Below are 226,210 nucleotides of genomic sequence, written 5' to 3'. Positions count from 1 at the left end.
TCTTCTTCGAAAAGAAGCATCATTAAACTACCAGAAATACAAACAAGGGCCATTAGTAGTAAAAATATGCTAATCACCAACACTCCAAATGGACGCATGAATTAGGTTGTCTTTAGGCTGATAAATATTTGCTCATGAGAATCCATTGGTTTGAGGAAAAATACTTCTCTGCTAACCTGTTCTCAAATAGTTGAATTATTTCAAAGCCAAATTTTTTAAAAAAGTATACAGAGTTGCTTTCTGCAGGAATAATGCATTTTAATAGCTTTACACCACTCTCTTTTGCCCTTTTTATGATCTCCAACATTAAAGCACTGCCCACACCGCTTTTCTGTCTCAATGGCGAAACACAAATAAATATCAAAAAAGCCTCACCTTTTTTTGGGGTTCTAACAAAAAATCTAAGTAGTAAATAGGCTCTCAATCCATCTAAAATACCAATTCGTTTTCTCAAAAACTTTAAGATCCTTTTCTTCTCGGTCAGAATCCATGCAAAGGCGATGACTCTTCTGTCTTCCACAACATAGCAGCCATTCTTGTTCTCCCTGAAAAAGTCTATGAGCAACTCTCTTGAGATATCTACATCCCTAAAGACCGCCGTCAATTCCTTTTCAAAGCACAGAGCAAGGATTCTTACAGCATCAACGAGATCATCATCTCTAAGTTCTCTGATCTTCATAGTATCTTTTAATTCTTTCCACAGCTTTTTTGAGGTTTTCCATCAAATTTGCGTAGCTTATTCGAACAAAGTTATCATTCCAGCTTCCAAAAGCCCTTCCAGGAGTTACTGCGACACCATAGTCGATAAGCTTTTCTGCAAATTTCGTGCAGTCTTCCTTGACATCAAGAAACATGTAAAACGCCCCTTCAGGCTTAACAGTCCAGTAAAGGTTGCTTAGTTCATTGTAAACAAAGTCTCTTCGTCTTCTGAATTCAGAAACCATTTCTGAAACCAGTTTCCTGAATTCTCCGCTCTGCATAACTTCAGCAACGGCTTTCTGGGCAAATGCCGGTGCGCAAACACCATTTACTTGATGAATCTTTAGCATAGAATTCAAAAGTTCTTCTCTTGCAATAACAAAACCTATCCGCCAGCCGGTCATTGCAAGTGATTTTGAAAAGCCGTTTACAACCACAACGTTTTCGAGATTTACAAGTGAGACTGGTTTTTTGTCGTAGTATATCTTATCGTAAATCTCGTCACTCACAACAATCGCACCATAATCGTCTGCAATTTTAACAATTTCTTCAGCAGACTTTTTATCGATCACAGCTCCGGTTGGGTTGTTTGGGTAGTTTAGAAAGACTACACTCACGTCTTTACTCATAATTTCAGCGAAGCTCTCCGGAGTGGGAACAAAATTGGTTTCATGTGTCTTAATTTCAATGATCTTTGCCTTGCACATCTTTGCATAGGTAAAATAGCTCAAAAAGGATGGGGAGGGAATTACGACTCTGCTACCTTCTTCTATAAACGCAAGACTTGCGTTTAGCAATGCTTCGCTACCACCTGCCGTAACCATTACTTCGTTCTTTGAAACGCCATATTCATCAGCAATAGCAATTCTCAGCTCTTCAATTCCAAAGTTTGAAGTGTAATGAGTAAAACCATTGTTCATTGCCTTGTAGGCTCTTTCTATAACCTCTTTTGGCGTTGGAAAGTCTGGCTCTCCAATTGTGAGGCTAACTATGTCTTTACCCTCTTTTTTGGCCTTTTCTACTATTTCAAACATTCTTCTGATCATCGATGTTGAAATATCTTTGAGTCTGCTTGCTTCCATGCAACGGGTTTGCGTTGAAGATTAAAGTCTTTCGAAGGAATTTGCAGAACCCCTTTAAGGCATTTTAAAGGCAAACACGATTAGAGTCAACATTCGTAATCCAGTTTCTCACCATGTCTATCTCTTCTTTCTTCTAAGAACTTTTTTGCCAGATGTATAAAAGGCACTATCTTTTATGTTTCAAGATCAAGCTTGGCTTCGATTTCCAAACTCTCTTTTAGGCTTTAGTCCCATTCCATAATAAACTGCCTTTTTATCATTCCCTATCGCCACCTGTGGATATGATGAAAGCATTTTCGCAATTTACAAAGCTCTCTTTAATGCAAAACCTTTTGAAACGATTTCATTCACTAGTCCAATTCCACAAGCTTCTTTTGCATTTATCAGCTTTCCGGTTAAAATCAACTCCAGGGAATTGCCTAAGCCGACAATTCTCGGTAATCTCTGAGTTCCGCCATCGATCAGCGGAACACCAAACATTCTATTTAGCACACCAAATTTGGCAGTTTCGTCTGCTATTCTGATATCTGCCCAAAGTGCTATCTCCAGGCCACTGCCACACAATAGCCAGATATTGCAGCAATTACGGGTTTAGATAAAATTATCCTTGTAAATCCAAGTGGACCATCTGGACTTTCTAATCTACCTGCGAGTCTATCAAGATCACCCAAATCTGTTCCAGAGCAGAATTTTCTCCTGTCCCGGTTATTATTCCTACGTGTATGTCATCATCTTTTTCGAAATCTCTCCAGTTCTTCAGCCATTTCTGTTCAACGTTATAACGAGTTGTATGGGCGACTTTTCAGTCAGAACAAAGTTCATAGACAACAATGTCTGTAGAGCTTAAAGTCTTGCATTTCTCTATAGATGAAAATACCGAAAAATTTATATACTAATTTTACTAACCATAAGTTAGTAACGGTGATGGAATGAACGTGCTCGACGCAATAGGAAACGAGAGCAGGAGAAAAATACTGGAACTACTTGCAAAGAAGCCTTGCTATGTCAGTGAGATCTCATACTATCTCGGTATGGCTCCGAAGGTTGTCATAGAGCACTTAGAGAAACTTGAGAATGCGGGGATAGTTAAGAGTGTCGAGGATGGAAAAAGAAGATACTACTACATTGCAACTAACATCCAAATAGAGGTTACGATCTCTCCCCACAAATTCGAAGTCAATTTACTGAACTGTGAGCAAAATCTGGATCCAGCGAGAATACTGAGAGAGATTGAAGAGAAGTTATGGTCTATAGGCTCAAACGTTGACTCTCTTGCAGAGATTTACAAAGCCATGAGAATGGCCGAAGAGATTCGAAAGAATTTCTCTGCAATACAGGGAGCAATCACATCGAAATTGAACGAGATGTTTGAAGAGATACTCGAAGAAGTCGAGAGAGTTACTAAAGATGACTTGGAGCGCTTGGTGTTGCTTGGATTGGTCAAGGGGCTAAGAAGGGCTACAGAGATAGCTGAGCGTTTCAGGATACCCTACAGAGACGTTGAGGAAACTCTCGAATCTTTGAGAAAAAGAGGAATTGTTAGAATTGAAAGACTTAATAATGGAGATAGTGTTTGGGTAATAGGGTGAGATTATGAAGGGGGAAAGGGAAATAATGTTAAGAGTGGCTGAAGCTTATTATAGGGATGTTGGAAGAGGAATTGCGAGAATCGATCCAGAAATCATGGAGAAGCTCGGAATTCAGAGTGGAGATATAATAGAGATCATCGGAAAGGAAAGTGTTCCAGCAATTGTCTGGCCAAGCTACCCCGAGGATAGGGGGAAGGGTATAATAAGGATCGATGGAAATCTTAGGAGCAACGCAGGGGTTGGCATTGATGACAAGGTTAAGATAAGAAAAGTGGATGCAAAGCCTGCAGAAAAGATAACCTTGGCACCAATGGAGGCAGTAAGAATTACCGGCGGAGAAAACTATCTTCTTAGACTTCTTGAGGGAAGACCGGTTGTTAGAGGGCAGAAAGTTAGGGTAGAAATCTTTGGATACACTCTAACATTCGTAATAACTGCTACAAAGCCCACTGGAGTTGTAGTAGTTAATAGAAGCACTGAAATCGAGTTAAAGGAGAAACCCGCAGAAGAAGTAAAGAGAGCAGTTCCAAATGTTACTTATGAGGACATTGGCGGACTAAAGAGAGAGCTTAGACTTGTTAGGGAAATGATAGAGCTTCCTTTAAAACATCCTGAGCTATTCCAGAGACTTGGGATTGAACCGCCAAAGGGGGTTCTGCTATACGGGCCTCCTGGCACTGGAAAAACGCTAATTGCCAAGGCAGTTGCAAATGAGGTTGATGCTCACTTCATAAGCATTAGTGGTCCAGAGATCATGAGCAAATTCTACGGAGAGTCGGAGCAGAGACTCAGAGAAATATTTGAGGAAGCAAAGCAGAACGCTCCAAGTATAATATTCATAGATGAAATAGATTCAATAGCCCCCAAGAGGGAAGAAGTTACCGGAGAGGTTGAAAGAAGGGTGGTAGCTCAGCTTCTGGCTTTGATGGACGGACTCGAATCCAGGGGGCAGGTTATTGTTATCGCTGCCACCAACCGTCCTGACGCTATAGATCCAGCCTTGCGTAGACCTGGGAGATTTGATAGAGAAATTGAAATAGGAGTTCCTGATAGAGACGGCAGAAAGGAGATTCTTGAGATTCACACAAGAAAAATGCCATTGGCGGAGGATGTAAACTTGGATGAGCTTGCAGACGCAACAAACGGCTTTGTTGGAGCAGATCTTGAAGCTTTGTGTAAAGAGGCAGCGATGCATGCACTTAGAAGAGTTCTGCCAGAAATAGACATAGAAAAAGAGATCCCATCCGAAGTGATCGAAAACCTAAAAGTCACGAGAGAGGACTTCATCGAAGCTTTAAAGAACATTGAGCCATCTGCAATGCGAGAAGTTCTTGTAGAGATTCCAAGAGTCAGATGGGAGGATATTGGAGGACTTGAAAATGCTAAACAAGAGTTAAGAGAAGCGGTAGAGTGGCCGTTGAAGTATCCTGAAGTGTTCAGAACTACAAACATCAAACCGCCAAAGGGAATTCTGCTTTACGGTCCTCCGGGCACAGGAAAGACTTTGCTTGCCAAAGCTGTTGCAAATGAGAGCAATGCAAACTTTATAAGCGTTAAAGGTCCAGAATTGCTTAGCAAGTGGGTTGGAGAAAGCGAGAAACACGTCAGGGACATGTTCAAGAAAGCTCGACAGGTTGCCCCAGCGATCATATTCTTTGACGAAATAGATAGCTTGGCTCCAAGAAGGGGCAGCATTGGAGATTCGCATGTCACTGAGAGAGTGGTAAGCCAACTGCTTACAGAACTCGATGGACTTGAAGAGCTTCGCGAAGTTGTAGTCATTGCTGCTACAAACCGCCCAGATCTGATAGATCCCGCTCTTCTGAGGCCTGGAAGAATTGAAAGACACGTATACATACCGCCTCCTGACAAAGAAGCAAGAAAAGAGATATTTAGAATCCATTTGAGGAACAAGCCACTGGCAGAGGATGTTAGTTTGGATGAACTTGCAGAAAAGACCGAAGGCTATAGTGGGGCTGACATCGAAGCGGTGTGCAGAGAGGCAGGAATGCTCGCAATAAGGGAGGCTTTAAAGCCGGGTGTTACCAGAGAGGAAGCAAAGGAAATTGCAAAGAAGCTAAAAATTACAAAGAGACACTTCGAAGAAGCACTTAGGAAGGTTAAACCAAGTTTGAGCAAGGAAGATTTGAAGAGGTATGAGATAGTATTAAAAGATTTCCAAAAGATGTATGCATGAGGTGGTGAATTATGGTTTGGAGGAGAAGGAGGAAGGATAGGGAAGAAGATGAGGAGGACTTTTGGGGTTGGGATCCGTTCAGAGAGTTTGATGAGATATTCAGAAGAATGATGAGAGATATAGAAAGTGCCTTCAGATTTGGTGAACTTGGAGAGACAAAGCCAATTGTCAGAGGCTTCTCAATCAGAATTGGCCCTGACGGTAGGCCAGAGATCAGAGAGTTTGGCACAAAACCTCTCATCAAGGAGACTGGCATCGAAGAGAGAAAGCCATTGGTTGATGTAATCGAGACGGATAACGAAGTCCAGGTGATTGCAGAGATGCCGGGTGTGAGAAAGGAAGACATCGAGCTAAAAGCAACCGAGAGAAGCCTTGAAATCAGAGCAGAAGGAGAGAACAGGAAGTATCATGAGACTGTAAGCCTCCCGGTCGAAGTGGATCCAGATTCAGCAAAGGCCAGATACAACAACGGAGTTCTTGAAGTCATTTTGACAAAGAAGGCCGGAGGAGGAAAGAAGATAAAGGTTGAATAATTTTTATAAATCTTTATTTTTTAGCTTTTATCAAGTTATTCACAGTTGAAGATTCTTTTGAAATTGAATTTAAATTAAAATATAATAAAAAGTTAGAAGATTAGCTCAGAATGCTATCGAAAATCTGCTCATCAACTTTGTGAATCATTGGAATTCCAGTCACTTCACTTGCCAACGGCGACAAAGCTGCGAGATCGTTTCGATTTGCAAGTTCAAGCTTGAATTTTCGCATTCCAGCGAGCAACTGCTTCATACCAACGCTCATTCTGTAGACATAGCTGTAAAGCCCAACTGCGCTCCATGGAATTGCGTTGCCAATCTTTTCACCAAACTTAGCCTTGAATTCATCTGCAAGGGCGAAGAACTTATCTGGCTTGTCGCCATAAACTTCGGTAAAGCTCTTCGGCAACTTGCCCTCTTTTGCAAGCTTTACGAAGTATTCAGACTTCATAACCGCAGTCAATGGTGCTCTTCCAGTTGTAACTGTCTTCACTATTGGCCCATCTCCGAAGTTGCTCATCGCTATGGCTTTAAGGATCTGGGTCTCGTTGATGAAGCCACCAGCTATGCTTATGTCGGGCACGTATCTGCCCTTTTCCTTCAGCTTTCTCGCAGCCTTGAGCACGAGAGCTTCGAGGTAAACCGTTGGAATTCCCATCTCATTCATCATTGGCACTGGGCTCATTCCAGTTCCGCCGCCCGCACCATCGAAGGTTACGTAATCCACTTCTGCCTCACTTGCAGCCTTCATCTGCCATGCAACGTCTTCTGGACGATAAGCACCCGTTTTTAGTGTAACACTCTTCGCCCCTAAGTCACGGATCTCTTCAACGAAATCTATGAGACCCTTCTCTGTGGGCATTCCAACTCTGCTGTGCCTCTCAAAGCCATCAATTACACCATCCTTGAAAGCCTGCTGAACCACTGGATCCTCGGGATCGGGCAGAACAACGTAGCCCCTCTTCTTTAGCTCAATCGCCCTTTGCAAATCTCTTACTCTAATCTCTCCGCCTATAGCCTTCGCTCCTTGCCCCCACTTGATCTCAACAGTATCAACTTCGAGCTTCGAAACAACGTATTCGTAAACACCAAAGCGGGTGTCCTCAACGTTTACCTGCACTACTATGTCCCCATACTTCCCATCCCAGAATTCCTTGAACTTCTTAACTCTTCTTTCCATCTCTGGCGATCTCACGACTTTTCCATCCTTGAATTCCGACTTTGGATCAACTCCGCAGACGTTCTCGCCGATTATGAGAATACAACCAGCCAAGGCAGCACCAACAGCAAGTCCGTCCCAATAACGACGGGCAACTTCAGTTGAACCAAATGCACCCATTGCAAGCGGGAATCTCACTTTAGTTTTTCCGATCTTTGACTCAACGCTCGCGTTGGGGAAAATCGCAAGGTCTGGATCCGGCTCAATGCCTTCCGCACCCCTAAGTCTTGCAAGTAAATTGAAGTGCGCCCAATCCAAGCCATAGTCTTTTAGCGAAGAAGCTGTGCTCTCGCCAAAATACTTTGGCTCTGGATACAAAGCTTCGTTTGCTCTGAAGGTCGAAAGAGCGATTTCGCAGATAAATGGGCAGTCGCTGACGCAAATTGGACACATTCCGCTTTGCGGATTCACGTCGCGAACTCTCGTCCTTGTGCCAGTCGTGGACATCGCATTCAGGTATGCCGAATTCATCTGTACTCTCTCCATTTTACCACCTCCGTCTTGCGATTTTGACAGTGGTAAGCATAAAAATTTTTTGGTTATATACGTTTCAAACTAATAGACTTTAACCAATACAGACAAACACATATAAAAAATTTTTAAGTTATAAGGCAATTTTCTGTATTTATGTAATAATAACCGCAAAAAATTGAAGAAATTTAAGATATACCCACCAAATATTGCGATTATTCAATTAGCTTTTAGGAGTTTAAGCTCTCCCGGAGCGATAATTTGTCAGGCTTGATGAATTTGCAAAATTGAAGGCCGAGGATTAAGCTGAGATAAGGTCGTGGAAGTCTAAAAATTGAGCAGTTTTGAGATTAAACTCTCCATCATTTCCGCATTGAACTTTTCATCCCTCTTCGAGTATTCAAGAATTTCTTCTTTGCTTAAGCCTTCATTGCTCAAATCATCGCTGTAAACTTCGGCCCACTGTTTAACCATCTCTCTCGTGACTTCAATGTGGAACTGTAAACCTACCGCTTTATCGAAACGAATGCTTGATTCGCGTATTTTTGAGAGGAATAAATTCTTAAAGCCCCCACTGGCAAATCAAATGTGTCCTGATGCCATTGCAAAACCCTAAGCTCATCTGGGAATTCAGAAAAAAGCTCGTGATTTGCCACTTTACGAACATTAATCCATCCAATTTCTTTTCCATTTTCGCCTCTGTAAACTTTAGCTCCAAGAGTTTTTGCAATCATCTGCGCTCCAAGGCATATTCCGAGCAAAGGAATTCTATTTTTTATCGCTTCTGCAATTATATGGAACTCCCGCTTTAGGAAGGAATAGAGTTCTTCTTCGTATGCGCCCATCGGTCCTCCAAGAACGACAACGAGCGAGTAATCTCGAATACTGCGGTTTAAGGATTGATTCTTGTAAGCGTCAAGGTATTCAAATTCGAAATTTAGAGCTTCAAGAACTCTTTCAAGTAATCCCAGATGCTCTATTTCAACATGTCTGATTGCGAGGGCTCTCATATTAGTAGACGTATACTTTTCCGTATGGTCTCTTTGACACAGGTAAAAGCTTTAAGAATTTATCTCCGAGGACCTCGTCTGCATCGAATCCAAACTCTTTACAGAAGTCTCCAACGTGCTTTTCAAGAAACCTGAAGTCCTCGCTACTTAGCTCTAAAATCCCAACCTCTCTTCCCACTTGCCAGGGCTCAAGTTTTCCACGAACGTAAATGATTCCGCCATGCATTCCAGTGCCTATGTATCTTCCCCTATGCTTTGCACTGTAAAGCCCTAAGAGAATAACTCTTCCGCCGGCCATGTATTCTCCCAAGAAGTCCTGACTCGTTCCACCCACGATAAGCACGGGCACCTTTTCCTTATATTCCTTCATGTGAATCGCTGTTCTATAGCCAACGTCGTCTCTGATCATAATTCTACCGCCACGCATCGACATCGCAACAACGTCTCCCGCTCTGCCATGGACTATTATCTCGCCATCGTCCATCGTATTGCCAACTCCATCCTGAGCGTTGCCGTGAACAACAATTTTATGACCCGCAAGAAAGGCTCCGAGATCATTGCCTGGGCATCCGAAGATCTCAACGCTTATCTTCCTTGGATTTCTTGAAAAGATCCTCGTTCCAATGTATCTCTGTCCCACGACATTCAAAAGCCTGATCTTGTTGCAGTTATGCTCAAAGACCGCATAACGAATCAGATCGTTGATCTCCTTGTGTGTTAAATCCTTTGCGTCGATCTCCGCAACGTCTCCTTGGACTCTAATTCTTGGGATTAACTCATCTAATTTTCTTGAAAAATCGAGGAAGAGGTCGTAAAACTTCATTCTCCCGCCCCCTTTATACCGAGAACTTCAAGCTCCCATTCCTGCAAACCAACACCGCGAAGCATCTCTCTGTTGCCTCGCAGACTTTCGATTGCATTTATTCCCATTGCTCCAAGCATCTCCTTTATTTCATTGCTCCAAGCCTTTAACAAGTTTACAAGTCTCTTTGAAGCTATTTCGGGATTCAGTCTCTTAGATAACTGCGGATCCTGTGTGCAAATTCCCCAGTTGCAAATTCCCGTATGGCACTTCTGGCATAGAGTGCAACCCATCGCAATTAATGCTGGAGTGCCAATGTAAACCGCATCCGCTCCCAATGCTATGGCTTTTACAATATCTGCGCTGTTTCTGAAGCCTCCCGCAGCGATCAATGAGACCTTGTTTCTTATCCCTTCCCTTCTCAACCTTTCATCTACCGAAGCAATCGCAAGCTCAATCGGAATTCCTACGTTGTCTCTTATAATCTTTGGCGCCGCTCCGGTGCCTCCTCGAATGCCATCGATTGCAATTATATCCGCTCCCGCCCTTGCAATACCACTTGCAATTGCTGCGACGTTGTGAACCGTTGCAATCTTAACGCTCACAGGCTTCTCGTAATTCGTCGCTTCTTTCAAAGCATATATGAGCGTGCTCAGATCTTCGATCGAATAGATGTCATGCTGTGGAGCAGGCGATAATGCATCGGTTCCTTCAGGGATCATCCTTGTCTCAGAGATCGGCTTAGTAACTTTTTCTCCTGGCAAATGGCCACCGATTCCGGGCTTTGCCCCTTGCCCTATTTTTATCTCCACAATTGCAGCGACGTTAAAGTATTCTGGATCAACACCAAATCTGCCACTTGCACACTGCACTACTGCGTTTTTACCAAACTTCCTTAGTTCTTTTGGCAATCCACCTTCGCCAGTGTTGAAAAGAGTCCCATACTCACTTGCAGCCATCGCAAGACTTTTGAAGGCGTTGTAGCTTATAGCTCCGTAGCTCATCGCTGAGAATAGGATCGGAGTCTCGATTTGCACGTTCGGATAGAGCTCTGTTACGAGCTCAACTTCTCCGCCATCAAAAGAGAACTCAAGCTTGTCATGCTTCCTTCCAAGGAAAGTTCGAAGCTCCATTGGTTCTCTTAGCGGGTCTATTGCCGGGTTCGTGACTTGAGCAGCGTTCAACACGATGTGATCCCAGTATATGCGATAGGGCTTGTCGCAACCGCTTCCCGTTAAAATAACTCCACCGCTTTCAGCTTGCTTCTTCAAGTCCTGTATTTTTTCTCTTGTCCAATTGGCGTTGGGGCGATAATCCGAGGGATGAGGGCGAATGATGAGCGCTTTTGTTGGGCACATCACCGCACAACGTTGGCAACCGACGCACTTCATCTCGTCAGCTCTCATCGTATTGCTCATCTCATCGTAGCTGTGAACGCCGAAACCGCACTGTCTCTCGCATACCCTGCACTTTATACACCGATCCCCTCTTCTCTCAACGAGAAATTCAGGGAGCATGAAGCTAAACATCTCTTCTTTTTTAAGCAAAAACTTCACCTCTCTGAGACCTTCTCTCCGCTTTTTCAAATTTGTAAAGTCTTCCAACTACTGGTTCCCCACCCATTGGTGTGTAAACTCTATCCAGTTCTCCACATACAGCCCTTATTGCTGCTTCTTCAGAAGAGACAAAGAATAGATCTCCCTTCTCTCCTGAGGTTATTGGTCTTAGCCTTATGCGATCTGTGATCCCAAACATCTCCCCATGCCTTGCTACAATGATCGTCCAAGGACCATTGATGAGCAGGGGAGCGTATGTGATCCTTAGAGCGGTGTAGATCTTCTTGCTTTTTTCATCCATTCTACCAATCTGGTCCCACATTGGCGGAGCCAAGATCTTTGCCACGATCTCAATCGGTAATCCCTGCTTTCTCATCAGCAAGTCTACCGCGTAAGCCATCACTTCCGTATCCGTGAGTAGGGTGCAGAAGTAGCCTCGCATTTCCAAATAGCGCTTGTTTGTTCCGTAGGATGAGATCTCACCATTGTGCACAACGCTCCAATCGAGGATGTTGAAGGGATGCGCTCCTCCCCACCAGCCAGGGGTGTTTGTTGGGAATCTTGAGTGTCCTATCCACATATAACCCCTGTATTCATGAAGTAGGAAAAACTCTGCAATATCCTCAGGGAATCCAACGCCCTTGAATACACCCATGTTCTTGCCTGAAGAGATAACATAAGCTCCGTCTATTTTTGTGTTTATCTCCATAACCTTCGAAACAACGTAGTCATCGCCCTCATCGTTTTTTGGCATTACAAAGTATCTCCAAAACACTGGTGGTCTGAAAACGTTTGCTTCCGAATTAGTGGGTATCTCTTCAGCATTTACAACATCGAAGTTCTTTTCCAAAAAGCTTTCAACATCTTTTCTCACTTCAGGAGTTTCGAGCATAACGTGGAGAGCATAGTAATCCTTAAAGTCAGGATAAATTCCATAGGCAGCAAAACCCCCTCCTAAGCCGTTGCCCCTTACTTTCATGTTCTTCATCGCAGTAACAACCATATCTGAATCAAATCTACTACCGCTTCTGTCTATAACTCCAAAGAGTCCACAGGCGTCGTGAACCTTTTCAAATCCACGCATCCCTTACCACCCCAAACTTTACCTTTTCCTTTAGCAAATTCCATCTAATTGCTTCAGGAATGTCAACATAGCCGAAGTTATCGTTAAGGAGCTTATCCTTAAATCCAGAAACGTCCAATTCTTCTTCCATCAATCTCGTGAATATACCTGCTCTTCCAACTTTTCCAGCGATTATGAAACCAACGATCTTTCCATCTCTTAGCACGAACCTTCTGTAGTTCTCACCTTCAAGTCTCGAAATCACTTCACCATCTTCTGAATTGCTCAGACCAGCGGTGATTATGTAGTAGTCGAAGAAGTGCATCGAGTTCATTGCGGTAACAAAGCTAAGATCTCTTGGGATTCCGCTCATGTTGAATCCTGCAATTCTTCCGCCCATGTAGGCTGTGATCCAGAGGGGTATTGGTCTACTCGTTTTGGCAATGCTGTCGAATATTTCAACGCAGTCTCCTGCAGCGTAAACGTCTTTTACAGAAGTTTCCATTCTCTTGTTCACAACTATTCCTCTGTTTACCTTTATTCCCGCATTCTTTGCCAATTCAGCGTTCGGAACAACACCCACAGCGATTGCGAGTAGATCCGTCTCTATTTCCCTTCCATCCTTTAGCCTTAGTATTTTCTTTTCGTTCCTTCGCACCTCTAAGATGGTGTTGTTCAGCAGAATTTCAACACCTTTTTCAGCGAATTTCCTTTGCACGATCTCAGAAGTCTTTTTATCAAGCACTGGAGCGAGAACTCTGTCCGCGAGTTCCACAACTTTAACTTCTAATCCCTTCTCAACAAGCGCTTCCGCAAGCATCAGCCCTATTATGCCAGCGCCAAGAATTACAGCACTCTCAGCCTTTTCAACCGCTTCCTTTATTCTTAGCACATCTTCGAGCGTCTGGAAAGTGAAGAAGTCTTGAGCATTCAACCCTTCAATTTTTGGAATGAACGGTTTTCCGCCAGTTGCGATCAGGAGCTTCTCGTATCCAACAATCTCGCCATTTTCGAGCGTTATTTCCTTCTTGTTGGTGTCTATTCTCTCAACTCTAATTCCAAACTTTGTTTCAACGTTTAGCCTCTCAAAGAACTCTTGCCTTCTGTAAAGCAAACCCTCTAATTCAATCTTACCTCTGAGGTAATAGGGGATTAGAGCTCTTGAATACGCCTGTCGATCAGCAGAAACCATAAGTATATCTGCATCGCTATCTATCTCTCTTATCGCCTCAACGCATCCAATCCCTGCGGAAGAATTACCGATGATCACGTTTTCGAACTTCATGAAACCACTTCCAATGCCTTATTTGGGCAGACTTTTACGCAGACAGGATCTAAGTTGCAGAGATCGCATCGAACGATTTTCCCATCTTCAAACTTCACAGCACCATAAGGACAAGCCATTACACAGCTCAAGCATGAAACACACTTCTCTTCATTGTATTTCAGGACTCCATTGTCCTTATAGATCGCCCCGCTGATGCATGCGAACATACACTTTGGTTCTTCGCAGTTTCTGCATTGCAAAATAAGGTATTCTGAGAGGTTTCTTTCAACCACAATTCTTGGCTTCGCTCTTGGCTTCTCCAGAAGGAAGGCATTTAAGATGTCTTTTGACATAGAATGCGCTACCAAGCACCAGATTTCGCAGATTTGGCATCCCATACAGACTTCTGGCTTAACGACGATTCTCATCCCTTGATGGCGAAAGGGAATGAATATAAATTTTACGATTGTAAACGTATGGCTTATAACCAAACGTATGGATTCGTATAAATATTAGGAGACTAAAAATATAAAAATAAAAAATTTAATTTATTTCTCCAGTCCTAATTCTGATCGCCTTCTCAACTGGAATAACGAAGATCTTTCCATCTCCGGGCTTTCCAGTTCTTGCACTCTCCTTTATGAGCTCTGTAGCTTTTTCAGCTATCTCATCATCAACGACCACCATAATTGCGAGCTTTTCGAGCATGTCTACTTGTATTTCTCTGCCTCGGAACTGGAGCTTTATTCCCCTCTGTTCTCCACGCCCTTTTACCTCAAATGTTGTTAAAGCGAAGATACCTTCTCTCTCCAGCGCGCTCTTTACCTCCTCGAACTTTTCCGGGCGTATTATTGCCAAGATCATCTTCATCTCCCTCACCTCGAATAAGCTATCTCACCATGTTGGGCAATGTTAAGACCAACGTATTCTTCAGTCTCTTCAACTCTTAGCCCTATTAGAGCGGAGATTAGCTTTGCAAGTATAAAGGTAACCACGAAAGCGTAGATAGCTCCTGAGAATGCTCCAATTATCTGAGCGTAGAGTTGGGAATAGTTTCCGAGTATCAGACCTTCCGAGTTGATCCTTGCAAATATTCCAGTAGCTATCGAGCCCCAGAGTCCGCCAATACCATGAATAGCCCATGCATCAAGGCTTTCATCAATTCCGAGCTTTGTTCTAAGCAACATGGCAAGGTAACAACCAATTCCAGCGATGCTACCTATTGCAATTGAAGACAGCACGTCTACATAGCCAGCAGCTGGAGTTATCGCAACAAGCCCCGCAATCGCTCCGCTGATCATTCCAAGGCTACCGGGTCTACCCTTTAGCCATGAGACAATCATCCAAGCCAATGCTCCTGAAGCTGCAGATGTATTTGTAACCAAGAATGCATTAAGGGCTATCTCATTTGCTTGCAGAGCACTTCCAGCGTTGAAGCCGAACCAGCCAAACCAGAGCAAAGCACCGCCGAGCAGAGTCATTGGAACATTGTGAGGTTCTGTAATTACTCCTTTTAAATTGCTTCTCCTTCCAATTACAAGTGCCAAGGCTAAAGCGGAGAATCCTGAGCTTATGTGCACAACTGTGCCACCTGCAAAATCAAGAGCCCCAAGCTTTGCAAGCCATCCCCCGCCCCAGACCCAGTGAGCAATTGGATCATAAACCAGCGTAGTCCAAAGTAGGGCAAAGATTAGAAAGGAGGACAGCTTAATTCTCTCGACCATTGCAGAGACTACTATCGCTATTGTGAGCCCAGCGAAAACCATTTGGAATGCCACAAAACCAAGATCTACTAAATTCAAACTCTGAAGCCCCAAATACTCAAATCCGCCGATCAAACCAGCTTGATCGCCTCCAAAAGCAAGAGTGTAGCCAATGATCACCCATTGGACACTGACGAGCGCATAGGCTAAGTAGCAAAGTGTGATCGTTGAGATCACGTTCTTGCTCCTAACCATTCCGCCGTAGAACAATCCGAGCGCTGGTGTCATCAACATAACCATCGCAGTTGCGGTTATAAGCCAAGCAATATCTCCCCCATCCATAAATCCTGAGCAAATGGTGGATTTAAAAATCTTTTTAATAAGTCTTCTTAATTTTTCATACCTTCAAGTTTTTTAAAAAAATTTGAGTATTTTTTAGGAAATTGCTCGCTTTACGAAAGATTTTTAAATCTGGACTCTTCTTAATTTTTGTGAAGAACCCAGTAAGATTAACGGTTGCATTGGATGAGAAGAGCCTAAAAATTATGAACGAGCTAAGAGGGGAATTTGAATCACAAAGCGAGCTAATAAGGGAAGTTCTGAAGTTTTACTACGAATTCAGAGAGCTCAAGAACGTCAGAAAGGAAATAATAATGAGATATGTTGAGATGTTAAGAAATGGAGAGCATGTTGTGCTCGATATAGATCACTTCATAGCATTAATGAAGTTTCTTAGTTCTCATCCTGAGAAAGAGCAATTCTGGGAGATTCACAGAGACATAGCAAGAGCTCATGCCGACGAATTTGCGGGAAAGGATCTTGAATACGTTCTTAGAAGGCTTGAAGCTTGCAATTTGTTCAGATTTACAGCAAAGGATGGAGAATATACGCTTGTGCTTAGCAGTGAATTCCTAAAGAATTTTGTAAAGAGCTTTTTAGAGATCGTCTTGCCATTTATAGGATACGATGTCGAGATTAAGGAAGAGTTCATGAAGCTGAGGATTAAGCCTTTTTCTGTCAGTGATTAAAGAAAGTTTGTTTATGATAGCCTTAGGAATTTTTTTAAAAATTTTTCAAAATTTTGACCATAAAATTGATTTTTTCTCAACTTTTAACCAGATTTACGAAAAAAATATATACTGAAGGTCTCAAAAACTGAAGGGTGATTAGATGGATTTAGTGGAGAATGCAAAAAATTTGCTCAAGGAAAATAGTGTAAAGCAAATTCTATGTGGATTTAGTGACGTTCGCGGCTATTTAATGACATTTTCAATTCCAGCAAGGGAATTCATAGAAGGGAGCGGTTTCGAAGGTATAGGCTTTGACGGCTCTTCCATTCGGGGATTCAAGAGCATTGAGCAGAGTGATATGATCTGGATGCCAGATCCGCAAACGCTAAGGATCATTCCTTGGCTCACGGATCCAGTTCAAAAGAGTGCGATCATGTTTGGTGATGTTTACGAAGCTTGGGCATCTAAAATTGCTGATTGCGATCCTCGAGGTTATGTTGCAAAGAGGATAGAAAAAGAACTTGAAAGCATGGGAATGACTGCTATATTTGGCCCAGAAATTGAGTTTTTTGTTTTTAAGAGTGTGGATTTTAGAAATCTGGTTTGGGACCTCTGGGCTTCTCCCAATGGCGGTGTGGGAGATAGCTGGGGAGCTCCAAGAATTTTGCCCTTAAGCGAGGAACTAAATGGGAGCTATGTTATTCGACCCAAAGAAGGCTATTTCAGAGCTCCACCAGAGGATACGACCGTCGAGTATAGAAACGAGCTTGTCTACAATCTGGAACAGCTTGGTGTGGCTGTTGAATACCACCATCATGAAGTAGCAACCCCTGGACAAGTGGAGCTCGATTTTAAGCCAAAGAAGCTCACAGAAGTTGGAGACGCCTTTTACTTATACAAGTTCGCTGCGAGGAATATTGCCAAAAAAAATGGTTTGGTAGCGACTTTCATGCCTAAGCCGATCTATCTGGACAATGCAAGTGGTATGCACACTCATCAAAGCCTTTGGAAGGGGGAACCATTCAAAGGTGAAGCTCTGTTTGCAGATCCTAACGACGAATTTATGCTGAGTCAGAAAGCTCGATACTACATTGGTGGATTGCTTGAGCATGCGAAAGCACTTACTGCGATTTGCTGTCCGACGGTGAACAGCTATAAACGCCTTGTTCCAGGATTTGAAGCACCGATAAACATCTGTTGGAGCCCGAGGAATCGTTCTGCTTTGGTAAGGGTGCCAATGTATCTGAAGAAGCCCTCAGCAATAAGAGTTGAGTATCGCGGAGCTGATCCAAGTTGCAATCCCTATTTGGCAATTTCTGCCCAGCTTGCAGCGGGCTTGGATGGTATAAAGAAGAAAATTGACCCCGGAGATCCAGTAATGGTTGATGTTTATGAGCTATCTGGTAAAGAGAAGAGAGAGATGGGTATTGGTGAGCTACCAACAACGCTAAGAGATGCACTCGATCATTTGGCAACAGACGAAGTTCTTCAGAGAGTTCTTGGCAGTCATATATATGATGCATTTATGGAACTGAAGATTGAGGAGTGGAACCAGTTCTGCCTATATATAACTCCATGGGAATACATGAAGTATTTTGATATTTGAAATATTATTTATATTTTAATTATTAACTCCTGATTATCCTCAGCCCGAGAGTGCTTAACCTTTTTGGTCTAATTGGATTTTAGAAGCTTATTGGGGGTTTAGTTTCTTTGTCTACAAAAACGAGCACGATCTTGACTTTCATACCAATTTTTTCTTCAATTTTTCTCATTAGCTCATCATCGCAAAAATCCCTGATTTCACGATCGAAGACGTTGATATGGGGCTTTAAATTCAGCTCTATTCTCGTTTCATCGCCAATTGCAAAGATCTCGAGTAATCCGAGAGCTTTAAGCATTAAGATGTTCGTGTAAAGTGTGGAAAAGCTTGTTGTGGGAAACTCCTCTCTGACCTTCTCAAGGATCTCCGCAAGCGTGGGGTGTCTGTTGCCGATCTCTGCAATTATCTCAATTAGCTTCAGCCTTTGAGGAGTCAATTTTAGGTTTGCAGACTTTAATGCTTCAATTGCTTTTTGCTTCCACACAAACTCACTTAGCTCAATTGTTTTTATAATTTTCTGATTAGAAATAATTTCTAAGTCAAAATATTTTTAAACAATAACAATTCATCATTTTAAAGGTGAAAGTATGGAAAAAAGAAAAAGATGGATCACTGACTGGTGGCCGGAAAGGCTTAACTTGAAAGTTTTAAGACAGAACTGTCCAAGAAGCAACCCTTACGGCGAAAACTTCGACTATGCAAGGGAATTCGAAAGTCTTGATCTTGAAGCTGTGAAGAAGGATCTAAGGGAGCTCATGACAAAATCGCAAGACTGGTGGCCTGCAGATTTTGGGAATTATGGGCCACTTTTCATTCGCTTAGCCTGGCACAGTGCGGGAAGCTATCGTATATTCGATGGCAGAGGGGGAGCAAGGACTGGAGAAATAAGATTCCCGCCAAGGATCAACTGGCCCGACAACATAAATCTCGACAAGGCAATCCGTTTGCTTTGGCCAATAAAGCAGAAGTATGGTAGAAAGCTTTCTTGGGCTGATTTAATTGTATTAGCTGGAAACGTTGCTCTGGAGTTGATGGGAGTTAAGACCATTGGCTTCGCTGGTGGTAGAGAAGATGCATGGGAGCCTGATGAAGGCACAGATTGGGGGCCAGAAATTGAAATGCTTTCTGGAAAGGAGCGTTTTAAGGAAGGGGAGCTCGAAAAGCCATTTGCAGCTACGGAAATGGGTTTGATCTACGTTAACCCCGAGGGTCCAGAGGGAAATCCTGATCCAGTAGAGTCTGCAAAGCAGATCAGAGTTGCATTTTCGAGAATGGGGATGAACGATGAAGAAACCGTAGCCTTGATCGCAGGTGGGCATGCATTTGGCAAATGCCATGGAGCCACTCCAAATACTTTTCTTGGTCCTGATCCAAGTTCTTCACCCATAGAACAGCAGGGCTTGGGATGGAAGTTCAACTACAAAACTGGAAAAGGTCCCGACACATTTACTTCAGGCTTTGAGCTCACATGGAGCCCTACGCCAACGAAATTCGGTATTCAGTATCTCCATCTATTGTTCAAGCACGAATGGGGGCTCACAAAGAGCCCGGCGGGAAAATATCAGTGGGTTGCGAAAAATGCGCCAGCAATAATTCCTGACGCTCATGATCCGAGCAAGAAGCACCCGCCAATGATGCTGACTTCTGATCTGGCTTTAAGATTCGATCCTGTGTATTCGAGAATTGCGAAGAGATTCCTTGAAAATCCTAAAGAATTCGAGGAAGCATTCGCAAAAGCCTGGTTTAAGCTGATCCATCGAGACATGGGGCCAAGAGATTGCTATCTCGGCAAAGATGTGCCGAAAGAAGTTTTTATCTGGCAGGATCCGTTGCCCGCAAGGGACTACGAGCTAATCAACAATAAAGACTTGGAAGAGCTAAAGAGCAGAATATTGAGCTTGGGATTTAGCGTTCAACAACTTATCTACGTCGCTTTGTCCTCAGCACTCACTTACAGAGACTCGGACAGAAAAGGCGGAACCAATGGGGCAAGAATAAGGCTTCTTCCGCAGAAGAACTGGGAAGTTAACAAACCAGAGGAGCTTGCAAAGATTATTGCAAAGCTTGAAAAGATCAAGGCTGAATTCGATGCTGAGCATGAAAGAGAGAACAAGAAAGTTTCTATAGCGGATTTGATAGTTATAGCTGGAAATACTGCGATTGAAGAAGCTGTAAAGAGAGCGGGATTAAAATTTAGAGTTCCATTTGCTCCGGGAAGAGTTGATGCTTTGCAAGAGCATGTCGACATTGAATTTTGGTCAGCGATTGAGCCGATTGCGTGTGGTTTCAGAAATTACGCCCGCGAAGCTTCGATAAACAAAATAAAAAGGGTTGAAGAAATGCTTGTCGATAAGGCACAGCTTCTAAGGCTCACAGTTCCAGAGCTTGTAGTTCTCTTCTGGGGTATAAGGGCACTTGGAGCGGTCTATACAGATGGTTTAGGAGTGCTTACAAAAAATCCCGGGGTTTTGAGCAACGAAGTCATTGCAAATTTGCTTGACATGGCTACAGAGTGGAAACCAGCAGACGAGTTCGGTTATCTCTACGAAGGCTATGACAGAAAAAGTGGAGAGCTGAAATGGAGAGCAACAAGGTTTGATCTAATCTTCGGACATCATGAAGAGCTTAGAGCTGTTTGCGAAGTCTATGCAGCGTTGGATGGAAAAGAAAAGTTTGTGAAAGACTTCATTGCAGTCTGGACAAAGCTAATGCACATAGACCGCTACGATCTGTGGAAAAACAACGGGGAGCTTTACAGGAAGCTAACTGCTGGGATTTTTTGAGACTGATAAAATTTTTAAATTTTTGATAGTGGACGTGTAATTCAGAATTCCAATTTATAGGAGAAAGTTTTTAAGTTGAGATTAGAGCAAATTTCATGGGCAAGACAGGAACGACTACTTGGGTCAAAATCAAGAAGAGAAACAGCAACGAGTATAGGCTTGTGCCTACGAAGTGGCAGAATTACAAGAAGCCGGGACCGAATCAGAAGTATACTTCTGATGGAAAGAAGAGAAGAAGGATAAAGAGGGCTCAGAAGTCTATTCTTGGAATTCGCAGTTAATATTAACTACTTTTTCTAATTTTAATTTAACTCATACACCCAATGGATAATTTTATACTCTCTTCTCGACTTTTTATGTGGAAAATGGCGAGCTTGTAGAACATGTAGCGGAGTTAAGGAAAAGACTTAAAAGGATAGTCTTAAGTCTTACCCTTGTTTTGCCATTAGCCCTCTATTTTTCTCCTACGCTAATCGAAAAGTTCTGGGGAGAGTTAGTAGGGGAGAAGATGTATGTTTATTCTCCCACTGAGTGGATCCTTCTGTGTCTTGTTCTATCCTTAGTAGTCGCAATGATAATAGTATACCCATATGCTATGCTTGAGCTATATCTCTTTGCAAAACCCGGACTTTATGACTCGGAAAGAAGATTTCTAAAGTTTGCAATTATTCCAAGCTATCTGGTTTTCCTTGCGGGTTCTTATGTTTCTTACAAATTTTTGGTCCCATATCTATACAGCTTTTCTTTTGGAGAGCATTTTTATTCTGTGGAAAAAACAACTATTAATGCCATAAAACTTTCATTTGCGTTTGGGATTCTTTTACAAATACCATTGGTAGTCATACTGCTCGACAGTTTTCGAATTGTGAGTTATCAGACGCTTAAAAATTTGAGATTGCCGATTTATCTTGTTCTTATAGCATTCCTTCTTAATTCCCCTACAGATATAGGAGGTCTGACACAACTTGCTATTATCTTATCATTTTTTATAATGTTTGAATTGAGTCTGCTCCTCCTCCGCTTCAGTAAAAGATAAATAAAGACGTTATGGTTTTAATAATATGCAAATAGTAATTGCAGGGGCAGGCTCAGTTGGATATGAGTTGGCCCGCTCACTTTCAGGTAAAAATGAAGTTTATGTAATCGAAAAGGATAAGGAAAAAATAGATAGATTAAGTGAGCTTGATGTTATTGCGATAAAAGGCAATGCTGCAAACTTAAATGTCTTAAAAGAGGCAAAAGCAGATAAGGCGGACATATTTTTGGCAGTTACAGGTAACGACGAGGTAAATATACTGGCTGCTTTGTCTGCTAAAAAAATGGGTGCTAAGAGAACTCTCGTTAGAGTTGAGAATTTAGAGTATACTGACAAACCTGTAACGAGATATCATCCACTCGGCTTTGATATTGTGGTCTGTCCGCCCCTCGTTCTGGCGCAAGAGATTGCTGAACTCGTAGGCATTCCATTTGCCGAGGAAGTCGTAACTTTGAGTGGTGGGGAGATGGATGTGATCGAATTTCAGATTTCTGACGGCTCTCCTGTAATTGGTAAAAATTCTGGAAATCTAAATTTACCATCGGATGTTGTGCTGGCTTCAATCCATAGGAATGGCGACGTCATTCTTCCTGGAGAGGATGATTTCAGAGTAGGAGACAGAGTTATAATTGTTGGAAAGAGAGAGGAATTTGAAAAGCTTGGAGAGATCTTTGGTCAGCAGGTAGTGAGGAGAGTAACGATTTTTGGAACGAGCGAGATAAGCTCATATCTTGCGGAGACTCTTTACAGAAGCAGGGTTAATGTAAAGGTTATAGGTGCGAGCAAGAAAGCCTGTGAAGAGCTCACTGAAAAGCTGAGGGGAATAAGGATAGTATGCGGGGATATCTTGGATCTTGAATTTTTGGACAGAGAGGAAGTAGGAAAATCCAATGCAGTGGTTGCACTTACCGATAGCGATGAGCGTAATTTGATGGTTTCCCTTCTTTCAAAAAGTCTTGGCGCAGAAAGGGCGATTGTTAAAGTTGAACATGAGGAGTATATAAAGATCTTTGAAAAAGTCGGTATTGAGCATGTTCTAAATCCAAAGAAGATGACGATAATGGAGGTTCAGAAATTGCTTCTTTTAGACAAAGTTGAAGTCAGAACCATAGCAGATATTTCCGGAGCAGTTGTGATGGAGATAGAAGTGAACAATCCGAAGCTTAAAGATAAGAGTATTGCGGAAGTGCAATTGCCAAAGAATACTGCAATCTGGGTTGTAATAAGAAACAACAAATGTTTAGCCCCACATCCAGACCTCCGATTGGAATTGGGAGATCGAGTTGTGCTCAGAACTACCTGGGATAAGGTTAAAAAGGTAGGAGAGATGTTTGGATGAATTATCGCTATGTGGAAAATATTGCTGGGCAGGTTTTAATCGTATATGCGATTATTTTTCTGTTTCCAACAATAGTTGCGCTTTTCTATAATGAGAGAGTGGAAATATTTTTAATTTCGCTCTCCATTTCTCTCTTTCTCGGAATGCTTTTTCTATTTGATTCAAAAAGGAATACAAAGACAAACATTGAGGATTCAGACGTATACGCTGCTGTTGCCTTTGTATGGCTTCTGATACCACTTATTGGTGCAATTCCATTTATGTTCTGTAACTTGAGTCCACTTGATGCAGTTTTCGAGGCAATGTCTGGTTTCACAACCACTGGAGCAACAGTGGTGGCACCAGAAGTTTTGCCTAACTCTGTCTTGTTCTGGAGAAGTCTGATGCAGTGGATAGGGGGTATAGGCATAGTGGTCGTATTCCTGATCTTTCTTCCACAAACGAGAAAAAGTTCCTCTCTCTTAGAAGCGGAATATCCTGTGGTAGTTCTACCAAAGATTCGACCAAGAGTCAGGGACATGGCCATTCTGATATTTAGACTCTATCTTCTTCTTACCATTGTAGAGATAGCAGTCCTTTATCTTCTTGGTCTCAGCCTTTTTGAGGCGGTTAACCACGCTTTTACCTCAATTTCGACTGCAGGTTTCTCTACACATTCACAGAGCATTGCATACTTCCAAGATGTTCGAGTTGAGTTAGTTCTGGCTTTCTTTTGCTTAATAGGAGGGACAAACTTTGCACTTCTATATGCATTGACTCAGCGTCAAGTAAGAGCAATAGCAGATTTAGAATTTAAAAACTATCTTATCCTTCTCTTTGGAGCCATTTTAATCCTAACATTTCTTAACGCTCAAAACCTTGGGATTTTCGATTCGCTACATTACTCTGCATTACAGACAATATTTATTGCTACTACCACAGGATACACAATTCTTGACTACGATAACTGGATTGATTCCGCAAAGGTCATCCTTCTGATACTTATGGTAATCGGTGGTTGTAGTGGTTCAACTTCTTCGGGACTTAAAGTGATCCGACTCGTGATTCTTCTAAAATACGCTTCTTACCAGATCATGAGAATAGTAGATCCGAGAAGCGTTAAAGTGATAAGGTACGGCGACACAATAATTACGGAAAAACAGGCAAACGAAATAGTTTCATTTTTTATGATCTATGTATTGGCATTTATCGTTTCTCTCGTGCTGATTTCAATAAGTGGATACGAGATGGAAACGTCCATTTCAGCCACTATTGCAACATTGAGCAATGTAGGCCCTGGAATGGGTCTGGCTGGAGCAAGCGAGACTTATGCGAATTTCAATCCATTTGCGAAGTTTATATTAATACTAAACATGTGGATCGGTCGTTTGGAAATTTTGCCTGTTCTTACACTCTTCTTCTCAGCACTTCGGAGAGAGATGTGGTGATCTCGGAATAGGGTATTCCGAATTGTTCTCCGGTTCTGAGATCTTTAATAGATACTTCTCCCTTTTTTAGCTCGTCCTCTCCTATTATGACTGCAAAGTCCGCGTTTATCTCGTTTGCATAGCTGAGCTGTTTTTTCAAACTTCTTTCCATCACATCCACGATGGTGATAAACCCCAGATTTCTTAACCTTTCAGCGATTTCAAAAGCATTTTTTTCAAAACCTTTGAAGTATGTAACCACTACGGTGACTTTTTTGTCTGTCTTACCTTCTATCAATTCACAAACTCTATCAAAGCCTATTGCAAAACCGGTTGCTGGAGTTCTAACACCTCCAAACAGCTGTGCCAGTTCGTAACTGCCCCCTCCACATATTTGTTTTTGGGCACCAAGTCCTTTCGCATAAAACTCAAAAACTATACCTGTGTAGTAATCCAAGCCCCTGGCAACACCCAAATTCAGGACATACTTTAATCCCAAGGAGTCAATTAAATCGAGCAATTTTTCAATGTAGCTAAAATCATAATCTATAATCTTTTTAGCATCCTCTAAGATGTCTCTCTTTCCCTGAAGGTTCATCAAAGACTTTATCCTCTCCCTTAATTTATCTTCCACGCCAATCTCTTTTAAGTAGTTTTCAAGCCCCTCTTCATCTCTTTTATCAATGAGTCTCATAATTTTTGATGCTCTCTCTCCCAAAAAGCTGAGAGCTGATCTCAAAATTCCTACATGGCCTATATGGAGCTCGTAGTCGATATTAAGGCTTTTTAACATTTTGTCAGCCAGCATTATAACTTCAGCATCTGCAAGATAGGATTCTGAACCAATTAATTCGACTCCAAACTGCCAGAACTCTCGATAGCGTCCCCTTTGTGGTCTTTCGTAACGAAAACAATTTCCAAAGTAGTAAAATCGAATTGGTCTTGGAAGAGAACTGCATTCGTTCACAAAAAACCTCATAATTGGAGCAGTGAGTTCTGGGCGAAGAGCCAGTTCTCTATCAGATTTATCTTTAAAAACGTACATTTCCTCAATAATTCCCTCGCCGGATTTCAGCTTGAAGAGTTCTGAATGCTCAAAGGTAGGGGTTGCAACTTCTCTGTATCCAAAAGATTCAGCAATCTCTCTGAGTTTTCTTTCAACTAGTCTCCTTTTCTCCATCTCTTCTGGTAAAAAATCTCTTGTGCCTCGAGGTCTTTCGATCTTCACAGCTAAAGTGTGGGTAGAAATAAAAAGCTTCTCGTAAAACTTAAATCTGTCAAGACCTATCAAATTTATGGAATTTCGAAAAGAATTTGAAAAATCAAAAATACAGATCGGCGACAAAGTAGAAGAAAGTGTTGTTGAGATCCGATACGATCCACTTACACTTCAAACAAGTAGGATTGTAAGAAAAAACATTCCTATACCTGCGATCGGAGATTTTGAAGACGAAATCGCTAATTCAAAAAATTGGTGTCCCTTCTGCAATGAAAGAGTCGAAGATATGGCTGCAAGAGATCCCGAGATAATGAAAGGGGCTATTTGGAAGCGTGGCGAATGCTTGGCATTTTCAAATATTATGCCTTATTCCAGGTATTCTCTGATTCTGCGTATTGCAGAAAGGCACTATCTGCCCCTTTCAGAGTTTAAAAACTCTCACTTCTTTGATGCGTTCAAGTTGATCCAAGAGTTTTTGAATAAACTTCCCAATCAAAAATTCTACGTTTCTATAGGTATGAACTATTTAAAATCTGCAGGAAGCAGTGTAATGCATCCACATATACAGCTCATTGTCTCTGAAACTTCTACAGACTTCTTTGCCCGACTTGAGTGGAGCGCCTATGAATTTATGGAGCTTCACGGAAAAGATTATTGGTCAGCACTTGTGGAAGAGGAAAAAGGTGGAGAAAGATATATTGGTAGAACAAAGAAAACAGACTGGCTTGCAGCATTTGCGCCAAAGGGATTTTTGCACTTTGTAGGTATTCCGGAGGAAACGGATTTTGCATTGATGAGCGAAGATCAGTTGTCCGGATTTTCAGAAGGGATTACCAAAATTCTGAAGTTTTATGAAAGCAGGGGATTTAATGCCTTTAATTTTACCTTCTTCTGTGGGGACAGAATTGGAAACCATTTCAGGACAAATTTTCATATTGTGGCGAGAACTCCCTTCTCCAGATACTACTGGAACGATGTGTTTTTCTCAAAGATGTTCCATGATGAGAGCATTACCTTCTTCTCTCCTGAGGACTATGCGAGTGAGTTGAGGACGGTATGGTGATCGAGTCATATCTTTATGAAAGGTCAAATGAATTTGTGATCTGTAAAACCTGCTGGCACAATTGTAAGCTTAAAGATCAGCAGTGGGGAATTTGTAAAGTTAGAAAGAATGAAAATGGGAAATTAATGGTCTACAACTATGGATTAGCATCTTCCATAGCGCTGGATCCGATAGAAAAAAAGCCCATGCACAATTATAAACCCGGTTCGAAGGTTTTGTCTTTTGGAACTGTGAGCTGTAATTTTAAATGTGATCATTGCCAAAACTTCGAAATATCGTTTGCAGATCTCACATACCCATATTTAAAAGAGCTCAAACCTGAAGACGTTTTGAGACTTTGTCAAGAAAGAGGGGCAGACGGATTAGCATGGACTTACAATGAGCCTGCTATCTGGCATGAATTTGCTCTTGATGCCTCAAGATTGGCTAAAGATCAGGGATATTTTATAGTCTACGTAACCAATGGATACATGACCCCCGAAGCAATAGAGCAATTTAAATGGCTGGATGCAGCCAATGTTGATGTTAAGGCATTTACTCAGCGTTTTTACAGTAAAATTTGCAAGGCAAAACTCGAAAATGTGCTAAGAACTGTGGAATACATGCACAAAAAGGGCATTTTTGTTGAGATTACCTATCTTGTTATCCCGGAAGAGAATGACAGCAAAGACGAGATAAAAGAATTTGCTGAATGGGTAGTTTCAGTGGACAAAAGGATTCCGGTTCATTTTTCGAGGTTTCATCCTGACTTCAAGATGATGGACAAAATTGCAACTCCAATCACAACCTTGGAGCGGGCAATCAAAATTGCAAAGGATGTAGGTGTTGAATACGTTTATATTGGCAACGTCTGGGGACACAGATTCGAGAATACTTTTTGCCCAAATTGTGGAGAGACTTTAATCGAAAGAAGGGGTTTCTATATTGGCAAGATAAATCTGGAAGATACAAAGTGTCCTACCTGTGGATATAAGCAGAACATTGTCTTGTGATGAGCTTCAAAAAAATCTTTAAGTCTACCAGAAAAACCTTTTTGTGGTTGGGAAAGTTTACATAGTTGGAGCCGGCCCAGGTGATCCCGAGCTAATGACACTTAAAGCTTATAAGCTACTCAAGGAAGCTGATGTAATACTTTACGACAGACTGGTAGGGGAAGAGATCACAAAATTGATTCATACTCTTGGTAAAACCGCCATTTACGTTGGAAAAGATGGAAAAGGCAAAGAAAGGCAAATTGAGATCAATAATTTGATGAAAAAGTTTGCTGAAGAAGGAAAGAAGGTTTTAAGATTAAAAGGCGGAGATCCAACTATTTTCGGTAGATTATGGGAAGAAATTGATTTTCTAAAAGCAAATAATATCCCCTTCGAGATAGTCCCGGGTGTGAGTTCTGTGAATGGGGTTCCTGCATGTGCAAGTATCCCGCTAACTCATCCGGATTTCGGTAAAGCTATCGTGGTTATAGGCGGTAGGGAGGTGGAAAACTATCACGATACTCTGAAAAATGCAACATTAGTTGTTCTTATGAGCGGAATTTCTGCGTCCGAGATTTCACGAAATCTAATTAGAATAGGTTTTAGTGAAAAAACAAAGGTGGCAGTAATCCAAAAAGGCTCATTAAAGGATCAAAAGGTTTCAGTCAGCACTTTGGGTCAGCTATCATCTGAGGAAAGATCTTTCGAGAGTCCCGCTTTAATGGTAGTTGGGGAAGTTGTGCGTTTCGTGGAAAAGTATAATTGTCCCGAGATTTAAAATAGTACAATGGTGAGAAGGGCGAAGCTTATCAACGACATAGTGGAACTGATACCAATATTCCAGCTACTGTCTTCAGAGTATCACAGGAAAGTATATTCTGCTTTGCTTGATAATTGGCTTACAATAGACGAACTCAGAAAAAACTTTGGAGATGGGTTTGAAGAAACTCTTCGAATTTTAAAGCATGCCGGGATGCTTGAAGTTAGATGGAGAATGCCCTCTGACCCGGCTGGAAAGCCAGAAAAAGAATATCATGTGAGCTATACTCACATATCTGCCAATTTTTACGTTTCATTAAAGGAATTCAATAAAATATTAGAAATTGTATTTATGCCTGAAGACGAGATGGAGGAGCATTTAGAGAAGATCAGAAAAGAGGTAGAATTGGGCAGAAATTCTGTCGGTCACATAATAAAAACTCTCAACTACGATCCTTTATTCGTCAGGGCAATCGTCAAAAAATCCCTCAAGTTCAATCTAAAAGGACAACTTATCGAATTTGCGAAAGATGAGGAGATATAGCATAAGGGAGATTCTAAACAGGCTGAGATGGCATCCCGAATACGATTTTTCTAAAGTTGTGGTGATATATTTGGATCGTTTTCAGGGTTTTCTAGAGTTTAAAGGCGATGAGGTTGGCGAAATTGGGCATAAATTTGTCTATCTGAAAAGTGGAACCGCAATCCCGCAGCACAGAATTGTTGAAATCCGCTATGGAGGCGAGATTGTATGGAAAAGACAGTGATCTGCGTAATCCATCTTAAACCACTTCCAGGAGCTCCATTGCATGAGAATTTTGACGATGTGCTCGAGAGCGCATTGAGAGATGCGAGGGCTATTGAGGAGGGAGGGGCGGATGCAGTTATAGTTGAGAACTATGGCGATAAGCCATTTCTCAAGTCTGTAGGCAAGGAAACAGTTGCATGCATGAGCGTGATAGCATGGGAAATTAAAAAGACAACTAATCTCGGCATAGGTATAAATGTGTTAAGAAATGATGCAGTCTCGGCGTTGGCAATTGCAAAAGCCGTTAAGGCTGATTTTGTAAGAGTGAACCAGCTAATCTTTCCATCAGTAGCACCTGAGGGGTTTCTACTTCCTGAAGTTGGCGAAGTAATGAGATATAAAAAATTGATCCAATGCAATGCGATGATATTCGCAGATATAAATGTAAAGCATGCGATTCACTTTGCAAGCCTAGAAGATTACTTCATAAATGCGGAAAGAAGTCTTGCTGACGCTTTTATAATAACGGGGAAAGCAACAGGAATGGAGCCCAATATTGAGGATTTAAAGCTTGCAAGAGAACATTTATTTGCTCCAATTCTTGTTGGCAGTGGATTAAATGAAAATAATGCCAGAAAACTGGCAGAACACTGCGACGGAGTTATAGTGGGGAGCTATATAAAAAAGCATGGAAAAGTTGATGCTGAAAAGGTTAGAAAAATAGTCAGAGCTGTGAAGTTTACCTGAAAAACGGTCTTCTCAACTTTACAGCTTCAATTATCGCTCTTTTTAGCTCATCTCCACACAAATTTGAGATATTTACCGTTTCATCACTCATAAGGCAGAGTTTTATCTTTCCGTCTGAGGTAACTCGGATGCGATTGCAGTGCATGCAAAAATCTGTGTTTTCGAGAGGTTTTACAATTTCCACAATGCCAAATGGGGTAAAAAACTGTTTTCTTTTGTGCATATCGCGGATCTTTATTGCTGTGGAAATTCTCGAGAATTCCTCCTCAAACTTTTCTGGGCTTAGATAGAAATCCTTTGTCTTTGAATTTGGAATTAGCTCGATTAGCTGAAGAATAACGTTAGTCTTCCCTTTATTGAATGAACTTGCAAATTCAAGCATCTTAAAGACTTCCATATCATTTAAATTTTTCATTAGAACCATATTGAGCTTTATTGGGGTCAAGTTTGCTTCTACTGCACTTCTTATTCCTTCTATGACGCGAGTTATGTCCCCTCCCGAAGTGATGAATCTGAATATCTCGGGATTGAGCGTATCGAGACTTATATTAACTCTATCAAGGCCGCTCTCCTTGAGATCGAATGCAACATCATCGAGAAACATACCGTTTGTTGTTAGCGAGATTTCTTCGAATTCCGGCATCAATGAAATTATTTCACATATGTCATCTCTTAGCAATGGTTCCCCTCCCGTGATCTTTAACTTTTTAACCCCCAATTCGTAAAAGGCCTCGGCTATTTCTGCTATTCTTTCTGCACTCATTTCCTTTCCCGGGTTATTTTCGCCTTCTCGATGACAGTAAATACAGTTCAGATTGCATCTGTTTGTAACAGCGATCCTTAAGTTTTTCACTGTCCTTCCAAAAGAGTCTGTGAGCATATTTCCTCAGCTCTCCTTATATCCTCCATAGTGTTTATATTGAAGAAGGAAATCAAAGAACTGTCAAACTTTCTAAGCTCTTCAGCGGGATAGAAAACAGTCTTGAGTCTGCTTAGGGGAGTCATTATGCTCTTTTCACCATTTTTTATCGATTTCTCTATTTCAGGAATTGCTCTTGTTGAGTAGTAACCGAGCAAAGGTTCTGGAAACTCATGTTTTGGTATCAGAGCATCGCAATCAATTTTCTTTCCCAATTCAAAAATAAACTCCAGAAGTCTCTTTTTTACGAATGGCATGTCAATTGCAACAACCACTGTATCTCCGGCATTTATCAAGGCAGAATGTATGCCGGAGAGAGCTCCGAAGTTACGATAGATATCACAAACACATTTGACTCCATATTCTTTTGAGTATTTTTCAGCCTGAATATCATCTCTACAGACAAAAATCGGTTTATATTCCTGATACTTATGTATGGCAATTTCAATTAACTTTTTGCCACAAATTTTTATTTCAGCTTTTTCCATTCCAACTCTTCTCCCCTTCCCACCCATTAGAACCGCAATTTTCACACTCGGTATCTTTTAGATACCTATTTATTACCTTTTTCCTAAACTATGAGCATGGATGTGCTTGAAGAGCTTAGAAGTTTCAGGGAGAAAGATATACCATATTCGAGAGTTCTAAGTTCAATGTGCACTGTTCCACATGAAATAGCTGTTAAAGCTCATCAGCTTTTCATAGGGACAAATCTTGGCGATCCCGGTATTTTTCCAGGAACTGTTGAACTTGAAAAGAAGCTAATATCGATGCTTGGAGAACTACTACATAATAAAAACTGTGCAGGATATATCTGTTCAGGAGGAACAGAAGCGAATATTCAGGGCATAAGAGCTGCAAGAAATGTAAAAAGAAAAAAAGATCCAAATATCGTAATACCGAAAACTGCCCATTTTTCATTTGAAAAAATTTGTGATATCCTTTGTGTTGAAATCAGGAGAGCAGGGGTGGATGAGGAGTATAGAGTGGATTTAGCGGAAGTAGAGAAGTTGGTAGATGACAAAACGGTTGCGGTTGTCGGTATTGCTGGCACAACAGAGCTTGGACAGATAGATCCAATAGTAGAGCTTTCGAAAATTGCAGAAGAGAGAGTAATACCGATGCATGTGGATGCTGCATTTGGCGGGCTTGTCATTCCATTTATGGAAAAACCATATCCATTTGATTTTCAAAACGAGGGAGTATCTTCGATTACAATTGATCCGCACAAAATGGGTATGGCGACGATTCCCGCTGGAGGGATACTTTTTAAGAATGACAGCTTTTTGAGGGCCTTGGAAGTTGAAACACCATATCTAACGTCTAAAATGCAGTTCACCCTAACGGGAACTCGTCCCGGCACAGGTGTGGCTTCGGCATATGCAGTTCTTAAATCTCTCGGATTTGAGGGAATGAGGGAGATCGTGAAAAGATGTTTGAAAAATACGAGAATTCTCGTAGAAGAAATGTCTTTGCTCGGATTTGAGCCTGTGATAGAGCCCGTGATGAACGTTGTGGCATTTAAAACTGAAAAAGCTGAGGAGATAAAGCAGGAGCTTTACAGAAGGAGGTGGGTTATATCAACGATAAGGGAGCCGAAAGCGATAAGATTTGTTTTAATGCCTCACGTGACGGAAGAGGTTATAAAGAACTTCATTAGCGAGTTCAGGAGGGTGATATAAGATGGAGGTCAGATTGGTTGTGGATGGTGAAGAAATCGACCTTAATCCATTCGTGATGAAGGTTATTGGTAGAGTTGTTGAAGCTCTTGTAACTTCGCTCAAAGGTGTTGATGAAAACTGGAGAAAAATAGAATTAGAAGTGGTTAAATGAGGAAGTGCATCGAGTTTGAAAATTACGTGCCCGGAAAAAGTATCGAAGAAGTCAAAGAGATTTATGGTCTCGAGAGAGTTGTAAAGCTCGCTTCGAACGAGAATCCCTATGGAGCAAGTCCAAAGGCAATCGAAGTGGTCAGGAATTTTACCGATCTGCACAGGTATCCCAACCCGGAGTATAAGGTGCTCAGAGAAAAGCTTGCAGAATATACGGGCTGGGATGCGAATAGAATAGTTATAGGTGCGGGAATAGATGGGATTCTCGAGACCTTATTCAAAATTTTAATCGATCAAGGTGATGAGGTAATAATTCCAGTGCCTACATTCCAGTATTACGGTATTTTAACCCGTTTACACTGTGCTCGGGAGATTAGAGTTCAAAGAGATGAGAACTTTCGAATTCCGTATAAAATCTTTGAGTATCTAAGTAATAAGACTAAGCTCATCATCCTACCATTTCCAAACAATCCTACAGGTAACACAGAGGACCTCAAGCTTGTTAAGGAGCTTGCAGAATCCACCAAGGCAATTGTGTTTGTAGATGAAGCTTACGTCGAATTCTCAGACTCGAAGGTGGATTTAGATTTCGAAAATATCGTGATTGCGAGAACTATGTCAAAGGCCTTTGGTCTTGCAAACCTCCGTGTGGGTTATGCAAGACTTCCTGAATGGCTTGTAAAATACTATCGATCTGCCTCAACTCCATTTCCAGTATCAACTCTTGCAGAAAGGGCTGCGATAGCTTCTCTCGAAGATTTAGAGTGGATGAAGTGGTGTGTGGAGAGAATTAAAACAGAGAGGGAGAGACTCTTTAAAGAGCTCCGTGGTGTCACTCAGGCTTATCCTTCTCAGGCCAACTTCATATTTTTCAGGTCTAAAGATTGGCTTGCAGAGGAGTTGCTGAAAAGAGGTGTTATAATCAGGGATTGTAAGAGTTTTGGAGTTTCTGGATACAGAGTTACAGTCGGAAAGCCGGATGAAAACGATTTCTTCCTCGAAAAACTAAAAGAGTTGATATGATTGCCCTTACAGGAACTCCGGGTTGTGGTAAGAGCAGTGTCGCACAAGAATTAAAGCGTCGGGGTTATAAAGTAATTTCTGTTAAGGAATTTGCTGAAATGCACAAATGCATCATATTGCAGGGAAAAGAAGTTATTATAGATGTTGAAAAGCTCTCTCAATTCAGATTTGACGGTATCGTAGAGGGGCATCTCTCCCATTTGTTAAGACCTGAAATTTCGATAGTTTTACGTTGCAATCCACTTTTGATTAAGAAAAGACTCATTGAGCGTGGATGGGATTACAATAAGGTTATGGAAAACGTTGAAGCAGAGCTAATTGATGTAATACTCGTAGAAGCTTTGGAGAACTGTGAGAAGGTTTATGAAGTTGACACGACTGGGCTTAGAATTGAAGAAGTTGCAGATGTTATTGAGAAGATCCTTTCAGGTGAAACTGAGGGTTTCGAGCCCGGGAAAATAGATTGGATTTCCCTTCTTGAAGACAGAATTGAGGAGGTTACGAGATATGGAGGGTTTTAACAAAATTGCATGGGCGGAAAAGCACATGAAAGTTCTTGAAAAAATTAGAGAGGAGCTAAAGAGGGACAAACCCTTGGAGGGTTTAAAAGTTGGGATGGCCTTGCATGTTGAAGCAAAAACTGCAGTGCTTGTGGAAACCTTAATTGACGGGGGTGCAGAAGTTGCGATTACAGGATGCAATCCGATGAGCACTCAGGATGACGTTGCAGAAGCTTTGCGTTCAATGGGGATAAGGTGTTATGCAAAACGTGGCATGAGCGTTGAAGAATACTACTCCGCAATTTCAAAGGTGGCGGACTTCAAGCCAGACATAGTGGTGGATGATGGTGCAGATCTGATTTTTGAGCTCCACAAACGGCAACAGAAAGTTATGGGGGCGAGTGAAGAAACAACAACTGGAGTTATAAGGCTTAAAGCCATGGAAAAAGAAGGAGCTTTGAAATTTCCGGTTATCGCTGTAAACGACGCTTTTACAAAATTCTTGTTCGATAACCGCTATGGAACTGGACAGTCAACAGTAGATGGAATAATGAGAGCCACGAACATGCTTCTTGCGGGAAAAAAAGTCGTAGTTGCTGGGTATGGTTGGTGTGGGCGGGGAATTGCGATGCGTTGCAGGGGAATGGGGGCCAATGTTATAGTTACAGAAGTTGACGAGGTCAGAGCATTGGAAGCTTTGATGGACGGCTTTACCGTTATGGACATGGACTCAGCAAGCGAAATCGGGGACGTTTTCATAACCGCTACGGGCAACAGAGACGTTGTAAGACTTGAGCATATTAGAAAGATGAAAGACGGGGCAATTCTGGCAAACGCTGGGCATTTCAATGTCGAAGTCGATGTAAACACTCTTGAAAAGGTTGCAAGGAATGTTCGAGAAGTCAGGAAGAATGTCAAAGAATACGACTTGGGTAATAAAAAAGTCTATTTGCTTGCAGAAGGCAGGCTTGTGAATCTTGTTGCTGGCGATGGTCATCCAATAGAAGTAATGGACATGAGCTTCTCAGATCAGGCTTTGGCAGTTAGATATATTGCGGAGAACTGGGAGAAGCTCGAGAACAGGGTTTACAGATTGCCAGAAGAGCTTGATAGAAAAGTTGCAAGGCTAAAGCTTGAAACAATGGGTGTTAAGATTGACAAGCTTACTGAGGAGCAAATAAAATACCTTAGTGATTGGAGGAGCGGGACATGATCTGGAGCTACAGAGCCATAAAGAATCCTTTGGCGAGAAGAAAATGGCTTTATTTTATCTCATCACTGGTCTTAGTGATATTTGGCTATGGTCTATACAGAATTATTACTGAAGGGAATGTCATTCGCATAGCTTTGCTCATGACACTCTTTTCTTTGTTCATATTCCTTTACGCAATAATAACTCTCGGCAAACCCCGATACTACCTTTTAGACGAGGACTTAATAATTTACAAACCATTCAAGACCAAAATAAGCGATGTTAGGGGATTCAAGGTTGATGAGGGCAATCTGGTCATAAAGCTGGATAAAAAAGGGATCCTTGGAGTCAAAACGCTCTACTTCGAGAGGATCGAGGACCTTAGAGAGGTTGAGAGGTGGCTTAAAAGAAAAATAGGATCAAAGTGAGTTCAAGCACTAATGCAGAATTTTAAATTTTAAAAATGTTATTTTTTACTTCTTTCGTTCTCTTTTCTTGACGAACTGAATGATCTCCACAAGGATTGAAACTGGTAAACTGAAGAAGAAAACAATACCAAACAAATAAACGAGTGCCCTTGAAACCCCACTACATTCTCCGGTAAGCCCCGCCTCGAGACCACAGATTACACTAAACATTACCCAACCTATCATGCCTATCACAAACCAAATAGTTCCCCACAGGAGAGGTCTCATAGAAATAAATATTAGATTGTAAATGTTGTTCTGAATTCTTCTACAACATTCAATCCAGAATCAGCGACCTTGATTATCATAGAATGTTCTCCCGGCTCTTTTACACTCACAAACACAAAGTTCGCAGTATATGTTTTTATCTCTCCGGGCATTATTGGAACATTGTATTCATTTAAAATTCCTGTGTGTGGGTCTCCATTATCGATTGATAGCTTTATCCAATATACGTAACCTGGGCAATCCCCAATGTTCTTTAATGTTAAGCTAACTTTTTTGAGACTGTAACCCACGAATTCAAGATACTCAACTTCAATTTTTTTATCTACAAGCTGGAATTTTGGTCCTTGGAGAGTTAACTCCGTTTCATCTAATGTATTAATTCCATACTTCAGCGACAAGTAATATGTCCCCTCCTTTACGTTTAAACCCGAGAGACCAAAATAGAGAATTGCTGGTAGGTCCTTTTGCGACTCTACAAAGTTCGTATCTATCGTTCTTCTATCTGGTCCGATTAATTCTATTGTCAATGGAAACTTGTTTGTCTCTACGCTTACCTTTATTGCAGGTCTACCGTTAAAATCAGTTATTTCATAACCTGAAATTTTCGCTTTAACACCTTCGCTTTGGCAACCTGCGAGAATTACTGCTAAAAACACTCCACACAACACAATTATGTATTTTCTCATACTTTTTATTACACGAGTAACTATATAAATTTTTCTTCGAGTTTATGGGTTATTTAGTCAATTCTCAGGTTTTTAAGATCGAAATCCATAGATCTTCATATAATCCCTTTATTTCCAACTTTCCTGATAGTTTCTCTCTGATTGGCTTCAGGTTTTCCCAATCTTCGACACTCAACGGGTTCTCGTCAACTCTCTTAACGATTTGTTTTACCAATTCTCTTATTTTTTCTCCTCCTTTCTCGCTTTTAGGCACAACAAGCCAAACGTCGTAGAATAGAGTCGTTCTAAAAGCCCTTGGGATCTCTGCGAGAAGCTCAACAAAAATAAAGTCTTCTGTTTCAAGTCCAGAACGATAGTGAACCTTCTTTAATGTTGCAAGAAAAACGCCTGTAGGCAGAAAGAAAGCCAAAGCCAAGCCTTTTATAAGCTGTGCAGTTGAAATGTTAATTCCCTTCGATTCTCCAACCCTCTCAACTGCATTTTTTGCCTGTTCTCTATCCAATTCAGTAAGAGAAACTCCAAGTTTTTTAAAAATGTCTAAAGCAGGCTTTCTTGCCAAGAAACCCAGTCCAAAAACTTTCGAAGCTTTATCCAAAAACCTCTTGCTCACGAAAAGAACAAATGGTTCTTCGTTCATGTTTTAAAATGTTACTTCAAATTTAAAAATTTTGTTTCACTTTGACATCGTAGAAGCATTTATATACTTTATATACCATCACATTTGGGGTTTATTATGGAATACAAAATAAAGATCGAGAATGTTGTTGCTTCGACGCAGATTGGGGAGAACATAGATCTTGCAAAGATTGCAAAAGAAATTAAAGACTCAGAGTATAAACCAAAGCAATTTCCGGGACTTGTTTTGAGGACTAATGAGCCTAAAGCTGCAGCTCTTGTTTTTAGGAGTGGCAAGATTGTTTGCACGGGCTCGAAATCAGTGGATGATGCGAGGAGAGCGGTTAAGCAAATCGTAAAAATGCTCAAGGAAATCGGAATTTCTGTAATCGATGAGCCTGACGTTAAAGTTCAGAACATAGTCGCTTCTGCAGATCTTGGTACAGACCTAAATTTGAATGCAATAGCAGTCGGTTTAGGGCTTGAGAATGTTGAATATGAACCTGAGCAGTTTCCAGGACTTGTTTATCGACTTACAGATCCGAGGGTAGTTGTGCTGATATTTGGTTCAGGTAAGATGGTTGTAACAGGCGGTAAGAGTCCTGAAGATGCCCAAAAAGCTGTTGAGAGGATCTCAAATGAGCTAAAGATGCTTGGATTGATGTGATGCATCCTCTCCTAAAAAAGAGGGGTTTTATAGTAGACATAGACGGAGTCGTCGGGAGAAGTGTTGAGCCGATTGAAGAAGGAGTTAGAGGTGTTTTAAAGCTCCTAAATGCGGGTAAAAGGGTTGTTTTTGTTTCGAATAATTCAACAAGAAGTAGAAGGATACTGCTTGAAAGACTCAAATCTTTTGGAATCCCTACCACGGAGATAGACGTGGTTTCCGCAACTCACGCGACGGCAAGCTTTATAGCAAAAGAAAAGCCTAAAGCAAAAATTTTTACAACCGGCGAAGCCGGTTTAAAGGAAGAACTTGTGAATTCAGGCCTTGAATTGGTTGATTACAGGGATGCAGAGTATCTCGTTGTTGGTTCTAACAGAAATCTGAACTACGATCTGATGACCAAAGCACTGCGGTGCTGCCTTCGTGGAGTAAGATATATAGCAACAAACCCTGATAAGATCTTCCCTTCTGAAGATGGTCCAACTCCTGGAACTGGGCTTATTATTGGAGCTCTTTACTGGATGACTGGTAGATTGCCGGATGTAGTGGTTGGAAAACCGTCGAAAGTCATAATGATTGAAGCCCTACAAAAGCTCAACCTTAAGCCCGAGGAAGTTGTGGTGGTAGGAGATCAGATTGAAGTTGACGTGGTTGCTGGAAAAAGAATAGGCGCAGAGACGCTTCTCGTGTTGACTGGAGTTACGAGGAGAGAGGATATAGAGAACTCAGAAACAAAACCAGACTATGTTTTAAATTCTCTGGAAGATTTATTTAACTAATTGAAGTCTCTACTCTCCAGAATCTTTTTCATCTGGTAGGTTGCAAGCTCTTTAAACCTTAGCTCGTCCAGTATTTTCTCTATCCTGTTTGCATGTTCCCATATGTTCTTTATAACTTCTTCTTCTGGAACTTCATCTCGAATCTCCAAATAGCCTTTAATAACTGCAAGCGGATTTCTCAGCTTATCTGCAAGTTCTTCAAATTGCTCTAAATTCTCCATAATCAATTTTAATGCTCTTTCCTGCTCTTTCTCGACTTTAAGAGCTTTTAATCGCATTGATACATCCTGTGCAATTGTAGAGATAACTCTTAGCTCGTCTTCCGTAAATCTATGGCTTCTTTTGAGGATCAAAACACTGTGTAGTCTGTTCTCGTAAATTGGTAGAAAAGTCAACCATTTTCCATCTACAAACTTTTGAATGACCTCACCAGCGTTTATTTTATCCCGAACGGAGTCCAACAAATTCCATAAAAGGTCTTTTTTCTGCGAATGAACCCCGTTTGAATAGTAAACCAAAACTTTTGCATCCAATTTCTCCAGGCAGGACTTTAGCTTCGAAAAGATATTTATTTCTGACTTTTCTTGGATCAGCATCCCTTTAATTTCTCCTGCAACCCTTAAAAGTGTATTCATTCTCTTCAACATCTCTTCGTTTTCTTTAATGCTGGTTATGTCCGCAATGTTCACCATCACAGCAGGCGAACCTTTGTATTTTATTCTCTTGGCAAGAACTTTTAGCCATTTCTCTTTACCATCCTTAGTTATAACTTTTAGTTCATAACTGTCTGGAACTTCCAGCCCCTTTTCTCGTGCTCTATATCTTTCCATGGCAATCTCTCTGAATTCGGGAGAAATTATGCTGTAAGGATGGGGGAGGCTGTTTATCTCATCGATAGTATACCCAAGCATGCGAGCAACAACTTCATTTGCGAAAACAATTTTATTATCTTGAATAATAAATATACCTGTATGAGAGCTCTCGACAAGAGTTCGATAAAGAATATTTCTTTCTTCCAGCTTTTTTTCTATCTCTCTTTTGTCTGTAATATCCTCAAAACTTGTCAAAATCAACTTTCTACCCTTGTATTCCATCAAGCTGGCCATTATTCTTACATAGCCCCTCTCACCATCTTTTCTGCGAAATCTCGATATAATATCGATTTTATTTCCCTCAAGAATATCTTTTACGGCTTTTTTGAAATTTTCAACATCTTCTGGTTCAAAGAATATGTCTGCAGACTTCCCTAAAAGCTCTTCTTCTGAGTATCCGGTAATTTTGGTTACTGCTTTATTCGCAAAAATTATTTTAAAGTTCTCTATCAACAGTAGCCCTGCAAGATTGCTATCGATGATATTTCTGTAAAGTTCTTCCCTTCTTTTTAGTTCTTCCTCAAGCCTTGCTTTGTCGATTATGTCCTTTCCGACAATGATTCCAAAGGTCTTTTTCCCGGATTTTATATATCTAATTGCAACGTCAACTATTAGTTCCTCACCTTTAACCAGTCCTTTTATCGTGCTTCTTATAATCCCTCTGCTTTCAGTGGCTTTTTTTAGCAGTTCAGCAGTTTTTTCAAGCTCTTCAGGATGAACAAATGATAATACCGAAGCACCGAGAACCCTATTTTCGTCGATTTTATATCTTTTCAGAAAATTCTGATTGATGTTGAGAATCTTACCATCAACATCTACAACTGCTATAAAATCAGGATACGCCTCAAAAATCGTTTTATATGTTTCTTTGCTCTCTTCCAATTCTTTTTGAACTCTTTTTAGCTCTGTGATGTCTCTTAGCTCCAACACTGCTCTATAGTTGTCTATTTTTGAAATCACTACATCGGTCCATCTAAGTTCCCCACTTTTCTTTGGAATTTCAATCTCGAGTCTATAGGATTCCGTTTCACCATCAATGAATCTTTTTATGATATCAAAAACGTTTTTTTGGTATTTTTCCGGAATGAAATCAAGTATTTTTTTACCAATCAGGTAAGATGGCTCATAACCATAAACCCGAACTGCCGGGTTTGCATAAATTATTCTCGTTTCTAAGTCAACCAGAAGAACGGCATCCAGCATTTTATCCAGAACTTGTTCGAACTTCAGGTCACTTTCCAATCCCTTTTCACCTGTCTTCTGGTTTTTATCTTTGACATACTCAGGATTTATAAAATTAATCTTGGATATAATTCATTTTAAAATAATTTTTCCAGCCGTTTTACGGCTTCTGCGATTAATTCTTTGCTTCTTGTTAGTGCAAATCTAACATAGCCCTCTCCGTGTTTTCCAAAACCGATGCCCGGGGTTGCAACAATACCCGCACCATCAAGGATTCTTTTTACAAATTCTATGCTACTTCCATTGACTTTGCACCATACGTAGAACGTTGCAAGGGGTTTCTGTACTTTAAATCCTAATTTCTTCAACCCTTCTACGAGAATATCTCTCCTCTCAGTATAGATTCTGCAGTTTTCTTCTATAATCTTATCATCCCCTCTTAACGCTGCTATCCCTGCTTCTTGCACGGCTTCAAAGACACCGCTATCTACATTTGTTTTGACCTTTAACAGCCCCTTTAAAATTTCCTCGTTACCACACGCAAATCCAATTCGCCATCCTGTCATGTTGTAGGTTTTTGAAAGAGAGTTGAACTCTATAGTCACCTCAAAGGCATCCTCAAATTCCAAGAAGCTTATGGGGCGATAGCTATCGAGCCCTATTTCACCGTAAGCATAGTCGTGAGCCAAGATGATCTTGTTATCAATGCAAAAGTCTATTGCAGTTTTTATGAATTCCTTGTCTGCTATTGCTGCTGTTGGGTTGTTTGGGTAGTTTAAGAACATAATTTTGGTTCTTTTTGTGACTTCGCTGGGTATTGAATCCAAATTCGGTAAAAATCTATTCTCCTCATGAAGAGGAATGAAGAAAGGTCTTCCTCCGGCCATGACAGTTGAGGCATAATACACTGGATACCCTGGATCCGGAACAAGAACGTATTCGTTTTCATTGACAAAGGCAAGTGGTAAGTGAGCAATTCCCTCTTTTGAGCCTATTAAAGCGATTATTTCCTTATTTGGATCTAAGTCAACTCCTTTCCTTCTTTTGTAGAACTCTGAAACGCTTTCACGAAACTCCAGCATACCTTCGTAGCTTGGATATTTCTGTCTCTCAACTCTTTCAACTGCTTTTTGCATCGCGGAAACCACATGTTTTGGAGTTGGTAGATCCGGATCCCCAACTCCTAAATCGATAACTTTAACCCCCTCAGCAATCTTTTTCCTTTTCATCGCGTCTATTTCTGCAAAAAGATACGGTGGGATCTTTTTCATTCTTTCCGAGATCTCAAACATAGAGTCCCTTAATGCTGGTCAGCTATATCATTTTTTCTTTGTAGAGCAAAAGATTTAAAATTAATTCATAAACTTCAGCAGTGTGGCTAAGATTGGCAACTTCAGAAAATAAAGAGGAATTGCTCAAAATAGCTTCTGAGCTGAGAAGTTTGGGAGCAAAGGTAGAAATTAGAGAGATCGTAGAACTTGAGGAGGAAGAGCAATTTATCCTACGGGGAAAACTGAGTGAGCTTAGAAAGAATCCTGCTGGGGAAAAATACGCCAAAGAACTGGAAAGATGGGAAAGATGGATTCAAATTCTAAGAGGGATTTTAAAGGATGAGAGGATCAGTTATAATGAATTTATGGATAAATTTTTAAGCAAAGAAGCACCTGAAAGCTACGAAACTGCAAAAAAGTTCATAGAAGGGGGTTTAAGTGCTGAAGAGCTTATTTCCTCAGCAGAGAATGCGATAAGGATAAGGGTTATTTTAGATGAATTAACTTTCTTTTTGCTTAGAAATGGAATTGAAATTGGGGAATTCATTCGAGGTAATCTTCCAGAAGATCCTGAAGTCATTATAACTGTTGATGAAGCGAGTGATGGAAGCAAAAAGCTAACGACGATTCACTTCTTCCCAGTTTGGGAGCTTTATGTTGACGTTATAAGTCTACTTGGAGAAGAGGTTGAAAACAAAGAGCTTGGAAGTCTTCTTGGCGTAATCTCGAACATAATATTAAATATCGAAAAGACAGAAGATCTCGAGAAATTAAGAGAACTTAGCAGTGGATTGATTGAGGAGGAGAATGAAGAAATATTAATAAATTGTGAAGAGATCTTTGACCTAATTGTGAGATCGCTTGAAAAAGCGGGGATAGTTCGGGTTTCGGGTAAGAAGATAAAAATGAGAAAGAGGCAGTGGTAAAAATGGAAGAGATAAGATTTTGCCCATCTCATGGGTTTTATCGGGGAGAAATTTGTTCGTGTGGTGCAAAAGGGGAACTTGTGCTTAGCAAAGAAAAAGTAGAGAAACTGGGAAAGTTTGTTTCAGGACTTTTAAGACACTTTCCTCAGAAATTTGATTTGAAAATCGATGAGAACGGTTGGGTAAGCTTTGAAGCTTTGGCAAGAGTTGTTAGCAGAAGATATCCTTGGGCAAACAAGTGGGTGCTAAAGGCTATGATTTACAGTGATGAAAAGAAGAGGTATGAACTTAAGGGAGATAAGATCAGGGCAAGATATGGACACAGCATCGAAGTTAAATTAAGCGATATGCCTGAAGCTGAGGAGGACACTCTCTACTATGGAACAAGCGAAGAAGAGGCAAGCAGGATGCTTGAAATCGGTATAAAGCCTGTAAATCAGACTTATGTTCACTTATCAACTACAATCGAAAAAAGTCTTGAGGTAGCAGGTTTGAGAACAAAGAAGCCAATAGTTTTCGAAATAGATGCAAAACAGGCAAAAATAGATGGAATAAGAATTTTAAAGGCAAACGATTTAATCGCTTTAGCGAAGGAAATTCCAGCCAAATACATTAAAAAAATACATCAGTATTCTTCATCGTAGTAGAATTCTTCCTCTTCTTCTTCCTCCTCTTCTATTTCTTCTTCTTCATAGCTTTCCAGATCTTCGAGATCGAATTCCTCATTTGTGTCCAAGAGCAGTAGTTTACCCTGCTGATAGATCATTAGACATCCGCAGGACTTGCAATTAATCTCTACACCCTCATATAGATCGGAGATCTCAACTTCCTCACCGCAAGATGGGCACATGATGATTTTCACCGCCATAGAATAAGCTTAGCCCCCAATACAAATTTAAATTTTGCGCTTCAATCTCTGGAAGGCGGTTTAGTTATCAGGTCTTCCTTGAATTCTGCACTGACAATTTTTGGAATTTCTCCAGCAAAAGCTAAAATTTCATCTATTACCACGATTGCACCCTTTATATACTCCCGGTTCTTGAAATAAAAGTCTGAAAGAATTTTCTTTATATCTTCTTTTTCCGAAGTTTTTACAGCATTGCCAAGTGCAGTGGCAAAGGCATCTGCTATGCAGGCATTTTCCGCTATGATCGTTGCACAATCTGCCCATCCAAAGCTTACAGAAGGCCCTATTTTTCCACTTGAAGTGCAAATGGCTATTTTCTCACTTGGAGGTATTAAGAGGGCGAACTTTGATGGATAGATTCCTACTTTTAGTTCTTCATCCGAATAAATTGCAATGTCACCACCATTATCGACTACTGCAACATTAGCACCCGCATCTATCATCTTATCCACTGCAAATTGCGCAATTGCTCCAGCAACAGATGCCATTGGGCCTACGTTTGCAAGTCTTGCAGAATAACACATATTTCGGATAATTTTTTTTCCAGTGCATTTGGGGCAATTTAAAGGTTCGTAGCTTATTAAAAAATCCGGGTTAAGTCTAATATACTCCTCGATTTCGCTTCTTGCTTCCAGAATTGCTTTTACAGCCACTTTGTAGAATTCCACGTCTTCGGTAAGAATTGTAGTGTTCGTTTCTTTATATGAGAACTTGAATCTTTTGAACTTTTTCATATAAATATTCGCAAAAAGTCAATTAGAGAGTGCTCCACAAGTCTTTTTCGCTCCAGAGCTATTATTTTGGGTAGCAAATGAAATGCTGGCAAACCTTTAATTGCACTGTCCACAAATTTTTGCTCCCTTTCTATCCAGCTAAATTCATCTAAAATTCTTTTCTCGTAATTTTCAAGGTTTTTTAGACATTCAGAGAGAATCAAAGCAGATTTTAGAGCAGGGACGTTCCCTTCTCCGGCACCACTAACACAGCCTATGGCTTCTCCAACTCCAACAACCTTTCCATAGACAAACGGTCTGCATCTTGATGGTGGTAGCATTCTCAGCTCCGCTTTACAACTGCACTTTGATCCCTTCTCTGCGAAATCGAAACGTTCACGGAGTTTTTGAATCAGATAAGGAACTTTTTCTGGATAAACACTTCCTGCACCGATATGCCAATCGTCGCCGAGAGGAAATGCCCAAGCATAACCATGTCTTTCGAAATTTATAAAAATATTTTCATCTTTTTCATGGTTTTCAATAAACTGAAGTGTGTAGACAAATCTGTCCTGCTGAATTTTTGGTAAAAATGCTCTTTTTGAGCCAGTAGCGTCGACAATCAACTCTGATTCCGATTCTCTGAACTCGACATCCTTCCAAAGATCTGAAAGCAGTGCAAGCTTATCTGCAGTAACAACGCCTCTATTTCTTAGCTCAAGTCCGTTGACGACTATTTTTTTGGGTCTAACAAGGACGTAGTTGTCGAAATTTATACCAATCTTTGAGTATAGTTCTTTTGCCTCAGTATAAGCAAAGGCCCAGGCACATCTACAGTCAGGAGTTTTTCTAACGTCAAATATATTTGCCTTGATCCCGTTATTTGTTAAAAGTTTGTAAAGATAAGTTCCGGCCATTCCGGCTCCATATATCTGGATCATAGTGTATGTAGGTTATTAATTACTGCTTCAGCAAACTCTCTCGTTCCAACCAGCTTTCCTCCGATTTGGCGGTGGAGATCGTATGTTACAATACCCTCTTCTATAGTCATGACCACGGCTCTTTTTATCATTTCACTTTCTTTTTTCCATCCAAGATATTCGAACATCAGGGCTCCGGAAAGTATTTGCGCAGTTGGATTAACTTTGTTCTGACCGGCATATTTTGGAGCAGAACCGTGAATTGGTTCGAAGACAGCTATTCCGTCTCCTATGTTGCTTCCGGGAGCGATTCCTACACCACCAACGAGTGCTGCTGCGGTCTCGCTCAAATAATCCCCATTTAAATTTGGGAGAGCTATAACGTCGTATTCCTCACTTCTCAGAAGTATTTGCTGGAACATGTTATCCGCAATTCTGTCTTTAACTACGATTTTTCCAGGAGGTTGTTTACCGTCGAATTTGCTGTTTAGATCATCTTCTGTTATGCAGTAGTCGGAGAACTCCTGGGTTGCAACTTCGTAGCCCCAATCTCTAAAGGAACCCTCTGTGTATTTCATTATATTTCCTTTATGCACGAGAGTGACACTTTTCCTGTTGTTTTCGATGGCGTATCGTATTGCCATCCTTACAAGTCTCTTGGTAGCGAATTCACTTATTGGCTTTATACCTATTCCAGAATCCTTTCTAATCTTGACTCCAAATTCCTTTTCAAGTAATTCTATCAGTCTTAAAGCTTCTTTACTACCTTTTTGCCACTCAATTCCTGCATAAACGTCTTCAGTTGCCTCTCTGAATATCACAAAGTTAATCTTCTCTGGATTTTTTATTGGGCTTGGAATGCCTTTTAGGTGATAAACTGGTCGAACGTTGGCATATAGGTCGAGAATCTGCCTTAGTGCGACGTTTAGACTTCTATATCCTCCTGCTACTGGTGTTGTGAGTGGACCTTTCAGAGCGACCCTGAACTCTCTTATCGCGTTGAGAGTGTCTTCGGGTAAGTAATTTCCGTAAAGTTTGAAAGCCTCTTCGCCAGCGTAAACTTCAAACCAACAAATGTTTTTTCCAGTTAGTTCTGTAGCCTCATCCAGAACCCTTATCGCCGCTGGAACTACATCGACTCCGATCCCATCTCCTTTAAAGAACGGTATTATCGGGTTATCAGGCACTATGAGCTTTCCGTTCTCGTATTTTATCTTTTCTCCATCCTCAGGTGGTTTGACCTTTTGATACATGGAAAGCGTTCGGATTTGTGAATAAAAGCTTTTCACAGCTTTTGTGCTGGGGAATTGGAATTTCTAAAATAATTAAAGCTTGTCGATAAAGACTATAACTGAATTCAAAGGCAAAATTACTTTTTACAAAACATTTAGTATCTTTATGGAACCCCTATACAGACAACTTGGCCTTTCAGCCAAACAGGCGGGAGAAATAATGGCAGCGGTGACTGAATTGCTCTCGAAAAAGCTTGATGACGGGAAAATAATTGAAGAGCTTTGCAAGATTTATAAAGAGAAAGAGTTGATCTTTGGTGTTTTAACGCTGGGAAGAATTCTTGGAATGGTAATGGCCTTGAATGAGCCTGAGAAGGCGAGAGCAATAATTAAAGACTTTTTTAGATTTATAAAAATTTTGAAAGAAGAGGGAAAGGAAAAGCTTGCTGTTTTAATAGAAAAAGAAATATTGGAGGAGGCTGTTCGAGAAGTGGATAGATTGAAAGACGTCATCTAAGTAAGGTTTTTTAATTCTTGCTATAGGTATTGGTATGCTTGAAGTGTTAAGATTAAATTCAGAATGGTTAAGAGATCTGCTTATGCTTGAAGACTTTAAGACCTTTGCTTTGATAGATAACTGCCTGCGAATGGGATTTTTTGATTTGCTCAAGAAGCCGAAAAGCGTTGAAGAGATTTCGAATGAGCTAAATCTGAACTTAAAAGTTGTTGAAGCTATTTGCGAGTTATTTAAGTTTAAAAATTTGCTTATAGAGGACAGCGGTAAGTTCAGCCTTTCAGAGCTATCCAAGAATTTTCTAACATCCGATTCATCTTACTCGATTATCCAGTTATTCGACGAGAAACGTGAAGAGATCTCAACTTGGCTAAATCTTGAAAAATTTTTAAGAGGAGAGAGCAAAAGAAAAGAAAACGAGTTCTTCAAGAAAAGAATCATTTATTTAGGCAGAATGTCCCTTCTGAAGGATTTGAAGATAGTCTTCAAGATTGCAGAATATAGAGAGTTTCGGAAAGCTAAGAGACTCCTTGATCTTGGCGGAGGGCATGGATTATATGCTTATGCTTTTACCTTGCTTAACGAAAAGCTTGAAGCAACAGTTTTTGACCTTCCAGAAGTTGTAAAATCTGCTAAAGAGTTTCTCAAGAATTTCGACGCTAAAAGGGTAAATTTTGCTGAAGGAGACTTTTTTAAAGACGATCTTGGCAATGGCTACGATGTGGTCTTTTCATCTTTTAATCCTGGAGGAAAGCGTGCTGAGTTAATTCCAAAAATTCATAAAGCGCTAAACTTGGGTGGAATCTACGTAAACAGACAGTTCTTCCCAAGAGAAGGCTTTACGATTGAGGATCTGGAATGGAATCTTTGGGGGTTTGAGAGTTTAAAAAAGGGTTTTAAGGCTTATACGTTTGAGGGCGACGTTGCGTTTGATGAGTATTTGTCAAAGCTAAAAGACGTTGGGTTTGAAATATTGGATGTATTTGGAGAGGATTATAGGGTTATTGTTGCAAAAAAAGTTGCATGATCTATCAATTTTTGTGAAGAAGCAGAGAAATCATAAATCCTTGAGCGAAACTATCGAGGGTCATTTCGATTGCATGTCCAAAACGCAGTTCCAAAGGCCAAGTTACTGCTACCATTAGTGGCACAATCGCACCGATTACAGCAAGCAGTAGGCTAAAGTAGAAGCCAAGCCTCAAAATCTGCATCTTTAACAAAGCCAGTAAAGGAATAAAAGTTAAGTTATAGATAAATCCACGTAAGATCTCAATGGGGATTATTACTCCAATTTCTGGAATTTTCAATCCAAGTGGGGAATTTATGTAATAGCTTGCGGTGATTGGGGTAAAAATGTATCCAAAAAAGAAGTAAATCGGTGGGAAAAGTAGGGATGTCAATGAGAACCTGAAAATCCAATCCTTTCGACCTCTTGACAAAAAGTATCGCTTTATTTCTACCGAAATTTTTGAATTGACTTCCTTGGGTTTGAAAAGGATCGTGATTAGGAATGCAATTGTAAAGCCAACAAAAAATTGCTCTAAGAGTAGAAAGAGCTGGTAATTAATCTCGTAATTTGTATATATCGCTATTTCTGGTGCGCCAATTAGATATGAGAGCATGTAAATCACGAGAAAGTTCACCAGAAATCTTTCTCTGCTTTTTACTGGAATTGATTGTATCGGGATCATCACTGAAGCGATAAGAGTTCCTCCAACGAACAAGAGAACTAAAATCTCCAGAAAATTGAATTCATTTACTGGAGGAACAGCTCCAAGGATTTTACCGAATATTGCAGTGGTAATCACTGTCAAAACGTAAGCAATACCAACTATTAGCGTTTTTAGCAATAAAGATATATTTTCCACCTTATTTTACTGTTTTTCGACTTTATAACTTTTTTGCCCATTTTCCAATTCTTGCAATCTTTTCAGCAAAATCTCCCTAATTGCAAGCAAATCTTCCCTGAGCATTTCAAGATCCCGAATTTTCTCTTCAATTTCTTTAAGCTTTCTCTCTCCATATTTTAGTGTTAGCTTTATCTGCTCAGTCTCTCCAGCAACATCATACATTTCTATCATTTCTTTTATTTCGTTGAGGCTGAATCCAAGCTTTTTTCCACGCAGAATCAGCTTAAGTCTTGCTCTGTCCTTTTTAGTAAAAATTCTCTGATTTCCCGATGTTCTTTGTGGCGAAAGAAGACCAAGTTCCTCGTAGTATCTTATTGTTCTTGTGCTAATCTCGAATTCTTTAGCAAGTTCGGAAATTGTGTAAGTTTCCTTCTCTTTTTGTCGAGTTTTTCTTGGCATTAAAGCTAAAAAGTCGGCAAAACATAAAAATATTTCCATCTTATAAATGACATTAACGTAAACGTAAAATTTAAGTAGAGTTATACAGAAGTTAAAGCGGTGAGTGTATGCTCGAAAATGATTTCTTGCTGAGTGAAGAAGAAGTGAAGCTTCGAGAGAAGGTAAAGGAGTTCGTAGCGACCATTGATCCAGAACTAATTCGTAAAATGGATAGAAATGAGGTTGATTATCCCTACGAGTTTATTAAAGCCTGTGCAGAAAAAGGACTTTTGGGTTTGAGATTCCCTGAGGAGTATGGAGGCAAGGGAATGACATGGACTGCTGAAAGCGTTGCCCTTGAAGAAATAGGAGTCCTCGGAATGGGCATAGGCTGTGCGTATTCGATGGTAAGCATTGTTGGGGAGGCACTTTATAGATTTGGCAATGAATGGCAGAAAGAAGAGTTTTTAAAACCGATAATAAGAGGTAAAAAGATCTCCGCTGAAGGTCTAACGGAACCAAGAGGCGGAAGCGACTTCTTTGGCACGACTACGAAGGCTGAAAAGAGGGGTAATGTGTGGGTTTTGAATGGTTCGAAGAGGTTCATAGCAGGTGGCAAAGTGGCGGACTTTTATTTGATCTACGCAAGAACTGATCCGAATGCACCAAGTCATAGGGCTTTAACCGCCTTTATTGTGGAAAGGGATCGAGGGGTTGAAATCGAGGAACTTTACAACCTGATGGGCTTTCGTGGTATGGGAACAGCAAGAATAGTTTTCAAAGACATTGAAATTCCAAAAGAATATGTCCTTGGTGAGGTTAACAACGCGAGGCAGATATTCAATAGAATGATGATTCCTGAAAGGCTCACTTCTGCTGCGGGATCGCTTGGAGTTAGAGCAGCCTTGGAAATTGCAATGAAATATTCGGAGAAGAGAAAGGCGTTTGGCAGAAAGATAAGGGAATTTCAGGGCGTAAACTTTATGGTTGCAGAAGCTTTAGCAAAACTGGATGCAGCAAGAGCGCTTGTTTACAACGCAGCAAGAGCTGTTGATGCGTTTGATGCGGGTAAATCGAAGCTTGATCCCCGCAGACTCGTAAGCGAGGCCAAGCTCTTCGCTACAGAGGTTGCGTGGGACGTCGTGAATAAAGCTATGCAGATTCTTGGTGGAATAGGTTATACGCAGGTTTATCCAATTGAAAGAATGCTCAGAGATCTTCGTTTGGGACTTATTTGGACTGGGAGCAACGAGATCATGAAAGTGCTGATTCAGCACGAAGCCTACGAACTTCTTGGGCTACCATCGAAGGATAGAGATTACGAAAAAGATGCGATGGACTGGTATAAAGAGTGGGAAAAGGTTTACGAGTGAATCTCGATTATTTCTCCATTTTCCACCGCATTTTTTTCTAGTTCTTCGAATTCCTCGAATTCTTCCACAATCTCCTTTTTTGCTCTTGTTTCAGGATGCTTCGCAACCATTAGCGAACAGCAATCCTCATAGGGCAGGATTGAGATCTCGTATGTTCCAATTCTCTTTGCGAGCGAAATTATCTCTTCCTTGTCGAAGCCCAAGAGTGGTGAAAGAACTGCAAGTCGTGATGCTGAGTAAATAACGTTCAGATTATCGAGTGTCTGGCTTGCTACTTGAGAAATGTTATCTCCCGTTACTATGGCCTTGGCTCTCTCTTTTTCAGCAATCATATTTGCCATCCTCATCATACTCCTTCTGTAAACCACCATTCGGAGCTTGGGAGGAACGATTCGGATTATCTCCATCTGAACGCCTTCAAATGGAATCATATAAAGTTTCAAATCACCTTGATACTCTGCAAGCTTTTTGGCCAGCATTAAAATCTTTTTTCTCACATCGGGGGAATGTATGGTTCTATTGAAAAAGTGGACAACAACAACTTCACAACCCCGTTTCATAGCAAGAAAGCTCGCTACAGGGCTATCAATTCCTCCGGAAACGAGAGAGACAACTTTTCCAGCACTCCCAACCGGAAGTCCCCCGATACCGTCATATCTTTTGGAGTATACAAGTGCATAATTTTCACAGATCTCAACCCATACCGTGACATCGGGTTTTTCAAGATCTACCTTTTTACCTGTTTTTTCAACCACTACTTTCCCAAGTTCCCTGTTTATTTCGACGGAAGTAAGTGGAAATTTTTTGTTTCTTCTCGAAGCCGAAATTTTAAAAGAATTGAAATTATCCGGAAGCGTTTTTAAAACAGCAGATTCGATTGCAGACATATCGAGCTCAGTTTTATAGCCTACACCAAAGTATCTTATCCCCGGAATTTTCTTCAACTTCTCCTCAATGCCACTGTAGTATTCAACCTCAATCCATCCAAATCTTCTCTTTGCTTTTGCAAATCTGCAGATATTTTGGACGAGTCTCTTCTCAAAAAATGCTCTATTGGAACCCTTAATCCCTATTTCTCCGTAATGAACGATACAGATTTCCACAGAGTAATTGAGACCAAAGATATTTAAAGAGTTTTACAGAGACCAAAACATGGATCCATGGATGGCAGCACAAAAAATAAAGTCCATGGAAGTTCGGGGCGCTTCAAGAATTGCCAAGTTCGCCGCAGAGATTATGAGAGACTACGCTCTGGGTGTTAAGGAGAACTTCGATGACGAAATGCTAAGAGCATCAAAAATACTTCTAAACACTCGACCAACTGCAATTAGCCTTTTCAATGCAATTAACTACATTATGCAATACAGCGGTGAAAGTATTGAAGAAAAAAGAGCGGATCTTGTCAGGAGAGCAGAAGAGTTCATCAGCTGGGTTGAAAATGCTCAAAAAAGAATTGCAGAAATCGGAGAAAAGAGAATTAAAGATAATTCCACGATTTTAACTCACTGCAACTCCTCCACGGCAGTTGCTGTGATAAAGAAAGCTCATGAGGTTGGGAAAAGAATAGAGGTCTTTGCAACTGAATCAAGGCCGCGATGGCAGGGGCATATAACCGCAAAACAACTAAGAGAAGCGGGAATAGATGTCACATTGATAGTTGACTCTGCGGTTAGATACTTTATAAATGAGGTGGATTGCGTAATAGTTGGGGCGGACACAATAACCGCAAATGGTGCCCTTGTAAATAAAATTGGAACTTCTCAGATTGCACTGTGCGCTAAAGAAGCGAGAGTGCCATTCATCGTCGCTGCAGAAACATACAAATTCAGTCCTAAAACTTTATTGGGGGATCTTGTTTTGATTGAGGAGAGACCTGCAGAAGAAGTCGCTCCGAAAGAACTACTCGATTTGGGAATTAAGGTAAGGAATCCTGCTTTCGACGTTACGCCGAGAGAGTTTATAGATGTCATAATAACAGAAGTTGGAGCAATTCCACCTGAAATGGCATATTTTATAATAAAGGATCGTCTTGGTTATACAAAAATAGATGTGAGTGATTTTAAGATCGATTTCGATCACTACGACTAACTCCGGCCCATCTCTAATCTCCTGAATAGCATAAGGCTTATATACCCAAAATGATGATCATAGTTATGGTGTTTAGCAAACTCATATCAGAGGCGGAGATAGTAGTTAGACATCTGGAAGTTTTAAAGGCAGTGATGGAAAAACAGCCAATAGGAATATTTAAGCTATCAGATCTGCTAAACATGCCAAAACATCGGGTTCGTTACTCTTTGAGAGTTCTGGAACAATCCGGAATAATAGTGCCTACGCAATATGGTGCAATGGTTAAAGACGAGGGATATGACAAGATTGAACAGCTCAAAACAGATATAGAAAAAATAAAAGGGCTTATAGCTCAAATTGAAGATTTAGTTAAAAAGCTTTAGTTACTCCACTATTTCTGCAAACCCATATTTTTTTAGAACCTTCGTAATTCTTATTTTTACGTTGTCGTTCATTTTAGCTCCGGGCACGAAAACTACGAAACCTTCTATCTTCGCTATTCCATCTCCTTCACTACCAACTGCCTCAATCTTAACTTCTCGAACATCTCCAACTTTTACTGGCGGTTTTCCAAATCCAAATTCCTTCAAATCTAACACCTCACTTTTAATTTTACCTACTCTTACACAGCAATATTTAAACTTTTCTACAAAATTAGATATCAAAGACACCTAATTTTAGGAGTTTTTTCGTCTCTTCTTCGAATTTTTTGAGCTCTTGTAGCCTGTAGTCCTCCTCAAGTGCCTTTTTAAGCGCTTCTATGTCCGATTCTATCTTTATCTCTCTTGTCCTTCCATATCTCCCCTTTGACACAACTATTGAGTTTATAATTCCGAGAGAATCAAGTTCTGCAAGCAGATCACTGACTCTGCGCTGAGTTAAAGCTTCGATACAGACTTTTCCACATAATTTTTTGTAAATGCAGTAAACTTCTCCCGTGGTGAATTTGTCAGAATTTTCGGCTAAAAGAGTCATGCTGTAAAGTAGTATCTTTGTGTGGAGCGGTAAGGTCCGGACAGTTTCGATCATGTAGTCTGTTTCAATCTTTTTGACTGCCTTTCTTACATGCTTTATTCTTACCTTATTGTCTTTTTCTCTTTCAGCTATTTCTGCACTCACTCTTAGAAGATCAAGCGCTTTTCTTGCATCTCCATGCTCCTGTGCTGCAATAGCGCTACACAGCTGAATCACTCCATCTTCGAGTGCACCTTCAACGAATGCAAGTTCAGCTCTCTGCTTCAGTATATCTTCAAGTTGTTCTGCATTGTAAGGCGGAAAAACGAGTTCTTCTTCGCTAAGTGAACTCAAAATTCTCGCATCTAAGAAGCTCTTAAACTTTAGATTATTCGAAATGCCAATTAATGAAACTCTTCCAGTGCTTAGGTCTGAATTTATTCTTGTAAGACTATACAAGGCTTCTTCAGCTCTTTTTACGAGTTTGTCAATCTCGTCGAGGACGATTACCATCCTTATGTCGTTGGATTCTATTGCATTCTTTACTTCTTCATACACCTGATCGGTTGGCCAACCCGTCATTGGCACATTTTTCCCAAGCCTTCTCGCGATTGTTGCGAGAACCCGATAGGCAGTATCGATTATCTCACAGTTCAGGTAAAAAACCACTATTTTTGCGTTAACCTTTTGACTGATCTCTTCAAGATTTTTTATTACAAATTTTACAGTCGCAGTTTTCCCCGTGCCAGTTTTGCCATAAATAAAGATGTTCGAGGGAATTCCTCCCTTTAAAAGAGGTGAAAGAAGCTCTACAAGCTGTTGTATCTGTTCTTCACGGTGTGGCAAGTTCTCCGGAGTGTAGCTATGCCTTAGAACATCTCTATTTTTAAATAAAGCTGTGCTGTTAAGAAGATTGTTAAATATATTCATTTGATCACCTTCTCTTTCATTGATCTCCCCGCTTATAGCTTTTTCGATTTACCATTTTTTTTATTTATGTTTTAATCATATCACTTCACAACTCTGCGATCTTGGTTTTATTATTCTACAACAAAAAACAATTTAGCTTCCTCAACTATTTTATCAATCTCTTCTAAATTTCTGAAAGGTCTTCTTTTCAAAATTTCCAAGTATTTTGCACCGATCAACGCTTTTAACTGATCTGGCCTGGCATTATTTACATTTAACGGACTCTCAACCGCTGTGACGCTTCTATAACCATAATCCACAACTCTTGCATCTAAAAAAGTTCCCTTTCTATACTCCCCAATTAGTCCTACAAGTATTGGATAAGTAGCTATTTGTCTTGCAAAGCTTATCTTTCCTTCGATTTCAACTTTAAGATCTGTAATCTTTCTGCCTTTTGGCAAAATCCTTCGGAGCATAAGGTTGTCAATCTCTTCACGAACCCTGTTTTTAAAAAAGTTAAAGTATTGCTTATGTTTAATCAGTTTTCCATATCCCTCTTTCTCCATTGGAGTCCCAGGAAAGATCTTTACCTGTCTTATGTTTATTCTTCTCAAAAGAAGCCCCTTTTTCAGAACTTCCTTTAGAAATTCAAAATTTGCTTCAAAAGTCTCTTTAGTTTCTCCTTTTAGACCTATAACAAAATTTAGGCCCGGTAACAGGAGAGGTAGTCCGTTATACCCAGGAGCTGCTCCAAATCTGTTCATGAGCTCTATTGCCTTCATAACCTCTTCAGGAGTTGCGCAGAGAGCATTCTTTTTAATGACCTTCTCATCTGCACTTTCTAAGCCAAAAGCAGCCACGTTTCCAGGGGTATGATAGGTAGCAATTGTTTTGATGATTTCTTTGGACTCTTCCGGGTATTCTGCAATCGTTTTTGGATTTACATTGTCCAAATGCAGAGTTTTTATTCTCGGACAGTTATTCCAGATAGCACTATGAAATTGCTTTAATGCATCGGGATTAGGCTTAGGAACGTCGTATTTGAAATCTGCTAAATAGGTAAAGAAATCGGTTTGCTTCCCTAAGCGGAAATATCGAACTCCGGCATCGTATAATGCTTTTATCTCCGAAACAACAGCTCTTGGATCTCTCATCCGGAACTTTTGAAATCTCTCTATGCAAAACGAACACTTAGCCCAATAACAACCTCTGTATGTCTCAATCTCACATATAATACTTGGAAATTCCGGATGCTGTCTCACAACATCTGCACCGGCTATTAAAAATTTATCGAACTCGGGTTTCAAACCAAAAAGTTCGCAAATTCGCTCTTCAAAGGGGAATTCAATGACTTCAATCGAAGCATCCTCAAGCTTTGTAATGTCCGGCCTTGATAATTCAAGGTAAATTGGTCCTAAAAGAATATTTCTTTTAGCCAAGTTCAGTGAAAAGATTTCATTTTTGCTTAGGGGCTTTCCGCCAAGATATTTTCCGGGCACAGCAATTCCTGCGATTATTAGCAGTAAATCGAAGTTTTTTATTTCATCTTTTAGTTTATAGTCCTCTCTGAAGCTGTCAATTGTCGTGTAAATTGCAGAAATTCCAGCGTGCTTTAGCAGACCGTATAAGAACCTTGGATATGGCGAAACGAAAGGTGGAACCCCCAAGCAAGAAGGTTCGTCAACGTAGCCATCCAGAATTAAGGCTTTCATCCTCCTTGGATCTTTGCATTACCGCCAATGATTGAGCCAACGAGCTGTATATTTCGAATTTCGCATTTATCATCCACAATGCTTCTCCAAAGTTTAACTCTCGAGAGAGTGGTGTTTTCAAACACTATGCTTTCGCTCACATCTGAAGACTCTATTCTGCAATTTTCCCCTATGAAAGTGTATGGGCCAATTATGCTCCTTCCTGTGATCTTAGCACCTTTCCCAATTACAACAGGCTCGATAACCTTTACGGATTTATCGATTTCCGCAGATCTGTCAACGTAGTGATCTGTATATGTTTTGAAAGCTTCGAGATACGAATCCGGATTGCCAACATCATACCAGCTTCCATTAAAAGAATAACCGTAAACGTTCTCTTTTGTGCATAAATAACTTATGAAATCTCCAAGATTGTCGCTTCTCTTGGTATTTCTAACGTATTCGAGTAGAATTTCAACACTGCTTCTTGGAAGTAGATACAGACCTATGCCGATAAGTGTTGAAGGTGGTTTTTCTGGTTTCTCGTAAAATTTTACAACTCTATCTCCTTCCATTTCTGCAACTCCATATCTTTTAGCAAGTTCAAAATCACCAACATCGTATAAGGCTATCATGGGCTTTCTTATAGATTCAAATTTTTTATAAAAATCTTTTATTGAAAATGTAAAAACATTATCACCAGCAACGACAAGCAGGTCTTCTTTTATCTCTTTCGCAATCTCAGCTAGTGCCCTAACAGCACCGAGCTTTTCTTCTTCATTTCTCGTATTTTCGGCAATGATTTCAACTTTTTTACCTTTACACCAACTTCTGAATTCTTCTTCAAATCTCTTGTTGGTTGAAAGAATGATCGGGATATCGAAATCGATTAGCTTCTCATATACAAAATCTATGATTTTTTTGCTTCCCAAAGGTAGCAGAGGCTTCGCTCTTGTTTTGGTGATTGGCCAGAGTCGTGTAGCATACCCACCAGCCATAATAACCGCTTTCATCACTAAAATTCACGAGTTAAAAAATAAAAATCTATCGGATTTTGACGTTTAGCTTATTGGATTTTACAAAAAAATTTTAGTGTCTTGGCTATGTGTAGCATAAAACTTAAATTCCCTTTTTTTTCAGTGAACACATGTTCGATGCGTGGACGTGTTTCCTATTGGTTGTCTTGTTAAGCATCGTAGTCACAGCACTAAGCTTGGCTTTGAGCAAGCCGGAGGGATAAAATGTTGCCTCAACCGAGTAGTATGGATTTTACCTCTTCTACAGTTTTTCTTGTGCTTTTGCTTGGTGTTAGCGTTGCAGTAGGTTTCATGTCTAAAAAGAAGAGCGAAACTTTCAATACATGGCTTGCGGGAAGCAGAAACTTCGGTCCAGTCGTTACTGGGCTTGCATTGACCGCAACATGGCTGAGTGGTTGGGCTTGCTTGGGACTTATGGGCATCGTTTACACTTTTGGATGGTCCGGAATGTGGTTGGCGGGTGTCTGGACTCTTGTTGGCATAATTCCTACTGTTGCAGTCTTCGGACCAAAGCTAAGAAACAGATTCGAACAGATGAAGGCAACAACAGTTCCACAGCTTGTTGGAGCAATTTACAATAGCAAAGGCGTTGCCGCTTTAGCGTGCGTAATCTACGTTGTTCTAATGGTCGTTTATTCTGTGGGGCAATACAAGGCAGCTGCAACCGCTTGGCACATTGTCACTGGCACGCCATGGGAGCTATCGATATTCGTTTCTGCAATTGTGATGGCAGTCTACATGGCTGTTGGCGGTTACACTGGAACTCAGTGGGCACTTGCAATTCAGGGGCTTTTTATAGCATTTGCTTGCACTCTACTCAGCTTATTGGCTCTTGCAACGCTTGGGGGTGTAGAAGGTTTGAACTTGGCTTTGGCTCAGCAAGATCCAAAGCTTGTAGAACCTTTAAGGGCAGATTTGAGTGCGAAACCGAATCTGCAATTTGCTGCGGATCTTATTGGGCTTACCGCAACTCTTGGGCTATTCGTTACAATGGCAGTTGGATTCCCGCATAACGTTGCACGCTTCATAGGATTAAGGAAGATCACAAAGAGAGATCTAACGATTATGACTCTTGTTGTGTTCATAACCGCTTCGACCCCATGGTTTAATCTGCTTACCGGTTTATCAGCGAGGGCAATGTTTGGGGCGGAGCTTTTCAACATCGCCGCTGCGAAGCAGGATGCTGCGGGACCAATGGTAGCATTGTCTCTTGGAGCCCCAATATCTGGATTCTACGTTGCAGCAGTATTTGCTGCAGCAATCTCAACGCTCGCAGGAATGGTTCTTGTAATGTCTGGTAGTCTTACAAGAGATCTAATTCAGCTTTTAAAACCAAATCTTAGCGATAAGGCTCTCTTAAACACTGCAAGAATTCTAACGATATTCTTCAGCTTAATTCCAATCACCTGGGTAATTCTACGCCCACCAGATCTTCTGGCTTATCTGATGGCTGGTGCTGCAGTCGGACTTGGCTGTATATTCTTCTACACTCTCGCTGTCTCGCTGTTCTGGAAAGGAGCTCATAAGCTTGGCGCAATAGCCTGCATGCTTTACGGATTTGCAATGACTGCTTTGGGAGGCTATTACGTTTACACAGTTGCTCAATGGGGCTGGGGTAACTGGTGGTGGGCAACTTTCGTAGGCTGTGGGCTTTGCTATTTTGTATTCAGCAAGATCGGCAGGCTTAGGAGCAAAGGGTAAAAATCATATTCAAAACCCATACTTTTTTTATGCCAAAAAGAGCAGTAGTAGATCGTAGAAAATGCGCTTATTGTGGAGCATGCGTTGCGGTATGCAATCTGAATGCGAATGAGCTTATTGAAACTTATCTCGAGATCAATGAAAACTGCAATGGCTGTGGAATCTGCGTTAAAACCTGTCCAATGGGTGCTTTAAGCTTAGCGGAGGTGTAGCATGTTCGACGTCGTAGTTGTTGGCGCAGGACCTGCGGGAAGCATGGCTGCAAAGACAGCAGCAGAGAAGGGGCTTAATGTGCTCCTGATTGAGAAAAGGCAGGAGATAGGCACTCCAGTGAGATGTGCAGAGGGAATAAGCAAAGAATCGCTGAAGCGTTTCGTTGAAATCGACAAGAAGTGGATTGCAGCTGAAGTAATTGGAGCGAAGATCTACACTCCTGACGGCACAGAAGTTGTAATGGCTGAAGAAATGGCGGGAAATGAAGTTGGTTTCGTTCTCGAGAGAAAGATCTTTGATAGGCATCTTGCAAGACTTGCTGCAAAGGCCGGGGCGGAAGTCGTTGTGAAGACAACTGCATTAGGATTTGAAAGAACACAGAATGGCTTAAGGGTGAAACTGCGAAGACTTGGAGAGGAGTGGGAAGTCGAGACGAAACTTCTCATAGGGGCGGATGGGGTTGAGAGCAAAATTGGTAGAATGGCGGGCATTATAAAAACGCTCAAGATTAGTGAAATCGAGAGCTGTGCTCAGTATTTGATGAGCGGGCTGGATATAGACGAGAACTATACTTACTTCTATCTTGGCAACGAATTGGCTCCCGGCGGTTACGCGTGGATTTTTCCAAAAGGTGATAGATCAGCGAACGTAGGAATTGGAGTTTTACCCTCACTTGCTAAAATGGCAGCAAAGCATTACCTTGACAGGTTCATCGAGAAGGCAGGAATAAAAGGTAAGATTGTTGAATTTGTCGCCGGAGCTGTGCCAGTGTATGGAGAAATCGACACTGCTGTTGCGGACAACATAATGCTCTGCGGTGATGCGGCTTATCACTCGGATCCAATTACAGGTGGAGGAATCGCAAACGCTTTGAGCGCTGGTTATCATGCTGGCTTGGTTGCTTCGGAAGCTGTTGCCAGAAAAGACTTTTCTGCAAGCTTTTTGAAACGCTATGATGAGCTATGGAAGGCTGACTTTGGCTGGAAGTTGAGAAGAAACAAAAAACTGCAGGAATTCTTCCTAAAACTCGATGATTCAACTTTGAACAGCTTGGCAAAAAGTATAGCTGGAAAGAATATCAAAGAGATGAGCGTTCAGGCCATAATCACCGAGCTTCTTAGAAATAACCCCTCTTTGCTTGGACTTTTTGGGGAGTTGTTTAGCTAAATTTTAATATTTTTTAAATTAGAAATGGAAAAATTTATTAGGCACTTTCAAATCAATATACTGATTTCGAATGAAAGTAAATTGGAAAGAGATATTGGATAAAACTCTCGCGGGAGTTTACATTTCGGACAGAGATGGTAGGATCATTTATGTGAACGATATAATAGAAAAAGCGACACTTTATTCAAAAGAAGAGCTTTATAAAATGACGATTTACCAATTGGCTTTTCCTGAAGACCGAAAAAAGGCAGAAGAATTCTCCGAAAAAGTTTTCAGTGGAGAAACGGTTTTTTACGAAATAAGATACGTTCGCAAAGATGGGGAGATTAGATGGATCTGGGGATTCGCTTATCCGATCGAGATAGATGGAAAAATTTTTGCTCTCGGAAATTGGATAGATATAACAAGGCTAAAGAAACTTGAAAATGAACTTAGAAATCGAGAAGAATTTTACAGAGTGCTTATAGAGGAAAGTCTGACTCCTGTTTATATAGTGCAAAACAGAAGGATCTTGTATGTAAATAAAGCCTTCGAGGAACTTACGGGCTATTCAAAAGAAGAACTTCTCGGAAAAGACTTTTTCATGCTACATCCTGAAGATCGTGAGTTTGTAATCCAGAGATACCTTGAAAGAGAACGTGGACTAAGAGATATCGAGACTTACAGCTTCAGAATCCTTAGCAAGGATGGCAGAGTCAAATGGGTTACAGTTAGACCTGCCAGAATAATCTACAACGGAGCTCCAGCAGTTGCTGCAACCGCTTTGGACACAACAGAAATTCACGAGCTCAATGAGGAACTTAAATTTAGAGCAGAATATCTTTCGATCTTGAACAGCATTTTAAGGCATGACATAGCGAACGCACTTACAACTATCGCGTTGGCATTTGAGATTGACGATCCCGGGCTTAAAAAGCGAGCACAGGAGAAGATCGAATATATAACAAAGCTTATAAGGGATGTTAGAAATTTGGAGTCTGCGACTGAGATTAAAAAACCGATCAACATTGCCGGAATTGTTAGAGAAATTGCAAAGTGTTATCCCATCGAAACTAAGCTCAAGGATGTTATGGTTTATGCGAATGAAGGTTTAAAGAGTGTTTTGGAGAACGTAATCAGCAATTCTTTCATCCATGGTGGAGAGAATGTAAAGGTAACAGTTGAGGTTTATAAAGACAGAGACTGGGCGGTTTGCAGAATTTCTGACGATGGTAAAGGTATTCCTGATGAGATAAAATCAAAAATATTTGAAAAAGGTTTTTCAACTGCAAACAGAACAGGAATGGGGCTTTTCATTGCAAAGTGGATTATAGAAACTTTTGGCGGTAGGATAGAAGTTAAGGACAATAAGCCTCGAGAAGCATTATTTGAGATATATCTTCGAACCTTAGCGGACTAAATTCAGGGCCTTTTCAATTTTTTCTTGCTCCATTTTCTCCAATGCTGTTATCGTGTCCTTTAGCCTTTTTTCCCAGGTTTCAAGAGATCTTATCATGATCTCCTTAAAATTCTGAAATGGCACTGGTTTGTAGAGGTATCTATATCCTCCACTTCTAAGAATTCGGTAATCTCTTTCTATTAATCCCTTTTCAAGCAATTTTTGAAGAGATTTGTAAACTGTGCTTTTATCTCTGTTTAAACTCTCAGATATCTCTTCGATTGTGGCTGGGTTTTTATTTAACAGTGTGATGTATACTTCAAAGTCGGAACAGCTTATATCAAGAGCGCATTTGAGCATACATCGAAGATGGTCCTCACATTTAAAGTCCATGTATAAACTTTCCCGAATATTTTTAAAACTTTTGCAAAAATCGAAACTTTGAAATTCTTTCAAGTTAAATGTGTTTATGCTTCCAGATATCCAGTTTTTAAAACCTCAATTTCCAATTGGGCTCAGCAGAGTCGGTGTTACAGGAATTAAAAAGCTCGTACAGATAGTTAGAAAGGAAAAAAGACCGATTATCCTCATTTCAACATTTGACGTTTTTGTAGATTTACCTTCTTATCTGAAGGGTGTGAGTTTAAGCAGGAACTTTGAAGTTGTGGATGAAGTGCTCGAGAATTTGACATCACAGCCAATTGGAAACATCGAAGAGCTTGTTATCAAAATAGGAGAGCAACTGCTTGAAAAACATGAATATGCCACAAAAGCAGAAGTTTCAATGACTTCAGAGTTAATTATGCGAAAAAATACCCCTGTTAGCAATCAAAGAACCCAAGAAATTGCAAAAATCTTTAGTGATGCCAGCATCTCCAGAAAGGGTGAAAAAGTAGTTTTTGTTGGTGCAGAAGTTACTGGAATAACTGCTTGCCCATGTGCTCAGGAACTCATAAAGGCAAAAGCTGTAGAAAGGTTATACAAACTCGGATTTGATTTAGGAAAAATAGAAGAGATATTGAGCGCAGTTCCTGTAGCTACTCACAATCAACGTGGAAGAGCAACGATAAAGGTTCAGGTAAAGGATGACTTTAGAGTTTCCATAACCAAGCTTATCGAAATTGCCAAATCTGGTATGAGTTATGAAACATTCGAAATTTTAAAGCGAGAGGATGAGCTTGATGTTGTGGAAAGAGCCCATAGAAATACGATGTTTGTAGAAGACAGTGTTCGTAAAATGGCTTTCGAACTTCTTAAAGCCTATCCAAACGCTCCGGCTGATGTGGTTGTATTTTTAAGGCAGGAAAACGAAGAAAGCATACATCAGCATAATGTCGTTGCTGAAAGGGTAGCTAAAATTGGAGAACTGAGAAATGAACTTCTTGGCAATTCTTAGCATTGCCTTACTTCTTGAGATCTGCCCGAATCCATACGGGAGTGACGGAGCAGAATATTTAAAGGTTTATTGCCCCGATGATTGTGTTTTAACCGATAATGAGACACAATTAAGTATTAAAAATGGGTTTTATACAATTACAAAGAACAAATCAGAATTTCTCAGTAGGTTTGAACCATTAGGAGAACTCATGGAATTTCCAAAAAATTTTGCACTGTCAAATGATGGTGAAAAGATCTGTATTGTTTCAAAAAACGAAAAAGACTGTTTTCACTATGGAAAAGACATCAAAATTCTCGATGAAGGTCTGATCTATTTTAGAAAAAGTGTGCTGTGGGATTTTAGATATGAAGACTGGAGCAATTTTAGCTGTCTGTCAGATCGGATTAGAGGAACGCTTATAATTACTCCCGCCGATTTTAAGGCTGAGGGTTTCAGAATTGCAAGCTACAACTTTTTCGCAAATTTTGAACCCAGAGAGCTCTTTGTGGATTCAAAAACGGGAGTCAGGTGTGGCCTTGAGGCAAAATATCTTTCTGGCCCTTATCGAAACTTTCATTACAAGTTTGGATTAAAAGATAATAGAGTTGTTATAACCACTGAAAACTGGGTTTTCTCTAAGAAAGGATACATAGTCGAGTTTAGTAGTGAATCATTTGCAAACGCTCTGAACAATTTGCTGGATTATGACAGCAGATTTTTAACCGCAAATAAAACCTGTTCAGGAAATGCAGTTAGTAAGAACTTTGGTGAGGGAAAGAAAATCGAATTTGAAGCCAATACGACTCTTTTAATTTTGCCAGACTGTAATCCCGTGTTTGACTTTGTTGAATCTTCTAAAAGGAGACTTTATATAATAGCTCCCTATATGAGTTTAGATTGGTTTAATGAGAACGGATTGCTTTCTGCAATACAAAAAGCCAAAGCTAATGGTGCCGAGGTGACAATAGTGCTCAGCGAAGAATATTCCGGTGATGAAACAAAAATTCTTCAAAGGGAGGGATTTGAAGTAAAGAAGATTCGAAATCTCCATGGTAAGGCTATAATTGCAGACGACAGAGTTTTGATAACGTCTGCGAATATGAACATGTTTGGTTTAAAGCTAAACAGAGAGATAGGGCTGATAATTGAAAGCAAAGATGTAGCAGATTTTATAATTTCTGATATAGAAAAAAGAGCGGACTTCGTCGGATCAGTAATTCCGGTGCTCATTTTCTTGCTTACAATAGTCCTGTTCTGGAAATACAGAAGTACGAGCTAAATTTTTTATACTTGTCTCAAAAACCATAAGATGGATAAAATTTAATAGCCTGAATTCACAAATAGCTTGAGGTGTGGGGATGGGTCTGCTCACAGGTTTGAGAAAAAGGTTAAGGTTTATCTACAAGCTTCTTCTCAGAAAAGATAAACTAAAGATCGGAATCTATGGCCCTCCAAATGCTGGAAAGACGACGCTTGCAAACAGAATTTTAAGAGACTGGGTTGGAGAAATTATGGGTTCTCCAAGCGAAATTCCCCATGAGACCAGGAGGGTAAAGCTTAGAGAAGGTGTAAAGATCGAAGTTGATGGTAAGAGTGTAACCATTGACGTGGTTGACACACCCGGGCTTGCAACAAAGATAGATTTTCACGATTTCCTGAAATACGGAATGAGTGAAGAGGAAGCAAAAAGAAGAGCAAAAGAAGCTACAGAAGGGGTTATTGAAGCAATAAAATGGCTTGATGATCTTGATGGTGTTTTGCTCGTTATGGATGCAACAGAAGATCCCTTTACTCAGGTAAATGTCACCATAGTGGGCAATATCGAGGCAAGAAAACTCCCATTAATAATAGTCGCAAACAAAATAGATTTGCCAAATGCCTCACCAGCAAGGATTAAGTCTGCCTTTCCTCAGCACCAGATTGTCCCGGTTTCCGCTTTAAAGGGTATAAACATCGATTCGCTATACAAGGCAATAGCTGAGAAATTCGGGTGATGGTATGGGTGTTCAGATGAATCTGATTTCCAAGGAAAGACTGAGCAAAATGGGCTCAATGGAAAAAATAAGGATGATACTTGATAACGTAAAGGAAGGAAGGATCGTAGTTCTTGAGACTGGGCTTACACCAGAAGAGGAGGCTAAGCTTATAGAGCTGACAATGTTAGAAATAGATCATGAAAATTTCGTGGGAATAGAGGTGGAAAGCTACCCCTACAGAGAAAAATCAATGTTCTCAAAAATATTCGGTAAAAAACAGGGAAGACTTACTATAATAGGTCCTGCAAACAGGCTGAAAACTTTAGAAAAGCAGGAAGATCTAATAAAGGCCCTTATAACGTGATATGCCCCACCGTTGCACCAAGTGCGGAAAACTATATGCAGACGGCAACATGCGTCTGTTAAATGGATGTGAGTGTGGAAACAACAAGTTTTTATACGTTCCAAAGGAGAAGGAAGTTGAAAAGGCTGAGGAGGTAGCTCAAGAACTTAAGAAAGAGTTTTTAAGGTTTGGAATTGAAAGCGTCAGAATAATCGCCCCCGGACAGTATGAAATAAATCTTGAAAAGCTACTGGAGAGAGAGGAGATAATAATAGCACTCGAAGAGGACGGAAGATACATAATTCACTTACCTTCGCTACTCAAAAAGAAGTCTAAGGAATGATTTCTGTCGTATTGAGGAATTTTGGATATCTTAATTCTTCTCTGAATTTTGTAAGCTCGCTTTTGAATGCAAAAATCGAATCTACAAGATTCTTTACGGTTGAACAGACTAATTTAAAGCCCTTTTCTCCCCAGAGTCTCTCTCTGTTGAAGAACAGACAACGACCACCACAGAATCGAAAGTAATTGCAATTCGGACATGGCTCAAGAATATCAAGCTTTTTCTTTAACCCGGTGTAAATGTCCCCCAGGCAGTTCCATTCCAAGTCAGGACAGATTGGACAGGCAAGAATTCTACCATCTGTCGAAATCGCAAAGGATTCAAAGCCAGAGGCGCATGGAGGGTAATTGCATCCATCAAAGATTGCAGTAGCAACGCCCATGAACGGAACTATTCTATGAAGTCTTCCAGCGAGCAATTCGCCAATCCAGAACTTTACAAGTCTTCTTACTCCTTTATTATATTTATCAACCCATTTTTCGAACTCTTTTAAAGTAAAATTACTCCAGATTGCGTCGATCTGCCAGTGAACGTGTGTGAATATATCCAGCGAGAGAACGTGCATAACATCTTCGTAGATATCAGTCTCAAGACTCGCGGTCATCCTTGCGATTAATTCTCCACCGTAATGCTTTACTTTTTCAGCATTTTCCAGAACTCTTTTGTAGCTACCCCTGTAATAGTTGTGAACGTGTTCCCTGCCATCAAAAGATACCAGGATTGTTGAAAATTTCTTTAAATATATCTCATCCAGTCTGTCAAGCAAGAGACCATTTGTTTGCAGAATGTATCTCTCTGCCGGAATCTTATCCATGATCTCTCTCATTTTCTCGAGTTCGAGCAAAGGTTCACCGCCGTAAAAGGCAATCGAAGATTTTCCAACGAATTTTTTCAGATCATCCAAGCTATACTGAATTTTTTCGGGCATCACTCCTTCTTCGAAGCCTCCACAGTATCTGCATTTTGAATTGCACTTCGGGGTTAGAATTACTATGTAAAGCATCCCGAAAGCCTAATATGTAGTGTTGCTTAAAAAACTTTGAGCGGGGGTTGCCGAGTGGTCAAAGGCGCTGGATTCAGGGTCCAGTTCCGTAGGGATTCGAGGGTTCGAATCCCTCCCCCCGCATGCGAAACAGGAACAAAAGCATACAGAGCTTGATTTTACAGCTTCTAACGATATTCTCAACAAAAATAGCTATTAGAAACGCTTTTCTTTAGTCAGTGTAAAGCTATCTATTTATGCACAAATGGAACTCAGGGTCTTAAGCTGTTAATATTCTTCTGATCTTTTCTTCTGCTCAGACAAAATGGAGTTTTTGCTCAGGGACTTTATCGATTATTTTTCAAAAGTGTCTACTCATATAGCTCAAAGAATTTTATGCTATAAATAATAGCCATTATTAGTGCCAAAATTGCAAAAATTGCTAAAAGAACTATAAAGCCCGCGGGAATCGCTCCAACAATATTGTTTGGTATAAAAATCATAAATATAATTCCTAATATAAAACCTATAAAAAACTTGCTGCGAGGACGGATACAAAAACTCTTATTTTCTTAAAGTTCATAAAAAATATTGATTGTTATGAAAGTTTGCCTTCAGCATATTTTTTCTCAAGAACTCTTTTAAGCCTTTCTAATGCTCTTTCAAGGCTCTCTTCTATCTCTTTTGACTTTATCCTGGTAGTAAGCCAACCTAAACCTGGAGGACCTAATTTAAAATTCAGGACAAAAATATACCTAAAACCATCCTGAGTAGGATTAAAAATTCCCTCGTGAACGTATTTTCTTATTAGGCTTGTATTGAATTTAGAAACGTCCACATACTTTTTGGGTGGATCCCAATGTGTAACCTTTGTTGTAAACTCATATCTCCTTTTTCCTACTTCTGCAACGTATTTCATCACGGAACTCGGTCCAAATTCACCCTCTATTCTTTTTGCCTCTCTTATATCGGGGTGCCATTCAACCGCATTCTCTCCATTTGCTATGTATCTGAACCCTAACTCTATCGGAACTTTTATCTCAACTGCTTTCGCAATTTTTTTCTCACCAAGTAATCTTCGAATCAATGGAACCTTTTCAAGTTCTTTTATATTCCATACTACGCTTGTTTTCAGTATCTCTCGTATCTTCTCTCTAATCAAATTGTCGGAGACCTTGAAAACTGCTGCTATGAACGCTGTGGCACATATAAGAAGACCTAAAAGACCTACAAGAATTGCCAGAAATCCCAGACCCGAGAAGAAGAAGAGAACCCCCGCAAGGACGAACAGCAGTCCTATAATAAGCCATATAAGCCCAAATATAAAAGTTTTTATGGCCAATCTGTATGCTCTTATCCAGTTCATAGTCTATCAGAATTTATTCATGTATTTATTCTTTGCGATTCACTAATACTATTGTAACTTTTTCAGCTCTTCTTCGAGTAATAATCTTTTAAGTATTTTCTGAACGTAGTTCGTTGGTAAATTTTCTCGAATTTCAATTTCTCTTGGAACCGCATACTTTGGAAGCTCTTTTGAACAAAAGTCTATAAGTTCTTCAGGATTTATTCTTGCTCCTTTTTTAAGCTTTACAAAGGCTTTTACAATTTCCGATCCATTTTTCTTTGGAACACCAATAACTGCGCACATTTCAACATCCGGATGTCTGAGCAACACCTCTTCAACAACTCTCGGATAAACTTTATAACCCGAAACATTTATCATTTCCTTTGCTCTGCCCACGATGTAAAAGAATCCGTCCCCATCCATGTATGCTAAATCTCCTGTAGGTAACCAGTCATCTTTTAGTGGACTTTCTGCCTCCCAATAGCCTTTCATAACCTGTGGACCACGGATATAAAGTTCCCCAATTTCTCCAATTTTCGCAGTGGTGCCATCGTCTTTCACTATCTTAGCTTCAGTGCCAACCACAGGAACACCTATCGAACCTATCTTTGGATCCACGTCTTTGCCAAGAAACTTGGCAATTGCGAAAATATTTACATGAGTCACGGGTGAAGTTTCTGTAAGCCCGTATCCCTCTATTATGGGAATTGGATTTTTAAGCATGTGTCTCTCAGCAACTGCTTTTGGCAATGGCGCCGAGCCTGAGATTGCCAATGTAAAATCAACTTCTTTGGATAAAAGTTTCATATATTGCTTTGGGACGCCCACGGTAATGAGTGGCTTGTATTTATTGATCTTTTCTGCTATTTCGTCGTAGTTTGATGGATCGGGTATCATTATGATATTCATAGCCCATAAAATACCGGAATGAAGTGCCCAGTGGCCATAAGAATGAGAAATGGGTAATGCTAACAGTATGGATGATCCTTTGAAAGCTTCTGCTGCTCCTCCAAGAATCCAAGGTAAAACCTGATAAACATTGGTTGTGATGTTGTAGTGAGTTAGCATTACAGCTTTAGGCACGCCAGTTACACCACCGGTGAACATTATAACGGCAATATCTTCTTTGGGGTTTATTTCAACTTTTGGAGCTTTTGGTTCATGATCTCTAATCGTGCCCCAGAATTCATCTCTTTTTTCATGTTCAACCAAAATATGTGGAACTTTTTCGTTTAAAATTTCAGTGGACACAACAATTTTTGGTTTCACCTTTTCGATGCATCTATTTATTTCTGCTTTTCCCTGAAGAGGATTTGTTATTGCGCAAACCCCTCCCGCTTTTAACACAGCCAGTTCTGAGATTAAGAACTCCGGGCAATTAGGAAGAGCAATGAGAATTCTATCTCCTTTTTTAATTATAGTTGAAAAATAATTGCTTAATTTATTCAAAAAATCAAGAATTTCGGAATAGGTATAGTTATCTTTTTGAAAAGAACAGGCAGTATTTTCTGGAAGCTCTTTTGCAGAATCCTCGAAAAACTTAAAAAGAGGAATTTCAGGGAAATCAAGGCTTTCTCTTAGACCCAGCACGCTGTAACTCTTTAACCATTCATACATAAGCAGAGAAACCCTTTCCCAGCAGTTCTCTTCCGACTATCAGCTTTTGCACTTCTGTAGTCCCGTCAGGTATAGTCATCATTCTCGCATCTCTGAAGTATCTCTCAACAGGGTATTCATCACTTAAGCCAAGGCCACCATGAATCTGAATTGCATTGTAAGCGACCTTAACTGAACCCTCACATGCATAGGCTTTTGCAAGCGATGACATCAATCTCGCCTGTGGGTCTCCCTTTGTAACCAAGTATAGCGCCTTATACGATAGAAGTCTTGAGGATTCAGTTATGGCACTCATCTTGAACAGCATATCCTGGATTAACTGAAATCTACCTATGGGTCTCCCAAATTGTTTTCTTTGTTTTGCATAGCTGATGGATGCATCTAAACAAGCTTGAGAGATTCCTGTGGCCATTAAGGCCATTCCAGCACGCATCATGCAGAAAATTGCATTTAAAGGAGACATATAACCAAAAAGCTTTGCAATGCCTTCATGAATTGGAATTTTCGCCTCGCCAGCAAGAGATTTTGCAATCATATTCGTCAATGCGTTCTCCTTTGGAACCCTGCAATTTTTAAGATAAATCTCACCGGTTGGAGCACAACGCCATCCGAGTTTGTGCAATTCGCTGGCCTCAAATGGCGAGTTGATTCTATCTACTAAAAACATTTCTTGAGTCCCGGTATCCTTTACAGTAGCTGCAACCAAAGCAACGTCTGCAATCGGGGCGTTGCTAATCCAAGTCTTGGTTCCATTTAAAACATATTCATCTCCATCAAGGACAGCTGTTGTTTTTAGAGTTGATGTATCACTTCCAGCTTCTGGTTCTGTAACCGCAAGACATCCTATAACTTGATTCTTTTCAAGCTTCTTCCCAAGCGCATCTTTGGTCTCATCAGAAGCCAGATTCACGAAAACTACCGGAAAAGACATCCCAATTACGACGTTAAGACTCGCCCACACTCTGCTTATTTCTTCACTTGCAATCCCGTAGTAAAATGGGTCTTCAAAGTAGACAGAGATACTTTCAGGATCATAGCCTATTCCGATCTTTTTAAATTTAGCATACAGCTCTAAAGCCTCTTCTTTTGTCAAACCTCCTCTTCTTTCCTTTTCGTCAACTATCGGTGCAATTTCCTTCTCCAAAAACTCTCTAAGGGAGCTTTTGAATATTCTGTGCTCCTGCGAAAAATCGAAATCCATTAAAGATCACCTTACTTGATGGGTATTGAAGACATCAATTCCATGAATCTCCTAACTGCATTCATGTTTCTCATCATGTAACCAATGTCTCCCTGCAGCTTCAATTTACCACTAACCACAAGAGTTATCGGATCCGCTTTTCCGCTTATGAGTTGCTTAAACACACCATAAGTGCCTATGAGTTTGAATTTTGCATTACTATGCTCGCCTGGTGCAGCAAACTCCATGTTTCTGAGTTCACCATGCCAGAAGTCCATCCAGATATACGTTGCTGCACCTTTTACATCTTCTATTTTTAATTCAGAAACTTTTTTAGCCAGTTCCTCAGCGTTTAGCTTTGTAATGTCAAGTTTATCAGGATCAAGTTCGATTCCGAGTTTGTTCAGGAACTTTTCCTCAGGACTACCTTTGAACTTTCCCCACTTTTCAACAGGGATTGTTGCAAGCATGGCTATGAATCCTGCAAGTCTTTCAGGATCTCTGAAGTCTTTTAAAGCTTCTTCATCGACTTCAATTTTGCAGAGATAATCCCCCTCCCAGTTTGCGGCGACTTTTTTTAGTTCCTGGTCATTGTTGACTTTTTTCAAAACTTCGTTCATCCATTCCAAAGATGGATACACAACTGCCATAGAATTTGTTAAATTTAAAGATTTTAAATTTTTTGTGCAATTATACTACCGTGTGCTCATAATAACACTAAGTCTTTTTGCCAAACCTATTTTCTTCACCCTTAATTTTCCTGAAATAATTAACTTAAGAGTTTTTATAGTACTTGAATTTCCGAGTAATGAACTTATAACTCCATAATTAGCGGAAATCAATGCGTAATTCGATCCTTCTGGTTTTCCGTTTCTGACTTCAATTTTATCTCCTTTAAACTCAATGGTGGCACTAAATCCTAAATCTTTAACCTCTATCACAGCTATTCCGCGGGTTTTCATAGCAATTTTTGCCTTTTTTTTATCTCTGCGAATATTCTGCATAAGCAAGTTTCCAACAAGGTTTGCGAACCCCTCTTTTGGATAGAGAACATCCACCATGTTAAAAATTTGTGATTAATAGTTAATAAAATTTGCTATTAAACTTCGAATCGAAAAACTTATTTAACTATGATAATAAAAGTTAGACATGTTTAGAATAGCGAAGTTAATTTGTTATTTGTTGAGCGCGATCTTCCTACTCGGGAGCTTTTACTTTCTTCTGGATTCTGAGGGTCTGTTCTCAAATTTACAGAAGTTGGGAGTGAATACGAGCAATGAAATCATCTTCTGGAAAACCCTTACATTTGCTTATATGATTACAATATCGGCTTTAACGTTTCTAATTGCCCAGAATATAACTATTTACTGGAGACTGTTTTCGGTTTTGGTTGTTGCAAAGCTTTCATCTTCGATTACCGGCTTCATCTTCTACATCAATGGTTTTGCTTTAGGTGGAGTAATTTTTGCTGTAGATTTCCCTCTTGCAATCCTATTTCTTGTATTATACTTCTGGATTCTTAAGGTGAGAGGATGATAGAATTTTTAAAAAAGCTGGGAGAAGCTTTACTAAGCTCAAAAGAAATTCCAAAGTTCGAACTTGATGAGAATAGACTAAAAATTATTCTTTCAAGACTTCCTTTGCACGTTAGGATTTTTTTGCGATTGGCAGCTTCATTTCTTAATTTATTACCACTACTAAAAATCTTTTTCGGGAAAAGGCCCTTCACTATTACCTCAATGCCAGTTGATGAAAGAGTAAGATATCTTGATAAGCTGGCAAAGAGCAGAGTAGGGTTCATAAGAAACTCTTACATAATATTAAAGCTTCTATCAGTGTTTTTATATGGTGAAAGGGATGAAGTAAAAAAAGAGGTTGGATGTTTTGTTTCAATCCCAGGTAAAAGTGTAAAAAAGCCCAAAATCGAAGAAGAAAAAATAATTGAGTTTAATAAAAATACTGATAAGTTAATTCTAAAGTGCGATGTGGCGGTTATTGGATCGGGTGCAGGAGGAGCAGTGGTAGCAAAAGAACTTTCAGAAAAGGGACTTAAAGTGCTCGTGTTCGAAGAAGGTTTTATGCCCACACTAAAAGGAGAAGTTTTTGATTCTCTGATCAACACGTATAGAAACTCTGGTTTTGAAATGACTATTCCAACTTCAATCTCACAACCTTTCATTCTTCTACCATCTGGAAGATGTGTTGGTGGGACAACAGTAATAAACGAGGGGACATGTTTTAGAACGCCAGACAGTGTTATAGAATATTGGAACTCGAAGTTCGGTTTGGACATAGATTTGGATGAAATGCATAGATATTTTGACAAGATCGAGAAAACACTCAGCGTCCATCGGGCTTCCATTCAGTTAATAGGAAAAGCATCGATGAAGATAGCTTCGGGATGCGAAAAAATTGGCTATTCTTACTTTCCTCTAAAAAAGAACGTATCACAGTGCGAAGCTTTAGGTTTATGCGAGTTTGGGTGTCCTATAGACGCAAAGAGAGCTATGCATGTTAGCTACATTCCATTAGCAACGAGGTCTGGTGCTACGATCTACACCGGTATGAAAGTCAAAAACATAGAGTTTAAAGGAAGACTCATAACTAAAATGAGTGGAGACATCAAAAGCAGAACAGGTCAACTTCTTGGAAAATTCCTTGTGGAGGCAAAATACTTCATTCTGTGTGCTGGAGCTATTCAGACTCCATATTTGCTGCTTAGAAATGGTATTGCTAATTCGAGCGGATTAGTTGGCAAGAATTTACACATTCATCCAAGTTTCTCTCTTGGAGGTATTTTTGATGAAAAATTAGATGGCTGGAAATCCATTTCCCAGAGTCTGGCCGTAGATGAATTTTTTGAGGATGGAATTCTTTTTGAAACGACTTTTTTACCTTTGAGTATCGGACTTGCGAATAATTATCTTTCAGATGTTTCTGAACTCGTGAAGTCATGGGATAAAATCGCTTTTCTTGGAGTTATGTTGAGTGATGAAGACTCAAGGGGTTCTGTCAGAGTGGTTGCTGGAAAGCCTTTGGTTTTATATAATCTTGGCAAAAAAGATTTGCAAAAAGCTCAAAAAGCACTCTTAGAAGGTTGTAAGATTCTTTTCTATGCAGGAGCCAAGAAAGTGATCACTCCCGCTTACAACTTTCCAATTGTGAAAGATTTAAACGAGATAAAGAAAATAATTCCAAATGGCTTTGTGTGGAGCGCCTATCACCCTCAAGGGACATGTAGAATGAGCAAGGAACCGTTTATGGGTGTTGTAGATCCATATGGGAAAACACATGATTTTAAAAATTTATATATAGCGGATGCGAGTATATTTCCCACTAGTGTTAGGGTTAATCCAATGATTAGTATAATGGGTTTTGCTATGAGAACTGCAGATAAGATTTCGGAGGAGGAAAATGTCTGATATTCAAGAACTAAAAGCTTTAAGAAGTGCAGTTTTGGAATTTATAAGATTGGAAAGTGAGAAAGAGAGTGACGTGTTTAAAATTTGGAAAAAAGGATTCAATTTAGGATACTTCAATCTTTCGAATCTCAGTATTATCGAATCTTCTACAGTTTTTTCAGCAATTCATGAAATAAATCCGGAATTGGGTTATCGGATCTTATATTTATCGATTTCAAGTTATGCTTTTGAAGACATCGCTTCTTTATCAATTCAGTCAGGAAATTACTTAATAACGGATTGGGAACAAGAAAAATACGTTTTAGTTTCAGATACCATTAAGCTTATCAGGGCATCTACGGATTTTTTAACGATTGAGATATCTAAGCTGAGGGATGTTAAAGTGATTGAGGAGAGAAATACTAACATGCAACCTCTATTTAATGTTCTATTGGCTTCAAGGTGTCTCGGAACAGCTATCCACGCATATAATCTGGCCTTAAAATATCTAAAAGAGATCAAGCTTAAAAATAACTATTATCATTGTTTCGAAAAGCTTGGCGAACTTGCAGTAGAGATTAAAGCGTCGGAATTGCTAATAAAAAATTCTGCGATTGCTGAACCAAAGGAAGCAGAAAAAATATCGGAAATGGCACTCTGGAAGTCCGCGGTAACAGCTATTATGGCTGTAGAGGAGGCAACCCTTCTTCAGGAAGGGGCATATAAATATAGAGAGAACTTTAAAATTGAAATCTTTAGAAATTTTGCTGAAATTAAACACAGAAATCCAAAAATTGCATCAGTTTATGATTTAAAAATTTCTGAACTTTATTATCCAAGAACTTCCAATTTTTGTCCGAAAATTTAGTTTTTGTTCGATTTTAGTAAAATTTATCTTCAAAAAATCTTAAAACAAAATCTGTAACTTTTTCTGCAAGTATATCAAATTTTCCAAAATAGAAGTGGTCAGTATCAAGAATAACAAAATCTTTTGGTTCTCTTGCCTTGGAAAGTAGTTCAAGGCTCTCAGAAAAAGAAACAAATTGATCTCTCTTTGCGATTACAAAAAACTTTGCCTTTTTTGTATCTTCAAACTCTATTGAGTCTATTGACGGTAATGGGGAGATATAAATAGCAAGATCGCATAGATCAGCGACGTTTGAAGCAACCACACTGCCAAAAGAGTAGCCAAGAACTACAACCCTTTCATGTCTCTCTCTTAAAAAACTTAGGCAATTCTTGGCGTCTTCTACTTCTCCCAAACCTTTTCTATATCCTCTGTAGTCGAAGCTCAAACTCGAAATGTTTTCCTTTGATAATCTACTGGCAATTCTTTGGAGTCTTTCGTCAAATCTACTACCACCCATTAAAGGGTGTGGTGGGCAAAGAAGGACAGCCATTTTTCCACGCTTTAGATATGTGGCTTTAATTGAATTTATTTCAAGATTCATCGCTAAAATGCACAGGCTAAAATTTTATAAGCTTTTTGAAGACCTTTTTTGATGATTAGCTGTCCCGAGATATGGGCCGAGTTTTTTGAAAAATACTACTATGAGGAAATTAACAATCTTGCATTTCGTATAAAGAGTGGAGAAGATAAAAGGGCAATTTACGTAAACTTCATACGAGATCTATCTGTTTTCCAAGAAGGTAGATTGGGTGAGGAACTCATAGAACATCCTGATGAAGTTCTAGCTCATGCCGAGAAGGGTTTGGCTTCTTCGACCAACATTTATGGAGTCTCTCTTGAGGGGTGCAAACCACGTTTTTATTCATTACCAACAACCAAAAAAATTCTTATCAGAGACCTTAGAAGTTCGCATGTATCAAAATTCATAGCAATTGAGGGAATCGTAAGAAAAGTCACAGAAGTTCGCCCTAAAGTTGTTTCTGCTGCTTTTAGGTGCACAAACTGTAAAAATATAGTATATTCACCCCAAGATGATGCAACACTGAGGTATCCCTACGAGTGTAGGTGTGGTAGCAAAAGGTTTCAGTTTTTGCCTGAGAAGAGCATTTCTGTTGACAGCCAGAGAGTGAAAATTCAAGAGTATCCTGAAAATCTCAGGGGAGGTGAACAACCCCAGAGCATAGATGTAATACTCGAAGGAGACCTTACAGGTATCATAAATCCTGGAGACAGAGTTATTGTTAATGGTATTGTAAGAGCAAAGCCAAGAGGAATTCAACAAAAAATGCTAACTCTAATGGATTTATATATAGATGGAAATTCTATAGAAATGTTACAACAGGAATACGAGGAGTTTGAGATAACGGAAAAAGACAAAGAGGAGATAATAAAGCTTGCGAATAGCGACGACATTTATGAAAAGGTCGTAAAAACGATAGCACCTTCAATTTATGGGCATGAAGACATTAAACTTGCAATAGCGCTCCAGTTGTTTGGTGGAATTCCAAAAAAGCTTCCAGATGGGACGGAGATTAGAGGAGACGTTCATATACTGTTGGTAGGAGATCCGGGAGTGGCAAAGTCCCAGTTATTGAAATACGTTCACAGAATTGCTCCGAGAAGCGTTTATACTACCGGAAAAGGAACGACTTCCGCTGGCTTAACAGCAACTGCGGTAAGAGACGAAGTAGATGGCAGATGGACACTTGAAGCAGGTGCACTTGTTTTAGCTGATAAGGGCATTGCTCTCGTCGATGAGATAGACAAAATGCGCAAAGAGGATCGCTCAGCACTTCATGAAGCTTTGGAACAGCAAACGATAAGCATAGCAAAGGCAGGTATAAATGCAATCTTAAAGGCCAGATGTGCTCTACTTGCTGCAGCAAATCCGAAATTTGGTAGATTTGACAGATTTACTCCTGTAGCGGAACAAATAGACTTGTCTCCCACACTTTTATCAAGATTTGATTTGATTTTTATAATGACAGATGAGCCGGGAGAGGAAAGAGACAAACAGCTTGCAAGCCACATTTTGAGCATGCACCAGCTTGGAGAAATGCTTGAAAAATTCAAAGGTAGCTCACTTAGAGAAGATTTAAAATCCAAGATTGCTAAAATTGAGCCTGCAATAGACCCCGAACTTTTTAGAAAATATATAGCGTATGCAAAAAACATCTACCCGGTTTTGAGCGAAGAAGCAAAACAGAGAATTGAAGAATTCTACGTTTCGCTCCGCTCTAAAGCGAAAGATAACTCTCCTGTCCCGATCACCGCAAGACAACTTGAAAGCATCGTTCGACTTGCAGAAGCTTCTGCGAGAATCCGATTAAGCGACACTGTGACTGCAGAAGATGTCGAGAGAGTAATTGGGGTAGTTCAAAGATGTCTCGCTCAAATCGCTGTAGATCCAGAAACAGGGGCCTGGGACATCGATTATGCATATACGGGAACTTCTAAAAAGCAAAGAGATCGAATTTTCACGATAAAGAAAATAGTGGAAGAGCTTGAAGAATTCAATGAAAATGGAGCTCCAGAAGAAGAGATTATTAGAAAGGCAAAAGAAGAGGGTATTGATGAGGCCAAAACTCGGGAGATTCTTTCAAAACTCAAGATGATGGGCGAAACCTTCTGTCCAAAATACGGATTTTACAGGATAGTGAGAAGGGGATGAAAACTATATAAATGATAAGGTGATCAAGTTCGTGATGAAAGTTTATAGGACGGGAATAGTTCCATTGGATGTTCAACTCGAAGGCGGGATTCCTGGTGGAACAGTCCTTCTAATACTTGAAGAGCCTGGAGCAGGGGGAGATGTTTTTTCTTATCATTTTGCGGTCGAAGGGGCAAAAATTGGGGAAAAAGTAATCTATATCTCGACTGACGACTATGAAAAAGACTTAAAACGGTTTTTAAGTTTATATTTTGATAAATACCAAGATTTTCAGATCCTAAGTTTTAGGGAACAGCTACAGGAAAAGGATCCAAAAGGTTATCTTCGTAAAACCGTTTACGATTTTCTCGGCAAGACAAAAAACGTCTTATGTAGTGAAAAGTTTGATAGAGTTATACTCAACAATTTAATGTTTTTCTTCTGGAAATACCCGTTTGAGGAGGTGATATCGCTGATAGAATTTTTCTCGGATTTATCAAAAGAAAATGAATCTGCCTTCATCCTCCTTATGACAAAGGGTATTCTTGAAAGCAGGCAGGAAACTGCTGTAAAGCACTACTGCGATGGTGTCATAGAGCTCACGCTAAAGGAGCTTGAAAACGAGATACAGAGGAGACTCAAATTTATAAAAATGGAAGGAGTTGTAACACCAAGAATTATAATGAGATACGAGCTAACAAACAAGGGCATCAGAATGGAGTCAACAATAAGAGTTTTATGAAGATTATCTTTGGAGAGTTAAAGAAGCCGGTTTTTGGAGATTTTGCATGTTTTATCGACTCGAAATACGTTGTTGACCTTCCAACTGTTGATTTTGCTGTTAAAAAAGCCATTAAAAACTGGAATCTTGGGAATAGAATTTCTAAATCTATTGCGATAGAAATTCTACTTTACTATTCTGCGACAAGACAAATTGATATTGCAAAAAAGTTAGCTGGGACAAAAAGAGTTGTCGCGGTTGTTTTAGATGAAAGCGAATTTTCGAAAATAGACTTTGAGACAAAAGAGTTTATCCCGGAATTCGATATCGAGCTAATAATGGATCACTACCAGATCTCGAGAGAAGAATTAAAAATCGTGGGGGAACAAAAAATTTCGCTATTAGTTCGGGAAAGAATTGCTCTATTTTCTGCTTTGGGTGAGTAAAATGATTGGAAAGGCGTATGCAGCGGGAACAATTTTAAACGCTCTTGCAACTGGAATCGGTTGTGCTTTTGGGATTGATTTAAAAACAACTGCAAAATTTAAAATGAGCTCAGAAAACGTTCTGAAGGTTAATGGAGAAGAAAGAAATCCCGCGATTCTTGATAAAATTTTGTCAACTTTTGGAATTAAGGCACAGGTAAGTATAAAAACAAACATTCCAGAAAAGAGTGGACTTGGGAGCAGTTCCGCCTTCATAAATGCGGTTTTGTGTGCCCTCCTGAAAAAAGAGGGCAAATTGCTTGCACACAAAATTCTGAAATTGAACGCAGAGTTATCCCTTAAGGCAGGAATAAGCTACACGGGAGCATTTGACGACGCTTCTGCCTCACTTCTGGGTGGTGTGGTTGTTTCAGATAACTACAAAATGAAACTCATGAACTGGCTCTTCACGTCTAAAAAAACTGCTGTTTTAATTCCTGAATTCAAACGTGGGAACGTAGACTGGGACAGAATAAAAAGTGAAGCAGCAAATTTGAGCAACGCTCTTGAAAAACTAAAGAAATTAAGGTTTCGGGAAGTTATGGTTGAGAATACGAGATTTTATTGCAAATTGATTGGATATCCGCTGGAAATTGTCGAAAGGCTCTGGGAGGAAGGTATATGTTGTGGTCTTTCGGGAAATGGTCCAGCTTTTGTAGCAATTGGTAACAATGATGAGATATCAACTGCAAAGGAGATCTGGAGTGAGTATGGAGAAGTCATGATCTGCAAAATACCTAAAAATCCGGCGGAAAAAGTGATGATAACTCCAGAACTCTTTGTTTAGAAAAAATAAAAAATTAAAGAGTGTCTATTGAAACTTTACTTGAGGCTCTCTTTTCAACCTTTTTAACACCGATCTCCTTTATTATCGTCTTCTTTTCGCTGGGACCTTCAATAAGGTGCTCGTATTCTTCACTGCCAACGATTATTTTGTCCTTTATACCCGTCATTATGGCGACGACTCTCACAAAGCCCTCAAATTCCTTCGAGATTCTTGCACCCCAGATTACATTCGCCTGATCGTCCAACTCGAATGTGAGATTTCTTATTATTTCTTCAGCTTCTTTCAGTGTTAAATCGTTTCCTCCAGAGATGTGCACCAGTGCACCGGTTGCTCCGCGGTAATCGACGTCGAGTAGCGGATGCGACAAGCAATCCTTAACGACAGTCGCTGCTTTATCCTGTGCCTTGGCTTCGCCAACGAGCATCACCGCCACACCACCATGCCCCATTATCGCTTTTAGGTCTGCAAAGTCAATGTTAACGAGTGACGGTCGTGTAATCGTGTCGGTTAAACCCTTTATTGTTTCGGCTATCAACTGGTCCATAACGCTAAAGGCGGCATCAATTGGCAGGTTAGGATAGTATTCGACAAGTTTATTGTTATCCAATACAACTACTGTGTCACAATTTTCTTTAAGCTCCTTTAATCCCTGAATTGCCTTTGCAATTCTCGCTCTCTCAACCTTAAAAGGAGTTTGAGCAAAGCCAACGACTATCGCTCCCTGTTTTTTGGCAATTTCAGCAACTACAGGGGCGGAACCTGTTCCAGTTCCACCACCCATTCCTGCACAGACAAAGACCATGTCTGCATCTGCAAGAATTTCTTCAAGCACACCTCGGGCAAGTTCTGCAGCCTTTCTTCCAACTTCAGGATATCCTCCTGCACCAAGCCCTCTTGTGAGGCTTCTGCCTATCAGGATTCTTTTGTCTGCTTTTGTCATCAAAAGATGCTGTTTATCCGTATTTATTGCAATAGTCGTTGCATCGAGATCTTCCATGTGCGAAAGCCTGTTTATCGTATTGTTTCCACAACCTCCACAACCAACCACAAAAATTTTCGGCTTCTCAAAAAAGTCCTTCACTTCCTTAACTTTCTCCTCTCTTCTAACCCTATCCTGCTCCAAATACTGTTGGGCTTTACTAACTATACTTTTCATCCCACATACACCTCCAATTCAATTTTAACTAAATTCCCGCAGGTGGGAAGCCTTCTCGATCTGCTCCTTGTGATCCTCAATGAATTTCTTTATCGCTGCTCTGATTGCTTCACTCACTGAGGTATATTCCCCAATTTCAACTAATACTTCAAGCTTGGCGTATTGGGCTTCTGTTAGCCTTATGCTTATCTTTCTCGTTGCAGGCATTTTTCCACCGGAAACATTTGCCTTATTTTGGCGGACAGGTGGGTTCTTTTGTCCACCAGATGTCCGCCACTTGACCTCTTATTGGTGTATATTGTCCGACATTATAATATTTAAATTTTTCGGTGTCAATTATGATAGAAGCCAAAAATACGAAACAGAAGAAGATATATTCAAGAAGAGATATGAGTATCCGATGATTTCTGCCCATGCTCCTGCGCTTGTCGACTACGTGTATTTCATTGACGTCTTTCCATCAGCTGGTGGACACGCTAAAATTTTTAATTCGGCTAAATTCCCCGGAGGAGCTGGAGCTAATGTCGTGCACAACTTGGCAACTCTGGGTGTTGATACAGCTCTTTTTACCACCCTTGGAAAAGACGATGATGCAGAATTCTTTATTAGAAACACAAAAGCCAAAGTATTTGCTGAAGTCACAGACAAGCTTACGGGTAAAGTTTTTGTTTTTGTCGACAAAAAAGGGGAAAGAACTTTTTTTGTTCAGCCAAATGCGGCTGAGAAACCTTTTGTGAAAGTAAAATCTGGGGAATATCTCTATGTTGACCCTTTTCCAAGCGAACTAAGTTTTGAAATTCAAAAAGACGTTATGGAAAACTTTGGAGGATTTATAATCCTTAATCCCGGGTATCTATACGCAAGTATAGGATTCGAAAAAATTTGTGAACTCTTAAAGTTTGTGGACATGGTTATAATGTCCAAAAGTGAATTTGAAATGCTAAAAGCCTCTGTTGACGACATTCTTAGATTTGTCAATTATCTCATAGTCACGCTTGGTGGTGAAGGAAGCGTTTGCTATACAAAATCCAGAAAAATTTATGAAAAGGCCTTAAAAGTCAAAGTTGTCGATACAACTGGCGCCGGGGATGCTTTTTCAGCCGGCTTTCTGTATGGTTTCATAAATAATCAGCCATTGGAAGTTTGTTTAAAACTTGGGAATTTCTGTGGGGCGTATAATGTGGAGAGAACTGGTGCTAGAGCTTTTCCTGATCCGGGGACCTTTAAAAATTTTCTCGCAAATATTTTAAAATGAGTGAAGACCATTAATTGATGGAGTTGAGACTCATAGTTGAAAAGCTTGGAGGCAAGAGAGTTTACAAGGAGGATTGTGAGTTATGTATTATTGGTTATACTGGCAAAAAGTGCCCTTACTTGAGAAAGATTGGCAAGGAATTTTACTGTGTTCGTGATGCAGCAAAAAAAGATCCAAGACTAAAATTTTAAAAAAGCTTATAATCTACAGCCATGCGGTGATTCGATGAACTGGAAAAAATGGAGGCACATAACCAAACTTGATCCCGATAGAAAAAATACCGAAGAGTTGATTAAAGCTGTTGCTGAAAGTGGGACTGATGCGGTCATGGTGTCAGGAACGCAAAATGTGACTTATGAAAAGGCAAAAAATCTGTTCAATGCAGTTAGAAATTATTCGATTCCAACAATTCTTGAACCCTCTTCCCCTGAAAACGTTCTTTATGATGCGGATTATCTTTTTATCCCAGTGGTGCTCAATGCAGAACTTGGCGAATGGATAACAGGTAAGCATGCAGAATGGGTAGAGAGGAACTACGAAAAACTTGATGAATTTTCAAAAACTTTTGAAAAAGCCATTTTTGAGGGATACATTGTTCTGAACCCAAATTCCGCTGTTGCAAAGGTTACAAAGTCACGATGTGATATAAGCCCCAAGAGAGCTGCAAGTTACGCATTTGTTGGAGAAAGAATGATGAAACTTCCGGTAATATATATCGAATACAGTGGAACCTACGGTGATCCAAGTGTTGTCAGGGAAGTGAAAAGCATTCTGAAGACTTCAAGACTCTTCTATGGTGGGGGCATTGATTCAAGAGCTAAAGCACTTGAGATGAGCAAGTTTGCAGACACAATTATTGTAGGAAACGTGATTTATGAGAAGGGATTAAATGCCTTCCTTGAAACGATCCCTTAAGGCATACTGGGAGCTACTGAGACTTGAGCACGGGATAATGTATGGTCTTGGTGTTCTTATTGGTATTTTTCTGGGTGGCGGGACTGAATTAGAGATCTTAATCCTTGGATTTCTTACCGCTGTTTTTCTCGAAGCTTCTGCCTTTGCATTAAATGATTACATAGATTACGAAGTGGACAGAGCAAATAAAAGGCTTGATAGACCACTTGTTCGTGGAGATTTGAGTAGAGACGCTGCTCTGGTATTATCAGCGTTATTTCTCCCTTTTGGGCTTCTTACAGCGCTTTTAATATCTATAGAAGCTTTTTTGTTTGTTCTGGTCGTAACTTTTCTGGCATATACTTACAATGCAAGACTTAAAGAACTCGGACTGGTGGGTAATGCGTATGTCGCTTTTACAATGTCTGCTCCATTCATTTTTGGAGGGATAATCTCCGAATTTAGCAACACAGTCATATTGCTTTCTTCGATAGCCTTCTTATCTGGACTTGGAAGGGAAATAATGAAAGGTATAGAGGACATAGAGGGAGATGCGTTAAGAAACGTGAAAAGTGTAGCCAGAATTTATGGAATTAACACCGCTGTAAAACTCTCATCGATATTTTTCGTTATTGCCATTATTTTGAGCATGTTGCCTCCGATTATGATTTCTGAGTATTTTGATCTAAAGTATGTGATTCCCGTGGCAATTACGGATTTGATGCTACTCTCCGTTGTTTTTAGATTACCAAAGCAAACAAATTTAATTTCAAAATTCAGAAAGGAAACTCTTATTGCCATGCTTTTTGGACTTATAGGTTTCTTGGCAGGAACCTTCTGAGATAAGTTTTTAACTCCTTTGAAGTTTTTAAGACTATGTTTAAGGAGATCGAGGAGAAGTGGCAAAAAGCTTGGGAATCTGCGAGAATATTCGAAGCGGAGCCCAATGAAAAGAAAAAATTCTTCCTGACAGTTCCATACCCATATCTGAATGGTAATTTGCATGCAGGTCATACAAGAACCTTCACAATAGGCGATGCCTACGCAAGATACATGAGGATGAGGGGTTACAATGTTCTTTTTCCACTTGGGTTCCATGTAACTGGCACTCCGATTATTGGGCTTGCTGAACTCATAGAAAAAAGGGATCCAAGAACTCTCGAAGTTTATACCAAATACCACGATGTTCCAAGGGAAGAATTGATTCAGCTCACAACTCCTGAAAAAATCGTCGAATACTTTGCAAAAGAAGCTCTCAGCGCATTGAAGAGGATAGGTTACTCGATTGACTGGCGAAGAAGTTTTACGACCATGGACATACCATATCAGAAGTTCATAGAGTGGCAATTCTGGAAGCTGAAAGAACTTGGACTTGTAGAAAAAGGGAGTCACCCAGTTAGATATTGTCCTAACGATCAGAACCCGGTGGAAGATCACGATCTACTAATGGGAGAGGATGCAAGTATTGTAGAGTTTACGATTATAAAATTTAGGCTTGAAAACTCCAATCTCATTTTTCCTTGTGCAACTCTTCGCCCTGAAACGGTTTTTGGTGTAACAAATATCTGGCTTAAACCGGCAAAGTATGTCATCGCATTTGTCGACGGCGAGGAATGGGTTATAAGTGGAGAGGCATTTGAAAAGCTAAAATTCATGGATAGAAAAGTTGAACTCATTCGGGAAGTTGATTCGGCTGAATTCATTGGAAAGAGGGTCTTGGTGCCACTTGTTAACCGAATGGTGCCAATACTTCCGGCAGAATTTGTAGACACCGATAGCGCAACGGGAGTTGTTATGAGTGTTCCGGCTCATGCTCCCTATGATTACGTTGCTCTAAAAGATCTTCGCCTTGAAATTGAACCAATAGTTATAATAAATGCGGGCAATAAAGACATTCCTGCAAAAGAAATCGTTGAAGAGCTGAAAATAAAAGATCAAAACGATCCGGAACTGGAAAAGGCCACGAAGATACTTTACAAAAAGGAATTTCACACTGGAATTATGCTTGAAAATACTGGTAAGTTTGCCGGAATGAAAGTTTCTGAAGCCAAGGAGAAAGTTGAGAATGAATTGAAGAATCTTGGTCTTGCTGACATTTTTTATGAATTCAGCGAAAAGCCTGTGGTTTGCAGGTGCGGAACAAAGTGCGTGGTTAAAGTAGTTAAAGATCAGTGGTTTCTGAAGTATTCGGATGAGCGTTGGAAAGCAAAAGTCCTTGAGCATCTGGAAAGAATGACAATAATTCCTGATTACTACAAAGAAGAATTTAGAAACAAAATAGAGTGGCTTAAAGATAAAGCATGCGCTCGTAGAAAGGGTCTCGGAACTCGGATACCTTGGGATAGAGAGTGGTTGATTGAAAGTCTTTCGGATTCAACGATTTACATGTGCTATTATATTCTGGCAAAATTTATAAATTCAGGTGAATTAAAGGCGGAAAATCTGACCGCGGAGTTTTTGGACTATGTAATTCTTGGAAAAGGTAGTTTAGAACGTGCAAAGAATTCAGGGCTGAATGAAGAGGCGATCCAGAAAATCAAAGCTGAATTTGAATACTGGTATCCAGTAGATTTGCGAAGTAGCGGTAAGGACTTAGTTGCAAACCATCTTCTCTTTTACTTGTTCCACCATGTTGCGATGTTTGATGAAAAGCACTTACCGAGAGCAATTGCTGTAAATGGCTATGTAAGTCTTGAAGGGCAAAAAATGAGCAAAAGTAAGGGCCCTCTACTTACGATGAAGAGGGCTTTGGCAACGTATGGTGCAGACGTTACCAGGCTTTACATATTGCATGCAGCCGAATACGATAACGATGCGGACTGGAAAACCAGAGAGATTGAAGGGTTAGCTTCAAATTTGGAGCGATTTTTCAATTTGGTAAAGGAGCACTATCTAAGAGAGCCCCAAAATATCACAACCCTTGACAAATGGCTTTTGAGTAGATTCAACAAGGCAGTAAAAGAAGTTAGAGAAGCCATGGATCGGCTCCAAACAAGAAAAGCGGTAAATTACGCGTTCTTCGAAATAATGAACGATGTAAGATGGTATCTGCGAAGAGGAGGAAAAAATCTTTCATTAATTCTCGATGATTGGATAAAACTGCTTGCTCCATTTGCTCCGCATATCTGTGAAGAACTATGGCATATGAAACATTCAACTTTTGTGAGTCTTGAGACCTATCCAGAATTCGATCCAAAGAAGGTAGATGAGTCAGCAGAAAAATCGGAGCAATATATAATGAAGCTCTTAGAAGATATAAAGGAAGTCATGAAGTTCGTGGAAAAGCCATCCACTGTTTATATCCATGTAGCTGAGGAATGGAAACAAAAAGCCCTTGAAATTGCCTTGGATAAGGGAATAGGCGAAGCCACAAAGTGGCTTTCTACTCAGGGTATAGATAAAGCAGAGATTTCGAACTTTGCAAAGAAGTTTAAGAGTTCTGAGATCATATCAAACGAAAGAGAAATAGTGAGCGAAGCCATTGAGTTTTTCGAGAGAGAACTTCAAGTAAAGGTCTCTTTGAATTCAAGTAAAATACCTGCAGAGAGAAGACGCATGGCAATGCCTGGAAAACCCGCAATATTTATTGAGTAGCTCAAAAATTTTTACAAACGTTGTAGAAATGATAAAAAATAAATAGGAGTATAATCCAATTTTTAACGTGTCAGAGAAAGACACTATTGGTGGGGCATTAACAAAGTTTGTAATCTACATCGTGATTGCTGTTGCGGTGCTTGGTATTCTGAACTGGTTTTTCTACTATCTGATCCCGGAGCTTGTAGCAAAGAATCCTAACCTGCGCAGTTTAGCAATGATCGTGGATTTTGCACCCTATATCTTTGTAATCGTAGCACTAATAATTGGCTGGCTAATCATTTCATCTGTAGCTTCGCTTTTCAGTGCGATGCTTGAACCAAAATATGGCATTTCGACCGCTTCTGCGGTCAAGAACATGATTAAGATCCTTGGGGTCGGTGGTTTGTTTGCTGCGATAGCTGGTGGTATCGCGGGCGGAACCGCTGGAGTTGCTTTGGGTGGCTTTATCGGCTTGGTGGTCGGCTTTGCAACTCAGCAGGTTCTTGGTCAAGCGATTGCAGGAATGTTTCTACTGCTTGCAAGACCATTCAAAATCGGTGACAATGTGGATATTGCCGGTGAAAGTGATGTCGTCGTCAAGGAAATAGGCACTCTTTTCACAAAAGTTGAAAGAAAGTCGGATTCCAATACCGTGCTCATACCAAGTACGTTGATCATAGGGCAAAAGATCGTTATAAGACGAAAAAGTTAGAGAAGCATAAATTCTATTTTTAATTTTCGGCATAATAGAAAGATTAATTAGCAGAAATAGGATTATGCAAAACAATGAAGGCGATTGACATAATGAATCCAAATGTAATTTATGCAACACTGCCAAGCACAAGAGAAGCAGTATTACAGCTCTTTAAAGGTTATGGTATCTCTGCAGTCCCCGTTCTTAAGGAAGGCAGACTTGTTGGTATAATTACAAGAAAGGACATTCTCAGAAAAATTGAGGAGAATCAAGTTGCACTCCTCATGACGCCCAATCCGGTAACTGTGAACGTTAACGATAGTGTTAGGAGGATAGTTGAAATCCTGAGTTCAACACCCTTCAGAAGGCTACCAGTTGTGGACGGAGAAAAACTGGTAGGTATAATCACTGTGAGAGATATAATAAAGAAAATTGCAGAGTTGAACCTGGATATCCCTGTTAAGAAATACATAAATCCTCAAATCGTTTGTGTATGGGAAGAAACACCTCTAAAGGTTGTTGGAGAAATAATGCGTCTTGGAAATGCGGAAATATGCGGTGTTTTAAACGAAAACGAAGAGCTTGTCGGGATAATGGATGAAAAAATCATGCTCAGCGAAGCTCTTATTGAGGACTACATAATACAGTCAACACATTCGTCTTCAAGTGATACCGACGATAAATGGAGCTGGGATGGAATGAAAGACTTATCCGTAAAATATTTTGAAATTAGCGTTGTTAAATTGCCAAGAGAACCAGTTAAAAAATTTATGAAGCCGCCAGATTTTGTTTATCCCCAAACGAACGTATCGAAATGCGCAAAGAAGATGATAAGCAACGATTTAGACTGCATTCCGGTTCTGGATTCAATGAACAGAGTTTCCGGTATGGTTAAAGATAAAGATTTGATAAGGGTCTTGCTTGAGGTTCAAAAGTAAAGAAGAAGTAAGGCAATACGTCTGGAGAAAAATTGAACCTTTTTGCGATTTTCCAAGCCCATACGGCAGAATACCAAATTTCAGAGATTCAAAAAAGGCATGTGAAAGAATAAGGGAACTCGAGGAATACCATAAAACAGAATGTGTGTTCTCCGCCCCTGATTCAGTGCTTTTGCGTCTAAGAGAAATAGTGCTCGAAGATGGGAAAACTTTAATCGCTGCACTGCCGAAAATGAAAGGTTTTGTGGTTTTAGATAAGAAGATAAAACCCACAATAGAGGGGTTAAGGCAAGGAAAAATAGCAAATTTTCAAGAAATGAAAGGAAAAGTCGGAATATTTGCACAGGGTTGCGTTGCGGTGGATCTCTATGGAAACAGAATTGGAAAAGGAACGGGTTTTGGGGATAAGGAGTTTGAAATACTTAAGAAAGAAGGTGTTCTGGCGGAAAAGGCTCTCTTTGTGGTGGTGGCACATGATATTCAAGTTTTCGGCGATCTAAGTTATCTTACAGAGGAGCATGACGTAAAAGCGAACGTTATCTTAACTCCTACCCGAATAATAGTTATTCAGTAGATTTTTTACGATTTCAAAAACTTCCCTTTTGACTTCATTAAAAGGTTTTTCTGCATTCACGATTATCGTTTTTTTATCTGCAATCCTTAGAAAGTTTTCCCTAACCTTTTCGAGGTATTCTTTACCTTCAAATAGAGTAAGTTTACCTCTTGGCTTTATTCTTTCGAGAGCTGTTTCGGGTGAGACATCGAGAAGTATAACGAGATCGGGTTTTGGGGCTATTTTCTCATTTAATTTTCTAATCTCCTCAGCATTGAGACCCCTAGCAGACTGATAGGCAATGTTCGAGTAGTAATACCGATCCATCACGACTACTTTTCCATTTTGAAGTGCGGGTATTATGTTCTTGATAGCATCTATTTCTCTATCACGCAGAAAAAGCTCCAGTTCTTCCTCAGGTGGCAAACGCTCTTTAGCGCCCCTTATTTTCTGGGCATAAATACTGTCTGATGGTTCTTTTAGCAGGATAGCGTCGTATCCCATATTTTTTAAAAATTTTACGAGTTCATTTGCAACGGAGGTCTTTCCAGCTCCGTCGATACCTTCAATTGCGATCAAGAGACCTTTTTTCACAAATAAAATTACTTCCAATATTAAAAACTTTCACTAATCCGATGTTTTCATTAGAAGCCAAGAATCTTTACCGACCTTTTCGAATTTTATCAATACATACACACCTTTTAACTTTTGCCCCTTTAACTTGAATTTTATTTCTTTTTCGCTCTTTTTTAGAATTTCATAGTCACCCTTATCCCACAACTTTACCACTCCTTTTCCGTATCCCTCTTCAATAGTTCCCTCAAACTCCATGTAATCTATGCTGTGGTCTTCAACCTGTATTGCCAGCCTTTTTTCACCTTTTTCTGGAAAACCCTTAGGTATCGCCCAGCTTTTTGCAACTCCATCCATTTCGAGGCGTAGATCAAAATGATGCTTCTTTGCAAAATGTTCCTGAACGCTGAACTTCATATTTCGATCTAAATATTGGCACGTTCTTAATTCTTTGCACATACACATACTTTAAAAAATAAAATTTATTATATACAAATGCAGAATTAGATTGCCAAATAAAAACATCGAACTTCAGAAATCCACCCTCAAAAAGCATTAAGAATGGCCAATTTAGAAAAGCTTTTAAAATCACTGCTTAACGAAAATCCATGTCGGGCGTTGAAATGACGATCTCCGAAGAACCAAATCTATTGATTGCGATTGGCCTCGGCGTAATTCTCGCTCTCGTTTTGATATTGCCTTTTAGAGTGAAAAAAATTGAGGAAAACCTTGAGCCGTTCTTCCTAATAATGGGCATAATTGCCGTGACAATCAGCGGGTTATGGAGCATGAATCTAGTCATTGAGGCTGTTGAAGCTCCAGTGAAGATCACGGAAGTTTATGGAATCCCAATAGGTATCTTTCAGGTGGTTCTAATAGTTGGTCTTATAATACACTACTTTAACAAGCCCATATACTCTGCACTCATTGGATTGATGAAAAAAATAGGAATCCGAACATTTGCTTTTCTCTTTGTGGTTCTTTTTGGCTTGGCATCAAGTTTGATTTCAGTTATTGTCTCTGCAGTGCTATTAGCTGAAATCGCTCTGGTAATGCCACTGGAGCGGAAGAAAAAAATCGAGTTCATAGTTATTGCATGTTTCGCAGTAGGTCTTGGTGCGGCATTGACGCCAGTAGGTGAGCCATTATCAACAATTGCTGTGAAAAAGCTTGCTGGCGAGCCATATCACGCGGACTTTCTCTTTTTATTCCGCATCTTATCGCATTATATTATTCCAGCGATTTTAGCTCTGGGTATTTACGCCGCCTTTAGAGTAGGAAAACAGAGCGTTGAAAATATAGGTATTCCAGAATACACCGAAACACTTCGAGGTGTAATAGTAAGAGCTATAAAGGTATACACATTCGTTGCAGCACTCATCTTGCTGGGAGGAGGGTTTACACCGCTGATAGTGTGGTATATCTCGAAGATACCTCCCGAGATTCTCTACTGGGTAAATATAGTCTCCGCTGTTTTAGACAATGCAACATTGACCGCTGCGGAAATAGGGCCTGTGCTTACACTAACCCAGATTCAAAGTGCGCTAATGGCCCTACTTATTTCTGGCGGTATGCTTATTCCCGGCAACATCCCTAACATAGTCTCAGCGGCGAGAATGAAGATCACTTCAAGCGAATGGGCAAAAGTGGGAGTGCCGCTTGGTATGGTTTTGATGGTTGTCTACTACGTTTTGATATTCTTCCTTGGGCTTTGAAGTAATTAAATTGCTATTTTTAAACTCACTTTTTTTGACCGAAATATAACGAAACCCTTCTAAGTTTGTCTCGTCTTTCCAAATTTCCCTTACAGTAGCCCCCCTTCCAACTTCTTCTTCCAATTCTCTTAAACTCTTTTTACAGAGGGTTGAATTTGCTTAAGATTCCCTAAATTAAAGGAGAAAGTTTCTTAACTTTTAGTCGCTCTCTACTCACAATATCCCTGTTGATGGGTTCTTTTTAAATTAGAAATAAATAAAATTCTTATTTTTTAATTAATTAATAAAGAAAGATAATATTTTAATCATTTGCTATACCATATGCCACAGAATTTTAAAATAATGAATAAAAAAATATAATTTTAAGATAAAAGTTTATTTAAATAATTAAATTGTTTTATTGAAAGATAAGAATATAATTTAGTAAAAATTTTTATTACACAAATTATGTAATAAATCCCAACCTTTTCGAAGTCTCAGCACTTGAAATGAGCAACTTTACGCAGTTAACCCCCCCTATTTTCGCAAAGATGCCCTTATTCACATAAATTTTGGAACAACCTAAGTGACCGGAATTCAGACTTTTAGGTCAACCGAAATCATTTATTACAAAATACTTGGAATGATAATATTTCAACTTAAAATTTTATTTGTAATTACTTTCTAATTTAAGATATATTTATTTTTTAAACTATACAAAAGATACTTTAAATTATTAAATTAAAGCATAAAATATAACTAATTTAATGTTTTATTTAAATTACATCACTTCAATACTAAATTTTTTTAATTTAGTATAATATAATGGGCTATAATTTTTTCTCGAGAACAGGTTGAGATAACATCAAAAAGTGAGCAAGAGACATCATTTGGGAATTTCATTAGATTTTACTTCTGGCGTTCTATGAAATTGCAGACTTTTTAATATCGATTCCTGACTCTTTGTCTCTTCTTTCGTCTATTCGGATAATCGTGTAAACTCTTTTGGCACCCATGCTGAACACGGCTTCTCTTGCCCTTTGAATTGCAGCGAAAAGAACATCAATGTTATTTGCCTCAACAACTGTGCTCATCGCCGAGACCTCTACCCTCAGTCCACTCTTTTTGAGCTCTTCCACTGCTTTTTTGACAAATTTTGAGACACTCTCGCCGGCACCTATTGGAATAATACTAACATCTGCGACTATCACGATCGCACTTCAATGCCTGAAAAATTTAGAGTTTTTGAAAAGAACAAATCTTTTTACTTGTATATAAAGGCTCTCCAAATACCCTTCTTGCTAATTATAACACCAGAAGACGTCCTTCCTTGGGTTGGAATTTCTTCCAAATCTGTTCTTAGGCAATATCCGTCTCTGCTGATAATGAATAAATCGCCCTTGCCACAAATTTCAGCCAAAACCAATTTACCCGTCTTTTCAGTAATACCATATCCCACTATTCCTTTAGCTCCGCGGTGAAGGGTTCTAAAATTCGAAATCTCGACCTTTTTTCCAAATCCATTTTCTGTCAATAGCAGGAGTTTTTCATCGATTCCTGACGTAATCCATACAATTCTGTCACCCTCTCTTGGACGCATAGCAACCACTCCACGTGAGTTTCTCGAGTATACCGGGATGTCATCCGCACTCACCCTCAAAACGTATCCCATTTCTGTCGCCAAAAAGACATCTTTCCCTTTTAAGAGTGTTGCAAATGCAATATTTTCGCTCGAAGCTCTTATTCCTGCTCTTTTGGCATTTTCAAATTCCTTTAGGGGGACTCTTTTGATATAGCCATTTTTTGACAATATAAGAACTTCACCATCATCAAAAGACCTAACGTTAACCGCAGAAATTACTTTTTCATCTTCGAGCCGGATGAACTTTCTCAACGATGTCCCTCCTGATACCCTATCCATGTTCGGAATTTCCTCAATATCGATCCAGAAGGCATTACCATTCTCTGTAAAAACCAGAAGTTTTTCATCGGTTTTGCACACATTGAAAAATACTATCTCATCATTTTCTTTTACACTTGCTGCGATTACCCCGACTCCTCCTCGCTCCTGCTTCTTGAAGTTAATTGGAGACATTCTTTTTATAAAACCGTCGGAAGTCACTAACACTATTGTCTCTTCTGCCAAAACAGGCTTATCAATGCTCAAAACTATTTCTGTTCTTCTTGCATCCCCATATTTCTCCTTTATCTCGTTTATTTCAGAGATAAGAATCTCATCCAATTTTTTGGGTTCTGCAAGAATCGATTCGAACTCCATAATTGTTTTTTTCAATTGATTGTGTTCTTCTACCAAAGATTGGACTTCGATGTTCGTTAGCTTTTGAAGTCTCGTTTGCAGAACTGCATCAGCCTGAACTTCTGAAAGAGAATACTTCTCAATGAGAGACTTTTTCGCTTCTGATGGAGATTTGGAAGATTTAATTAGTGCTATGGCATTATCTATGTCTTCTATAACTTTCTTTAGTCCCTCGACTATGTGAAGTCTCTCTCGTGTTTTTTTAAGTTCGTGAACAATTTTCCTTCTTATAATCTCCCTTCTATGCTTTACAAATTCCGAAATTATATCTATTAAACTTAACAGTTTTGGTTCGTTATTCACGAGAGCTAAAAGCGTAATGCTGAAAGTTGTTTCGAGATTGGTATTCATGTATAGCTTTTTGAGCACGATTTCGGGATTGGAATCTTTACGTAATTCGATGACTATTCTTATCCCCTCTCTATCCGATTCATCTCTTATACTTCTAATTTCGTCCAATTCCTTGGCAAGTTCTGCTATACTTTCTACAAGGCGAGACTTGTTTACCATGTAGGGAATTTCCTTTATTACAATCCTATCTTCTTCTAATTCCACTTTTCCCCGAACTGTTATTTTGCCTCTACCACTTCTGTAGGCTTCAACGATTCCATCAATACCAACTATTACCCCCCCAGTCGGAAAATCAGGCCCCTTTATAAACTCCATGAGCTCTTCAAGTGTGATTTGTGGATTTTTTATGTATTGAACTATGGCTGAGCAGACTTCTACTAGATTGTGAGGAGGAATGTTTGTTGCCATTCCAACCGCTATCCCGCTTGAACCATTAATGAGCAAATTTGGGATTTTAGACGGCAATACGATTGGCTCTTGTAAAGTTGCATCGAAATTAGGTACGAAATCTACCGTCTCCTTATCGATATCTGCCAGCATTTCTTCAGCTATTTTTGAAAGTCTTGCCTCTGTATAACGCATCGCCGCTGGGGAGTCGCCATCAACACTACCAAAATTACCCTGACCTTCAATAAGGGGATATCTCATCGTGAAGTCTTGTGCAAGTCTAACCAGAGCATCATAAACAGCTGCATCGCCGTGCGGATGATACTTACCCAAAACTTCTCCCACTATTCTTGCACACTTTCTAAACTGTCTGTCGCTCCTTAGTCCCATTTCGAACATCGCATACAAAATTCTTCTCTGCACCGGTTTAAGTCCATCTCTAACGTCTGGCAAAGCTCTTCCCACGATAACGCTCATTGCATAGTCTATGTATGAATCTCTGAGCTCATCCGCAATATCTCTTGTTAGTGCCACAGAAAAATAACCATGAGAGGTTATAAATTACTATCTACCTATCTCAAAATTCATGCCAAAAAATATAAAAGGCAAACTTGAACTTTTTTCATGCGTGTAGTCATTTCACTTGGTGGTTCGGTTTTTGAAGGGGATGCTCAAAGAATAAAGAGTTATGCTGATGTTCTCGACAGAATTTCAGATGAAAATGAGCTTTTCGTAGTAGTGGGTGGTGGAAAACTTGCAAGAGAGATAATAAAAAAGGCGAGAGAGCTCGGGGCGAATGAAACTATGTGCGATTATTTAGGGATAGCAGTCACCCGGATCAATGCAATGCTTCTTGCTTATGCTATGAAAAATTCTGCAAAAAAGATTCCTGAAAACTTTATAGAAGCTGAAGAACTAAGTAAAAGCTATAAGGCAGTTGTTATGGGTGGAACTTTTCCCGGGCACACTACCGATGCGACTTCAGCACTTCTTGCGGAGTTTGTAAAGGCAGACCTCTTTTTAAATGCAACTTCTGTAGACGGTGTCTATTCTGAGGATCCTAAAAAGAACCCAAATGCTAAAAAGTTAGAAAAAATCAAGTCTTCAGAACTCGTGAAGCTGATCTCCAATTTATCAATGGAAGCTGGAGCAAACGTTGTGATGGATATATTATCTACAAAAATAATAGAGAGGAGCAAAATAAAAACGATCGTTTTCAAGGGGGAACCTGAAAACATCCTTAGAGTTCTAAAAGGTGAAAAAATAGGCACGATTGTTGAGCCCTAAAATATTTTGTCTGGATTCAGAATAAAATTGGGATCAAATATCTTCTTTATTTCAAGCATCAGATTATATTGCTCCGGATAGAACTCCCTGAGCTCCTCTTTCTTCAGCACCCCTATACCGTGTTCACCGCTTATAACTCCGCCAAATTCGATACCAAGTTTCAGAATTTCTTTTCTGAACTTTGGATAACTTTTTTCCCATCCATCGAACAAAAGCGGATGCTGGTGCAAATTACCATCTCCCAGATGCCCGTAAGTTATCAGCTCAATCCCATATTTCCTGGCAAGTTCTTCACTTCTTCTCAAAAATTCTGCTATCTCTGCAGGAGGTATGCAAACGTCAAGTATTTCGATGATTTTATCCTTTAATCCAAAATAAATTTTGCCTCGAAGTTCAAGGAGGTCTTTCTGCTCTCTTTGACTTGGCACAAAAATGTCTATAGCTCCGTGATTGTATGCGATGTCTGCAACTTTCTCAGCTTCTTCTCTGTTTTCGAGAATCGCTATTATATGAGCATTGCCCTCTTTACTTACCCATCTTTTTCCACTGACAGTTTCCCCAATTTCAACAGCCTTTTTATCCATGAACTCCATTGCCAGCGGTGTAAAAGATAAAGACGTTTCTATGGCAAAATTTAAGGCGTTCTCCACACTTTTGAATGGTATTGCAAGCATTGTCATATCTCTAAGCGGAGGAAGAAGCCTTATTATTGCCTTTGTAATAACACCAAGCGTCCCCTCGTTTCCTATCATTAAATGAAGCAAAGAGTAACCTGAAGAACTTTTAAGAGTTTTCCCACCAAGATTTAGGATTCTCCCATCTGGAAGAACGACTTCCATACCTAGTACGTAATTTCTCATGACCCCAAACTTTAGAGCTCTTACCCCTCCAGCATTTGTGGCTATCATACCTCCTACAGTGGCACTTTCAGCTCCTGGGCGTGGAGGAAAGCTGAGCCCCTCTTTTTCAGCATTTCGAGATAACTCCTCAAGCGTTACTCCTGCTTGGCAAATCGCAACTCTGTTTCTCTTATCAATCTCAATATTTCGCATCTTTTCAGTTGATAAGAGGATTCCTTTTCTTGTTGGAATTGCTCCACCGCTTAGCCCTGTTCCGCCGCCACGAATAAAAACAGGTATTTTACGATCGTTTGCAAACCTTAATATTTCGGAAACTTCGACTGTATTTTTTGGTTTTACAACGACAAAATCCGCTGGTTTTGGTGCTACTGGCTTTGGAGTTTCGTCATATGCATAGGTTTCGATCATGTAAACATCACAAATCTTTTCAAGTCCTTCGAACATTTCGATCTCCCTTCAGTTGAAATCTTCTTACGTGCATACAGTTCAGGCAGGTTATAACAACCGCGGATTTATTAATTCTTACTCGAAATTTATCGCTTTTGTAAGGGTATAAACATTTTTTGCAGAAATATAACTTATACTCTTTGGGGATTCTTACGCGATATTTCGTTGCAATCTTTTTTGATAGCTCAATGTATCGCCTTGACAGTTCATAATCGATATTTTTAAACTCTTCAGCTCTTTTAATCAGATATACAACCCTTTCCAAAGCTATCTCTTTTTCCCTTCTCTTTTCCCTTTTAAGCACATGGGTAATTACGACAAAGATAAATAACTTTACTGCCAAAACTTGCCTATGAAATTTAACGCAAGAAAGTTCAAAGAGCTTGCAGGAAAAGACTTTGAAAAGGCTTGGCTGAGTGGAAAGGAGATAATTGAGAATTTTAATCCAAACAAAACTTATCCACGGTTAGGATATTCTTATGGCGAAGAACATCCGCTTTTTAAAACCATTGAAATGCTCAGGAGAGCATATCTATCGATGGGCTTTAAGGAAGTTGTAAATCCTTTAATCGTCGAAGACGTGCATGTGAAAAAACAGTTTGGAAAGGAAGCTTTGGCTGTTCTTGATCGATGTTTCTACTTGGCATCCCTTCCAAAACCCAATGTTGGAATTTCTCTGGACAGGATCGAGAAAATTAAAAAAATAATCGGAAAGGACATAGATGAAGAGGAATTAAGGAAAGTGTTTCATTCTTATAAAAAGGGTCGAATTGATGGGGACGATCTTAGCTATGAGATAGCAAAAGTGCTTGGAGTTGATGATCTAACAGCAATAAGGGTGATCGATGAAGTCTTTCCCGAATTCAAGGAGTTAAAGCCCGAGCCTAGCAAACTAACCCTTCGTAGCCATATGACAACCGGATGGTTCATAACCCTTAGCGAAATTGCAGATAAGCTTCCTTTACCGATAAAACTCTTTAGTGTAGACAGATGCTTCAGAAAAGAACAGGGGGAGGATGCAACACGACTATACAGTTATTTCTCCGCAAGTTGTGTTGTTGTTGACGAAGATATAACAGTGGATGATGGAAAAGCGGTTGCAGAAGCTCTGCTAAGACAATTCGGCTTTGAAAAATTCAAATTCAAGCCAGATGAGAAGAGAAGTAAGTATTACATACCTTCAACTCAAACAGAAGTATATGCATTTTATCCGAAGCTTGTTGGATCCAAGACAAAATATAGCGATGGATGGGTTGAAGTTGCAACTTTTGGTGTTTACTCTCCGACCGCTCTGGCTGAATATGATATAGACTACCCTGTTATGAACCTGGGTCTCGGTGTTGAAAGGCTTGCAATGATCTTATTTGGCTATGAAGATGTCAGAAAGCTCGTTTATCCACAGCTCTATGGCGAGATAAGGTTAAGCGATCTTGAAATTGCGAGGGCTATCAAAGTAAAAGAAGTTCCAAATACATCAACGGGATTTGAGATCGCCAGAAAAATTGTCGAAACCGCTATAAAGAATGCAAATGCCCTCAGTCCCTGCAGTTTTCTAGCTTTTGAGGGGGAGTTATACGGAAAAGAAGTGAAAGTATATGTCGAAGAGGATGAGCCAAATTCAAAGCTGTGCGGACCCGCATTTGCAAATGAAATCGTCGTGCATGACGGAAGCGTTTATGGAGTCCCCGAAACTGAGGAATTTAGAAAGTTATTTGAAGAGGGTATTAGATGCGGTATAAGGTATATCAACTCATTCTCTCTTCTCGCAGCGAAAAGAATTGAGGATTACGCAATTAAAGAAAAAGAAAGTGTTCTTGTCAGAATTAGAAACGTTGAAGCTCTTTCAAGTGTAAATCTAACAATTCAGGAAAATGTCAGAAACTACATTCTGTGGAGAGGTGGAAAAATAGATGTTCGCGGACCAATGTTCGTTAAAGTTCGGGCATTATATGGGGATAAGTAGTCTAAGATAACCTATAAGTGGAATCCTAAGCTTTGCAACACCTACAATCCATTCTTCTTGCACCGGTAGAATTCTATCTAATCCGCTTTGCGATCTAACCACTGCCAGCTGATCGGGAATTCTGTTTGCATCCCCCTGGGTGATGTATCCGGAAATCTCGGCAACTTCTTCCGTTCTGGAGAGCTTACCTCCACTTAGAACTGGGATATTCTCTGAAGCGTTGACGTATGCAATCGCTCTATGAATTATGGCTTTTCCGTGTCCGTTTGGGTAGTAGACTATCACATCCCCATAGTCTCCAAAGCTCATGTATCCGGATTTCTTTCCATCTTCCCATGTTTTAAGCCCAACTCTGGAGGGGTGCATGAGTATAACTACATCTCCGGGCATGAGATTTGGTTCCATGCTTCCCGATTCGACCGCAACCATAAAGGGCCAACATCCGGTAATAGCAATTCCAAGAAATATTATTATGGCTACTATTGCAATTGTTGAGACCAAATCCTTTAAGAACTCAATAACCTTAGCTCTTTCCATGAATGAAGGGGGGCAGAGGGTAGTTAAAAATATCGATCCAGTTACTGTTGCCAAAAAACTTCTTGTTCGGGGGCACAACATAAGTCCTGAGGCGGCCCAACTTATCTGCTCCTCTGAAGATCCAGAAGCCATTATAGAGGAGGTTTGTAAAATCGCAAAAAATAAGTTTATAATAAGTGAGGAGGATGTTAGAGCAATTCTTACTCAGCCCAAAACAATAAAAAGCCCAGAAACTAAAAAGCAGGCTGAATTCAAGACTGATCAAGGAATTAGAATCCTCAGAGATTTTAGAACTTCAATTGTTGAGGGAAAAGTTGAAGATTTTGTGGCCTACTTTAACTCCAGACTTGAAAAGATTTCCAAAATTTTGAAAAACAGAATTCAGCCTACACAGATCAGAAATCTCGGTAGAGTTAAAGGGGAGATTGTTAGTATTGTAGGTATAGTTTCAAATGTAATCGAACGAAAAGATCATTTTTTAATTGAACTGGAAGATCAGACTGGGACGATTAACTGTATTGCAAATGGAAAAAATGCGGAAATTGCAAGAGAATTGCTCGGTGATGAGGTAATAGGAGTCACGGGAACACTAAAAGGGAGTTCGCTTGTGGCAGACAGAATAATCTTTCCAGATGTTCCTGTGAATGGAGATAAAAAGACAATAAATTTTGGGATAGTGTTCATATCGGATACACATTTCGGTAGTAAGGGTTTTCTTCAAGAGAAATGGAAAAAATTTGTCGAATGGCTTAACTGTGAATGTCAGGATGAAAAATTGAATGAAATTGCAGAAAAGATAAAATACGTCATTCTGGCTGGGGACATAGTGGATGGGGTGGGCGTTTATCCAGAACAAGAAAAGGAATTGGCAATAATAGACATTTACCAACAATACGAATATGCTGCGGAAAATCTTGATGAAATTAGAAAAGACGTGGAGCTCATAATCTCCCCGGGCAATCACGATGCGGTCCGTCAAGCAGAACCACAACCACCACTGCCCAACGAATTTGAAACTCTCTTTCCCAAAAATGTAATGAGCGTTGGTAATCCTGCTCTTCTTGATCTGAATGGTGTCAGGGTTCTTGTGTATCATGGTCGAAGTCTTGATGACATTGTAACGAAGATTCCCAGACTAAGCTACGATGCTCCACATAAGGGAATGGAAGAACTTTTAAAAAGACGTCATTTATGTCCGCTATACGGTGGTAGGAGTCCAATAGCACCAGAAAGGGAAGACAATCTTGTTATCGAGGAAATACCGGATGTAATCCATAGTGGTCATGTCCATACGTTCGGAATTGGTTTTTATAGAGGTGTTTTTCTTGTAAACTCATCCACTTGGCAATCGCAAACTGAATTTCAAAAGAAGGTAAATCTTAACCCGATGCCATGCAACGTTGCTGTTTATCTCGGAGACAGAATAGGCAGGCTTAACTTCAATGGTGGTTGAATGGATCGCTACGTCGTGTTGAACTGGGAATACGCTGAACTTTTGTGCAGGAAATTAGCAATACAGGTTCTTGAAGACACCTTTAGACCAGAAAAGATCATTGCACCCGCAAAAGGTGGCTGGTTCGCTTCAATGATCTTAAGCGACTACCTTGGTGTAGACGTAGTTAGTATTGATTTAAAACTAAAAGAGGAGGTTTCTGTGAAAAGGGCTCTAATCGTAGATGACTTTGTAAACACAGGAAAGACAATGAAAAGAACTCTTCAGAGAGTAAAGGCAGATGAAATAAAAACCGGAGCTCTTTTAATGTTTCAAAGCTCAGAATTCATCCCAGACTATCTTGGAGAATACGTTCCGGAGAATGTATGGATAATTTTCCCATGGAACTTGGTGGAGGAACTATCTGCACTCGTCTTGAGGATTCTCGAAAAGGGAGAGCAAGATTTTTGGGGAATAAAAAATGCTTTGTTTTCCGAGTTCAAATTGGATCCAATAAATCTCGAAATTTCTCAACCAATGAAATTAACTGAAATAATTCAGATTCTGGAAAAAAGAAGAGTAATCGAAAGATTTCAGGATTCTGGGAAAACATATTGGAGGTTGAGAAGATGATAGGAGTTATTGGGGGAACTTTGCTACTTGAAAACGAGTTTTTGAAAGAGAAAAGAGAGATGGAACTAAAAACCCCATTTGGAACTGCAGAAGTCGATTTAGGAAATTTAAACGGTGTAGAGGTTGCGGTAATCCAGAGACATGGTAGAAGGAAAAACAAGCCTCCCCATGTTATAAATCATCAAGCAAATTTCTATGCTTTTAAAATTCTGGGTGTAGATAAAGTGATCGGTCTCGGTTCTGCGGGTTGTCTGAGAGAAGACATCGAAATTCCTGCCTTGATCATACCGCACGACTACATAGATCTATTCAATTCTGTAAGCGTCTTTAACGACTCGCTCGTTTATATAACGCCTGGATTTGACGAATCGATTCGACAGGTTCTCATTGAGACAGCTAAGAAGATCTCGAATTTACCCGTCATAGACAAAGGCGTGTATTTTCAAACTCGTGGCCCGAGACTTGAAACAAGAGCAGAAATAGCGATGATAAAGAACTTTGCAGATTGTGTCGGTATGACCGCTGGCAGTGAGGCAACGGTTGCCAAGGAACTTGGAATTCGATATGCAGTGATATGCACCATGGACAATTATGCTCATGGAGTTAGAAACGAAATTGTTGATTACGAGGTGATTATAGGAAGAGCGAAAGAAAATGCGAAGATTTGTCTTGAAATCGTTCGAAAAGCAATCGAGAAACTAACGAACAGTCCATCAACTGAGCATAGATTTCTTCAGTGAGCTCAAATAAATTTGAAATCTCTACAATAATTCCAATGAATTTTAAAGGATTTTTAAACAATGAGGGTTCTTGATAGAAATCGCATAGTTTTTATACCTGGGCTTTTAGAGTGGATGTCATGAGAGTGCTGGTTGCAGAACACATCAGCGATGAAGCTGTGGAATTAATGAAAAAAGAAGGTTTAGAAGTTGACGTAAAAACAGGGCTCAAAAAGGAAGAAATACTGAATATAATCCAGAATTACGATGCTCTAATTGTAAGAAGCCAAGTAAAAGTTGATAGAGATATAATAGAGAAAGCAAAGAATCTGAAGATAATTGGAAGAGCCGGTGTTGGGGTTGACAACATCGATCTTGAGAGTGCAACTGCACGGGGGATTGTAGTTGTAAATGCCCCGGGAGGAAATACGATTTCAACTGCAGAACACACAATAGCACTGATATTTGCTTTGGCAAGAAAAATTCCACAGGCTTATTTGTCGATGAAAGAGAAGAAATGGGATAGAAAGAAGTTTACTGGAATTGAACTTCGTGGTAAAACCATTGGTGTAATTGGGCTCGGAAGAGTTGGCTTTGAAGTTGCAAAAAGGTGCAAAGCACTTGAAATGAATGTTCTAGCATTCGATCCCTATATACCACCAGAAAGAGCTCAACAAATCGGAATAAAACTCGTAGACTTTGAGACACTACTTAAAGAATCAGATATAATCACTCTGCACGTTCCCAAAACAAAAGAGACCATGGGGTTGATAAAGAAGGAACAAATAGATTTAATGAAAAAGGGAGTTTTAATAGTAAATACAGCGAGAGGAGGGATTATAGATGAAAAAGCTCTCATAGAAGGGCTTCAGAATGGAAAAATAGGAGGAGTAGCGCTCGATGTTTTTGAAAAAGAGCCTCCGGATTTCAACAGCCCCATATTTACCTTTGAAAACGTAATTACCACACCGCATCTCGGAGCCTCAACCGAAGAGGCTCAACTCAGTGTAGGACTAATTGTTGCTGAAGATATCATAAATCTTGCAAAAGGTTTGCCAGTAAAAAATGCAGTGAACTTACCGTCGATAGAACCGGCAGAGTTCGAGTTTATACACCCATATATGCTACTCGCCGAAAAAATGGGTAAAATTGCAAGTGCAAGACTTGGTGGAGTTATAAGAAACGTGAAGTTAAAATTCAGTGGCAAAATTGCAGAGAAAAACAAAGAATTTGTGGTCAGAGCGTTACTTCAGGGGCTACTTGAAAAAACATTGGGTGCAGGGATAAATCTTATCTCCGCGAAGAAGATAGCTGAGGAGAGGAGGATAAAAGTCGAGACCAGTGTTGTTGAAAAAGTTGAAAACTACGAGAGTCTATTGGAAGTTGAGATCGAAAGCGATGGAAAGAGCATCTCTTTTGCGGGAACTTGCTTTGGAAAGGAATACAGACTGCTCAGAATTGACGTATATCATGTGAACTTCATTCCAAAGGGGCATTATATCATATCTTTGCACGAAGATAAGCCGGGAGTGATAGGTAGGGTGGGCACATTGTTCGGAAAGAATAACATAAACATCGCAGGAATGATCGTGGGAAGAAAAGGTGACAAGCCTGGTGGAGTTCAGCTAATGCTACTGCTTGTAGACGATCCACCAACAGAAGAAGTGCTGAAGGAGATGCTAAAGCTTGATGGAATAATAGATGCGACTTATGTTGAACTATAGCTCCAAAATTTTATTTTATTTATAGATTTTGCAAAATCCAACATTTAAAATTGTGGGTCGCTCTTTATATCTTCTTCGTAAATATTGACCCTCTTTGGCGAAAATCCTAATGTTTTTGTCGGTCACTAATGGATATGTATCAAGAACACGATCAGTATTCAAGTAATCTACAAGAAGAGTTGTTTTAATTCATTTTTAAGGTTAAATTAAAAAAGTTTGGAGTCAAAAAGGCATTTTTATTGTTCAGATTTACAGAGCTCAATAGGCTTAATCAGGTAATAAACTTCCCTCTTGTCCTTAGCCCTCTCAAAAGCAATGATCTCAAAGCCTTTAAAATCTGCCTCATTTCCTTTACTGAGCTTATGCACAAATAGAATTTTGCCATCTGGCTTCAATTTGGGCAAAAATCTTCTCAAGGCGGTCATCGAAGAGGCGAAGGGCAAAGTTAGATCGTTCAAAATAACATCAACATGCTCGATTTTGCTAATGTCGAACTTAAAAGCATCTTCTATAAATATTTTGACGTTTCCAAGGCTTTCAAGCTCTTTAAGGGCTTCTTCGAATTCCTTGCTGAACTCAATGCCATATACAAACTTCGCTCTCTCGCGTGCATAAAGCAGAAATCCGCCCGCAGAGCTTCCAAGATCCAGCACAACCTCATCGCCTTTGAAAATTCCAAAAGTCTCGTCCAAATGCTTCAGCTTCCAGTAGCCAGCGGGCTTGTCGTCAAGAACTTCGATCATGTAGCTCTCATTGACTTCTGCAGAGGGCTTTTTAACAACCACTCCATTAACTCTTACAAGTCCCTGCTTTATGGCGATCTTAGCTCTATTTCTCGTTTTGAAATACCCTTCTTTAACAAGCCAGAGATCAAGTCTCATTTGAGCTTTTTGGCAACGAGCTCCGCAACCTCTTTCGGAGTTTTGCCAACTTCAACCCCTACAGCCTTCAAAGCTCTGATCTTTGACTCCGCGGTTCCAACACCACCTTCTATGATCGCTCCCGCATGCCCCATTCTTTTACCGGGTGGCGCGGTAATTCCCGCAATGTAACCAACGACTGGTTTGCTTATGTTCTCTTTTATGAACTCCGCGGTCCTCTCTTCATCTCGCCCACCTATCTCTCCGATTAGCACGATCGCTTCAGTCTGCTTATCCTTTTCAAACATCTCAAGAACTTCTGCAAATGTTAGTCCTACTATCCTGTCTCCGCCTATGCCCACCACTGTAGATTGCCCAATGCCAAGAGAAGTAAGGTTATAGGAGATCTGATAGGTTAACGTTCCACTTCTTGAAACAACTCCAACGTTCCCTTCCTTGAAGACATGCGTCGGCATTATTCCGAGATGGCATTTGCCCGGAGATATAACCCCGGGGCAATTGGGACCAACAAGAATCGCTCCCGCTTCTTTTACCCTTAAATAAGCCTTTAGCTCGTCGTGAACTGGAATTCCCTCGGTTATGCATACCACTACCTTAATCCCCGCATTCACAGCCTCCATGATCGCATCCGTGGCAAAGCTTGCGGGAACAAATATTACGCTTGCATTTGCTCCAGTTTCACGAACCGCTTCGCTCACTGTATTGAAGATCGGGACTCCAAAGAGCTTCTCTCCACCCTTGCCTGGCGTAACTCCCGCGACGATCTTGGTGCCATACTTCAGCATTCGCTCAGCATGAAATCTACCCTGACTACCCGTGATTCCCTGAACTATTGCTTTTGTGCTCTCATCTACTATTATTGCCATTTTGCCACCTCCACCGCTCTTCTTGCTCCTTCTTCCATTGTCCCAACGATCTCCACCCTGCCAGATAGCTCTTTTTCGATTATTCTTCTCCCTTCTTCTTCATTCGTGCCAGAAAGCCTGAGGATAATTGGAACACTCGGATTTAATTCTTTAAAAGCCTTCACAATCCCCATCGCAACCTCGTCGCATCTCGTTATTCCGCCGAAGATGTTCATGAAGATCACCTTAACGTTTTTATCCATGCTAAGAATTTCAAACGCCTTCTTCGTTGTCTCCGCTCCCGCTCCACCGCCGATATCGAGGAAATTTGCTGGCTTACCGCCCTCCAAGTAGATCAGATCCATCGTCGCCATCGCCATGCCTGCGCCGTTCGCTATTACTCCAACATAGCCGTCAAGCTTTACGTAGTTCAATCCCTCTGCAAGAGCTTTTCTTTCGACTTCATCAACTCCACCGTATTCACGCAGAGCTTCGAGATCTTTGTGTCTAAAAAGAGCGTTGTCGTCGATGCTGATCTTTGCATCTGCAGCAATTAGCCCATTTGGTGTTAAAACAAGCGGGTTTATTTCGACGAGTTCCGCCTCGTATTCCAAAAAGATCTTGTAAAGTGCTTTTATTATATTGCTGAGTTCTTTCCACAGTTCTGAGCTGATCTTTGCCCTGCTAAGCACTTCCCTGATCTGATAATCCCAAAGCCCCCAGCGAGGATCGATCTTAACCTTTACGATCTTTTCAGGAAACTTCTGTGCGATCTCTTCGATGTCAATCCCACCCGCAGTGCTAAAAATGAGTGAATAACATTTTTCAACTCTGTCAAGAGCTATGCTCAGATACCACTCCTCTTTTATCTCAATTAGCTCTTCTAAGTAAATTTTTTTAACGATTTCTCCTTTAAGAGATGATCCGAACATTTTTTCCGCAATTTCAACTGCGGAATCAACACTTAATGCCTTTTTTATACCTCCAGCCTTACCTCTGCCACCAACAAGAACCTGGGCTTTTAGAACAACTTTCCCACCCAGCTCTTCTGCAATTCTTCTGACATCCTGTAAATTTTCAGCTAAAGCTCCGTTGGGGATTTTTATGCCGTGCTTTTCGAGGATCTGCTTTGCCTGATATTCGTGCAATTTCATGCCACCCAGATTTCAAGGAGAAAGTTAAATTTTTTGGTTTTCATCATTAACGAAATAAATTTTTTGTTTTCATCATAGAAAAAGAAATATGGGCTCAATCACTCCGCTCAACTTTATCTTGACCCCCCAATTCTTTCCCAAACCATAGAACTCTCTGCGGAAAGGCGATATTGATTCCATTTTTCTCTAGTTCGATCTTTATTTTCCAGAGTAGTTCCATCTTTACATCCAGCCATATCGTGGATGGTGCCCAGATTCTCACAAGAATATTTACACCATTTTCGCCAAGGCTGTCTACGAATACTCTCGGCGGAGGGTTCTTCAGTGCAAATGGATGCTCTTCGATTAGCCTCTTTATTATCTCGATTGCTTTATTAGCATCGTCTGTGTAACGAATGCTTATCGTGTATTCAAATCTTCTTGCCACATTTGCAACTGGATTCGTGATGTTTGATGTGAATAGTGTCTCGTTTGGTATTCTAACGTATAGCCCATCGTAGGTTCTTACTATTGTGGACATTATGTTCATGTCTTCAACAAAGCCCGCGATGTTACCTACTACGATCTGATCTCCAATCTTTATGGGTCTCTCAGCAATTAGAAATAACCCAGAAAGCAAATTCGAGACAACTTTCTGGCTTGCGAAACCTATGACTATACCTGCAATTCCACCAGCAACAAGTAAGCCAGTAAGGCTTACGCCAAGGATCGGAGTTACAGTTACTATGGCAATAAGCAAGATAACTGCATAGACGAATTTAATAAGCAATTCGAGTTGATCTTTTCTCATCTTATCTGCAAGAGATCTTCTAAGGCTGATTGCAATGAATTTAGCAATTATAAAGGCGATTAGAATGACTATGAAGGCAAATATAACGTCTCTCACTGTAACGTTCTCATATAGTGGATATTCCATGATTTTAACAGTCCAGTTGAGAATTTCGGTGATCATAAACCCCACTCCATCGTGAATTTCGTGCTAAGGATCGGTATTGTTCTTGCAGAGTATAACTCGATCGATTTTTTCATGTCCCCAAAAAGGGGCTCATCGAAAAAAGATGTGTCTGCAACACGTCTTGAATGAATTCTCATCTCTGCAACGCTTGAAACAGCATTCTTGTTGTAATAGATCTTCATACCATAAACATCGAACACAGCCTTAGACACTTCGCACCAGCTATTTGAGAGGTTCGATATCCTGAGCTTCATAATCCCCTCTTTGAAGGGTTCCACTTCAGGAATTTTGCCGAATACTTCGCTTTCCCAGTATCTTGCAATCACACCACCTTTTGGCTCACCATATAACGTGTATTTTGCATTCAGGAAGCTGAATACATCTATGTCTTCAAATTCACCATTCTTTTTTATAATAACCCCAATCTCAATTGGAAACGTAAGATAGATCTCAGCTTTTGAAACCGGTGCAATGAGCACGGGCTTTCGGAATCCGATGTATAGATAGTTTGTTATGTTTTTTGGCAAGTTCACAGGCTCAACGGGATTAACGTAAACCTCCGCGTCGCTAAAGATAAGTTTTTCAACTTTCGAATCGCGAAAAGTTCGAAAGTAGCAGTAATAATCGTTGTATTTCTCAGCTTTAATTCTCAACTCCTGAAACTCTATGGATAAGTCCTCGAGCTTGTAGATGCCATACACGCAAAAAATTACTCAGAAGATTAAAAAATTTATCTCAGAATTATCTAATTCCAAGCTTTTTCAACACCTGCGTTGCTCTTTCCTGCCCGTAGAACTCGTAAACTCCGCCTTTGCTTCCAGGTTTAACACTTGGATCTCCCAAATAGCCTGCATCAACAAGCTGGATCAATAACTTTGGCGGAGCCCATTTCGGATCTTTTGTCATCTGGAACATCGCCTCGTAGATTCTAAGCCTTGTATCAAGCCCGACGAGATCTCCGGTTTCTATTGGTCCCATCGAATACCCGTAGCCGAGCATCATGGCTATGTCTATGTCCTGGGGAGTTGCTATTCCTTCCTGAAGCATTAAAAGAGCTTCTTTACCAAGTATTAGCCCGAGTCTCGTTGTTGCAAATCCTGGAGAATCCTTAACAACTACTGCAACCTTTCCAAGGCTTGTTAGCCAGTTCTTTATATCAATCACGAGCTTCTTATCTGTCAGCAACCCCTCGATCAGCTCAACAAGCTTCTGAACCTGAGCGGGATTGAAGAAGTGAATGCCTAAAAATCTGCTTGGATCTTTTACTGCAGAAGACAGTTTTGTGATGCTAATCGAAGATGTGTTTGATCCAATTACAGCATCACAGATGGAACTGATCTCCTTCAAGATTTTAAGCTTTAATTCCACATCCTCGTAAACGGCCTCGATTATCAGATCGCATTCTTTAAGATCTGCATAGTTCATCGAGGTTTTAATCCTGTTTATTATGGCCTCAGCTTCTTTTTCGCTTAACTTTCCCTTCTCAACAAGTTTTCTGACACCAAATCTACCGTTCTTAATGGCCTCCATTCCCTTATCCAGAGCTTCTTTCCTTGAATCTACTGCAACAACCTCAATTCCCTGCTGGGCAAAAAATTGAGATATCTGGGTCCCCATCAACCCAAAACCGACAACTCCAACACATTTAAACATAAGATCACCTCCTTTTCTCGAGAAAATCCCTCATTAACTTCTTCGCCTCCTCACTTGCGAAAAGGATCGAGAACAGGCTTGCTTCATATCTGAGCCCCTCTCTTAGTGGAGTATTCATTGAAGCATTCAAAGCCTTCTTTGCAAGTTTTACTGCTATCGCTGACTTCTCGGCAATTTTGTTCGCAACTTCTTTTGCTCTGTCCATTAGTTTTTCGGGTGCTACGAGCTCCTCAATGAGTCCGATTCGATATGCTTCTTCAGCACTGATCATCTCCCCAGTTAACACCAATTTCTTTGCCATCCCCATTCCCACAAGTCTTGGAAGTCTTTGCGTGGCTCCACCACCAGGAAATATTCCTATGTTTATTTCTGGCTGACCGAATTTTGCATTTGTGCTTGCTATCCTTATATCACAGGCCATGGCAAGCTCCAAGCCACCACCCAATGCCAAACCATTGATCGCTGCGATGACTGGGATCTCGAGTTCTTCAATTTTAGCAAAAAGCTCAGTTCCAAGCTTTGTAGCCTCTATTGCCATCAGAGGATCTCGCTTTACGAGCTCATTTATGTCAGCTCCAGCAGCAAAGGCTTTTCCAGTGCCAGTAATTATTAAGACTCTCACCTCCTTTTCAGCTCTTTCGATAGTCTCTTTAAGCTCTTCTCTTGTTTTCGTGTCCAGAGCATTGAGTTTCTCTGGTCTATTGAGCGTTGCAATCCCTATTTTTCCTTCAACATTATAAAGGACGTTCATAATCTCCCCAGAAGTTGTCTAGCAATGATCTGTTTTTGTATTTCCTTTGCACCCTCGTAAATCTCGACGATCTTTGCATCCCTGTAATAGCGCTCCGCGGGATACTCGCCTATGTAGCCATAGCCTCCATGGAACTGCACGCACCAGTCAGCGGCCATCACCGCTGTCTCTCCAGCAAACCACTTTGCCATTGAAGAAAGCTCGGGGCGAGCTTGGCCAATACTACAATACCATGCCGCCTGCCAAGTCAAAAGCCTCGCAGCCTGTATTCTCGTTGCAATCTCAGCAAGCTTGAACTGAGTGTGCTGAAAAGCTCCTATGGGCTGATCGAATTGTTTTCTTTGCTTCACGTAGTTGATTGCAAGTTCCAAAGCACCCTGAGCTATCCCAACTCCCTGTGCCGCTACTCTTGGGCGTGTATGGTTAAAGAATTCCATGAGCTGATAGAACCCCTGCCCCGGTTCACCGAGAATATTCTCCTCAGGAACTCTGACATCTTTCAGCACGATTTCTGCAGTGTCGCTTGCCCTCAAGCCAAGCTTGTTCTTAATCTTAGTAGCCTTGAATCCCTTTGATTTGCTTTCAACGATTGCAAAAGTCAGCCCTTCATGTCTCTTTTTGCCTTCAAAGGTTCTTCCAAGGACAAAAACAAAGTCACAGATTGTGCCATTTGTAATAAAGGTCTTGGTTCCGTTTATAACCCACTCGTCTCCATCTTTTACAATTTTAGTCTTCACGCTTGCAACATCGCTTCCCGCTCCTGGCTCGGTTGATGCCATCGCAGATATTCCATCTTTTTCGGTTATCCAGCGAAGGTATTTTTCTTTCTGCTCTTCGTTTCCAAACAATTCAAGAAGCTCGGTGCCAAAAGTAGAGCTCATGCATGCGTTTCCAAGCCCGGGACTAACTCTGTAGAATTCTTCTGTAACAAGGCATTCCTCGAAGAGCGTTAAACCCATCCCTCCGTATTCTTCAGGGATCTTAAGAGTAGAAAATCCGAGCTTTCTCGCCTTCTTCATGATCTCCATCGGATACTTCTCTTCTCTGTCGCATTCCTCAATCAATTCCTTTGTAAACTCCTTTTCAGCAAACTCCCTTGCAGCTCTCCTTATGTCTTCCTGCTCTTCAGTCAGCTTAAAATCAACCATAAGACCACCTCAAACCTTCTTAAACCAAACCTTCCAAACTCCGCTTTCATCTTTTGCAGTGTAAAGCGAAACACGATCTCCAACTTTTAATTCATCATTGCTCCAGCCCATAATCTTAACATCTCCAAAGCTTGCAATCACAATTCTGTATGGCTTGCTCCACTCGTAGCCTGCGGGAATGGAATGAACGACAGTAAAGCATTCCACAATTCCTTCTCCACTCACTTCAGCCCATTCTGTTGTTGCACCGCAAACACATTCTGCTCTCGGCGGATAGTAGCTTTTTCCGCACTTGCAAACTGTTTTGAACACCTTGCCTTCTTCAAGCCCCTTCCAGAAACGTTCTGTCTTTACTACAGGTATTCGATGCTTCATTCTCAATTCTCTGCTTTCCACAATCACGTTATCACCTCCCGAGAATGAAAACCCAGCAGAAATGTCCAGTTCCGCCAACGTTGTGCGTAAGAGCTCTGTAATGCTTCAGATCAACCTGAAGGTTTCCAGCTTCTTCACGGAGCTGTTTAACAACCTCATAAACCATTGCAACTCCTGTTGCAGCCAATGGATGCCCTTTTGCCTTAAGTCCGCCGAAGGTGTTCACTGGTATTTTGCCCCCGAAGTCGGACTCGCCGTTTTCTATGAATTTTCCTCCTTCGCCTTTCTTGCAGAATCCAAGATCTTCGTATGCCATAATCTCAGCAATGGTGAAGCAGTCATGAACTGTGGCCAAATCGAAGCTGTTTAACGGTTCTGTGATCTTTGCGCCCTTATAAGCCATCTCAGCAGCCATTCGTGTTGCCTTAAGCCCAACATAGCTTTCTCGCATGCTCATGTTTGATGTGTCTGAGGAATAGCCAACACTTTCGATCCATACTGGATCGAAGCCATGCTCCTTAACAGCCTTCTCACTTGCCAAAATCGCAGCTGATGCACCATCTCCTATAGGGGAGCAGTCGTAGAGCTTTAATGGATAAGTAATCATTCTCGACTTCAGCACGTCTTCCACGGTGATCTCCTTCTGGAAATGGGCTTTTGGATTCTTTGCAGCGTTTCTATGCGCTTTAACAGCTACAAGAGCCATTTGCTTTTCAGTTGTGCCGAACTTAGCCATGTGGGCGGTTGCATGCATCGCATAGTAAGCGGGAAACGTTGTGCCATAAAAGTGAAATTCCCATAAGTAGTTGCCCGCTCTGCCCCCAATCGCAGCAGAAGTTGCGGTGTCAACTTCGCTCATCTTTTCAACGCCTATGGCTATTGCAATGTCTGCTATTCCCGCTTTTATCGAGGAATATGCAGTATAAACCGCCGCACTTCCCGTTGCACATGCAGCTTCAACCCTTATCGGTCCCTTGCCTGCAAAACCACAGTATTCGTTCACAACCACAGCGGGCATTAGTTCATAGCCTCTTGTGCCGACGCAACCGACTACGCTCATCTCTATGTCTTCTTGGCTCAATTGAGCATCTTTCAGGGCTTCGCTAACCGCTTCAAAAGCGAGCTCCTGTATTGTGACATCTCTTTGCCCAAACTTTGAACATCCTACACCAACAACTCCTACCTTCATTACATTAAACAAGCCTCATAAATTAAAAAACTTTCGCATTTTGCGAAATAGATTTAAAGAATTATTGTCCTTCTGTGATCCTTGTGTGTCTTCGATGCAATGTAGGTATGCAGATGGTTTATTCTGATACCGTGTTTCTTGAACCACTCCATAAATTTTCTTCTTTCTTCTCTGAATTCCTCCACGTCTCTGTAGCGAACAATTAGACAGAGATCGTATTGGGAACCAACCGTCTCAAAAATGTTTTCAACAAAGTCCAGTTTTTTGAAGTGTTCTATTATCTCATCCAACTTGCTCTTCGACTCTATATCAAAGTCTATTAAAACTACTGCAAGCATGCTTAAGCCAAGCTTTTGATAGTTCGCAATCCAATATCCTTCTTTTAGTTTGATCAAAAAACCCTGCTCTTCTAAAGACTTTATTCTGTTCTGGACAGTTCGTAATGTCACACCGACTTTCTCAGCGATCTCACTCTGCGTTTTGCCTTGGAGTATCAATTGAATTATCTTTTTATCGGTATCGTCAAGATTCTGCTTTCGCATAATGTGAAAAATTTGCTCCAATATTTATCTTTTTTTAGAGCAAAACAAAGTTCAAGGGTTGACAAAAGGACGACCTTTTCCTAATTTCTGCCCTTTTTTAACACTCTTAAGCACAAAAATTCTTGCCCTTCTAACTGCAAACTCAAGATCTCCCATAGCCAAATAACAAGCCAGAGCAGAGCTGTAAACGCATCCGGTGCCGTGGAAACTATTCGCGATTAGCTCTGCATCGACGCTGTAAATGTTTCCTTTGTCGCAAACGATATCCCTTCCCTTCAGCTCTCCTCCAGTTATTACAACAGAGCAACCAAACTTTTTGAAAAGCTCTAAAGCAAGTTCTTCAGGATCGATTTTTGATCCAAAAAGCCTTGCTTCGGTATAATTAGGCGTGATTACGCTGACACGTGGCATTAATAGCTCGTAGGCAGATCTATCTCCAAGTTTACCACCAACGCTTGCCTCAAGCACAGGATCAAGAACCTTGGGGCATTCAAGCTCCTGTATAAATTCAGAAACAGCTTTTGCAATCTCCAAATTTGGAACAACCCCAATTTTAACTGCATGGATTTTAAAGTCATCAACTATAGCCAGGAGTTGTTCTTTAATAACTTCCGATGGAACTGGATGAACTGAAGAGACCTTATAGCTGTTCTGAACTGTTAAAGCAGTAATCACAGAAAATGGAAAAAATCCGATTGTTTTCGCGGTTTTTATATCCGCAACAGCACCAGCCCCACCACTCGGATCAAGAGCAGAAATTAATAAAATAGTTTTCATAAAAATTAGAACAAGTCTCTGAGATTTATTATGTGCTTCCCGAGCTTTCCACCGTAATTTCCTGCTGTTATCTTGACAACTCCGGGTATTTTGGTGGCTGCAAGAATACCAACTTTCATTGCCTTTTTCACTGCCTCAATGTTCAATCCATTGATTACGATCTCGTAAACAGCCTTAACCCCTGGAGGAATCTGTGAGCCTTCAACTTTGTCGCGAAGCGTTGGGCAGTATTTTTCATTTGTTGAAGCTTTAAGGAACTTGTATTTGTTTGCTCCAACCTTTGATCCAGAAGCAACAATTCCTCCCGGGAAGGGAGTGATCACGCCTTCAACGTCTGCAATTGCATCTACAGCAGCCTTTGCCGCAGCCAGTGCAGATGGTTGTGTTTCACCCAAGATGAAGAAGTTTCCACCAGCAATTCCGTTAACATAGCTGAAATGGCTTTCAACGATGAATTCGCCCTGCATCATCGGCACAGCATAACACTTTCTACCACCAACTTCAACTTCTCTCTCATAGCCATCTCCGAAGAACTTCAGCTTGAAGCCAGTGTCGAACTTGTCCTGCACTTCGGGCAAGCCATTAAATGCAGCAGTGGTTGGAGCTGTGAGCACGCACTGCCCAATTCTTGCAAGCAATTGTTCTTCCAAGCCCTTTTTGCTCATGTGACAGATCTGAATATAGTAGCCGGGTCTTCCATCCGGAGTCTCAGAAGGCAGGGCCTTCTTTTCAATTCCCGCTTCTGCGGGGCACATGATCACTGAAGTTCCAAAGCCAGTCGCCTCATTCGCGGAAACCCAAGCCCAATAGTAGTCGTATGCAGTTATCAAAACCCTCGCAATTTTTATGTCGAAGGCCTCAGCAAAGGTTTCCTCAACTTCAACGCCATTCACTTTCATACAATCACCATTCGCTATTCGCTAAGTTGAGATTTAAATCTTTTCAATTTTCTCAGAGTTTGACCACGTAAAGTTCTTTGTAATCCCTAAGGTTTCGGAACTCTATTAGATCTACAATCTTCTCTGAAATTTGCATTTGTCACCTCCGTTTGTAGATTAGTCCTGGGAACGTGAAATGCAATCTTTTCAACATTCAGCAAAACACCAAAAAATTTAATATTTCCAAATGTCAAAGATTAACTATGGCAGAAAAGGTTAGGGATAAGGAGCATCATGAAAGACTTTTTAAGGCATCTCTAAGTCCTGCGAGGCGTGAAATTGTTCGAGCAATTGGTATTCATGGAAAGACAATGGAAGAACTGAAGGGTGTGCTTACTCTGTCAGAATTTCAAATTAAGTTCAACCTGGATTGGCTAATAAAAGAAGGATTTGTAAAGGAAGAAGGCGGCAAGTTCAAACTGACCGAAGAGGGCATTGAATTGCTTGATGTAAGTTGAAAATTTTAAAATAAAAATTTTAAAATTTTAAATAAGTTTTATTCATATCCTTCGAGCAACTTTGCAAGCTTTCCTTCCTTCAAAGTCTTTGCAGGCTCAAATATTTTCTTTCCGTAGAATTTGGCAAGCTCTTCAAGTCTCTGCGCGATTTCGACGTCGTTCAAGTTCCTTGCAAACTCTAAAGGACCGAAGGGTCTGTTGTATCCGAGCTTTACAGCGGTGTCGATATCCTTTGGCGTAGCTACGCCCATCTCAGCAAGCTTAACCGCTTCATTTATTTCAACATACATGAAATCCATTGGGTTTATCTTCTCAGATGCCTTGCTCTCGTCGATCTGCGGTCTTCCCGCACTCCAGTCATACCATCCTTTGCCAGTCTTTGCACCGAGTTTGCCTTCCTTGACCATCTTTTCGAGGAACTCGGGTGGTTTGTAGTCGGGGCTAACGGTCTTTTCGTAGTATTTGAGAACATGATATTGCGTATCAATACCAACGTAGTCCATCAACTCAAATGGTCCCATTGGCTGTCCCATGCTCTTCATCTTTGCATCAACTTCTTCTGGAGTAGCAACGCCTTTTTCAATTATTCCAAGAAGCAACACACTGCTCGGTGCAACTACTCTGTTTGCAATGAATCCCGGAACATCCTTCTCTACTCTTACTGGCACTTTTCCAATACTCTTTACGAAGTCAACAAGTAGCTTCATCACATCTTCACTCGTCTTTTCGCCCCTTATGACCTCAACAAGTCTCATCAGGACAACTGGGTTGAAGAAATGCAGTCCAGCAAACTTATCCTGTCTATTGGTTGCCTTTGAGAGTTCTGTTATGCTCATCGTGGATGTGTTGCTCGTAATAATACAATCGGGTTTTGCCAATTTGTCGCATTCCTGGAATGTCTGAACTTTCAACTCGAATACTTCTGGAATTGCCTCTATTATAAGATCTGCATCTTTAACAGCTTCTTCAAGACTTAACACAGGCTTTATTCTTGCAAGAATTGTATTTGCCGGCTCCTTTAGTTTTCCTTTGGCTTCCATCTTCTGCAGACTATCCCTTATCATGTTCATTCCTTTGTCCAAGAACTCTTGCTTTATGTCTCTCATTTTTACTTCATATCCTGCCATGGCGCAGACTTCCGCAATTCCGTGGCCCATCAATCCCGCTCCGAGAACAGCAACCTTTTTTATTCTGGATTTGACTTCCATTTTATCACCATGTCGTTGTAATGACTTAACTTTATTAATCTTTCTTTTTTACTTTAAGAAATTCTACATATTTTTTAGAAATTGAGTTGAGTTTTAGAATTTAAGTTACAATCTCTTCAATCCTTTCAAGTTCCATAGCCTTCTTTATTTCAAGCATGGTTAAATCTAACGGATCTTCAATCCTGATTCCATGCTTTAGAGACAGATTCCTCATTTCAGGAGAAGTTGGACCAATCGCTGGATCCCCGGGGACTCTGAAAGAAACGTCGAAGACTACAAATTCAAGCTCATCATTTGGTGAATAAGCAACCGCTCCCTGAAGCCCAAATAATCCTATGATTCCCGGAGGGAATTCTTCAATGCAAGTAGCTATTAGTCTCTCAGCATACTCGTAAACTACTTCTTGCTTGCTCTCTCTCATTGTGACTCCAAAGTGACCGATCTCTTCATTTCTAACTGGCACGTTGATCTTCAGCTGATCTCTTGCGGGCAGATTAAGGAAACCTTGCAGATTTACTTGTCTGCGATCGCTAAAGCCGACGAAGTCGAAATTTCCAAAGACGTCCTTGAGAGCATAGCTGTGGAAGTTTGCATTAAATCTTGCTCCCAAAACGAACTCTTCTATTCTTGCCCTCTTTAGTCCCTCTTCATTGATAACTCCCGCTTTTAACAACTCTTCAGCCTGTCTGTAGTAGTCTTCGGGCGAAACAGCGTAGAAAAATGCCCTCTCAAGCGGATTTTTTGCCTGCTGAACCTTCACAATAGCAAGCCGATCTATTTCTTCGGGAGACTTGAACTCCTTTGGAAACCTTATTTTAGCCTTTTCAAGCAAGTAATACTGATTTTTCGCTTCATTTCTTTCTTCTGCTCTAAGCAAAAATCTGTTTCCATATATCGGCACTTTTAGCTTCTTCTCAATGCCTTCGTATCCAACGTAGACCGCAAAGCTTCTGTTCGGGATCATTACTGTGTTGAGTTCGATGAGCTTTTCCTGAACCTCTTCATTTAGCATTTCCTTGAAGGATTCCAAGACGATAACATGATCGTAAAGATGTCTGTTGTATTTTGTGTAGAGCTTATCACGACCTTTTTGCACAACAATTGCTGTTTTAAATCCCCATGCTTTTGCAGAAACCCCGATCTCCTTCGCTGAGTGGGAACCGAAGATTCCAATGGTCACGTCTTTGTAGTCTTCCACAACCTCTTTTGGATTCATGATCTCAGTTGCCATATTGCTAAATTATCTTTACTATTCTCTCATGAAGTTCGTAAAGTCTGTCTGCGAGGTCTTTGAGAAATTCTGGATCCTCTAAACCGTTTATAAACCTATTTGGAATTTTATTTACTCCTTCAGCACCCTTTATAGCCCCAGTTATTGCAGAAATTGAATCAGTATCTCCCCCACAGTTTGCAGACTTAATAATCGCATCCTCAAAATTCTCAGAAGAAAAGACGCAGTAGAATGCCATAGGAACTGCATCGAGCACATAGATTGAGTTGCCAAGTTTTTCGATTGCGTAATCAAGCTCCTTATCTCTAATCTCGTATGCAAACTTTATTTTGTCTGACAAAAGCTGATCACGCTTTTCCAATCTTTTAATCACTTCTTCAATTAGTTCATCATCTTTGAAGTCAAGAACCTTGCATGCAATCGCTATTGCCACCGCTATTGCACCCGCAATTGCAGCGGTTCCTGCATGAGTGACGATCGAAGAAATCTCAGCATATCTTTCAACGAGGTTCAGATTGAAATGATAAACAAGCCCTATTGGTGCTACGCGCATTGCAGAACCACATGTGTCGGAAAAAACTCCTGAATTTTGCCATGTTGCTCCACGTAGCAGATTTATAATCGCAATCCTTGTAGTTGGACCAATTCTTCTGCCACCAGAAGTATACCATTTCTTAAGCTTTTCAGCAAAATTTGCAGGATCAAAGTAAACAGTCTCAAGTATGGATTCTGCAAGAAGTATTGTCTGTTCCGTGTCATCAGTCCATTGCCCCGCCTTTAGATCACCATACGGAGAAGGCAGAAATTCTCGAATTTCACCGAAATTGAGCCTTATTTTGTCCCTGCTCATCCCCTCAGCGGGCATTCCGAGAGCATCGCCGATTGCAAGTCCAAGAATACAACCCTCAAATTTTTCAACCACAGAAGCACAGTGCAGATAACTTTAAATATTTTTCAGAGAGCAAAATCTAAGAAAAATTTATTAAATTTCTGCTCAAAGCTTAAGCATGAAGCACAGAATTTTGTCAAGACCAAGCTATAGCCTTCTTGAGCTTGAACTCGATAACAATGAGGAAGTGCTTGCGGAATCTGGAGCAATGGTTTACATGCGAAATGTCGAGATCTCGCCCGAAATGAAGGGCGGACTTTTTGGCGGGCTTAAAAGGAGCATTCTCGGCGGAGAATCATTTCTTGTTAACAGGTTTATTTCGAGGGGCAAGGGTCTTCTTGGCTTGGCACCGAGTTACAATGGCGATATTGCCTACATAAAGCTTTCAGGGAAATTATACGCTCAAAGCGGGGCTTTTTTAGCTTCTTCGCCAAGCATAGATATTGATATAAAGTGGGGAGGAGCCAAGACGTTCTTTGCTGGCGAAGGATTATTTTTGCTTAAGCTTGAGGGAAGTGGAGACCTATTTTTATCCTCATTTGGTGGTATTGAGGAGATAAACGTCGATGGATCACTCTCAGTCGACACAGGGCACATTGTGGCATTTGAAGAAACTTTGGACTTTAAGATTAGAAAAGCAGGAGGCTTAAAGGCAACTCTTCTTAGTGGAGAAGGGCTTGTTGCGGAATTCAACGGAAAAGGAAAAGTCTGGATTCAAACAAGATCAATAGCAGAGTATATAGGCTGGTTATCCTCGCTACTACCGCCACAAAGACGTTAGACCTCAAGCTTAAACTTTTTTGCTTCCTTAGCCTTTAGAATTTCAACTCCCTTGAGCTCATTGAAAAGACTTTTGATCTTCGAAGTTGTCGATTTATCGTCGTAGATCAGATATTCAGCATTGCTTAGCTCTATAGCTTTTTGAATCATTTCAGAATCGAGCTTTTCAAAAGTATACTTCGCGAAGTTGTGTCCAAAGGTGAAAACGGTGTCAAGAATAATTTCAGTCTGCCTTGGCACATAATGAGTTCCGCCGATGCCAACAGCGATCTTCCAGTCCCTTCTTGACTCTTTAATCGCCTCAAAGATTGCTTCAGCAACAACTTCGCCAGCTGAGCCGTCTTCCCACTCAACTTCGGTGGAACCTATTTCGTAAAATGCGGATGGCTTTGAGATCTCCGAAGGTCCGTGGTGGGTTGCTTCCAGTGTGAACTCAAAGTCCGTTATTTTGCTAAGTCTTTTCTTTAAAGCCAAGACAAAGTTCTTCATTGTAATCGGAGAGGGCTTTGCTAAGCTTTTTGGCAAACCACCGTAGGTGTTCTCAGCGACATTCCCAGAAACGTGGGCTGTGATTATCTTTCTACCATCTTTACTGCTGTGTCTCGATGCAAACAAAATTTCATCAAACTCAAAAAACTTCGAGAGCTTTTGATCAATATTGTCAGCATATATAAGCCTCTCATCAACTTCTACCACTGCAAATTCATCTGCAACGTGAAAGATGTAGTTTCCGAGCTTCTTCTTTTCGAAGCTAACCATCGTCAATAGATGAGACATTATATTAAGGGATGCGGGATCCTGTGTGGAACAAACAACCAGCTTCATGGCTAAAGCAGAAACTCTGCCAGTTCTCTAATTCTTCTCCCGCAATAATGGCATTTTGCAAAAACCTCGTTGTCCTGAACTTTAACATAAAAGATTGATTTGATCGGTTCTTTGCTGTTAGATATACACATCCGATTTGGGCATCTCAAAATGCCCTTTACAACTTCTGGAAGCTTAACTTTGAATTTTTTCTCGATTTCGTAATCTCTTATAAGATTGATCGTAGCGTTCGGTGCTATTAATGCGATTTTATTCAATTCCTCTTCTTTTATGAAAAGTCCCTCGACCTTTACGATGTCCTTCCTTCCCATTTTTTTACTTGGAACATTTAAAGCCATTGAAACCGTTTCTTTTGTTCTTTCATCGATTCCAAGTATTTTAAGCACAAGTAGGGCCTTTCCAGCTGGAATGTGATCTATCACGGTCCCCTCTCGGATCTTGCTTACTACGAGTTCTCTCTCCTTCATAGCATCACCTCTGAAAGTATGGCCATTCTAACGGGCACACCATAGAATGCCTGTTTGAAATATCTCGCCTGTCTCATCGAATCGACTTTAACATCTATCTCATCAACCCTTGGAAGTGGATGAAGAATTATCGCACTTTCCTTCATTTTTTCAACCGTAGCAGTAGTTATTCTGTAGCTTCCTGCAACTTTTCGGTATTCCTCTTCATCGAGAAATCTCTCTTTCTGGATCCTCGTAACATAAAGAACGTCTATTTCTCCTATGATATCTTCCAACTTCGCCCTTTTAATGTCTCCATTCAGCTCTTCAAGAAAATCTTCTGGTAAACTCAAAATTTCGGGGCTCACAAGGTATATTTTTGTGTCGAAAAGTGTTAATGCCTTTATTAGGGAGTGAATTGTTCTTGAATATTTAAGATCACCAACAAGAGCTATGGAAATCCCCTCAAGCTTTCTGCACTCCTTTCTGATTGTATATAAATCTAGAAGTGTCTGGGTTGGATGCTGTCCTGCTCCGTCGCCCGCATTTATAACAGGAACGGCAGAATTTTCAGCTGCAAATCTCGCAGCTCCTTCAAGGGGGTGACGGATGACTATGGCGTCGCAGTAATTGGATACGACTTTTATCGTGTCTGCAAGCGTTTCTCCCTTGGCTATACTGCTCGCTTCCTGAGCAGAAATATTCACGACCTCTCCGCCGAGTCTTTTCATTGCAGTCTCAAAGCTTATCCTTGTTCTTGTTGAAGGCTCAAAAAAGAGATTTGCGAGTATTTTTCCCTCAAGAATTCTGCATTTTCTTATTCCGAGGGCAACGTCTTCAAATTCCTCAGCTTTATCCAAAATTTTTAGTATCTCCTGCTTTGTAAGATCCTCGATTGAAATGAGGTGTTTCATCAATCTTAGTTGTAGTAAAAGGTATTTAAGGATTGATACCTCATTTTTGGTATGGATCTACTTGAATTGATCGACGAAGCTAAGAAGCTGATGAGGGGAAAGATGCTTGAGTTAAATGAAAAGAGGTGCACGATCATCGGCGACATTCATGCAGATCTTGAAGCTTTGGACTTAATTGAAGAGATAATTGCTGGAAAAGCAATTTTTCTTGGTGATTATGCTGATCGTGGTGAAGAGCCTTTGGAAGTTTATGAGCGAATTCTGAGACTTTTTGTAGAGGATAAGGCAATACTGCTGAGAGGAAATCATGAAACTGAAGACGTTTATCCACACGAACTGCCGTGGCAGTTGAGCCAGTATGAGAATGGAGAAGAGATATATCGAGCTATAATCGATCTATGGGAAAAAATGCCTTATTCAGCGATCCTAAACAATGAAATCTGGCTTGTCCATGGTGGTGTTCCATGCAGAAGTGATCTTAGCGGGATAAGAAATCCTGATGAAGATCTGGCTCTTGAAATGCTCTGGAACGATCCTTGGGAAAGGGAGGAATGTGGAGAGAACTTTAAAAGAGGAGTGATGTTCTTCTTCGGAAAAAAAGCAACTCGGAACCTTTTTGAAAAGCTCGGAGTCAGGCTTGTCGTTCGATCTCATGAGCCATACAAAGTGCTGAGGGTTGAGCAAGGAGGAATGGTTGTAACTCTTGGCTCATGTGCAAATCCTTATGGGCTTGCAAACTTTGCGGTGCTGAAATTGGACCCAAGGGAAAAATGGTGTGATGGTTTTGAATTTGTGAAGAAATTTGGAGTTGAGCTGTCGGTATTTTAAGTATACTACTCGATGCAATCGACGATGGATTGATCGAGGCATTTGTTTCGCCAATTGTGATATCTGAGGTTCTCGTTGGATTCTATAGGAACAAAGAGGAGTTCGAAGCAAAAAATTTTATGAACACCTTTTGCAAAGATATAAAGTCAGGAATGTAGATCCTGAGGTTGCAAAAATATCCGCTAAGCTAAGAGAGACAGGTTTAAAGCTTCCAGACGCGATAATTACCGCTACTGCAATGCTTATTTGAAGTGCTAAATCCTAAAGAATTTGTCGAAAGATATTCGAAAGTGCTTAGAACTTGAATTTTAACCCTTCAAAAATAAAAATCAGATTGGAGCACCAAAACCCCACTTTTCAAGGGCTCTTGCAAGCTCTTTATGGCTTTTAGCAAACTCCTGAATCGATACACCGCTCATGATTGCATCCAAAGCCTGTCTGACTGCAATCGCTCCAGCTTTTGCTCCATCTGGATGTCCAAGCACACCACCACCAATCTGAAGCACGAGATCCTTGCCAAGTGCTTCTACAACACCGGGAAGAACTCCGGGGTGTAGTCCGCCAGAAGAAGTTGGCATTGCCGGTTTAATGCTCCCAAATTCCTGTTCAAAATGAATTTCATCACTTGAGGGGTATTTTTCGTTCCTTAAAACATTTGCAAGTTCTATAGTCTCTAATTTCTTCCCTTCGAGCTTTCCATAGCCTGCAGTGCCAATATGGAGCTGATCTATGCCGATAATGCGATAAAGCTTTGCGAGAGTGAACATCGAAATGCCGTGGTCGTGCCTTGTAAATGCTGCATGCATTGCCCTATGGCCATGGATCGCCAGACCATGGTCTTCTGCAAGATCGCGAATGTAAGTAAGCGCGCTCCAACCCGTGATAACAACGTCAACCATAACATATGGATTTCCAAGATCCGCAACAAATTTCAACCTTTTTTCCATTTCTCTTATATCCGCGGTTATATTCGCAAACCAAGCTTTTTTTTCTCCAGTTTCATTTTCAACTCTTTCGATCACCTTCATTATTCTTCTGCCCCTCTCTTCGAATTTGCAAAAGCTCGGGTTTGTTAAATTCTCATCGTCCTTTATATAGTCGAGACCGCTCGAAAGCAATTCATAAGCAAGCTTTTCAACCTCTTCAACAGAATAGCCGACTTTTGGCTTTGGAACTGTTCCAACAATTGGTCTATCGACTTTAAAGATCTTCTTAACCTCCAAACCTTTAAAAGGTCCCTTAAAATTGCTTAGAAATGCCTTTGGAATGTAGATGTCTTCAACTCTGAGCTTTTCAACCCTTCGCATTCCGAATATGTTCCCCGCAACTGAAGCAAGCAATCCCGGGATATTTGCGGTCTCAAAAAGCTCCAAAGGGTAGGCAATTTTTACATTCCAGTGATCTCCCAGTTTTTGGAATTCATAAGCTTTTGCAGATAGATCTCTGACTCTTTTTCCATCAAACCAATCTGTTAGCGTTGTCCAAGTTCCAGTGCTACTCTCAGCAGCTATTGCTCCCGCACATTCTTCAATTGTGAAATTTTCAGCAGGCTTTACTCTGAAGGAGACCAAGATCTCCTTCGTGTAGCTTGGTTCGTGATTTTTGTCCACATAATCTTTGTATCCCATAATCTAAGGCGGTTGTAAGGTTATATACTTTTGTGAGCCTTTGTAAGTGTTTAGTTATCTCATAACTATAACAATAATTAATAATAATTTTTATTAGTGTTTAATTAGAAAAATATATATATTTCCTGCACACGTTAGATTTAAATACCCAAAATTTCTGTGAAAAACGTTAAAAAGACTTGGTCGAGACGGAGAGTGGTTTGGATGGTTGGTGGAAGTGAGTTTATTTCAATAAATCCAAATGTAAACAGAGAAGTCTTTAAACTCGGTGGAAAAAGTCTACTTGAATGCTACCAGTGTGGTTCATGCACTGCGGTTTGTCCGCTCTCAGAAGAGCTCGATGTAAGTTTCAGAAGAGCCATTCGATATACACAGCTTGGAGTGGAAGAGAAAATCCTCGGCGATATCTCTCCTTGGTCATGCAATCTCCATGGTGACTGCACAGACAGCTGCCCGAGAGGAGCAAGCCCCTCAGAGATTTTGGCAGCAATAAGGAGATATCAGTCGATTAAATACGACTGGACTGGTATTACGAAGTGGTGGAACACTTCTTCATTTGCCTCTAAGCTCATGGCCTACCTTGCAATCTTGGGTCTTTCACTGCTTCTCTACTTTGGATTCTTCTGGCAGAGCATTGTATCATACGCCTCTACAGGTAAGCTCGTAGTTCTTTCGAAACTTTTAATCCCTGTTGCTATTGTTTTCGTTATAAGCGTTGCAATACTTGCTTCGAACGGCTATAGGGCCTATAAGTTCATGAGTAAAGACAAAAAGAAAGAAGTTGGCTTGATTAAATCATTGAAGTATATAGCAAACTTTTTCATTAGAGTTGAAAGCGATGCAATGAAAGTGGCGCATAAGAGGGAAAGAATACTCGAACATACTCTGATACTAATTGGCTTAGGTCTTTTCATACTGCTTGGAATTCTATACCTGCTCGTTCCTAAATTCTTCGATTTCAAAGTTATCTCCAGACTGCTGATATACGCAGCGTCTTTGACCTTCTTGATTGGTGTAGCATCTCCTGTTATGAAGAGATTGACTGCAGGTGAAAAAACACACTGGTATTACAAGAAATTCACACATCCGACTGACTGGATGTCTCTAATAACATTACTTCCAGTAGCTCTGATGATTCTGCTCGTATTTGTGCTCTATGATCTTGGGATGGTATTCTACGCCTACATTGCCCTTGCACTCTTCCTGAGCTTTACGATACCATTCCTATTGCTCGAATTTGCATTTGGAAAGCACACCCACTGGCTTTACAAGGTAATCGCTTATTATATCGGAGCACGTGCAGGATACTTTAGAGGTGATTGAAGATGAGTTCGGTTTTAATTGTAGGCGGAGGAGTTGCGGGAATTCAGGCAGCATTGGATCTGGCTGAACAAGGAATTGATGTTTACTTGGTGGACAAAGCTCCGAGTGTTGGAGGAAAAATGGCTTACCTCGATAAGACTTTCCCCACTCTTGACTGCGCTTCATGCATTTTAGCTCCAAAAATGGCAGCTTTGCTTAGGTATCCAAATATAAAGCTCATTATGAACTCAGAGGTCCAAGAAATAAGCGGTAGAGCAGGAAATTTCAAGGTTAAAATTCTCAAAAAACCCACTTACGTGGACTGGAGCAAGTGCAATGGATGCGGAGTTTGCACGGAGAAATGCCCCGTTAAAGATGTACCGAATGAATACAACATGGGATTGTCAACTCGAAGAGCGATCTATATAATGTTTCCACAGGCTGTGCCTAAAAGAGCTGTCATCGATGCGGAGCATTGCATGAGATTGAATCCACCTCCTAAAGTAAAGGAGAAGGCAAAAGGGCCGATATGTGGTGTGTGCGAAAGAAACTGCCCAACAAAAGCCATTAGATACGATCAACAGCCAGAGATTCTGGAGTTAAACGTCGCAGCAGTCATAGTTGCTACAGGAATGGAGCTTTACGACCCAAGGAACTTACCTGAATTGGGCTATGGTAAACACCAGAATGTTTATACTAACCTTGAGTTCGAGAGACTCGTCTCAGCTACTGGACCGACAAACGGTGAAATTGTTAGGAAATCTGATGGAAAGCATCCAAAGAGGATTGCATGGATCCAGTGTGTTGGATCAAGAGACATAAGGTTTAACCACTACTGTTCAGCCTACTGCTGCATGGCCGCAACCAAGCAGGCAATCCTTGCAAAAGAGCATTTGCCCGAAGTTCAGTGCACGATTTACTACATGGACATAAGAGCATTTGGAAAAGGCTTTAATGAGTTTTTGGAGAGAGCCAAGAAGGAATTCGGAATCAACTATATCCGTGGCAAAGTTGTAAGGATCGATGAAATTCCAGAGACTAAGAATTTGAAAATTATCTACGAAGACACGGCTGAGAGCTATTTGAAGGCAGATGAATACGACATGGTTGTCCTTTCAGTAGCAATAACTCCAAACTCGAAGCTCCCACTGCCTGTTGAGTTAACTCCCGACGGATTTATCAAGCTAAAGGATCCCTATCTGGATCCAGTCTCAACAACAGTTGAGGGGATCTTTGTTGTTGGAGCGGTGGCGGGAGCGAAGGATATTCCCGATTCTGTGACTGAAGCAAGTGCTGCGGCAGCGAGGGCTGCGCTAATAGCAAAAAGGTTTTCCTGCCCAACGGAGGTGGTTAAATGACTGAAGAGCCAAGAATAGGAGTTTATGTATGTCACTGCGGTTTTAATATTGCGGGAACAGTTGACGTGAAGAAGGTGGCGGAATTTGCCAAAACTCTACCAAATGTGGTTGTTGCAAAGGATTACGTTTTCATGTGCTCCGAGCCTGGACAGGATCTCATAAAGGCAGACATAAAGGCTCACAATTTGAACAGGGTTGTTGTATCTGCATGCTCACCATCTCTGCATGAGATCACTTTCAGAACCGCTGTAAGCGAGGCGGGGCTAAACAAATACTTGCTCGAGATGGCGAACATCAGAGAACACTGCTCCTGGGTGCATCACGACAAGGAGAAGGCTACTGAAAAGGCAAAGGAGATCGTTAGAATGGCTGTGGCAAAAGCAAGACATCTCGAACCATTGGAAGAGCTCGAAGTAAAGGCAGAACCAAGCGCTCTCGTATTGGGTGGTGGAGTTGCGGGAATGAGAGCAGCACTGGAGCTTGCAAACTACGGATTTAACGTTTATCTGGTTGAAAAAGCTCCCACTATAGGAGGTAAAGCGGCTTTAATAGGTTACATAGATCCAAAAACGAAAGGACCGGACGTTGTGAGCAAGATGTTTGACAGAATTAAGGATTGCCCGAGAATTCAGGTTTTGACGAATGCTGAGCTTATTCAGCTGAGTGGCTTTGCTGGAAATTACAATGCCAAAATCAGAATTAACCCGAGATACGTTAATGAGAAATGCACACTATGCGGGGAATGTGAAGAAGTTTGCCCAATAGAGGTTTCGAATGAATACAACTTCGGTTTGAATAAAAGGAAAGCGATCTTTCTGCCGTTTAGCAATGCCTATCCGCCTTACTATGCAATCGACTACAGAGTTTGCGTTAAATGCGGAGAATGCGAAAAAGTTTGCAGATTCGGAGCAATAAATCTGAAAGAAGAGCCGAAGACAATAGAGTTAAAGGTAGGGTCGGTGATTATTGCTACGGGTTACGATCCATACAGACCCTTCAAGGGTGAATACGGCTATGGACTCCATCAGAACATAATAACGCTATTCCAGCTCGAAAGATTGCTCGATCCCGAAAGCCCAACCAAAGGAGAGCTCATTATTGGAGGCAAAGTTCCAAAAAGCATAGCCTTTATCCAGTGCGTAGGCTCGAGAAACACAACCCCCGGAGCAAAGGAATACTGCTCAAGAATGTGTTGCACCACCGCAATTAACAGTGCAATCAAGATCAAGGAGAAATATCCAGATACGAACGTTTATATCCTTTACAAAGACATAATGACCTATGGAAGCGACGAGACGCTTTATGAGGAGGCGGGCAAAAAGCTTGTTCAGTTCATAAAATTCGAAGACAAGATCCCAAAGGTTTCGATAACACCTGAGGGATTGTTTATAGACGTCTTTGAATACACAATTCAGGAGAACATCAGAATACCCGTGGATGCGATTGTGCTCTCAATAGGCATGCTTCCGCCAAGAGACATAGAGGAGCTAATTGCGGTAACGAGAGTAAGCTGTGGTGGCGAAGGCTTTGTAAGAGAGGCTCACTTGAAGCTTGCTCCAGTTGAAGCTCCAACCAAGGGCATATTCCTTGCTGGATGCATTACCGGGCCAAAGAACATTCTTGAAAGCATCAGAATGGGTTCCGCTGCAGCTGCGAAGGCAATGTCTTTGCTTTCAAAGGGTAAAATAACAATAGAGCCAATGATTGCCCAGGTTAATGAGGAGAAATGCAGTGGTTGCGCGATCTGTGTTGGTGTTTGCCCCTATTCAGCGATCTCAATAAAGAAAGTGAACGGGGACAGGATTGCATATGTTGAAAAAGCCCTTTGCATGGGTTGTGGAACGTGCAATGCAGCATGTCCGAGTGGTGCAATGCAACATCTTGGCTTCAAGGACATTCAGCTTTTGGCTCAAACGAGAGCGGTTTTTGGAGGTGAGATGAATGTCTGACTCTAAAGGAGAATTTGAGCCAAAGATCGTTGTATATGCATGTAACTGGTGCACTTATGCAGCCACAGATCTCGCGGGAACAAGCAGAATGAGCTATCCGCCGAACGTTCGGATCATTAGAGTCATGTGCTCTGGTAGAGTTGACCCGCAGTTCGTTCTTCAGGCGTTCGCTGACGGGGCAGACGGTGTAATTGTTGCGGGATGTCATCCACCTGCTGATTGCCACTACATCGAGGGAAATTACAAAGCCTACAGAAGATTCGAGCTTTTTAGAAAGCTTCTCGAGACAATGGGAATTGAGCAAGAACGCTTTAGACTTGAATGGATCTCAGCTGCGGAGGCGAGCAGATGGGTGCAAGTTGTGAATGAAATGGTCGCTCAGCTGAAGAAACTTGGTCCACTGAAGCCCAATTTGGAGGTGAGAGAATGAGCGAGAAGCCAAAGGTAGCGTGGTATTGGTGTGCTTCATGCGGTGGCTGTGAGGAATCTTTCGTAGACTTAGCGGAGAGACTGCTGAAAGTCTTCGAGGCTGTTGATATCGTATTCTGTCCAGTTGCGATGGATTTCAAGAGAGAAGATGTTGAAAAGCTTCCAGATGGCTCAATCACTGTTGCGCTAATCAACGGCGGGATTAGGCTGAAGGAGCACGAGGAGATGGTAAAACTGCTCAGGAAGAAGTCGAAGATCGTTATAGCCTATGGTGCTTGCTCTGCTTGGGGCGGAATTCCGGGGCTTGCAAATCTTTACAATCTGGATGAAGCTCTCGAAAGAAAGTATTTAGAAGTCCCGACGATCGAAAATCCAAAAGAAGTTTTGCCAACAAAGAAGATTATCGTCAACATTCCAGAAGCGAAAATGAAGGCTGAGCTTGAACTTCCAGAACCACTTCCAGTTCTTCTACCGCTTGACAAGGTTATAGATGTTGACTATTATATTCCGGGTTGCCCACCAACTCCAGATGTTTTCTGGAATGCTCTGCAGGCGTTGCTGAGCGGTAATTTACCTCCAAAGGGGGCAATAGTTGGTGCTTCAAACAGATCGCTTTGTGACGAATGTTCCTTGAATGAAACAAAGCCTGAAAAAGTCCTTGTTAAGGAATTCAAGAGACCGGACAAAGCTAAGCCTGAGCCAAACAAGTGTTTGCTTGCTCAGGGATTCCTATGCATGGGTCCAGTTACAAGAGGCGGGTGCACAGCGCTTTGCATCAAAGGCAACATGCCCTGCACTGGTTGCTTTGGATTGCTTGACGGCATTGTTGACTACGGTGGCAAGGCAATCTCTTATTTCGGAAGTATTCTCGATTATTCGCCAGTGGAGGAAAAGGAGATCAAGAAAGCTTTTGATGGCATTCCGGATTGGATCGGAACTATTTACAGATATTCTCTTGCTGCTTCAAAGCTCAGCCATAAGGCAGGGATAAAGAAGCCGAAGCGAATAAAGGAGGTGGTTGAGATATGAGCAAGGAGATCGTTATTGACCCAATTACCCGACTTGAAGGACATGGAAAGATCGTAATAATTCTTGACGACAAAGGAAATTGCGTTAGAGCATTTTTCCAAGTCCCAGAGTTCAGAGGTTTTGAAAAGTTTGCCGAAGGCAGACATGCAGAAGACATGCCACAGATTACATCAAGAATATGCGGTGTTTGCCCGACAGCACACCACATGGCCTCTACTAAGGCTTTAGACGACCTCTACAAGGTTGATCCACCTGTAGCGGCAAAGAAGATCAGGGAACTCTTCTACAACCTTTTCATGCTTGAAGACCATGCCTTGCACGTTTACATCCTCGGAGGTCCTGACTTCATTGTTGGACCAGATGCTCCAAAGGAGGAGAGAAACGTTGTTGGAGTGATCAAAAAGGTTGGGCAGGAAGTTGGGCTCAAGGTAATAGGGATGAGAAAGAGCATTAGGCAGATGATGGAGAGAATTGGTGGCAAAACAATTCACCCAGTCTTTGGAGTTCCTGGAGGAATTTCAAAGCCTTTAAATGAGGAGATCGTTAAAGATCTAAAAGCCCTTGGAGAGCAGGGAGTTGAATTTGCCCAATTCACTCTGAACGTTTTCAAGGACATAGTGCTGAAAAACAAGAAGTATTTAGACTTGATCACGAGCGATGCTTACACTCATCGCACATACTACATGGGTCTCGTCGACAACAAGAATCGGGTAAACTTCTACGACGGCATGCTTAGAGTTGTTGATCCGAATGGCAAAGAATATGCAAAGTTCGATGTGCACAACTACTTGGATTACATCGCTGAACATGTGGAGCCTTGGAGCTACATGACGTTCCCCTATTTGAGGAAGATCGGCTGGAAAGGGCTTATTGACGGGGAGCAGAGCGGAATATATGCGGTAGCACCGCTTGCAAGGCTTAACGCAGCTGAGGGCATGGCAACACCATTGGCTCAGGAAGCCTACGAAGAGATGTTCGAAAAACTTGGAAAGCCAGCTCATCAAACTCTTGCGATGCACTGGGCGAGAGTCATTGAAATGCTCTATGCTGCTGAACGCATAAAGGAGCTCGCTAACGATCCAGATATTTTGGACCAGAACGTAAGAAATCTGCCAACCGAAAAACCAAGTGTTGGCATTGGAGTTGTTGAGGCACCAAGAGGGACTTTGATCCATCACTACGAGACCGACGAGAGAGGAGTGATTAAGAGGGCGAACTTGCTCGTCGCCACACAGCACAACATCGGCAGGATTTCGATGTCTGTTGACAAGGCAGCGAGAAGCTTGATCAAAGGCGGAGTTGTGAACGATGGACTGCTGAACATGGTAGAAATGGCATTCAGAGCCTACGATCCATGCAATGCCTGCGGAACTCACACATTGCCGGGCTCAATGCCTGTGCCCATTTATATCTACAACACCAATGGAGAACTGCTGAGAGTTATTCATTAATTTTTATTTTATGCCTTTAATTTTATTTTTGGGCAATCCGATTTACTCAGACGACCGAATTGGCTTAATTGTTGGCGAAAAGCTGAAAGAGAAGCTTGAAGCTGAAGGTTTTGAAGTAAAAATCTTGGAAAGAATGGGCTATACGCTGATCGACTACATTGCTGGTCACGAGACTGTTTTTGTTGTGGACAGCATTAAGGGTAAAGTGGGAGAGATCGTTTTAATTGACAATTTGGAGGACTTAAAGATTCGATTTTCCAAATCTCCGCATTATGCGGGACTTCCAGAGACAATTGAACTCATGAAGGCTCTGAATTTATCTGTGCCAAAAAAATTGGTAGTAATTGGCATCGGGGTTAAGGAGCCCTATACGATTTCAGAGAAAATGTCTCCTGAGCTTGAATTGATGCTCGATTCGATTGTGGAAAGGGTTTATAGCATAATAAATGGTCTTGAATGAAAAAATTTAGATAAATTTTATGCAAAATTGAATGTTTGCTTCAAAGTGACTATGCAAAACCTTAAAATTACGTAAAATACCGAAGAGCATGAGGCTTTTTCACAGAATCACTGTTGCACTGACAGACAGCGAGTTGAAAATGCTTGAAGACTTGCTCAAAGAGGGATTTGAAAGCTATAGCCAGATCTTCCGCAACGCTTTGGAAATTTACTGGAGAGTTTTTAAAGCCTTCAGGGTTGCTGGTTATAGCATTGATAAGCTTCCCAAGGACTTCGAAAGGATTGCATATCACATTTACAACGTTGAAATGAAGCAATACGTGATCATGGACAAGGAGCTATACAGGGTTTTAATGAAGAAGGTTCAGGAGAAGTATTCTGCAGAAGAAATAGAAAAGGATGAGGAATTTTTGAAAGGTATTCGAGGCTTTGCAAATCTTTTCTACATCTGGCACAAGTGGGGGGAGAATACAAAAAGCACAGAGAAAGCGGAAGAAGTTTTAAAAACGATTGAATTCGGTGGAGGAGGGGAGTTTAAGAGGGTTAAGGAGAACGAATTCATATTTCGAACTGTCCCAGAAAACGTGGTAGTCACGAAGTCGATTATAAAGAGCGTCTATGAACAGCTGGGCGTGAAGGCGGAATTCGAGATAAGCGGTGAGAGGATCTTTATACGAGTTCTGAACTGAACCTTTTTCATAACAACTTCATAACAGATTTTATTTCCAAAATCCTATTCCCTCTTTTGCTTGGAGGTGATGAGATGAGAAGTAAATGGATAATTCTTGCAGTTTCCTGGTTCCTGTTTGGCTCATTGGTATTTGCATGGTATGCAATGGGAACGCTTGCACCTATTCTGATAAAGCTTTATGGTGTCGACCAGACTCAATATTCATTGGCTTTTACAGTTCCATGGCTCATCGCAGGTATTCTGGCATTTCCAGCAGGTATCATTGCTGATAAGTTCGGTATTAGAGCGACTGCGACAGCAGGTGTTCTCGTAGCAGCAGTTGGAACATTTTTGAAAGCTCAGAGCATAGATTTCAGTTCTCTGATTTTGGCCCAAATATTGCTCGGTATCGGATTAGGGTTCACACTTGTAAATCTTCCAAAGATCATAAGTGCCTGGTTCCCGCCACAGCAAGTAGGGCTTGCTACAGGGATCTACATGACTGCTCTAATGATCTGGCTTTCATTGGGCTTAACTCTGGCTCCCTATTTCAATAGTTGGAGTGAGATAAATCTATACGGGGGAATCCTAATCTGCTTGGCAGCGATCTTCTTTATCGTATTAGTAAGGGATGCACCTCCTGGAGTTACGATTCCAAAGGCAAACGTTCTTGAAGGAGCCAAGAAATCACTCACAAATAAGGCAATTCTTGCAACCTCTCTCGGAACTTTCACAGCAATGGCGGGCATGGTTCCATTCCAAGCCCTCTTCACAACCGCTGCAGCTATGGAAAAGGGCATAGACATTGCAACCGCTGGGGCGATAGTTGCCATGATAACTTGGTCTGGCTGGATAGGCTCGCTGATTTTCCCGATTCTGAGTTCAAAAACTGGTGGTGTAAGGTTATACATCTTATTGCTGTCAGTAGCCTTCTCAGTTCTTGTTTACCTTGGCTGGCTCATTGGCGAAATTACTGTGCTCTGGATTGCAATAACAATTGCTGGCTTCTTAGCTGGTGGAGTTATTCCCCACTGGATGGCTTTACCAGCTTATCTGCCAGCAGTTGATTCTAAAATGAAACCAGAATGGGTCGGTGGTTCTGCGGGAGTAATAAACACATTCCTGTGCATAGGAGCTTTTGTGAGCACACCTTTTATAATCGCTCCAATTGCAGTGATTTATGGTTTTACAACCGCCTTTGCAGTTTCAGCACTTCTGTTTGCAATTCAGGGCATTTTCGCATTCCTGATTCCAGAACCGCCTAAAGTTAAATGATTTTTTAACCTTTTGCATGTCCACAAAATTTTACTTGAAATAAAATTTTATTGTTATGAACACATTCTTAAAAAGCTTTATTTTGAAGGTATTTGAATAAATTAAGGTGGTTGCCATGAATTTAGGAGACGAATTTGTAAGGGCTCTTGCAGATCTTGATGAGCAGAAAGTGATAGAAATTGCCAAAAAGAGAATAGAGAACAAAGAAGACCCGTTTAAGATTCTTGAGGACATCAGAAAAGCAACAGAAATAATCGGAAAGCGATTTGAAGAGGGCAGATACTTCGTCTCGGATCTAATAATGGCAGGAGAGATTCTAAAGCAAGTCATGGAACTCTTGAAGCCTTTGCTCGGCGATAAGAAAGCGGAGAGCAGAGGAAAGGTTGTCATTGGCAGTGTTGAAGGAGATGTGCATGATATAGGAAAGAACATCGTCATAGCCTTGCTTGAAGCTGAAGGATTTGAAGTAGTCGATTTAGGCGTAGATCAGCCTCCGCAGGCATTTGTTGACGCCATAAAGCAGTATAATCCACAAATTGTTGGACTTAGTGGTTTGCTTACCGAAGCAATAGAGAGCATGAAGAGAACCATTGATGCAATAAAAGAAGCTGGTCTAAGAGACAGAGTTAAGATTATCGTTGGAGGCGGAAGAACAAGTGAAGAAGTCAAGAATTACACCCAAGCCGACGAATGGGCGGATGATGCAGCTGTCGGTGTTAAGAAGATCAAGGCCTTGCTGGGGGTGAGTTAAAATGGATTCTGAAAATACGAGAAAGGAGAAGCTTAAAAGAATAGAGGACGTGATAAATGGTAAGGAACCCGACAGAGTGCCAGTCACGGGGGCAACTGCAGTTTGGCACGGAGCTTATGCGGGATATACAACTCATGAAGTTCTCTTCGATTATTCAAAGTGCAAGTCCGCTTGGCTGAAGGTTGCAAGAGATTTTGACTTCGACACATTCACAGTTATTGCTGGGCTTGAGGGCATGATTTACACAATTGCCCTACTTGAACAGCCCGATATGTCCTCAGCTGCAAGATTCATCCTTGGAGCAACTCATCTTGCACTTGGAGACGTTTACTCTAAATGGCCCGGCTATGAACTCGACAAAAACGCTCATCCACAATTCATAGGTAAGGAAATCATGAAAGCAAGCGAGTACGACCAGCTCATTGAGAATCCACTTGAGTTCATAAATAAAGTTGCCATGCCAAGAATCAATAAAAAGCTTGGCAAAGTTGGATCAGCAGAATACAATGCTGCGCTTGTTAAATACGGAGCTGAGCTTGCAAGATTTGGAGCCTTCATGGCTGATGTCTCTGTAGAGCTTGCAAAGCTTGGATATCCAACGATTCCAATGTCCTGGGGGTATGCCCCACTTGACTTAATTGGTGACTTTTTGAGAGATATAAAGAACGTAGTAATGGATCTCTACAGACACGGGGACAAGGTAAAGCAGGCTGTCGAAGCAGTCAAGCCGTTAATAATAAAAGCTGCCGCCTGCTCAGCTCCACCTAAAGAAATAAGAAAGCAGATTTTTGGAACAGAAATCGTTGAGTGTTTCTTCCCGCTCCACCTGAATGAATATTTAAATCCAAAGCTATACAACGAATTCTACTGGCCTGCACTGAACGATGTTTTCAAGGAAGTAATAAAAATGGGTCTAACGCCGTTTGTTCTTTTCGAAGGTAAACATGATGCACATCTGGAAACTTTGCTCGAAGCGCCTAAGGGTAAAATAGTCGGCGTTTTTGAAAAAACAGACCCAAGAAAGGTTAGAGAAGTCCTTGATAACCACATCATTCTTGTAAGTGGTCCTCCAAACTCTCTGCTAATCAGCGGAACTCCACAAAAAGTTGAGGAGTTCATGAAAAAGCTTCTTGAGGATTGCAAAGAGGGCGGGATGATGATCTGGCCAGGTGTCGACGGTGGACTTTCAAGAGATGCAAAGCCCGAGAATGTAAAGGCAATGCTGGATGCCGTGAAGAAGTATGGAAAATATTAAATAATTTTTTATTTATCCGGTGGCTACATGAACTTTGGTTTAAGCGAGAAGCATAAAAATCTCTATCCAGCAACAGTCGCCTTTCTCTTGGTTTTTGCGATGGTTTCCTTGGTATGGAGTCAGTTTTACCCTTACATAATAGAGAGATATTCTCTAAATGAAATCTCTCCAGTAGTCTTATCTGCCTCGCTAATTGGGCTTGGAATGTTAATTTTTCAGCTCGTTGCAGGATTTTTGGCCGACAGATTTGGACCAAAGCCAACAGTTGCTATATCCGGGCTTGCTTACCTGCTTGGGATGTATATCATTTCGATGGCCTTTAGCTATGCTGAGTGGGAAATTGCAAAGCTGTTCTGGTATGCAGGAAGCTTTGTTGTTGGGATTGGAGCGGGTTTCTTTGTAGGAACTTATCCGGTGGTTATTGCAAGATGGTTTCCTGAAAACATAGGAAAAGCATTCGGAATTTCAATCTTTGGACAGAATATTTCACCACTTTTTATCTCCCCTCTTGTGGCTTTTCTTATAATTAACCATGGTCTCCAAACTACCTTCATCGTGCTGGGATTTATAATATTTGCAACATTTTACGTAGTTGGCGTATTATTTTGGTGTGTTCCTGAAGCTTCTAAATCCGAAACCGACTCGTCGCTCGGTGACGCTTTAAAGGATACGAGATTCTGGATTCTTTTTACCGTGATGTTCTCAACTGCAACCGCATGGTTTCTGATTCTAATGAATGTAGCAACAATTGTTTTAGAGGGTTTGTCCAGGGATTCTTTTAGTCCAGAGTATATTTCAAACCACTTTATCCCGTTATTTCTCAGCATAACTGCAATTGGTAGTGCTTTCGGCTCCTTATTCTGGGGTGCCTTTAACGACAGGGCAGGAGGACCTTTCAAAGTTTTGCCGATTCTCTACGCTGTTGCGGGAGTGATGATATTTGTTTTCGCAATAACGTATTCAGATGCATTACTCGTCCTGGTTTTTGGAATTCTGGTTTACTTTTGTCTTGGCGGTGAGCCAACGGTGCATTTCACTGCAGTCCCAACCTTCTTTGGAAAGAAGTTCACAGGAAGGATTACTGCACTTTTGAACACTTCTGTGATGACTTCTTCAATCATTGGTCCTTATTTGGGCTCATTAATAAGAGATGCTACGACATCTTATCTCTCTGCTCTCTATTTAGCAGCATTTTTGCATTTCTTTGCAACCGCAGTGGTCTTATTTGGTGCAAAATATGCTAAGGAGGTGGAAAAATGCTGAGGTTTGCACAACCAAAAATCTTCGAAATTTGTGGAATAAAAGTTGGAGGGAATCCTGGGGAGAGCAAAACCCTGCTTATAGGGAGCATATTTTATAAAGGACATAAGATCGTTGAGGACGAGAAAAAGGGGCACTTCAACAGAGAGCTTGCAGAAAAGCTGATAAAAGAACAGGAAGAACTGAGCGAAAAAACTGAAATTCCGGGGATAGTTGACGTTGTGGGAATGAGTGAAGAAGCTCTGAGAAAATACATCGATTTTGTTGCATCAATTACAGAAAAGCCATTTTTGATAGACTCAGCAATGCCAGACATAAAAATCTCTGCGCTCAAATTTGTAAAAGAGGCGGGGCTTGAGAAAAGAGTTATCTACAACTCTATATCTCCTGAAGTAAAGGATAGAGAGCTTATAGCTCTAAAGGAGAGCGGTGTTGAATCTGCGATTGTGCTTACTTACACGATGAACGTTCTCAGTAGCAAGGCACGAGTTGAAGCCTTTCAGAAGCTTTTGCCAAAGCTCGAAATTGCTGGGATCAATAAACCGCTTGTCGACACATTTGTAATGGACGTTCCAAGTCTTCCAGCGGCGATAAAGGCAGGAGTAGAGATAAAGAAGAATTTTGGTTTTCCATGCGGTTCTGGGGCACACAATGCAATCGCGAGCTGGAAAGGGCTAAGGAACCTGCTTGGAAAGGAATCGGAAAAGTTCGCGGTAGTTGTTGCAAATACACTCCAGATAGCATTTGGCTTGGATTTTGCATTATATGGTCCAATTGAGGATTCAAAGCTCGTATTCCCAGCAGTTTACATGCTGAACATTGCATACAGAAACTTTGCAAGAACAAAGGATTTTATACCAATATGAAGGTAACATTTGAACCGGTTGGCAGAACCGTGGAAAGCAAAGAAGGAATTCTGCTTGAAATAGCCAGAGATTCGAATATTGGCATAAGATCCGACTGTGGAGGCAGAGGGGTTTGTGGAAAGTGCAAAGTGGTTTTAATCAAGGGCAAAGTTGGTGAGCTCACAGAGTCGGAAAGAAAAATCCTGAAATCAGAGGAAATCCAGCAAAATTACAGGCTTGCGTGTCAGACAAAGGTTCTTTCTGACTCCATAATTTTCATTCCAAAAGAGAGCAGACTTGAAAAGAGAAAAGTAGAGGAATCCACAATTGAGCCTGAAATAGAGCTTGAAACCGTGGTTAGAAAAATTCCCATCTCTCTTGAACAACCAAATCTCAAAGACGTTAGAAGCGACTTGGATAGGCTCAGAAGCAAACTTGGAGATATTGAAGTATCATTGAATTTGCTTAAAAAACTTCCGGAGCTCCTGAGACTGAATAAATGGGAAATAAACGCTGTTTTATGGAAAAACAGGCTTATTTCAGTTGAAAGCAGAGAAAGCGATAATCTTTTTGGGCTTGCAATTGACATAGGTTCTTCAAAGTTAGTCTGCCATCTCGTAGATTTGAAGAGTGGAAAAACCGTTGCAAGGGCTTATGCAGAAAATCCTCAGGTAGCCTTTGGCGAAGACATAGTTTCGAGGATAAGCTACGCAAAAAATGAGGAAAATCTGGTGAGATTGCAAAAATTAGTTGTAGAAGCGTTGAACAAACTCATAGAAGAGCTTTGTGAAATGGTAAAAGTTTCTCCCGAAAGCATATACGAAGCTGTAGTTGTAGGAAACTCGGTGATGCATCACATCTTTTTTGGTATCACTCCGAAGTTCATCGGCACGGCACCATTTACTCCTGCGGTTACCGAAGGAATAAGTTATCCTTCAAGAGAGATTGGTCTGAATATAAATCCAGAAGGTATGGTAACTTCTTTACCGCTGATTGCAGGGTTTATTGGAGCAGACGCAACAGCTAATCTTCTTCTCACGAAAATTTACAACTCCGAAGAGATTTCGATGGTTATAGACATTGGAACCAATACTGAGATCCTGCTGGGTAACAGGGAAAGAATTTTAGCGTGCTCAACTCCATCTGGACCAGCATTTGAGGGGGCACACATTACTTTTGGAATGAAGGCAGTGAGTGGGGCGATAGAAGAGGTTGAAATTAAAGGGGAGGAGGTTTTTTATAAAACAATTGATAATCAGAGGCCCAAAGGGATTTGTGGTAGTGGAATGATCGATCTCGTCGCAGAGCTTTTCAAAAATGGTTTCATAAACAGAAATGGGAAGTTTTCAAAAGATAGCATCAGGATAATAAGGGATGGTGTTCCGAAGTTTATAATTGCGAGAGCAGAAGAGACGGAATTTGGAAAAGACATAACTGTAAACGAAAAGGACATAAATGAGTTTTTACTCGCGAAAGCGGCAATAAAGGCAGGATGGACGATTTTAGCAGATAGATTTGGAATTAATCCAGAAAAGATTGATAGAATTTACCTTGCGGGATCTTTTGGCAAACACGTTGACTTAGAGAACGCTCGAATAATTGGCTTACTACCGAAAAATGGTGAAGTTATATTTGCTGGCGATTCAGCGGTCAGCGGTGCAAAAATTGCGCTTAAATCAGTTAAACAAAGAGATGAAATTGAAAGAGTTGCGAAAAAAGTGGAATACGTGGAATTATCCACTGAAAGAGATTTCCAGAGGGTTTATTTAAGGGCAATACCTCTTTAATATTTGCTCTCAATGAACTTTTAAATCCTTGGCGAATTTGGCTATGCACAAAAAAGCTGAGATCAAGATCGAACTACTATGCCACGGCATTAAAACGAGTGAAGAAGGAGTGTCTCTTAAAGCTTATCCTACAAGAGGAAAGTCGAGAGCGGGAGTTGCGGGAAGCGGTAGAAATTTTATTGTAAATCCCGGGCAAAAAGAGGAATTCGTCGTTAATGCGGGAGTATTACAGCCATTCCTTGAGAGATCGCCATTTGAATTCAGGAAAATCGATGGAAAGGGCTGGATCCTGAGAAATGGAGCAAAAGGTATGCAGACCGACTGTTTTTGAGCCGAACTGGCATTCAACGAAGGCGGGAGAGCTTATAAGACTTCATGGGAGATCAAGCTTAGCCCTTGCTTTGACAAATGCCTGTAGATTTAAAGCGGAGAGAGCGGGCTGTAAATTCTGCATAATAGACATCGGCAAGGAGATAGTGACTCATAAGCCTGAAGATCTTGCTATGGCGATAAAGGAGATTTTAAACAATGCTGAGCTCAGAAAGTTCGTCGATCTTGATGGATTTGAGGGTATTGTGGAGCCAGAAGACGTGAACATCAATTCTGGCACTTTAGATGAAAATGCACTTGTGAAGCTTTATGCAAAAACAGCAGAATGCATTAAGGCGGTAAGCGATCTCCCAATTGGCATAGAGATAACCCCTGTTGGAAAGGAAGATATGCTGAAGCTTAAAAATGCGGGAATCGATTCGATCTACATTAACATCGAAGCTTTTAGCGAATCCGCAAGGAAGAGTATGATTCCCGGGAAGGATCGGGCTTATCCAAGGGATAAGTATTTAGAAGCTCTTGAGAATGCTGTAGAGATTTTTGGTGAAAACCAGAGCGCTTCATGGATCCTAATCGGACTTGAGCCTGCCGAAGAAACGATAAAAGGTTGCGAAGCTATAGCAGAAGTTGGGGCAATTCCTCTGCCGAGAGCTTTTCGTCCGCTATTTGGCTCTGAACTCGAAACTCTACCACCACCGAGTGTTGAAGACGCTAAGAGAATTTACAGTGAATGGCTCAAAATTGTCAAGAACTGCGATTTAGACCCAAGGAAAACAATTGCGGGCTGTGCAAAATGTGGGAGCTGTTTTCCGATCAGAGAGCTTTTGAGTGATTGAGATGAGAATTGCGTTCCTTTCGACAGCTTATCACACATCTCATATTCTGAAAGAGCGGTTTAAAGCAGAATGGAAGCTATTTAGCACTGGAATTGAGATCATGAGGGCATTCGAGACAAACAGAATTGATTTAGCCTATGTTGGACTAACTCCTGTGATCTATGCAAAAAACCGCGGGCTGAATTTGGTCTGCATTGCAGGTGGACACGTTGAGGGCACGGTTATCGCTGGAAGGGCTGAAGGAGAATTTCCAGAGTGTCTTGAGGGGAAAAGAGTTGGAACTCTTGCCACGGGAACAATGCACGATGTAGTGCTCCGAAGTATTAAAGCAAATTTTGAGGTCGTCAATTACCCTTATGCGGAGATGCTTTTGAACGACTTCATTGACCAGCATGTTGATTTTGTCTGTGGAACTCCGAATTTGGCGGTTTTGGCTGAGAAATACGGTGCAAAGATCGTCTGCAAACCTGCAGAACTCTGGAGCTGGAATCCAAGCTATGGAATCGTCGTGAAAAGGGATTTTTATGAAGAAAACGTAGAACTTCTTGCAGATTTCTTAATAAAGCATGAATGGGCTTGCAATTTGCTAAGAGAAGCAAGAGATTTTGCGGTGCAGAAAATTTACAGGAGCTTTAAGGGCGAATTAAAACTCGACGAAATTCGCAAGATTGTTGAGCTAAGCCCCAAATACTGCTCATCCTTGCCTGAAAAGTATATCGAGAGCACTTTAAAACTCGCCAAATTCATGAAAGAACTTGGTTATATAGAAAGAATTCCGAAAAGGAGTGAAATCTTTGAATTGAGCCTTATCAATGAAATTCACCCACAAAAGGAGCATTACAGCCAGTAGCGATCAGCATGCTCACTTATTTGGAAAATTTTCATGAACGAAAACTTAAATATCTTGGTTTCAACCATTAAATGGTGGGCTAGGCTGGGGGACTCGGCGTCCCCTGTAACCCGAAACCGTCGATATGCGGGAGCCGAAGCCGAGGGAAGGTCCGCATGCCCGCTGAAAGTGGAGCATTGCATTTCCGTAGAATCCTCGTCCTGGAGGGTCGGCGGTTACGGCGGACTTCTCGGAGGAGAGGTTCGCCGTATTAATCGGAGGCACCGGCTGAGGCCCGGAAGGGAGCAAGCCCACTCCGAACGACCGGCGCTTCTGGGGGTGCGGGGAGGAGGGGTGCATTGCTCCGCACAGCGGACACAGCGGATCGACCCGAGGCGCGCCCACCACTAATTCCTCACTTTGCCCCTTGCAAGTGAGGCAAAAACACCGAAAATGCAGAGAACCGCAGAGACTACGAAGGCGGTTTTCAATGCGATGATGAAATCGGGAAGCACTTCTGGAATTCTCGATTTTCCTATAAGCAAAGCAAAGATCAGAGTCACCAAGCCCATGCTGAAAGCCTGTCCAATGACACGCATCGTTGCAAGAGTTGCAGAAGCCAATCCATAGAATTTTCTCTCAACCGAACTCATAACAGCGTTTGTATTTGGTGAGGAGAATAGTCCGAAGCCGAAGCCTATGAGGATCAGATTTCCTATGATATACTCCATGGGAGTCTCGTAGCTTATTATAGAGAAAAGGAAAAGCGACAATGCTGTGAGCGCCATGCCGATTGAGGCAACAATTCTCGGTTCAATTCTGTCAGACAACGCTCCGGCAATTGGCGAAAACAGAGCCATCACCACTGGCTGAGCAAGCAAGATCAATCCCGCTTCCTGTGGGCTTAGCTCTTTGATATATTGAAGATAAAGGCTCATTAAAAACGCTACCGCAAAGGTTGCGGAGTAGTTCAACAGTGCTGCGAGATTAGACATTGCAAAGACTGTATTTTTGCGGAACATTTTCACGTTAAGCACTGGCTCTGAAGTTCTGCCTTCAATTAAAGCAAAAAGAATTAGAGCTAAAATTCCCCCAATTACAAGCAGAAATCCAAGCGTCTCTGGAAGATGAGAAAAGCCGTAGATCAGCATGAAGAGGGAAATTGTATACATTAGGGAACCAGTTAGGTCGAATTTCTCTCCTTTGGCTTCTGCCCATTCCTGTTTCACTTTTAAAATTGCAAAAATGGCAAAGAATGCAATGAATAGTGGAAAGAGAAATAGAGCTCTCCAGCCGAGATGCTGGGTTATTAGACCACCGAGAATTGGTCCTGAAGAGAGACCAACGTAAACTGCGGATGTGTTGATTCCAATCACTTTACCCCTTTCCTGTGGCGGATAGGCTGAAGTGAGCATCGCTACGCCCGTGCTTGCGATCATTGCAGACCCAATGCCTTGTAAAAACCTGAAAACGACTAAGGACTCTCCCGAAATGGCAAGGGAGCATAGGAGAGATGAGAGAGTGAATATAAGAAGCCCAAGGACGAAAAGAGACTTTCTTCCCTTAATGTCCCCCAGTCTTCCCATTGGCACGAGGAACATTGCGGTGGAAAGCAAAAATGCGGTTGTGATCCAGGCTAAGAAGATTGCATCGAGCTCGAATTCCTTTTCAATGCTTGGTAAAGCAAGATTTACAGCAGAGCCCATAAAGGGTGTTAAGAAAGAGGCTATTGTTGATGCAATAAGCACGAGCTTTTTCTGATCCATGGCTAAAGCTTCGGGATTTATTTAAATACTTTCTTAATTTCTTCGAGAAGCAAAGCTTAAAATATTTTGAGATAGCAAAAAAATTGGTGATGCTGATGGATGGTGAAGTTAACAAGATCATTACCTTATGCGGAAAAAACTGGGCTAAAATAGGACTTGAGTTTATTTTTCTCGGTGGAAAGCCAGAATGCGAAAATTGTAAGATAAAGAAGGCATGCTTAAGGCTGAGAGAGGGGGCAAAGTATAAGATCGTCGGCTTACGTGATGGCACCGTTCAGGAGTGTGCATTGCATGAAGATGGTGTTGTTGCTGTTGAAGTGATCGAACTGCCAATAATAGCTCTCGTTGACTCAAATCTTGCGGAAGGGGCAAAGATGAAATATGAAGAGCGGGTTTGCGATCACTACGAGTGCAGTATGTTCAATCTTTGTCATCCAGTAGAGCTGAAAAATGGAGAAGTTGTTATTGTAAGCAAGATTATTGGCGAAGCTCCAGAAAAATGCACTCTTGGCTTTAACGTGGTTGTTGCCGAGCTTCAGCGAGAGTCATCGCAGTAAAGGCTCAAGTATTACTGCTTTGGGGACTTTGGCCTTGAATTCCAATGGGTTAGCCTTAGTGTTCGGAATCGCCCCGTAATGCATTGGTATGTAGACTTCCGCTTTGATGTCCTGAGTAGCCTTAATAGCTTCGCTTAGATCCATCGTATAAGTTCCGCCAGCGGGAAGTAAAGCGATGTCAACAGTGATCTTTTTCATCTCTGGAATCCGATCCGTGTCGCCTGCATGGTATACTTTGACGCTGTCAAGGTTTACAATGTAGCCCAAACCACCACTCTTGTGAAATGGCTTGTCGACATTGTATGCGGGCACAGCGGTGATCTCAACGCCTTTGATATTTACAGTTTGGTTTTCAGTCATGGCAAAGCTTTCAAAACCCTTTATCGAGCAAGCTTTTGGGTGAACAATAGTTGTGTCCTTTTTTGCAAGATTTCTGATCGACTTCATGTCCAGATGGTCAAAGTGGTCGTGAGTCACGAGAATGAGATCCGCCTTTTCTTGCCCTTCAGGAACCTCGTATGGATCGATGTAAATGACTTTCGAGCCTTTAAGTCTGAAACCAGCATGCTTCAGCCAAGTTATTTCCACATTTCGGAACTTCAGCGTGTTCATATCATTTATTAACAATCAAAACTTAAAAAATTTTCCGAACTCTGATATAAGGCTTATGGAAAGGTATAAACCAAAACAAAAGAATAAAAATAGATTTAGCCCCCTCTCTTCTTCAGCTCTTCCTCTTTCAGAGCTCTTCTCAGAACTTTTCCAACAAGAGACTTCGGAAGTTCATCTCTGAACTCGATCAGCTTTGGCACCTTGTAAGGAGCCAGCTTATCCCTGCAGAAGTTTAAAATGTCCTCCTCCTTCACCTTACCCTTATACTCAGGCTTCAGCTGTATGAAAGCCTTCACAGTTTCCCCACGATAAGGATCTGGCACGCCGATCACCGCTGCTTCGAGCACAGCGGGATGCTCATAGAGCACTTCTTCAACTTCTCTCGGATATATGTTGTAGCCTCCAGCGATTATCAGGTCTTTCTTTCTGTCGACAATGTAGAAGTATCCGTCTTCATCCATCTTCGCCATGTCCCCGGTGAGCAACCAGCCGTTGATTAGAACTTTTGCGGTCTCGTTCTCCATCATCCAGTATCCTTTCATAACCTGTGGTCCGTAAATTGCAAGTTCTCCTACTTGCCCAGGAGGCAAGATGTTGCCATCATCGTCGACAACTACAGCAAGAGTATCCGGCATTGGAATTCCAATGCTTCCGGCTTTATTCAGTCCGTATAATGGATTGCAATGCGTAACAGGCGAAGCTTCGCTCAGGCCATAGCCTTCTACGAGTTTGCCTCCAGTTACCTCCTCCCATTTCTTTTTAACTTCAACTGGAAGCGGTGCAGCACCGCTTATGCAAGCTCTAATCGAAGAAAGATCGTATTTTGTCAGCTTTGGATCCTGCAAAAGGGCTATATACATCGTTGGAACACCGGGGAATGTCGTAACTTTGTGCTTCTGTATTAATTTAAGGTATATGCTGAATTCTCTTGGATCAGGAATTAAGACTATTTTGCCTCCGAGTAGAACTCCTGCATTTGCCATCGTAAAGCCGTAGCTGTGGAAGGCTGGCAGTGCACCGAGATAGACATCATTTGGACCAGCTTTTGGATCCCAGCTTGCTACTTGATGCGCATTTGCCACCAGATTAAAGTGCGTCAGCATAGCACCTTTCGGCAAACCTGTTGTTCCACCTGTATACTGGAAGACCGCAACATCATTTTTAGGATCTACTTCAACTGTTTTATCGTTTTTAGGATATTTCATCAGGTCCATATAGTCCATAACTTCACTTCTGGGCTCGATTTTTATTTCTCCAAATCTCTTTTTCTTTACGAATGCCTTAAACAGAGCATTTAACGGGAATCTAAGATAGTCCTCTATTTTACATATAATCAGCTTTTTGAACAACCCTTCTTCCAAAAGCGGTTTAAGATTAGGATACATGTTCTCTATCGCGAACATGAGTTCTGCACCACTATCCTTTACAACGTGCTTCAGTTCTCTGGGTGGATAAATCGGATTACATTGAACCATTATGCCTCCTGCTCTCAAAATCGCATTTGCAACTATTGGGTAGTGGGGAGTATTTGGCAGACCAACTACGACCCTATCTCCCTTTTCCACTCCCATATCATAGAGGAAGGATACTATTTTCTTTGAAGCTTCGTCAAGCTGTTTAAAAGTTATTTTTGTTCCGTAGAAATCGAATGCAACCTTATCCGGAAACTTTTTTGCATTGTTTTCATATAGCTTGTATAGGGGTATTACTGGATAATCGATGTGGGGTTTAACACCGCTGTCGTAGGCCTTGAGCCAAGGTTTTGGAATCTTTGAAACATCTACATCTCTAATATTCTCTCCATACACCGAAGCCATAATAAATTATGAAGCATTCAGTATTTATAACTTTTGTTTTTGCAGATTAGCTTTGTCCGTTTGTCCTAAGAAACGTCCAGAGCGATTTGATAAAAACAAAAATTACAAAAAAGGTTTTTTGTATATATCAATTGCGGAAGAAAGTGAGGTTTTTATAGATGTTCGAGAAAAATCTTATATCCAGAATGATCCTAAAAAGTTCTAAGCTGGGGTTGCCGAGTGGTAAGGCGACAGCCTGCTAAGCTGTTGGGCTTTGCCCGCGTGGGTTCGAATCCCACCCCCAGCGCTTTTACGAGCACAAAGGCAGGCTGAATTTGGTCTTTAACGGTTTTAACGAGCTGATCGATGAAGGCTGAGGCATTGGAGACGTTTTTCTTTAGCCAGTCGTAATTGTCTGAAGAAAGGGTTATGTGCAATGGTGCAGCAACTAAATTAGGTGGGAGGATGTTAGAGATCGTGCTCTTCTTCCTAATACTCGTTCTGGTTTATTACTCGATCCAGTATATCAGACTAAAGGGTGAGATTGAATCCAGATCTATAAAACTTTATGAAGAATGGAAAGAAAGAGAGCTCAAAACAATTTCAGCGAGATACAATGAGGAAATTGAAAGATTGAAGAGGTTGTATGTTGAAGAGTTGGAAAGAATGAAAAAGAACTATTCAGAACTGGCGGAAAGGACGGCTAAAAACCTATTTGAAACTTGGAAGAAAAAAGAAGAGGAGAGAATAAGGAAGGAAGCAGTTGAGAAAAGCACATCAGTTATTAAGGAGAAGGTGACAGAACATCTGGTTCCATTTTTCCCGGAATTCAAATATAATCCTAAAGATGTCCGTTTTATAGGTTCTCCTATCGACCTCGTAATTTTCCAAGGCCTAAGTGAAGGGAGACTTGAAAAAATAATTTTTGCTGAAGTTAAAACCGGAAAGAGCAATCTGACGGCTCGAGAGAGGGTTATCAGAGACTGCATTGAAAAAAAGAACGTAACTTTCGAAGTCATAGAGGTTCCACGGGTTCCGAACAAAATTCAGTTAAAATCCTTGGTTCCCGAATCTGGGATCAATAACTTCTCGGGTGATGAACAAAATTCGAAATTTTCTTTTTAGCAAGAAATTTCATCAAATTGTTTCTGTAAATTAAAATCATAGAAGATTTCAATGCGTTTAAAGCGTAAATAAAAATCAGGAGCTAAAATTCAAAGGCTTCAGCTTTTACAAATCGAAACAAAGTTCTTGTAGATTTCCTTACCCTTCTCCGTGTGAGCAACCTCAGGATGGAACTGAATGCCGTAGATCGGCAAAGATTTGTGCCTCATGGCTTCGACTTCGCAAAATTCGCTTCTCGCAAGCAATTCAAAGCTCTCTGGGAGCTTTTTAACCTCATCCATGTGGCTTGCCCAAACTCTAAGCCTCTCCGGTAGCCCTTTGAAGATCTCGTTCTCTTCGATGATCTCGACTTCCACGAGGCTATATTCAGCCTTGTTTCCTCTATCAACCACTCCACCGAAATGTTTTGCAATCAGCTGATGTCCTAAGCAGATGCCGAGTATTGGGATCCCGAATTCCTCATATCTTTCGAGGATCTTCCAGCAGTTTCCCGCTCTTTCAAGCGTTGGACCACCGCTAAATATTATCCCTGAGGGTTTCTTTGCTTTTATTTCCTCAATCGCTGTCGTGTTTGCTATGATTTCAGCTTTTGCACCAATCTCTCTTAGCGTTCTCCAGATCCTGTGCGTATACTGACCATAATTCTCAAGGATGAGGATCATATCACTCGAACTCGATCGTTGCTGGCGGTTTATTAGTCACATCATACAAAACTCTTCCAACTTCGGGAATTTCGCTTACAATTCTGAAGGCAATCCTTTGCAGAACTTCAAATGGCAAATTCATAGCATTCGCAGTCATTCCATCAAGGCTTTCAACAACCCTTACAGCAATTGTTTCTTTATAAGCCCTTATATCGCCCTGAACACCTACCGTTTTAACGCCCAAGAGCACAGCAAAAGCCTGCCAGGGCTTTAGTTGGGCTTTTTCGATCTCTTCTTCAACTATCGCATTTGCTTCTCTTACGATCCTTACCTTCTCTGGAGTTACTTCACCAACGACCCTCGCAGCGAGTCCCGGGCCGGGGAAAGGCATCCTTCTATAGATCTTCTCAGGCAATCCAAGCTCCTTTGCAAGCTCCCTCACTTCGTCTTTGTATAGATCTCTCAAAGGCTCAATTATCTTCAAATTCAACCTTTCAGGCAATCCCCCAACGTTGTGATGACTCTTTATTCCTCCTTTACTTTCGATCCAGTCGGGAGCAATTGTGCCCTGGATCAGGAACTCTGCTCCGATCTCCTTTGCAACTTCTTCAAAAACATCGATGAAAACCTTTCCTATAACCTTTCTCTTCTGTTCTGGATCCACAACACCTCTAAGTGCATCGAAAAATCTTTTCTGGGCATTGACATAAATCAAATTCAACCCAAAGTCTTCTTTAAAGGTTTTAACGACGAACTCGGGCTCACCTTTTCTTAAAAGTCCGGTGTTTACGAATACGGCATATAGTTTATCCCCAATCGCTTTATGAGCAAGAATTGCTGTAGTTGAGCTGTCAACTCCGCCAGAAAGGGCTATAATTGCCTTTTTGTCCCCAACAGTTTCTCTTATTTCCCTTATTTTCTCTTCAATGAATTCTCTCATCCTTTTAAAATCTTTAAGTTGGGATTTAAAGAATTTCCCAATCCTTTTTAAGCTCGCAGCAAAGCACAGACCATGGATCTTGAAAGCATTTTAGAAAATTTAAGGCAATTCAGGGATAAAAGAGACTGGCTTAAGTTCCACACGCCAAAGAATCTTGCAATCTCAATTGCAATCGAAGCTTGTGAACTTCTCGAGCTATTTCAGTGGACAAGGGATCTCGAAGAGGAAAAGAACGTTCTTGAGAAGAAAAGCTCAGAAATAGCGGATGAAGTTGCAGACATCTTTATCTACCTGCTCTTTCTATGCGACATAGCTGGCTTAGATCTCGAAAAAGCTGTGAGAGAGAAGATGGCCAAGAATGAGGAGAGATTTGCTTTAGATAAGTTAGAGGTGAGTTAGGTGAACTTCGAGATCAAATTAAAAGAGCCAAAAATCTTTGTCTCCATTGCAGAAGTTCGTGGTGTAGAAGTGGCGAAGAAGGATAGCGAGTCGATGAAGCTGCTCAGAGAAGTGCTTGAAAAGCTGAAAGAAAAATATAGCGTCGAAAAGCTCAAAGATGATCCAGTCGTTAGAGCATTTAGAGACTTTTACTGGCGAATTGGCATTGATCCAACGAAGCAAAGACCAAGCAGTGAGGCTTTGCTGAGGAGAGGGCTTAAAGGAGAGATTCCGGTGATAAACAACGTTGTCGATGCTGGAAACATAGCAAGCATGGAAACTCTGATTCCGATTGGCTTATACGACATTGCCAAGATAAAAGGCAATCTTGAGCTAAGATATGCAAAGAAAGATGAAATTTTCAGCCCGATAGGTGGAAAGGATGAATTTTTGAACGAGAACCAAATCGTGCTCGCTGATGAAGAGAAAATTTTGCACGTCTATCCTTACAGGGATTCAAGGCTAACAATGGTCAGCAATACAACGAAAGACGTGCTAATCGTTGCCTGCGGTGTTCCTGGGGTGGAAAAGGAAAGAATTAAGCTTGCATGCGAGAAAGCGATGGAATACATCGTTGTGCTTGCTGGTGGAATAAAGAAATTCATAGGACTGGTCGAATGTTCACCAAAAACACAAAGATAAGTAAATAGACGATCGATACATAACCTCCTCACACCAAAGAGCGGCTTTTAAAACAAAAATATCAAAAGAGATATTCCACGCCTATCAAAAATCAAAGCTCAGCACTTCCTCATCCTCTATCTCCTTTAAAGCTGAACTGAGCTTCTTCGCTTTCTCTTCGATTTCCACAAGAATCCTTTTTCTGACCTCTTCTTCCAAAGCTTTCCTGATCACGGGTCCAGGTTTTATGTTGTATTCTTTTAGTTTTTCTTTTAGACTTTTGGGTATCTTCGCAGAGACTGTAGTATACTCCATGTCTTCACATAATAGGTAAACAAATATAAGGTTTACCATCGACTAATCAAACTCTGATCATGGGCTCGTAAAATCTCTTTATCTCTTCAAATCTCTCCCTGTTCAGCAGATGTATGTTTATGCGGTCATCTTCAGTTAAAGCCCTCACGAACTTGCAGTAATCCTCAAAATTCAGCTTTGCAGGTATTTTTGTTGAAACGATCAACAAATCGAGATCTGAATTAAGCCTGTGCTCCCCTCTTGCGAAACTACCGACTATAAAAACTTCGCAGTCTTCAAAAAGCTTCTCAGCTTTTTTCTTTATCTCTTCTGCAATTTCAAAGGCTTTTGCAAAGAATTTCTCATTCTCTTTTAGTTTGCGATAGTATTCGATCATAAAAGCTCCAGAAATTTCTTTGCAATTGATATGCTCCTTTCCGCGATCTGCTTTGAGTATTCAACGTCGAAGTATCTTGAAGCAGTATATGCAAGCTCTATTTCTCTAAGCACGTCCAGATTTTCTTTGTAAAAAACTTCAAGCTCAGCGAGTTCAAATAGGATTCGCAAGCTGTGCGTCTTGGGGGCTTCTCCAAATTTTTTTGAAATCAGAAATTTTAGTCCGAGTTGAATGCTTTGCTCGACGAAAAACATTGCAAAGTCATACTCGCCTTTTTCAAAGCTCTCAATCGCTTTGGAATAGAATCGAACAGCTTTTTGCTTTAAGAATTCCATGTTAAAAATTGGAAGTGAAGTATAAATCTATTTCGTGCGGATTGCAAACTTAAAGATAAAATTTTTAGGTAGCTGAGCAACGAAAATTATGAAGAGCAGAATTGCTGAGCTTTTAAAGCTGAAGCATGAGCCAGTAGCAATAATCTGGAGCAATGAAATGCCAAACAATGCGAAACAGCCTAAGGAAGGACAATGGAGCTGTGTTATTTGGTTTTTAGCAAGGGCTTCGAAGGGTGAAGTGATTGCCTTTGATAGAGAGCATTTTGGATGCCAAGGCGGAGCTACTGGTTTGGGATTTGGAAATCAATACTACAACTTTCTTGGCGGTATTGAGGGATTTTGCAGATTCCTTTCGACGGGATTCGAAGACTGGAATAAGGAGCTTCTGGAAAATTTGAAAAGCATGCTCAGGAAGGAGCAATACGAGAAGATGCTTAAGGGCGAAAGGTATAAGAAGAGCCCAGAGCTTGTCAAAAAATTCGTTGAAAAAATCCCAGCAGTCGACGTTCCCAAGCGATACGTAGTCTTCAAGCCTTTGGGCAAGGTTGAAGAAGAGCCAGAAGTTGTTGTTTTCATTGCAAATCCTCATCAGCTTTCAGCTTTGGTTATTCTTGCAAACTATGCAAGAGAAGACAATGAGAACGTTGTTATCCCAATGGGCGCTGGTTGCCATCAGATCGGGATATTTGCTTACAGAGAAGCAAGATCTGAGAAACCAAGGGCAGTAGTTGGGCTTACCGATTTGGACGCAAGACTTAATGCGAGAGCATTGCTTGGAGACGATGTATTCACGTTTGCAGTGCCATACAAGATGTTCCTTGAGATGGAAGAGAACGTAAAGGATAGCTTCCTTGAAGTTGGCACGTGGGTTAAGCTTTCTGAGTTTGTTTGAAATTCCTATCTTTTTTGCCAACACTTTCGATAAAAAGCGACGATTAAAAAATTTAGATCTTTGAAATCATTTGAGGGAAATCAGAGATTTCTCCAACACTCTTTACCCCAAACTTTTTCTGGATCGACTGATTTCTTTTCAAATCCTTTTTTGCAAGTTTCACAAAACTGCGAATCTGGTTTTGCGCTCATAACTTTTTCAGTTTGTCATATAAAGCTAATTCCCATTAGCTTGTGTCTCCTTTGGATTTTAATTTAAATAACCTCAAATATCTTTACTTTTCCGAACTCTTTTACCAGCTTAAAGTGAGTCAAGTTTTCAGCGTTCTCGACTTGGAGCTTGTAAAGCATTGTTTTATTGAAGAAAGCTAAGAGCTCCTTCGCAGTCATAAAATCTGGATTATAGCCAGCTATTCTCGCTATTGCATGGAATTTTGTTTTTGTATTATTCTCAAAAATTCCCATCTCTTCCGCAGTGACTACAAACTTCACACCCCTCTTTTCTATGATCTTCATTGCCTCCTCTTCGCTTTCCGCAACGAAAAATTTCGCTGCATCATCCGCTCCAAGTTGAAAGTTGTTGCAGACCACAGCTTTCTTTGCTACGTAAAGTATCCAGTTCCCGTAGTCCCACCAGCTTAAAACACTATAACTGGGTTTTTCGTAGGCATTCAGGTAATTTTGTTCCTCAGCGTTCTCTTTCAACCAATTTAGCGCTGCTTTCCAATCGTCGCTCATATCAAAGCCAACAATAGACATTATAATGCATGGTGCTGCAAGGATCAGCAGAAATGCAGAGACAGTTAGGTGATCTCTAATGGTAACAACTTCTTTTTTCTTTTCTTTAGCTCTCTTAGCTTTGCTCATTTTTATTTCTTTCTTCTCTGTTTTTGAGAAAACAGGATACTCAAGCCTTTCGAGTACATTGCAAATTGTATACGAAGCAAGAATGGCTGACGGAATTGCAAGAACTTCAGCAAATCTTAGCTGTAGAAGCGATAGGGCAAATGATAGAAGAAAGAACACTAACAAGAACTTGTTTCTAAGCATCAAAATCGAAACCAGAGCTAAAAAGAAGAAAAGATAGCCAGAAGAGCTGATCAAATCTAAAATTTGGAAGGATTTTGCCTCGCTTATGGTTGGGAGGTAAATGTCGATGCCAAAAACGTAGTTAATTCCTGATCTAAGAAAATCGAAAGCGCTTAATGGCGTAAAGTATGCAATCAAAATGCAAAACAGAGTTCCGAGTTTGTTGGAAGTGCTGAATGAATTAGAGAAGTTTTACCGGGATTTTTAAAGCTCGATTCCGGCTTTAATCAATGCCTTCTTTATTCTCTCTATCTCCTGTTCAAGCCTTTCGAATCTCTTTTCCAGCAGATCATTGGTCTTATCGAGCTTTGAGGAGATCACCTTAACTTCCTCTTTGACCTCTTTTATCTCCTTTTTCAACTCGACCCTCGTCTCTTTTATCTCCTTAATCGTCTCATCCTGCTTTTGCAACATCAAATCCATTTTCCCAAGCATTGTATCCTGCTTTTCAAGCATCTTGTCTTGTTTCTCGAGCATTTTGTCCTGCTTTTCAAGCATGGTGTCCATCTTCGAGAGCATCAGATCCTGCTTTTGCAGCATCGAATCCTGTTTCTCGAGCATGCTGTCCATCTTTGAGAGCATTAAATCCTGTTTTTGCAGCATCAGCTCTTGCTTTTCAAGCATGGTGTCCATCTTTGAGAGCATTAAATCCTGTTTTTCAAGCATTTTGTCCTGCTTTTCAAGCATCTTAACTCCAACCTGAACGATCTTTGAAAGCTGCGAAGTGTTAAAGCTCGCTCTGAACTTTTCGATGTCTCTGACTCTGCCTTTGAACTCTTCAACGCTTATCTCTTCAACCAAAGCATTTTCTGGTTTATTGCTTTTCACGAATTCAATGAACTGTTCCAGCTGCTCCTTATCGCCATCAACGAGAACGATTAAAGCTTCTTTTCCATTGATTTTTACATTTCTCGCGTCGAAGCACGGAATGAAAAGCGAGTCAGCTTCTTCAAGAAGAAAAAGGCGATAGCCGACTTCGTGAACCTTTCCCTTGATCGTTATCTTGATAGCCATAAAAGAATTTTTTTATAGTCTTTAAAACTCTTTCCATAATCTTTTAATTACTCATGAGTATCATGGATCCATCTCATGGGGGTTAAACATCTTCCGTTCGCTTTTTTCATCACAGAACTTCACAGGCCAAGGATCTTTGTTGAGCTCGGGGTTCACACAGGAAACTCTTTTTCTGCTTTCTGTCAAGCTGTAAAAGCGCTAAATCTGAAATGTTCTTGTTACGGAGTTGACAACTTTAAAGGAGATCCGCATTCAGGATTTTACGATGAATCAGTTTATTTAGAAGTAAATAACTACATAACTGAAAATTATGGGGACTTCGCTCAAATAATGAAAATGGATTTCGATGAAGCTTTGCAGTATTTCAGCGATGGAAGCATAGATCTTTTGCACATCGATGGCTATCACACTTATGAAGCTGTTAAACACGATTTCGAAAATTGGATTAAAAAGATGAGCTATCGCGGGGTGATTTTGCTTCACGATACGCAAGTGAGGAGGAATGAATTTGGAGTGTGGAAGTTATGGGAAGAGTTGTCTAAGAGATATCCATCCTTAGTTTAGAGGAGACATTTTAGGGAATGATTGATTCGAGACCATAAAAAATTTTTATTCCAAATTCATGGATTCATCTCGTAAGCATCCTTCAGTGCATAAACTTCGCCGAGAACTTTTTCAAATCGCTCAGCATTCGCAACTGGCGACTTTACCATCTTTCTGCAGAACTCCTTCTGCTTCTCTGTGGCGCTTGGCTTTGCCATTAGCTCTACCGCAAACTTGGAGAAGTCTCTGACAAAGATTTCAAAGATCTGGTCGAGCAGTTCATCGCTAACATCGTAAAGTCCTGCGTAGACTTTCTTAGCCTCAATGATAAGCTGTCCGTAGACAAGCAAGGTGAAAAGCTCGCCAAGAGTTGCTAAGAAGTCAAAATCCCTCATTTGCTCAGCACTCGGCGGAGCTTTGGCGATCAAATCTCTAAAGCAATCTATCTGCTCCTTGAAAACGTTCACATTTGGCAAGTCAACTTCTGCATAGACTTTTCGATAGTCGTGGAATCTTACCTTTTCAAGTCCTCCAGCAGTTCCTTGGTTGAATAAGAACTCGTCGTGCTTTGCAACATCCATCTTTGGCACTTCAGCGAACTCTGCAGGATTAAACAAGTAATTGTAGAGGAATTTCAGGATTAAAGCCATGTTCACATGCACAGTCCCTTCAAGCTTTGGCAAAGCTCGAATGTATCTCGTTGCCATCTCGAAGTATGTGTCCTTCTCAAAGCCCTTCGCAGCTATCACGTCCCAGAGAAGGTTTATCACTTCCTCACCTTCTCTTGTAACCTTCGACTTGACCAATGCGTTGTAAAGCAAATAACGCCTATCGTTCAGCGATGCAACTCGCATGTAATCGCAAGCCCTTCTTGCAAAGAGCTTCATCGCAAGCAGCCTGCAGTAAGCGTCGACAAAAAGCCTTTTGATGTGCGGAAAGTCCGTTACGTGGATCCCATAAAGAACTCGCTTTGAAGCATGGTTTAAAGCTTCGTAGAAAGCATGGGTGCAGATTCCAATTGAAGCCCAGCCAAGGTTAAACTTGCCAACGTTAACTGTGTTAAGAGCAGCATCCCAAGATTCTTCACCCTTCTCAAGAATGTCTTCTTCGCTAACAGGATAATCGTGGATCAGGAAATCACCTACAAACATTTGCGAAGCGACAACGTTTTTTATCAACTCGTAGTATCTCTCATCTCTACGCAACGCAAAGAAAACAAATCTTCGCTTGTCCATGTCATAAGGCAAGCTTCCGTCGGGCTCAGCGAACCTTGCAAAGGTCGATATTATGCTTGCCACGTTTGAGTTGCCGATGTAGTATTTTCTGCCGTAAGCCTTCCAAGTTCCATCTGGTTGCGGAATAAGTTTAGTCTCAGTTGCATAAATATCAGCACCATGCTCTCGCTCTGAAAGCCCAAAGGCAAAAACCCCGCCGTTCTTGAGCATCTCTGCAACTTCTCTCTTTATCTTCTCATTCTTGCTCATCCATATGGGCCCCAAGCCAAGAATTGTCACCTGCCAGGTATACCAGTAAGCAAGGCTGTAGAAAGCCAAAACCTCATTGTAATCGCAAATTCGCCAAGTGTCCCAGCGAGTTTCGCCATTGCTGAACTCTGGCGGAGTTAAAAAGGTGTAGAAGATCTTGTTTTGTTTCTGGAACTCCAAAAAATCGTCATACCATACCATTTTCCTGTCGTTCTCCTTAAGCTTTGCTTTACCCATGCTCTCAAAGAATTCGATCGTCTTCAGGATCAGCTCTCTTGCCTTCTCATCCAAATGTTCTCCTTTGAACTTCTTGGGGTTTAGAAGGATCATGCTCAAAAACTGACTGGTGAATTTATAAAGGTAGCGAAAAGCAAAGCTGGCTCTTGAAATCTCCGCTCATGCATTTGGATATCCAAGGTGCGAAGCTCACATCCTGCTTTAAAATTCAAAGAAGAAGTAATCGGTTTAGAAAATTATCCAAACAACCGCTACTAAAATAGGTGTCGCAATCGCATTTACAGCAATTCCAGCCAAAACAAGCTTTGAAGCAAGCTTAACTGGGAATATTGAAGCGTAGAATGGCAAAGAATGCCTTGGATAATCCATTATGGCTATAAAGAGGAACCTACCTATCAAAAGGGCAATTAGAGATTCCTTAACACCAATCAGACCATTTCTCAAAAACTCTCCCGCAGTAAGCACAGCGGACATGGGGCTGAAGATGTGTATGGAGATCAAAGCTGCGAAGTTTGAGGAGAAGCCAAGTTGTTTCGTGTAAATGTCTATGTTCTCGGAAACAGCATCGAAGAAGCCTAAAAGCAAAAGAACTGAGATGGCGACAGTTATGATCACATACCTAAAAACAACCTTTTTGGTCATATCAAAGGCGGATTTTAAGGACGCTTTTATGGCATCGTTCCTATTCTTCGAATTCTGATCCAGCTCAAGCTCGATTTCTTTCCTCTTAACCTTCAATCTGCCATAAGCAATGCCGATAAGCATGCAGATGAATGCTGAAATGAAGCTTAATACTATGTAGATTGAGCCTACATAGAGACCCAAAGCAGCTATGGAGACTGGCAAATAATAGCGAAAAAGGAAAAAGACTGTCGAAAAAGGTCTTGTTACGAGTTTATAGGCAATAACTGCTGAATCATCAACTCCATTCTTTTCCCTTAAAGAACCCACGATGCTTAAGCCCCCTCGAACATCGACTGTTGAAATTATTGCTGGAATTGCGAAAACCGTTGGCAGATTTGCAAATCTCATTAGTGGGGCTAAAGGCTTCGAAATCAGCCTTGCAAAGCCGAATTCAAGGGCTAAGTTGGCTAAAAATACACCAGTAAAGCATGCTATAGCCATCGTTATTACTGAGTATGCCAAGTTTACGGGTTCCACTCTACACCCTCAAGATCTGTGCATTTGTAATTTCCGAAATTAGCTCGATATAGCTTGGCGAAGGATCGAAAGCCTTGGTTCTTGTGTCGTAGATTTCAAGTTTTACACCCTCTTTTGCTATTAAACTGCAAATTCTCCTTATATCTTCTTCAACTCTATCGAACATTGAAACATTCGCCTTACCATCGCTGATCAGAATTCCGTTTACCTTTATGTTCCTTTTCTTCAAACTTCTTGCGATGCAAAGTAGTCTGAAAAGTGCGGAAGCAAGAGGAGTCTTTCCTCCTGTTGGGATGTTTTCGATAGCATCAAAAACCTCCTCATACTTCCTTGTAGGGCTAACAATTACCTTTGCTTCATTGCCATTAAAAACGATCAGCGAAAGCAGATCTCTGCGCTTATAAGAGTTTTCAACGATCTTCTTTGCTACCCCCTTTGCTATGCTTATCCTTTTCTGCAAAGCCATGCTACCGCTTGAGTCGAGCAGGATTGCAGTTACCTTTGGAGCCTTCGCCTTTCTCACATTTACCCTTATGTCCTCCTCCCTTATCTCCAAAGGATATCCCCTGAGCATCGCAGAGTTTAGAGTTGCAAAGAGGTTTATGTCTCTCGCATCTTTAATTGGCAGTGTATATGAAATGGGAATGCCCAAAGGTTTTCCGATGAGCGTTAGCCTGCAATCCCTTGAACTTCTGTTTCCAGCGTTTTTTGCCTCCTCTTTACAGCATCTTTTTTCGATTTCAACGTTCGCAGCTTCAAACCTCATTTCAGAATTTCCTACAGAACTCTGATCCTTTTGTTGAACCATACTTTCTTTTTCCATTGGTTTGTTCTCTGATCTCTGTTCGCTTGTTAATTTCTCCTGCCTCTGTGGTATTTGTGGCATCTGAGGTTTCTGGAAAGGTCTCGACTTTAGTCTATGTGGTAGCGTTAGCTCCATAGCCTTGTTTAGATCTTCTATGCTCACCTTCTTTCTCCCAGCTAAAGCTGCGATTGCCTTTGCTGCTTTAACAGTCGCTATCTCCGCTCTATGCGTTTTTATGCCAAGCTGTATGATCGTTTCAACGAGAAGTTTCAAAAGCTCTTCTTCGATCTCAACCTCGCCAAGAATTTCCTTCGCCTTAACAATCGAAGCTCTCAGCTTTTCGTCTTGCTTTCTGTATTTCTCGTAAAAACCCTGTGGATCCTTCTGAAATTCTGTGACCCTTTTAACGATCTCGATTCTTTCTTCAGCGTTCTGCGAAGCTTCTATTGCCACGAACATTCCGAATCTGTCCAAAAGCTGTGGTCTTAGTTCTCCCTCTTCTGGGTTCATTGAACCAACGAGTATGAACTTGCTCGGATGCTTCAAAGAAATTCCCTCTCTTTCAACGAAGTTCCAGCCCATCGCTGCTGAATCCAGTAAAACATCTGCGATGTAGTCTTCAAGCAGATTTACTTCGTCTATGTAAAGGATGTTTCTGTTAGCTTCAGCCAGAATTCCGGGTTGCAAAGCTCTTATACCCTCTTTTAAAGCCTTGCTGATTTCGATCGTCCCAACAAGTCTGTCGAGGGTTACGCTCAGTGGAAGGTCGATAACCCTCATCTTTCTCCTCGCAACGCTCAACTCACCTCTTTCAGCTCTCTCCCTACAGGCATCGCACATCTCTGCAATGTTGTGTGGATTGCAGTTGAAAGAACAGCCTTCAACAACCTCGATCTCAGGCAAAACCTGCGAAAAAGCCCTGACCATCGTCGACTTTCCCGTGCCCTTATCGCCACTGAGCAAAACTCCGCCAATCGTCGGATCGATCGCGTTGCAAATTAAGGCAAGCTTAGCCTTATCTTGCCCAACTATTGCTGAAAATGGGAAAAAGATCATTTTACCACCTCCTCAAGAATTCCATCCAGCTCCATAAACTTCTCAACCAGTTTACTTTTAGCTTCATCACTCGCTTTCCAGTAACCTCTCCTTTCCGCCTCGAGAAGCTTTTCAACGATCTCCTTGGTTGCGTAAACATTCAATTCCTTTAGCCTGTTAAACATATTCTCGTCGAGCACGAATCTTTCGGCAACTCGATCCCAGATCCAGTTAGCAACACCAGTCGTTGCGGAAAAGCCGAGCAGATTTTCAACCCTATCTGCGATCTTCTGCACTCCCAAAAACCTGTGTTTGAGCATTTCCTCAATCCACAACGGATTTAGAGTTCTCGTTACGCTTCCTTTTTCTATAGCATCACCTATACTTTCAACTTTCAAAATCTCAGTCGTGGAATCTGCAATAAGCATTTCAGGCTTTTGACCTTTTAGAATTTCTACGCTCTTCGCAATTCCACCAAAGAACTCGTAGTAGTGGTCCAGATCTGTTATTTCGTAATCGTTACTACTTCTAACTTGTGAGACGAGCTCAACCGTTTTAAGCAATTCCTTGAATTCTTCCCTTGCTTCAATACTATGGAAATTTCTGCCATATGCAAAGCACATCGAGCTTAAATAAGCTTCCACAAGCTGATCTTCCGAATTCCAAGCGCTATCTTCGACAAGCTGAAGCATTCTTGTTCCATATTCAGTCGCTCTCGGCCCAAAGATTCTGTAATTTCCGATTTTCTTGCTATGCTTTTTAACAAAGTTCATCTCCTCACTTTCTTCAAGTTCGGAAACAATTTTGAAGGCTTTGTCGAGCAAATCTATAACGTTTGGAAACATCTCTCTGAAGAATCCACAAATTGTAACCACAACGTCGATTCTTGGTCTTTTAAGCTCTTCAAGACTTCTTATCCTCAATTCCTTTTCCCAGGGTGTTTTATGAATTACTTCGACTCCCAAGTATTCAAAGATCTGTGCAACAGTCTCGCCGTAAGTTTTTGCGGTCTCAAAGCCCCATAAAACAACCGCAACAGTCTCAGGGTATCTTCCGTTGCTTTCGTAAAACCTCTTCAGCGTCTTCTCAGCGATCTTCTTACCTCTATCAACTGCTCCCTCAGTTGGCACTTTAAGCGGATCGAACGCATAGATGTTTCTTCCAGTCGGCAAAGCTTCGGGATTTCTTATAACATCTCCACCCACTGAAGGCTCAACGTATTTTCCATCAAGAGCTTCAAAAAGGTTCTCGATTTCCAGAGAATTGTCTACAAACTTCTTTGCCGTCTCAAAGCTCTCTTTTAGGACTTCCTCGAAATCTTTATTGATTTTCTCCCCAGACAAGAATCTCTCAACGATTCTCTCAGCTTCTTCTTCAAGCAATTTTCTTTTGCTCAGATTTTCAAGACTCCATCCTTTTTTATCAGCGAGAATTTTGGTTATCTTTCTCAAAGAGACTGCTAGCATGAAATCTTTCAGCTCTTTCTCACCGTATCTTTCGCCAATGACGTGCAGACCCTTCGGAATTATGGACCTCTTGAATTCATAGAGTTTCAGCTCAAGCTTATCGATGTCCTCTCCCAAATTGAGCTTTTTAGCCAAATCAATTATCTTTGTTTTAATTATTTCAGCTCCTCCACGAGCTTTTTCTTGTCTGTATTCCTCAATTAGGTCTTCAAGCTTCAAGTAGTCTTCATAAAGCCCAGAAAAAGTGTATGGCGGGGAGTTATAGCTTATCAGCGTTGAGTAAAGCCTTCTCTTTGCTATCGTAGCCTCAGAAGTGTTGACAACGTGATAAACATATATGCTTGGAATTGAACTAATGAGTAGATCTGGATAGCATTTCGAACTCAAGCCCACTTCTTTACCCTTCATGAGTTCCGCTGTGCCATGGGTTCCAAGGTGGATCACTGCGTCTGCTTTAAAGACCTTTTGAATCCAGAAATAGGTTGCAAGATACTGGTGGTGAGGTGGTTTTGTTTTATCATGGATTGCAGAGTAAACATCTTCTTCGCTGAACAGCTTTTTCCTTGCAGGCTGAACAACGATTGCAATATTTCCCAAAATTACTGCAGGTATTAAAATTCCGCTCTCATCGACCATTATGTCGCTAGGCGGTTCTCCAAAGGTCTCTATGATTTCTCTTTTCACGTCTTCTTCAAGAGTGCTAAAGAAGGAGATGTAATCCTCGATTGCCAACCTCGGGCAATCTATCATCTTCTCAGGAAGAGCATTTGGGTTAAAGAGATTCTTTGCAAGAAGTAGCTTCTCTATATCCACCTCCTGAACGCTATAGCCTCTTTTTCTGAGTTCCTTCAAGATCACCTCCAGGCTTTTGAAAGTGTCCAGATATGCTGCCTTTCCAAGATTTTCCTCTCCGGGTGGGTAGTTGTAGATCACTATCGCAACTCTCTTTTCTGAGTTCTGTTTTCTGCTCAGCAAAACCCAATTCCTCACCCTCTCTGCAAATCTCTCAACTCGATCTTCTATTGGAACCACTTCATCATTTCGCACACCACAAACCGGAATAGGCTCGACTGCACCATCCATCTCGGGCAAAGTAACACTTGCGAGCAAATTCACTGGATTTAGACCCCTCTCATGCTCTTGCCAGTCATCTATCTTCTGATTGAACATGAGGGCGGGAGTGAATAGCTTTGATTTTTCTTTTTTCAGCATTTCAATCGTCTTGGCTGGATCTCCACCGATTGGTCCACCGTTTAGTCTGAACCAGAGCAAGCTTATTATTGCATCAACTTTGCCAACTTCGTAGAGCTTTTCAAAGGCTTTTAGATTCAGAATCCCCTCGCTGAACACTGGAATTACGTTAAGATCTTTGAATTTTTCCGTGAGCATCTCAAGAGTTTTTATACAGCTCTCAAAGTGCATCCCTCCGTAGAAAAGTATCCCGACTGTAGGTTTTTCGGGATTTATTTTTGGAGTGTAGCTAAATCCGCAATCTGGATGGTAAAAGCCATATTCAGGAAACTCTTCAGGCTCTTTAACTTCAACTTGCATTCCCTTAACTTTGCAGAGATGGAGAAACATATTTCTGTAATTTTCAAAGCCAGCGTTCGACCAGTATCGTAAAGTTTTTATATAATCTCTTGCATCTTTAAGAACTCCGAAGGGTAAAATTTTACCGAGCATTTCAATGCTTTTCTGCATCATCTCAATTCTCTTCTTTATGCTTTCGGGATTCGTGATCTCTGAAGCTACCTTTGCAGGCATTCTGAACTTTCCAAGCTTTGCTTTTGACATTAAAGTGCTACCACCTATTAAAACAATCACATCCTTGTCTTTGAAGTCAATCTCCTTCAAAATCGCAGGATCGCCGCGAACGTCGAGCAAAATCAGATCGGATTTATTCACTAAATTCTGAAGCTCCTCTCTATCATATTTCCAGAGATCATATGAATAGATCAGCTCAACACTGCATAGATCTTTTACCGAACTTATTGCAGTCTTCAAGCTTCTGTTAACGATCGTCGAAACAAGCAGTATTTTCATAACTCCACCGCTTTTCTCTTCACAGCCTCAACATTGCTAAAAGCCGGATCTCCCAGAATCGCAGACTCGTTAACTCTGCTCATGTCACCAACTGAAGAAATCTTGGAAACCTCTTGATCGAGCTTAAGCAGTATTGGATTCAGTTTTGCATGTGCAATTTTCATTTTATCACCTCAAAAGCCTTTTCCAATTCCTTAAAATTCTGCTTCCAGCCTTCAACGTCTTCAGAATTCAAGAATCTAATTTCTCCACCCTGAACGTCACCAACGAGATCTTCTTCAAGAATTCCCTCGATCTCAGCATAAATTTCTCTGATCCTTCTTAACCTTTCTTCGCTCGCTTTCCAGAGTCCCCTTTCTTTCGCCTCCACAAGCCTTCTTGCGATCTCTTCTAAAGCATAGACGTTGTTTTCAACGAAGAATTTTTTCATCTCCTCGTTCAGCACATAATTTTCAGCGATCTCATCAAAAACCCAGTCTTCGACAAGCTTTGTCGTCGCAGACCATCCATAGAGGTGAAGAATTTTCTTAGAAAACTCGTTAGCCCCCCTGTAGCCATGCTTTTTCATCTCCTCAATCCAGCGATCATTTAGAAGTTTTGCCCTAACGATCCTTTCGATCTCATCCTTCATCTCTCTGATCTCAGCATTAGTTATCTCTCTGGTGTCAACTACAACGATCTCGGGCTCTTTTCCTTTAATTTCTTTTACTGCATTGTAGAAACCGCCCTGATAGGAGAAATGGCAACAGCAGTTCAATAAATCATGCTCATCGCTTATCTGATTCCTTGTAATAACTTCAACGTTTTTTAAATTCAAGATCAAAGCTTCAGGAGAGAATTCACCCCTGAATTTATCGCCGTAAGCATAGGCACTCCAGTGAATCCAAACTTTTGCAAGATCTTCATCGCTTTTCCATGCGGAAGCTTCAACCGCATAATTAACTCCTGCTCCGTAAGCTCCGGGCTTGCACCCCCAAACTCTGCATTTTGCAAATTCTTCGCTTATTCCAAGCTTTGAAAGCTTCTCCAATTGCTCAAAATAGTGTTTTCTTACGAAGTTCATCTCCAACGGCTCATCTAAGGCGATGATCTTTGCAACCGCTTTTTGAATAAGATCAGCGTAATTTGGCAGAGTGTCTCTGACGATTCCAGTGATTCTGACGCAAACGTCAATTCTCGGCCTTTTAAGTTCTTCAAGCGGAATTACTTCAATTTCCTTTACAGCGTTGTTGATCCAGACTGGTCGAACGCCGAGAAGGTAAAGAATTTGTGCCAGTTGTTCTCCATCAGCCTTATAGCCATCGATGCTCATAAGCCAGTGTCCAACGCTTTCAGGCCATTTTCCATGCTTTTCTAAGTAATGTGCAAGCAATTTTTCCGCAGTCTTCACGCCTATTTCCCATGCTGCTCTTGTTGGCAACGCAGTTGGGTCAACGCCATAGAAGTTTCTTCCGGTAGGCAAAATCTCGATCTTTCCTCTCGTTAAAGAACCTGATGCACCGGGTTCCACGTAGTTTCCAGAAAGAGCTAAAAAGAAGTTTTCGTATTCCTTTAAAGCCTTCATCCTTTTTGCTATCTCCAAAGCCCGTCTAAAAGCCCCTAAGACCTTATCATCGATTTTAAGCTTAAAACAACTTTTCAATTCGAGCAAGTTTTAACACCTCCTCGTTGAGAATTTTTTCAACCAAGTCTGGCTCAACTTCTTCAACGTTCATTTCCAGCAATCTTCTGATCGTGTTAACAGCAAGCCTATGCAAAAGGCTGAGGGTTTGAGAATTCGTGATTCCCAAAGAGTTAAGCTTGCTCGGATTTTGTTTAAGCTCCTCGTAATTAAAGCCGAGAGCTTCCGCAAGAGCTCTCCTGATCGAAGCACACTCGTGGGTGTCGAATGCCATCGTTGTTGCAATGTAATCTGCAAGCTTTTCCTCTCTTAAATTGCCGAAGATATGCAGTCCGGATTCAATTTGCGTCTCTCTAACTGCGCTCAGGTAGTGATGGATATCCTCTAATGCCCGATCTTTGCGAAATCTTATGTTTGCCTTTTCAGCTTTTTCAATTATTTCTTCATAGATTTTCTCAGCTCTCGAAACTTCTCCTAAATTCTCTGCATTCTTGTATTGTGCAATGAGGTTTTCGAGATCTTCAAAGATCTCAGCAAGCTCCATGGGCGGATAAAGGTGGTCTATTATTGTTGCATAGCTCCTCCGCTTTGCAATCATCCCCTCCATTGGATTTGAGACCGCATAAACATAGACATGCGGAACATCGTCAACGCTGATCTCAGGCCAGCATGCTGGCGATAAACCAACTCCTTTGCCCGGACGGAATTCGAGATAGCCATGGGTTCCGAAGTGGATTAGCAGATCCGCTCTGAAAACCCTTGTTAGCCATCTATATACCGCAAGCCATTGATGCGGCGGAGCTATTGTTGGCTCATGCAGAATTCTGCAAACGCTTCCATCGCAAGCACTTCCCGCACAACCAAACTTTGGCTGAGTCAAGACGACTACATTTCCAAACTTAAGCCCCGGAATCACGAATTTACCTTCATAAACCATCCCCACGAACTCCTTCTTCACTTTCTTCTCAAGAACATCCTTTGGATCTCCCCAGTCCTTCAGAAGTTTAGTCTTAGCCTCCTCAGGCAGTTCATTTAGCCAGGCAGAGTAGGTTTCGTAATCAACGAAATCAATTGCTCCGCCTTTTGCTACAATTTCCTCAACGCTTGTCCATCTGAACTCGCTTATCGCTTTTCTTTCCAAGAAAATCTTTATGAGCTCTTTTCCATTCTCAGGAACATTTTCAACTGTGTAGCCATTCTCTTTTAGCTTTTTGAGCAATCTAACAACGCTTTCTGGCACGTCTAAGCCAAGACCAACCCCTATGTTTGCCTCAACGCTATGGCATGGTGGATTTATAAGAACGATCGCAATCCTTCTCTCTTCAGGTCTCTTTTTCCTAATTTCAACCCATTTCTTAACTCTTTTAGCGATGAATTCCGCATGAGGATCAAAAGCAACGTATTTCCTCGATCCATCTTCCTCAAGTTCAGAGAAAACGTAGACAATTGGTTCAATCAAACCATCGAGCTCAGGCAAAATGACGTTGTAAACTTGGCTGAGGTAGTCTATTGAGTTGGAATTTTCCCATTCTTCAACGCTCTGATAGAAAGAGGTTATTGGATTTATTATTGGCACATTCAAATTCTTTAACAACCCTATGTCTTTTGTGAGCGAAAATGACGTTAGATTCACGATCGCTTCAACTAAACACTTCTCTTTTTCGAAAAAGAACTTCTTTATACTTTCCTCGACACTTGGAATTTCTATCTGCTCATCCTGATATTTCCTTGCAAAAACCGCTATTACTCCAAGCCCCTGAGCTTCAATCGCTTTTATGAGCTTTTCAACGTATTCTACTGCTTTGTAAAGCAAGTGCTCCCTGTAGAAAAGAACCCCAACCAAAGGGGAGCTTGAATACACTCCAAGGTAATCTTCCACGCTTTCAAATAAACCAAGCGTGGGATGGTAAATTCCATGCCATGGAATTCGCATAACCTCTGGAACTTCCACACTGAGTCCGAGGCATCTTAAAATTAGATTTATTAGCCCTCTGAAGTTCTCTCTGCCACCGTTTATCCAGAATTCTCGAACTTTAAGCAGAGCATCAGCTGGACATTTCGAAGGGATTTCAGAATGGACTGAAAAGACGAGTTTGTCTTGGAGAACTTTTTCAAATTCTGCGGGAATTTCTCTGGAGTAAACAAAGATTGCGTTTGCTTTTTTAATCTCTTCGAGATGCTTAAGGCAATCAGCCTGAGTTGTAACGATAAATTCGAATTTGTGCTTTACCGATTCTTCCTCAAGAACTTCTCTTAGCGTTGGAATCGCTATGGAATTGTAGCCAATTATAAAAGCGATCCTCATTTTACCACCTTCGGAACGACAAATCTAAAACCATTAGCGCTTAGCAATTCAACTTCAACCCCATAAACCCTTCTTATCAGCTCTTCTGTTATGATCTCCTCAGGAAAACCTATGCACTCGATCTTTCGATTGTGAACCAATGCAATCCTGTCTCCGTATTTCTGGGCTAAGTTTGGATCATGAAGTGTTATTATTGCGGACAAATTTCTTTCTTTCACAAGTCTTCGGATCGTTTCAAGGACTCTATGCGTGTTCTTGAAGTCCAAATGAGCTGTTGGCTCATCGAGAAGCAAAATCTTTGCCTCACTTGCTAAAGCTCTTGCAATTAAAACAAGTTGCCTTTCTCCACCGCTAAGCTCCGTATATGCTCGATCTGCAAAGCTTTCAATTCCCACAATTCTAAGCGATTCCATTGCAATCTCGTAGTCTCTTTTGCTTGGTGTTGAAAACAAGCCAATATGAGGCGTTCTGCCAAGCAAGACAAAATCTATAACTTTGTATGGAAAAGGCGGTTTATGATCCTGCGGAACGTAGCCAAAGAGCTTTGAAACTTCCTTTTCCTCCATCTTTAGAATTTCCTTCCCATCCAAAAGCACAACTCCACCGAAGGGCTTAAGGATCTTGTTTATGCACTTCAAAAGCGTTGATTTTCCGCAACCGTTTGGGCTGAGAGGGGCAAAGATTCCACTCCCATTCAGGCTAAGGTTCAGCGAATCGAGTTCAATATTTGGGCATGCAATCTCCGGATCCTTAACTTTCAGAGCCATACTTCCTCACGATATTAACACGAATAAAGACTCTTAGTTTAATAGATGCTAAATATATGCACCGCACTTTAGTTTTTTTGTTACTTAAATCCATAAATTTGTTATTAAATAAGCGTTATTTAAACATTTCGAAAATAATTTAATTGATTGACACAATGTTTATCCAAAAAGGTTGAGAAAAAGATTAACAATCTATAATCAATTCCAAAAATTTTGACGCCAATAACTCAACACTTCTCTTGCATGTAGATTTTATCCACATATTCGGCTGAAACTTCGGGGAGCAGTTTTTGTCTTTCTTGGCATTAGATATTCAGAAACTAGAGAGAAGTATTCAAATTGTTCAGGATTCTCAGCTTGAATGATCCCCATTTCTACAGCTGAAGAGAAGGAAACAATTTCAAGAGCCAAAATAAACTTTTGAGACTCAAAGCAAGGTATTGAGATTTTTCAAACATAGCTTTCAATTTGTGATTGAAATTCGGATAATGATCTCATGAGGAGGAGTTGAAACTTCAATAATTATGACTTAATAATAAAATCCAAAAATTTGTCAGCTCTTTCTTTCTCTCTCCTTTTTTCTCATATATACCCCAATCTCTCTGTCAGATTTAAATGTCCCTAAAGTGGAGACTCCTTCCTGATCCTCCAATTTTTGAACGCCTTTTTCAACTTCGCTCTTTATGCTTTTTCTCCTCTTTTTCTGCTCTTCCAACTTTTCTTCAAAATCATTTTCCATCTTCATAGCCTAAAATATAGTTTAGAAGAGAGAAATAAATACTTTTGTTTCGATTTTCGTTTTAAGAAAAACCCAAAAAGCTAAGTTTAAATACTTGGCATTTTAAATTCGGTATGGAAAAAGTAAAGCTGACTTTTGACGGAGAAGTGGCAAGAATCAGCCTTAATCGACCTGAGAAAAAGAATGCTCTCAATGAACAAGTTTTGAGTGAGCTTAGAGAAGCGGTGGATGCTGTAAAAAACTCTTCTGCAAAGATTTTAATTTTATCAGGAGAAGGAGATACCTTCTGTGCTGGACTGGATCGCGATTTGCTGATCAATCTGACGCAGAAAGGTGGATTGAGTGATGAAGAGCTAAGAATGCTTATCGATAACGTTCAAAAGCTTATATACGATCTCAGAATGCTGAAAATCCCAGTAATCGCCGCGGTTCAGCGTTATGCAATTGGTGGGGGAATGCAGTTGGCTTTGACTGCGGACATTCGCATAGCGACTCCCGGGACAATTTTCTACTTGAGAGAGCCAGAATTTGGAATAATTCCTGACATGGGAGCATTGCAAATACTACCAAGGCTTGTAGGCGATGGAATTGCCAGAGAAATGGTTTTTACAAGACGTCAGATCACTGCAGAAGAAGGTAAAACAATCGGATTAGTTAATGAGATTTATCAAGATCTTGAGGTTGGAATAAGAGAATACACTCAGAAACTGCTCTCGGTGCCCGCATACACGATTGCAGAGGCGAAGGCTATTCTGGAGAGAAGCTGGTATCTGAGCTTTGAAGAGAGCATTAGAGAAAATAAAGAGGCACAGCTCAGATGCATTAAGGAGTCTCTGAAAAGGTTCCAAAAATTGTAATCCCAACTTTTTTAGGTTTTTCATTTGTAATTCCATCGAGCAAAAAACTTAAAAATACCTTTTTATATGTAGTGTATGGTATCTCAAATTAAAGTCATCGAGAATTTATGTGACAAAAATGTTGAAAGCGTTGTAGAGACATTCAGAGATGATAACTTTTACAAGGTGAAAATTATTTCTCCCTGCCCAAAAATTCAGCTTTTTGCTAAAAAGATTGAGGAAATGAAATGGGACACAAAGCAGATTTATGAGTTAAGCATTTACAATATCTGGTTAATTGCGAAGAGTTTTGGAGTCAAACCTTTTTGCCCAATTCCCACAGCAGTAATGAATGCGATCTGGCTTGAAGCGGGACTCATCGCGGAATCAGTTGCTTTGAGCACAACAACGAAGTTCAATCTTTCGAAAGGAGAAGCAACAAAGCTTGAACTGGAACTTCCGATATGTGGTTATTTTGCCACGATAACCGCAGAGTCGACTCCAGCAAAGAAGGTGAAGATAAAAATTGAAATCCCGTGTCCTGATGTAAATAAATACCTCGCAGGGATCGAAAACAGACCCCTCCGAGAGCTGGAAGACTGCGATCAAATATACAGCCTTTCAAAGATTACCGATGAGAAAACCTGCTATATTCCCGTAGCGGTATGCATAGCTCATGCGATTCAATCTAAGAAGTTGGAAGCTAAAGATGGTGGGACAATTGTAGAAATAACGATGAGTAAACGATAACCTTTAAAGATTAGCTAATATCCAAACTATTTATTATGTAGATTTTTTATTGAGTTATTATTAATTTTGATAGTTATTTCTCGTCAATATATGTTTAATATATTAGTAAAAATTTTTTGAAATTCAAATTTTCCTAACTGAAATCAGATTTTTTTGATAAAAAATTTTATATTCTACAAAATGAGCTTAATATGGATAAAAAGGAGGTGTTGAGAAATGGTTGTTAGAAGATATACGTCGATGGCTTACAAAAACCCCGACGACATAGTGTTTGGCAAAGCGGTGTATCCAGTATACGAGCGCTTCGGCGTTCCGATTGGTGCGGGCTTTGTTGTGCCAGAGATTAAAGTGGCTCCAAAGCCCGGGAGCGAAAAAGATCTTGAGACATTTGTAAAGCATCACAAGGAATTCACAGAAGAGATCCTAAAGCTATGCCTACAGCTTGGGTTCAATTACATAATGATCGAGCAGGAACACGTGTTCCAGCAGACCTATAATCCAAACTACGCTTACGAAACCGCACATGCACAAGTGGAACTTGCGGAGAAATACCATAGTGAGTATGGAATTGGTGTAACAATCAGACATACTATTGGAGACATAAGAAAAGCGGAAGCTGAGGGAGGTTTAAGAGAGAGCGATCTTACTAAGAGAATGTTCGAGTCCTTTGAGCAGGCCGCTGCAGCAGGTGTTGGTGATCTTGCCATTGAAACACTCGGCGGTAAAGAAGTTGTTGACTACGCTGTTGCAAGAGGAGACATAAAAGGAATTCTATTCGGAATTGGAGTTTGTGGAAGCGAGGACATGGCTTGGACTTGGCCACAGATCGTTAAGATTGCAAATAAATATGGCACGATTCCCGCGGGAGATACGAACTGCAGTGGTGCGAACACCGTGATGTTCTTGGCGGGCGGGTTAATGGATAGGGAAGTCTCGCACACAATGGCTGCCCTTGCAAGAGCTATTGCTGGAGCAAGAAGCCTTGTGGCAGTTGAAGCGGGAGCAAGAGGTCCGCTGAAGGACTGTGGCTATGAGAACCCGATCATTAAGGCAATCACTGGAGTTCCAGTCTGTATTGAATGCACGAGCATTTGCGCCTGTGCCCATATCGACGTGATGGGCAATCTGAACAGGGCAATCGGAGACGTTTACTCGAATGAGTCTGTGGAGTATCATCAGGAATTCGGTGGTAGCACCGCCGAAGTCTGGACTGCGGTTACAGGCAACGCTGCAGCTCTTTCGAACACCGCGTTGCAGGCAAAACAGGAAAAGATCCTTAGAGACTTGCTAACGTATTCTGACATGTATAGAGATCCTCAGGGGCTAATATTGTCCTATCCGAATGCATACAGAATTGGAAAAGTCATAACGCAGTATGGCAAAGATCCTTACTTGAGAGCGAAGTATGCTGCGATTGAGGCGGGCAACATAATCTTGGAGGCTGCTGAGGCAAAGAAGCTCAAGCTTTCACGCTGGGAACTTGAAACACTCAACAAGGCAATGGAAACACTTAAGGCTTTGCCAGATGATGCGGATAAGTTCATAGATGACTGCCTTAAGGAATACGCAAACGTCCCATACTTCAATCCAAAGAACTATGGATGGTAAAGAGGGCTCTCTAATTTTTTGAGGTGAAGAGTATGGGACCAAAGAAGAGAGTGATCACAGCACTGACAGGCGGTGTGCCTGACAGGGTTCCAGCGTCATGCGTTACCCAGCTTGGCATAGTGGATGCAATGGCTGCTGTTAACGCTTATTTCCCTGAGGCGCATAAAAATGCAGAGAAGATGGCAAAACTCGGCTCCGCTTTATGGGAGTTGGCAAAGCTTGAAGCGGTAAGGGTTCCGTTCTGCCTTACAGTTATAGCGGAAGCTCTTGGCTGTAAAATCGATTTTGCAACTCAAGAAAGGACGCCTTCCGTAAAGGAACATCTCGCGAAGCCCGAGAAAGCAGAAATTCCGGATGACTTCCTTGAAAGGGGAAGAGTTCCAGTAGTCAGAGATGCTTTAAAGATCTTAAGAAGCACCGTCGGAGACCAGCTACCTATAATTGTGGGCATGGAGGGACCATTTACCCTTGCGGGTCACTTGGCTGGAACAGAGCAGCTTGTTTCCTGGTGTCTGACAGCAACGGAGAAAGTTAACACTCTCATGGAAGTTACGACTGAAGCGGTCACGATGTATGCAAAATACATGCTTAAAGCGGGAGCGGATATTGTGACGATTGCAGATCCAACCGCTTCGCCAAATCTGATCGATCCCGCGATGTTCAAGACACTTGTAAAACCAAAACTTGCTGAATTGGCTGAAAATGTAGGCGGAATCACAGTGCTACACATCTGTGGAGACGTTTCCAAGATCCTAAGCGATATGGCTGAATGTGGATTCAATGGGCTTAGCATTGAAGAAGCGGTGGACGTTGCAAAAGCGAGAAGAATTGTTGGAGACGACGTAGCCCTTGTTGGCAATGTATCCGCAAGCAAAACTTTGCCTTTTGGCACTTCCGAAGCGGTAAAGGCTGAGTCGCTCAAAGCTCTGCAAAGCGGTGTCGATGTTTTAGCTCCGGGCTGTGGTTTACCACCAATAACACCGATTCAAAACGTTGTTGCAATGGTTCAGGCTGCAGAAGCATGGAATCAGCCAAGGAGGAAATTGGCGGTTGCAGAGGCTCTTACTCCCGAAATGGCAAAAGCTATAGGATTTGGGATTGGAGAAGCGTTGGGTAAGATGATTTATGAAAGGTAAAAGTTTGGAGGTGTTTTAGATGGAAGGTCGTGAAATTGGTTGGGCGATGGTTGAGGGAATAATTGCGGGATTGAAACCATCCGTAAAGGAAGAAGCGATAGACTTTGACAAGATCTTTGTTAGGTATAACGTGCTTGAAGAGGAGAAGAAGCTCGGCTTGAAGCCTGAAGAACTCGTAAAGGATATAATGCCAAAGGATGAGCCGTGGAAGACAATTGCTTATGCAGTATTTAAAGGCGATGCAAAGACTGCCCTTGAAGAAACAAAGAAAGCTCTCGAAAAGTTCTCGCCAAAAGAAATCGTAGACAAGGGCTTAGCTCCGGGAATGCATGCGGTTTCAAAGCTCTACGACGATGGGATCTACTATTTGCCACAGGTTATGCTCTCCGCAGATGCCATGAGCGCTGCGGTGCAGTTCATTGAGCAGAAAGTTGGAGCGGGGAAAGTTGAGAAGAAGGGCAAAGTTGTAATGCATGTCGCAGAAGGAGACATACACGATCTCGGCAAGAACCTCGCAAAGGTATTCTTGGTAGCGGATGGCTGGGAAGTTATTGATTTGGGCAGAGATGTGCCAGTTGATGAAGTAGTTAAGGCTGTTGAGAAGCACAAACCAGTAATGGTCACCGGAACCGCTTTGATGACAACAACAATGACTGCATTTCCAAAGATTGCAAAGAAGCTCATTGAAAAGGGAATAAAGATTCCATTCATCTGCGGTGGTGGAGCGGTTAACGAGGACTTCGTGAACACATTTGAACTTGGAGTGATTGCAAAGAAGGCTCATCAGGCGCCAAAGTTCGCTGAGGCTGCAAAGAAAGGCATTTCTTGGGAAGAACTTCGTGCTAAATGGCACGAAATTGCTCCCGCATAATTTTTTAATTTTTTATTGAAGAGGTAAAATGGCATGTCTTTTGCCATATATGCCGACCTTGGACTCTTAGGTTTAGCAACTTTGAAATTCGTAAGCTTTGGGTATAATTATATGGCAACCTTTAATTTAAATTTATTAGGTGTTTGAATGCAAAGAGCCATTATAATGAGCGGATTTTTGGGGAGCGGAAAAACAAGTCTTATTTTAAGGCTTGGAAAATACTTTGCAGAAAATTTAGGCAAGAAAGCTGTAATAATTGTAAATGAGATTGGCGAGATTGGAGTTGATGGCGATTTTCTGAAAAAGCTTGGAATGAATTCCTACGAGATTACAGAAGGATGTATATGTTGCACTCTTCACAGGGACTTGGAATCAACCATTTCTGATGTGCTTTCTTCAATTAATCCCGATTTTGTTTTGATAGAGCCAACGGGGATAGCATTTCCGTCTCTCATAAGGAAAACCATGCGGAAAGTTGGCATGGATGCACTCGTTATAGGTGTTGCAGATGCTAAAAGGTTTGTAAAGCTTTACAGCGACTCAAGAGAATTCTTGGAAAGACAGCTCAGGGAAGCGGAGATCATTGCGGTTAATAAAGTAGACACAGTCAGCTCTAAAGCGGAACTAAATCTTCTGGTTGAGCTCATTAAACAGATCAGTCCGAATTCTGAGATCGTATTCACGTCAGCAAAGACCGGTGAAGGTTTTGATAGTCTTGTAAAACTTTTGGAGCTTCCTTTACGGATTGAAGGCAAAATAGAAGAATTTTTAGATTCTACTGCTGAGTCTGGGGCTTCATGGTATTCTGCCAAAGTTCTAATAAAGTTCAAAAAGCCTGTTGCGGGTGTTGAGTTAAAAAGGCTGGGAGTTGAAATGTTCGATAGAATAAAAGTCAGAGCGGGAAAAATTCAGCACTACAAGATGCTCATTTCTGCAGATGGAGCACTAAAGTTTGGTGTTACTGGTAAAGACGAGTCTGTAAGCGTCGATGGAGAACTTGTGGGTTGGTTTGTTCAGTCTAAGCTAAATGTCCTTTTAATCGATAAGGAGCTCTCTACAGAGCAAATTAGAAGAATATTCGAAGAAGAGCTCATGAAGCTGGCAGAAGATCTTGGTTTTAATTTTGAATTCATAGAGCACGAGCACGGGGCTGATAGCGAATGATTGGCGTTGCGATCGATCTTGGAACAAGCGGGTTCAGGGCTCAGGCAATTAATCTGGAAAATGGAAGCGTGATCTCGACTGCAATCACCCTCCATCACCCACTGCCCGGGATCAACGTAATGGATCATCTTACTTTTGCTATAGAATATGGGCTTGAGCTGGCACACTCTATAGTCATAGATGCGGTAGATAAACTGCTGAAAAAGCTCAGAATAGACTTAAGAGAAGTTGAAAGAATTGCGGTTAGCGGTAATCCAACCCAGCTTTCCCTATTTCAGGGAATAGAGATTAGAGATCTGGCATTCGCTGGAGAAAAGGCACTTGAGCTCAGAGGGGTAAAGCCTCCGAAGAGAGATGCAGTTGTCATAAAAACAGGCTCAGTGGGGCTTCAGAACGTTTCTGCAGAAGTAGATCTTTTTGTTCCGCCAAGTATAAAGCATGAACTTGGTGCTGACGCAATTGCAATGATGGTAAAGTCTGGATTCCTTGAAAAAGAAGTTGCTATGGTCTCGGATTATGGAACAAATGCGGAAATAGCCCTAAAAGTCGGAGATGCCATACTGACTGGAAGCTGTGCCGCTGGACCTGCGATCGAAGGACAGCACATAGAAAAGGGAATGCTCGCATCTCCCGGAGCGATCTCGGATCTAAAATTCGAGATCTCTGGCTGGAGGAATTACGTGCTTAGCGGAGAAATGTTCAGCGAAGCGGGAGACATTGTTGACATAGGGAGTGGTAAATTACTCGAAAGGGGCAAAATGCATGGGAAAGCGAAGGGGATTACTGGAACTGGAGTCATCGCTGGAATTGCGGTTGGCTTATCAAAGGGCCTTATAAAGCCACCAAAAATATTGACTCCAGATAGAAAACTGCATTTTCAAGATGGGGTTTATTTGACCGAAAAAGATCTTGAAGAAGCGGGCAAAGCATTAGGGGCTTTCAGAGCGGGATTTCTAACGCTTGCTGAAGAAGCGGGAATACAGTTCTCCGAAATCAAGACGATGTTCATGGCGGGAGCTTCTGGCTTCTACGTGGATCCGATTAAGTCAAGGATCGTTGGAGAAATTCCGCCTTCCGCAGAGAAGATCTATCAGGTTGGAAACACTTCTTTGGCTTTAGCAGCGGATATAATAAGGAATCCTGAATATCTTGACTACTTGCAAAGCTTTGCTAACGAGCTAAGGGCTCAGCACGTAATGTTTGCAACTTCAGAGATCTTCCAGAATGCATACACGCTTGAGCTTTCATATTGGACAGAGGGAATGAGCCTTGAGGACTATAACAAGTTTCTGAATGCCTATGGAATAAAACAGAAGATCACCGCTCAGGCTAAAGCTCCAGAAGTATTTAAAGTTGTTCCAAGGGACATTGCGGATCTCGGCAAGCTTGGACTTGAAGTCGTGCCAGACATTGGAACCTTAATCGAGATCGAGGTTGAGGGCTGTAAGGAATGCAGAAAGTGTGTAAGAAACTGCCCTGAAAATGCTATAATTTCAGTCAAAGATGGCAAGATCTTGATAAGCTCGAGTCTTTGCCTTGGAACCGCCTGCAGAAGGTGCGTTTCCGCATGTCCTGAGAAGATTCTCGATTTTAGCAAGGCAAAGGTTATTCAAAGTGAGGTGAAAGCATGAAAACAAAAATGGCTGAGGTAATGGATTTTCTGAAGTCTCTAAAGGGCGTTGAAGATCTCAAGCTCCTTACGGAGTCTGAAAGAAAAGAGATTCTTAGAATAGAAGAACAGGCAGAAAAGGCTTCGCTCATGGGTTTGATGCCTGGCATTAATCAGGGAGTTCGGGAAGCGTTGTTGAGAACCTTTGTGCTTGCAGGTATAACCAATGACGAATTTGAATGGCCGATCAAAGGCACTGTTAGGTTTGTATACAAAGGGGAAGTGATTGGAGAGGAGATCAGAGACAAAGAAGAGCTTGAAAAATTAAAAAGCGAAGGTAATAGGGTTATTGGGGACATATTCGTCCTTTATTCTGAAAAAATTGCTAAGCTTGGAATCACGGATCTTAGAATTGCGACCCTTGTAATTCCGCCCTTAGAGCTCTCATGGCTGAACAAAGTTCCTCATGCAAAAAGAGTTGTAGTCGGAAGCCCCTCAACTCCCTCAGATCTTTACATAAAGAAGATTATGAACTGGAAAGGGGGTGGAGGGAGTGTTTTGATCGGTTTTGAGCTCGATTGAATATATGAAAGGCAAATTTATCTTACAACGAACCAAAAAATTTTTATACAAACGTATTTTACTAAATGTCAGGTGAATTTGATGCACATAATGGAAGGTTTCCTCCCGGTTGAGTGGAGTGCTTTCTGGTTTGCTTTGGCAATTCCGTTTGTAGTTTATGGTGCTTGGAAAGTGAAAAAGGAAATCGAAAGGGATCCAAAATCGAAGTCATTGCTTGCGGTCTCATTGGGTTTCATATTTGTCCTATCCGCCCTTAAATTGCCCTCAGTCACTGGAAGTTGCTCTCATCCGACTGGAACTGGCGTCGCGGTTGTGCTCTTCGGACCTTCTATTACCGCATTCCTTTCCTCAATTGCACTGCTCTATCAGGCTTTACTCCTTGCACACGGCGGGATAACAACGCTCGGGGCAAACACATTTTCAATGGGCATCTTCGGACCAATTTTTGGCTTTTTAGTATACAAGGCTCTAAAGAAGTTTAGCCTTTCGGTTGCCTTCTTTTCAGCTGCAGCGGTTGCAGATCTCATGACTTACGTTATGACTTCATTCCAGCTCGCCCTTGCTTATCCCGCTACTCCGGGAATTGAAGGAGTGCTTGCTTCAGCAATCAAATTCCTCGGGATCTTCGCAATAACTCAAGTTCCAATTGCAGTGATCGAAGCTTTTGTCGCTTTAACGCTCCTCAAAAGCATTAAGACCTATACTCCGGAGGTGAGCACCGCTTGAAGCTCCAAAGACTAATTTTTCCAATCTTTCTTATTCTGATCTTAACCGCTTCCGCTCAGGAATGGCGAGGGACAGACGAGGTTGCGGAAGAGAAGATCAAGGAGATCAACCCAGATTACGAGCCGTGGTTCTCACCCCTATTTGAGCCTGCTGGGGAGATCGAAACACTGCTTTTCAGCATTCAAGCTGGAATAGGCGGTTTTCTCGTTGGCTACTTCCTCGGAAGACATGAGCGAGAGTCTTGAAAGTGTTCAGGTAAACTCCAGGAAGTTGATCGATGGCCCAATCAAGGTGTGGTTAGTTCTGCTATCGCTACCGCTGATCCTTCTTGACTTTCATACCCAGCTCATAGCTCTCGTATTATTTTCAGCTCTTTCAATTCACGCATCAAAATATTTTTTTAAGATTATAAAAATCCCATTCGGCTTTATTTTTCTTGGAATTCTCGTGATTTTATTCACAATCGATGGAAAAGAAGTTGCGAGCTTTTATTTTCTAAAAATCACAGATAAAAGCGTTGAAACTGCTTTGAACGTAATGCTGAGATCTTTCTCAGCTTTATCAGCATTCAGCTACCTCATTTTAACAACAACCCTCCCAGAGTTCATTTCGGCGATCAGGCTGAAGGGATTCGTTAGAGAGCTAATGCTCCTCAGCTACAGAGCGATCCAAGTATTGCTGGAAGAGATCGAGAGCCTTAGAATTTCAGCTGAAGCACGACTTGGCTTTTTTGGGATCAGAAGATCAATAAAAACCACTTCGATGCTCAGCTACATGCTATTCCTTAGATCTTTTGAAAAAGTTGAGAAATTTGAGAGGGCGAAAGAAGCAAGATGCGATGCTGGCGTTTTCCCTATGCAAAAATTTAAAAGCAAGGGCTCTGTTTTTGCAGTCATTCTGCTTAGCCTAATGGCTATGGGGTTGCTCATATGATCGAAACGATCGATCTCTGGTTCTCTTACGCGGACAGAGAGGTTCTGAAAGGTGTAAACTTCAGAGCAAAGCGGGGAGAAGTAACGGTTTTAATGGGCAAAAATGGAGCGGGGAAAACAACCCTTCTTCTGCACCTGAATGGACTGCTCAAGCCAAAAAAAGGAGAAGTCAGAATAGACGGTTCAAGAATTGAATACAATAAAAAAAGCCTTTTGGAGCTCAGAAAGAGAGTTTCGATCGTTTTTCAAAATCCAGACGAGCAGATTATTGCTCCGACAGTATGGCAGGAAGTAGCCTTTGGACCAGCAAACGTGGGAATAGCACTTGAGAAGGTTGAAGAGGCTTTAAAGCTTGTCGGGCTCGAGGGCTATGAGAAGAGGCTCTGCAGTCAGCTTAGCGGTGGAGAAAAGAAAAGACTTTCGATTGCTGACGCAATAGCGATGGATCCAGAGTTCGTAATTCTCGATGAACCAACCGCAGGCTTGGATCAGCTCGGTTTTGATGCCATGATAGAGCTAATTGAAAAGCTTAGAAATGCGGGAAAGGGCATTATCATTGCAACACATGACTTCGATCTCGCAAAAAGAGTTGGAGATCGTTTTTACTACCTCGAAGATGGTCGGATCGTTTACGAGGGCGAAAGCCTAAACTTTGAGCTTGCAAGAAAGATCGGAATAAGAACTTTTGGCTTTGGAAAATTAATCATTTCCGAAAATGAAAAAATTGGCTCAAATTTTGTTGTGAATTTGAACGGAAATGCTCCAAACATGGAGAAAATAAAAAAGCTCTTGGAGGCAATTTTGAAAGCCTCTGAAGGTCATTGCGTAGTCGTTAACTTTGAAAATGGAAGTCTTGAGAAATTGAAGGAACTTTTAGGGGAAACAAAATGAAGGTAACGAAGCTTGAAGCGATCGGAGTTCTTTTTGCAAAGCTCAAGCCAAGCAAAGACCAAATATTTGTGGATGTGGGCTGTGGAAGTGGAAGCGTTGCGGAATTCTTCGCACCATTTGTTAAAAAAGTCTACGCAGTAGATCTTGACGAAAAAGTGCTTGAAGAGGCGAAAAAAAGGCTTTCTGGACTGAACTGCGAAGTTATTTGCATGGATGGTTTAGATTTTTTGAGCAAATACGACTACGATCTCGTTTTCTTTGGCGGAACAAAGAGGCTTGAAGAGATGCTTGAAATCGCCTGCAAGAAAGCCAAGAAGATTGCAGTGAACGCAGCGAGGATTGAAGTGGCTTTAAAAGCTTTAGGGAAAATGAAGAGCTTAGGATGGAATTGCGAAATGATCGCTTTAAACGTCTGGAGAAGTTATGAGCTTGCGGGCGGAACTGCTTTTAAACCCCTAAATCCAGTATTCATGGTGGTCGCATGCTCTACGGAGTGAGCCTTGGGCCAGGGGATCCGGAATTGCTGACACTGAAGGCGATCAGAGTGCTCAAAGAAGCGAATGAAGTGATCGTTCCCGGGGAAAATGCGGAAAAGCTTGTTAGGCGGTTCAGAGAGCCAAGAATTGTTGAATTTCCGATGGGAAAGGGGCAGGAAGTTGCAAGAAAACTGGCAGAGGAGCTTGTTGAAAGGATCAAGAAAGAAAAAATAGCCTTCTGCTGTATAGGCGATGCGGTGCTTTACTCAACCTTTTCAGAGCTTGCTGAGGAAGTTTTAAAGCTCGATCCCAGTGCTGAGATCGAGATTGTGCCAGGGGTTAGTGTCGTTTTTTCTGCTCTCGCAATGACAAGGACTTTTGTAAAGAAGTCTTTGCTAATAACGACAAACTTTGAGGAAGAAGTGATTGCGGTTATGAAAGCTAAGAGAAGTGGCGAAATTGCGGAAAAGCTCAGGGCTATGGGATTTACGGAGCTAAAATTCGTTGAAAGACTATATATGGAAGGACAAAGGATCAGCAAGGAAATTCCGAATGAAGCGGATTACTTCTCGCTTATACTTGGGGTGAAAAGGTGAAGGTTTACTTTGTAGGCTTTGGCCCCGGTGACCCAGAGTTGCTTACTATTAGGGGCTACAAATTGCTCAAGGAGGCGGACGTTATAATCTACCCCGGCTCAATAATCCCGGAGAGCAGTCTTTCAGAATTCAAGGCACTCAAGATCAACAGCCACGGAATGAAACTTGAAGAGATCGTTGCTACGATTGAGAAATTCGTTAAAGAGAACAAGAAAGTTGTAAGAGTGCAAAGCGGAGACCCGAGCATTTATGGAGCAATAGTTGAGCAGATCGAAGAGCTTGAAAAAAGAGGAATTGAGTGCGAGGTTGTGCCGGGAGTGAGCAGTGTTTTCGCAGTCTCTGCAAAGCTGAAAGCTGAACTTGCCACCGCAGACACGCCGACGGTGATCATAACGAGGAGTGCTGGAAAAACACTCGAAAGAGATGAGATCGAGAAACTTGCTGAAACGAACTCAACGCTTGTGTTTTTGCTAAGCTCAGGAAAGATCGGGGAGCTTGCACAGAGATTGCTAAAGATCAGGGGCGATGAACCCGCTGTGGTAGCTTACAGAGTTTCCCAAGAAGGTGAAAAGGTTATAGAGGGGACGCTTTCAGATATAGCTGAAAAGGCAAAGGACATCAATAGAATGGCAGTAATAGTGGTTGGAAAGGCTTTAAAGCGTGTGAGGAGGTCGAGATTATACTCATAGCGGTAATTTGCTTTGAAAAAGATCTTGAAAGAATGAAGAAGGTCGCAGATCTTCTTAAGGCTGATCTATTGCTCTGGAATGACGAGATCGATTTCGGAAAATACGATGTCCTCATTTTCAGAGCTCCCGCGGGAGTTGTTGTTAGAAAACTCTGCGGTAAGCTCAAGAGTAAATTTGAAGATCCTGCCATCGTTGTTCTTGATCCCAGTCTCAGCTATGCGATCCCACTTCTTGGAGGGCATGAAGGGGCAAATGAGGTTGCAAAAAGACTTGAATTGCTTGGAATGAAAGCGGTGATCACTACTTCTGCGGAATTTGAGGAAGGTTATAGCATAGGAGTTGGCTTTAGAAAAAATTCAAGCTCTCAGGAGATAGTTGAAGCGATAAATGAAGCAATTAACCTTCTGAAAATTTCATTAAAGGATGTTAAGATCGTTGCAACCGCCATGATCAAGAAAAAGGATTCAGAATTCAGAAAAGCGGTTGAATACCTTGGGCTCCCAGCAGGATTTGTTTCTGAAGAAACTATAAATTCTATGAATGTTAGAGAGACTTCTGCGGTAAAGATCGGGCTCAAAAATGTTGCGGAAGCCTGTGCACTTTACTACTCAAAAAATAAGGAGTTAATTTTGCCAAAGAAGGTTTTTGGAGGTGTTACGATTGCAGTCGCAAGGTAAGCTTTACGTTGTTGGAATAGGTCCGGGAAGCAAGGAACTGCTAACTCTGAAGGCTTATGAAGCTCTTAAAAATGCTGACGTGGTAATTGGACATAGAAGATACATTGAACTCATTAAAGATCTCGTTAAAGGTGAGATCATAGAGAGTGCAATGAGAAAAGAGCTTGACAGGGTTAAAAAGGCGATTGAGCTTGCTAAGGATAAAAAGGTCTGCTTGGTAAGTGGTGGAGATCCTTGCATCTACGGGATAGCTTCGCTTGTTGAAGAGTTCATAGCAACGAATTCGATCGAGATCGATTACGAGATCATCCCGGGTATTACCGCTTTAAATGCTGCAAACTCTCTTTTGGGCTGTGCGGTTAGCGGAGATCATGCGGTATTAAGCCTGAGCGATCAGCTCGTGGACTGGGGGAAGATTGAACACAAACTGAGGGTTATGCTCAGAAGCGATGTCCCCATAGCGATCTACAATCCTTCAAGCCTTAAAAGGGCGGATAATCTGAAAAAAGCCCTTGAAATTGTATTTTCTGAGCGAGGAAACGTTAAGGTTGCGATTGTAAGAAATGCATACAGAGAGGGCGAAGAAGTCAAAATAAAGAATTTGAGCGAGCTTAACACGGAAGAAGTTGACATGAGCACAATTCTGATCATTTCAAGCTCAGAAACCGTGGCAACAGACAAGAGAATGCTCACACCAAGAGGCTACAGCATGAAATACGAAGTTGGAGCCAAGACAAAGAAGGCTATAGAAATTGCGGAGCAGAGTGCAGAAATTCTCAGGAATTTTATTCCGGGAGATACGCTGAAGGAAGAGATCGTCAGAAGGGCGGTGATGGCGACTGGGGACTTAAGCTACAAAGATCTAATAGTCTTCAAGGGAGATCCTGATGAAGCTGTTAAGGCTTTGCGAGAAGGGGCAAAGATCATAGTCGACGTCGAAATGGTAAAAGCGGGGCTTAGAGCTGAAGCAATTTCTGCTGTAAGCTTTGCAAAAGGCAGTGAAAGAACAAGAACCGCTGAAGGAATTCTGAATTTGGCAAAGGAGATAGAAGGGGCGATCGTAGGGATCGGAAATGCCCCAAGCTCTGCAATGGCACTGTGCGAGATCGCTGAAGAGCACAAGCCCGCATTTGTCGTTGCAACTCCTGTGGGCTTTGTGGGAGCAAGTGAGTCGAAGGAGATGATCAGAAAACTCGATCTGCCATCAATCACAACAGTCGGAACCAAAGGTGGCAGTGGAGTCTGCACAGCAATTCTCAACTGCCTGATCGAGCATGCGAGATCCGATTGAGCTCTACGAGTATCCGAAAGAGTGGCTTAGAAGAGGAGTGGAGAAGAGGATCAGGAGTGGTCTCTATATTTTGACTCCGAACGGCTGGCTAAGGCGTGGGATCACAACTGGAACGACCGCCAGTGCTTCAATAGTTGCCTCAATAGCCTCACTTTACGAGGATCTGGAGAAAGTGAAGGTAAAAACCCCTGTGGGGATCGATGTTGAAGTGCCAGTGATAGCCAAGAAAGGCTTTGCTACTGCTGTGAAATTCTCTGGAGATCACGCTTTTGACGTTACTAACGGAGTTGCCTTTAAAGCAAGGCTTATTGAAGAGTTCGGAATAAAATTTGGCTCTGGAATTGCAAAGAATGGTGATTATGTTGTGAGCAGATCCGCGATGGGGCAAATGCTTATGAATTATAAGAGAGCCTGCGAGCTTTTCGATTTTAAGGGTGGAGTTCTGGTGGAAGCGGATTATAAGCAGAAGAGTGAGAAGCTGAATGGAATTGCAATTCTTGGCACCACTGGCTTTGTTGAGCCATGGTGCGAGGAGCTTCTGAGGACGAAGATTGAGATCGCAAAGAGGTATGAAAAGATCGCAATAACAACTGGCAGAGAGAGCTGGAAGATCGCAAAGGAGAAATTTCCAGAATTTCAGCCATTCGTATTTGGAGTCCATTTGAAGGAAGTCATTTCAGCTCATTCCGGCGAAATAATAATTGTTGGAAAGCCCGGATTGCTGAAGCACGTTTTTGGTTCTTCTGAGCAAATGGAGGTTTTGAATTCTGCAAAGAAGTTGGGAAATGTTATTGAGGTGGTAATTTGCTGAACATTGTTGGGGTTGGAATTTGTGAAGGACAGATCACGGAAAGAGCTTCTAAGCTTATAAGTCAGGCTGAGGTTGTTTTTGGGAGCAAAAGGGCTCTTCAACTTGCCTCGAAATTCATTTCAGGCGAATTTCACGAGCTTAATAAGTTTGATGAAAGGATCTATGGGGAAATAGAAAGCTTAGCAAAGCAGAAAAAGGTTGTAGTTCTCTCCACTGGCGATCCTATGGTTGCTGGGCTTGGAACAAAGCTTAAAGGCAACATTGAGCCCGGTATTTCGAGCGTTCAGATGGCTCTTGCAAGGCTTGGCGAGGACTTGTGCAACGCAATCGTGATCGACGCTCATGCGAGAAATGCTGAGAAAGAGCTCGAGCTGATCGAAAAGAGAAATCTGCTCATTCTTGCGGACAAAAAATTTGATCCAAGCATTTTTGGAACCAGAAGAGTTGCGTTGCTTGAGAACATTTGCGGAAATGAAAAGATCCTAATTGGAAAGGCGAACGAGATCAAGATCTCTTCCGACTACTCGATCCTCTTTGTCTGGAGATAGGCTTCCGCAATGCTTCGATCTATCGTTGCCTCAGCAATGTCTGAAGAGTAGGCGAGAATTCTGATCGTGCTGTCGAAGATCGTCTTAAGATAGATCATTTCCTCTTTTGGGTATTTCAGCAGTTCTTCCTGCAGTTTTGCAAACTCTTTCTTCAGATCTGCTATTTTATCGAGAACTTCTTCTGCCATCTCGATTTCAATCTTCATAAAAGCCATCAATGACTGCTTGAGAACTTCGTAAACCTCTTTAAGAGCAGAAAATTCTTTGTAACATTTTCCAAGCTTAAGCATAGCTTCAGTCATGTTTTCAACGTGATCTGAGATCCTTTCGACATGCCTGACAAATGATCTGAAAAATCTCTGATCACCCGCAAGCCTCAAGATCAGCAGATAAAGTCGATCCACCTCACCTTCTCTGAATGCGATCGAGCTTGCAATTTTTCTGTCAAATTTTTCCGAAGAGAGCTTAATAAAGTCTGAAAGCATGCTTAGAGCGACTTTGCTGATCCTTTCCACCATCTCGTTCAGATTGATCTTTGAGGGATCAAGATGTGCCATTAGCTCCATCTCGTCTCCAGTGTCTTCCATGACTTCCATGCCAATCAAAAGATCCGAAGCAAACGCTAAAGCCCTTCTTTGCTCTTCAGTGTTCACCTTAACCCTTACGACGTCGTAGTTCGCGAGGTAGTGGGCAACGATCCTCCTAAGGACTCTATCAAAGCTTAGATCGTTTAGATCCAAAAAAACTGTCTTCTTACCCGTTTCTTTTGGCAAAATAATGATCTTTTCACCCGAGTAATCCAGATAAAGGTAGTCTCCGTCTTTTAAGCCATTCTTCAGAACCCAGTCTTTTGGCAAGGTAAGAATATAGCTTCCTTTTCCACTTTTGAAGATCTTTCTCGGTTCCATGAGCTAAGTGGTTGGATCTTTAAAATACTTTTGCTATATACCCATATATACCTTACTTAAAATATATGGATAAAAAATATAAATTGCAAAGTGTATATTCTCATGTGATCGGAATGAAGAAATGGATAGCAGTTTCAGGAATTTTGTTTGCAGTATTTTTGCTCGGTTGTGTTTCAGAGCAAGATGTAGCAAAGGAGCAGATAAAGATCTACGGCAGTGGAGCAAGCTTTCCCGCACCACAGATCGAGAACTGGATCTACGAGTTCAGCAAGGTTAATAAAAACGTGATCGTTGAGTATGCAAGCAAAGGCTCCGGAGCGGGCATAAATGACTTCAAGTCGAAGCTTGTTCATTTTGCCTGCACAGATCCGCCTGCAAAGGAGTCAGAATGGATCGAGTTCAAAAAGCTTGGCGAACCGTTGCAGTTTCCATTCATTGTAGGTGCGGTTGTTGTAGTTTACAATCTACCAGTGGATGAGCTAAAGCTCGATGGTGAAACGCTTGCAAAGATCTTCATGGGCGAAATAGAGTTCTGGGATGATCAGGCAATAAAAGCCTTGAATCCTAATGCAAACTTGCCTCACGAGAAGATCATAGTGATTCACAGAAGCGATTCAAGCGGAACTACCGAAGTGTTTACAACTTATCTCTCACTTGTAAGCAAAGACTTCAAAGAAAAGGTTGGAGCGGGCAAGCTTGTTGAATGGCCTGTTGACAAGATTGGCAGAGGTTTTGGTGGAAAGGGTAATGAGGGGGTTTCAGCGATGTTCAAGCAGATTTCGAATAGCATTGCTTACGTGGAGCTTGCCTACGCATTGCATGAGAACTTCAAAATGATTAGTCTTAAGAACGCGGAAGGTAACTTTGTAAAGGCAAATGCAGAAACAATAAGCTCCGCAATTTCTGCAAGCTCAGCTTATGTTCCAGATCCAAAGGAAGGGTATAAGGAGGATCCCAAGCAATTCCTGAATGCAAGAGGCAAAAATTCGTATCCGATAGTTTCATTCAGCCACGTTCTACTATGGCAAAGCTATCCGCAGAATGAAGCTCAGGCGATCAAGAGCTTCTGGAAATGGGTTCTCACGGAAGGGCAGAAGCACATAATAGAGGGCTATGCTCCTCTGCCAAAGGAAATTGCCGAGCTTGGGCTTAAAGCGGTCGAGAGTATAAGAGGTGAGTAATGGATCAATTCAAAATTTTTTTGTTGCCCGTAGTTGGTTTAGTTTTCGGTATAATCATTCTCATGCTCCTTGTTTTCACCTTAAATTCAATTCCAATCTTTCAACACGAAGGGGTTGCGATCTACACAACAAACATCTGGAAAGCGAGCGAGGTTGCTGAAGAAGAGTTTTACGGAATACTCTCTGCGATCTATGGCACAATTTACATTTCAACAATTGCAATAACGATCTCTCTGCCAATCTCGATTGGTCTTGCAGTTTTTGTAGCGGATCTTATGCCAAGACGGCTTAAAGAATTGCTCATAATCCCGACAGACATAATGGCGGGACTTCCAACGATCTTGTATGGCATATGGGGGGTCTTCGTTCTCGTTCCGACTTTGGCAGAGATCATGAAGTTTCTCCATGGACATTTCTCATTTATTCCACTTTTTTCATACTACAATCCGACAGGTTTCAGTTATCTTTCCGCTGGGGTATTGCTTGCAATAATGGTCACACCATTCGCAACTTCGCTAATAAGAGAAGCCTATATGGCGATCCCCAACATTTACAGAGAAGCGGTTTATTCACTTGGCTTAACAAGGTTTGAAGCGACGAAAGTTCTTTTGAACTACATAAAGCCCGCAATCATTGCGGGAACGCTTTTGGCATTTGGAAGAGCGGTTGGAGAAACGGTAGCGGTGAGCCTTGTGATCGGAAATGCATTCAACATCGATGCGAGCCTTTTCGCTCCCGGATACACGATCTCTTCGCTAATAGCAAATCAATTTGGCAATGCTTTCGCTTACAAACTCATGCCTTCCGCTCTTTTCTCTGCGGGGCTTGCTTTATTTACGATCGGGCTGATAGTTAACATAGCGGGGCTAATTGTTTTGAAGAGGTGGGGATATGCTTAGAGAACTGAAAAACAAAGTTTTTGTTATATATCTAATACTTTCAGCCTTTTTGGTAATTCTCCCGCTCTTCCATATACTCTTCAGCGTTTTCGCAAATGGAATCCCTGTGCTACTGAAATACGGACTCGCGTTCCTAACAGAAACTCTTCCTGCACCGAATAGAGAGGGAGGGGGTATTTTTCCCGCAATCTACGGCACATTTATGATGGTCTTTCTTGCTTCGCTAATGGGAATCCCATTGGCGGTTCTTGCGGGGATCTTCGTTGCGGAATATCCGAACAATGCTCTCAGCAGGGCTACAAGATCCCTTTTGCTGATCATGCTCGAGTTTCCAACGATCCTTGTCGGGCTTTTTGTGATGGCGATCTTAGTAATGCCAATAGGCAGTTTTTCAGCCTTGGCGGGAGCATTTGCTCTCATGATCGTCATGCTCCCCTATGTTGCAACTTATACTGAGCAAGCTATGCGGAGTGTGCCAGCGCAGTATAAAGAGGGGGCTTACGCATTGGGATTGAGAAAAGTTAGGGTTGTTTTCTCCATAACGCTAAAGATTGCAAAGAAGGGTGTGATCACAGGGTTGCTCATTGGAATGGCAAAGGTCTCAGGGGAAACAGCTCCACTGATCTTCACCGCTGGCAATGCATGGAGAAGCACAGGCGGAGTTCTTGAGCCAGTTGGAGCCATACCACTCTGGATCTATTACTTGGTTCAGCAACCCTATGCCAACTACCACGAGATCGCATGGGGAGCTGCACTCGTTTTAATGCTCTTCTTTTTAGCGGTATTTTTACCAATAAGGCTTAGCATGGTGAGAACGTGAACGCTGTGGAGATAGAAGGGCTTAAGATTAGTTATGGGAACCTTGAAGTGCTTAAGGGAGTTGATCTGAGCATACCCGAAAGAATTTGCTTCGCAATAATGGGTCCTTCAGGCTGTGGAAAGTCGACTTTGCTAAAGGCAATTAATAGGCTGATCGAGCTCAATGACAACGTCAAAATTCGTGGCGAGATCAAGCTTTTTGGACAGAGCATTTTTAAAATGGATCTAACAAGGCTTAGAAGGGAAGTCGGGATGGTGTTTCAGCATCCAAATCCGTTTCCGCACATGAGCATCTATGACAACATTGCCTTTGCGGTTAAATGCAACAGAATTGCCAAGGGAAAGGAAGTTAACGATATTGTGGAATGGGCTTTGAAAAAGGCAGTGCTATGGGATGAAGTGAAGGATCGACTTAAAAATAAGGCAAATCAGCTGAGTGGTGGTCAGATGCAGAGACTTTGCATAGCAAGAGCTTTAGCATTGAAGCCAAAAGTTTTGCTAATGGACGAGCCAACCGCAAACCTTGATCCGATCGCTGCGAGTAAGATCGAGGATCTGATCCAAGAGCTGAAGAAGGAATACACAATAGTGATTGTAACGCACTCTCCCGCTCAGGCTGCAAGAATAGCGGATCAGGTTGCCTTTCTGTATTTGGGAAAAGTTGTGGAAGTTGGAGACGTTAACGAGATCTTTGAAAAGCCGAAAAATGAACTTACTGAAAAATACGTGACGGGGAGGATAGGATGAAGCTAATAGAAAATGAGATCAGGCGTATAAGTGAGGAAGTCTTGGTTTTGCATGAGTTAGCCAAAAAAGCGGTGGAGCTTTGCTTTAAGTCGCATAAAAACGACAGGACTCTTGTAAGAGAGATCTCTGCATTAGAAGAAAGAAGCGATGAGCTTGAGGCAAGGATTCATGATGAGTGCTCGCACTTCATAATTCGTTTTCAACCAATGGCTAAGGACATGAGATTTGCCCTCGGAATGATCAGGATCTCCTCAGCCTATGAGAGGATTGTGGATCTTGCACAGGAGATCTCGCTTTATGAGTGCGAGCTAAGGGAGAAAATATTTGAAGCAGAAAAGCCACTTCTTGAGATGTTTGACGTCGTTAAGGAAGGCTTCAGCAATATAGAAAACCTGAAGGACAGAATGATCAGCCTCGACGATAAAGTGGACGATCTATACATCCAACTTCTTGAAGACATTGAAAAGAACTTTAGGTGTGTTGAAGAGGTTCTTGCAGTAAGACACGTGGAGAGAATAGGCGATTTGCTATGTAAGATTGCAACAAGGCTTGTTTACGTTCAAGAAGGTAAATGGACGTGGATCAAATGAAAGTTCTTTTTGTATGCGTTAAAAACACCGCAAGAAGTGTAATGGCTGAAGCAATATTTAACAGCTTAGCCAAAAAGTGGAAAGCGGAAAGTGCGGGATTGCAGAAAGCCGAGAAGATAGATAGCAAGGTCAGGCAAATTCTTGAGAAGAACGGATTGAAAGCTAAGGAAAAGCCAAGAAGCATTGAAGAAGTCAAGCTTGACGAATACGATCTGATCGTTGCTGTGTGCGATGAGAGTTGTTTGATTTTGCCCAGCAAAAGAGTTCTCAGATGGCAGATCGAAGATCCTGTTGGTAAAGGAGATCAGGCCTACGAGAAAGCATTCAAAGAACTCGAAGAAAAGATTAAAAAACTAATAAAGGAGCTTGAGGGTTAACTTTTATCCTTTAGCTCTGCTTTACCCTTGAACTCCCATTTTCTATCTGGACTGCTGAGGTATTTGTCGATCGAAAGCGAAGCCTTTCTTCCATCACCCATTGCGAGAATAACTGTTGAGTCTCCTCTTACAATGTCTCCACCCGCCCAGACTCTTTCAACTGAAGTTCTTAGCTCTTCATCCACTTCTATTGTCCCCCACTTCGTCGTCTTAAGCTTTGGAGTTGTCTGCGGAACCAATGGATTCGGACTTTGTCCGATTGCAACCACAACTGTGTCAATGTCCATTATAAACTCCGAACCCTTTATTGGCACAGGTCTTCTTCTTCCTGAAGCATCAGGCTCTCCGAGTTCAAACTTTATACATTCCATCTGCTTTACCCACCCTTTTTCGTCGCCGATATATCTTATCGGAGCCGTCAGGAGTAGGAACTTCACACCCTCTTCTTTTGCACGCTCGATCTCTTCTTTTCTTGCGGGCATCTCCGCTTCGGTTCTGCGATAAACGATATAGACCTCCTTGCCAAGTCTTCGAGCCCATCTTGCACAATCCATCGCAACATTTCCTCCACCAATAACTGCAACTCTGTTGCCAACCTTTATCGGGGTATCGTAGTTGGGGAAATCATAAGCTTTCATCAGATTTAGCCTTGTAAGAAACTCATTTGCAGAGTAAATTCCATTGAGATTCTCTCCGGGAATGTTCATGAAATTCGGCAATCCAGCGCCTGTGCCTATGAAAACAGCATCGTATTCGTTCAGCAGTTCCTCTAAGGTGATCGTTTTCCCCACAACAACATCTGTAAGAATCTTGACGCCCAAGGCTTTTATGTATTCAACCTCGTATCTCACGATCTCTTTCGGTAGCCTGAATTCAGGAATGCCGTAAACAAGAACTCCACCGGGCTCATGCAACGCCTCAAATACTGTCACATCGTAACCCTTCTTTGCAAGATCCGCCGCAGCAGTAAGCCCTGCTGGTCCTGAACCAATTATGGCAACTTTTTTGCCATTTGGCTTTGGTTTTTCAGGAATTGTAAAACCTTTAGCTCTTTCGTAATCTGCTGCAAATCTTTCAAGTCTTCCTATGCCAACAGGTTCATGCTTTTTGCCGAGAGTGCAGTTTCCTTCGCACTGATTCTCGTAAGGACAGACTCTACCCGTTATTGCGGGTAGGCTGTTCTTGTCCTTGATGATCTTTATCGCGTCATCAAATCTTCCTTCCTTAATAGCCTTTATGAATTCTGGAATGTTAACATTCACCGGACAGCCTTCAACACAAGGCGGAAATTCCTTTCCCTTCCTTGGCTTGCACTGTAGACACCTCTTTGCTTCCTCCATTGCCATCTCTGGAGTGTAGCCAAGCGGAACCTCTTTGAAGTTCTTTATTCTCTCCTCAGGCGGTTGCTCAGGCATCGGAACCTTTGTTTCTCTTACTTTTGCCATTTCAATCACCTTCCACACGCACAGCTTTCTTCGAACTTCTTTAAAGCCAAGCGTTCTTCTTCAACGAATCTCCTGTTTCTTGCCATCAGCAGGTCAAAGTCAACCTCATGAGCGTCGAATTCTGGACCGTCAACGCAGGCGAACTTCGTTTTGCCTCCAACTTCAACTCTACAGCATCCGCACATCCCAGTGCCGTCTACCATTATCGGATTAAGGCTAACGATCGTCTTAATGCCATAGGGCTTTGTGGTCTCAGCTACAGCTTTCATCATCGGCACAGGACCAACTGCAACCACGAGATCGAACCGCTTTCCCTCCTCGATCAGCTTTTTGAGTAACAAATGAACGAAGCCATGGAAGCCTTCGGAGCCGTCATCTGTTGCAACGTAAAGCTCATCGCTCCACTCTTTTATTTCATTCTTCAGGATCAGCATTTCTTTAGTTCTTGCTCCAAGTATCGAGATTACATAGTTTCCCGCCTTTTTGAATGCCTTCACTTCAGGATATATGCATGCAATCCCCACTCCACCGCCTACACATGCAACGGTGCCATAATAGGCAATTTCAGCTGGATTTCCAAGTGGACCAGCAACGTTTGCGATATAATCGCCTTCTTTCATAGAATTCAGCTTCTTTGTTGTTTTTCCAACTTCGAGAGCTGCAATTGTAATCGTTCCCCTTTCAGGGGAAGCGTCAACGATTGTTAGCGGAATCCTTTCACCTTTTTCATCGATTCTGATCATAACAAACTGGCCCGGTTTTGCCTTTTTTGCTATCAATGGTGCATGGATATCAAATTTTTTAATAGTCGGAGCTAGATCTTCTTTCTTAACAATTCGATACATCATAACTCTGGGAATATCTCATGTTTAAATAGTTTTTGATCTAAGGTTTAATTTAATGAAAAATAGTTTTAAAAATTGGAATGTATGGCTCTTAAGCTCTCTTTATTAGCAACAACAATTAATTAAAATTAACCAGACCATAAAAGATAGCCCCGGCCGGATTCGAACCGGCGTCACCGGCTCCAAAGGCCGGCAGGATTGACCACTACCCCACGGGGCTTTTAGGTTTTATAGTTAACACGATTAAAAAAGTTATCTTTACACCACACAGTAAACGAGATATCTTACCTTCTCCACTCTCTATGTGAAATGGAAAGACCATATTAGGATTACATCCGAGATTTGCAGACACTTCATGCTTAAAAACTGCAGGGAGATAGCTCAAGCAAGCATTCTGCCAGACAAAGATCCTGATTACTACTGGGCTTCTGGAAGAAGGAGAGTTTACAGAAGAAGAGTTCCGCATCACGATGTAATGGCTATTGATTACGCTCTGGAGCACTTAAAAAGGGCGAGAAAACAGTATATGAGAGGAGAGAGTTTCTACGAACCTCTTGGAAGGGCGATTCATTACCTGCAAGATTACGCAGTTGATCCTACAGAAAAACTCTGGATCTTCAGCTACCGTTCAGAATCTGCGCATGAGGAAAGAGAAAGCTTTGAATTCTCAGTCGACCTCAAAGCAGTAAAGATTGCAAAGGAGACAAAATGCTATCCACACGATTTTAAAAACTTGGTTTTAGAGACAAAAAGAGGGAAAAATGCCAGCGAAGTTTCATTTGCCTGCAGTTTTCTAACCGCATTGGCATTTAAAATGCTTTTAAACCCTGAAAAGCCCGAAAATTTAGAAGAAAACTACGAAAAAGCTAAAATTACTCACATATTTCTTTTGCTTTTTCCTTGGATATTTTTGATTTTTCTATTTCAAGATTTCGTCTATCTGTTCCTTTCCACAATTGCAAGCGGAGTTCTGCACTTCTTGGATTACAACTATCACAAATGGAAGCTGGATTATGAATGGTTCAATGCAGAGTAAAAATTATGTTTTGATGCCATAGAACTTCTCCCTGAACTTCAGGGCAACGTTGACGAGGCTTATCAGCACTGGAACTTCTATCAGCGGTCCAATTACAGTTGCAAAAGCCTGATCACTGTTTATCCCCCAGATCGCAATTGCAACCGCTATTGCCAGCTCGAAGTCGTTGCTTGCAGCTGTGAATGAAACCGCAGTCGTCTTGGGGTAATCAACGCCGAGCTTGTAGGCTATGAAGAAAGTTGCAAACCACATGATCAGGAAGTAAAGCGCTAAGGGAATCGCAACCCTCAAAACATTGTAAGGCAGTTCGACGATGTATTCTCCTTTGAGCGAGAACATAACAACGATAGTGAAAAGCAAGGCAATTGGTGTTATAGGACTGATCTTCGGCGCCAAAACATTTTCAAACCATTCCTTGCCCTTTAATCTGAAACTCGTGAACCTCGTTATAATTCCAGCGATGAAGGGAATGCCAAGGTAAATGAAAACGGTTTTTGCAGCATCAACAATGCTGACTTCAGCGTTTACACCTTCAGCAAGCCCTAACTTGGTCAAAGCCAAGGTTATGAAGATGTAGATGTAGACCGCATAGAAAAGGATCTGGAATAATGCGTTGAAAGCAACCAAGCCTACAGCAAGCTCTCTGTCTCCTTCGGCAAGCTCGTTCCACACTATAACCATTGCAATGCATCTTGCCAAGCCAACGAGAATCACACCCATCATGAACTCTGGCAAATCGCGAAGCAAAGCTATGGCAAGAAGGAACATCACAATTGGTCCAACAATCCAGTTCTGAGTCAGAGAAAAGCTGAGAAGCTTTAAATTCCTAAATACTTTGCCCATTTCTTCGTATTTTACTTTAGCAAGCGGTGGATACATCATCAAAATCAAACCGATCGCTATTGGTATCGAAGTTGTGTCGATGCTCATGGCTGAGAGTATTATCGAGATCTCTGGGTAAACGTAGCCCAAAGCCACACCAAAGATTATGGCTAAGAAGATCCAAATTGTTAGATATTTCTCGATTAAACTAAGCTCTCTTTTTTGCATTTAATCACCTCCAAATACTGCTTTTAGCGTTGGAGAGAGCCTTTCAACAGCGAGATTCTCTATAACTTCCGCCCGCATAAAGATCAGACAGCAAACTTTTCCATTTTCGTCACATGCAGAAAGAATTGCAAGCTTATCTCCCGCTTTAAGCTCTGCTCTCTCACGGAGCTCTTTCGGGAGCAAAATTTGTCCTCGATTGTCGATACTCACCACTGCTTCGAGTTTGCAAATTCTACAGCTCACAGTTTTAGTTTTTTCTCAGTTCTTAAAATTTTCTGAATTTTCAGAATTTGCAAATTTTATAAAAATTTAAAAAGTATGCTTGAAGATGCCAAATACTTGTTCTTTGCTTAAAGCCTTCGGAGCAAATCTAAAGCTAAGATCTTTCATCGCTGAATCCACAAGCGGTTCGAGTTTCGAAGGCAGATCTTCTTTTACGAGCTCCGAAGCTTTTAAAGGCAAAGATAAGTTTTCAATCAGTTCCTCAATCCTTTTGACAAATTCCGCCGAGCTTCTGAATCCAAGTCTGTTCGATAGCTCTTCAAGTCTTTGCTCGGGAATATAGGCTTCCAGCACCTTTGGAAGGAATAACGCAATGCTTAGGCTGTGATCCACGCTGAAAGCGGTTCCGAAAGCATGGGCTAAAGCGTGAACAGCGCCAAGCTGGGAATTGTTGATCGCAATTCCAGCCATTGTTGCTGAGAGATGCATTATAGCCCTTGCCTTTAGATCTCCATCGTAAGACTTTTCCAGATTGCTTAGAATTAGCTCAGTCGCCCTTAGGGCAAATAAGTCCGACAATTCATTGTGAAGCTTTGTTAGATAAGCCTCGATTGCATGAGCCAAAGCATCTATGCCAGTGCTTGCAACAAGCCTTTTCGGCATCTTTTCTACAAGTCTATAATCGAGAATCGTCATGTCTGGAATTAAATCGAAGTGTATTGCGGAGATCTTCGAATTGCCCTCTTTCAGCATCACCGCCAGAGTTGCGTCCGCACCACTACCGCTTGTGGTTGGCACCGTTATTAGCTTAGCCTTCTTCTTAAATCCTAAAGCTCTGAGATTTAGCTTAACCTTAACTTCCTTTGGCTCAACATTAACTTCCATCCCAACTCTTGCAAATTTGGCAAGATCTATAACGCTACCACCACCAAGGGCTATTATAACTTCAGGATCAAAATTCCTTGCAAATTCAGAGCATTTTAACGCTAAACGAACATCTGGCTCACCTTCGATCTCATCAAAGACCTCTATTTTTTCCGCATTTAAATTTGGAATCAGGTATTCGAGATAACCAAGCTTTCTAAGATTTTTGTCTGTAAAAACGAGCACTCTGCCGAAATTGTCATTCTTTAGGCTTTCAAGAGCCTTTTCGCCATATTCAATTCTTGGAACTGCGAACATGAAAACTGTTTGATTTCGTATAGATAAACATTTTCAAATTCTGTTTATTCACGAACGAAAGTGATATAATCTTGGAATTCCTATGAAGATTTGGTGATTTTATGGGATACATGGGAAAAATTTTGAAGGTGAATTTGAGCGAGAACAGCGTTAAGGAAACGAAGACAGACATGGAGATAGCAAAGAAATATCTCGGCGGGAAAGGATATGCTTTAAGGCTTCTTTACGATTATCTAATGGAATACGAAAAACTCGGAATTTCCGCAAGAGACATCGATGCCTTTGGAGAAGAAAATGTGCTCATTTTTGCTACAGGTCCAGCGACAGGCGTTGTAGGATTTCCTGAGTCTGGAAGATATCACGTGATGGCTTTGAGGAGTCCGCTTACTGGAAGTGTTGCTTCTGCAAACAGCGGTGGAAAGTTCGGGCCGTTCATTAAATTCGCTGGATATGATGCAATTGTTATTGAAGGAAAAAGTGAGGAGCCAGTTTATCTTGATGTAAACGAAGATGGAGCTGAAATCAAGTCTGCAAAGAAGTTATGGGGGCTTAACGTTTTCGACACAACAAAAGCCCTCGCTAATGATGGCAGTGTAGCCTGCATTGGACCAGCTGGCGAGAACCTTGTCTACTTTGCTTCAATAATGAACGACGAACACAGAGCAGCTGGCAGAACTGGAGTAGGAGCGGTCATGGGTTCAAAGAAGCTAAAAGCTATAGTTGTTTCTGGAAAAAAGAAACCAGAGCCTGTAAAAGCTGAAGAATTCAAGCAAGCTTCCAAGGAAGCTTTAGAAAAGCTTAAGGCAAACCCGATAACCAGCACAGGATTGCCAAAATATGGCACAGCTGTGCTTGTAAACGTGATCAACAACGCCGGTGGTTTGCCGTTTAAGAACTGGCAGAAAGCTTACAATGAAAAAGCTGACGAAATAAGCGGTGAAAGACTTGCAAAGGAATTTCTCAGAAAAAGAATTGCGTGCTGGGGCTGTAGCATTGGCTGTGGAAGAGCTACTGAAGTCAAAGAGGGGTTCTTCAAGATCTTGAATACAGAAGGACCTGAATACGAGAGCATCTGGGCTCTCGGCAACGACACCGCAGTTATGCAGCTCGAAGCGGTTATCAAAGCAAACCACCTATGCGACGAACTTGGCTTGGACACAATCACGATGGGTTCAACGATCGCATGCGCCATGGAGCTTTACGAGAAGGGCTACGTAAAGCCAGAGGACTTGCAGGGAATGGACTTGTCCTTTGGCAACGCTTCAGCTTTGGTTGACGCAGTCTGGAGAACCGCATACAAAGCGGGCTTCGGCAAATACTTGGCTTTGGGAAGCAAAAGACTTGCAGAGCTATTTGGAGCTCCAGAGCTTTCTATGAGCGTCAAGGGAATGGAAATGCCTGCTTATGATCCGAGAGCAATAAAGGGGATTGGATTGAACTACGCCACAGCAAATCGTGGCGGTTGTCATGTAACGGGCTATACAATTGCTCCAGAGATCACGGGCTTCCCGACAAAGCTCGACCCGCTTAAATATGAAGGAAAGGCGGAGTGGGTTAAGATCTTCCAGGATTTCACGTCTGTTGTAAATTCTACTGTGAATTGTCTGTTCTCAACTTTCGCTCTCGGAGCGGGAGACTACGCAAAACTTCTCTCAGCTGTGACTGGTTGGGAAATTAGCGAGAGCGGTTTAATGAAAATTGGAGAGCGCATTTACAATCTCGAAAGGCTCATAATGAATAAGTTTGGCTTTGATGCAAAGGATGATGCTTTGCCGAAGCGTTTGCTCACCGAAGCTTTGCCAGACGGTGTTGCTAAAGGTCAGGTCGTGGATCCGCAGAAATTTGAAGAAATGAAGCAGGAATACTACAAACTCCGTGGCTGGGTTAATGGAATGCCAACGAAGGAAAAGTTAAAGGAGTTGGAGATTCCCTAAAAAATTTTAATATTTCATATTTTTTAATTTCAACGAGCTGTTCCACAACTTTCACTCCCAGAATTCCAAAAAACTACTTTATTAATCTCTCTTTTCCTTCTATGAGGAACTCTGAAAGCTTTTTGCTTGCTAGCTTAAACTTAATGCTCGAAACCGCATTCTGTGCCCTCGTAAGCTGTTCAGGCTCAACGTTAATCACCACGTCTTCCTTTTCCACGCCACCAACAAGGAATTTCAGCTCTATCTCGACGTCTGAGATCTCGAATGTCGTCAAGGGTATGTTTTTAAGGATCTCGTCTCTATCATAAACTTCTCTTTTTACCTTTGCACTCTCAGCGTCAACGATCACTTTTGATTTGAGAACCGCTAAGGCTATGTTGTTTGTTAGATCTCCGAGAGTTAGTTTCTTTTCCCCAGCTACAGGCTTCTCCACAGGAGTTGGCTTGTCTGTCGGAAACTTCGTTGGATCGATCTTTGCTATTTCTCTACTTTCCCTCATCTTTGGTCACCGGTATTGAGTTGCTCAATGCTGTAAGCATTTTTGCCATACCCTCTGGAACATCTATTCTTTTTGCCTTTATTTTTATATTCAGTTCTCCTGTAAGATCAGAATTTGCTTTGCTACCGTATACAGCATATAAGGTGGGTAGAGGTAATTTTTCTTTAAATAAAGCTGGTAGTTTTATTTCTTTCTCCTCCTTAAACTTCGTTGCAACGATTTTTGCCTTGAAATCAAGTTCTGCTTCTTCGATGCTTATGAATGGAATTGGCACAAGAGTGACTACAGGTATGCTCATCTTCAGTGGAATAGCCTCAATTTGTCCTGTATCAGGATTCTGAACTGTTTGCGTGTAGCTAAACTCAAGCGTTACAGGAACCTTTTTTCTTTTGCCTGCCTCCTCCCTTTCCTCCATCTGAGAGAGTAAAAATTGAAGGGTAGCGATGGCAGACTCCTTCTGGGCTTGAATGATCGCTGTTAGTGGTGCAGATATGATCTGTTCAAGATATAGCGGTGTTTCTGGCATGGGATCACTTAGTTGCTGGAACCATTGCCTCTTTCAGAATGCTCAGAACAGTCCTTAGACCTTCGGGCATTTCATCCTGCACTGCATTGACTGTAATTTCAAGTTCCGCACTTCTGTCAACCTGCGACCTTGTTTCTCTCTTGTAGCCGTAGCTCGCTGTCAATTTAACGCTTCCCCATCCCCAACCTGCCTTTGCAGTAATCGAAGAAGAGAAATCGTGCTGAGTTTTGTCCACATCCGTAGTTTTTATTATGAATTTGAAGTGGATTGTCATGTCTTTGATCCTTATGAAGGGCACTGGTAGAATCGTAAGCAAAGGTGCTTCAATTGTAGCATCTTCTTCCACAATTTCCTTGCCTAATCCTTCTTTCAATTTCTCAGGGTCCACAGTTTTCCTTTTGAATTTAAAGGTGATGTTTTTAACGTTTCCATCCTCGTCTAATCCAACTTCTTGCACAAATCTCGCAGTCGTCATCGCAGCATAAGCCTGCGCTCTTACAGCAGCCTCTAACGGCTTCCCTATAAGACTTTCCAAAGGCAGAGCGGAAAGCTCCGCAGGTATGTTTGCCATTCTCTCACCAATTATCTCATACTCATGAACCATATAAGATTTACGCTTGATAGCAAAAGTCAAAATAAATAATTGTGAGAGATAAATACGTCCTATTCGATTCTCGTGCTGAAAAAGACTTGCTAGGTTACCAATGGAAACTGCAGAGTTTTTGCTACGCTTAAGCATAATCCCTTCAAGAAGGTAAAAGCTTAAATATTGAGCATATACTTTTTCTACGTGAGTGATGGAGTCTACATGAAAAGACAGGAAATCGAAGAAATCAAACGAAAAAGGCTAAAGTATACGCTTAAATACGTCTACGAGAACTGCGAATTTTACAGGAGGCAATTTTCAGAGATTGATCTCGATAAAATCACTCCAGAGACGATTTCAAAGCTTCCTTTCACGACAAAGCAGGATCTTCGCAACGCTTATCCGCTGAAAATGAGCTGTGTGCCAAAGGAGAAAATAGTTCGAATTCAGATGAGCGGTGGAACCACTGGACAACCAGTTATAGTGCCATACACAAGAAAAGACGTTGAGCAATGGAAGGAAATGGTTTTAAGGGCTTTTCAAATAGCGGGCATTAGTTCTAAGGATGTCATTCAGATCACTCCCGCGTTTGGGCTTTGGAACGGGGGCTTTGGATTTCACTTTGCTGCAGATGCAATCAACGCCTTTGTAATCCCTATTGGAGCGGGAAATACAAGGAACCAGATTCGCTTCATGCTCGACTTTGGCACCACGGTGCTTTGTGCAACAGCAAGCTATCCGCTAAGAATTGCAGAAGTCGCTGAAGAGCTTGGCTACAAGCCTTCAGATTTACCCGTTGAGAAAATGCTCCTTGGAGCGGAACCTTGGAGTGAAGAGCTTAGAAAAAGAATTGAAGAGCTTTTTGAAGCAAGAACTTATGACATCCCCGGACTTACAGAGATGGGCGGTGTTGGCACGGTTGGCTTCGAGTGTCCACTTCGCAAAGGTCTGCACATGTGGGAGGACAACTACATTGTCGAAGTGGTTGATCCGAAAACTGGTGAAACGCTGGGCGAAGGTGAAGAAGGCGAAATAGTTTACACGGCAATAAACAGAGAAGCGATGCCCCTCATTAGATACAGAAGTGGCGAGGTTTCGGAGATCGTAGCTATTGAGCGTTGCGAGTGCGGAATTGAGCATATCACGCTCAAGAGAATTAAAGGTCGCACAGATGACATGATCATACATAGCGGAGCAAAGTTTTATCCAAGCGATGTTGAGAGAATTCTTGCAAGCTACGGAATTACACAGTATAAAATCGAAGTAGGCTCTGAAATTAGAATTCTTCTTGAAGGTGAGAATTCCGTTTTACCGAAATTGAGTAAAGACTTCAGGGAGTTTATTGGAATAAATCCCGAACTTGTTGTTCTTAGCAAAGGAACTCTCGAAAGATTTGAAGGAAAGGCGAGGAGGTTGGTGAGATTATGATAATCGAAACGGTTTATGGAGCATCTGTATTTCTAATACTTGTTGGGATAATAATTGCGGTTCGCAGAGCGAGGAGAATGCTATGATCCTCGAAGTTTTTGTAGCATACTTGGTTTTGATGGTAGCGATTGGTTTCTATGAGTATCGCAGAACAAAGAATTTGCCAGATTTCTACATCGCTGGCAAGAAACTTGGAGCTCTTGCGGTAAGCTTTTCATTCTTTGCCACATACTTCAGCACCGCTGCGTTTCTTGGCGGTGGTGGGACTGGCTTCCTGCTGGGCTTTCAGTGGTCTGCATTTCTGATCTTCTTCCATATCCTATTTGCGATCCTTGCATGGCTTATCATAGCACCACCAATGAAGAGGCTCGCGGATCAGCATGGAGTAATGACGATTCCTGAGCTTTTTGGAAAATCTTTTGGAAAGACTGCTCAGGTTATCTGTGCTCTCATAATACTCTTCTTCTTCGAATTCTACATGGTCTCGATCTATAAGGGAGCGGGAAATCTGCTACAGACGATGCTTTCAATAAGCTACGTCGACGCACTTATCATAACTGCGGTGATCGTTACTCTCTACACCGCGATCGGCGGTTTCAGGGCGGTTGTTACAACAGACATAATTCAAGGAGTCATAATGTTCTTTGGTGCCATTGTGCTCTTCATTTCTGTGCTTTATGTTTGCGGTGGCTTTGAAGCGCTGCAAAAACTTTCAGAAGTCAAGCCTGAGCTATTCGAATTTGGAAAGCTCGGTCCACCGCCAGTTGTGAATGCGGGAATGGTTGTGCCATTTGTGCTAAGCCTTACATTTGCAATAAGCATAGCCCAGCTTTCGAGCCCACAGCTTGTCGTTAGATTCATTGCTGCGAGGGATCAAAGGGTAATTGGCTATGGAATGATCCTGACTCCAATAATCATTGGCATATTTGCGATCTGCGTCTTCAGCATCGGTCCCTTTGGCTGGCTTTTAATTCCCAAAGATCAAATTCCGACGTTTTTGAAAGACGTTGACAGAGTTGTGCCATACATAGCAATGAAAATGCTCCCTGTTGGAGTTAACGCCTTGCTTCTAACCGCAATAATAGCTGCAGCAATGTCTACAATAAACTCGCTCGTGCATGTCTCCGCCACCGCTCTTGTCAGAGATCTGCTTCAGAATTTCAGGAAGATTTCTGACTCTACTGCTTTAAAGCTAACTAGGCTTTCTGTGGTTATATTTGCTTTAATTCCGGTTGCATTTGCAGTTAATCCTCCCGATATAATCGTCGGAATCGTTGGAGTTAGCTTCTCTGTGATTACTTCTGCATTCCTAATTCCGCTTCTTGCATTGCTTTACTCAAAGAGTGTAAATTCGAAGGCGGTTGTTGCTTCAATGATCGTTGCGGTTGCGGTTTGCATAGTCTGGCAGATCTACTTCTATCCGAAGTTCTTCACCTATCCAGTAGTTCCCGGGCTTATTGCTTCAGCGCTAACGTATTTAGCCTTCAATCTTAAAAAGAATAAGTAACTCTGTTTTTTTATCCTTTAAAAGCTCTACAAGTTCTCTGCTTAGCTCAAAAGCTGATTTATTTGCTGAGATCAGCAAAGTTCTTCCACAAACAAATTTGCTCTTTCTAATGACGATGTCCTTTGTATGAGTAAAACTAAGCCTTTGATCGCCGAAGCCAACCGCATGATCCTTAATTCCATAGTCCGGCAAAGAGATCTCAATTTCAACCTTTGTTCCCGCTCTTATAAGCTTTTTTGCCTCTTCCGGAATTTCAGAAATGCTTTTGCTTGCTCTAACACCAATAACGCAGTCCGCTCTCTTCGAGATCTCCTCGTCCTTTGTTATTTCAAAAGTGGTTTTATGTCTCGCAGTTATATTCGGATGCCCAAAAGCGATAATTTCAAAAATCATTAAAATAAAATAAAAATTTACTTTCTGTAAAGAGTAATCTCAATTGCGGAGACGTTTGCAGTCCCCTGCTCACTGCTAACCTGCTCGGTTGAGATCTTTATATCCTTTACATCGACATCGGGCAAGAAGCGCTTTCTGACGATCTCTGCCACATCGACTGCTCTGCTTATAGCCCTACCACGAGCTTTTATGGAAACTTCTGACGCACCGCTGTTGAACTGCGTCAATACTGCAAGCACATAATTCATAACCGGTTTGTTTCCAACAAACACCGAATTCTCTGCCATTCTTATCCCTCCTTTTCGTTTTTCCGCTACAAGTATGGAGAGTTATATTAATCTTTCGTTCTCAATCGACAAACTTATAACTTTCTGATCTTCTTTGAAATATGCTCGAAATTGAGCTCTTGGGTATGAAGCTAAAAAATCCGCTAATTCTAGCAAGTGGAGTTCTTGGAAGTTATGCTTCTTCTCTAAATGAGATTGCTGAGGATGCCGGAGCGGTTGTGACGAAATCCGTGAGCATTGAGGGCAGAGAAGGCTACAAGAATCCGACGGTCATAAACTGGAAGTGTGGTTTGCTAAACGCAGTTGGCTTAGCTTCCCCTCCAGCGGAAATCTTTGCGGAAGAACTTAAGAGTTTTAATAAAGCCTGTCCTTTAATTGTAAGCCTTTACGGAAAAAGTCCAGAGGATTTTTCAAAATTGGCTGATATTTTTGAAATTGCAGACGCTTTCGAGCTCAATTTGAGCTGTCCCCATGTTAAGGGAGCGGGAATAGAAATTGGAAAAGATATTGAGCTTTCTTGCGAAATCGTCAAGGCAATGAAAAAAGCGACGAAAAAACCTGTTATTGCAAAAATTTCTGTGATGCACGATTATGTTAAGCTCGCAAAAGAGCTTGAAAATGCCGGAGTGGATGCGATTGCTATTTCAAACACGATTCCGGGAATGAAGATAGACATAATCTCTAAAAAACCCGTTTTAAGCAATGTAACTGGAGGCGTTAGCGGACCCGCAATAAAGCCAATAGCGTTGAAGTCCGTATATGATCTTTACAAAGTTCTTGAAATCCCCATAATAGGCTGTGGCGGAATCACGAATTTTGAAGATGCTCTGGAATTCATAATGGCGGGTGCAAAGGCTGTTCAGATCGGCTCAGCGGTTTATTACAGCAAAAGAGTCTTCTATAGCATAAAAGAAAGCTTAATAGCATTTTTAAGAGCAAATGACTGCAAGATCTCCGATCTAATTGGTGTCGCACACAATTCAAGATAACCAACTACTTTAATTTTAATAAATCAAACCGATAAACTTTTATACAGAACATCGAACGATCGTTCGATGAAGGCTTTAGAGGGTTTGATCGTGGTTTTAGTGATGTGCATTCCATTTGTGGCAATAAAAAGCTTAGATCTGACCACTTATCTATATTGGAGCATAGTTTCAGCAGTTTACTTGGCATACATAGCATTTTCGAGGTGGTAATATGCTAATGGTTTACGCTCTGCTTAGCTATTTGATAATCGGCACGTTGATAGCGATTCTCGCAAAAAGGAAAGTATCGACAGACGAAGATTACTACATAGCTGGCAGAAATGTCAGCGGTATTGTATCTGCGTTAACCTATGCAGCAACAACCTATTCAGCATTCATGATGGTCGGTCTTGTCGGCTTAACTTATCTATCTGGAGTTGGGGCTCTTGGGTTTGAGTTATTCTACCTTGTGGGCACCCTTTTGCTTCTCTCATACTATGCTCCAAAGATCTGGAAATTGGGAAAAGAAAAAGGCTTAGTAACTCCAGGAGACCTTATTGCGAGCAAATATGGCGAGACTACTGCAAAAATCATGGCTGTTGTGGTTGCAATAGCTTTAATTCCATACACTTCAATTCAATTCGTTGGCATTTCTTTTTTGCTTGGTAATTCCATGAGCTTTGAAGCTGGAGTAATGCTTTCGGCAGTCATAATCGCTCTTTGGGCTCTTCTTGGAGGACTAAGGAGCGTTGCATGGACTGATGCGGTCTTTGGGCTTTTCATGCTTTCTATGGCGATTCTGGCGGTATTCTATGCTTCTTCCATGGTTCCAGCAAATTCCGATTTTTCAAAGCTTGGAGAACTTTTATACGTTCCAAATACCTTTTGGACTCCGATCACATTTGTTTCCTACACTCTTCCATGGTTCTTCTTTGCATTGACGAATCCACAGGTTTTTCAGAGAATCTTTATTCCTAAGGACGAAAAAAGCCTTAGAAGAATGGTTGTGCTTTTCGGTTTCTTCGGCTTAGTCTATACAATTCTCGTGACACTGCTCGGACTTCAACTTAGGTTGCTGACTGAATACGGAAGCTTTCCAAAAGTTGTAAACAGAGATCTTGTTACCCCTACCTTTCTAAACATGATCCCAGAGTGGCTTGCTGTTGCAATTGGCATGAGCATATTCGCAGCAGCGATCACAACCGCAAATTCCATTGTTCTCACACTTTCTTCGATGTTCTCGAGAGATTTGCTCAAGAATAGAAGCGTGTTGGCGGGGAGGCTGTTTGTTGTTGTAATAACCTCAGCAATTGCAATCTTTGCAGTCCACAAACCAGCTTACATCGTTGATTTGGCAGTTATGAGCTCTACGATCCTTCTTTGTCAGCTTCCACTTATTTTGGGAGTTTTCCATTTCGGAATTGGTGGTAGGCTCTCTGCAAGCCTTACTCTAATCGCTGGATTCTCCACAGCAATAGCCATGTTTTACACAAAAGCAACACTTGGAGTTCCGATTAGCATCTGGGTTCTCATTGTGTCCTTTGCTGTATTCTTTGTAACAGCGGTGTTTGAGAAAAGATTTAAAGCTTAAACTTAATTTTTTCTTATGACCAAAATAGAAAACATTTACTGTGCAAGATGTGGTTCAGAATTTGACTTAGATGTGAAAAGAACAACAAGCTATTCCGCTCCATTGCATATTCCTAATCTATACTGCCCTTTTTGCGGTAGCAGAAGGTTGATTAAAAAGAAGGGGATTTTTTCTAAGCCAGACCCTTAGCATGACTCAGAATGTGCTTCAAAGAAGCTTTGATTATTTCTAAACCAAGCAGAACCGCTTTTTTTGAGCCAGGCAGACAGAAAACAACTTTTCCGTTGATGATACCTGCTGTAGCTCTTGAAAGTATAGCGGAATAACCGACTTCCTTAAAGCTTTGCATCCTGAAGATCTCCCCAAAACCTTCGATTTTCTTATCGAAAAGATTTTCAAGAGCTTCAATCGTCAGATCTCTTGGATTAAGTCCCGTTCCGCCCGTGATTATGCATACGTCTGCAATCTTCAAAACATCAAAAACCGCTGACCTGATCTGCATTATATCATCAGAGACAAGAAGGTAATCCATTACTTTATCCCTAAAAGCATTAAAAATTTGCACTCCTGACTCATCGTCTTCTGGTATATTTGCCACTCCTCTTAGCGCACCATATCTGTTAAATCTCGAGGTTGAAACCGTTATTATTGCCACTTTATAATCCAAATCTCTTTCGTGCATCAGAACCACCTTTCCAATGTGAATTGTGCCGGCTTTATTTTGAGCTTTTCGAGAGCTTTTTCAACTCTCTCATTGCTAAAATCGTGCTCTTCGCAGAGCATTTCAATGACTTTTTCTTTATTGGGCTCCTTGAATTCTATTCTGTAATCGTCAGTAACTTTGGGATTGAGAAAGAAGTCTCTAATAGCTTCCAGATTTTCAATCTCAGCGTTTAGAGATTTTAAAGCTTTAAATACGTCTCTGTATGTTTTTATCAAATTGTAAGCTTTCTTGGCTCCAACCCCCCTGATCCCCTCATTATAGTCAGTCCCACAGAGGATTGCTATGTCCACGAGCTGTTCTCTCGTTATTCCAAGCTTTTTTAAATTCTCTTCAAGGGATATAATCTCAGGATTGACATCAACATAGATGTTCTTTCCCGGCAACTTCCTTTTCCCAGTTATTGCAAGATTTCTTGCCAACTTTGGACTTCCAAAGAGTAGTGAATCGTAATCCTGACTACCAACGAAATCGGCGTCCCCCTTTTTTACCATATGTGCGGCCTGAGCTTCACCCTCGCTTGGCGCCTGAATAAAGGGAATCCCCATATAGCTCAGAAGCTTCTTGGAACTTTCAACTATGAATTCGTCAACTCTTGCAGAAGCTTGAGCGTATTTCTTTGCATATTCTTCCCCACTCTGAACTGCCACAACCCACTTCTCCTCGGCTTCAGCTCTTCTTTTCTTTCTTTCTTCTATTTCAGCCTTTTTAAAATCGGGTGGTTCACCGTCAAATACGAAAATAGGTCTTATTCCGATTTCAACCATGTTTGTTACCCTGTAGAGAATTCCCGAAAGATGAGAAGTAATTCTGCCTTGTGAATCTTTAAGTGGGGTCCCATCAGGCTGTCTTATTGTTGAAATAAACTGGTAGAGAGTATTAAAAGCATCAATCGCTATCTTTCTACCAGAAAAATAACTGAGATCCACTTCTTCCTTCTCAAGTAGATCTCCGATCTCTGCACCCATGTTTTAAATTCTCATCATGATTTTAAATCTTTTTACGATCAATGTCATCTAAAACCGATTGATTTATCTTACTTAGAGGTAGTTAAAATTCATGTTCTTCGACCCCCATGTTCATAGCGAGGGGCTTGGACTTTCGGAACTGAAAAAAATGAAAGAGAGCGGGGTTTCGCATATTTGTAGTCTCTGTTTTTACCCAATAAAACCACTTTTTCCTCAAACGCTCATAGATGAGTTCAGACGGCTTGAAGAGTTCGAAAATTTTCGTTGCTCCTTGGTAGGTTTACAGATGTTCCATGCTGTGGGAATTCATCCGAGATGTATTCCCCCGGACTATATGACAGTGATCGAACACCTTGAAGCAAACGAATGGATGGCCTTTGGTGAGATAGGGCTTGAAACTGGAAACGAGGTTGAACAGGAAGTCCTAAAAAAACAGCTGAAGATAGCAATTGCAAAGGATATTCCGTGTGTAATCCACACACCAAGCAAAAATAAAGAAATCTTAACAGAGAAAACTTTAGAAATTTTAAAAAAGCTGAATTTTCCGGAAGAACTCGCTTTGATCGACCACATAAACTACGAAAATCTAGATATTGTTGCAAAAAGCGGTTTTTGGATCGGTCTTACAGTTCAATTTGGAAAGTTAACTCCTGAAGACGCTGTAAGGATTTTGCATGAGATTGAGACAGATAAATGTATAATCAACAGCGATGCAGGCTTTGGTCATAACTTGGTGACAACCGTAGCGGACACAGCGAAATTATTGGGGAAAGAAGCAAAAAAGGTTTGTTTTGAGAACGCTAAAGAATTTTTGGGTGTTTAGCATGCGACCAAGTCTCGACGAGTATTTTATGGAGATTGCAAAAGTGATTGCAAAACGCTCAACTTGCTTAAGGCAGAAAGTAGGAGCAGTGATTGTAAAGGATAAGCGAATACTCGCAACTGGATATAATGGTGCCCCCTCAAATTTACCTCACTGCGATGAAGTTGGATGCATGCGTGACAAGCTTGGTGTTCCGAGCGGAGAAAGACAAGAACTTTGCAGAGGAGTGCATGCGGAACAGAATGCGATATTACAGGCAGCGAAGTTTGGTATAAGCGTTGATAATGCAACTCTTTACTCAACCCATTGCCCGTGTATAACATGTGCAAAAATTATAATAAATGCCGGAATAAAGTGCGTCGTCTATGGTAAAGAATATGCAGATAAAAATGGACTCAGACTGCTCAAAGAAGCTGGAGTAGAAATAAGATATTTCCCACGTGAATAACTACTTGCCTTTCCTCTCTTTTGACTTTGGTCTTAGGCCTCTATATCCGCACTTTCTGCACGTCTCTGCCTTTATCGGATTCCTTGCATTGCACCTCATGCATATCTTTACATTAAAGAGCCTTGCTTCAGCTTCAGGGAATCTAGCCATGAATTGAGTGCTATGTTGAGTATATAAACCCTTCCAAAATCATAAAAACTTGTTGCGGAAAGCTTAAAAAATGAAAGCCTACAGGATCATAATACTGCCGCCGTGGCTCAGCTGGAAGAGCGGGTGACTCGTAATCACCAGGTCGCGGGTTCAAACCCCGCCGGCGGCTAATTTATAAAGGTTTAAAACCGAGCTTTTCCTGTTTAGAGTTACTATCATTCCCAGTTTCAACATTACAGCTTTTACCCACGAAATATAAAAATCTTTCGATGTTTTAAATTTTTTATAATTTCAAAGGTAAGATATCTTACAATTATTAAGCGATTTCAGCAGAGATCATAAGACGAATTCTTATCGATACTCTTCTGCAAGTTCATGCAACTCTATCAAAATCTATCAGAAGAAGATAATTCTGTAATGCAGCTCTCTGGCAGGATTGAATGTAAGATATCTTACCTATTGCAAAAAATTAGATGAAAGCTTTGGAATTGGAAAAGTTACTCCAGTTACTTTGGTCATATTAGTAATTAGATCTGAATTTATAAAAATTACCATTCAACTATGGTAATTCAAAATGGTGATTTCTCAATCTCATGAAGAGAAAAAACAGGGTAGAAAGGCAGAGAGTCCTTTGGTGGACACCAAAAGCCTTGAGGGAAAACTGCTATCTGCGATCGGTCTTAAAAACTGCAAAATTGAGAGAGAACCAGATCATAAGATTCCCCTTAGATTGGCTGCGCTGAAATACGAGAAGGACGAGATCATTGAGGGCTCCTTCGTGAGGTATATTCTGATCGAGTTAGACAGAGAGATCTGTAACATAAAAAGGATTTCGGCTGTGCAGGTCGTTCAAGAAGGAAAAGATCTCATGCTTAGGGTTTGGATAAATAAGCCCGATAACGTTTCCATGGATAGATATCAGATTTAAACCTCACCACTAGTTTTCCGATAGTCGCAGGTATAGTATGGTCTCCATTCTATTTCAAACTTGAGTTTGCTGACAGGATTTTGGATAACTTCAATATCTGAATAATTCTCTTTCTCCTCAGATTCAAAAGCACGCTTTACTATGTAGAGGTAATAGCTATCTCCATAGAACTTTGCTGCCTTATATTCGTTCTCCGAGAAAGTGATCTTTTCTGGCAATTCTTTGAAAGATTTAACCTCGATTCTCCTTTTTTCTTTGCTTTTTGGATCATAACTCTCTATGTCATATCCTCTGCCTTCAGCAGAAACGTCAATCGGTTCTCTTCCATTTTGTTTCTCGTATTTCATCACAAGCCTCATTCCTGCAAGTTCTACTTCTCTTTTCTTTCTCCAGAGTTCTGGATCAAAATGTTCAACAGTTCTTGCAACTTCCTCGAATACTTCCTTTTTATTAATTTTCTCAGCTACCTCCTCTAAGATCTCCCTTAACTTTTCAGCCCGAATAACGTAGAATGTGGCTACGGGTTCTGAAATTTTCTCATTTATTCTCAAAATCCTTTTGAATTCTTCTCTCTTTCTCTCTTCAAGCTCTTCTATTTTCTTTTTAGCGAATTCTTCGGATAAATGTCTCCGATGATACTCTATCTCTATATTCAATCCATCTATCAACCTGTTCATCCTTTCCTTTAGGAACAACCTCTGTTCTTCTTTGAGTTCTTCGATATAACTGCTATCTATAAAAGCTTCATTAAACCTACTAACTTTGTAAGAAATTTGTTTTAAAATCTCCTTTTCCACTTCAGGAGAAACTAATATCGGTTCGAGTGCTCTAAGGAAGCTGAAAGGCTTGGCATATCCATTGAAAACAACAACTGGAACCTCATAAAACGGTTCTTCGTAGAAGTCAAACAGCTTCAGAATTCTGACTTCTCCGTAACCTTCTTCGTCTCCCGCAAAAATTGCGAATCCCCGTTGACACATTCCTATGTAAAGGGCTTTCAGTATCGCTGGGTTATCAAGTTTCAATTCTTTTTCACTGATGAAGTTGGTCTCCTTCAAATCGAGAATCTTAGCTTTTGTTGGTTTAGCTTTATTCTCGAGCAGTATTTTTACTGGTTCAATAGCACCATTTTTTATCTCGAAAAACGTGAATTCATCAAGGAACTTTCCGTCTCCAAAGCCTGCTTCCTTAAAATGATAGAGGTATTTTCTGAGATCATCTTCGGTTATTATTTCAGCAATATTTTTCCCTTCAAGGATTTTTTCAGCTCTTACATGCCTCTTAGCTGCTTCAGCTTTTTCCAGAACCAATCTGATCTTCTGGATGAGATTCATTCCTGCATCAAACTTTCTGACTAAATCTTCTCCAGCTGCTTCGATTCTATCCTCCACGTATGCTCTCCAGATCTCGTTCTCAACGTCTTTCTCCGAAATTATCATTCCAATTATTTCGACACTTCCAATGTCGAACTCCTTTTCGATTGTTTCGACCTTCCTTATAACAACCTCCAAAACCCTTCTCTCGATTTTGAAAACGGGTAGCATGCTTAGAACGTAAATGTCCTTCTTTTGTCCGTATCTGTAAACTCTACCGACTCTCTGAATGTAAACCACAGGATTCCATGGAATTTCGTAATTTATTACCACGTTTCCAGCCTGTAAATTAAGACTCTCGCCAAGAGCATCGGTTCCGATGATTATTTTTGCATCGTTCCAGAATCTCGCAATTTCAAACTTCTTTTCCTCAGGGGTCATTCCACCATGAACAATCGAAATCTTGTCTTTTCCGTAAATTCTACCAAGAACCTCTTCAAGATGGAAGAGAGTTGCAAGGAATTGAGTGAAGAGAACGATTTTATCTCCTCTCTTCAGATGCTCATCGACCAATTTTATTAGCATCTCAGTTTTTCTGTCTTCTCCTTTTTCAATCAGCTTTCTACCTCTTTCGATGAGTTTTTCCAGTATTTCTTTTTCCTTCTCAACAAGCTCTTTATTTGCTGAAACGCTCTGGATTATTTTCATTCTAATCTCTTCAAGCTTTTTATCATCACCCTCTTCTTCAGCCTCGAGAAGTTCGCTCAGAATTTCTTCGGCATTCTCAAGCTGCTGAGCAAAACCCTCGAATAGTCTCCAATACCTGTTTTCAAGAACCTTGACTCCTGCCCAGATACTCGAAGAGACTGCTCTTCCAACGATTGTTGCCACAAGTCCAATGGATCTATCGTTTTCCTGATCAGCAAGTCTGTAGTAGTTTCTTATGTATTCTTCAACTTCCCTGTAAAACTCCTTTTCATCCTCATCGGGCTCTATCTCCACCGTGCTCGTAAAAGTTTTCTGTGGAAAGATTTTCCTACCCTCAAGATCAAGAACTTCCTTTTTTCTTCTTCTAAACGTGTATTTTTTGAGGAATTCTTCCCAATTTTGTTCATCTACATTCTGATTTATCAGGCTAAGCCTAAAAATGAACTGTTCTTCTTTACCGTCATGAGGAGTGGCTGTAAGAGCGAGCAAGTGTCTTGTTCTATCTCTCACGACCTGAATAAGTTGAGCCCGTCTATTCTTTATGGTTGCTCTGTGTAGTTCATCAGCGATTACGATGTCCCATTTGTAATCTGAAACTTTTCTCAGCCATTTCTCGCCTTTTAATGTATCCATTGAGGCTATAAGCCAATTTTCGCTGAGTGGATCCTTTCCTTCTCTGTCAACCTCTCTGAAAATTGGAAATTCTAAGCCGAATTTGTTTTTCAACTCTTCTTGCCACTGATACTGAACGTTTGGTGGAGTTAAAATGAGAACTCTCGTGTTTGGATTTCTTAGAATCATCTCTTTGATGAAAAGACCTGCAAGAATCGTTTTACCCAGTCCGGTTTCATATGCAATCAGAACTCTTACAGGAATACCGCTATCCGCCAGATCGAGTAAGTTAAGAAAATCTTCAAGCTGATAGGGAAGCAAATTTATCTTAGAGGAGGCAAGAACGCTAATTGGATCATAATGGTATTTTGTGAAGATGTAGTAGGAATCTGTCGCTACTCTGAAAAGGGAGAAGGACATAATTCTCACCTTTCTTTGATGCTTTCAAGCGAGTTAGAGCTAAAGATCCAGAAGGTCATTTTATCCCCCATTTCTCAAGACTTGAATCGAGAGATCTTAGATGTTCAAGAATCTCAGAAGCTTTAACCGCCTCTCTATCGTTCTGTCTTTCTGGATCTTCTCTGATCTTTGCAAGTGCTTTTAAAACACCTATTATCGCCCCTCTCGAGTAAGGAGACTCGCTTATCACTTTATCGAAGCCCTTCATGCCCTGAATCGTGTAAGCCCTTAAAGCTTTATGAACCCAGTCTATCAGGCTACTGCCAGTTATCGTATCGTAGCCAGCGATCTCTATGTCTGAATCTCCCCTGTAGTAGTCCTGAAGGATTACCGATTTTCTACCCCTCTCTTTTCCGACTTCTATTATTTTTCTCATTTCAAGATCTTCTTCATTCAGCCCAAGGCTCTTAATGAACTGATTTGCGGTATCGTAATCCATAGTATCCATCCCGTTTAGACGGGAGTAAACGTAGAAAGTTGTCACGGAATCTGCTTCCTCCCCAATTGTTTTTCTTGTAATGTATTTTGCCATCATCGTTTGCGCTATCTCAATCGCATTCTTTGCGGTTATCTTTCCAGAGTAGCTCTTTATCTCTGAATAGGACGTTAAAACCTCAAGCGCAACCCCCATAGATGCCACGAGAAGATCTGAACCCCTTATTCCGTATTTCTCAAGCTCTTCTGCCCTCTGGTAAATCTTTTGCTCGATATCTGGCAAGATTTCTTCTATTATCCCGACTTTATCCTCTTTTCTTTTTCTTGCGGAAATTATTAGGCTGTGATATATCGCCTTTTTCCCTCTCGCAATCGGGTTTTCCGTGCTCTCAGTATGAATCGGAAATGTAGCGGTTATTTTGAATCCCGCATTTCTTAAGGCTTCGAGAACAAAATACCATGCTTCAGGACTTTTGTGTGCAAAGAAAAGAACGAGGATTCCATCATCATCGAGCAGATCATGGATGTTTTGCATGGTTTTGATGAATAGATTGTTAAAGAAATCCTTATCTCTATCCCCGCCAACATCCAGCTCTTCTGTCGTCTCTATCTTTTCATTTTTGAAATATCTCGACTCCTTTTCGAACAGATCTCCCAAAATTCGCCTATGCCACACGTAAAAGAATTCGCTCACTTCCCCGTAGGGAATATCATCGTAATACGGTGGATCAGTTACTATTACCTTGAATTTTCTCTGAGGTTTCCATGACGCAGAGGATTCATTTATTATTTCAACCCTTCCGTTGGTTGATGACAGCTTTTCTATCGAATACTTCAGCGCATCGAGAACATCGTTTATCATTCCCACAAGAGTTCCTGAAGATTTTACAAATGGATTAACTTCTGCGTGATCCCACATCATCGCTATTCCCCTGTTTGTGAACGTATGGGAAATTACTTCATATGATGAATGCCAGTTCGTTCCCCTACTGTTGTAATCAATGTGCTTTGCAAGGATCGTGGATAGATAAACTCCAACCGCCTTTGCATACTCTTCGTCCTTTTCCGCTATTTCATCAACGATTTTCTTCGCTTTTTCCGCAAACTTTGCTACCAGAAGCAACTGCCTTGGATTGAATTGCTGATACCACTTTGGAATGTAATTTTTGTTTGAAAGCCTTCTATTATCGTTCGGTAGTTCAATATCTGGAATTAAACCCTGTCTGTATAGCCTGAACCAGTTGTTCTTAAGTTCCTTCTTTGCTTCCTCGAAACCCCTCAGATCTTCTTCATTTGGTAGATCGTATAGCTTTCCGCTTCTTTTTTCACCAAGAAGGACTACTGCAAGCATTCTCTCCTTTTCCTTTTCTCTTATCTCCTTAACAATAACTTCATTAGATATTGGAGCCTCACATTTCAGGCAAATACCATTTCCTTCCGAGGCATTTCCTTCGGGTGCTTCACCTTCTTTAATTTCCAGCTTTAAATCTTCTCCCTCAATTTTATAGCTTAGATAAAGCATCTTCTTACTTTTTCTTGCAAGCTCCCATTTTCCAACGAGCGGGGTCTCAAATCCGCAGCGCGGGCATTTCACGACCCAAGCCCATATGTATGAAGCAACATCTCTTCCATCGTGCTTTGGATAGAATCTGCCAAGCTCCTCTTTCAGCTCTCTAAAAATCTGCTCTGCATATTTCTTTACATCGTAATAAAGCCTCATACCATATTTTTTCGGATACTCAAGCGTTGCCTTCAGAATCAGATATGCCACAGGGTTGTAGTCCACCGCAACGACATCACATCCAAGTCTGAGCGCTTCGAAAGGTATAGATCCTCCTCCAGCAAAGGGATCGAGAACTACTGGAACTTCCCCCCATGTTTTTATTATTCCATTCCTCAAAAAATCCGCTGGGGGATCCTTTTTATGTGCTCTCTCTCCTTTCTCGATGTTCTTAGGAATTCCAAGGATCTGAAGCAGACTGTTCTTTAAATCATCTTTATAACTTTCGGGCATATTTTCCTTGGAAATTAAAGCTCCAAACACCGCAGTTCTTGCAGTAATTAGTGGCTTTCTTGCCCACCAGTAGTGGAGCTCGCTTGTTGGTGGTTTGGCGTTTCCAAGCTTTTCCTTCTTTGCCTCCTTGCTCACTTCTTCAACAGGTATGAACTCCTCGATCATCAGCCTCATAAAACCACCTACGCAAGATCGTAGAGAACCTTAAAAGCCTGAACTCCGTTTTTTGTTGCAGTAACCTTCCACGCCCAAAAGAAAACCTCCTCAGCTGGGAGATTGACAATTACATCTATAAGCCTGTATCTCAATTCTGCCTTTTTCATCGAGTTCAGAACCTTAATCGCAACATAGATTCTCATTGCGGTATCGACTTCATCGGTTTTATTCGCAACCTTTAGTTCTTTCATCAGTTTTTTAACTGCATCTTTTCTCCAAGATGAAGCAGAGGCAATTTTGATTCTGTAGCTTTTCTCTCTGTTCAAATAGCACTCATACATGGTAATGAACTTAGGGGTTTCAATTAGCTCGTAGATCGTGTTCTTTATCGCAAGCATCATCCCACCTTCAGAACTTTATCGGATTTAGTGTTCTTTAGCTCATCCAGAACAGTTCTGAAGTCTTCCGTTATCTCCGCATCGATTTCGAGCTGTAAGCTGTAATCCAGCTTTGAATCCAGATCACTGATCTTTTTTAGAATCTCGCTCAAAACTCCGATCTTTTCAAGCCCACAATCGCATTCAAAAACAACATTTCCCTTCACATTCACCTTCATTTTTCCCCTTAAACCCAGATACGAAACGGCTCCCGATACGCTGAGAGAATCTTCTTTGAGCGAATTTGATCCCTTCCCACTTATTTTCACCATTTTTACTCTTTTTCCTTTCAAATCTTCGAATTTTGCTAAAAACTCATCAATTTTTAAGGTCTCTTCTCTGGGCGGAAGAATTGGAGGAGGTTTCTTTATCTCCAATTTACTCTTGATTTCTTCTGCAAAATCTTTTCTGAAGACGTAATCTCCTTTGCCAAAAGCTGATAGAACTTTTTCCGCTTCTTCTTGGCTGAGCTTCTCCCCAGCTTCGATTTTCTCGATGAGTGAAGTTTCACCTCCAAAAAATTCGAGTTTTTGAGATCTGCTTATGGCATCTACGATGTCCTTTTTGCTCATATCTGGAAGTTCACTTTCAATGAAAGACAAATCAACGTATTTCTTATTTCCCATAACTTCCAAAATTCTTTCAACGACTTTATCCGCTTTCTTTCTCTTTGCAACTTCAAGCAATTGTTCTGCAAAATTCTTTTTAACCAGATAATCTGAATCCCTGAGCTCAGCTGAAACCCCAATCTTCAGGTTTTTGATTATTTCCTCACTCTTTTCCAGATCGACGTCTTCAGGCTCGCAGATATCTCCTTTGTAAATAGCAATCTCTCCATTTTTTACAAGCTCTGTTATGCTATCTTTCAAATTCTTCAAGGGGACAAATAGGTATCCTGTGGAACTTGCTACAACGTTTATAAACTCCGAGAATTTTATGTGATCTCTTGAACCGATAATACCGTGCACGTAGTCAATGCTGACAGAATCGAGAACCTTTCCAAACTTCTTGAGGTCTTCGAATATCCTTTCTGTGTATTTTGCTCTTTCATCGTAGGTAACTGGCGTTAGCCTTTTAACTGTTTGATCATTCTTGTATACGAACCCTACCTGTGAATACAAATTTATAAGCATCTGGGCTGATTTCGAATAGATCTTGCTTTGGATCTCTCCAAGTTCCTTCAAAAACGTTTTATCCTTTGCTCTCTCTTTTTTCAGCTTTTCACACGCAATCAGTTCCTTCATAACCCTAACAAAAGGTAAAATAAGCTCAACATCGGGGAATAGGAGTGTAATCGTATTTCTGTTGGGTGTCGTAGTCGAAACGAGCTCGGAGAAAATTCTTCTGTAGATTTCCTTTGCTACAACATCGCTCGCAGCACTTTCAAATTCCTTTGAAGATTTTAGAGCCTTATATCGCCTTAAGACATCTTCGTAGTCTATAACGAAAATGTTGAGTTTATGAGGAGTCGTGTTATCCTTTTTTATCTCATTTTCAAAGATGTTTACCGCAATCGTTTCCGTGGATGGTATTATTCTGGCTATAAACTGCTTCTGCAGATGCAGTTTAACTTCCTCATCTTTGACATCGTTTGCGGTATTTCTGACAATCGCCCTTGGATTTTCTTCCGTTTTAAAGTAATATCTGTCAGTTCCTTCAGCTCTGAATATATGGGTTGCAACCTCATCGTATAGCTTTTCAAGATAGCTATCAATCGTGCTCGGATCGAGAGTTTTATCCCCCCAAAGCTTTTGCTATTAACTTGCTATTTGCTCCCTTTTTTGGCTCCTCTGGAATCAAAGAATACAGATAAACTGCGATTGCGATCCTTGTATAGTTTCCGAATCTCTTTTTTCCATCTTTTATCTGTGTATGGGCAGTTCCTTCTGCAGTGGCTATGTCTGTCTGAACAACCTGATCAAGTTTGTCTCCAAATATTTTATCAGTTAGCTTTCTCATTATTTGTGGATCGGAAAGATCTACTTCTCCCACAGAGATGAAATAAGTGCTTTCTGGAAGCTCATCAACATGCCTGAGGAGATTTACTATTACTCTCGCCATTATCTTCAAAATTCCTCTTGTTCGCTGAAAACCCTCGTATAGCCCTATCCTCCCAAAAAAGATTTCTTCTATTAATTCAGGATTGAATGGATAACATTCAGTCAGCCTTTTTTCACTGAAGGTTTCAGTTAATCCCAATTTCGTGATGTAAAAACTTCTTAGTTCTTTTGTGGCTTCCTTTGCAAAGTTTTCGTCGATCTCTTTTATGAATCTCTTTTTCAGAACTCTAATGACGTCCTCTTTTGCAATTGGAGCGATTTTAGTTGCTCCTCGTTCAGCTATTTCTACCACACTTTTGATTATTTCCGTATTTTTCTTGTAAGCTTCGCTCTCTGGAATTGTTAAAACCACTATTGAGGTTCTCGTTGCATCAAGTGCAACAAACAATGAGTGGATAAATGCTTTGTTCTGGCTTATTCGTGCCTCATCTCCAGCTATCTTAGATATATACACCACAAGCTCATCTATCAGGAAGATAACAGGCTTTCCAACTCTTCTAATCGCATTTTCTACCTCTATTGCGGTAGGCGGAGTAGTTCGGGAGGATAAATTTGCATCACCAAGCTTATTTCCGATAACATTCCAAATATTTTCTTTCGGATCGATGTTGTGACCATCAATCGCAACTATTTCCGCTTCTGGTATTACAGAAAGTTGTAAATCCTTTAAAATCCCCTTTACCTCCTGATAGTTTATTGCCACGTCCTTATTCTTGAACAGATGGTAAATCGCAAGCAGTGTGTGGGTTTTACCTCCACCAAAAGTGGTATCAAGAATTATTGCATAGGATTCGTCAGATATGGAAGCAACTCTTGATAGAACTTTTTTAATAATATTTTTCATATCTTCCGTAAAGTGTGTTCTCCTGAAATACTCACGGGGATCCAAATAGATTCGATGTGCAGTGCCATTCAAGAAATTGGAGAATTCCACCTCGAATATAGCCTCATTAATATCTGCAAAAGGATCTGAGGCAATTGCAACCAGCTCATCATCGAAGACTATCTTTCTTTGTTGGATCGCCCCTTTAAGAGAAGTATATTGTAACCCCATAAATTTTTTTATACAGTCTTAAATTTATGTTTTTTGATTTTCGTTGTTTTACCGAAATATTATGTCTGTCATAACAAGTAGTGCAAACTTGAAGATCACCAGTAAGAGTTGAAGACTCCTATCGCCGTCTTGATAAACTTCCCCATTCGCATCTTTACCTGTCACCCCACATTTTTAATTTATCAACTTATTTTATATATCTTTCTCTTCAATCATATTTCGCCTATTCTGGACGCCTAATCCGTCGAGTGATGCATAAAAGAGGTTTTTGGTTATACATAGTCTGAAACGTCGATTAGGGTTCTCCAATCGTAACTTGCTTTAAGGACATGTTGTCAGAAAAACAAACCAAATAAAGAAGAAAGAAAAATGAACTATATCTAAAAATCTAATGCGCAAATATACCTTCATGGCTTTTTGGCAGACATCATAAGAGGAAAGATGCTTATTAACTCCACGTCTGAGAAGAAGAGTTCGAGCAGTTTCTCGAGCTCTTCTCTATCAAAAGTCTTCTGAAAAGTCTTTTTCTTGGTTACAACGCCATCAAGATAGGGTATACCCTTTATGATTTTATCCTCACTCACGTCTCTGACAGCAACAAGAACTGTTCCATTTTTCTTCAGAACTCTCCTAATTTCATTAAGCACTTCGATTCTGGTTTCTGGATAAACTGTGTTAAGGACGTAGAAGTTTGTAACTGTATCGTAAAAATCATCTTTCAGAACGCTTCTGTCTGCGTATTTACCGAATCTTAGTCTGCAGCGATCATAACCAAAAGCTTCATAGCCAATTTCTCTGAGATACTCAACATCTACTCCATATCCACAACCAAAGTCCAAAACTTTACCATTAATCAGTCCCTTGTTCAGGGCAATCTTCAGAGGTCTTGAAGGATGAAGTTCTAAACGCTTTTCTCTGTTTATAGCAGCATTTGCAGACATACAGATATCCTCTCCACAGTCCTCGCTGCAAGTTTCTGACCACCAAGGTCTTTTCTTATCTATGAGTTTATGCATGAAATTAATAAATACTCGAACTTTATAAAATTTATTATAGTTATAAAACAGTTCTCCCTATGCATTACAAAAAATGACTAAATATGATCTAAAGGCTTCTTTTCAGCTCACTTTTGCCTCCTTATCGGCTCTATTAAAACAATCATAAAAATTTCTTACCGTTTTCTTGCCTTCTTTCCCGCTCTGCTCCTGAACCCCAAAGCCTTGACTGGATCTCTCCAAGCTGCATCATAAATCCTTTTGCGATTCAAAGCGTAATAGTGTCTCATTGCACCCTTCTGCCCTACTTCAGATCTAAGAAATCGGATAAGCCCGAGCTTTTTCAGCATCCATACGTAGTTGCCAAAGCTCTGTCTGCTTGGCGAGCTGTAGCCATAATCCTTGCAGTGGCGACAGTAAGCTTTCCACATCTCGTGCACGTATGCCTCGCCGTATTTAAGCAGAAATCTACGGATGAATAGCCCCGTTCTCTTCATTTAGAACCTCCTTCAGCCTTCTGATCAGCCTATGACCAGTCTTTTCATCGAAGATCGTTAATGCCGCAGCCTTAGCTGCGGGCGAGCCAAAAAGGATCATTCTCTTCAGCAACTCTATCTCAAGCCTTTCAGATCTCACCCTCTCAATTCTCGATACCATGAAATAATATATTAGGTTATTTTATTTATACTTTTATATATACTTACACACTAAAAGTATATAAAGCTTTCACTGTTTTTCGGCAAATTAAAAGCGAAAAGAATCAGAATCAGACGCTCATCAGCTCTTCAATTATCTTCGAAAGCCTCTCCATTGCCTTCGGATTCCCATCGAGAGCTTCAACAAGCTCCATTGCAACCTTAAATCTCTCCCGCAGTGTGAGATTTTCAAGAATCTTTGTCATCAGCTCTGGCATTGCCTTGCTCTCTTCGAGCTGAGCCTTCAGCCTTTCCTTTTCATCGAGTATCAGCCCGCATTTGAAGCAGAATCTCGCATTCGGGACATTTATTTCTCCGCAGCGTGGACATTTAACTGGCTTAAACCTATCATCTTTGCCTTTCTCAACTTCAATGCCTTAGATCTTCTTTATTGCATCCTCTATGTCTCTGCCTGAGAGATGCACATAAACTGCAGGCATACTGCTTCCCTGAACCCAGCCAAAGTAATGGCTGAGCTGCTGCTCAGTGAGATGATTTGCCAAAACAGTTGCCATCGAATGCCTAAGAATGTGCGGATAAACTCTTTTGTTTATTTCAGCTTTCTTTGCCGCTTTCTTTATTATCTTTGCAAACATCTGATAAGTCATAGGCTTTCCTGCATCTTTCCCGTTGATCCTGACGAATACAAGGCTCTCTGGATCGATTTCTCCAGTTTTTGGATTGTAGCTCGGATGCTCAAGCAGCCATTCTCGCAGATAGCCAGCTGACATCACCACTGGAATAAATCTCTCGCCAGTCTTACCGCTCACTTTAAGCTTAACTCCCCAGTCCGTGAAGACTACGTTCTTCCAGCTGAGCGAAGAAAGCTCTCCGATTCTAAGCCCAGCTTCATAGCCAACCGCTATTATAGCTCTGTCCCTTTTATTTGCTGCAGCTTCAATCATCCTGAAGATCTCCTCAGTCAGAACGTTTGGCTTTCTTTCGTCTTTTCTGTCTCCTTTTACAATCTCAAGCCCTTCCCAGTTCTTGCCATTCAGCCACTTGAAGAACTTCCTTATTCCCTTTCCGAACTCGTTTATCGTCTGAACGCTGTAATTCATGCTCTCAATTTTCAAAACAATTTCTTTAAGATCTTCTTTGTTCCATTCCTTGAATGGCTTGTCCTTCCAGCTTCGAATTCTTCTGAGAGTGCTTAGATAGCGAATTATTCTCGGAATCTTAATGCCCTCGATTCTGAGATCAGTTGCAAAACGTAATATGAGATCCTTCTCTTCGCTACTGAAACTACTATTACTTATTCTATCAAGCTCTCGCTGATACTCTACATTGAACTTGTGAAGGGGTTTAAAAGTCTTACGGCTTTAAACCTTTCGATTCAATCCCGCCGGCGGCTTACTTTCTTCCAAATACAAACTATCTCTATCGTGCTTTTTCTAACTCCATTAATGGATTAGGCTAATCAAATCGCTCATGACTTTCTTCTGGAATCTTCAAGCTACTTTATGACTAAACTCTTTGCATAATTGAATCGTTTTCGCAAAATTTTGCTCGAAGTTTAAAAAATCTTGATAAGCTTTTTAGGCTTCAACGATCTCTTGAACCTTTCCTTCTGGAATACTCTGTTACTTTTCCTAAAACATTTATTGCAGTTATCACATCTGGATAAACTGGGAATCCGTTCAGTTCAAGTTTGTTTTTGATCTCAAAGACGCCCTCTTTTGAGCCTTCAACCACGAAGTATATCGGCTTTCCAAAGCTCTTTAACTTTCTGTAGTCTGGCTGATACACTTCACCAAGCGATTGACTGCTCCAAAAAGCAACGACGACAGAGTCAACGTTTTTATCGCTCATCAAGGCGTCGACTGCACATTCGTAAGCCTTCTGAGTTCCAACTTCGCCAACAGCAGGCCATATGTCTACAGGATTGTTTACTCTATGCCAGCTCGGGTTTACTGACTCTATCTTTCTTATCGTTTCATTTTCGAACTCAGCAAGCTTCAATCCTGCAAAGTAAGTAGCATCAGCACCCTGAACACAGCCAGAGCCAGTGTAATGGACTATGGCAACTCTGTCTCCTTTTGGAAGGGGTTGAAGCGAGAAGGCTTTTGATACCTGAAACATCTCTTCGAAGCTGAAAACCCTGACAACGTTTGCCTGCTTGCAAAATGCATCGAAAACCTGATCATCCACTGCAAGCGCTGCAGTGTGGCTTAAAGCAGCTTTTTTACCGTATTCGCTTCTGCCAGTCTTAAAAACTACTACGGGTTTTTCAGAATTCTTTACAGCGTCGTAGAAGGCTCTTCCATTTCTGAAACCTTCTACATAGATGCCTATAACCTTAGTATCTGGATCCCTGATCAAAAAGTTTAGAACTTCATAGTCCTCGACGTCGATTTTATTCCCCAAGCCAACGATCTTGCTGAAACCGAGGCTTGGATGATTTGTGGTTACTATTTCCATCAACAATCCCAAAAATAATCCCGTTTGGGCAATAATGCCAATATTGCCCCTTCTTATATAAGGCAATAGAGCAAAGGAAGTTATTAAACCGTTTTCGGTATTCAGAATGCCAGTCGTGTTTGGTCCGAAGATCCTTATTCCGTTTTGCTTTGCAATCTTAAGAACTTCCTTCTCTATCTTTGCCCCTTCTTCTCCTTCTTCACTGAAACCGGAACTAACTATTACTACTCCCTTAACGCCCTTTTTTGCACATTGACTTAGAATTTCGGGCACGAATTTAGCAGGAACCGCTATAATGGCAAGATCTATCTGATCAGGAACATCAGCAACGCTTGGATAGCATTTATATTCAAGGACGTAGTCATACTTTGGATTCACTGGATATATCTTTCCTTTAAATCCGTGCTGTTTGAGATTCCAGACGATGTTGTATCCAAATTTTCCTATGGTTGCGGAAGCGCCAACGACCGCCACGCTTTTTGGATTGAAGAATAAGCTCAAATCTCCCGCTTGATAGTCAAGTCTTTTTCTTTTGCCAACAACCATTCTCGCATCTGCTACTGCATAGCCCTTTTCGTAAACAAAAATCGGATTTAGATCCATCTCTACTACGTTCTCTTTCTCAACTATCTCGTTGAGCTTCAAAAGCACTTCAACGATGGCGGAAACGTCCACTTTTTTACCCCTATACCCCTGCAGAACTTTATAACCCTTTATTTCTCTAACCATCTCTTCCGCATCCCTTCTTGTTATGGGCAAAATTCTGAATGAGACATCTCTGAGAGCTTCAACGAAAACCCCGCCAATGCCAAACATCGCTATGCTTCCAAATTGTTCATTTTCCGCAACACCAACTATTACTTCTATTCCGGGAGGGAGCATTGGTTGAACATTAACACCTTCTGCCCCCTCAATTTTAATGAGTTCGTTAAAAATTCTCCTCACTTCTTCTTCAGAAGACACATTCAGTCTGACACCATTAACGTCACTCTTATGCACGATCTTTCTCGAAGCTACCTTCATGGCAACTGGGAATCCAATACTTTTCGCAGCTCTAACAGCACCTTCTTCGCTATCAACAAAAATACATCTTGCGGTTCTTATTCCATACTTTTCGAGGATTTCTTTGGCTTCGTGTTCAAGCAACATGTCTTTTCTTGAGAGTTTCAATTTATAAAGATATCCAAAATCTTTTTCTGTCTTCGGAAATTAAATCTGGAAGCATAATAAAAATAGTCGGGAAAAGACACAAACTCTTAAATATTTTCCCATTCCCCGTATCTCATGAGCTACGAAACATTAATGCAAAATCTCGGTTTTCCAAACTCCGAGAGGCTTAAGAAAATACTTGAGTATTTAATGGATGAAGAAAGTGCAAAAGTAGCTTCGGCTTTGCCCGGGAGCATAGATGAAGTTGCAAAGAAGCTTGGAATGGATAAGAAGAGAGTAAAGGAAATACTTGAAGATCTCTTCGTAAAAGGAGTTGTTTTCCCAAGAGATTTCAAAAACAGAGAATACTTCAAATTTGCAAGAGATCTGATTCAACTCCACGATGCAACGCTTGCAAGTCAAAAAGTTAAAGACGTAAAATTTGCAGAGCTTTGGAGCGATTTCATGAACGAAGAGGGTTATAAAACCCTTGGACAGGTTTTATCGTTTTTAGGAGTTAAAGTTTGGCGTGTAGTGCCAGCTTACCATGCAATAAAAGATCTCCCAGATGTTCTTCCGCACGAGAACATAAAGGAGCTTTTGAAGGCTCAGAACAAAATTGCAGTGGTGCCATGTTCATGCAGAAACGTCACGATGCTCATTGGAGAGGGTTGCAAGTATACCGATGAAAGCACTTGGCATTGCATTCAGGTTGGTAGGGGGGCTGAATACGTGATCGAAAGGGGTTCTGGAAAGCAGATTTCGATTGAGGAAGCTTTCAAATTGGTAGATGAGATCGAGAGAGATGGACTTGTTCATACTTGGGCAAACACATCAAAAATGGTAGATAGCAGAGTGACAGTTAACTGCAACTGCTGTGGCGATTGCTGTGAGTTCTTCCTCTCTGCAAAATTCGCTGAGAGGGGAATGCTCGATATAATTGAGAAGAGCAGGTATGAAGCTTTTGTAGATGTCGAAAAATGCACTGGTTGCCAGACTTGTATCGAAAGATGCCATTTCGATGCCATAGAGTTATACAAACCAGAAGGGAGCAAGAAATTCAAGGCAAAGGTGATATCAGAAAAATGCTTTGGTTGCGGGGTTTGCGTTGTTGGATGCAAACAGAATGCGATTAAACTAAAAGCGGTTCGACCTCCGGAATTTATACCACCCTAACAAAAGCTTTTTATTTTTAAGATTTATCAAAGCAGCATGGATGAGCTAACTCAAAGTTTGAGCAAATTTTTGGACGAAGATGACCAAAAAATTTTGAGAACGATC

At 41.1% G+C, this 226,210-nt stretch carries 243 protein-coding genes, 4 tRNA genes and 1 other RNA gene (2 of these 248 cut by a window edge); 131 read left to right on the top strand and 117 right to left on the bottom strand.

From position 1 onward, the window contains the following. The 4 genes from QXI54_04310 to QXI54_04295 form a co-directional block, all read right to left on the bottom strand. On the bottom strand, positions 1-98 hold the 5' portion of the coding sequence (locus QXI54_04310) for a hypothetical protein (GenBank protein MEM0302379.1). The gene continues 361 nt to the left of window position 1, outside the view; the window shows 98 of its 459 coding nt (coding positions 1-98); it begins with the start codon at positions 96-98; its stop codon lies off the left edge, out of view. Between the two features lie 14 nt (positions 99-112). Next, a complete protein-coding gene (locus QXI54_04305) occupies positions 113-679 on the bottom strand; it encodes a GNAT family N-acetyltransferase (protein MEM0302378.1) in 567 nt (188 codons plus the stop codon). Continuing rightward, positions 660-1,781 carry an aminotransferase class I/II-fold pyridoxal phosphate-dependent enzyme gene (locus tag QXI54_04300; protein MEM0302377.1) on the bottom strand — a complete coding sequence of 374 codons (1,122 nt, stop codon included), beginning with the start codon at positions 1,779-1,781 and terminating at the stop codon, positions 660-662. The genes QXI54_04305 and QXI54_04300 overlap by 20 nt, the downstream gene beginning before the upstream one ends. Positions 1,782-2,084: 303 nt before the next feature. Next, entirely contained in the window at positions 2,085-2,345 is a 261-nt protein-coding gene (locus QXI54_04295) for an enoyl-CoA hydratase-related protein (GenBank protein MEM0302376.1), read from the bottom strand. A 154-nt stretch (positions 2,346-2,499) separates the two neighbouring features. Between QXI54_04295 and QXI54_04290 the strand changes: the two genes are divergently transcribed. The 4 genes from QXI54_04290 to hsp20 all read left to right on the top strand — a co-directional run bounded on the left by QXI54_04290 (position 2,500) and on the right by hsp20 (position 6,100). Next, positions 2,500-2,628: a hypothetical protein gene (locus tag QXI54_04290; protein ID MEM0302375.1), complete on the top strand. Its 129-nt coding sequence runs from the start codon at positions 2,500-2,502 to the stop codon at positions 2,626-2,628. Between the two features lie 82 nt (positions 2,629-2,710). Next, entirely contained in the window at positions 2,711-3,370 is a 660-nt protein-coding gene (locus tag QXI54_04285; protein MEM0302374.1) for a metalloregulator ArsR/SmtB family transcription factor, read from the top strand. A 4-nt stretch (positions 3,371-3,374) separates the two neighbouring features. After that, positions 3,375-5,567 (top strand): CDC48 family AAA ATPase, encoded by a 2,193-nt coding sequence (locus QXI54_04280; protein MEM0302373.1) that lies wholly within the window; start codon positions 3,375-3,377, stop codon positions 5,565-5,567. A gap of 11 nt (positions 5,568-5,578) precedes the next feature. Next, positions 5,579-6,100: an archaeal heat shock protein Hsp20 gene (hsp20, locus tag QXI54_04275; protein MEM0302372.1), complete on the top strand. Its 522-nt coding sequence runs from the start codon at positions 5,579-5,581 to the stop codon at positions 6,098-6,100. 100 nt (positions 6,101-6,200) lie between these two features. Here hsp20 and QXI54_04270 read toward each other — a convergent pair whose 3' ends face one another. The 10 genes from QXI54_04270 to QXI54_04225 all read right to left on the bottom strand — a co-directional run bounded on the left by QXI54_04270 (position 6,201) and on the right by QXI54_04225 (position 15,533). Next, entirely contained in the window at positions 6,201-7,805 is a 1,605-nt protein-coding gene (locus QXI54_04270) for a glutamate synthase-related protein (protein MEM0302371.1), read from the bottom strand. A 312-nt stretch (positions 7,806-8,117) separates the two neighbouring features. Continuing rightward, on the bottom strand, positions 8,118-8,264 hold the full coding sequence (locus tag QXI54_04265) for a hypothetical protein (protein ID MEM0302370.1): 147 nt from the start codon (positions 8,262-8,264) through the stop codon (positions 8,118-8,120). A 32-nt stretch (positions 8,265-8,296) separates the two neighbouring features. Then, positions 8,297-8,800, bottom strand: coding sequence for a gamma-glutamyl-gamma-aminobutyrate hydrolase family protein (locus QXI54_04260; protein ID MEM0302369.1), 504 nt, complete (start codon positions 8,798-8,800; stop codon positions 8,297-8,299). A gap of 1 nt (position 8,801) precedes the next feature. Next, on the bottom strand, positions 8,802-9,623 hold the full coding sequence (locus tag QXI54_04255) for a hypothetical protein (protein ID MEM0302368.1): 822 nt from the start codon (positions 9,621-9,623) through the stop codon (positions 8,802-8,804). Beyond that, entirely contained in the window at positions 9,620-11,158 is a 1,539-nt protein-coding gene (locus QXI54_04250; protein MEM0302367.1) for a glutamate synthase-related protein, read from the bottom strand. Before QXI54_04250 ends, QXI54_04255 begins: the two co-directional genes overlap by 4 nt. Further along, entirely contained in the window at positions 11,142-12,242 is a 1,101-nt protein-coding gene (locus QXI54_04245) for a glutamine amidotransferase family protein (protein MEM0302366.1), read from the bottom strand. The genes QXI54_04250 and QXI54_04245 overlap by 17 nt, the downstream gene beginning before the upstream one ends. Continuing rightward, positions 12,229-13,506 (bottom strand): FAD-dependent oxidoreductase, encoded by a 1,278-nt coding sequence (locus QXI54_04240; protein MEM0302365.1) that lies wholly within the window; start codon positions 13,504-13,506, stop codon positions 12,229-12,231. Before QXI54_04240 ends, QXI54_04245 begins: the two co-directional genes overlap by 14 nt. After that, positions 13,503-13,916, bottom strand: coding sequence for a 4Fe-4S dicluster domain-containing protein (locus QXI54_04235; GenBank protein ID MEM0302364.1), 414 nt, complete (start codon positions 13,914-13,916; stop codon positions 13,503-13,505). Before QXI54_04235 ends, QXI54_04240 begins: the two co-directional genes overlap by 4 nt. Before the next feature lie 115 nt (positions 13,917-14,031). Next, positions 14,032-14,358 (bottom strand): P-II family nitrogen regulator, encoded by a 327-nt coding sequence (locus tag QXI54_04230; GenBank protein MEM0302363.1) that lies wholly within the window; start codon positions 14,356-14,358, stop codon positions 14,032-14,034. Positions 14,359-14,363: 5 nt separating this feature from the next. Then, positions 14,364-15,533 carry an ammonium transporter gene (locus QXI54_04225; GenBank protein ID MEM0302362.1) on the bottom strand — a complete coding sequence of 390 codons (1,170 nt, stop codon included), beginning with the start codon at positions 15,531-15,533 and terminating at the stop codon, positions 14,364-14,366. 149 nt (positions 15,534-15,682) lie between these two features. On the opposite strand from QXI54_04225, the gene QXI54_04220 reads away from it, so the two are divergent. Further along, positions 15,683-16,219, top strand: a complete 537-nt coding sequence (locus QXI54_04220; protein MEM0302361.1) for a ribbon-helix-helix protein, CopG family — start codon at positions 15,683-15,685, stop codon at positions 16,217-16,219. 142 nt (positions 16,220-16,361) lie between these two features. After that, on the top strand, positions 16,362-17,807 hold the full coding sequence (gene glnA, locus QXI54_04215; protein ID MEM0302360.1) for a type I glutamate--ammonia ligase: 1,446 nt from the start codon (positions 16,362-16,364) through the stop codon (positions 17,805-17,807). A 79-nt stretch (positions 17,808-17,886) separates the two neighbouring features. On the opposite strand, the gene QXI54_04210 is transcribed toward glnA, so the two are convergent. Next, on the bottom strand, positions 17,887-18,288 hold the full coding sequence (locus tag QXI54_04210) for a transcriptional repressor (protein ID MEM0302359.1): 402 nt from the start codon (positions 18,286-18,288) through the stop codon (positions 17,887-17,889). A 103-nt stretch (positions 18,289-18,391) separates the two neighbouring features. Here QXI54_04210 and katG point away from each other — a divergent pair, with 103 nt between their 5' ends. The 5 genes from katG (at position 18,392) to QXI54_04185 (ending at position 24,389) form a co-directional block, all read left to right on the top strand. Next, on the top strand, positions 18,392-20,587 hold the full coding sequence (katG, locus tag QXI54_04205; protein MEM0302358.1) for a catalase/peroxidase HPI: 2,196 nt from the start codon (positions 18,392-18,394) through the stop codon (positions 20,585-20,587). A gap of 95 nt (positions 20,588-20,682) precedes the next feature. Next, on the top strand, positions 20,683-20,868 hold the full coding sequence (locus QXI54_04200) for a DUF5350 domain-containing protein (protein MEM0302357.1): 186 nt from the start codon (positions 20,683-20,685) through the stop codon (positions 20,866-20,868). A 77-nt stretch (positions 20,869-20,945) separates the two neighbouring features. Then, positions 20,946-21,623: a twin-arginine translocase subunit TatC gene (locus tag QXI54_04195; protein MEM0302356.1), complete on the top strand. Its 678-nt coding sequence runs from the start codon at positions 20,946-20,948 to the stop codon at positions 21,621-21,623. A 25-nt stretch (positions 21,624-21,648) separates the two neighbouring features. Next, a complete protein-coding gene (gene trkA / locus QXI54_04190) occupies positions 21,649-22,962 on the top strand; it encodes a Trk system potassium transporter TrkA (GenBank protein MEM0302355.1) in 1,314 nt (437 codons plus the stop codon). Further along, a complete protein-coding gene (locus QXI54_04185) occupies positions 22,959-24,389 on the top strand; it encodes a TrkH family potassium uptake protein (GenBank protein ID MEM0302354.1) in 1,431 nt (476 codons plus the stop codon). Before trkA ends, QXI54_04185 begins: the two co-directional genes overlap by 4 nt. Here the strand turns inward: QXI54_04185 and hisS are convergent. Further along, the gene (hisS, locus tag QXI54_04180; protein ID MEM0302353.1) at positions 24,349-25,596 is read right to left on the bottom strand and encodes a histidine--tRNA ligase; all 1,248 of its coding nucleotides are present in this window, start codon (positions 25,594-25,596) and stop codon (positions 24,349-24,351) included. The two genes, QXI54_04185 and hisS, sit on opposite strands and share 41 nt — an antisense overlap. A gap of 67 nt (positions 25,597-25,663) precedes the next feature. Between hisS and QXI54_04175 the strand changes: the two genes are divergently transcribed. The 6 genes from QXI54_04175 to QXI54_04150 are packed head-to-tail and all read left to right on the top strand — an operon-like array spanning position 25,664 to position 29,878. Further along, positions 25,664-26,650: a hypothetical protein gene (locus QXI54_04175; GenBank protein MEM0302352.1), complete on the top strand. Its 987-nt coding sequence runs from the start codon at positions 25,664-25,666 to the stop codon at positions 26,648-26,650. After that, positions 26,644-27,642 (top strand): AmmeMemoRadiSam system radical SAM enzyme, encoded by a 999-nt coding sequence (gene amrS, locus QXI54_04170; protein MEM0302351.1) that lies wholly within the window; start codon positions 26,644-26,646, stop codon positions 27,640-27,642. The genes QXI54_04175 and amrS overlap by 7 nt, the downstream gene beginning before the upstream one ends. 43 nt (positions 27,643-27,685) lie before the next feature. Next, positions 27,686-28,402, top strand: a complete 717-nt coding sequence (gene cobA / locus QXI54_04165; GenBank protein ID MEM0302350.1) for a uroporphyrinogen-III C-methyltransferase — start codon at positions 27,686-27,688, stop codon at positions 28,400-28,402. Between the two features lie 9 nt (positions 28,403-28,411). Continuing rightward, the gene (locus QXI54_04160) at positions 28,412-28,927 is read left to right on the top strand and encodes an ArsR family transcriptional regulator (GenBank protein MEM0302349.1); all 516 of its coding nucleotides are present in this window, start codon (positions 28,412-28,414) and stop codon (positions 28,925-28,927) included. Then, complete coding sequence (locus QXI54_04155; GenBank protein MEM0302348.1) at positions 28,914-29,150, top strand: DUF504 domain-containing protein; 237 nt, start codon at positions 28,914-28,916, stop codon at positions 29,148-29,150. The genes QXI54_04160 and QXI54_04155 overlap by 14 nt, the downstream gene beginning before the upstream one ends. Next, positions 29,135-29,878: a BtpA/SgcQ family protein gene (locus QXI54_04150; GenBank protein MEM0302347.1), complete on the top strand. Its 744-nt coding sequence runs from the start codon at positions 29,135-29,137 to the stop codon at positions 29,876-29,878. Before QXI54_04155 ends, QXI54_04150 begins: the two co-directional genes overlap by 16 nt. Here the strand turns inward: QXI54_04150 and moaA are convergent. Both moaA and QXI54_04140 read right to left on the bottom strand, forming a co-directional pair. After that, positions 29,871-30,758, bottom strand: coding sequence for a GTP 3',8-cyclase MoaA (moaA, locus tag QXI54_04145; protein ID MEM0302346.1), 888 nt, complete (start codon positions 30,756-30,758; stop codon positions 29,871-29,873). The two genes, QXI54_04150 and moaA, sit on opposite strands and share 8 nt — an antisense overlap. Next, the gene (locus QXI54_04140; GenBank protein MEM0302345.1) at positions 30,728-31,330 is read right to left on the bottom strand and encodes a molybdenum cofactor guanylyltransferase; all 603 of its coding nucleotides are present in this window, start codon (positions 31,328-31,330) and stop codon (positions 30,728-30,730) included. Before QXI54_04140 ends, moaA begins: the two co-directional genes overlap by 31 nt. Positions 31,331-31,381: 51 nt before the next feature. On the opposite strand from QXI54_04140, the gene mfnA reads away from it, so the two are divergent. Genes mfnA through QXI54_04110 form a run of 6 tightly spaced genes read left to right on the top strand, consistent with a single transcriptional unit; the run spans position 31,382 to position 35,772 of the window. Further along, a complete protein-coding gene (gene mfnA, locus QXI54_04135; GenBank protein ID MEM0302344.1) occupies positions 31,382-32,479 on the top strand; it encodes a tyrosine decarboxylase MfnA in 1,098 nt (365 codons plus the stop codon). 1 nt (position 32,480) lies between these two features. Then, on the top strand, positions 32,481-32,630 hold the full coding sequence (locus QXI54_04130; GenBank protein MEM0302343.1) for a hypothetical protein: 150 nt from the start codon (positions 32,481-32,483) through the stop codon (positions 32,628-32,630). Continuing rightward, positions 32,627-33,652: a histidinol-phosphate transaminase gene (gene hisC / locus QXI54_04125; protein ID MEM0302342.1), complete on the top strand. Its 1,026-nt coding sequence runs from the start codon at positions 32,627-32,629 to the stop codon at positions 33,650-33,652. The genes QXI54_04130 and hisC overlap by 4 nt, the downstream gene beginning before the upstream one ends. Continuing rightward, positions 33,649-34,173, top strand: coding sequence for an adenylate kinase family protein (locus QXI54_04120; protein ID MEM0302341.1), 525 nt, complete (start codon positions 33,649-33,651; stop codon positions 34,171-34,173). Before hisC ends, QXI54_04120 begins: the two co-directional genes overlap by 4 nt. Beyond that, positions 34,160-35,365, top strand: a complete 1,206-nt coding sequence (locus tag QXI54_04115) for an adenosylhomocysteinase (GenBank protein ID MEM0302340.1) — start codon at positions 34,160-34,162, stop codon at positions 35,363-35,365. Before QXI54_04120 ends, QXI54_04115 begins: the two co-directional genes overlap by 14 nt. Then, positions 35,362-35,772 carry a hypothetical protein gene (locus QXI54_04110; protein MEM0302339.1) on the top strand — a complete coding sequence of 137 codons (411 nt, stop codon included), beginning with the start codon at positions 35,362-35,364 and terminating at the stop codon, positions 35,770-35,772. Before QXI54_04115 ends, QXI54_04110 begins: the two co-directional genes overlap by 4 nt. Positions 35,773-35,817: 45 nt before the next feature. Here the strand turns inward: QXI54_04110 and QXI54_04105 are convergent, their stop codons facing one another. From QXI54_04105 to QXI54_04095, 3 genes are all read right to left on the bottom strand, one after another. Further along, positions 35,818-35,982: a hypothetical protein gene (locus QXI54_04105; protein MEM0302338.1), complete on the bottom strand. Its 165-nt coding sequence runs from the start codon at positions 35,980-35,982 to the stop codon at positions 35,818-35,820. Between the two features lie 68 nt (positions 35,983-36,050). Then, positions 36,051-36,725 carry a hypothetical protein gene (locus QXI54_04100; protein MEM0302337.1) on the bottom strand — a complete coding sequence of 225 codons (675 nt, stop codon included), beginning with the start codon at positions 36,723-36,725 and terminating at the stop codon, positions 36,051-36,053. Between the two features lie 64 nt (positions 36,726-36,789). Next, on the bottom strand, positions 36,790-37,362 hold the full coding sequence (locus QXI54_04095; GenBank protein MEM0302336.1) for a hypothetical protein: 573 nt from the start codon (positions 37,360-37,362) through the stop codon (positions 36,790-36,792). A gap of 96 nt (positions 37,363-37,458) precedes the next feature. Between QXI54_04095 and QXI54_04090 the strand changes: the two genes are divergently transcribed. Together QXI54_04090 and QXI54_04085 are read left to right on the top strand one after the other, a co-directional pair. Then, a complete protein-coding gene (locus tag QXI54_04090) occupies positions 37,459-38,007 on the top strand; it encodes a TATA-box-binding protein (GenBank protein MEM0302335.1) in 549 nt (182 codons plus the stop codon). Further along, a complete protein-coding gene (locus QXI54_04085; protein MEM0302334.1) occupies positions 38,007-38,786 on the top strand; it encodes an HAD-IIA family hydrolase in 780 nt (259 codons plus the stop codon). The genes QXI54_04090 and QXI54_04085 overlap by 1 nt, the downstream gene beginning before the upstream one ends. Here QXI54_04085 and QXI54_04080 read toward each other — a convergent pair. Then, entirely contained in the window at positions 38,783-40,900 is a 2,118-nt protein-coding gene (locus tag QXI54_04080; GenBank protein MEM0302333.1) for a PAS domain S-box protein, read from the bottom strand. The genes QXI54_04085 and QXI54_04080 overlap by 4 nt on opposite strands. Before the next feature lie 77 nt (positions 40,901-40,977). Next, the gene (locus QXI54_04075; protein MEM0302332.1) at positions 40,978-42,132 is read right to left on the bottom strand and encodes an LL-diaminopimelate aminotransferase; all 1,155 of its coding nucleotides are present in this window, start codon (positions 42,130-42,132) and stop codon (positions 40,978-40,980) included. 80 nt (positions 42,133-42,212) lie between these two features. On the opposite strand from QXI54_04075, the gene QXI54_04070 reads away from it, so the two are divergent. Both QXI54_04070 and QXI54_04065 read left to right on the top strand, forming a co-directional pair. Continuing rightward, positions 42,213-43,037 (top strand): hypothetical protein, encoded by an 825-nt coding sequence (locus QXI54_04070; protein MEM0302331.1) that lies wholly within the window; start codon positions 42,213-42,215, stop codon positions 43,035-43,037. A gap of 2 nt (positions 43,038-43,039) precedes the next feature. Continuing rightward, positions 43,040-43,681, top strand: a complete 642-nt coding sequence (locus tag QXI54_04065) for an RNA 2'-phosphotransferase (protein MEM0302330.1) — start codon at positions 43,040-43,042, stop codon at positions 43,679-43,681. Here QXI54_04065 and QXI54_04060 read toward each other — a convergent pair. The 4 genes from QXI54_04060 to icd are packed head-to-tail and all read right to left on the bottom strand — an operon-like array spanning position 43,663 to position 46,830. After that, complete coding sequence (locus QXI54_04060; GenBank protein ID MEM0302329.1) at positions 43,663-43,905, bottom strand: hypothetical protein; 243 nt, start codon at positions 43,903-43,905, stop codon at positions 43,663-43,665. The genes QXI54_04065 and QXI54_04060 overlap by 19 nt on opposite strands. A gap of 41 nt (positions 43,906-43,946) precedes the next feature. Beyond that, complete coding sequence (locus QXI54_04055) at positions 43,947-44,678, bottom strand: UPF0280 family protein (protein MEM0302328.1); 732 nt, start codon at positions 44,676-44,678, stop codon at positions 43,947-43,949. Continuing rightward, positions 44,675-45,598: an NAD(P)/FAD-dependent oxidoreductase gene (locus QXI54_04050; protein ID MEM0302327.1), complete on the bottom strand. Its 924-nt coding sequence runs from the start codon at positions 45,596-45,598 to the stop codon at positions 44,675-44,677. Before QXI54_04050 ends, QXI54_04055 begins: the two co-directional genes overlap by 4 nt. Next, positions 45,595-46,830 (bottom strand): isocitrate dehydrogenase (NADP(+)), encoded by a 1,236-nt coding sequence (gene icd / locus QXI54_04045; GenBank protein MEM0302326.1) that lies wholly within the window; start codon positions 46,828-46,830, stop codon positions 45,595-45,597. The genes QXI54_04050 and icd overlap by 4 nt, the downstream gene beginning before the upstream one ends. Positions 46,831-46,975: 145 nt before the next feature. Between icd and QXI54_04040 the strand changes: the two genes are divergently transcribed. Both QXI54_04040 and QXI54_04035 read left to right on the top strand, forming a co-directional pair. Further along, the gene (locus tag QXI54_04040) at positions 46,976-47,326 is read left to right on the top strand and encodes a hypothetical protein (GenBank protein ID MEM0302325.1); all 351 of its coding nucleotides are present in this window, start codon (positions 46,976-46,978) and stop codon (positions 47,324-47,326) included. A 34-nt stretch (positions 47,327-47,360) separates the two neighbouring features. Next, the gene (locus QXI54_04035; GenBank protein MEM0302324.1) at positions 47,361-48,350 is read left to right on the top strand and encodes a methyltransferase; all 990 of its coding nucleotides are present in this window, start codon (positions 47,361-47,363) and stop codon (positions 48,348-48,350) included. Between the two features lie 4 nt (positions 48,351-48,354). On the opposite strand, the gene QXI54_04030 is transcribed toward QXI54_04035, so the two are convergent. Together QXI54_04030 and QXI54_04025 are read right to left on the bottom strand one after the other, a co-directional pair. Continuing rightward, positions 48,355-49,191, bottom strand: a complete 837-nt coding sequence (locus QXI54_04030) for a hypothetical protein (protein MEM0302323.1) — start codon at positions 49,189-49,191, stop codon at positions 48,355-48,357. 6 nt (positions 49,192-49,197) lie between these two features. Continuing rightward, positions 49,198-49,632, bottom strand: coding sequence for a MerR family DNA-binding transcriptional regulator (locus QXI54_04025; protein ID MEM0302322.1), 435 nt, complete (start codon positions 49,630-49,632; stop codon positions 49,198-49,200). Between the two features lie 107 nt (positions 49,633-49,739). On the opposite strand from QXI54_04025, the gene QXI54_04020 reads away from it, so the two are divergent. Continuing rightward, positions 49,740-50,984, top strand: a complete 1,245-nt coding sequence (locus QXI54_04020) for an acyl-CoA dehydrogenase family protein (GenBank protein ID MEM0302321.1) — start codon at positions 49,740-49,742, stop codon at positions 50,982-50,984. On the opposite strand, the gene thiI is transcribed toward QXI54_04020, so the two are convergent. Beyond that, positions 50,975-52,087: a tRNA uracil 4-sulfurtransferase ThiI gene (gene thiI / locus QXI54_04015; protein MEM0302320.1), complete on the bottom strand. Its 1,113-nt coding sequence runs from the start codon at positions 52,085-52,087 to the stop codon at positions 50,975-50,977. The two genes, QXI54_04020 and thiI, sit on opposite strands and share 10 nt — an antisense overlap. A gap of 49 nt (positions 52,088-52,136) precedes the next feature. Here thiI and QXI54_04010 point away from each other — a divergent pair, with 49 nt between their 5' ends. Continuing rightward, a complete protein-coding gene (locus tag QXI54_04010; GenBank protein MEM0302319.1) occupies positions 52,137-53,072 on the top strand; it encodes a ribose 1,5-bisphosphate isomerase in 936 nt (311 codons plus the stop codon). A gap of 50 nt (positions 53,073-53,122) precedes the next feature. After that, positions 53,123-53,437: a hypothetical protein gene (locus tag QXI54_04005; GenBank protein MEM0302318.1), complete on the top strand. Its 315-nt coding sequence runs from the start codon at positions 53,123-53,125 to the stop codon at positions 53,435-53,437. Here the strand turns inward: QXI54_04005 and QXI54_04000 are convergent, their stop codons facing one another. The 4 genes from QXI54_04000 to QXI54_03985 all read right to left on the bottom strand — a co-directional run bounded on the left by QXI54_04000 (position 53,438) and on the right by QXI54_03985 (position 57,621). After that, a complete protein-coding gene (locus QXI54_04000) occupies positions 53,438-53,653 on the bottom strand; it encodes a TRAM domain-containing protein (GenBank protein ID MEM0302317.1) in 216 nt (71 codons plus the stop codon). A 55-nt stretch (positions 53,654-53,708) separates the two neighbouring features. Then, positions 53,709-54,938: an ORC1-type DNA replication protein gene (locus tag QXI54_03995; protein ID MEM0302316.1), complete on the bottom strand. Its 1,230-nt coding sequence runs from the start codon at positions 54,936-54,938 to the stop codon at positions 53,709-53,711. A 110-nt stretch (positions 54,939-55,048) separates the two neighbouring features. Beyond that, positions 55,049-56,629 carry a radical SAM protein gene (locus QXI54_03990; protein MEM0302315.1) on the bottom strand — a complete coding sequence of 527 codons (1,581 nt, stop codon included), beginning with the start codon at positions 56,627-56,629 and terminating at the stop codon, positions 55,049-55,051. Beyond that, positions 56,626-57,621 (bottom strand): NDP-sugar synthase, encoded by a 996-nt coding sequence (locus tag QXI54_03985; GenBank protein MEM0302314.1) that lies wholly within the window; start codon positions 57,619-57,621, stop codon positions 56,626-56,628. The genes QXI54_03990 and QXI54_03985 overlap by 4 nt, the downstream gene beginning before the upstream one ends. Before the next feature lie 249 nt (positions 57,622-57,870). On the opposite strand from QXI54_03985, the gene QXI54_03980 reads away from it, so the two are divergent. The 4 genes from QXI54_03980 to QXI54_03965 all read left to right on the top strand — a co-directional run bounded on the left by QXI54_03980 (position 57,871) and on the right by QXI54_03965 (position 62,125). Beyond that, on the top strand, positions 57,871-59,346 hold the full coding sequence (locus QXI54_03980; GenBank protein MEM0302313.1) for a hypothetical protein: 1,476 nt from the start codon (positions 57,871-57,873) through the stop codon (positions 59,344-59,346). Between the two features lie 29 nt (positions 59,347-59,375). Next, entirely contained in the window at positions 59,376-59,558 is a 183-nt protein-coding gene (locus tag QXI54_03975) for a 4Fe-4S binding protein (protein ID MEM0302312.1), read from the top strand. A 1-nt stretch (position 59,559) separates the two neighbouring features. Next, entirely contained in the window at positions 59,560-60,726 is a 1,167-nt protein-coding gene (locus QXI54_03970; GenBank protein MEM0302311.1) for an NAD(P)/FAD-dependent oxidoreductase, read from the top strand. A 70-nt stretch (positions 60,727-60,796) separates the two neighbouring features. Continuing rightward, positions 60,797-62,125, top strand: coding sequence for a PAS domain S-box protein (locus QXI54_03965; GenBank protein MEM0302310.1), 1,329 nt, complete (start codon positions 60,797-60,799; stop codon positions 62,123-62,125). On the opposite strand, the gene QXI54_03960 is transcribed toward QXI54_03965, so the two are convergent. Beyond that, the gene (locus tag QXI54_03960) at positions 62,114-62,497 is read right to left on the bottom strand and encodes a helix-turn-helix domain-containing protein (GenBank protein MEM0302309.1); all 384 of its coding nucleotides are present in this window, start codon (positions 62,495-62,497) and stop codon (positions 62,114-62,116) included. The two genes, QXI54_03965 and QXI54_03960, sit on opposite strands and share 12 nt — an antisense overlap. Positions 62,498-62,573: 76 nt before the next feature. On the opposite strand from QXI54_03960, the gene mptA reads away from it, so the two are divergent. From mptA to QXI54_03935, 5 genes are all read left to right on the top strand, one after another. Beyond that, on the top strand, positions 62,574-63,500 hold the full coding sequence (gene mptA / locus QXI54_03955; protein MEM0302308.1) for a GTP cyclohydrolase MptA: 927 nt from the start codon (positions 62,574-62,576) through the stop codon (positions 63,498-63,500). Beyond that, complete coding sequence (locus QXI54_03950) at positions 63,478-64,761, top strand: phospholipase D-like domain-containing protein (GenBank protein MEM0302307.1); 1,284 nt, start codon at positions 63,478-63,480, stop codon at positions 64,759-64,761. The genes mptA and QXI54_03950 overlap by 23 nt, the downstream gene beginning before the upstream one ends. Before the next feature lie 79 nt (positions 64,762-64,840). Next, positions 64,841-65,476, top strand: coding sequence for an Era-like GTP-binding protein (locus QXI54_03945; protein MEM0302306.1), 636 nt, complete (start codon positions 64,841-64,843; stop codon positions 65,474-65,476). A 4-nt stretch (positions 65,477-65,480) separates the two neighbouring features. After that, positions 65,481-65,822, top strand: a complete 342-nt coding sequence (locus QXI54_03940; protein MEM0302305.1) for a DUF2073 domain-containing protein — start codon at positions 65,481-65,483, stop codon at positions 65,820-65,822. 1 nt (position 65,823) lies between these two features. After that, positions 65,824-66,144, top strand: coding sequence for a Zn-ribbon domain-containing protein (locus QXI54_03935; GenBank protein MEM0302304.1), 321 nt, complete (start codon positions 65,824-65,826; stop codon positions 66,142-66,144). Here QXI54_03935 and QXI54_03930 read toward each other — a convergent pair. Beyond that, positions 66,134-67,147 (bottom strand): TIGR04084 family radical SAM/SPASM domain-containing protein, encoded by a 1,014-nt coding sequence (locus tag QXI54_03930; GenBank protein ID MEM0302303.1) that lies wholly within the window; start codon positions 67,145-67,147, stop codon positions 66,134-66,136. The two genes, QXI54_03935 and QXI54_03930, sit on opposite strands and share 11 nt — an antisense overlap. Before the next feature lie 40 nt (positions 67,148-67,187). Here QXI54_03930 and QXI54_03925 point away from each other — a divergent pair. Continuing rightward, positions 67,188-67,270, top strand: a tRNA-Leu gene (locus QXI54_03925). A 227-nt stretch (positions 67,271-67,497) separates the two neighbouring features. Here QXI54_03925 and QXI54_03920 read toward each other — a convergent pair. From QXI54_03920 to QXI54_03895, 6 genes are all read right to left on the bottom strand, one after another. Continuing rightward, positions 67,498-67,629, bottom strand: coding sequence for a hypothetical protein (locus QXI54_03920; protein ID MEM0302302.1), 132 nt, complete (start codon positions 67,627-67,629; stop codon positions 67,498-67,500). A 95-nt stretch (positions 67,630-67,724) separates the two neighbouring features. Next, a complete protein-coding gene (locus QXI54_03915; GenBank protein ID MEM0302301.1) occupies positions 67,725-68,492 on the bottom strand; it encodes an SRPBCC family protein in 768 nt (255 codons plus the stop codon). A gap of 48 nt (positions 68,493-68,540) precedes the next feature. After that, positions 68,541-70,091 carry an AMP-binding protein gene (locus QXI54_03910; GenBank protein MEM0302300.1) on the bottom strand — a complete coding sequence of 517 codons (1,551 nt, stop codon included), beginning with the start codon at positions 70,089-70,091 and terminating at the stop codon, positions 68,541-68,543. Beyond that, positions 70,084-71,292: an acyl-CoA dehydrogenase family protein gene (locus QXI54_03905; protein ID MEM0302299.1), complete on the bottom strand. Its 1,209-nt coding sequence runs from the start codon at positions 71,290-71,292 to the stop codon at positions 70,084-70,086. Before QXI54_03905 ends, QXI54_03910 begins: the two co-directional genes overlap by 8 nt. Positions 71,293-71,303: 11 nt before the next feature. Further along, positions 71,304-71,921, bottom strand: a complete 618-nt coding sequence (locus QXI54_03900; protein MEM0302298.1) for an SCP2 sterol-binding domain-containing protein — start codon at positions 71,919-71,921, stop codon at positions 71,304-71,306. 45 nt (positions 71,922-71,966) lie between these two features. After that, positions 71,967-72,332 carry an SCP2 sterol-binding domain-containing protein gene (locus tag QXI54_03895; protein MEM0302297.1) on the bottom strand — a complete coding sequence of 122 codons (366 nt, stop codon included), beginning with the start codon at positions 72,330-72,332 and terminating at the stop codon, positions 71,967-71,969. 88 nt (positions 72,333-72,420) lie between these two features. Between QXI54_03895 and QXI54_03890 the strand changes: the two genes are divergently transcribed. The 3 genes from QXI54_03890 (at position 72,421) to QXI54_03880 (ending at position 75,540) form a co-directional block, all read left to right on the top strand. Beyond that, positions 72,421-72,807 (top strand): hypothetical protein, encoded by a 387-nt coding sequence (locus QXI54_03890; protein MEM0302296.1) that lies wholly within the window; start codon positions 72,421-72,423, stop codon positions 72,805-72,807. Positions 72,808-73,010: 203 nt separating this feature from the next. After that, positions 73,011-74,693 carry a GMC family oxidoreductase N-terminal domain-containing protein gene (locus tag QXI54_03885; protein ID MEM0302295.1) on the top strand — a complete coding sequence of 561 codons (1,683 nt, stop codon included), beginning with the start codon at positions 73,011-73,013 and terminating at the stop codon, positions 74,691-74,693. A 49-nt stretch (positions 74,694-74,742) separates the two neighbouring features. Further along, on the top strand, positions 74,743-75,540 hold the full coding sequence (locus QXI54_03880; protein ID MEM0302294.1) for a hypothetical protein: 798 nt from the start codon (positions 74,743-74,745) through the stop codon (positions 75,538-75,540). A 13-nt stretch (positions 75,541-75,553) separates the two neighbouring features. On the opposite strand, the gene QXI54_03875 is transcribed toward QXI54_03880, so the two are convergent. Continuing rightward, positions 75,554-76,123 carry an alpha/beta fold hydrolase gene (locus QXI54_03875; protein MEM0302293.1) on the bottom strand — a complete coding sequence of 190 codons (570 nt, stop codon included), beginning with the start codon at positions 76,121-76,123 and terminating at the stop codon, positions 75,554-75,556. 51 nt (positions 76,124-76,174) lie between these two features. On the opposite strand from QXI54_03875, the gene QXI54_03870 reads away from it, so the two are divergent. Genes QXI54_03870 through QXI54_03855 form a run of 4 tightly spaced genes read left to right on the top strand, consistent with a single transcriptional unit; the run spans position 76,175 to position 80,225 of the window. After that, positions 76,175-78,253 carry a minichromosome maintenance protein MCM gene (locus QXI54_03870; protein MEM0302292.1) on the top strand — a complete coding sequence of 693 codons (2,079 nt, stop codon included), beginning with the start codon at positions 76,175-76,177 and terminating at the stop codon, positions 78,251-78,253. A 34-nt stretch (positions 78,254-78,287) separates the two neighbouring features. Next, positions 78,288-78,974, top strand: coding sequence for an RAD55 family ATPase (locus QXI54_03865; protein MEM0302291.1), 687 nt, complete (start codon positions 78,288-78,290; stop codon positions 78,972-78,974). Continuing rightward, positions 78,971-79,399 (top strand): KEOPS complex subunit Cgi121, encoded by a 429-nt coding sequence (gene cgi121 / locus QXI54_03860; GenBank protein MEM0302290.1) that lies wholly within the window; start codon positions 78,971-78,973, stop codon positions 79,397-79,399. The genes QXI54_03865 and cgi121 overlap by 4 nt, the downstream gene beginning before the upstream one ends. A gap of 1 nt (position 79,400) precedes the next feature. Next, entirely contained in the window at positions 79,401-80,225 is an 825-nt protein-coding gene (locus QXI54_03855; protein ID MEM0302289.1) for a shikimate kinase, read from the top strand. A gap of 13 nt (positions 80,226-80,238) precedes the next feature. Here the strand turns inward: QXI54_03855 and ftsZ are convergent, their stop codons facing one another. Both ftsZ and QXI54_03845 read right to left on the bottom strand, forming a co-directional pair. Beyond that, the gene (gene ftsZ / locus QXI54_03850; protein ID MEM0302288.1) at positions 80,239-81,381 is read right to left on the bottom strand and encodes a cell division protein FtsZ; all 1,143 of its coding nucleotides are present in this window, start codon (positions 81,379-81,381) and stop codon (positions 80,239-80,241) included. Between the two features lie 24 nt (positions 81,382-81,405). Continuing rightward, a complete protein-coding gene (locus QXI54_03845) occupies positions 81,406-81,588 on the bottom strand; it encodes a ribbon-helix-helix protein, CopG family (GenBank protein MEM0302287.1) in 183 nt (60 codons plus the stop codon). A gap of 91 nt (positions 81,589-81,679) precedes the next feature. Between QXI54_03845 and QXI54_03840 the strand changes: the two genes are divergently transcribed. From QXI54_03840 to QXI54_03805, 8 genes are all read left to right on the top strand, one after another. Beyond that, on the top strand, positions 81,680-82,636 hold the full coding sequence (locus tag QXI54_03840; GenBank protein ID MEM0302286.1) for a PfkB family carbohydrate kinase: 957 nt from the start codon (positions 81,680-81,682) through the stop codon (positions 82,634-82,636). A gap of 17 nt (positions 82,637-82,653) precedes the next feature. Beyond that, positions 82,654-82,827, top strand: coding sequence for a hypothetical protein (locus QXI54_03835; GenBank protein ID MEM0302285.1), 174 nt, complete (start codon positions 82,654-82,656; stop codon positions 82,825-82,827). Positions 82,828-82,861: 34 nt separating this feature from the next. Continuing rightward, positions 82,862-83,551, top strand: coding sequence for a phosphoglycerol geranylgeranyltransferase (locus QXI54_03830; GenBank protein MEM0302284.1), 690 nt, complete (start codon positions 82,862-82,864; stop codon positions 83,549-83,551). Next, positions 83,526-84,371 carry a UbiA family prenyltransferase gene (locus QXI54_03825; protein MEM0302283.1) on the top strand — a complete coding sequence of 282 codons (846 nt, stop codon included), beginning with the start codon at positions 83,526-83,528 and terminating at the stop codon, positions 84,369-84,371. The genes QXI54_03830 and QXI54_03825 overlap by 26 nt, the downstream gene beginning before the upstream one ends. A 35-nt stretch (positions 84,372-84,406) precedes the next feature. Further along, positions 84,407-87,124 carry a leucine--tRNA ligase gene (gene leuS, locus QXI54_03820; GenBank protein MEM0302282.1) on the top strand — a complete coding sequence of 906 codons (2,718 nt, stop codon included), beginning with the start codon at positions 84,407-84,409 and terminating at the stop codon, positions 87,122-87,124. Between the two features lie 67 nt (positions 87,125-87,191). Continuing rightward, complete coding sequence (locus tag QXI54_03815; GenBank protein ID MEM0302281.1) at positions 87,192-87,818, top strand: mechanosensitive ion channel family protein; 627 nt, start codon at positions 87,192-87,194, stop codon at positions 87,816-87,818. A gap of 74 nt (positions 87,819-87,892) precedes the next feature. Next, positions 87,893-88,738 carry a CBS domain-containing protein gene (locus QXI54_03810; protein ID MEM0302280.1) on the top strand — a complete coding sequence of 282 codons (846 nt, stop codon included), beginning with the start codon at positions 87,893-87,895 and terminating at the stop codon, positions 88,736-88,738. After that, positions 88,722-89,312: a 5-formyltetrahydrofolate cyclo-ligase gene (locus tag QXI54_03805; protein MEM0302279.1), complete on the top strand. Its 591-nt coding sequence runs from the start codon at positions 88,722-88,724 to the stop codon at positions 89,310-89,312. The genes QXI54_03810 and QXI54_03805 overlap by 17 nt, the downstream gene beginning before the upstream one ends. Here the strand turns inward: QXI54_03805 and tmk are convergent. Next, positions 89,280-89,885: a dTMP kinase gene (gene tmk / locus QXI54_03800; protein MEM0302278.1), complete on the bottom strand. Its 606-nt coding sequence runs from the start codon at positions 89,883-89,885 to the stop codon at positions 89,280-89,282. The genes QXI54_03805 and tmk overlap by 33 nt on opposite strands. A 33-nt stretch (positions 89,886-89,918) precedes the next feature. Beyond that, complete coding sequence (locus QXI54_03795) at positions 89,919-90,281, bottom strand: DNA polymerase ligase N-terminal domain-containing protein (protein ID MEM0302277.1); 363 nt, start codon at positions 90,279-90,281, stop codon at positions 89,919-89,921. 191 nt (positions 90,282-90,472) lie between these two features. Between QXI54_03795 and QXI54_03790 the strand changes: the two genes are divergently transcribed. Further along, positions 90,473-91,579, top strand: a complete 1,107-nt coding sequence (locus QXI54_03790) for a DUF1646 domain-containing protein (GenBank protein MEM0302276.1) — start codon at positions 90,473-90,475, stop codon at positions 91,577-91,579. 902 nt (positions 91,580-92,481) lie between these two features. Here the strand turns inward: QXI54_03790 and QXI54_03785 are convergent. Continuing rightward, positions 92,482-92,769 carry an MTH1187 family thiamine-binding protein gene (locus tag QXI54_03785; GenBank protein MEM0302275.1) on the bottom strand — a complete coding sequence of 96 codons (288 nt, stop codon included), beginning with the start codon at positions 92,767-92,769 and terminating at the stop codon, positions 92,482-92,484. Between the two features lie 53 nt (positions 92,770-92,822). Then, positions 92,823-95,147: a DNA gyrase subunit A gene (gene gyrA, locus QXI54_03780; GenBank protein ID MEM0302274.1), complete on the bottom strand. Its 2,325-nt coding sequence runs from the start codon at positions 95,145-95,147 to the stop codon at positions 92,823-92,825. A gap of 90 nt (positions 95,148-95,237) precedes the next feature. Here gyrA and pyrH point away from each other — a divergent pair, with 90 nt between their 5' ends. Continuing rightward, positions 95,238-95,900, top strand: coding sequence for a UMP kinase (gene pyrH / locus QXI54_03775; protein ID MEM0302273.1), 663 nt, complete (start codon positions 95,238-95,240; stop codon positions 95,898-95,900). On the opposite strand, the gene QXI54_03770 is transcribed toward pyrH, so the two are convergent. Together QXI54_03770 and QXI54_03765 are read right to left on the bottom strand one after the other, a co-directional pair. After that, a complete protein-coding gene (locus tag QXI54_03770) occupies positions 95,897-97,204 on the bottom strand; it encodes an FAD-binding oxidoreductase (protein ID MEM0302272.1) in 1,308 nt (435 codons plus the stop codon). The genes pyrH and QXI54_03770 overlap by 4 nt on opposite strands. Beyond that, a complete protein-coding gene (locus QXI54_03765) occupies positions 97,188-97,511 on the bottom strand; it encodes a ribonuclease P (protein MEM0302271.1) in 324 nt (107 codons plus the stop codon). The genes QXI54_03770 and QXI54_03765 overlap by 17 nt, the downstream gene beginning before the upstream one ends. Before the next feature lie 48 nt (positions 97,512-97,559). On the opposite strand from QXI54_03765, the gene sepS reads away from it, so the two are divergent. Further along, positions 97,560-99,170: an O-phosphoserine--tRNA ligase gene (gene sepS, locus QXI54_03760; GenBank protein MEM0302270.1), complete on the top strand. Its 1,611-nt coding sequence runs from the start codon at positions 97,560-97,562 to the stop codon at positions 99,168-99,170. Here the strand turns inward: sepS and QXI54_03755 are convergent. After that, on the bottom strand, positions 99,153-99,707 hold the full coding sequence (locus QXI54_03755; protein ID MEM0302269.1) for a S26 family signal peptidase: 555 nt from the start codon (positions 99,705-99,707) through the stop codon (positions 99,153-99,155). The genes sepS and QXI54_03755 overlap by 18 nt on opposite strands. Between QXI54_03755 and QXI54_03750 the strand changes: the two genes are divergently transcribed. From QXI54_03750 to serA, 4 genes are all read left to right on the top strand, one after another. Then, the gene (locus tag QXI54_03750) at positions 99,706-101,160 is read left to right on the top strand and encodes a DNA-directed DNA polymerase II small subunit (protein ID MEM0302268.1); all 1,455 of its coding nucleotides are present in this window, start codon (positions 99,706-99,708) and stop codon (positions 101,158-101,160) included. The two genes, QXI54_03755 and QXI54_03750, sit on opposite strands and share 2 nt — an antisense overlap. Then, complete coding sequence (locus QXI54_03745) at positions 101,161-101,772, top strand: phosphoribosyltransferase family protein (GenBank protein MEM0302267.1); 612 nt, start codon at positions 101,161-101,163, stop codon at positions 101,770-101,772. Beyond that, positions 101,769-102,512 (top strand): MTAP family purine nucleoside phosphorylase, encoded by a 744-nt coding sequence (locus tag QXI54_03740; protein ID MEM0302266.1) that lies wholly within the window; start codon positions 101,769-101,771, stop codon positions 102,510-102,512. Before QXI54_03745 ends, QXI54_03740 begins: the two co-directional genes overlap by 4 nt. A 119-nt stretch (positions 102,513-102,631) precedes the next feature. Then, entirely contained in the window at positions 102,632-104,215 is a 1,584-nt protein-coding gene (serA, locus tag QXI54_03735) for a phosphoglycerate dehydrogenase (protein MEM0302265.1), read from the top strand. Between the two features lie 236 nt (positions 104,216-104,451). Here serA and QXI54_03730 read toward each other — a convergent pair whose 3' ends face one another. The 13 genes from QXI54_03730 to fhcD all read right to left on the bottom strand — a co-directional run bounded on the left by QXI54_03730 (position 104,452) and on the right by fhcD (position 115,384). Then, on the bottom strand, positions 104,452-105,096 hold the full coding sequence (locus QXI54_03730) for a S4 domain-containing protein (GenBank protein MEM0302264.1): 645 nt from the start codon (positions 105,094-105,096) through the stop codon (positions 104,452-104,454). After that, complete coding sequence (gene sucD / locus QXI54_03725) at positions 105,093-105,962, bottom strand: succinate--CoA ligase subunit alpha (protein MEM0302263.1); 870 nt, start codon at positions 105,960-105,962, stop codon at positions 105,093-105,095. Before sucD ends, QXI54_03730 begins: the two co-directional genes overlap by 4 nt. Then, positions 105,953-107,095 carry an ADP-forming succinate--CoA ligase subunit beta gene (sucC, locus tag QXI54_03720; GenBank protein MEM0302262.1) on the bottom strand — a complete coding sequence of 381 codons (1,143 nt, stop codon included), beginning with the start codon at positions 107,093-107,095 and terminating at the stop codon, positions 105,953-105,955. The genes sucD and sucC overlap by 10 nt, the downstream gene beginning before the upstream one ends. Positions 107,096-107,189: 94 nt before the next feature. Further along, complete coding sequence (locus QXI54_03715; GenBank protein ID MEM0302261.1) at positions 107,190-108,047, bottom strand: mechanosensitive ion channel family protein; 858 nt, start codon at positions 108,045-108,047, stop codon at positions 107,190-107,192. Continuing rightward, a complete protein-coding gene (locus tag QXI54_03710; protein MEM0302260.1) occupies positions 108,044-108,751 on the bottom strand; it encodes a DUF432 domain-containing protein in 708 nt (235 codons plus the stop codon). Before QXI54_03710 ends, QXI54_03715 begins: the two co-directional genes overlap by 4 nt. A gap of 40 nt (positions 108,752-108,791) precedes the next feature. Then, on the bottom strand, positions 108,792-109,703 hold the full coding sequence (locus tag QXI54_03705) for a 3-hydroxyacyl-CoA dehydrogenase family protein (protein ID MEM0302259.1): 912 nt from the start codon (positions 109,701-109,703) through the stop codon (positions 108,792-108,794). A 4-nt stretch (positions 109,704-109,707) separates the two neighbouring features. Next, a complete protein-coding gene (locus QXI54_03700; GenBank protein ID MEM0302258.1) occupies positions 109,708-110,454 on the bottom strand; it encodes an enoyl-CoA hydratase-related protein in 747 nt (248 codons plus the stop codon). Next, the gene (locus QXI54_03695) at positions 110,451-111,602 is read right to left on the bottom strand and encodes an acyl-CoA dehydrogenase family protein (protein ID MEM0302257.1); all 1,152 of its coding nucleotides are present in this window, start codon (positions 111,600-111,602) and stop codon (positions 110,451-110,453) included. Before QXI54_03695 ends, QXI54_03700 begins: the two co-directional genes overlap by 4 nt. 9 nt (positions 111,603-111,611) lie before the next feature. Beyond that, complete coding sequence (locus QXI54_03690) at positions 111,612-112,004, bottom strand: Zn-ribbon domain-containing OB-fold protein (GenBank protein ID MEM0302256.1); 393 nt, start codon at positions 112,002-112,004, stop codon at positions 111,612-111,614. A gap of 4 nt (positions 112,005-112,008) precedes the next feature. Further along, positions 112,009-113,166, bottom strand: coding sequence for a thiolase domain-containing protein (locus QXI54_03685; GenBank protein MEM0302255.1), 1,158 nt, complete (start codon positions 113,164-113,166; stop codon positions 112,009-112,011). Positions 113,167-113,219: 53 nt separating this feature from the next. Then, positions 113,220-113,708, bottom strand: coding sequence for an Lrp/AsnC family transcriptional regulator (locus QXI54_03680; protein MEM0302254.1), 489 nt, complete (start codon positions 113,706-113,708; stop codon positions 113,220-113,222). Positions 113,709-113,759: 51 nt separating this feature from the next. After that, positions 113,760-114,485: a bifunctional hydroxymethylpyrimidine kinase/phosphomethylpyrimidine kinase gene (locus QXI54_03675; GenBank protein MEM0302253.1), complete on the bottom strand. Its 726-nt coding sequence runs from the start codon at positions 114,483-114,485 to the stop codon at positions 113,760-113,762. A 5-nt stretch (positions 114,486-114,490) separates the two neighbouring features. Continuing rightward, entirely contained in the window at positions 114,491-115,384 is an 894-nt protein-coding gene (gene fhcD, locus QXI54_03670; protein ID MEM0302252.1) for a formylmethanofuran--tetrahydromethanopterin N-formyltransferase, read from the bottom strand. 242 nt (positions 115,385-115,626) lie between these two features. Here fhcD and QXI54_03665 point away from each other — a divergent pair, with 242 nt between their 5' ends. Further along, positions 115,627-115,881: a hypothetical protein gene (locus tag QXI54_03665; GenBank protein ID MEM0302251.1), complete on the top strand. Its 255-nt coding sequence runs from the start codon at positions 115,627-115,629 to the stop codon at positions 115,879-115,881. A 38-nt stretch (positions 115,882-115,919) separates the two neighbouring features. On the opposite strand, the gene QXI54_03660 is transcribed toward QXI54_03665, so the two are convergent. The 3 genes from QXI54_03660 to QXI54_03650 all read right to left on the bottom strand — a co-directional run bounded on the left by QXI54_03660 (position 115,920) and on the right by QXI54_03650 (position 119,242). After that, entirely contained in the window at positions 115,920-117,089 is a 1,170-nt protein-coding gene (locus tag QXI54_03660; GenBank protein ID MEM0302250.1) for a 3-hydroxyacyl-CoA dehydrogenase NAD-binding domain-containing protein, read from the bottom strand. A 100-nt stretch (positions 117,090-117,189) separates the two neighbouring features. Continuing rightward, positions 117,190-118,305: a formate--phosphoribosylaminoimidazolecarboxamide ligase family protein gene (locus tag QXI54_03655; GenBank protein ID MEM0302249.1), complete on the bottom strand. Its 1,116-nt coding sequence runs from the start codon at positions 118,303-118,305 to the stop codon at positions 117,190-117,192. Positions 118,306-118,324: 19 nt separating this feature from the next. Then, the gene (locus tag QXI54_03650) at positions 118,325-119,242 is read right to left on the bottom strand and encodes an ADP-ribosylglycohydrolase family protein (protein MEM0302248.1); all 918 of its coding nucleotides are present in this window, start codon (positions 119,240-119,242) and stop codon (positions 118,325-118,327) included. 85 nt (positions 119,243-119,327) lie between these two features. Here QXI54_03650 and QXI54_03645 point away from each other — a divergent pair, with 85 nt between their 5' ends. Continuing rightward, on the top strand, positions 119,328-119,990 hold the full coding sequence (locus QXI54_03645) for a TIGR00266 family protein (protein MEM0302247.1): 663 nt from the start codon (positions 119,328-119,330) through the stop codon (positions 119,988-119,990). Here QXI54_03645 and QXI54_03640 read toward each other — a convergent pair. Genes QXI54_03640 through pyrB form a run of 3 tightly spaced genes read right to left on the bottom strand, consistent with a single transcriptional unit; the run spans position 119,987 to position 122,174 of the window. Then, complete coding sequence (locus tag QXI54_03640; protein ID MEM0302246.1) at positions 119,987-120,814, bottom strand: D-aminoacyl-tRNA deacylase; 828 nt, start codon at positions 120,812-120,814, stop codon at positions 119,987-119,989. The two genes, QXI54_03645 and QXI54_03640, sit on opposite strands and share 4 nt — an antisense overlap. 2 nt (positions 120,815-120,816) lie before the next feature. Beyond that, positions 120,817-121,281, bottom strand: a complete 465-nt coding sequence (gene pyrI, locus QXI54_03635; GenBank protein ID MEM0302245.1) for an aspartate carbamoyltransferase regulatory subunit — start codon at positions 121,279-121,281, stop codon at positions 120,817-120,819. Further along, on the bottom strand, positions 121,278-122,174 hold the full coding sequence (gene pyrB / locus QXI54_03630; protein MEM0302244.1) for an aspartate carbamoyltransferase: 897 nt from the start codon (positions 122,172-122,174) through the stop codon (positions 121,278-121,280). The genes pyrI and pyrB overlap by 4 nt, the downstream gene beginning before the upstream one ends. A 51-nt stretch (positions 122,175-122,225) precedes the next feature. Here pyrB and QXI54_03625 point away from each other — a divergent pair, with 51 nt between their 5' ends. Further along, positions 122,226-123,002, top strand: coding sequence for a metallophosphoesterase family protein (locus QXI54_03625; protein MEM0302243.1), 777 nt, complete (start codon positions 122,226-122,228; stop codon positions 123,000-123,002). 329 nt (positions 123,003-123,331) lie between these two features. Here QXI54_03625 and rbcL read toward each other — a convergent pair whose 3' ends face one another. Continuing rightward, complete coding sequence (gene rbcL / locus QXI54_03620; GenBank protein ID MEM0302242.1) at positions 123,332-124,630, bottom strand: type III ribulose-bisphosphate carboxylase; 1,299 nt, start codon at positions 124,628-124,630, stop codon at positions 123,332-123,334. A gap of 204 nt (positions 124,631-124,834) precedes the next feature. Here rbcL and QXI54_03615 point away from each other — a divergent pair, with 204 nt between their 5' ends. The 18 genes from QXI54_03615 to ffs all read left to right on the top strand — a co-directional run bounded on the left by QXI54_03615 (position 124,835) and on the right by ffs (position 142,852). After that, a complete protein-coding gene (locus QXI54_03615) occupies positions 124,835-125,953 on the top strand; it encodes a 4Fe-4S dicluster domain-containing protein (protein ID MEM0302241.1) in 1,119 nt (372 codons plus the stop codon). Positions 125,954-125,955: 2 nt separating this feature from the next. After that, the gene (locus QXI54_03610; protein MEM0302240.1) at positions 125,956-127,290 is read left to right on the top strand and encodes a CoB--CoM heterodisulfide reductase iron-sulfur subunit A family protein; all 1,335 of its coding nucleotides are present in this window, start codon (positions 125,956-125,958) and stop codon (positions 127,288-127,290) included. Beyond that, positions 127,287-129,239, top strand: coding sequence for a CoB--CoM heterodisulfide reductase iron-sulfur subunit A family protein (locus tag QXI54_03605; GenBank protein MEM0302239.1), 1,953 nt, complete (start codon positions 127,287-127,289; stop codon positions 129,237-129,239). Before QXI54_03610 ends, QXI54_03605 begins: the two co-directional genes overlap by 4 nt. Then, on the top strand, positions 129,232-129,669 hold the full coding sequence (locus tag QXI54_03600) for a hydrogenase iron-sulfur subunit (protein MEM0302238.1): 438 nt from the start codon (positions 129,232-129,234) through the stop codon (positions 129,667-129,669). The genes QXI54_03605 and QXI54_03600 overlap by 8 nt, the downstream gene beginning before the upstream one ends. After that, a complete protein-coding gene (locus tag QXI54_03595) occupies positions 129,666-130,697 on the top strand; it encodes an oxidoreductase (protein ID MEM0302237.1) in 1,032 nt (343 codons plus the stop codon). Before QXI54_03600 ends, QXI54_03595 begins: the two co-directional genes overlap by 4 nt. Further along, the gene (locus tag QXI54_03590) at positions 130,694-132,148 is read left to right on the top strand and encodes a Ni/Fe hydrogenase subunit alpha (protein ID MEM0302236.1); all 1,455 of its coding nucleotides are present in this window, start codon (positions 130,694-130,696) and stop codon (positions 132,146-132,148) included. Before QXI54_03595 ends, QXI54_03590 begins: the two co-directional genes overlap by 4 nt. A gap of 28 nt (positions 132,149-132,176) precedes the next feature. Continuing rightward, positions 132,177-132,608 carry a hydrogenase maturation protease gene (locus tag QXI54_03585; GenBank protein ID MEM0302235.1) on the top strand — a complete coding sequence of 144 codons (432 nt, stop codon included), beginning with the start codon at positions 132,177-132,179 and terminating at the stop codon, positions 132,606-132,608. Positions 132,609-132,696: 88 nt separating this feature from the next. After that, entirely contained in the window at positions 132,697-133,296 is a 600-nt protein-coding gene (locus QXI54_03580) for a hypothetical protein (GenBank protein ID MEM0302234.1), read from the top strand. A gap of 74 nt (positions 133,297-133,370) precedes the next feature. Next, a complete protein-coding gene (locus QXI54_03575) occupies positions 133,371-134,552 on the top strand; it encodes an MFS transporter (protein MEM0302233.1) in 1,182 nt (393 codons plus the stop codon). Between the two features lie 115 nt (positions 134,553-134,667). Beyond that, positions 134,668-135,303 (top strand): corrinoid protein, encoded by a 636-nt coding sequence (locus QXI54_03570; GenBank protein ID MEM0302232.1) that lies wholly within the window; start codon positions 134,668-134,670, stop codon positions 135,301-135,303. Position 135,304: 1 nt separating this feature from the next. Next, positions 135,305-136,558 carry a uroporphyrinogen decarboxylase family protein gene (locus tag QXI54_03565; protein ID MEM0302231.1) on the top strand — a complete coding sequence of 418 codons (1,254 nt, stop codon included), beginning with the start codon at positions 135,305-135,307 and terminating at the stop codon, positions 136,556-136,558. Positions 136,559-136,585: 27 nt separating this feature from the next. Further along, positions 136,586-137,821: an MFS transporter gene (locus QXI54_03560; protein ID MEM0302230.1), complete on the top strand. Its 1,236-nt coding sequence runs from the start codon at positions 136,586-136,588 to the stop codon at positions 137,819-137,821. Further along, positions 137,815-138,684: a tetrahydromethanopterin S-methyltransferase subunit H gene (locus QXI54_03555; GenBank protein MEM0302229.1), complete on the top strand. Its 870-nt coding sequence runs from the start codon at positions 137,815-137,817 to the stop codon at positions 138,682-138,684. The genes QXI54_03560 and QXI54_03555 overlap by 7 nt, the downstream gene beginning before the upstream one ends. Further along, entirely contained in the window at positions 138,681-140,450 is a 1,770-nt protein-coding gene (locus QXI54_03550) for an ASKHA domain-containing protein (protein ID MEM0302228.1), read from the top strand. Before QXI54_03555 ends, QXI54_03550 begins: the two co-directional genes overlap by 4 nt. A gap of 43 nt (positions 140,451-140,493) precedes the next feature. Next, positions 140,494-140,781: a hypothetical protein gene (locus QXI54_03545; GenBank protein MEM0302227.1), complete on the top strand. Its 288-nt coding sequence runs from the start codon at positions 140,494-140,496 to the stop codon at positions 140,779-140,781. Continuing rightward, positions 140,747-141,616 carry a hypothetical protein gene (locus tag QXI54_03540; protein MEM0302226.1) on the top strand — a complete coding sequence of 290 codons (870 nt, stop codon included), beginning with the start codon at positions 140,747-140,749 and terminating at the stop codon, positions 141,614-141,616. Before QXI54_03545 ends, QXI54_03540 begins: the two co-directional genes overlap by 35 nt. A 1-nt stretch (position 141,617) precedes the next feature. After that, positions 141,618-142,466: an ABC transporter substrate-binding protein gene (locus tag QXI54_03535; protein MEM0302225.1), complete on the top strand. Its 849-nt coding sequence runs from the start codon at positions 141,618-141,620 to the stop codon at positions 142,464-142,466. 72 nt (positions 142,467-142,538) lie between these two features. Beyond that, positions 142,539-142,852: signal recognition particle sRNA (gene ffs, locus QXI54_03530), an RNA gene on the top strand. On the opposite strand, the gene QXI54_03525 is transcribed toward ffs, so the two are convergent. Then, entirely contained in the window at positions 142,853-144,211 is a 1,359-nt protein-coding gene (locus tag QXI54_03525; GenBank protein ID MEM0302224.1) for an MFS transporter, read from the bottom strand. 89 nt (positions 144,212-144,300) lie between these two features. Here QXI54_03525 and QXI54_03520 point away from each other — a divergent pair, with 89 nt between their 5' ends. Beyond that, on the top strand, positions 144,301-144,768 hold the full coding sequence (locus tag QXI54_03520) for a UPF0179 family protein (protein ID MEM0302223.1): 468 nt from the start codon (positions 144,301-144,303) through the stop codon (positions 144,766-144,768). Here the strand turns inward: QXI54_03520 and QXI54_03515 are convergent. Both QXI54_03515 and QXI54_03510 read right to left on the bottom strand, forming a co-directional pair. Then, the gene (locus QXI54_03515) at positions 144,757-145,380 is read right to left on the bottom strand and encodes an MBL fold metallo-hydrolase (GenBank protein ID MEM0302222.1); all 624 of its coding nucleotides are present in this window, start codon (positions 145,378-145,380) and stop codon (positions 144,757-144,759) included. The two genes, QXI54_03520 and QXI54_03515, sit on opposite strands and share 12 nt — an antisense overlap. 95 nt (positions 145,381-145,475) lie before the next feature. Beyond that, on the bottom strand, positions 145,476-147,197 hold the full coding sequence (locus QXI54_03510) for a long-chain fatty acid--CoA ligase (protein MEM0302221.1): 1,722 nt from the start codon (positions 147,195-147,197) through the stop codon (positions 145,476-145,478). 205 nt (positions 147,198-147,402) lie between these two features. Here QXI54_03510 and QXI54_03505 point away from each other — a divergent pair. Together QXI54_03505 and QXI54_03500 are read left to right on the top strand one after the other, a co-directional pair. Next, positions 147,403-147,483, top strand: a tRNA-Ser gene (locus QXI54_03505). A gap of 158 nt (positions 147,484-147,641) precedes the next feature. Then, a complete protein-coding gene (locus tag QXI54_03500; protein MEM0302220.1) occupies positions 147,642-148,301 on the top strand; it encodes a Holliday junction resolvase-like protein in 660 nt (219 codons plus the stop codon). A gap of 98 nt (positions 148,302-148,399) precedes the next feature. Here the strand turns inward: QXI54_03500 and QXI54_03495 are convergent, their stop codons facing one another. Both QXI54_03495 and guaA read right to left on the bottom strand, forming a co-directional pair. After that, positions 148,400-148,963, bottom strand: coding sequence for a GMP synthase subunit A (locus QXI54_03495; GenBank protein MEM0302219.1), 564 nt, complete (start codon positions 148,961-148,963; stop codon positions 148,400-148,402). A 1-nt stretch (position 148,964) separates the two neighbouring features. After that, the gene (gene guaA, locus QXI54_03490) at positions 148,965-149,927 is read right to left on the bottom strand and encodes a glutamine-hydrolyzing GMP synthase (protein ID MEM0302218.1); all 963 of its coding nucleotides are present in this window, start codon (positions 149,925-149,927) and stop codon (positions 148,965-148,967) included. Positions 149,928-149,957: 30 nt separating this feature from the next. On the opposite strand from guaA, the gene QXI54_03485 reads away from it, so the two are divergent. Both QXI54_03485 and QXI54_03480 read left to right on the top strand, forming a co-directional pair. Further along, on the top strand, positions 149,958-150,284 hold the full coding sequence (locus QXI54_03485; protein MEM0302217.1) for a nucleotide pyrophosphohydrolase: 327 nt from the start codon (positions 149,958-149,960) through the stop codon (positions 150,282-150,284). After that, positions 150,285-150,965: a phenylalanine--tRNA ligase beta subunit-related protein gene (locus tag QXI54_03480; GenBank protein ID MEM0302216.1), complete on the top strand. Its 681-nt coding sequence runs from the start codon at positions 150,285-150,287 to the stop codon at positions 150,963-150,965. It begins immediately after the preceding gene. 84 nt (positions 150,966-151,049) lie between these two features. On the opposite strand, the gene QXI54_03475 is transcribed toward QXI54_03480, so the two are convergent. The 3 genes from QXI54_03475 to QXI54_03465 are packed head-to-tail and all read right to left on the bottom strand — an operon-like array spanning position 151,050 to position 151,970. Further along, positions 151,050-151,259, bottom strand: coding sequence for a hypothetical protein (locus tag QXI54_03475; protein MEM0302215.1), 210 nt, complete (start codon positions 151,257-151,259; stop codon positions 151,050-151,052). Between the two features lie 46 nt (positions 151,260-151,305). After that, on the bottom strand, positions 151,306-151,635 hold the full coding sequence (locus tag QXI54_03470) for a nucleotidyltransferase domain-containing protein (GenBank protein ID MEM0302214.1): 330 nt from the start codon (positions 151,633-151,635) through the stop codon (positions 151,306-151,308). Continuing rightward, a complete protein-coding gene (locus QXI54_03465) occupies positions 151,632-151,970 on the bottom strand; it encodes a HEPN domain-containing protein (protein ID MEM0302213.1) in 339 nt (112 codons plus the stop codon). The genes QXI54_03470 and QXI54_03465 overlap by 4 nt, the downstream gene beginning before the upstream one ends. A gap of 88 nt (positions 151,971-152,058) precedes the next feature. Between QXI54_03465 and QXI54_03460 the strand changes: the two genes are divergently transcribed. Then, the gene (locus QXI54_03460) at positions 152,059-152,862 is read left to right on the top strand and encodes a DUF169 domain-containing protein (GenBank protein ID MEM0302212.1); all 804 of its coding nucleotides are present in this window, start codon (positions 152,059-152,061) and stop codon (positions 152,860-152,862) included. 254 nt (positions 152,863-153,116) lie between these two features. On the opposite strand, the gene QXI54_03455 is transcribed toward QXI54_03460, so the two are convergent. Together QXI54_03455 and QXI54_03450 are read right to left on the bottom strand one after the other, a co-directional pair. Next, positions 153,117-154,088 (bottom strand): hypothetical protein, encoded by a 972-nt coding sequence (locus QXI54_03455; protein ID MEM0302211.1) that lies wholly within the window; start codon positions 154,086-154,088, stop codon positions 153,117-153,119. 66 nt (positions 154,089-154,154) lie between these two features. Next, entirely contained in the window at positions 154,155-154,964 is an 810-nt protein-coding gene (locus QXI54_03450) for an acylphosphatase (protein MEM0302210.1), read from the bottom strand. A 75-nt stretch (positions 154,965-155,039) separates the two neighbouring features. Here QXI54_03450 and QXI54_03445 point away from each other — a divergent pair, with 75 nt between their 5' ends. After that, entirely contained in the window at positions 155,040-155,528 is a 489-nt protein-coding gene (locus QXI54_03445) for a class I SAM-dependent methyltransferase (protein MEM0302209.1), read from the top strand. A 56-nt stretch (positions 155,529-155,584) separates the two neighbouring features. Here QXI54_03445 and QXI54_03440 read toward each other — a convergent pair whose 3' ends face one another. From QXI54_03440 to QXI54_03400, 9 genes are all read right to left on the bottom strand, one after another. Then, positions 155,585-157,321, bottom strand: a complete 1,737-nt coding sequence (locus QXI54_03440; GenBank protein MEM0302208.1) for an acyl-CoA dehydrogenase — start codon at positions 157,319-157,321, stop codon at positions 155,585-155,587. A gap of 135 nt (positions 157,322-157,456) precedes the next feature. Continuing rightward, the gene (locus tag QXI54_03435) at positions 157,457-158,389 is read right to left on the bottom strand and encodes a hypothetical protein (protein ID MEM0302207.1); all 933 of its coding nucleotides are present in this window, start codon (positions 158,387-158,389) and stop codon (positions 157,457-157,459) included. A 1-nt stretch (position 158,390) separates the two neighbouring features. Further along, positions 158,391-160,250, bottom strand: a complete 1,860-nt coding sequence (locus QXI54_03430; GenBank protein ID MEM0302206.1) for a VWA domain-containing protein — start codon at positions 160,248-160,250, stop codon at positions 158,391-158,393. Then, complete coding sequence (locus tag QXI54_03425) at positions 160,247-163,738, bottom strand: cobaltochelatase subunit CobN (protein ID MEM0302205.1); 3,492 nt, start codon at positions 163,736-163,738, stop codon at positions 160,247-160,249. Before QXI54_03425 ends, QXI54_03430 begins: the two co-directional genes overlap by 4 nt. Then, entirely contained in the window at positions 163,735-163,902 is a 168-nt protein-coding gene (locus QXI54_03420; GenBank protein ID MEM0302204.1) for a hypothetical protein, read from the bottom strand. The genes QXI54_03425 and QXI54_03420 overlap by 4 nt, the downstream gene beginning before the upstream one ends. Beyond that, positions 163,899-165,389, bottom strand: coding sequence for a cobaltochelatase subunit CobN (locus QXI54_03415; protein ID MEM0302203.1), 1,491 nt, complete (start codon positions 165,387-165,389; stop codon positions 163,899-163,901). Before QXI54_03415 ends, QXI54_03420 begins: the two co-directional genes overlap by 4 nt. Beyond that, positions 165,364-167,664, bottom strand: a complete 2,301-nt coding sequence (locus QXI54_03410) for a cobaltochelatase subunit CobN (protein MEM0302202.1) — start codon at positions 167,662-167,664, stop codon at positions 165,364-165,366. Before QXI54_03410 ends, QXI54_03415 begins: the two co-directional genes overlap by 26 nt. Continuing rightward, positions 167,661-168,431, bottom strand: a complete 771-nt coding sequence (locus tag QXI54_03405; GenBank protein MEM0302201.1) for an ABC transporter ATP-binding protein — start codon at positions 168,429-168,431, stop codon at positions 167,661-167,663. The genes QXI54_03410 and QXI54_03405 overlap by 4 nt, the downstream gene beginning before the upstream one ends. Positions 168,432-168,984: 553 nt before the next feature. After that, positions 168,985-169,176: a hypothetical protein gene (locus QXI54_03400; GenBank protein MEM0302200.1), complete on the bottom strand. Its 192-nt coding sequence runs from the start codon at positions 169,174-169,176 to the stop codon at positions 168,985-168,987. A 107-nt stretch (positions 169,177-169,283) separates the two neighbouring features. On the opposite strand from QXI54_03400, the gene QXI54_03395 reads away from it, so the two are divergent. The 19 genes from QXI54_03395 (at position 169,284) to cbiE (ending at position 185,363) form a co-directional block, all read left to right on the top strand. Next, positions 169,284-170,027 (top strand): enoyl-CoA hydratase/isomerase family protein, encoded by a 744-nt coding sequence (locus tag QXI54_03395; GenBank protein MEM0302199.1) that lies wholly within the window; start codon positions 169,284-169,286, stop codon positions 170,025-170,027. A gap of 75 nt (positions 170,028-170,102) precedes the next feature. Next, a complete protein-coding gene (locus tag QXI54_03390) occupies positions 170,103-170,756 on the top strand; it encodes a hypothetical protein (GenBank protein ID MEM0302198.1) in 654 nt (217 codons plus the stop codon). 216 nt (positions 170,757-170,972) lie between these two features. Further along, positions 170,973-172,364, top strand: coding sequence for a methyltransferase MtaB domain-containing protein (locus QXI54_03385; protein MEM0302197.1), 1,392 nt, complete (start codon positions 170,973-170,975; stop codon positions 172,362-172,364). 32 nt (positions 172,365-172,396) lie between these two features. Next, positions 172,397-173,500, top strand: coding sequence for a methylcobamide:CoM methyltransferase MtaA (mtaA, locus tag QXI54_03380; GenBank protein ID MEM0302196.1), 1,104 nt, complete (start codon positions 172,397-172,399; stop codon positions 173,498-173,500). A 19-nt stretch (positions 173,501-173,519) separates the two neighbouring features. Beyond that, positions 173,520-174,371: a cobalamin-dependent protein gene (locus tag QXI54_03375; GenBank protein MEM0302195.1), complete on the top strand. Its 852-nt coding sequence runs from the start codon at positions 173,520-173,522 to the stop codon at positions 174,369-174,371. Between the two features lie 147 nt (positions 174,372-174,518). Further along, positions 174,519-175,535: a GTP-binding protein gene (locus QXI54_03370; GenBank protein MEM0302194.1), complete on the top strand. Its 1,017-nt coding sequence runs from the start codon at positions 174,519-174,521 to the stop codon at positions 175,533-175,535. Continuing rightward, positions 175,532-177,166 carry a methylamine methyltransferase corrinoid protein reductive activase gene (locus QXI54_03365; protein MEM0302193.1) on the top strand — a complete coding sequence of 545 codons (1,635 nt, stop codon included), beginning with the start codon at positions 175,532-175,534 and terminating at the stop codon, positions 177,164-177,166. Before QXI54_03370 ends, QXI54_03365 begins: the two co-directional genes overlap by 4 nt. Continuing rightward, positions 177,163-177,726 (top strand): hypothetical protein, encoded by a 564-nt coding sequence (locus QXI54_03360; protein MEM0302192.1) that lies wholly within the window; start codon positions 177,163-177,165, stop codon positions 177,724-177,726. Before QXI54_03365 ends, QXI54_03360 begins: the two co-directional genes overlap by 4 nt. Positions 177,727-177,807: 81 nt before the next feature. Next, positions 177,808-178,452, top strand: coding sequence for an energy-coupling factor ABC transporter permease (locus QXI54_03355; GenBank protein MEM0302191.1), 645 nt, complete (start codon positions 177,808-177,810; stop codon positions 178,450-178,452). Beyond that, a complete protein-coding gene (locus QXI54_03350) occupies positions 178,449-178,697 on the top strand; it encodes an energy-coupling factor ABC transporter substrate-binding protein (GenBank protein MEM0302190.1) in 249 nt (82 codons plus the stop codon). Before QXI54_03355 ends, QXI54_03350 begins: the two co-directional genes overlap by 4 nt. Beyond that, the gene (locus QXI54_03345) at positions 178,660-179,385 is read left to right on the top strand and encodes a CbiQ family ECF transporter T component (protein ID MEM0302189.1); all 726 of its coding nucleotides are present in this window, start codon (positions 178,660-178,662) and stop codon (positions 179,383-179,385) included. Before QXI54_03350 ends, QXI54_03345 begins: the two co-directional genes overlap by 38 nt. Further along, positions 179,382-180,275, top strand: coding sequence for an ATP-binding cassette domain-containing protein (locus QXI54_03340; GenBank protein MEM0302188.1), 894 nt, complete (start codon positions 179,382-179,384; stop codon positions 180,273-180,275). Before QXI54_03345 ends, QXI54_03340 begins: the two co-directional genes overlap by 4 nt. Beyond that, positions 180,272-180,772: a methyltransferase domain-containing protein gene (locus tag QXI54_03335; protein MEM0302187.1), complete on the top strand. Its 501-nt coding sequence runs from the start codon at positions 180,272-180,274 to the stop codon at positions 180,770-180,772. Before QXI54_03340 ends, QXI54_03335 begins: the two co-directional genes overlap by 4 nt. Further along, the gene (locus QXI54_03330) at positions 180,757-181,347 is read left to right on the top strand and encodes an SAM-dependent methyltransferase (GenBank protein MEM0302186.1); all 591 of its coding nucleotides are present in this window, start codon (positions 180,757-180,759) and stop codon (positions 181,345-181,347) included. The genes QXI54_03335 and QXI54_03330 overlap by 16 nt, the downstream gene beginning before the upstream one ends. Beyond that, complete coding sequence (locus QXI54_03325) at positions 181,344-182,036, top strand: cobalt-precorrin-4/precorrin-4 C(11)-methyltransferase (protein ID MEM0302185.1); 693 nt, start codon at positions 181,344-181,346, stop codon at positions 182,034-182,036. Before QXI54_03330 ends, QXI54_03325 begins: the two co-directional genes overlap by 4 nt. Before the next feature lie 32 nt (positions 182,037-182,068). Continuing rightward, a complete protein-coding gene (locus tag QXI54_03320) occupies positions 182,069-182,713 on the top strand; it encodes a cobalamin biosynthesis protein (protein ID MEM0302184.1) in 645 nt (214 codons plus the stop codon). Further along, a complete protein-coding gene (gene cobJ, locus QXI54_03315; GenBank protein ID MEM0302183.1) occupies positions 182,688-184,004 on the top strand; it encodes a precorrin-3B C(17)-methyltransferase in 1,317 nt (438 codons plus the stop codon). Before QXI54_03320 ends, cobJ begins: the two co-directional genes overlap by 26 nt. Continuing rightward, positions 183,988-184,815 (top strand): cobalt-precorrin-5B (C(1))-methyltransferase, encoded by an 828-nt coding sequence (locus tag QXI54_03310; protein MEM0302182.1) that lies wholly within the window; start codon positions 183,988-183,990, stop codon positions 184,813-184,815. The genes cobJ and QXI54_03310 overlap by 17 nt, the downstream gene beginning before the upstream one ends. After that, on the top strand, positions 184,809-185,363 hold the full coding sequence (gene cbiE, locus QXI54_03305; GenBank protein ID MEM0302181.1) for a precorrin-6y C5,15-methyltransferase (decarboxylating) subunit CbiE: 555 nt from the start codon (positions 184,809-184,811) through the stop codon (positions 185,361-185,363). Before QXI54_03310 ends, cbiE begins: the two co-directional genes overlap by 7 nt. Here the strand turns inward: cbiE and QXI54_03300 are convergent. Beyond that, positions 185,336-186,271: a phosphate uptake regulator PhoU gene (locus QXI54_03300; protein ID MEM0302180.1), complete on the bottom strand. Its 936-nt coding sequence runs from the start codon at positions 186,269-186,271 to the stop codon at positions 185,336-185,338. The two genes, cbiE and QXI54_03300, sit on opposite strands and share 28 nt — an antisense overlap. 113 nt (positions 186,272-186,384) lie before the next feature. On the opposite strand from QXI54_03300, the gene pstS reads away from it, so the two are divergent. Genes pstS through QXI54_03270 form a run of 6 tightly spaced genes read left to right on the top strand, consistent with a single transcriptional unit; the run spans position 186,385 to position 190,884 of the window. Then, positions 186,385-187,452: a phosphate ABC transporter substrate-binding protein PstS gene (gene pstS / locus QXI54_03295; GenBank protein MEM0302179.1), complete on the top strand. Its 1,068-nt coding sequence runs from the start codon at positions 186,385-186,387 to the stop codon at positions 187,450-187,452. Continuing rightward, positions 187,452-188,351, top strand: coding sequence for a phosphate ABC transporter permease subunit PstC (gene pstC, locus QXI54_03290; protein ID MEM0302178.1), 900 nt, complete (start codon positions 187,452-187,454; stop codon positions 188,349-188,351). The genes pstS and pstC overlap by 1 nt, the downstream gene beginning before the upstream one ends. After that, positions 188,344-189,171 (top strand): phosphate ABC transporter permease PstA, encoded by an 828-nt coding sequence (pstA, locus tag QXI54_03285; GenBank protein MEM0302177.1) that lies wholly within the window; start codon positions 188,344-188,346, stop codon positions 189,169-189,171. The genes pstC and pstA overlap by 8 nt, the downstream gene beginning before the upstream one ends. After that, positions 189,168-189,917 (top strand): phosphate ABC transporter ATP-binding protein PstB, encoded by a 750-nt coding sequence (gene pstB, locus QXI54_03280; protein MEM0302176.1) that lies wholly within the window; start codon positions 189,168-189,170, stop codon positions 189,915-189,917. Before pstA ends, pstB begins: the two co-directional genes overlap by 4 nt. Then, positions 189,914-190,507, top strand: coding sequence for a PhoU domain-containing protein (locus tag QXI54_03275; protein MEM0302175.1), 594 nt, complete (start codon positions 189,914-189,916; stop codon positions 190,505-190,507). The genes pstB and QXI54_03275 overlap by 4 nt, the downstream gene beginning before the upstream one ends. Then, on the top strand, positions 190,489-190,884 hold the full coding sequence (locus QXI54_03270) for a low molecular weight phosphatase family protein (protein ID MEM0302174.1): 396 nt from the start codon (positions 190,489-190,491) through the stop codon (positions 190,882-190,884). The genes QXI54_03275 and QXI54_03270 overlap by 19 nt, the downstream gene beginning before the upstream one ends. On the opposite strand, the gene gltA is transcribed toward QXI54_03270, so the two are convergent. The 3 genes from gltA to QXI54_03255 all read right to left on the bottom strand — a co-directional run bounded on the left by gltA (position 190,881) and on the right by QXI54_03255 (position 193,394). Continuing rightward, the gene (gene gltA / locus QXI54_03265) at positions 190,881-192,329 is read right to left on the bottom strand and encodes an NADPH-dependent glutamate synthase (GenBank protein MEM0302173.1); all 1,449 of its coding nucleotides are present in this window, start codon (positions 192,327-192,329) and stop codon (positions 190,881-190,883) included. The genes QXI54_03270 and gltA overlap by 4 nt on opposite strands. Positions 192,330-192,334: 5 nt before the next feature. Then, entirely contained in the window at positions 192,335-193,177 is an 843-nt protein-coding gene (locus QXI54_03260; GenBank protein ID MEM0302172.1) for a sulfide/dihydroorotate dehydrogenase-like FAD/NAD-binding protein, read from the bottom strand. A 144-nt stretch (positions 193,178-193,321) separates the two neighbouring features. Next, positions 193,322-193,394 (bottom strand) — tRNA-Gln (locus QXI54_03255). An 84-nt stretch (positions 193,395-193,478) separates the two neighbouring features. Between QXI54_03255 and QXI54_03250 the strand changes: the two genes are divergently transcribed. After that, on the top strand, positions 193,479-194,210 hold the full coding sequence (locus QXI54_03250) for a hypothetical protein (protein ID MEM0302171.1): 732 nt from the start codon (positions 193,479-193,481) through the stop codon (positions 194,208-194,210). Positions 194,211-194,213: 3 nt separating this feature from the next. Here QXI54_03250 and arsB read toward each other — a convergent pair whose 3' ends face one another. From arsB to QXI54_03235, 3 genes are all read right to left on the bottom strand, one after another. After that, the gene (gene arsB, locus QXI54_03245) at positions 194,214-195,260 is read right to left on the bottom strand and encodes an ACR3 family arsenite efflux transporter (GenBank protein MEM0302170.1); all 1,047 of its coding nucleotides are present in this window, start codon (positions 195,258-195,260) and stop codon (positions 194,214-194,216) included. Beyond that, positions 195,261-195,503, bottom strand: a complete 243-nt coding sequence (locus QXI54_03240; protein MEM0302169.1) for an HgcAB-associated protein — start codon at positions 195,501-195,503, stop codon at positions 195,261-195,263. 66 nt (positions 195,504-195,569) lie between these two features. Next, positions 195,570-196,664, bottom strand: coding sequence for an iron-containing alcohol dehydrogenase (locus tag QXI54_03235; GenBank protein MEM0302168.1), 1,095 nt, complete (start codon positions 196,662-196,664; stop codon positions 195,570-195,572). A 101-nt stretch (positions 196,665-196,765) separates the two neighbouring features. On the opposite strand from QXI54_03235, the gene QXI54_03230 reads away from it, so the two are divergent. Continuing rightward, positions 196,766-198,598, top strand: coding sequence for an aldehyde ferredoxin oxidoreductase family protein (locus QXI54_03230; GenBank protein ID MEM0302167.1), 1,833 nt, complete (start codon positions 196,766-196,768; stop codon positions 198,596-198,598). Between the two features lie 73 nt (positions 198,599-198,671). On the opposite strand, the gene QXI54_03225 is transcribed toward QXI54_03230, so the two are convergent. Genes QXI54_03225 through QXI54_03215 form a run of 3 tightly spaced genes read right to left on the bottom strand, consistent with a single transcriptional unit; the run spans position 198,672 to position 200,227 of the window. Next, the gene (locus QXI54_03225) at positions 198,672-199,097 is read right to left on the bottom strand and encodes a hypothetical protein (protein ID MEM0302166.1); all 426 of its coding nucleotides are present in this window, start codon (positions 199,095-199,097) and stop codon (positions 198,672-198,674) included. Further along, positions 199,084-199,623, bottom strand: a complete 540-nt coding sequence (locus QXI54_03220) for a DUF2589 domain-containing protein (GenBank protein ID MEM0302165.1) — start codon at positions 199,621-199,623, stop codon at positions 199,084-199,086. Before QXI54_03220 ends, QXI54_03225 begins: the two co-directional genes overlap by 14 nt. A gap of 4 nt (positions 199,624-199,627) precedes the next feature. After that, positions 199,628-200,227, bottom strand: a complete 600-nt coding sequence (locus tag QXI54_03215; GenBank protein ID MEM0302164.1) for a DUF2589 domain-containing protein — start codon at positions 200,225-200,227, stop codon at positions 199,628-199,630. A gap of 186 nt (positions 200,228-200,413) precedes the next feature. On the opposite strand from QXI54_03215, the gene QXI54_03210 reads away from it, so the two are divergent. Beyond that, positions 200,414-201,637 (top strand): phenylacetate--CoA ligase family protein, encoded by a 1,224-nt coding sequence (locus QXI54_03210; GenBank protein ID MEM0302163.1) that lies wholly within the window; start codon positions 200,414-200,416, stop codon positions 201,635-201,637. Between the two features lie 82 nt (positions 201,638-201,719). Then, on the top strand, positions 201,720-203,144 hold the full coding sequence (locus QXI54_03205) for a sodium/solute symporter (GenBank protein MEM0302162.1): 1,425 nt from the start codon (positions 201,720-201,722) through the stop codon (positions 203,142-203,144). Here the strand turns inward: QXI54_03205 and QXI54_03200 are convergent. Continuing rightward, on the bottom strand, positions 203,115-203,537 hold the full coding sequence (locus tag QXI54_03200) for a DUF371 domain-containing protein (GenBank protein MEM0302161.1): 423 nt from the start codon (positions 203,535-203,537) through the stop codon (positions 203,115-203,117). The two genes, QXI54_03205 and QXI54_03200, sit on opposite strands and share 30 nt — an antisense overlap. A gap of 17 nt (positions 203,538-203,554) precedes the next feature. Further along, positions 203,555-203,824: a DNA-binding protein Alba gene (albA, locus tag QXI54_03195; GenBank protein ID MEM0302160.1), complete on the bottom strand. Its 270-nt coding sequence runs from the start codon at positions 203,822-203,824 to the stop codon at positions 203,555-203,557. A 101-nt stretch (positions 203,825-203,925) separates the two neighbouring features. Between albA and QXI54_03190 the strand changes: the two genes are divergently transcribed. The 4 genes from QXI54_03190 (at position 203,926) to QXI54_03175 (ending at position 206,572) form a co-directional block, all read left to right on the top strand. Beyond that, positions 203,926-204,813 (top strand): dihydroorotate dehydrogenase, encoded by an 888-nt coding sequence (locus tag QXI54_03190; GenBank protein ID MEM0302159.1) that lies wholly within the window; start codon positions 203,926-203,928, stop codon positions 204,811-204,813. Positions 204,814-204,879: 66 nt separating this feature from the next. Continuing rightward, on the top strand, positions 204,880-205,023 hold the full coding sequence (locus tag QXI54_03185; GenBank protein MEM0302158.1) for a hypothetical protein: 144 nt from the start codon (positions 204,880-204,882) through the stop codon (positions 205,021-205,023). Position 205,024: 1 nt separating this feature from the next. Continuing rightward, entirely contained in the window at positions 205,025-206,383 is a 1,359-nt protein-coding gene (locus QXI54_03180) for a sodium:solute symporter family protein (GenBank protein ID MEM0302157.1), read from the top strand. A 15-nt stretch (positions 206,384-206,398) separates the two neighbouring features. Beyond that, on the top strand, positions 206,399-206,572 hold the full coding sequence (locus QXI54_03175) for a hypothetical protein (protein ID MEM0302156.1): 174 nt from the start codon (positions 206,399-206,401) through the stop codon (positions 206,570-206,572). Here QXI54_03175 and QXI54_03170 read toward each other — a convergent pair. Together QXI54_03170 and fen are read right to left on the bottom strand one after the other, a co-directional pair. Further along, complete coding sequence (locus QXI54_03170; protein ID MEM0302155.1) at positions 206,556-207,065, bottom strand: MogA/MoaB family molybdenum cofactor biosynthesis protein; 510 nt, start codon at positions 207,063-207,065, stop codon at positions 206,556-206,558. The genes QXI54_03175 and QXI54_03170 overlap by 17 nt on opposite strands. After that, complete coding sequence (gene fen / locus QXI54_03165) at positions 207,065-208,072, bottom strand: flap endonuclease-1 (GenBank protein ID MEM0302154.1); 1,008 nt, start codon at positions 208,070-208,072, stop codon at positions 207,065-207,067. Before fen ends, QXI54_03170 begins: the two co-directional genes overlap by 1 nt. A 91-nt stretch (positions 208,073-208,163) precedes the next feature. On the opposite strand from fen, the gene QXI54_03160 reads away from it, so the two are divergent. Next, positions 208,164-208,895 (top strand): TatD family hydrolase, encoded by a 732-nt coding sequence (locus QXI54_03160; protein ID MEM0302153.1) that lies wholly within the window; start codon positions 208,164-208,166, stop codon positions 208,893-208,895. Position 208,896: 1 nt separating this feature from the next. Then, the gene (locus QXI54_03155; protein MEM0302152.1) at positions 208,897-209,343 is read left to right on the top strand and encodes a cytidine/deoxycytidylate deaminase family protein; all 447 of its coding nucleotides are present in this window, start codon (positions 208,897-208,899) and stop codon (positions 209,341-209,343) included. Here the strand turns inward: QXI54_03155 and QXI54_03150 are convergent, their stop codons facing one another. Then, positions 209,344-209,493 carry a 50S ribosomal protein L40e gene (locus QXI54_03150; protein ID MEM0302151.1) on the bottom strand — a complete coding sequence of 50 codons (150 nt, stop codon included), beginning with the start codon at positions 209,491-209,493 and terminating at the stop codon, positions 209,344-209,346. Positions 209,494-209,589: 96 nt separating this feature from the next. On the opposite strand from QXI54_03150, the gene QXI54_03145 reads away from it, so the two are divergent. Together QXI54_03145 and QXI54_03140 are read left to right on the top strand one after the other, a co-directional pair. After that, a tRNA-Thr gene (locus QXI54_03145) sits at positions 209,590-209,662 on the top strand. Between the two features lie 405 nt (positions 209,663-210,067). Continuing rightward, positions 210,068-210,421, top strand: a complete 354-nt coding sequence (locus tag QXI54_03140) for a hypothetical protein (GenBank protein MEM0302150.1) — start codon at positions 210,068-210,070, stop codon at positions 210,419-210,421. On the opposite strand, the gene QXI54_03135 is transcribed toward QXI54_03140, so the two are convergent. From QXI54_03135 to QXI54_03085, 11 genes are all read right to left on the bottom strand, one after another. Continuing rightward, positions 210,418-213,474: a helicase-related protein gene (locus tag QXI54_03135; GenBank protein ID MEM0302149.1), complete on the bottom strand. Its 3,057-nt coding sequence runs from the start codon at positions 213,472-213,474 to the stop codon at positions 210,418-210,420. The two genes, QXI54_03140 and QXI54_03135, sit on opposite strands and share 4 nt — an antisense overlap. Positions 213,475-213,529: 55 nt before the next feature. Continuing rightward, positions 213,530-216,136, bottom strand: coding sequence for a DUF1156 domain-containing protein (locus QXI54_03130; GenBank protein ID MEM0302148.1), 2,607 nt, complete (start codon positions 216,134-216,136; stop codon positions 213,530-213,532). 8 nt (positions 216,137-216,144) lie between these two features. Next, positions 216,145-216,516 (bottom strand): hypothetical protein, encoded by a 372-nt coding sequence (locus tag QXI54_03125; protein MEM0302147.1) that lies wholly within the window; start codon positions 216,514-216,516, stop codon positions 216,145-216,147. Next, positions 216,516-217,799, bottom strand: a complete 1,284-nt coding sequence (locus tag QXI54_03120) for a hypothetical protein (GenBank protein ID MEM0302146.1) — start codon at positions 217,797-217,799, stop codon at positions 216,516-216,518. The genes QXI54_03125 and QXI54_03120 overlap by 1 nt, the downstream gene beginning before the upstream one ends. Positions 217,800-218,289: 490 nt before the next feature. Next, the gene (locus QXI54_03115) at positions 218,290-219,669 is read right to left on the bottom strand and encodes a DUF499 domain-containing protein (protein ID MEM0302145.1); all 1,380 of its coding nucleotides are present in this window, start codon (positions 219,667-219,669) and stop codon (positions 218,290-218,292) included. Positions 219,670-220,076: 407 nt separating this feature from the next. Further along, complete coding sequence (locus tag QXI54_03110; GenBank protein MEM0302144.1) at positions 220,077-220,685, bottom strand: methyltransferase domain-containing protein; 609 nt, start codon at positions 220,683-220,685, stop codon at positions 220,077-220,079. A 155-nt stretch (positions 220,686-220,840) separates the two neighbouring features. Further along, the gene (locus QXI54_03105; protein ID MEM0302143.1) at positions 220,841-221,161 is read right to left on the bottom strand and encodes a hypothetical protein; all 321 of its coding nucleotides are present in this window, start codon (positions 221,159-221,161) and stop codon (positions 220,841-220,843) included. Beyond that, complete coding sequence (locus QXI54_03100) at positions 221,133-221,321, bottom strand: hypothetical protein (GenBank protein ID MEM0302142.1); 189 nt, start codon at positions 221,319-221,321, stop codon at positions 221,133-221,135. Before QXI54_03100 ends, QXI54_03105 begins: the two co-directional genes overlap by 29 nt. A gap of 109 nt (positions 221,322-221,430) precedes the next feature. Then, positions 221,431-221,577 carry a hypothetical protein gene (locus tag QXI54_03095; GenBank protein MEM0302141.1) on the bottom strand — a complete coding sequence of 49 codons (147 nt, stop codon included), beginning with the start codon at positions 221,575-221,577 and terminating at the stop codon, positions 221,431-221,433. 159 nt (positions 221,578-221,736) lie between these two features. Beyond that, positions 221,737-222,420 (bottom strand): tyrosine-type recombinase/integrase, encoded by a 684-nt coding sequence (locus tag QXI54_03090; protein MEM0302140.1) that lies wholly within the window; start codon positions 222,418-222,420, stop codon positions 221,737-221,739. Positions 222,421-222,904: 484 nt separating this feature from the next. After that, entirely contained in the window at positions 222,905-224,929 is a 2,025-nt protein-coding gene (locus QXI54_03085) for an acetate--CoA ligase family protein (protein ID MEM0302139.1), read from the bottom strand. Positions 224,930-225,064: 135 nt separating this feature from the next. Here QXI54_03085 and QXI54_03080 point away from each other — a divergent pair, with 135 nt between their 5' ends. Both QXI54_03080 and QXI54_03075 read left to right on the top strand, forming a co-directional pair. Next, positions 225,065-226,105 carry a 4Fe-4S dicluster domain-containing protein gene (locus QXI54_03080; protein ID MEM0302138.1) on the top strand — a complete coding sequence of 347 codons (1,041 nt, stop codon included), beginning with the start codon at positions 225,065-225,067 and terminating at the stop codon, positions 226,103-226,105. A gap of 36 nt (positions 226,106-226,141) precedes the next feature. Then, positions 226,142-226,210, top strand: the beginning of a protein-coding gene (locus QXI54_03075; protein ID MEM0302137.1) for a hypothetical protein. It continues 804 nt past the right edge of the window; 69 of the gene's 873 nt are visible here — the first part of the coding sequence; the start codon lies at positions 226,142-226,144; its stop codon lies beyond the right edge, outside the window.

It is taken from the genome of Archaeoglobaceae archaeon, from assembly GCA_038734275.1.
GTDB lineage: Archaea > Halobacteriota > Archaeoglobi > Archaeoglobales > Archaeoglobaceae > WYZ-LMO2.
Note: the sequence above shows the minus strand (reverse complement) of the source record. Positions and strands in the feature narration are given on the sequence as shown.

Bases quoted from the DNA above. Each gene is read 5' to 3' on its own strand.
- QXI54_04305 (MEM0302378.1), bottom strand. From the start codon at position 679: ATGAAGATCAGAGAACTTAGAGATGATGATCTCGTTGATGCTGTAAGA.
- QXI54_04300 (MEM0302377.1), bottom strand. From the start codon at position 1,781: ATGGAAGCAAGCAGACTCAAAGATATTTCAACATCGATGATCAGAAGA.
- QXI54_04285 (MEM0302374.1), top strand. From the start codon at position 2,711: ATGAACGTGCTCGACGCAATAGGAAACGAGAGCAGGAGAAAAATACTG.
- QXI54_04280 (MEM0302373.1), top strand. From the start codon at position 3,375: ATGAAGGGGGAAAGGGAAATAATGTTAAGAGTGGCTGAAGCTTATTAT.
- hsp20 (MEM0302372.1), top strand. From the start codon at position 5,579: ATGGTTTGGAGGAGAAGGAGGAAGGATAGGGAAGAAGATGAGGAGGAC.
- QXI54_04270 (MEM0302371.1), bottom strand. From the start codon at position 7,805: ATGGAGAGAGTACAGATGAATTCGGCATACCTGAATGCGATGTCCACG.
- QXI54_04265 (MEM0302370.1), bottom strand. From the start codon at position 8,264: ATGGTTAAACAGTGGGCCGAAGTTTACAGCGATGATTTGAGCAATGAA.
- QXI54_04260 (MEM0302369.1), bottom strand. From the start codon at position 8,800: ATGAGAGCCCTCGCAATCAGACATGTTGAAATAGAGCATCTGGGATTA.
- QXI54_04255 (MEM0302368.1), bottom strand. From the start codon at position 9,623: ATGAAGTTTTACGACCTCTTCCTCGATTTTTCAAGAAAATTAGATGAG.
- QXI54_04245 (MEM0302366.1), bottom strand. From the start codon at position 12,242: ATGCGTGGATTTGAAAAGGTTCACGACGCCTGTGGACTCTTTGGAGTT.
- QXI54_04240 (MEM0302365.1), bottom strand. From the start codon at position 13,506: ATGAAGTTCGAAAACGTGATCATCGGTAATTCTTCCGCAGGGATTGGA.
- QXI54_04235 (MEM0302364.1), bottom strand. From the start codon at position 13,916: ATGAGAATCGTCGTTAAGCCAGAAGTCTGTATGGGATGCCAAATCTGC.
- QXI54_04230 (MEM0302363.1), bottom strand. From the start codon at position 14,358: ATGAAGATGATCTTGGCAATAATACGCCCGGAAAAGTTCGAGGAGGTA.
- QXI54_04225 (MEM0302362.1), bottom strand. From the start codon at position 15,533: ATGGATGGGGGAGATATTGCTTGGCTTATAACCGCAACTGCGATGGTT.
- glnA (MEM0302360.1), top strand. From the start codon at position 16,362: ATGGATTTAGTGGAGAATGCAAAAAATTTGCTCAAGGAAAATAGTGTA.
- katG (MEM0302358.1), top strand. From the start codon at position 18,392: ATGGAAAAAAGAAAAAGATGGATCACTGACTGGTGGCCGGAAAGGCTT.
- QXI54_04200 (MEM0302357.1), top strand. From the start codon at position 20,683: ATGGGCAAGACAGGAACGACTACTTGGGTCAAAATCAAGAAGAGAAAC.
- trkA (MEM0302355.1), top strand. From the start codon at position 21,649: ATGCAAATAGTAATTGCAGGGGCAGGCTCAGTTGGATATGAGTTGGCC.
- QXI54_04185 (MEM0302354.1), top strand. From the start codon at position 22,959: ATGAATTATCGCTATGTGGAAAATATTGCTGGGCAGGTTTTAATCGTA.
- QXI54_04175 (MEM0302352.1), top strand. From the start codon at position 25,664: ATGGAATTTCGAAAAGAATTTGAAAAATCAAAAATACAGATCGGCGAC.
- amrS (MEM0302351.1), top strand. From the start codon at position 26,644: ATGGTGATCGAGTCATATCTTTATGAAAGGTCAAATGAATTTGTGATC.
- QXI54_04160 (MEM0302349.1), top strand. From the start codon at position 28,412: ATGGTGAGAAGGGCGAAGCTTATCAACGACATAGTGGAACTGATACCA.
- QXI54_04155 (MEM0302348.1), top strand. From the start codon at position 28,914: ATGAGGAGATATAGCATAAGGGAGATTCTAAACAGGCTGAGATGGCAT.
- QXI54_04150 (MEM0302347.1), top strand. From the start codon at position 29,135: ATGGAAAAGACAGTGATCTGCGTAATCCATCTTAAACCACTTCCAGGA.
- moaA (MEM0302346.1), bottom strand. From the start codon at position 30,758: ATGCTCACAGACTCTTTTGGAAGGACAGTGAAAAACTTAAGGATCGCT.
- mfnA (MEM0302344.1), top strand. From the start codon at position 31,382: ATGGATGTGCTTGAAGAGCTTAGAAGTTTCAGGGAGAAAGATATACCA.
- QXI54_04130 (MEM0302343.1), top strand. From the start codon at position 32,481: ATGGAGGTCAGATTGGTTGTGGATGGTGAAGAAATCGACCTTAATCCA.
- hisC (MEM0302342.1), top strand. From the start codon at position 32,627: ATGAGGAAGTGCATCGAGTTTGAAAATTACGTGCCCGGAAAAAGTATC.
- QXI54_04120 (MEM0302341.1), top strand. From the start codon at position 33,649: ATGATTGCCCTTACAGGAACTCCGGGTTGTGGTAAGAGCAGTGTCGCA.
- QXI54_04115 (MEM0302340.1), top strand. From the start codon at position 34,160: ATGGAGGGTTTTAACAAAATTGCATGGGCGGAAAAGCACATGAAAGTT.
- QXI54_04110 (MEM0302339.1), top strand. From the start codon at position 35,362: ATGATCTGGAGCTACAGAGCCATAAAGAATCCTTTGGCGAGAAGAAAA.
- QXI54_04105 (MEM0302338.1), bottom strand. From the start codon at position 35,982: ATGTTTAGTGTAATCTGTGGTCTCGAGGCGGGGCTTACCGGAGAATGT.
- QXI54_04100 (MEM0302337.1), bottom strand. From the start codon at position 36,725: ATGAGAAAATACATAATTGTGTTGTGTGGAGTGTTTTTAGCAGTAATT.
- QXI54_04095 (MEM0302336.1), bottom strand. From the start codon at position 37,362: ATGAACGAAGAACCATTTGTTCTTTTCGTGAGCAAGAGGTTTTTGGAT.
- QXI54_04090 (MEM0302335.1), top strand. From the start codon at position 37,459: ATGGAATACAAAATAAAGATCGAGAATGTTGTTGCTTCGACGCAGATT.
- QXI54_04085 (MEM0302334.1), top strand. From the start codon at position 38,007: ATGCATCCTCTCCTAAAAAAGAGGGGTTTTATAGTAGACATAGACGGA.
- QXI54_04075 (MEM0302332.1), bottom strand. From the start codon at position 42,132: ATGTTTGAGATCTCGGAAAGAATGAAAAAGATCCCACCGTATCTTTTT.
- QXI54_04065 (MEM0302330.1), top strand. From the start codon at position 43,040: ATGGAAGAGATAAGATTTTGCCCATCTCATGGGTTTTATCGGGGAGAA.
- QXI54_04060 (MEM0302329.1), bottom strand. From the start codon at position 43,905: ATGGCGGTGAAAATCATCATGTGCCCATCTTGCGGTGAGGAAGTTGAG.
- QXI54_04055 (MEM0302328.1), bottom strand. From the start codon at position 44,678: ATGAAAAAGTTCAAAAGATTCAAGTTCTCATATAAAGAAACGAACACT.
- QXI54_04050 (MEM0302327.1), bottom strand. From the start codon at position 45,598: ATGATCCAGATATATGGAGCCGGAATGGCCGGAACTTATCTTTACAAA.
- icd (MEM0302326.1), bottom strand. From the start codon at position 46,830: ATGTATCAAAAGGTCAAACCACCTGAGGATGGAGAAAAGATAAAATAC.
- QXI54_04040 (MEM0302325.1), top strand. From the start codon at position 46,976: ATGGAACCCCTATACAGACAACTTGGCCTTTCAGCCAAACAGGCGGGA.
- QXI54_04035 (MEM0302324.1), top strand. From the start codon at position 47,361: ATGCTTGAAGTGTTAAGATTAAATTCAGAATGGTTAAGAGATCTGCTT.
- QXI54_04025 (MEM0302322.1), bottom strand. From the start codon at position 49,632: ATGCCAAGAAAAACTCGACAAAAAGAGAAGGAAACTTACACAATTTCC.
- QXI54_04020 (MEM0302321.1), top strand. From the start codon at position 49,740: ATGCTCGAAAATGATTTCTTGCTGAGTGAAGAAGAAGTGAAGCTTCGA.
- QXI54_04010 (MEM0302319.1), top strand. From the start codon at position 52,137: ATGGATCCATGGATGGCAGCACAAAAAATAAAGTCCATGGAAGTTCGG.
- QXI54_04005 (MEM0302318.1), top strand. From the start codon at position 53,123: ATGATGATCATAGTTATGGTGTTTAGCAAACTCATATCAGAGGCGGAG.
- QXI54_03995 (MEM0302316.1), bottom strand. From the start codon at position 54,938: ATGAATATATTTAACAATCTTCTTAACAGCACAGCTTTATTTAAAAAT.
- QXI54_03990 (MEM0302315.1), bottom strand. From the start codon at position 56,629: ATGAAAGCCTTAATTCTGGATGGCTACGTTGACGAACCTTCTTGCTTG.
- QXI54_03985 (MEM0302314.1), bottom strand. From the start codon at position 57,621: ATGAAAGCGGTTATTATGGCTGGTGGGTATGCTACACGACTCTGGCCA.
- QXI54_03980 (MEM0302313.1), top strand. From the start codon at position 57,871: ATGGATTTTACCTCTTCTACAGTTTTTCTTGTGCTTTTGCTTGGTGTT.
- QXI54_03975 (MEM0302312.1), top strand. From the start codon at position 59,376: ATGCCAAAAAGAGCAGTAGTAGATCGTAGAAAATGCGCTTATTGTGGA.
- QXI54_03970 (MEM0302311.1), top strand. From the start codon at position 59,560: ATGTTCGACGTCGTAGTTGTTGGCGCAGGACCTGCGGGAAGCATGGCT.
- QXI54_03965 (MEM0302310.1), top strand. From the start codon at position 60,797: ATGAAAGTAAATTGGAAAGAGATATTGGATAAAACTCTCGCGGGAGTT.
- QXI54_03960 (MEM0302309.1), bottom strand. From the start codon at position 62,497: ATGGACTTTAAATGTGAGGACCATCTTCGATGTATGCTCAAATGCGCT.
- mptA (MEM0302308.1), top strand. From the start codon at position 62,574: ATGCTTCCAGATATCCAGTTTTTAAAACCTCAATTTCCAATTGGGCTC.
- QXI54_03950 (MEM0302307.1), top strand. From the start codon at position 63,478: ATGAACTTCTTGGCAATTCTTAGCATTGCCTTACTTCTTGAGATCTGC.
- QXI54_03945 (MEM0302306.1), top strand. From the start codon at position 64,841: ATGGGTCTGCTCACAGGTTTGAGAAAAAGGTTAAGGTTTATCTACAAG.
- QXI54_03940 (MEM0302305.1), top strand. From the start codon at position 65,481: ATGGGTGTTCAGATGAATCTGATTTCCAAGGAAAGACTGAGCAAAATG.
- QXI54_03935 (MEM0302304.1), top strand. From the start codon at position 65,824: ATGCCCCACCGTTGCACCAAGTGCGGAAAACTATATGCAGACGGCAAC.
- QXI54_03930 (MEM0302303.1), bottom strand. From the start codon at position 67,147: ATGCTTTACATAGTAATTCTAACCCCGAAGTGCAATTCAAAATGCAGA.
- QXI54_03920 (MEM0302302.1), bottom strand. From the start codon at position 67,629: ATGATTTTTATACCAAACAATATTGTTGGAGCGATTCCCGCGGGCTTT.
- QXI54_03915 (MEM0302301.1), bottom strand. From the start codon at position 68,492: ATGAACTGGATAAGAGCATACAGATTGGCCATAAAAACTTTTATATTT.
- QXI54_03910 (MEM0302300.1), bottom strand. From the start codon at position 70,091: ATGTATGAATGGTTAAAGAGTTACAGCGTGCTGGGTCTAAGAGAAAGC.
- QXI54_03905 (MEM0302299.1), bottom strand. From the start codon at position 71,292: ATGGATTTCGATTTTTCGCAGGAGCACAGAATATTCAAAAGCTCCCTT.
- QXI54_03900 (MEM0302298.1), bottom strand. From the start codon at position 71,921: ATGGCAGTTGTGTATCCATCTTTGGAATGGATGAACGAAGTTTTGAAA.
- QXI54_03895 (MEM0302297.1), bottom strand. From the start codon at position 72,332: ATGGTGGATGTTCTCTATCCAAAAGAGGGGTTCGCAAACCTTGTTGGA.
- QXI54_03890 (MEM0302296.1), top strand. From the start codon at position 72,421: ATGTTTAGAATAGCGAAGTTAATTTGTTATTTGTTGAGCGCGATCTTC.
- QXI54_03885 (MEM0302295.1), top strand. From the start codon at position 73,011: ATGCCAGTTGATGAAAGAGTAAGATATCTTGATAAGCTGGCAAAGAGC.
- QXI54_03875 (MEM0302293.1), bottom strand. From the start codon at position 76,123: ATGAATCTTGAAATAAATTCAATTAAAGCCACATATCTAAAGCGTGGA.
- QXI54_03870 (MEM0302292.1), top strand. From the start codon at position 76,175: ATGATTAGCTGTCCCGAGATATGGGCCGAGTTTTTTGAAAAATACTAC.
- QXI54_03865 (MEM0302291.1), top strand. From the start codon at position 78,288: ATGAAAGTTTATAGGACGGGAATAGTTCCATTGGATGTTCAACTCGAA.
- cgi121 (MEM0302290.1), top strand. From the start codon at position 78,971: ATGAAGATTATCTTTGGAGAGTTAAAGAAGCCGGTTTTTGGAGATTTT.
- QXI54_03855 (MEM0302289.1), top strand. From the start codon at position 79,401: ATGATTGGAAAGGCGTATGCAGCGGGAACAATTTTAAACGCTCTTGCA.
- ftsZ (MEM0302288.1), bottom strand. From the start codon at position 81,381: ATGAAAAGTATAGTTAGTAAAGCCCAACAGTATTTGGAGCAGGATAGG.
- QXI54_03845 (MEM0302287.1), bottom strand. From the start codon at position 81,588: ATGCCTGCAACGAGAAAGATAAGCATAAGGCTAACAGAAGCCCAATAC.
- QXI54_03835 (MEM0302285.1), top strand. From the start codon at position 82,654: ATGGAGTTGAGACTCATAGTTGAAAAGCTTGGAGGCAAGAGAGTTTAC.
- QXI54_03830 (MEM0302284.1), top strand. From the start codon at position 82,862: ATGAACTGGAAAAAATGGAGGCACATAACCAAACTTGATCCCGATAGA.
- QXI54_03825 (MEM0302283.1), top strand. From the start codon at position 83,526: ATGCCTTCCTTGAAACGATCCCTTAAGGCATACTGGGAGCTACTGAGA.
- leuS (MEM0302282.1), top strand. From the start codon at position 84,407: ATGTTTAAGGAGATCGAGGAGAAGTGGCAAAAAGCTTGGGAATCTGCG.
- QXI54_03810 (MEM0302280.1), top strand. From the start codon at position 87,893: ATGAAGGCGATTGACATAATGAATCCAAATGTAATTTATGCAACACTG.
- QXI54_03795 (MEM0302277.1), bottom strand. From the start codon at position 90,281: ATGAAGTTCAGCGTTCAGGAACATTTTGCAAAGAAGCATCATTTTGAT.
- QXI54_03790 (MEM0302276.1), top strand. From the start codon at position 90,473: ATGTCGGGCGTTGAAATGACGATCTCCGAAGAACCAAATCTATTGATT.
- pyrH (MEM0302273.1), top strand. From the start codon at position 95,238: ATGCGTGTAGTCATTTCACTTGGTGGTTCGGTTTTTGAAGGGGATGCT.
- QXI54_03770 (MEM0302272.1), bottom strand. From the start codon at position 97,204: ATGTTCGAAGGACTTGAAAAGATTTGTGATGTTTACATGATCGAAACC.
- sepS (MEM0302270.1), top strand. From the start codon at position 97,560: ATGAAATTTAACGCAAGAAAGTTCAAAGAGCTTGCAGGAAAAGACTTT.
- QXI54_03750 (MEM0302268.1), top strand. From the start codon at position 99,706: ATGAATGAAGGGGGGCAGAGGGTAGTTAAAAATATCGATCCAGTTACT.
- QXI54_03755 (MEM0302269.1), bottom strand. From the start codon at position 99,707: ATGGAAAGAGCTAAGGTTATTGAGTTCTTAAAGGATTTGGTCTCAACA.
- QXI54_03745 (MEM0302267.1), top strand. From the start codon at position 101,161: ATGGATCGCTACGTCGTGTTGAACTGGGAATACGCTGAACTTTTGTGC.
- QXI54_03740 (MEM0302266.1), top strand. From the start codon at position 101,769: ATGATAGGAGTTATTGGGGGAACTTTGCTACTTGAAAACGAGTTTTTG.
- serA (MEM0302265.1), top strand. From the start codon at position 102,632: ATGAGAGTGCTGGTTGCAGAACACATCAGCGATGAAGCTGTGGAATTA.
- QXI54_03730 (MEM0302264.1), bottom strand. From the start codon at position 105,096: ATGAGACTTGATCTCTGGCTTGTTAAAGAAGGGTATTTCAAAACGAGA.
- sucD (MEM0302263.1), bottom strand. From the start codon at position 105,962: ATGGCAATAATAGTAGATGAGAGCACAAAAGCAATAGTTCAGGGAATC.
- sucC (MEM0302262.1), bottom strand. From the start codon at position 107,095: ATGAAATTGCACGAATATCAGGCAAAGCAGATCCTCGAAAAGCACGGC.
- QXI54_03715 (MEM0302261.1), bottom strand. From the start codon at position 108,047: ATGATCACCGAAATTCTCAACTGGACTGTTAAAATCATGGAATATCCA.
- QXI54_03705 (MEM0302259.1), bottom strand. From the start codon at position 109,703: ATGTTTAAATGTGTTGGAGTTGTCGGTTTTGGGTTGATGGGGACCCAG.
- QXI54_03700 (MEM0302258.1), bottom strand. From the start codon at position 110,454: ATGAACGTCCTTTATAATGTTGAAGGAAAAATAGGGATTGCAACGCTC.
- QXI54_03695 (MEM0302257.1), bottom strand. From the start codon at position 111,602: ATGGTTGATTTTAAGCTGACTGAAGAGCAGGAAGACATAAGGAGAGCT.
- QXI54_03685 (MEM0302255.1), bottom strand. From the start codon at position 113,166: ATGAAGGTAGGAGTTGTTGGTGTAGGATGTTCAAAGTTTGGGCAAAGA.
- QXI54_03680 (MEM0302254.1), bottom strand. From the start codon at position 113,708: ATGCGAAAGCAGAATCTTGACGATACCGATAAAAAGATAATTCAATTG.
- QXI54_03675 (MEM0302253.1), bottom strand. From the start codon at position 114,485: ATGAAAACTATTTTATTAATTTCTGCTCTTGATCCGAGTGGTGGGGCT.
- fhcD (MEM0302252.1), bottom strand. From the start codon at position 115,384: ATGAAAGTGAATGGCGTTGAAGTTGAGGAAACCTTTGCTGAGGCCTTC.
- QXI54_03665 (MEM0302251.1), top strand. From the start codon at position 115,627: ATGGCAGAAAAGGTTAGGGATAAGGAGCATCATGAAAGACTTTTTAAG.
- QXI54_03660 (MEM0302250.1), bottom strand. From the start codon at position 117,089: ATGGAAGTCAAATCCAGAATAAAAAAGGTTGCTGTTCTCGGAGCGGGA.
- QXI54_03655 (MEM0302249.1), bottom strand. From the start codon at position 118,305: ATGAATCCAAAAGAGGTTGTGGAAGACTACAAAGACGTGACCATTGGA.
- QXI54_03645 (MEM0302247.1), top strand. From the start codon at position 119,328: ATGAAGCACAGAATTTTGTCAAGACCAAGCTATAGCCTTCTTGAGCTT.
- QXI54_03640 (MEM0302246.1), bottom strand. From the start codon at position 120,814: ATGAAGCTGGTTGTTTGTTCCACACAGGATCCCGCATCCCTTAATATA.
- pyrI (MEM0302245.1), bottom strand. From the start codon at position 121,281: ATGAAGGAGAGAGAACTCGTAGTAAGCAAGATCCGAGAGGGGACCGTG.
- pyrB (MEM0302244.1), bottom strand. From the start codon at position 122,174: ATGAAACACCTCATTTCAATCGAGGATCTTACAAAGCAGGAGATACTA.
- QXI54_03625 (MEM0302243.1), top strand. From the start codon at position 122,226: ATGGATCTACTTGAATTGATCGACGAAGCTAAGAAGCTGATGAGGGGA.
- rbcL (MEM0302242.1), bottom strand. From the start codon at position 124,630: ATGGGATACAAAGATTATGTGGACAAAAATCACGAACCAAGCTACACG.
- QXI54_03615 (MEM0302241.1), top strand. From the start codon at position 124,835: ATGGTTGGTGGAAGTGAGTTTATTTCAATAAATCCAAATGTAAACAGA.
- QXI54_03610 (MEM0302240.1), top strand. From the start codon at position 125,956: ATGAGTTCGGTTTTAATTGTAGGCGGAGGAGTTGCGGGAATTCAGGCA.
- QXI54_03605 (MEM0302239.1), top strand. From the start codon at position 127,287: ATGACTGAAGAGCCAAGAATAGGAGTTTATGTATGTCACTGCGGTTTT.
- QXI54_03600 (MEM0302238.1), top strand. From the start codon at position 129,232: ATGTCTGACTCTAAAGGAGAATTTGAGCCAAAGATCGTTGTATATGCA.
- QXI54_03595 (MEM0302237.1), top strand. From the start codon at position 129,666: ATGAGCGAGAAGCCAAAGGTAGCGTGGTATTGGTGTGCTTCATGCGGT.
- QXI54_03590 (MEM0302236.1), top strand. From the start codon at position 130,694: ATGAGCAAGGAGATCGTTATTGACCCAATTACCCGACTTGAAGGACAT.
- QXI54_03580 (MEM0302234.1), top strand. From the start codon at position 132,697: ATGAGGCTTTTTCACAGAATCACTGTTGCACTGACAGACAGCGAGTTG.
- QXI54_03575 (MEM0302233.1), top strand. From the start codon at position 133,371: ATGAGAAGTAAATGGATAATTCTTGCAGTTTCCTGGTTCCTGTTTGGC.
- QXI54_03570 (MEM0302232.1), top strand. From the start codon at position 134,668: ATGAATTTAGGAGACGAATTTGTAAGGGCTCTTGCAGATCTTGATGAG.
- QXI54_03565 (MEM0302231.1), top strand. From the start codon at position 135,305: ATGGATTCTGAAAATACGAGAAAGGAGAAGCTTAAAAGAATAGAGGAC.
- QXI54_03560 (MEM0302230.1), top strand. From the start codon at position 136,586: ATGAACTTTGGTTTAAGCGAGAAGCATAAAAATCTCTATCCAGCAACA.
- QXI54_03555 (MEM0302229.1), top strand. From the start codon at position 137,815: ATGCTGAGGTTTGCACAACCAAAAATCTTCGAAATTTGTGGAATAAAA.
- QXI54_03550 (MEM0302228.1), top strand. From the start codon at position 138,681: ATGAAGGTAACATTTGAACCGGTTGGCAGAACCGTGGAAAGCAAAGAA.
- QXI54_03545 (MEM0302227.1), top strand. From the start codon at position 140,494: ATGCACAAAAAAGCTGAGATCAAGATCGAACTACTATGCCACGGCATT.
- QXI54_03540 (MEM0302226.1), top strand. From the start codon at position 140,747: ATGGAGCAAAAGGTATGCAGACCGACTGTTTTTGAGCCGAACTGGCAT.
- QXI54_03535 (MEM0302225.1), top strand. From the start codon at position 141,618: ATGAGAATTGCGTTCCTTTCGACAGCTTATCACACATCTCATATTCTG.
- QXI54_03525 (MEM0302224.1), bottom strand. From the start codon at position 144,211: ATGGATCAGAAAAAGCTCGTGCTTATTGCATCAACAATAGCCTCTTTC.
- QXI54_03520 (MEM0302223.1), top strand. From the start codon at position 144,301: ATGCTGATGGATGGTGAAGTTAACAAGATCATTACCTTATGCGGAAAA.
- QXI54_03515 (MEM0302222.1), bottom strand. From the start codon at position 145,380: ATGAACACGCTGAAGTTCCGAAATGTGGAAATAACTTGGCTGAAGCAT.
- QXI54_03510 (MEM0302221.1), bottom strand. From the start codon at position 147,197: ATGGCTTCGGTGTATGGAGAGAATATTAGAGATGTAGATGTTTCAAAG.
- QXI54_03500 (MEM0302220.1), top strand. From the start codon at position 147,642: ATGTTAGAGATCGTGCTCTTCTTCCTAATACTCGTTCTGGTTTATTAC.
- QXI54_03495 (MEM0302219.1), bottom strand. From the start codon at position 148,963: ATGATCCTCATCCTTGAGAATTATGGTCAGTATACGCACAGGATCTGG.
- QXI54_03485 (MEM0302217.1), top strand. From the start codon at position 149,958: ATGGATCTTGAAAGCATTTTAGAAAATTTAAGGCAATTCAGGGATAAA.
- QXI54_03475 (MEM0302215.1), bottom strand. From the start codon at position 151,259: ATGGAGTATACTACAGTCTCTGCGAAGATACCCAAAAGTCTAAAAGAA.
- QXI54_03470 (MEM0302214.1), bottom strand. From the start codon at position 151,635: ATGATCGAATACTATCGCAAACTAAAAGAGAATGAGAAATTCTTTGCA.
- QXI54_03465 (MEM0302213.1), bottom strand. From the start codon at position 151,970: ATGGAATTCTTAAAGCAAAAAGCTGTTCGATTCTATTCCAAAGCGATT.
- QXI54_03460 (MEM0302212.1), top strand. From the start codon at position 152,059: ATGAAGAGCAGAATTGCTGAGCTTTTAAAGCTGAAGCATGAGCCAGTA.
- QXI54_03450 (MEM0302210.1), bottom strand. From the start codon at position 154,964: ATGGCTATCAAGATAACGATCAAGGGAAAGGTTCACGAAGTCGGCTAT.
- QXI54_03445 (MEM0302209.1), top strand. From the start codon at position 155,040: ATGGGGGTTAAACATCTTCCGTTCGCTTTTTTCATCACAGAACTTCAC.
- QXI54_03440 (MEM0302208.1), bottom strand. From the start codon at position 157,321: ATGATCCTTCTAAACCCCAAGAAGTTCAAAGGAGAACATTTGGATGAG.
- QXI54_03430 (MEM0302206.1), bottom strand. From the start codon at position 160,250: ATGATCTTTTTCCCATTTTCAGCAATAGTTGGGCAAGATAAGGCTAAG.
- QXI54_03425 (MEM0302205.1), bottom strand. From the start codon at position 163,738: ATGAAAATACTGCTTGTTTCGACGATCGTTAACAGAAGCTTGAAGACT.
- QXI54_03420 (MEM0302204.1), bottom strand. From the start codon at position 163,902: ATGAAAATTGCACATGCAAAACTGAATCCAATACTGCTTAAGCTCGAT.
- QXI54_03410 (MEM0302202.1), bottom strand. From the start codon at position 167,664: ATGAGGATCGCTTTTATAATTGGCTACAATTCCATAGCGATTCCAACG.
- QXI54_03405 (MEM0302201.1), bottom strand. From the start codon at position 168,431: ATGGCTCTGAAAGTTAAGGATCCGGAGATTGCATGCCCAAATATTGAA.
- QXI54_03400 (MEM0302200.1), bottom strand. From the start codon at position 169,176: ATGAAGATGGAAAATGATTTTGAAGAAAAGTTGGAAGAGCAGAAAAAG.
- QXI54_03395 (MEM0302199.1), top strand. From the start codon at position 169,284: ATGGAAAAAGTAAAGCTGACTTTTGACGGAGAAGTGGCAAGAATCAGC.
- QXI54_03390 (MEM0302198.1), top strand. From the start codon at position 170,103: ATGGTATCTCAAATTAAAGTCATCGAGAATTTATGTGACAAAAATGTT.
- QXI54_03385 (MEM0302197.1), top strand. From the start codon at position 170,973: ATGGTTGTTAGAAGATATACGTCGATGGCTTACAAAAACCCCGACGAC.
- mtaA (MEM0302196.1), top strand. From the start codon at position 172,397: ATGGGACCAAAGAAGAGAGTGATCACAGCACTGACAGGCGGTGTGCCT.
- QXI54_03375 (MEM0302195.1), top strand. From the start codon at position 173,520: ATGGAAGGTCGTGAAATTGGTTGGGCGATGGTTGAGGGAATAATTGCG.
- QXI54_03370 (MEM0302194.1), top strand. From the start codon at position 174,519: ATGCAAAGAGCCATTATAATGAGCGGATTTTTGGGGAGCGGAAAAACA.
- QXI54_03365 (MEM0302193.1), top strand. From the start codon at position 175,532: ATGATTGGCGTTGCGATCGATCTTGGAACAAGCGGGTTCAGGGCTCAG.
- QXI54_03360 (MEM0302192.1), top strand. From the start codon at position 177,163: ATGAAAACAAAAATGGCTGAGGTAATGGATTTTCTGAAGTCTCTAAAG.
- QXI54_03355 (MEM0302191.1), top strand. From the start codon at position 177,808: ATGCACATAATGGAAGGTTTCCTCCCGGTTGAGTGGAGTGCTTTCTGG.
- QXI54_03340 (MEM0302188.1), top strand. From the start codon at position 179,382: ATGATCGAAACGATCGATCTCTGGTTCTCTTACGCGGACAGAGAGGTT.
- QXI54_03335 (MEM0302187.1), top strand. From the start codon at position 180,272: ATGAAGGTAACGAAGCTTGAAGCGATCGGAGTTCTTTTTGCAAAGCTC.
- QXI54_03330 (MEM0302186.1), top strand. From the start codon at position 180,757: ATGCTCTACGGAGTGAGCCTTGGGCCAGGGGATCCGGAATTGCTGACA.
- QXI54_03320 (MEM0302184.1), top strand. From the start codon at position 182,069: ATGAAGAAGGTCGCAGATCTTCTTAAGGCTGATCTATTGCTCTGGAAT.
- QXI54_03310 (MEM0302182.1), top strand. From the start codon at position 183,988: ATGCGAGATCCGATTGAGCTCTACGAGTATCCGAAAGAGTGGCTTAGA.
- QXI54_03300 (MEM0302180.1), bottom strand. From the start codon at position 186,271: ATGGAACCGAGAAAGATCTTCAAAAGTGGAAAAGGAAGCTATATTCTT.
- pstS (MEM0302179.1), top strand. From the start codon at position 186,385: ATGAAGAAATGGATAGCAGTTTCAGGAATTTTGTTTGCAGTATTTTTG.
- pstC (MEM0302178.1), top strand. From the start codon at position 187,452: ATGGATCAATTCAAAATTTTTTTGTTGCCCGTAGTTGGTTTAGTTTTC.
- pstA (MEM0302177.1), top strand. From the start codon at position 188,344: ATGCTTAGAGAACTGAAAAACAAAGTTTTTGTTATATATCTAATACTT.
- QXI54_03275 (MEM0302175.1), top strand. From the start codon at position 189,914: ATGAAGCTAATAGAAAATGAGATCAGGCGTATAAGTGAGGAAGTCTTG.
- QXI54_03270 (MEM0302174.1), top strand. From the start codon at position 190,489: ATGGACGTGGATCAAATGAAAGTTCTTTTTGTATGCGTTAAAAACACC.
- gltA (MEM0302173.1), bottom strand. From the start codon at position 192,329: ATGGCAAAAGTAAGAGAAACAAAGGTTCCGATGCCTGAGCAACCGCCT.
- QXI54_03260 (MEM0302172.1), bottom strand. From the start codon at position 193,177: ATGATGTATCGAATTGTTAAGAAAGAAGATCTAGCTCCGACTATTAAA.
- arsB (MEM0302170.1), bottom strand. From the start codon at position 195,260: ATGCAAAAAAGAGAGCTTAGTTTAATCGAGAAATATCTAACAATTTGG.
- QXI54_03235 (MEM0302168.1), bottom strand. From the start codon at position 196,664: ATGTTCGCAGTTCCAAGAATTGAATATGGCGAAAAGGCTCTTGAAAGC.
- QXI54_03230 (MEM0302167.1), top strand. From the start codon at position 196,766: ATGGGATACATGGGAAAAATTTTGAAGGTGAATTTGAGCGAGAACAGC.
- QXI54_03225 (MEM0302166.1), bottom strand. From the start codon at position 199,097: ATGAGGGAAAGTAGAGAAATAGCAAAGATCGATCCAACGAAGTTTCCG.
- QXI54_03220 (MEM0302165.1), bottom strand. From the start codon at position 199,623: ATGCCAGAAACACCGCTATATCTTGAACAGATCATATCTGCACCACTA.
- QXI54_03215 (MEM0302164.1), bottom strand. From the start codon at position 200,227: ATGGTTCATGAGTATGAGATAATTGGTGAGAGAATGGCAAACATACCT.
- QXI54_03205 (MEM0302162.1), top strand. From the start codon at position 201,720: ATGATCCTCGAAGTTTTTGTAGCATACTTGGTTTTGATGGTAGCGATT.
- QXI54_03200 (MEM0302161.1), bottom strand. From the start codon at position 203,537: ATGATTTTTGAAATTATCGCTTTTGGGCATCCGAATATAACTGCGAGA.
- albA (MEM0302160.1), bottom strand. From the start codon at position 203,824: ATGGCAGAGAATTCGGTGTTTGTTGGAAACAAACCGGTTATGAATTAT.
- QXI54_03190 (MEM0302159.1), top strand. From the start codon at position 203,926: ATGCTCGAAATTGAGCTCTTGGGTATGAAGCTAAAAAATCCGCTAATT.
- QXI54_03185 (MEM0302158.1), top strand. From the start codon at position 204,880: ATGAAGGCTTTAGAGGGTTTGATCGTGGTTTTAGTGATGTGCATTCCA.
- QXI54_03180 (MEM0302157.1), top strand. From the start codon at position 205,025: ATGCTAATGGTTTACGCTCTGCTTAGCTATTTGATAATCGGCACGTTG.
- QXI54_03175 (MEM0302156.1), top strand. From the start codon at position 206,399: ATGACCAAAATAGAAAACATTTACTGTGCAAGATGTGGTTCAGAATTT.
- QXI54_03170 (MEM0302155.1), bottom strand. From the start codon at position 207,065: ATGCACGAAAGAGATTTGGATTATAAAGTGGCAATAATAACGGTTTCA.
- fen (MEM0302154.1), bottom strand. From the start codon at position 208,072: ATGGGTGCAGAGATCGGAGATCTACTTGAGAAGGAAGAAGTGGATCTC.
- QXI54_03160 (MEM0302153.1), top strand. From the start codon at position 208,164: ATGTTCTTCGACCCCCATGTTCATAGCGAGGGGCTTGGACTTTCGGAA.
- QXI54_03155 (MEM0302152.1), top strand. From the start codon at position 208,897: ATGCGACCAAGTCTCGACGAGTATTTTATGGAGATTGCAAAAGTGATT.
- QXI54_03150 (MEM0302151.1), bottom strand. From the start codon at position 209,493: ATGGCTAGATTCCCTGAAGCTGAAGCAAGGCTCTTTAATGTAAAGATA.
- QXI54_03140 (MEM0302150.1), top strand. From the start codon at position 210,068: ATGGTGATTTCTCAATCTCATGAAGAGAAAAAACAGGGTAGAAAGGCA.
- QXI54_03135 (MEM0302149.1), bottom strand. From the start codon at position 213,474: ATGTCCTTCTCCCTTTTCAGAGTAGCGACAGATTCCTACTACATCTTC.
- QXI54_03130 (MEM0302148.1), bottom strand. From the start codon at position 216,136: ATGAGGCTGATGATCGAGGAGTTCATACCTGTTGAAGAAGTGAGCAAG.
- QXI54_03125 (MEM0302147.1), bottom strand. From the start codon at position 216,516: ATGCTTGCGATAAAGAACACGATCTACGAGCTAATTGAAACCCCTAAG.
- QXI54_03120 (MEM0302146.1), bottom strand. From the start codon at position 217,799: ATGAAGGAACTGATTGCGTGTGAAAAGCTGAAAAAAGAGAGAGCAAAG.
- QXI54_03115 (MEM0302145.1), bottom strand. From the start codon at position 219,669: ATGGGGTTACAATATACTTCTCTTAAAGGGGCGATCCAACAAAGAAAG.
- QXI54_03110 (MEM0302144.1), bottom strand. From the start codon at position 220,685: ATGCATAAACTCATAGATAAGAAAAGACCTTGGTGGTCAGAAACTTGC.
- QXI54_03105 (MEM0302143.1), bottom strand. From the start codon at position 221,161: ATGAAGAGAACGGGGCTATTCATCCGTAGATTTCTGCTTAAATACGGC.
- QXI54_03100 (MEM0302142.1), bottom strand. From the start codon at position 221,321: ATGGTATCGAGAATTGAGAGGGTGAGATCTGAAAGGCTTGAGATAGAG.
- QXI54_03095 (MEM0302141.1), bottom strand. From the start codon at position 221,577: ATGCCAGAGCTGATGACAAAGATTCTTGAAAATCTCACACTGCGGGAG.
- QXI54_03090 (MEM0302140.1), bottom strand. From the start codon at position 222,420: ATGAATTACAGCGTTCAGACGATAAACGAGTTCGGAAAGGGAATAAGG.
- QXI54_03085 (MEM0302139.1), bottom strand. From the start codon at position 224,929: ATGTTGCTTGAACACGAAGCCAAAGAAATCCTCGAAAAGTATGGAATA.
- QXI54_03080 (MEM0302138.1), top strand. From the start codon at position 225,065: ATGAGCTACGAAACATTAATGCAAAATCTCGGTTTTCCAAACTCCGAG.